222 protein-coding genes are annotated in these 228,964 nt (G+C 49.5%); 141 read left to right on the forward strand and 81 right to left on the reverse strand.

The features are described from left to right. From BN1044_RS14630 to BN1044_RS14650, 5 genes are all read left to right on the forward strand, one after another. On the forward strand, positions 1–287 hold a 287-nt coding region (locus BN1044_RS14630), incomplete at its 5' end, for a glycosyl hydrolase family 8 (protein WP_254663935.1). Beyond that, entirely contained in the window at positions 260–3,766 is a 3,507-nt protein-coding gene (gene bcsC / locus BN1044_RS14635) for a cellulose synthase complex outer membrane protein BcsC (protein ID WP_072309337.1), read from the forward strand. The genes BN1044_RS14630 and bcsC, both read left to right, overlap by 28 nt. A 304-nt stretch (positions 3,767–4,070) precedes the next feature. Further along, positions 4,071–6,080 carry a biofilm formation regulator HmsP gene (hmsP, locus tag BN1044_RS14640; protein ID WP_211095712.1) on the forward strand — a complete coding sequence of 670 codons (2,010 nt, stop codon included), beginning with the start codon at positions 4,071–4,073 and terminating at the stop codon, positions 6,078–6,080. 293 nt (positions 6,081–6,373) lie between these two features. After that, positions 6,374–7,657 carry a dicarboxylate/amino acid:cation symporter gene (locus BN1044_RS14645; RefSeq protein ID WP_040044438.1) on the forward strand — a complete coding sequence of 428 codons (1,284 nt, stop codon included), beginning with the start codon at positions 6,374–6,376 and terminating at the stop codon, positions 7,655–7,657. Between the two features lie 353 nt (positions 7,658–8,010). Beyond that, a complete protein-coding gene (locus tag BN1044_RS14650; protein WP_072309339.1) occupies positions 8,011–9,549 on the forward strand; it encodes a M16 family metallopeptidase in 1,539 nt (512 codons plus the stop codon). Between the two features lie 76 nt (positions 9,550–9,625). Here BN1044_RS14650 and BN1044_RS14655 read toward each other — a convergent pair whose 3' ends face one another. Both BN1044_RS14655 and BN1044_RS14660 read right to left on the reverse strand, forming a co-directional pair. After that, complete coding sequence (locus BN1044_RS14655; RefSeq protein WP_072309340.1) at positions 9,626–10,570, reverse strand: 2-dehydro-3-deoxygluconokinase; 945 nt, start codon at positions 10,568–10,570, stop codon at positions 9,626–9,628. Between the two features lie 352 nt (positions 10,571–10,922). Then, positions 10,923–11,123, reverse strand: coding sequence for a 2-hydroxymuconate tautomerase family protein (locus BN1044_RS14660; RefSeq protein ID WP_025799514.1), 201 nt, complete (start codon positions 11,121–11,123; stop codon positions 10,923–10,925). Positions 11,124–11,359: 236 nt separating this feature from the next. On the opposite strand from BN1044_RS14660, the gene pdeH reads away from it, so the two are divergent. From pdeH to BN1044_RS14680, 4 genes are all read left to right on the forward strand, one after another. Further along, positions 11,360–12,142: a cyclic-guanylate-specific phosphodiesterase gene (pdeH, locus tag BN1044_RS14665; protein WP_072309478.1), complete on the forward strand. Its 783-nt coding sequence runs from the start codon at positions 11,360–11,362 to the stop codon at positions 12,140–12,142. A gap of 114 nt (positions 12,143–12,256) precedes the next feature. Further along, a complete protein-coding gene (locus BN1044_RS14670) occupies positions 12,257–14,308 on the forward strand; it encodes an AsmA family protein (protein WP_072309341.1) in 2,052 nt (683 codons plus the stop codon). Positions 14,309–14,422: 114 nt separating this feature from the next. Further along, the gene (locus BN1044_RS14675; protein ID WP_072309479.1) at positions 14,423–14,932 is read left to right on the forward strand and encodes an E3 ubiquitin--protein ligase; all 510 of its coding nucleotides are present in this window, start codon (positions 14,423–14,425) and stop codon (positions 14,930–14,932) included. 67 nt (positions 14,933–14,999) lie between these two features. Further along, on the forward strand, positions 15,000–15,248 hold the full coding sequence (locus BN1044_RS14680) for a GlsB/YeaQ/YmgE family stress response membrane protein (protein WP_025799506.1): 249 nt from the start codon (positions 15,000–15,002) through the stop codon (positions 15,246–15,248). 30 nt (positions 15,249–15,278) lie between these two features. On the opposite strand, the gene BN1044_RS14685 is transcribed toward BN1044_RS14680, so the two are convergent. After that, the gene (locus BN1044_RS14685; protein WP_072309342.1) at positions 15,279–16,061 is read right to left on the reverse strand and encodes a CDP-diacylglycerol diphosphatase; all 783 of its coding nucleotides are present in this window, start codon (positions 16,059–16,061) and stop codon (positions 15,279–15,281) included. Between the two features lie 39 nt (positions 16,062–16,100). Further along, positions 16,101–17,270, reverse strand: a complete 1,170-nt coding sequence (locus BN1044_RS14690; protein ID WP_072309343.1) for an MFS transporter — start codon at positions 17,268–17,270, stop codon at positions 16,101–16,103. A gap of 150 nt (positions 17,271–17,420) precedes the next feature. On the opposite strand from BN1044_RS14690, the gene BN1044_RS14695 reads away from it, so the two are divergent. Next, complete coding sequence (locus BN1044_RS14695) at positions 17,421–18,314, forward strand: LysR family transcriptional regulator (RefSeq protein ID WP_072309344.1); 894 nt, start codon at positions 17,421–17,423, stop codon at positions 18,312–18,314. 63 nt (positions 18,315–18,377) lie between these two features. Here BN1044_RS14695 and yhjD read toward each other — a convergent pair whose 3' ends face one another. Beyond that, positions 18,378–19,361 (reverse strand): inner membrane protein YhjD, encoded by a 984-nt coding sequence (yhjD, locus tag BN1044_RS14700; RefSeq protein ID WP_072309345.1) that lies wholly within the window; start codon positions 19,359–19,361, stop codon positions 18,378–18,380. A 538-nt stretch (positions 19,362–19,899) separates the two neighbouring features. Here yhjD and BN1044_RS14705 point away from each other — a divergent pair. Together BN1044_RS14705 and BN1044_RS14710 are read left to right on the forward strand one after the other, a co-directional pair. Continuing rightward, complete coding sequence (locus tag BN1044_RS14705; RefSeq protein WP_072309480.1) at positions 19,900–20,796, forward strand: LysR family transcriptional regulator; 897 nt, start codon at positions 19,900–19,902, stop codon at positions 20,794–20,796. Between the two features lie 748 nt (positions 20,797–21,544). Further along, complete coding sequence (locus tag BN1044_RS14710; protein WP_072309346.1) at positions 21,545–22,174, forward strand: helix-turn-helix domain-containing protein; 630 nt, start codon at positions 21,545–21,547, stop codon at positions 22,172–22,174. Positions 22,175–22,259: 85 nt separating this feature from the next. Here the strand turns inward: BN1044_RS14710 and gorA are convergent, their stop codons facing one another. Together gorA and BN1044_RS14720 are read right to left on the reverse strand one after the other, a co-directional pair. Beyond that, positions 22,260–23,612, reverse strand: coding sequence for a glutathione-disulfide reductase (gene gorA, locus BN1044_RS14715; protein ID WP_046448865.1), 1,353 nt, complete (start codon positions 23,610–23,612; stop codon positions 22,260–22,262). 149 nt (positions 23,613–23,761) lie between these two features. Then, on the reverse strand, positions 23,762–24,628 hold the full coding sequence (locus BN1044_RS14720) for a LysR family transcriptional regulator (RefSeq protein WP_072309347.1): 867 nt from the start codon (positions 24,626–24,628) through the stop codon (positions 23,762–23,764). A gap of 227 nt (positions 24,629–24,855) precedes the next feature. Between BN1044_RS14720 and ampC the strand changes: the two genes are divergently transcribed. Next, a complete protein-coding gene (gene ampC, locus BN1044_RS14725) occupies positions 24,856–26,025 on the forward strand; it encodes a class C beta-lactamase (protein WP_072309348.1) in 1,170 nt (389 codons plus the stop codon). Between the two features lie 113 nt (positions 26,026–26,138). Here ampC and gdhA read toward each other — a convergent pair whose 3' ends face one another. The 3 genes from gdhA to uspA all read right to left on the reverse strand — a co-directional run bounded on the left by gdhA (position 26,139) and on the right by uspA (position 30,059). After that, entirely contained in the window at positions 26,139–27,482 is a 1,344-nt protein-coding gene (gene gdhA, locus BN1044_RS14730) for an NADP-specific glutamate dehydrogenase (RefSeq protein WP_072309349.1), read from the reverse strand. 223 nt (positions 27,483–27,705) lie between these two features. Beyond that, entirely contained in the window at positions 27,706–29,184 is a 1,479-nt protein-coding gene (gene dtpB / locus BN1044_RS14735; RefSeq protein WP_063586198.1) for a dipeptide/tripeptide permease DtpB, read from the reverse strand. 437 nt (positions 29,185–29,621) lie between these two features. Then, positions 29,622–30,059, reverse strand: coding sequence for a universal stress protein UspA (uspA, locus tag BN1044_RS14740; protein ID WP_008815546.1), 438 nt, complete (start codon positions 30,057–30,059; stop codon positions 29,622–29,624). A 795-nt stretch (positions 30,060–30,854) separates the two neighbouring features. On the opposite strand from uspA, the gene uspB reads away from it, so the two are divergent. Then, complete coding sequence (gene uspB / locus BN1044_RS14745; RefSeq protein WP_025799478.1) at positions 30,855–31,190, forward strand: universal stress protein UspB; 336 nt, start codon at positions 30,855–30,857, stop codon at positions 31,188–31,190. Between the two features lie 307 nt (positions 31,191–31,497). Next, complete coding sequence (locus BN1044_RS14750) at positions 31,498–32,811, forward strand: sodium-dependent transporter (protein ID WP_072309350.1); 1,314 nt, start codon at positions 31,498–31,500, stop codon at positions 32,809–32,811. A 51-nt stretch (positions 32,812–32,862) separates the two neighbouring features. Here the strand turns inward: BN1044_RS14750 and pitA are convergent, their stop codons facing one another. Further along, positions 32,863–34,356, reverse strand: coding sequence for an inorganic phosphate transporter PitA (pitA, locus tag BN1044_RS14755; protein ID WP_072309351.1), 1,494 nt, complete (start codon positions 34,354–34,356; stop codon positions 32,863–32,865). A gap of 323 nt (positions 34,357–34,679) precedes the next feature. Between pitA and BN1044_RS14760 the strand changes: the two genes are divergently transcribed. Continuing rightward, positions 34,680–35,876, forward strand: coding sequence for a BaiN/RdsA family NAD(P)/FAD-dependent oxidoreductase (locus BN1044_RS14760; protein ID WP_072309352.1), 1,197 nt, complete (start codon positions 34,680–34,682; stop codon positions 35,874–35,876). Positions 35,877–35,917: 41 nt separating this feature from the next. On the opposite strand, the gene BN1044_RS14765 is transcribed toward BN1044_RS14760, so the two are convergent. After that, on the reverse strand, positions 35,918–36,493 hold the full coding sequence (locus BN1044_RS14765; protein WP_072309353.1) for a nuclear transport factor 2 family protein: 576 nt from the start codon (positions 36,491–36,493) through the stop codon (positions 35,918–35,920). A gap of 302 nt (positions 36,494–36,795) precedes the next feature. On the opposite strand from BN1044_RS14765, the gene BN1044_RS14770 reads away from it, so the two are divergent. Further along, positions 36,796–37,065, forward strand: a complete 270-nt coding sequence (locus tag BN1044_RS14770) for a type II toxin-antitoxin system HicA family toxin (RefSeq protein ID WP_072309354.1) — start codon at positions 36,796–36,798, stop codon at positions 37,063–37,065. Then, positions 37,062–37,391: a type II toxin-antitoxin system HicB family antitoxin gene (locus BN1044_RS14775; protein WP_040044457.1), complete on the forward strand. Its 330-nt coding sequence runs from the start codon at positions 37,062–37,064 to the stop codon at positions 37,389–37,391. The genes BN1044_RS14770 and BN1044_RS14775 overlap by 4 nt, the downstream gene beginning before the upstream one ends. Before the next feature lie 62 nt (positions 37,392–37,453). Here BN1044_RS14775 and mgtA read toward each other — a convergent pair whose 3' ends face one another. After that, entirely contained in the window at positions 37,454–40,162 is a 2,709-nt protein-coding gene (gene mgtA / locus BN1044_RS14780) for a magnesium-translocating P-type ATPase (RefSeq protein ID WP_072309355.1), read from the reverse strand. A 1,422-nt stretch (positions 40,163–41,584) separates the two neighbouring features. On the opposite strand from mgtA, the gene BN1044_RS14785 reads away from it, so the two are divergent. The 5 genes from BN1044_RS14785 to BN1044_RS14805 are packed head-to-tail and all read left to right on the forward strand — an operon-like array spanning position 41,585 to position 47,521. Then, on the forward strand, positions 41,585–42,124 hold the full coding sequence (locus BN1044_RS14785) for a fimbrial protein (RefSeq protein ID WP_025799462.1): 540 nt from the start codon (positions 41,585–41,587) through the stop codon (positions 42,122–42,124). A gap of 48 nt (positions 42,125–42,172) precedes the next feature. Then, the gene (locus BN1044_RS14790; RefSeq protein ID WP_072309356.1) at positions 42,173–42,886 is read left to right on the forward strand and encodes a fimbrial biogenesis chaperone; all 714 of its coding nucleotides are present in this window, start codon (positions 42,173–42,175) and stop codon (positions 42,884–42,886) included. A gap of 40 nt (positions 42,887–42,926) precedes the next feature. Beyond that, entirely contained in the window at positions 42,927–45,524 is a 2,598-nt protein-coding gene (locus BN1044_RS14795) for a fimbria/pilus outer membrane usher protein (protein WP_072309357.1), read from the forward strand. Positions 45,525–45,534: 10 nt separating this feature from the next. After that, the gene (locus BN1044_RS14800) at positions 45,535–46,842 is read left to right on the forward strand and encodes a fimbrial protein (protein ID WP_247650326.1); all 1,308 of its coding nucleotides are present in this window, start codon (positions 45,535–45,537) and stop codon (positions 46,840–46,842) included. Then, complete coding sequence (locus tag BN1044_RS14805; protein ID WP_081329600.1) at positions 46,814–47,521, forward strand: fimbrial biogenesis chaperone; 708 nt, start codon at positions 46,814–46,816, stop codon at positions 47,519–47,521. The genes BN1044_RS14800 and BN1044_RS14805 overlap by 29 nt, the downstream gene beginning before the upstream one ends. A 74-nt stretch (positions 47,522–47,595) precedes the next feature. On the opposite strand, the gene BN1044_RS14810 is transcribed toward BN1044_RS14805, so the two are convergent. Next, positions 47,596–48,459 (reverse strand): hypothetical protein, encoded by an 864-nt coding sequence (locus BN1044_RS14810; protein WP_072309481.1) that lies wholly within the window; start codon positions 48,457–48,459, stop codon positions 47,596–47,598. 404 nt (positions 48,460–48,863) lie between these two features. Between BN1044_RS14810 and BN1044_RS14815 the strand changes: the two genes are divergently transcribed. Continuing rightward, positions 48,864–49,541, forward strand: coding sequence for a LuxR C-terminal-related transcriptional regulator (locus tag BN1044_RS14815; protein WP_247650327.1), 678 nt, complete (start codon positions 48,864–48,866; stop codon positions 49,539–49,541). On the opposite strand, the gene BN1044_RS14820 is transcribed toward BN1044_RS14815, so the two are convergent. Further along, on the reverse strand, positions 49,524–50,024 hold the full coding sequence (locus BN1044_RS14820; RefSeq protein WP_072309361.1) for a GNAT family N-acetyltransferase: 501 nt from the start codon (positions 50,022–50,024) through the stop codon (positions 49,524–49,526). The two genes, BN1044_RS14815 and BN1044_RS14820, sit on opposite strands and share 18 nt — an antisense overlap. 401 nt (positions 50,025–50,425) lie before the next feature. Between BN1044_RS14820 and BN1044_RS14830 the strand changes: the two genes are divergently transcribed. Then, positions 50,426–52,120, forward strand: coding sequence for a sensor histidine kinase (locus BN1044_RS14830; RefSeq protein WP_072309363.1), 1,695 nt, complete (start codon positions 50,426–50,428; stop codon positions 52,118–52,120). A gap of 47 nt (positions 52,121–52,167) precedes the next feature. Here the strand turns inward: BN1044_RS14830 and asd are convergent, their stop codons facing one another. Further along, positions 52,168–53,271 carry an aspartate-semialdehyde dehydrogenase gene (gene asd, locus BN1044_RS14835; protein ID WP_025799443.1) on the reverse strand — a complete coding sequence of 368 codons (1,104 nt, stop codon included), beginning with the start codon at positions 53,269–53,271 and terminating at the stop codon, positions 52,168–52,170. A gap of 287 nt (positions 53,272–53,558) precedes the next feature. Between asd and pldB the strand changes: the two genes are divergently transcribed. Next, a complete protein-coding gene (gene pldB / locus BN1044_RS14840) occupies positions 53,559–54,584 on the forward strand; it encodes a lysophospholipase L2 (protein ID WP_072309364.1) in 1,026 nt (341 codons plus the stop codon). Between the two features lie 16 nt (positions 54,585–54,600). Further along, entirely contained in the window at positions 54,601–55,404 is an 804-nt protein-coding gene (gene yigL, locus BN1044_RS14845; RefSeq protein ID WP_072309365.1) for a sugar/pyridoxal phosphate phosphatase YigL, read from the forward strand. Positions 55,405–55,501: 97 nt separating this feature from the next. Here the strand turns inward: yigL and fdhE are convergent, their stop codons facing one another. The 4 genes from fdhE to fdnG all read right to left on the reverse strand — a co-directional run bounded on the left by fdhE (position 55,502) and on the right by fdnG (position 61,156). Then, the gene (gene fdhE, locus BN1044_RS14850) at positions 55,502–56,431 is read right to left on the reverse strand and encodes a formate dehydrogenase accessory protein FdhE (RefSeq protein ID WP_025799437.1); all 930 of its coding nucleotides are present in this window, start codon (positions 56,429–56,431) and stop codon (positions 55,502–55,504) included. A gap of 94 nt (positions 56,432–56,525) precedes the next feature. Next, the gene (gene fdoI / locus BN1044_RS14855; RefSeq protein ID WP_025799436.1) at positions 56,526–57,158 is read right to left on the reverse strand and encodes a formate dehydrogenase cytochrome b556 subunit; all 633 of its coding nucleotides are present in this window, start codon (positions 57,156–57,158) and stop codon (positions 56,526–56,528) included. Then, positions 57,155–58,093 (reverse strand): formate dehydrogenase subunit beta, encoded by a 939-nt coding sequence (gene fdxH / locus BN1044_RS14860; protein WP_072309366.1) that lies wholly within the window; start codon positions 58,091–58,093, stop codon positions 57,155–57,157. Before fdxH ends, fdoI begins: the two co-directional genes overlap by 4 nt. Positions 58,094–58,105: 12 nt before the next feature. Then, positions 58,106–61,156 (reverse strand): formate dehydrogenase-N subunit alpha, encoded by a 3,051-nt coding sequence (gene fdnG, locus BN1044_RS14865; protein WP_139130958.1) that lies wholly within the window; start codon positions 61,154–61,156, stop codon positions 58,106–58,108. A gap of 223 nt (positions 61,157–61,379) precedes the next feature. Between fdnG and fdhD the strand changes: the two genes are divergently transcribed. The 3 genes from fdhD to BN1044_RS14890 all read left to right on the forward strand — a co-directional run bounded on the left by fdhD (position 61,380) and on the right by BN1044_RS14890 (position 65,041). Next, on the forward strand, positions 61,380–62,186 hold the full coding sequence (fdhD, locus tag BN1044_RS14875) for a formate dehydrogenase accessory sulfurtransferase FdhD (protein ID WP_072309482.1): 807 nt from the start codon (positions 61,380–61,382) through the stop codon (positions 62,184–62,186). Positions 62,187–62,583: 397 nt separating this feature from the next. Then, the gene (locus BN1044_RS14885; RefSeq protein WP_072309368.1) at positions 62,584–63,885 is read left to right on the forward strand and encodes a GntP family permease; all 1,302 of its coding nucleotides are present in this window, start codon (positions 62,584–62,586) and stop codon (positions 63,883–63,885) included. Between the two features lie 19 nt (positions 63,886–63,904). Continuing rightward, entirely contained in the window at positions 63,905–65,041 is a 1,137-nt protein-coding gene (locus BN1044_RS14890; RefSeq protein WP_432612989.1) for a glycerate kinase family protein, read from the forward strand. A 57-nt stretch (positions 65,042–65,098) separates the two neighbouring features. Here BN1044_RS14890 and BN1044_RS14895 read toward each other — a convergent pair whose 3' ends face one another. After that, entirely contained in the window at positions 65,099–66,310 is a 1,212-nt protein-coding gene (locus tag BN1044_RS14895) for a CdaR family transcriptional regulator (RefSeq protein WP_081329601.1), read from the reverse strand. 398 nt (positions 66,311–66,708) lie between these two features. Between BN1044_RS14895 and sodA the strand changes: the two genes are divergently transcribed. Both sodA and yiiM read left to right on the forward strand, forming a co-directional pair. Continuing rightward, complete coding sequence (gene sodA / locus BN1044_RS14900; protein WP_072309370.1) at positions 66,709–67,335, forward strand: superoxide dismutase [Mn]; 627 nt, start codon at positions 66,709–66,711, stop codon at positions 67,333–67,335. Positions 67,336–67,477: 142 nt separating this feature from the next. After that, complete coding sequence (gene yiiM / locus BN1044_RS14905; RefSeq protein WP_072309371.1) at positions 67,478–68,149, forward strand: 6-hydroxyaminopurine reductase; 672 nt, start codon at positions 67,478–67,480, stop codon at positions 68,147–68,149. Positions 68,150–68,159: 10 nt separating this feature from the next. Here the strand turns inward: yiiM and dsdC are convergent, their stop codons facing one another. Then, complete coding sequence (gene dsdC / locus BN1044_RS14910; RefSeq protein WP_072309483.1) at positions 68,160–69,107, reverse strand: DNA-binding transcriptional regulator DsdC; 948 nt, start codon at positions 69,105–69,107, stop codon at positions 68,160–68,162. Between the two features lie 221 nt (positions 69,108–69,328). On the opposite strand from dsdC, the gene dsdX reads away from it, so the two are divergent. Then, positions 69,329–70,666, forward strand: a complete 1,338-nt coding sequence (dsdX, locus tag BN1044_RS14915; protein ID WP_072309372.1) for a D-serine transporter DsdX — start codon at positions 69,329–69,331, stop codon at positions 70,664–70,666. A 17-nt stretch (positions 70,667–70,683) separates the two neighbouring features. Continuing rightward, entirely contained in the window at positions 70,684–72,015 is a 1,332-nt protein-coding gene (locus BN1044_RS14920; protein ID WP_072309373.1) for a D-serine ammonia-lyase, read from the forward strand. A gap of 74 nt (positions 72,016–72,089) precedes the next feature. Here the strand turns inward: BN1044_RS14920 and BN1044_RS14925 are convergent, their stop codons facing one another. Then, on the reverse strand, positions 72,090–72,716 hold the full coding sequence (locus BN1044_RS14925) for a lysoplasmalogenase (protein ID WP_072309374.1): 627 nt from the start codon (positions 72,714–72,716) through the stop codon (positions 72,090–72,092). A 280-nt stretch (positions 72,717–72,996) separates the two neighbouring features. Here BN1044_RS14925 and BN1044_RS14930 point away from each other — a divergent pair, with 280 nt between their 5' ends. Together BN1044_RS14930 and BN1044_RS14935 are read left to right on the forward strand one after the other, a co-directional pair. Next, positions 72,997–73,317 (forward strand): DUF1820 family protein, encoded by a 321-nt coding sequence (locus BN1044_RS14930; RefSeq protein ID WP_072309375.1) that lies wholly within the window; start codon positions 72,997–72,999, stop codon positions 73,315–73,317. After that, entirely contained in the window at positions 73,314–73,673 is a 360-nt protein-coding gene (locus BN1044_RS14935; RefSeq protein WP_046459988.1) for a DUF2500 domain-containing protein, read from the forward strand. Before BN1044_RS14930 ends, BN1044_RS14935 begins: the two co-directional genes overlap by 4 nt. 39 nt (positions 73,674–73,712) lie before the next feature. On the opposite strand, the gene BN1044_RS14940 is transcribed toward BN1044_RS14935, so the two are convergent. Together BN1044_RS14940 and rsmD are read right to left on the reverse strand one after the other, a co-directional pair. Further along, entirely contained in the window at positions 73,713–73,985 is a 273-nt protein-coding gene (locus BN1044_RS14940) for a DUF1145 family protein (RefSeq protein ID WP_025799404.1), read from the reverse strand. A gap of 15 nt (positions 73,986–74,000) precedes the next feature. Further along, a complete protein-coding gene (gene rsmD / locus BN1044_RS14945) occupies positions 74,001–74,582 on the reverse strand; it encodes a 16S rRNA (guanine(966)-N(2))-methyltransferase (RefSeq protein ID WP_072309484.1) in 582 nt (193 codons plus the stop codon). A 208-nt stretch (positions 74,583–74,790) separates the two neighbouring features. On the opposite strand from rsmD, the gene ftsY reads away from it, so the two are divergent. From ftsY to rpoH, 4 genes are all read left to right on the forward strand, one after another. Continuing rightward, entirely contained in the window at positions 74,791–76,671 is a 1,881-nt protein-coding gene (gene ftsY / locus BN1044_RS14950; RefSeq protein ID WP_072309376.1) for a signal recognition particle-docking protein FtsY, read from the forward strand. Between the two features lie 5 nt (positions 76,672–76,676). Beyond that, positions 76,677–77,345, forward strand: coding sequence for a cell division ATP-binding protein FtsE (gene ftsE, locus BN1044_RS14955; protein ID WP_004090701.1), 669 nt, complete (start codon positions 76,677–76,679; stop codon positions 77,343–77,345). Beyond that, a complete protein-coding gene (gene ftsX / locus BN1044_RS14960; RefSeq protein ID WP_072309377.1) occupies positions 77,338–78,315 on the forward strand; it encodes a permease-like cell division protein FtsX in 978 nt (325 codons plus the stop codon). The genes ftsE and ftsX overlap by 8 nt, the downstream gene beginning before the upstream one ends. 278 nt (positions 78,316–78,593) lie before the next feature. Then, positions 78,594–79,445: an RNA polymerase sigma factor RpoH gene (gene rpoH / locus BN1044_RS14965; protein WP_025799396.1), complete on the forward strand. Its 852-nt coding sequence runs from the start codon at positions 78,594–78,596 to the stop codon at positions 79,443–79,445. A gap of 69 nt (positions 79,446–79,514) precedes the next feature. On the opposite strand, the gene panM is transcribed toward rpoH, so the two are convergent. Continuing rightward, entirely contained in the window at positions 79,515–79,928 is a 414-nt protein-coding gene (gene panM, locus BN1044_RS14970; RefSeq protein ID WP_072309378.1) for an aspartate 1-decarboxylase autocleavage activator PanM, read from the reverse strand. A gap of 417 nt (positions 79,929–80,345) precedes the next feature. On the opposite strand from panM, the gene BN1044_RS14975 reads away from it, so the two are divergent. The 5 genes from BN1044_RS14975 (at position 80,346) to livF (ending at position 85,420) form a co-directional block, all read left to right on the forward strand. Then, positions 80,346–81,458, forward strand: a complete 1,113-nt coding sequence (locus BN1044_RS14975) for a branched-chain amino acid ABC transporter substrate-binding protein (protein ID WP_072309379.1) — start codon at positions 80,346–80,348, stop codon at positions 81,456–81,458. 296 nt (positions 81,459–81,754) lie between these two features. Beyond that, positions 81,755–82,681 (forward strand): high-affinity branched-chain amino acid ABC transporter permease LivH, encoded by a 927-nt coding sequence (livH, locus tag BN1044_RS14980; protein ID WP_040046462.1) that lies wholly within the window; start codon positions 81,755–81,757, stop codon positions 82,679–82,681. Beyond that, positions 82,678–83,949: a high-affinity branched-chain amino acid ABC transporter permease LivM gene (locus tag BN1044_RS14985; protein WP_072309380.1), complete on the forward strand. Its 1,272-nt coding sequence runs from the start codon at positions 82,678–82,680 to the stop codon at positions 83,947–83,949. The genes livH and BN1044_RS14985 overlap by 4 nt, the downstream gene beginning before the upstream one ends. Then, on the forward strand, positions 83,946–84,716 hold the full coding sequence (livG, locus tag BN1044_RS14990) for a high-affinity branched-chain amino acid ABC transporter ATP-binding protein LivG (protein WP_072309381.1): 771 nt from the start codon (positions 83,946–83,948) through the stop codon (positions 84,714–84,716). Before BN1044_RS14985 ends, livG begins: the two co-directional genes overlap by 4 nt. Before the next feature lie 2 nt (positions 84,717–84,718). Further along, positions 84,719–85,420 carry a high-affinity branched-chain amino acid ABC transporter ATP-binding protein LivF gene (livF, locus tag BN1044_RS14995; RefSeq protein WP_040046465.1) on the forward strand — a complete coding sequence of 234 codons (702 nt, stop codon included), beginning with the start codon at positions 84,719–84,721 and terminating at the stop codon, positions 85,418–85,420. A gap of 148 nt (positions 85,421–85,568) precedes the next feature. Here livF and BN1044_RS24215 read toward each other — a convergent pair whose 3' ends face one another. Further along, complete coding sequence (locus tag BN1044_RS24215; protein WP_348771008.1) at positions 85,569–85,745, reverse strand: type II toxin-antitoxin system RelE/ParE family toxin; 177 nt, start codon at positions 85,743–85,745, stop codon at positions 85,569–85,571. Continuing rightward, positions 85,745–85,936 (reverse strand): type II toxin-antitoxin system RelB family antitoxin, encoded by a 192-nt coding sequence (gene relB, locus BN1044_RS15005; RefSeq protein WP_072309382.1) that lies wholly within the window; start codon positions 85,934–85,936, stop codon positions 85,745–85,747. Before relB ends, BN1044_RS24215 begins: the two co-directional genes overlap by 1 nt. 344 nt (positions 85,937–86,280) lie before the next feature. On the opposite strand from relB, the gene ugpB reads away from it, so the two are divergent. The 12 genes from ugpB to glpD all read left to right on the forward strand — a co-directional run bounded on the left by ugpB (position 86,281) and on the right by glpD (position 96,818). Further along, positions 86,281–87,603, forward strand: a complete 1,323-nt coding sequence (gene ugpB, locus BN1044_RS15010) for a sn-glycerol-3-phosphate ABC transporter substrate-binding protein UgpB (protein ID WP_072309383.1) — start codon at positions 86,281–86,283, stop codon at positions 87,601–87,603. An 87-nt stretch (positions 87,604–87,690) separates the two neighbouring features. Then, a complete protein-coding gene (gene ugpA, locus BN1044_RS15015) occupies positions 87,691–88,578 on the forward strand; it encodes a sn-glycerol-3-phosphate ABC transporter permease UgpA (RefSeq protein WP_072309384.1) in 888 nt (295 codons plus the stop codon). Further along, the gene (ugpE, locus tag BN1044_RS15020; protein ID WP_072309385.1) at positions 88,575–89,420 is read left to right on the forward strand and encodes a sn-glycerol-3-phosphate ABC transporter permease UgpE; all 846 of its coding nucleotides are present in this window, start codon (positions 88,575–88,577) and stop codon (positions 89,418–89,420) included. Before ugpA ends, ugpE begins: the two co-directional genes overlap by 4 nt. 4 nt (positions 89,421–89,424) lie before the next feature. Next, positions 89,425–90,501, forward strand: a complete 1,077-nt coding sequence (locus BN1044_RS15025; protein ID WP_072309386.1) for a sn-glycerol-3-phosphate import ATP-binding protein UgpC — start codon at positions 89,425–89,427, stop codon at positions 90,499–90,501. 33 nt (positions 90,502–90,534) lie between these two features. Next, positions 90,535–91,293 carry a glycerophosphodiester phosphodiesterase gene (ugpQ, locus tag BN1044_RS15030; RefSeq protein ID WP_072309387.1) on the forward strand — a complete coding sequence of 253 codons (759 nt, stop codon included), beginning with the start codon at positions 90,535–90,537 and terminating at the stop codon, positions 91,291–91,293. Positions 91,294–91,340: 47 nt separating this feature from the next. After that, positions 91,341–91,796, forward strand: coding sequence for a hypothetical protein (locus BN1044_RS23605; protein ID WP_175421615.1), 456 nt, complete (start codon positions 91,341–91,343; stop codon positions 91,794–91,796). Positions 91,797–92,120: 324 nt separating this feature from the next. Next, positions 92,121–92,450, forward strand: a complete 330-nt coding sequence (gene glpE / locus BN1044_RS15040) for a thiosulfate sulfurtransferase GlpE (protein ID WP_072309389.1) — start codon at positions 92,121–92,123, stop codon at positions 92,448–92,450. 47 nt (positions 92,451–92,497) lie between these two features. Then, positions 92,498–93,334, forward strand: coding sequence for a rhomboid family intramembrane serine protease GlpG (gene glpG, locus BN1044_RS15045; protein ID WP_072309390.1), 837 nt, complete (start codon positions 92,498–92,500; stop codon positions 93,332–93,334). A 46-nt stretch (positions 93,335–93,380) separates the two neighbouring features. Beyond that, entirely contained in the window at positions 93,381–94,139 is a 759-nt protein-coding gene (locus BN1044_RS15050) for a DeoR/GlpR family transcriptional regulator (protein WP_025799366.1), read from the forward strand. 255 nt (positions 94,140–94,394) lie between these two features. Beyond that, a complete protein-coding gene (locus tag BN1044_RS15055; protein WP_072309391.1) occupies positions 94,395–94,706 on the forward strand; it encodes a type II toxin-antitoxin system MqsR family toxin in 312 nt (103 codons plus the stop codon). Further along, complete coding sequence (locus tag BN1044_RS15060; protein WP_072309392.1) at positions 94,693–95,091, forward strand: type II TA system antitoxin MqsA family protein; 399 nt, start codon at positions 94,693–94,695, stop codon at positions 95,089–95,091. The genes BN1044_RS15055 and BN1044_RS15060 overlap by 14 nt, the downstream gene beginning before the upstream one ends. Before the next feature lie 242 nt (positions 95,092–95,333). Beyond that, positions 95,334–96,818 (forward strand): glycerol-3-phosphate dehydrogenase, encoded by a 1,485-nt coding sequence (glpD, locus tag BN1044_RS15065; protein ID WP_072309393.1) that lies wholly within the window; start codon positions 95,334–95,336, stop codon positions 96,816–96,818. Positions 96,819–96,934: 116 nt separating this feature from the next. Here the strand turns inward: glpD and glgP are convergent, their stop codons facing one another. From glgP to malP, 7 genes are all read right to left on the reverse strand, one after another. Continuing rightward, positions 96,935–99,382 carry a glycogen phosphorylase gene (gene glgP / locus BN1044_RS15070; protein ID WP_072309394.1) on the reverse strand — a complete coding sequence of 816 codons (2,448 nt, stop codon included), beginning with the start codon at positions 99,380–99,382 and terminating at the stop codon, positions 96,935–96,937. 94 nt (positions 99,383–99,476) lie between these two features. Further along, complete coding sequence (gene glgA, locus BN1044_RS15075; protein WP_072309395.1) at positions 99,477–100,907, reverse strand: glycogen synthase GlgA; 1,431 nt, start codon at positions 100,905–100,907, stop codon at positions 99,477–99,479. Positions 100,908–100,983: 76 nt separating this feature from the next. Then, the gene (gene glgC / locus BN1044_RS15080; RefSeq protein WP_072309396.1) at positions 100,984–102,267 is read right to left on the reverse strand and encodes a glucose-1-phosphate adenylyltransferase; all 1,284 of its coding nucleotides are present in this window, start codon (positions 102,265–102,267) and stop codon (positions 100,984–100,986) included. A gap of 63 nt (positions 102,268–102,330) precedes the next feature. Next, positions 102,331–104,310 carry a glycogen debranching protein GlgX gene (gene glgX / locus BN1044_RS15085; RefSeq protein ID WP_072309397.1) on the reverse strand — a complete coding sequence of 660 codons (1,980 nt, stop codon included), beginning with the start codon at positions 104,308–104,310 and terminating at the stop codon, positions 102,331–102,333. Beyond that, positions 104,294–106,522 carry a 1,4-alpha-glucan branching protein GlgB gene (gene glgB / locus BN1044_RS15090; protein ID WP_072309398.1) on the reverse strand — a complete coding sequence of 743 codons (2,229 nt, stop codon included), beginning with the start codon at positions 106,520–106,522 and terminating at the stop codon, positions 104,294–104,296. Before glgB ends, glgX begins: the two co-directional genes overlap by 17 nt. A 343-nt stretch (positions 106,523–106,865) precedes the next feature. Beyond that, on the reverse strand, positions 106,866–109,028 hold the full coding sequence (gene malQ, locus BN1044_RS15095; protein ID WP_247650331.1) for a 4-alpha-glucanotransferase: 2,163 nt from the start codon (positions 109,026–109,028) through the stop codon (positions 106,866–106,868). Between the two features lie 35 nt (positions 109,029–109,063). Then, complete coding sequence (gene malP, locus BN1044_RS15100) at positions 109,064–111,472, reverse strand: maltodextrin phosphorylase (RefSeq protein ID WP_072309400.1); 2,409 nt, start codon at positions 111,470–111,472, stop codon at positions 109,064–109,066. 563 nt (positions 111,473–112,035) lie between these two features. On the opposite strand from malP, the gene malT reads away from it, so the two are divergent. After that, positions 112,036–114,750: an HTH-type transcriptional regulator MalT gene (malT, locus tag BN1044_RS15105; RefSeq protein WP_072309401.1), complete on the forward strand. Its 2,715-nt coding sequence runs from the start codon at positions 112,036–112,038 to the stop codon at positions 114,748–114,750. A 65-nt stretch (positions 114,751–114,815) separates the two neighbouring features. On the opposite strand, the gene BN1044_RS15110 is transcribed toward malT, so the two are convergent. The 7 genes from BN1044_RS15110 to ulaA form a co-directional block, all read right to left on the reverse strand. Next, positions 114,816–115,379, reverse strand: coding sequence for a YagU family protein (locus tag BN1044_RS15110; protein ID WP_072309402.1), 564 nt, complete (start codon positions 115,377–115,379; stop codon positions 114,816–114,818). A gap of 26 nt (positions 115,380–115,405) precedes the next feature. Continuing rightward, the gene (locus tag BN1044_RS15115; protein ID WP_072309403.1) at positions 115,406–116,092 is read right to left on the reverse strand and encodes an L-ribulose-5-phosphate 4-epimerase; all 687 of its coding nucleotides are present in this window, start codon (positions 116,090–116,092) and stop codon (positions 115,406–115,408) included. Further along, positions 116,092–116,952 carry an L-ribulose-5-phosphate 3-epimerase gene (locus tag BN1044_RS15120; protein ID WP_072309404.1) on the reverse strand — a complete coding sequence of 287 codons (861 nt, stop codon included), beginning with the start codon at positions 116,950–116,952 and terminating at the stop codon, positions 116,092–116,094. Before BN1044_RS15120 ends, BN1044_RS15115 begins: the two co-directional genes overlap by 1 nt. 10 nt (positions 116,953–116,962) lie before the next feature. Next, positions 116,963–117,619 carry a 3-keto-L-gulonate-6-phosphate decarboxylase UlaD gene (locus tag BN1044_RS15125; RefSeq protein WP_096388616.1) on the reverse strand — a complete coding sequence of 219 codons (657 nt, stop codon included), beginning with the start codon at positions 117,617–117,619 and terminating at the stop codon, positions 116,963–116,965. Between the two features lie 124 nt (positions 117,620–117,743). Then, complete coding sequence (gene ulaC / locus BN1044_RS15130; protein ID WP_025799335.1) at positions 117,744–118,211, reverse strand: PTS ascorbate transporter subunit IIA; 468 nt, start codon at positions 118,209–118,211, stop codon at positions 117,744–117,746. Positions 118,212–118,222: 11 nt separating this feature from the next. Then, positions 118,223–118,528 (reverse strand): PTS ascorbate transporter subunit IIB, encoded by a 306-nt coding sequence (gene ulaB, locus BN1044_RS15135; protein ID WP_040047020.1) that lies wholly within the window; start codon positions 118,526–118,528, stop codon positions 118,223–118,225. Between the two features lie 18 nt (positions 118,529–118,546). Next, entirely contained in the window at positions 118,547–119,947 is a 1,401-nt protein-coding gene (ulaA, locus tag BN1044_RS15140; protein WP_072309405.1) for a PTS ascorbate transporter subunit IIC, read from the reverse strand. A 440-nt stretch (positions 119,948–120,387) separates the two neighbouring features. Between ulaA and ulaG the strand changes: the two genes are divergently transcribed. Then, positions 120,388–121,452 carry an L-ascorbate 6-phosphate lactonase gene (ulaG, locus tag BN1044_RS15145; RefSeq protein ID WP_072309406.1) on the forward strand — a complete coding sequence of 355 codons (1,065 nt, stop codon included), beginning with the start codon at positions 120,388–120,390 and terminating at the stop codon, positions 121,450–121,452. Between the two features lie 124 nt (positions 121,453–121,576). Further along, the gene (ulaR, locus tag BN1044_RS15150) at positions 121,577–122,332 is read left to right on the forward strand and encodes an HTH-type transcriptional regulator UlaR (RefSeq protein WP_072309407.1); all 756 of its coding nucleotides are present in this window, start codon (positions 121,577–121,579) and stop codon (positions 122,330–122,332) included. Between the two features lie 82 nt (positions 122,333–122,414). Here ulaR and nfuA read toward each other — a convergent pair whose 3' ends face one another. Together nfuA and gntX are read right to left on the reverse strand one after the other, a co-directional pair. Further along, positions 122,415–122,990 carry a Fe-S biogenesis protein NfuA gene (nfuA, locus tag BN1044_RS15155; protein WP_072309408.1) on the reverse strand — a complete coding sequence of 192 codons (576 nt, stop codon included), beginning with the start codon at positions 122,988–122,990 and terminating at the stop codon, positions 122,415–122,417. A 58-nt stretch (positions 122,991–123,048) separates the two neighbouring features. Continuing rightward, a complete protein-coding gene (gene gntX, locus BN1044_RS15160) occupies positions 123,049–123,732 on the reverse strand; it encodes a DNA utilization protein GntX (protein WP_072309409.1) in 684 nt (227 codons plus the stop codon). A 43-nt stretch (positions 123,733–123,775) separates the two neighbouring features. On the opposite strand from gntX, the gene bioH reads away from it, so the two are divergent. Further along, positions 123,776–124,549: a pimeloyl-ACP methyl ester esterase BioH gene (gene bioH, locus BN1044_RS15165; RefSeq protein WP_072309410.1), complete on the forward strand. Its 774-nt coding sequence runs from the start codon at positions 123,776–123,778 to the stop codon at positions 124,547–124,549. A 652-nt stretch (positions 124,550–125,201) separates the two neighbouring features. On the opposite strand, the gene BN1044_RS15170 is transcribed toward bioH, so the two are convergent. From BN1044_RS15170 to greB, 5 genes are all read right to left on the reverse strand, one after another. Next, entirely contained in the window at positions 125,202–125,450 is a 249-nt protein-coding gene (locus tag BN1044_RS15170) for a FeoC-like transcriptional regulator (protein WP_072309411.1), read from the reverse strand. Positions 125,451–125,486: 36 nt separating this feature from the next. Further along, on the reverse strand, positions 125,487–127,805 hold the full coding sequence (gene feoB / locus BN1044_RS15175) for a Fe(2+) transporter permease subunit FeoB (protein ID WP_072309412.1): 2,319 nt from the start codon (positions 127,803–127,805) through the stop codon (positions 125,487–125,489). 114 nt (positions 127,806–127,919) lie between these two features. Further along, positions 127,920–128,204 (reverse strand): ferrous iron transporter A, encoded by a 285-nt coding sequence (feoA, locus tag BN1044_RS15180; protein ID WP_072309413.1) that lies wholly within the window; start codon positions 128,202–128,204, stop codon positions 127,920–127,922. A gap of 694 nt (positions 128,205–128,898) precedes the next feature. Continuing rightward, positions 128,899–131,235, reverse strand: coding sequence for a Tex family protein (locus BN1044_RS15185; protein ID WP_072309414.1), 2,337 nt, complete (start codon positions 131,233–131,235; stop codon positions 128,899–128,901). A 104-nt stretch (positions 131,236–131,339) separates the two neighbouring features. Further along, positions 131,340–131,816 (reverse strand): transcription elongation factor GreB, encoded by a 477-nt coding sequence (gene greB, locus BN1044_RS15190; RefSeq protein ID WP_072309415.1) that lies wholly within the window; start codon positions 131,814–131,816, stop codon positions 131,340–131,342. A 345-nt stretch (positions 131,817–132,161) separates the two neighbouring features. On the opposite strand from greB, the gene ompR reads away from it, so the two are divergent. Together ompR and envZ are read left to right on the forward strand one after the other, a co-directional pair. Next, positions 132,162–132,881: an osmolarity response regulator transcription factor OmpR gene (ompR, locus tag BN1044_RS15195; RefSeq protein ID WP_004091002.1), complete on the forward strand. Its 720-nt coding sequence runs from the start codon at positions 132,162–132,164 to the stop codon at positions 132,879–132,881. Continuing rightward, positions 132,878–134,266 (forward strand): two-component system sensor histidine kinase EnvZ, encoded by a 1,389-nt coding sequence (gene envZ, locus BN1044_RS15200; RefSeq protein WP_072309416.1) that lies wholly within the window; start codon positions 132,878–132,880, stop codon positions 134,264–134,266. Before ompR ends, envZ begins: the two co-directional genes overlap by 4 nt. Positions 134,267–134,361: 95 nt before the next feature. On the opposite strand, the gene pckA is transcribed toward envZ, so the two are convergent. From pckA to BN1044_RS15225, 5 genes are all read right to left on the reverse strand, one after another. Further along, positions 134,362–135,981 carry a phosphoenolpyruvate carboxykinase (ATP) gene (gene pckA, locus BN1044_RS15205; RefSeq protein WP_072309417.1) on the reverse strand — a complete coding sequence of 540 codons (1,620 nt, stop codon included), beginning with the start codon at positions 135,979–135,981 and terminating at the stop codon, positions 134,362–134,364. Positions 135,982–136,223: 242 nt separating this feature from the next. After that, positions 136,224–137,105 carry an Hsp33 family molecular chaperone HslO gene (gene hslO, locus BN1044_RS15210; protein WP_040047009.1) on the reverse strand — a complete coding sequence of 294 codons (882 nt, stop codon included), beginning with the start codon at positions 137,103–137,105 and terminating at the stop codon, positions 136,224–136,226. A gap of 49 nt (positions 137,106–137,154) precedes the next feature. Continuing rightward, positions 137,155–137,571, reverse strand: coding sequence for a ribosome-associated heat shock protein Hsp15 (gene hslR, locus BN1044_RS15215; protein WP_046360092.1), 417 nt, complete (start codon positions 137,569–137,571; stop codon positions 137,155–137,157). A gap of 58 nt (positions 137,572–137,629) precedes the next feature. After that, positions 137,630–138,322: a GMP/IMP nucleotidase gene (gene yrfG, locus BN1044_RS15220; protein WP_072309418.1), complete on the reverse strand. Its 693-nt coding sequence runs from the start codon at positions 138,320–138,322 to the stop codon at positions 137,630–137,632. Between the two features lie 94 nt (positions 138,323–138,416). Continuing rightward, a complete protein-coding gene (locus BN1044_RS15225) occupies positions 138,417–140,531 on the reverse strand; it encodes an IgaA/UmoB family intracellular growth attenuator (protein ID WP_072309419.1) in 2,115 nt (704 codons plus the stop codon). A 449-nt stretch (positions 140,532–140,980) separates the two neighbouring features. Between BN1044_RS15225 and nudE the strand changes: the two genes are divergently transcribed. Continuing rightward, positions 140,981–141,547, forward strand: coding sequence for an ADP compounds hydrolase NudE (gene nudE, locus BN1044_RS15230; RefSeq protein ID WP_072309420.1), 567 nt, complete (start codon positions 140,981–140,983; stop codon positions 141,545–141,547). A gap of 65 nt (positions 141,548–141,612) precedes the next feature. On the opposite strand, the gene mrcA is transcribed toward nudE, so the two are convergent. After that, positions 141,613–144,183, reverse strand: a complete 2,571-nt coding sequence (mrcA, locus tag BN1044_RS15235; protein WP_072309421.1) for a peptidoglycan glycosyltransferase/peptidoglycan DD-transpeptidase MrcA — start codon at positions 144,181–144,183, stop codon at positions 141,613–141,615. Positions 144,184–144,303: 120 nt separating this feature from the next. Between mrcA and pilM the strand changes: the two genes are divergently transcribed. The 12 genes from pilM to trpS all read left to right on the forward strand — a co-directional run bounded on the left by pilM (position 144,304) and on the right by trpS (position 154,517). Continuing rightward, positions 144,304–145,146, forward strand: a complete 843-nt coding sequence (pilM, locus tag BN1044_RS15240) for a pilus assembly protein PilM (RefSeq protein WP_072309422.1) — start codon at positions 144,304–144,306, stop codon at positions 145,144–145,146. Then, a complete protein-coding gene (locus tag BN1044_RS15245; RefSeq protein ID WP_072309423.1) occupies positions 145,134–145,664 on the forward strand; it encodes a PilN domain-containing protein in 531 nt (176 codons plus the stop codon). Before pilM ends, BN1044_RS15245 begins: the two co-directional genes overlap by 13 nt. Continuing rightward, positions 145,657–146,166, forward strand: a complete 510-nt coding sequence (locus tag BN1044_RS15250; RefSeq protein WP_072309424.1) for a hypothetical protein — start codon at positions 145,657–145,659, stop codon at positions 146,164–146,166. The genes BN1044_RS15245 and BN1044_RS15250 overlap by 8 nt, the downstream gene beginning before the upstream one ends. Beyond that, on the forward strand, positions 146,163–146,516 hold the full coding sequence (locus BN1044_RS15255) for a hypothetical protein (protein WP_072309425.1): 354 nt from the start codon (positions 146,163–146,165) through the stop codon (positions 146,514–146,516). The genes BN1044_RS15250 and BN1044_RS15255 overlap by 4 nt, the downstream gene beginning before the upstream one ends. Then, the gene (gene hofQ / locus BN1044_RS15260; protein ID WP_072309426.1) at positions 146,513–147,820 is read left to right on the forward strand and encodes a DNA uptake porin HofQ; all 1,308 of its coding nucleotides are present in this window, start codon (positions 146,513–146,515) and stop codon (positions 147,818–147,820) included. The genes BN1044_RS15255 and hofQ overlap by 4 nt, the downstream gene beginning before the upstream one ends. Positions 147,821–148,142: 322 nt before the next feature. Next, positions 148,143–148,661: a shikimate kinase AroK gene (aroK, locus tag BN1044_RS15265; protein ID WP_046459763.1), complete on the forward strand. Its 519-nt coding sequence runs from the start codon at positions 148,143–148,145 to the stop codon at positions 148,659–148,661. Positions 148,662–148,826: 165 nt separating this feature from the next. Then, positions 148,827–149,912, forward strand: a complete 1,086-nt coding sequence (aroB, locus tag BN1044_RS15270; RefSeq protein ID WP_072309427.1) for a 3-dehydroquinate synthase — start codon at positions 148,827–148,829, stop codon at positions 149,910–149,912. A gap of 84 nt (positions 149,913–149,996) precedes the next feature. Then, complete coding sequence (locus BN1044_RS15275) at positions 149,997–151,106, forward strand: SPOR domain-containing protein (protein ID WP_072309428.1); 1,110 nt, start codon at positions 149,997–149,999, stop codon at positions 151,104–151,106. Between the two features lie 148 nt (positions 151,107–151,254). Beyond that, entirely contained in the window at positions 151,255–152,067 is an 813-nt protein-coding gene (dam, locus tag BN1044_RS15280) for an adenine-specific DNA-methyltransferase (RefSeq protein WP_072309429.1), read from the forward strand. 39 nt (positions 152,068–152,106) lie between these two features. Beyond that, positions 152,107–152,784 carry a ribulose-phosphate 3-epimerase gene (rpe, locus tag BN1044_RS15285; RefSeq protein WP_072309430.1) on the forward strand — a complete coding sequence of 226 codons (678 nt, stop codon included), beginning with the start codon at positions 152,107–152,109 and terminating at the stop codon, positions 152,782–152,784. Next, a complete protein-coding gene (locus BN1044_RS15290) occupies positions 152,777–153,493 on the forward strand; it encodes a phosphoglycolate phosphatase (protein ID WP_072309431.1) in 717 nt (238 codons plus the stop codon). The genes rpe and BN1044_RS15290 overlap by 8 nt, the downstream gene beginning before the upstream one ends. Positions 153,494–153,512: 19 nt before the next feature. Beyond that, entirely contained in the window at positions 153,513–154,517 is a 1,005-nt protein-coding gene (gene trpS, locus BN1044_RS15295; protein WP_072309432.1) for a tryptophan--tRNA ligase, read from the forward strand. 96 nt (positions 154,518–154,613) lie between these two features. Here the strand turns inward: trpS and cysG are convergent, their stop codons facing one another. The 4 genes from cysG to nirB all read right to left on the reverse strand — a co-directional run bounded on the left by cysG (position 154,614) and on the right by nirB (position 160,170). Further along, positions 154,614–155,996: a siroheme synthase CysG gene (gene cysG / locus BN1044_RS15300; protein WP_072309485.1), complete on the reverse strand. Its 1,383-nt coding sequence runs from the start codon at positions 155,994–155,996 to the stop codon at positions 154,614–154,616. Positions 155,997–156,069: 73 nt separating this feature from the next. Beyond that, entirely contained in the window at positions 156,070–156,873 is an 804-nt protein-coding gene (nirC, locus tag BN1044_RS15305) for a nitrite transporter NirC (protein ID WP_072309433.1), read from the reverse strand. Positions 156,874–157,288: 415 nt separating this feature from the next. Then, entirely contained in the window at positions 157,289–157,621 is a 333-nt protein-coding gene (gene nirD / locus BN1044_RS15310) for a nitrite reductase small subunit NirD (protein ID WP_072309434.1), read from the reverse strand. After that, positions 157,618–160,170 carry a nitrite reductase large subunit NirB gene (nirB, locus tag BN1044_RS15315; RefSeq protein ID WP_072309486.1) on the reverse strand — a complete coding sequence of 851 codons (2,553 nt, stop codon included), beginning with the start codon at positions 160,168–160,170 and terminating at the stop codon, positions 157,618–157,620. The genes nirD and nirB overlap by 4 nt, the downstream gene beginning before the upstream one ends. Positions 160,171–160,554: 384 nt before the next feature. Here nirB and codB point away from each other — a divergent pair, with 384 nt between their 5' ends. Both codB and codA read left to right on the forward strand, forming a co-directional pair. After that, positions 160,555–161,826: a cytosine permease gene (gene codB, locus BN1044_RS15320; protein WP_072309435.1), complete on the forward strand. Its 1,272-nt coding sequence runs from the start codon at positions 160,555–160,557 to the stop codon at positions 161,824–161,826. After that, complete coding sequence (gene codA / locus BN1044_RS15325) at positions 161,816–163,099, forward strand: cytosine/isoguanine deaminase (RefSeq protein WP_072309436.1); 1,284 nt, start codon at positions 161,816–161,818, stop codon at positions 163,097–163,099. Before codB ends, codA begins: the two co-directional genes overlap by 11 nt. Before the next feature lie 69 nt (positions 163,100–163,168). Here codA and tsgA read toward each other — a convergent pair whose 3' ends face one another. The 3 genes from tsgA to BN1044_RS15340 form a co-directional block, all read right to left on the reverse strand. Then, a complete protein-coding gene (gene tsgA / locus BN1044_RS15330) occupies positions 163,169–164,353 on the reverse strand; it encodes an MFS transporter TsgA (RefSeq protein WP_025799261.1) in 1,185 nt (394 codons plus the stop codon). Positions 164,354–164,558: 205 nt separating this feature from the next. After that, positions 164,559–165,536, reverse strand: coding sequence for a LacI family DNA-binding transcriptional regulator (locus BN1044_RS15335; RefSeq protein WP_072309437.1), 978 nt, complete (start codon positions 165,534–165,536; stop codon positions 164,559–164,561). Positions 165,537–165,602: 66 nt separating this feature from the next. Continuing rightward, positions 165,603–166,910 carry a 6-phospho-beta-glucosidase gene (locus BN1044_RS15340; protein WP_072309438.1) on the reverse strand — a complete coding sequence of 436 codons (1,308 nt, stop codon included), beginning with the start codon at positions 166,908–166,910 and terminating at the stop codon, positions 165,603–165,605. 426 nt (positions 166,911–167,336) lie between these two features. Here BN1044_RS15340 and ppiA point away from each other — a divergent pair, with 426 nt between their 5' ends. Then, positions 167,337–167,903, forward strand: coding sequence for a peptidylprolyl isomerase A (gene ppiA / locus BN1044_RS15345; protein WP_072309439.1), 567 nt, complete (start codon positions 167,337–167,339; stop codon positions 167,901–167,903). A gap of 64 nt (positions 167,904–167,967) precedes the next feature. Here ppiA and BN1044_RS15350 read toward each other — a convergent pair whose 3' ends face one another. Both BN1044_RS15350 and BN1044_RS15355 read right to left on the reverse strand, forming a co-directional pair. Then, positions 167,968–168,543: an aminodeoxychorismate synthase component II gene (locus BN1044_RS15350; protein ID WP_072309440.1), complete on the reverse strand. Its 576-nt coding sequence runs from the start codon at positions 168,541–168,543 to the stop codon at positions 167,968–167,970. An 87-nt stretch (positions 168,544–168,630) separates the two neighbouring features. Further along, positions 168,631–170,160, reverse strand: coding sequence for a helicase HerA-like C-terminal domain-containing protein (locus tag BN1044_RS15355; protein ID WP_072309441.1), 1,530 nt, complete (start codon positions 170,158–170,160; stop codon positions 168,631–168,633). A gap of 225 nt (positions 170,161–170,385) precedes the next feature. Here BN1044_RS15355 and argD point away from each other — a divergent pair, with 225 nt between their 5' ends. Next, on the forward strand, positions 170,386–171,606 hold the full coding sequence (gene argD / locus BN1044_RS15360; RefSeq protein WP_072309442.1) for a bifunctional acetylornithine/succinyldiaminopimelate transaminase: 1,221 nt from the start codon (positions 170,386–170,388) through the stop codon (positions 171,604–171,606). On the opposite strand, the gene BN1044_RS15365 is transcribed toward argD, so the two are convergent. After that, complete coding sequence (locus BN1044_RS15365; RefSeq protein ID WP_072309443.1) at positions 171,603–173,681, reverse strand: YccS/YhfK family putative transporter; 2,079 nt, start codon at positions 173,679–173,681, stop codon at positions 171,603–171,605. The genes argD and BN1044_RS15365 overlap by 4 nt on opposite strands. Positions 173,682–173,724: 43 nt before the next feature. Then, entirely contained in the window at positions 173,725–174,357 is a 633-nt protein-coding gene (gene crp, locus BN1044_RS15370; protein ID WP_004090925.1) for a cAMP-activated global transcriptional regulator CRP, read from the reverse strand. Positions 174,358–174,687: 330 nt separating this feature from the next. Here crp and BN1044_RS15375 point away from each other — a divergent pair, with 330 nt between their 5' ends. Next, positions 174,688–175,095: an OsmC family protein gene (locus BN1044_RS15375; RefSeq protein ID WP_072309444.1), complete on the forward strand. Its 408-nt coding sequence runs from the start codon at positions 174,688–174,690 to the stop codon at positions 175,093–175,095. A gap of 3 nt (positions 175,096–175,098) precedes the next feature. Here BN1044_RS15375 and BN1044_RS15380 read toward each other — a convergent pair whose 3' ends face one another. After that, positions 175,099–176,010, reverse strand: a complete 912-nt coding sequence (locus BN1044_RS15380) for a LysR substrate-binding domain-containing protein (protein WP_072309445.1) — start codon at positions 176,008–176,010, stop codon at positions 175,099–175,101. Between the two features lie 190 nt (positions 176,011–176,200). Between BN1044_RS15380 and BN1044_RS15385 the strand changes: the two genes are divergently transcribed. Together BN1044_RS15385 and BN1044_RS15390 are read left to right on the forward strand one after the other, a co-directional pair. After that, positions 176,201–177,406, forward strand: a complete 1,206-nt coding sequence (locus BN1044_RS15385; protein WP_072309446.1) for an MFS transporter — start codon at positions 176,201–176,203, stop codon at positions 177,404–177,406. A 15-nt stretch (positions 177,407–177,421) separates the two neighbouring features. Beyond that, positions 177,422–178,603 carry an amidohydrolase gene (locus BN1044_RS15390; RefSeq protein WP_072309447.1) on the forward strand — a complete coding sequence of 394 codons (1,182 nt, stop codon included), beginning with the start codon at positions 177,422–177,424 and terminating at the stop codon, positions 178,601–178,603. A gap of 9 nt (positions 178,604–178,612) precedes the next feature. Here the strand turns inward: BN1044_RS15390 and BN1044_RS15395 are convergent, their stop codons facing one another. The 4 genes from BN1044_RS15395 to BN1044_RS15410 all read right to left on the reverse strand — a co-directional run bounded on the left by BN1044_RS15395 (position 178,613) and on the right by BN1044_RS15410 (position 182,692). Next, a complete protein-coding gene (locus BN1044_RS15395) occupies positions 178,613–179,482 on the reverse strand; it encodes a phosphoribulokinase (protein WP_025799235.1) in 870 nt (289 codons plus the stop codon). A 35-nt stretch (positions 179,483–179,517) separates the two neighbouring features. After that, positions 179,518–181,374, reverse strand: coding sequence for a DUF4153 domain-containing protein (locus BN1044_RS15400; protein WP_081329602.1), 1,857 nt, complete (start codon positions 181,372–181,374; stop codon positions 179,518–179,520). Positions 181,375–181,478: 104 nt separating this feature from the next. After that, entirely contained in the window at positions 181,479–181,715 is a 237-nt protein-coding gene (locus BN1044_RS15405) for a YheU family protein (RefSeq protein WP_072309448.1), read from the reverse strand. Beyond that, positions 181,712–182,692 (reverse strand): hydrolase, encoded by a 981-nt coding sequence (locus BN1044_RS15410; protein ID WP_072309488.1) that lies wholly within the window; start codon positions 182,690–182,692, stop codon positions 181,712–181,714. The genes BN1044_RS15405 and BN1044_RS15410 overlap by 4 nt, the downstream gene beginning before the upstream one ends. Positions 182,693–182,790: 98 nt before the next feature. Here BN1044_RS15410 and BN1044_RS15415 point away from each other — a divergent pair, with 98 nt between their 5' ends. The 6 genes from BN1044_RS15415 (at position 182,791) to tauD (ending at position 188,770) form a co-directional block, all read left to right on the forward strand. Further along, positions 182,791–183,396 (forward strand): LysE family translocator, encoded by a 606-nt coding sequence (locus BN1044_RS15415; RefSeq protein ID WP_072309449.1) that lies wholly within the window; start codon positions 182,791–182,793, stop codon positions 183,394–183,396. A gap of 276 nt (positions 183,397–183,672) precedes the next feature. After that, positions 183,673–184,983, forward strand: coding sequence for a M64 family metallopeptidase (locus tag BN1044_RS15420; RefSeq protein ID WP_081329603.1), 1,311 nt, complete (start codon positions 183,673–183,675; stop codon positions 184,981–184,983). A 293-nt stretch (positions 184,984–185,276) separates the two neighbouring features. Beyond that, the gene (tauA, locus tag BN1044_RS15425; RefSeq protein ID WP_072309450.1) at positions 185,277–186,275 is read left to right on the forward strand and encodes a taurine ABC transporter substrate-binding protein; all 999 of its coding nucleotides are present in this window, start codon (positions 185,277–185,279) and stop codon (positions 186,273–186,275) included. Positions 186,276–186,285: 10 nt separating this feature from the next. Further along, positions 186,286–187,068 (forward strand): taurine ABC transporter ATP-binding subunit, encoded by a 783-nt coding sequence (gene tauB, locus BN1044_RS15430; protein ID WP_072309451.1) that lies wholly within the window; start codon positions 186,286–186,288, stop codon positions 187,066–187,068. Continuing rightward, positions 187,065–187,910 carry a taurine ABC transporter permease TauC gene (gene tauC, locus BN1044_RS15435; RefSeq protein ID WP_072309452.1) on the forward strand — a complete coding sequence of 282 codons (846 nt, stop codon included), beginning with the start codon at positions 187,065–187,067 and terminating at the stop codon, positions 187,908–187,910. Before tauB ends, tauC begins: the two co-directional genes overlap by 4 nt. Then, a complete protein-coding gene (gene tauD / locus BN1044_RS15440) occupies positions 187,907–188,770 on the forward strand; it encodes a taurine dioxygenase (RefSeq protein WP_072309453.1) in 864 nt (287 codons plus the stop codon). Before tauC ends, tauD begins: the two co-directional genes overlap by 4 nt. A gap of 70 nt (positions 188,771–188,840) precedes the next feature. Here tauD and BN1044_RS15445 read toward each other — a convergent pair whose 3' ends face one another. After that, the gene (locus BN1044_RS15445; protein WP_072309490.1) at positions 188,841–188,993 is read right to left on the reverse strand and encodes a Hok/Gef family protein; all 153 of its coding nucleotides are present in this window, start codon (positions 188,991–188,993) and stop codon (positions 188,841–188,843) included. Between the two features lie 268 nt (positions 188,994–189,261). Beyond that, positions 189,262–191,190 (reverse strand): ABC transporter ATP-binding protein, encoded by a 1,929-nt coding sequence (locus BN1044_RS15450; RefSeq protein ID WP_072309454.1) that lies wholly within the window; start codon positions 191,188–191,190, stop codon positions 189,262–189,264. 151 nt (positions 191,191–191,341) lie between these two features. Between BN1044_RS15450 and kefG the strand changes: the two genes are divergently transcribed. The 4 genes from kefG to slyD all read left to right on the forward strand — a co-directional run bounded on the left by kefG (position 191,342) and on the right by slyD (position 194,631). After that, a complete protein-coding gene (gene kefG / locus BN1044_RS15455) occupies positions 191,342–191,896 on the forward strand; it encodes a glutathione-regulated potassium-efflux system ancillary protein KefG (RefSeq protein WP_072309455.1) in 555 nt (184 codons plus the stop codon). After that, positions 191,893–193,707: a glutathione-regulated potassium-efflux system protein KefB gene (gene kefB / locus BN1044_RS15460; RefSeq protein WP_072309456.1), complete on the forward strand. Its 1,815-nt coding sequence runs from the start codon at positions 191,893–191,895 to the stop codon at positions 193,705–193,707. Before kefG ends, kefB begins: the two co-directional genes overlap by 4 nt. Positions 193,708–193,732: 25 nt before the next feature. Beyond that, positions 193,733–193,927 carry a YheV family putative zinc ribbon protein gene (locus BN1044_RS15465; protein ID WP_072309457.1) on the forward strand — a complete coding sequence of 65 codons (195 nt, stop codon included), beginning with the start codon at positions 193,733–193,735 and terminating at the stop codon, positions 193,925–193,927. 107 nt (positions 193,928–194,034) lie between these two features. Further along, positions 194,035–194,631, forward strand: coding sequence for a peptidylprolyl isomerase (slyD, locus tag BN1044_RS15470; protein ID WP_072309458.1), 597 nt, complete (start codon positions 194,035–194,037; stop codon positions 194,629–194,631). Positions 194,632–194,696: 65 nt separating this feature from the next. Here slyD and BN1044_RS15475 read toward each other — a convergent pair whose 3' ends face one another. Next, on the reverse strand, positions 194,697–194,930 hold the full coding sequence (locus tag BN1044_RS15475) for a SlyX family protein (protein ID WP_025799204.1): 234 nt from the start codon (positions 194,928–194,930) through the stop codon (positions 194,697–194,699). 272 nt (positions 194,931–195,202) lie between these two features. Here BN1044_RS15475 and fkpA point away from each other — a divergent pair, with 272 nt between their 5' ends. The 11 genes from fkpA to bfr all read left to right on the forward strand — a co-directional run bounded on the left by fkpA (position 195,203) and on the right by bfr (position 203,486). Beyond that, entirely contained in the window at positions 195,203–196,021 is an 819-nt protein-coding gene (gene fkpA / locus BN1044_RS15480; protein ID WP_072309459.1) for an FKBP-type peptidyl-prolyl cis-trans isomerase, read from the forward strand. A 207-nt stretch (positions 196,022–196,228) separates the two neighbouring features. Continuing rightward, positions 196,229–196,951 carry a helix-turn-helix transcriptional regulator gene (locus BN1044_RS15485; RefSeq protein WP_008815470.1) on the forward strand — a complete coding sequence of 241 codons (723 nt, stop codon included), beginning with the start codon at positions 196,229–196,231 and terminating at the stop codon, positions 196,949–196,951. Continuing rightward, positions 196,951–197,340: a sulfurtransferase complex subunit TusD gene (gene tusD, locus BN1044_RS15490; protein ID WP_072309460.1), complete on the forward strand. Its 390-nt coding sequence runs from the start codon at positions 196,951–196,953 to the stop codon at positions 197,338–197,340. Before BN1044_RS15485 ends, tusD begins: the two co-directional genes overlap by 1 nt. A 9-nt stretch (positions 197,341–197,349) precedes the next feature. Continuing rightward, positions 197,350–197,709 (forward strand): sulfurtransferase complex subunit TusC, encoded by a 360-nt coding sequence (gene tusC / locus BN1044_RS15495; RefSeq protein ID WP_072309461.1) that lies wholly within the window; start codon positions 197,350–197,352, stop codon positions 197,707–197,709. 18 nt (positions 197,710–197,727) lie between these two features. Then, positions 197,728–198,015 (forward strand): sulfurtransferase complex subunit TusB, encoded by a 288-nt coding sequence (gene tusB / locus BN1044_RS15500; protein WP_072309462.1) that lies wholly within the window; start codon positions 197,728–197,730, stop codon positions 198,013–198,015. A 142-nt stretch (positions 198,016–198,157) separates the two neighbouring features. Next, on the forward strand, positions 198,158–198,532 hold the full coding sequence (gene rpsL, locus BN1044_RS15505; protein WP_002212323.1) for a 30S ribosomal protein S12: 375 nt from the start codon (positions 198,158–198,160) through the stop codon (positions 198,530–198,532). Between the two features lie 96 nt (positions 198,533–198,628). Next, entirely contained in the window at positions 198,629–199,099 is a 471-nt protein-coding gene (gene rpsG, locus BN1044_RS15510) for a 30S ribosomal protein S7 (RefSeq protein WP_017803037.1), read from the forward strand. Between the two features lie 93 nt (positions 199,100–199,192). After that, positions 199,193–201,307, forward strand: a complete 2,115-nt coding sequence (gene fusA, locus BN1044_RS15515; RefSeq protein ID WP_072309463.1) for an elongation factor G — start codon at positions 199,193–199,195, stop codon at positions 201,305–201,307. A gap of 70 nt (positions 201,308–201,377) precedes the next feature. After that, positions 201,378–202,562, forward strand: coding sequence for an elongation factor Tu (gene tuf / locus BN1044_RS15520; protein WP_038502512.1), 1,185 nt, complete (start codon positions 201,378–201,380; stop codon positions 202,560–202,562). Positions 202,563–202,739: 177 nt separating this feature from the next. Beyond that, entirely contained in the window at positions 202,740–202,937 is a 198-nt protein-coding gene (bfd, locus tag BN1044_RS15525) for a bacterioferritin-associated ferredoxin (protein WP_071892163.1), read from the forward strand. A 72-nt stretch (positions 202,938–203,009) separates the two neighbouring features. Continuing rightward, positions 203,010–203,486, forward strand: coding sequence for a bacterioferritin (gene bfr / locus BN1044_RS15530; RefSeq protein ID WP_072309464.1), 477 nt, complete (start codon positions 203,010–203,012; stop codon positions 203,484–203,486). Here the strand turns inward: bfr and BN1044_RS15535 are convergent. Beyond that, complete coding sequence (locus BN1044_RS15535) at positions 203,460–204,200, reverse strand: prepilin peptidase (protein WP_072309465.1); 741 nt, start codon at positions 204,198–204,200, stop codon at positions 203,460–203,462. The two genes, bfr and BN1044_RS15535, sit on opposite strands and share 27 nt — an antisense overlap. 410 nt (positions 204,201–204,610) lie before the next feature. Between BN1044_RS15535 and rpsJ the strand changes: the two genes are divergently transcribed. The 31 genes from rpsJ to BN1044_RS15690 all read left to right on the forward strand — a co-directional run bounded on the left by rpsJ (position 204,611) and on the right by BN1044_RS15690 (position 219,448). After that, positions 204,611–204,922, forward strand: a complete 312-nt coding sequence (rpsJ, locus tag BN1044_RS15540; protein ID WP_001181005.1) for a 30S ribosomal protein S10 — start codon at positions 204,611–204,613, stop codon at positions 204,920–204,922. Between the two features lie 32 nt (positions 204,923–204,954). After that, complete coding sequence (gene rplC, locus BN1044_RS15545) at positions 204,955–205,584, forward strand: 50S ribosomal protein L3 (RefSeq protein WP_025802672.1); 630 nt, start codon at positions 204,955–204,957, stop codon at positions 205,582–205,584. 10 nt (positions 205,585–205,594) lie between these two features. Next, on the forward strand, positions 205,595–206,200 hold the full coding sequence (rplD, locus tag BN1044_RS15550; RefSeq protein ID WP_004846606.1) for a 50S ribosomal protein L4: 606 nt from the start codon (positions 205,595–205,597) through the stop codon (positions 206,198–206,200). Next, positions 206,197–206,499: a 50S ribosomal protein L23 gene (rplW, locus tag BN1044_RS15555; protein WP_004846604.1), complete on the forward strand. Its 303-nt coding sequence runs from the start codon at positions 206,197–206,199 to the stop codon at positions 206,497–206,499. Before rplD ends, rplW begins: the two co-directional genes overlap by 4 nt. 19 nt (positions 206,500–206,518) lie before the next feature. Then, on the forward strand, positions 206,519–207,343 hold the full coding sequence (rplB, locus tag BN1044_RS15560; RefSeq protein WP_025802669.1) for a 50S ribosomal protein L2: 825 nt from the start codon (positions 206,519–206,521) through the stop codon (positions 207,341–207,343). Positions 207,344–207,357: 14 nt separating this feature from the next. Next, a complete protein-coding gene (rpsS, locus tag BN1044_RS15565; protein WP_004846600.1) occupies positions 207,358–207,636 on the forward strand; it encodes a 30S ribosomal protein S19 in 279 nt (92 codons plus the stop codon). A gap of 14 nt (positions 207,637–207,650) precedes the next feature. Continuing rightward, entirely contained in the window at positions 207,651–207,983 is a 333-nt protein-coding gene (gene rplV / locus BN1044_RS15570) for a 50S ribosomal protein L22 (RefSeq protein ID WP_004391423.1), read from the forward strand. A gap of 17 nt (positions 207,984–208,000) precedes the next feature. After that, the gene (rpsC, locus tag BN1044_RS15575; RefSeq protein WP_004846598.1) at positions 208,001–208,702 is read left to right on the forward strand and encodes a 30S ribosomal protein S3; all 702 of its coding nucleotides are present in this window, start codon (positions 208,001–208,003) and stop codon (positions 208,700–208,702) included. Between the two features lie 13 nt (positions 208,703–208,715). Further along, positions 208,716–209,126: a 50S ribosomal protein L16 gene (gene rplP, locus BN1044_RS15580; protein WP_002438716.1), complete on the forward strand. Its 411-nt coding sequence runs from the start codon at positions 208,716–208,718 to the stop codon at positions 209,124–209,126. Beyond that, entirely contained in the window at positions 209,126–209,317 is a 192-nt protein-coding gene (gene rpmC / locus BN1044_RS15585; RefSeq protein WP_004846592.1) for a 50S ribosomal protein L29, read from the forward strand. The genes rplP and rpmC overlap by 1 nt, the downstream gene beginning before the upstream one ends. Further along, complete coding sequence (gene rpsQ, locus BN1044_RS15590; RefSeq protein ID WP_004846590.1) at positions 209,317–209,571, forward strand: 30S ribosomal protein S17; 255 nt, start codon at positions 209,317–209,319, stop codon at positions 209,569–209,571. Before rpmC ends, rpsQ begins: the two co-directional genes overlap by 1 nt. Positions 209,572–209,735: 164 nt before the next feature. Further along, complete coding sequence (gene rplN / locus BN1044_RS15595) at positions 209,736–210,107, forward strand: 50S ribosomal protein L14 (RefSeq protein WP_000613954.1); 372 nt, start codon at positions 209,736–209,738, stop codon at positions 210,105–210,107. Positions 210,108–210,117: 10 nt separating this feature from the next. Continuing rightward, entirely contained in the window at positions 210,118–210,432 is a 315-nt protein-coding gene (gene rplX / locus BN1044_RS15600) for a 50S ribosomal protein L24 (RefSeq protein ID WP_004846586.1), read from the forward strand. A 14-nt stretch (positions 210,433–210,446) separates the two neighbouring features. After that, on the forward strand, positions 210,447–210,986 hold the full coding sequence (rplE, locus tag BN1044_RS15605; RefSeq protein WP_004846583.1) for a 50S ribosomal protein L5: 540 nt from the start codon (positions 210,447–210,449) through the stop codon (positions 210,984–210,986). Between the two features lie 13 nt (positions 210,987–210,999). After that, positions 211,000–211,305: a 30S ribosomal protein S14 gene (gene rpsN, locus BN1044_RS15610; RefSeq protein WP_004846582.1), complete on the forward strand. Its 306-nt coding sequence runs from the start codon at positions 211,000–211,002 to the stop codon at positions 211,303–211,305. Between the two features lie 33 nt (positions 211,306–211,338). Beyond that, positions 211,339–211,731, forward strand: coding sequence for a 30S ribosomal protein S8 (gene rpsH, locus BN1044_RS15615; protein WP_025802663.1), 393 nt, complete (start codon positions 211,339–211,341; stop codon positions 211,729–211,731). A gap of 13 nt (positions 211,732–211,744) precedes the next feature. After that, positions 211,745–212,278: a 50S ribosomal protein L6 gene (gene rplF, locus BN1044_RS15620; protein ID WP_025802661.1), complete on the forward strand. Its 534-nt coding sequence runs from the start codon at positions 211,745–211,747 to the stop codon at positions 212,276–212,278. A gap of 9 nt (positions 212,279–212,287) precedes the next feature. Continuing rightward, a complete protein-coding gene (gene rplR / locus BN1044_RS15625) occupies positions 212,288–212,641 on the forward strand; it encodes a 50S ribosomal protein L18 (RefSeq protein ID WP_004846572.1) in 354 nt (117 codons plus the stop codon). A 14-nt stretch (positions 212,642–212,655) separates the two neighbouring features. Next, a complete protein-coding gene (rpsE, locus tag BN1044_RS15630; RefSeq protein WP_004846569.1) occupies positions 212,656–213,156 on the forward strand; it encodes a 30S ribosomal protein S5 in 501 nt (166 codons plus the stop codon). A 6-nt stretch (positions 213,157–213,162) separates the two neighbouring features. Next, positions 213,163–213,342: a 50S ribosomal protein L30 gene (rpmD, locus tag BN1044_RS15635; RefSeq protein ID WP_004846568.1), complete on the forward strand. Its 180-nt coding sequence runs from the start codon at positions 213,163–213,165 to the stop codon at positions 213,340–213,342. Positions 213,343–213,345: 3 nt separating this feature from the next. After that, positions 213,346–213,780 (forward strand): 50S ribosomal protein L15, encoded by a 435-nt coding sequence (gene rplO, locus BN1044_RS15640; RefSeq protein ID WP_004846562.1) that lies wholly within the window; start codon positions 213,346–213,348, stop codon positions 213,778–213,780. A 7-nt stretch (positions 213,781–213,787) separates the two neighbouring features. Beyond that, positions 213,788–215,119 carry a preprotein translocase subunit SecY gene (gene secY / locus BN1044_RS15645; protein WP_004846557.1) on the forward strand — a complete coding sequence of 444 codons (1,332 nt, stop codon included), beginning with the start codon at positions 213,788–213,790 and terminating at the stop codon, positions 215,117–215,119. A gap of 33 nt (positions 215,120–215,152) precedes the next feature. Next, positions 215,153–215,269, forward strand: coding sequence for a 50S ribosomal protein L36 (gene rpmJ, locus BN1044_RS15650; protein ID WP_008815462.1), 117 nt, complete (start codon positions 215,153–215,155; stop codon positions 215,267–215,269). 146 nt (positions 215,270–215,415) lie between these two features. Next, positions 215,416–215,772, forward strand: coding sequence for a 30S ribosomal protein S13 (gene rpsM / locus BN1044_RS15655; protein WP_008815461.1), 357 nt, complete (start codon positions 215,416–215,418; stop codon positions 215,770–215,772). 16 nt (positions 215,773–215,788) lie between these two features. Further along, positions 215,789–216,178, forward strand: coding sequence for a 30S ribosomal protein S11 (rpsK, locus tag BN1044_RS15660; protein ID WP_002438687.1), 390 nt, complete (start codon positions 215,789–215,791; stop codon positions 216,176–216,178). A gap of 30 nt (positions 216,179–216,208) precedes the next feature. Next, a complete protein-coding gene (rpsD, locus tag BN1044_RS15665; RefSeq protein WP_025802647.1) occupies positions 216,209–216,829 on the forward strand; it encodes a 30S ribosomal protein S4 in 621 nt (206 codons plus the stop codon). A 25-nt stretch (positions 216,830–216,854) separates the two neighbouring features. Next, positions 216,855–217,844 carry a DNA-directed RNA polymerase subunit alpha gene (locus tag BN1044_RS15670; RefSeq protein ID WP_004846552.1) on the forward strand — a complete coding sequence of 330 codons (990 nt, stop codon included), beginning with the start codon at positions 216,855–216,857 and terminating at the stop codon, positions 217,842–217,844. 40 nt (positions 217,845–217,884) lie between these two features. Further along, complete coding sequence (gene rplQ / locus BN1044_RS15675) at positions 217,885–218,271, forward strand: 50S ribosomal protein L17 (protein ID WP_008815460.1); 387 nt, start codon at positions 217,885–217,887, stop codon at positions 218,269–218,271. 144 nt (positions 218,272–218,415) lie between these two features. Beyond that, positions 218,416–218,784 (forward strand): DnaJ family domain-containing protein, encoded by a 369-nt coding sequence (locus tag BN1044_RS15680; protein ID WP_072309466.1) that lies wholly within the window; start codon positions 218,416–218,418, stop codon positions 218,782–218,784. Positions 218,785–218,793: 9 nt separating this feature from the next. Further along, positions 218,794–219,255, forward strand: a complete 462-nt coding sequence (gene zntR, locus BN1044_RS15685; RefSeq protein WP_072309467.1) for a Zn(2+)-responsive transcriptional regulator — start codon at positions 218,794–218,796, stop codon at positions 219,253–219,255. A gap of 13 nt (positions 219,256–219,268) precedes the next feature. Then, positions 219,269–219,448: an alternative ribosome-rescue factor A gene (locus tag BN1044_RS15690; RefSeq protein ID WP_072309468.1), complete on the forward strand. Its 180-nt coding sequence runs from the start codon at positions 219,269–219,271 to the stop codon at positions 219,446–219,448. Positions 219,449–219,537: 89 nt separating this feature from the next. Here BN1044_RS15690 and mscL read toward each other — a convergent pair whose 3' ends face one another. The 5 genes from mscL to def all read right to left on the reverse strand — a co-directional run bounded on the left by mscL (position 219,538) and on the right by def (position 224,435). Beyond that, the gene (mscL, locus tag BN1044_RS15695) at positions 219,538–219,945 is read right to left on the reverse strand and encodes a large-conductance mechanosensitive channel protein MscL (RefSeq protein WP_040046965.1); all 408 of its coding nucleotides are present in this window, start codon (positions 219,943–219,945) and stop codon (positions 219,538–219,540) included. A 129-nt stretch (positions 219,946–220,074) separates the two neighbouring features. After that, complete coding sequence (gene trkA / locus BN1044_RS15700) at positions 220,075–221,451, reverse strand: Trk system potassium transporter TrkA (protein WP_025802637.1); 1,377 nt, start codon at positions 221,449–221,451, stop codon at positions 220,075–220,077. Positions 221,452–221,506: 55 nt separating this feature from the next. Beyond that, positions 221,507–222,796 (reverse strand): 16S rRNA (cytosine(967)-C(5))-methyltransferase RsmB, encoded by a 1,290-nt coding sequence (gene rsmB / locus BN1044_RS15705; RefSeq protein ID WP_072309469.1) that lies wholly within the window; start codon positions 222,794–222,796, stop codon positions 221,507–221,509. 154 nt (positions 222,797–222,950) lie between these two features. Further along, positions 222,951–223,898 (reverse strand): methionyl-tRNA formyltransferase, encoded by a 948-nt coding sequence (gene fmt / locus BN1044_RS15710; protein ID WP_072309470.1) that lies wholly within the window; start codon positions 223,896–223,898, stop codon positions 222,951–222,953. 27 nt (positions 223,899–223,925) lie between these two features. Beyond that, positions 223,926–224,435, reverse strand: coding sequence for a peptide deformylase (gene def, locus BN1044_RS15715; RefSeq protein WP_040046962.1), 510 nt, complete (start codon positions 224,433–224,435; stop codon positions 223,926–223,928). A 125-nt stretch (positions 224,436–224,560) separates the two neighbouring features. Between def and dprA the strand changes: the two genes are divergently transcribed. From dprA to BN1044_RS15745, 6 genes are read left to right on the forward strand one after another with little or no spacing between them, the layout of a single operon-like run. After that, positions 224,561–225,670, forward strand: a complete 1,110-nt coding sequence (gene dprA / locus BN1044_RS15720; RefSeq protein ID WP_072309471.1) for a DNA-protecting protein DprA — start codon at positions 224,561–224,563, stop codon at positions 225,668–225,670. Further along, complete coding sequence (locus BN1044_RS15725) at positions 225,642–226,115, forward strand: DUF494 family protein (protein ID WP_072309472.1); 474 nt, start codon at positions 225,642–225,644, stop codon at positions 226,113–226,115. The genes dprA and BN1044_RS15725 overlap by 29 nt, the downstream gene beginning before the upstream one ends. Positions 226,116–226,156: 41 nt before the next feature. Further along, a complete protein-coding gene (locus BN1044_RS15730) occupies positions 226,157–226,699 on the forward strand; it encodes a DNA topoisomerase family protein (RefSeq protein WP_072309473.1) in 543 nt (180 codons plus the stop codon). A 6-nt stretch (positions 226,700–226,705) separates the two neighbouring features. Continuing rightward, positions 226,706–227,275 (forward strand): L-threonylcarbamoyladenylate synthase type 1 TsaC, encoded by a 570-nt coding sequence (tsaC, locus tag BN1044_RS15735; protein WP_072309474.1) that lies wholly within the window; start codon positions 226,706–226,708, stop codon positions 227,273–227,275. A gap of 5 nt (positions 227,276–227,280) precedes the next feature. Continuing rightward, positions 227,281–228,099 (forward strand): shikimate dehydrogenase, encoded by an 819-nt coding sequence (aroE, locus tag BN1044_RS15740; RefSeq protein WP_072309475.1) that lies wholly within the window; start codon positions 227,281–227,283, stop codon positions 228,097–228,099. Next, positions 228,096–228,356 carry a DUF1488 family protein gene (locus tag BN1044_RS15745; RefSeq protein WP_072309476.1) on the forward strand — a complete coding sequence of 87 codons (261 nt, stop codon included), beginning with the start codon at positions 228,096–228,098 and terminating at the stop codon, positions 228,354–228,356. Before aroE ends, BN1044_RS15745 begins: the two co-directional genes overlap by 4 nt. On the opposite strand, the gene BN1044_RS15750 is transcribed toward BN1044_RS15745, so the two are convergent. Continuing rightward, positions 228,320–228,886, reverse strand: coding sequence for a gamma carbonic anhydrase family protein (locus tag BN1044_RS15750; RefSeq protein ID WP_072309477.1), 567 nt, complete (start codon positions 228,884–228,886; stop codon positions 228,320–228,322). The two genes, BN1044_RS15745 and BN1044_RS15750, sit on opposite strands and share 37 nt — an antisense overlap. Between the last annotated feature and the right edge of the window lie 78 nt (positions 228,887–228,964).

Raw genomic sequence — 228,964 nt, forward strand, 5'->3', positions numbered from 1 at the left:
TTGGATATCCACCGGAAAAAGTTGATGTTGCTACGGGTAAGGCGTCAGGTTATGGCAATTCAGGTTTCTCTGCGGCGTTGCTGCCGTTCCTTGCCGGATCGGATGCGCAAGCGGTGCAGCGCCAGCGGGTGAAAGATAATCCGCTGGGCGGTGATGCTTATTACAGCTACGTATTAACGCTCTTTGGCCAAGGATGGGACCAACAACGTTTTCGTTTTAATTTAAAGGGTGAGCTTTTACCTCACTGGGACAGCAGCACATGCGCAAGTACCGCCACTTCTCATTAAGCGGATTGAGTCTCTCGATCGGCTTATCTCTCGCCTCTCTGTCTGGCGCGGGCGTTGCCGCGGATGCGGCTGTTTCGCCAGAACAGTGGTTGCTAGAGCAAATTCGCGTGGGCGAAGCCAGCCATCGTGATGACTTAGTCACGCAATCACTGTATCGCTTAGAACTGATGGATCCAAATAACCCAGACGTGATGGCGGCGCGCATGCGTTTAGCGTTGCGTCAGGGCGATCAGCAGCTTGCGCAACAGCAGTTAGATAAATTGAAAGCGCAGGCTCCGAATTCAGAGGTCTATAAGCAGGCCAAACTGAACATGTCGCTGACGACGCCGGAAGGCCGTCAGCAGTTGCAGCAGGCACGTTTACTGGCAACCGCTGGCCATGTTCCTGAGGCGGTGCAGGCCTATGATAAATTGTTTGAAGGTACCCCTCCAACCGTTGATTTAGCCGTGGAATATCTGCGTGTCGTTGCGCGTCAGCCGGGTCAGGAAAACAACGTTATTGCCAAATTGGAAGCGTTGAGACAAACCAATCCGGGTAATGGTGAGTTGCGCCGAGCGCTGGCAGGCATGCTTTTGGATACCAACCAAACTCAGAAAGCCTATGCTGTGCTGGAGAAAATGGCAGCAGATAGCAACACGCGCGGAGACGCTGCGGATCTGTGGATGGCTGAAATTAACCGCACTCCTGTCGGTGAGCAAAGCGTTGCGTCCTTACAGCGTTATCTGGTGATTTTTGCGCAAGATCCTTCCACCGTTGAAGCGCGCAAGAAGTTAGCCGATCAGCAAAAATTACTCTCCGACCCGGCTTTCATTGCCCGTTCTCGCGGTTTGGCGATGGTTGACTCTGGCAAAGGCGCAGTGGCGATACCTGAATTGCAGAAGGCATTGGCATCAAGTCCAAATGATTCCGATGTGCTAGGCGCGCTGGGTCAGGCGTATGCGCGACAGGATAACCGTGCAAAAGCGTTAGAGTATTTCCAACGTGCGTTAAAAGCCGACCCGACCGGTTATGACCGCGATAAGTGGATCAGCTTAATTAAAAGTAATCAGTATTGGCTGGCTATCCAATCTGGCGATAAAGCGCTGAAAGCCAATCAGTTGGATGTTGCGCAGCAGAAATATCAGCAGGCGCGCGGGATTGATAATACGGATAGCTATGCCGTGCTTGGCTTAGGTGATGTCGCAGTTGCGCGTAAAGATGATGCGGGCGCGGAGCGATTGTATCAACAGGCGTTGCGGCTTGATTCAACCAACAGCAGCGCAGTGCGTGGGTTAGTGAACATTTACCAACGTCAGTCGCCAGAGAAGGCGATGGCCTATCTGGATCAGCTGCCGCGTAGCCAGCGTAAAGCGATGCAGAGTGCAATCAACGGCATTCAAAGCGATGTATTGCAGCAGCAGGCGCAGGCTCTTGAACAGCAGCAACAGTGGGCGGGAGCGGCAGATAAACTGCAACAGGCGCTGAAACTTTCACCCAATGACGTATGGCTAACTTACCGCTTGGCTAAAGATCTGCATGCGGCTGGCCGTACTGATGAAGCCGACCGTGCTTTCAATACCTTAGCACAGCAGCTTCCTGGCGATCCTCAGCAGGTTTATGCGCACGCGCTTTACCTATCAGGCACCGATCGCGATCGGGCGGCCTTAGCGCAGGTTGATGGATTACCGAAGGCGAAGTGGGATGCCAATATTCGTGAGCTTTCTGACCGTTTGCACTTCAGCGAAACGCTCAAAAAAGCCCAAGACCTGCGTGACGCGGGACATGAAGACGAAGCGATTGCTTACCTACGTCAACAGCCAGCCAATACCCGCATCGATTTAACGCTCGCCGATTGGGCATTAGAGCGCGAAGATTATGATGCGGCGCTGGTGGGTTATCGCGATGTGCTAAAACGCGAGCCCGATAATGATTCCGCTCACCTAGGCGAAATTGAAGCCTTCGTTGCGCAAGGTGAGCTTGAACAAGCTCGCACTCAGCTACAGGCATTGCAGCAGGTTAAACCAGCCGAAGCGCCAAGCATGAATACCGAACGCCGCGTGGCGGGAGCTTGGGCATCGGTGGGAGACATGGCCAAAGCGCAGGCGATTTTTGATCGTATTACTCCGCAGGCGGCCAAAGAGCCGGGTCAGGACGGTGCGCTGGTGATGCGCGATGCCGCTCGCTTTGAACAAAAGCAAGGGAACCCTGATAAAGCGGTGGATTATTATCGTGATGCGATGGTGTCTTCTGGCATTGCACCAACCAAACCGCAGGATAACGATACTTTCACTCGTCTAACGCGTAACGATGAAAAAGACGATTGGCTTAAGCGTGGCGTACGTTCCGATGCGGCTGATTTATATCGACAGCAGGATGTGAATGTCACGTTGGATCATGACTATGCACGTTCTAGTGGTACCGGTGGATATTCTGATTTAACGGCCAATACCACCATGCTGCAGATGGATGCGCCACTTAATGATGGGCGCATGTTCCTGCGTACCGACGTGGTAAATATGCAGGCGGGTTCCTTTAAAGGCGGGCCTTATAAAGAGAAATTCGGCACCTGTTACGTCAACGGCTGTCAGTCTGGCAATAGCCAAAACTCAACGGGCGCGAGCCTCTCTGCGGGTTGGAAAAATGAGCATTGGGAAGGGGATTTCGGCACCACCCCAATGGGCTTCGACGTGGTGGACTGGGTCGGCGGGCTGAGCTATAGCAATGACTGGAACCATATTGGCTGGACGGTAAATGCTCACCGTCGTCCGATTTCAAGCTCCTTGTTGGCATTCGGTGGCCAGAAAGACGATCAAACCGGTATCACATGGGGCGGTGTGCGCCGCACCGGCTTGGGGATCAGCGGTAGTTACGATCGCGGTGAAGCACATGGCGTTTGGGCTGATTTGAGCGCCGATCAATTGACGGGGAAAAACGTTGCTGATAACAGCAGCATACGTTGGATGGCCGGATACTATTACAAGCTTATCAACGAAAATAACCGCCGTGTAACCGTAGGCCTGAGCAATATGATTTGGCACTACGATAAGGATTTGAGCGGATATACGCTGGGGCAAGGCGGTTACTATAGCCCGCAGGAGTATGTTTCCTTTGGTGTACCGGTGAACTATCGCCAACGTACTGAAAATTGGTCTTGGGAATTGGGTGGTTCGGTTTCTTGGTCGCATTCGAAAACCGATACAGTCGATCGTTATCCGATTAAGGGTCTGATCCCTGCCCCGGACAAAGCCAATAATAAGTACACTGATAAATATGACACGGATAGCGGCAGCAGCAGTAGCGGCGTAGGTTATACCCTACGAGCGATTGTTGAACGCCGAGTGACTTCCAACTGGTTTATCGGTGCGGGCGTAGATATTCAGGAAGCGAAAGACTATACCCCGAGTCACGGTTTGATTTATGTCCGCTATTCAGCGGCTGGTTGGCAAGGTGATATGGATCTGCCACCGCAGCCATTAACGCCATACGCTGATTTCAAGTAATTACTCTATATCGAATCCGGTTCTACCAAGTTAAAAAGGCCCGTATGTACTCTGCATGACGGGCCTTTTGGTTTTTTGTCGGTGTTGAACTGAGTTCAATTTGGCGTTAAAAATGGTGCAAAATGCATCGACGTCACCCGATTATGCTTAAATACGTGTAATTGTTTGTGAAAGAATTCGGCTTAAGGGTTAAAAACAGATGTGATCAAGTATACTCTGGCTGGGTCAATGGGGTGTTTAGCTAACAGTATCCCCCACGTATTGGATTCTTATTGTTTAAATTAGATGTTATCGGAGAGACAGTTTGCGAGTCAGTCGTTCCTTAACGATCAAACAAATGGCAATGGTGTCGGTTGTGGCGCTCATTACGATTTGTATTTTTGTCGTGATTCAGCTGTTCCATTTTGTGGACCAGCGTAAGGAGGACTACGTCCAGCAACTGGAGAATTTGGCCCATTCGGTACGTGAGCCGCTTTCTGAAGCCATGTTGAATATGGACGCGGTGAGAGCCCAAAAAATTCTCGATAGCCTAGTCCCCATCGGTATTCTGAGCCGTGCCGACGTGATGTTGCCCAATGAGCTTCAGGCGCTTAAAGGCCGTTTTCCTCAAGAGCGAGCCGTTCCTGAAGCGGTGATGAAGATTTTCGATCTGCCTGTCCAGGTTTCGATGCCGCTTTACGGCATTGAACGCAATATCGCGGCGCGGCAGCCGTCGTCTTATCTCGTTTTACAGGCCGATTCATTCCGCATTTATCAGTTTATTTTGTCGACGCTGTCTACCATGGTATCGACCTATCTTTTGCTGGCTTTGATTCTTACCGTTGCTATTAGCTGGTGTATGAATCGGCTGCTGGTGTACCCGTTGCGCGCGCTGGCACAAGAGTTGCGCAGCATGCCGCTCGATACCCCCAATTTTCATCAGCTTACGCCGCCGCCGTCGCACGGAGATGATGAACTGGGCTTATTGGTGCGCAACTATAATCGTAATCAGCAGGCGTTAGAAAAAGCTCATCAGGCGATGAGCCGTATGTCTACGCATAATCCTCTGACCCATCTGCCGAATATGACGCTGTTTATTCCTTTGTTGGAACAGCATTTATTGGTTTGCCGCAAAGAGAATTCAGGCATCGTTGTGATCAATATCGGCACATTGCAAGAAGCGATGGGGGTGTTGGATACCACACAGCGCGATGCGTTACTGACGTCATTAGTTTGCCGGTTGAAAGAGTGCGTGAGCGAAGCCGATATGTTGGCTCAGGTTAATCAGGATCGCTTTGTAGTGCTGGTTCGAAACGTTGAAATGCCACACTCGCTGATGCTATTGGCGAAAAACCTGATGGACTCCATCACGCGGCCGCTTGATTTAGAAACGGTGGCGCTACGGCCCACGGCAAGCATTGGGATTTCGTTTTACCAGCCAAACGCAGAGGAGACGATTGATGCCAAGAAAGAGGCCGAGCTTCTCTTAAGTCAGGCAAGTTCAGCCATGAATATGGCGATGCGAGAAGGCAAAAATCAAACCCTATTCTTTGAACCAATGCTGGCTCGCAAGGCTAAAGAGCGGTTGACCAAAGAAACAGAGATTATGAAAGCGCTCACCCAAGGTGATTTCTCTCTCTATCTCCAACCGCAAATTGATTTGCGTTCGGGGCGCTTGGCGGGGGCAGAAGCGTTGATCCGCTGGAATCGCAAAGACGGCGAACTAACTTTACCTTCTGAATTTATCCCGTTGGCGGAAGAAATCGGTGGAATAGAGGCGCTGGATGAGTGGGTGATTAGCGAGTCGATGAAGATATTGTCGGCTTGGCAAAAGCAGAATATCGGCGTGCCGATTTCGCTGAATGTTTCAGGTATTCAGATTGCTAATCTCAGCTACGTTGAACTGCTGGAAAAAATGTTGCTAGAGTACCAACTCGATCCGCACATGCTGCATCTTGAGGTAACGGAAACGGCGTATATCAGCAATATGGAACAGGCTGCAGAGATGTTGGCGCGTTTGCGCAAAATCGGTATTAAGATTGCTTTGGATGATTTTGGTATGGGCTACGCTGGCTTGAACTACTTGCAGCATCTGCCGGTGGATATTATTAAAATCGACAAAAACTTTGTTGACCAGATCCCTGCCGATGACGCTTTAGTGCGTATTGTGGCGTCTATTGCCGATGTGCTGGCGTTAGACGTGGTGGCCGAGGGCGTAGAATCACATGCGCAATGCGAGTGGTTGCTTGCACACGGTATCTACTATGCGCAAGGTTACTGGTTCTCTCCTGCGTTACCGCAGGAAGAGTTTGAGAGAAAGTATTTTCTTATCTAAAGATTACGCTTAGTAAACAACTGATTATGGCCAGTTCGCTGGCCATCCTTCCATAAAAATCCCTTCCCTTTGTAGTGATAACCCTTTTTTCGTTGCGGGTTTGATACGTTTCAGCTCTTAAAAATGATAAAATTTGGTTACTAATTACAACATTGCATTTCCATATTGTTACGCCGGTGTTATTTTGCGTCCAACGCAGTACAGAGTCATAAAGGATGGTTGTACCGAGTGTAACCCCCGCCTTTAGTGCGTTGTATCTGATGCGTGCGTACCCGATAAGGAAGTGTATAAATATGAAAAAAAACCTCTTTAAAAGCCTCTATTTCCAGGTGTTATTAGCTATCTCTCTGGGGATATTACTAGGCCATTTCTACCCTGACCTCGGCGCACAGATGAAACCTCTGGGCGACGGATTCGTTAAACTGATCAAAATGATTATTGCTCCAGTTATCTTCTGTACGGTGGTGACTGGGATTGCTGGTATGGAAAGCATGAAGGCCGTTGGTCGTACCGGCGCGATTGCTTTGCTTTACTTCGAAGTAGTGAGCACCATTGCTCTGATTATTGGCTTGGTGATCGTGAATATCGTCCAACCGGGCGCGGGGATGAACGTCGATCCCGCCGCGTTGGATGCCAAAGCGGTGGCGGTCTATGCCGATCAGGCTGCGCAACAAGGCTTGGTTGCTTTCGTCATGGATATTATCCCGGGTAGCGTCATCGGTGCCTTTGCGAGTGGGAATATCCTTCAGGTTCTGCTGTTTGCCGTGATGTTTGGTTTCGCACTGCATCATCTGGGCGAGAAAGGACAGATGATGTTTAACTTCATCGACAGCTTCTCGAAAGTCATTTTCGGCATCATTAATATGATTATGAAACTGGCTCCAATCGGTGCATTCGGTGCGATGGCCTTTACCATTGGTAAATATGGCGTTGGAACGCTGGTGCAACTGGGACAGTTAATTATCTGCTTCTATATCACCTGTGTGCTGTTCGTGGTGTTTGTGCTGGGCTCCATCGCCAAGGCCACCGGATTCAGTATTTTCCGTTTCATTGCCTACATCAAAGAAGAGCTGCTGATTGTATTAGGGACTTCCTCATCTGAATCTGCACTGCCGCGCATGCTGGATAAGATGGAGAAAGTAGGCTGTAAGAAATCGGTTGTGGGGTTAGTGATACCAACAGGATACTCATTTAACCTTGATGGCACCTCGATTTACCTGACCATGGCGGCGGTGTTTATTGCGCAGGCAACCAACTCACACATGGATATCTGGCATCAAATTACCTTATTGGTGGTTCTGTTGCTGTCATCGAAAGGGGCCGCAGGTGTAACCGGAAGTGGATTTATCGTACTGGCTGCCACCATTTCCGCGGTAGGGCATCTACCGGTAGCGGGTTTGGCGCTGATTTTAGGCATCGACCGTTTTATGTCTGAAGCGCGTGCGTTGACGAATCTGATTGGTAACGGCGTTGCGACTATTGTGGTTGCGAAGCGTGTTCGCCAGCTAGATGAAAAACAAATGAAGGCGGTTTTAGGTAAAAAAGACCGTAACGCAGCTCAAACACAGACCTTATAACCCTCCTATTCCTCGGTTTTTGTTACCGAACATGACGGATTGCCCCCATTCGCTTGATGCGAGCGGGGGCATCTTTATAATGTGCCCATTCATTTCTACAACAACTCATTCGTCATACTTTCGGCTTCAGATGCGCCAGCGATCCTGACTTGCGACCTTCCTGAGCCTTTTGTTGTCTGGTGTCGCTGTTGTTTAGAACTTTTTTTCTCTCTGTCGGGTGACATAATCCCACTCTTGTGGTCTAAAAATCGATGCTTGACTCATCGCGTTGAGTTAGCCGTTTTTACAGGCCAGATGGGTTATCTTCCTCAGGGGAATTCGCACATTTTTGTCAGTATTTAGTAGGGGTTCACATGCAAGGCACCAAAATTCGGCTCATGGTTGGTGGATTGTTGTTGGCGGCGGCCAGCAGCTCTGTGCATTCTGAAGCACTACAGCCCGATCCCGCGTGGCAGGAAGGAAAACTGGATAATGGTTTTTCATGGCAATTGTTAGCCACACCACAGCGTCCATCCGATCGGATTGAGTTGCGTATGATAGTGAGCACTGGCTCACTTGTAGAATCAAATCAGCAGGTGGGCTTTGCCCATCTGTTGCCGCGTTTAGCATTAACACATAGCGATAATTTTACCGCGAGCCAGCTTCAATCGTTCTGGCAACAAAGTATCGACCCTCAGCGCCCGTTACCTCCGGCGGTGAGTTCTTATGATTACACCGCATACAATTTAAGCTTGCCGAATAACCGCCCTGAGCTGCTGAAAGAGGCGTTGCTGTGGCTGGCGAATACCGCGGGTAAGTTGAATATTGATAGCAATACGGTGATTAGCGCTCTGCAATCCCCAGAAAATTTAGTGGCGACGCTGCCTTCCGATGCTAACGATCCTTTGTGGCGTCTTCGTCTCAAAGGCTCAACGATGCTTGGGCATGAGCCTGGTCAAGGGCCAAACCGTCCGGTAGATACTCAGTCGTTGAAGGCCTTTTATCAGCAGTGGTATACGCCAGATGCAATGACGCTTTACGTGGTCGGTAACGTTGATTCCCGCTCCCTGAGCGAGCAGATCAATAAAGCTTTTGCCGATCTGAAAGGCAAACGTGAAACGCCAGCAACCTTACCAACGCTGGCTCCGCTGCCGACTACGCCGATTAACCTGATTGCCGAGAACGCACAGCAGGACACGCTGTCGATCACGTGGGATGTGCCTTGGCAGCCAATTCGCGATTCTCAGGTTCTTCAGCGCTATTGGAAAAGTGATTTCGCTCGCGAAGCGCTGTTCAGCCATTTACAGCAGGTATTGGCAAACAGCGATCTGAAAGGGGCGGTCAATCTGATGTTTGATTGTCAGGTGCAATATCAGCGTTCTCAGTGCGCTATCCATCTGTCGACTACGCAGGCCAATCTGAATAAAGCCCTGAGCTTTATCGCCACGGAAATGTCTGCGGTGCATGATGACGGCGTTACGCAGCAAGAATTTGATACCATGATTGCGCAGAAGAAAGATCAGCTAACCAAACTGTTTGCGACTTATGCGCGCACGGACACCGATGTTCTGATGAGCCAGCGTTTGCGTTCGCAGCAAAGCGGCGTGGTAGATATTTCTCCTGAAACCTACCAAAAGCTGCGTCAGAGTTTCTTAGCAACGTTGACTTTGGATGATTTGAATCAGGAGCTGCATAACCAGCTTTCTCGTGAACCAACGCTGATTCTGCGCCAGCCGCGTGGTGAACCCGAGGAAAACGTGAAAGCGTTACGTGATGTCTACAACAATACCATGGGACTGAATATGGAAGATGCCTCGGCGGCAGGTGATGCGGTGCCGGAAGATGCTTCATCTTCTGCAACCGCACCACAGGCGGATCCGGCGGCAAAAGAAGAGCCAATTTCAGCTCAGTAGATTTCAGTAAGGCGGTTAACTCTGTGATTTCCCATCCTTTCCCTTGATCGGGGAAGGATGGGGCATAGAAAGGTTATTAGCGAGGCATGGCTTCCTGCGGGATGATGGCCCCACGGTACTGAATGACGGTGCTGGCGGTTTGATGTCCACGCTGTGCCGATGCGGCTGGTGTTCCGCCACGCAGACGAACAGCTAAGTAACCGGCGCTGAATGAGTCACCCGCTGCGGTGGTATCAACCACCTTTTCTTTTGGTAGTTTAACCGCGGGCACGTCTACGGTTTGGCCATCGACTGAAACAATACAAGAATCAGCGCCGCGTTTAATCACCACCTCACTCACGCCTAGTGCATGGGTGCGTGCAATGACCTCATCAGCGGTTTTTTGCCCCCACAGCAGATCTTCATCATCCAACGTTAAGAAGGCGATATCGGTGCAGGCCAGCATTGCGGTATAGGCTGCCTGTGTTTGTTCGACGCTCTGCCACAGACGTGGACGGTAGTTATTATCAAAAATAACTTTGCCCCCGTTGGCGCGACAGCGCTTTAATAAAGTGAGTAAGCGCTCACGACTTTCCTCGTTGAGGATAGCAAGGCTAATTCCGCTGAGATACAGATAATCAAACTGCGCTAATTGGTCACAAATCGCATCGGCTTTTTCGCCGTCTAGCCAATAGCGTGCAGCGGCATCGTTGCGCCAGTAGTAAAAGGTGCGTTCGCCGTTGGCGTCGGTTTCAATAAAATAGAGGCCGGGAAGTTTGTTGTCCAAGCGCTGGGTTAACTCCGTTTTTACCCCTTCACGCTGCCACGCATCCAACATTTCGTTGCTGAACGTATCTGTACCTAACGCGGTGACATAGTGCACGGCTAGCTCATGTTCAGGCACCTGACGTGAAAGATAAACCGAGGTATTCAGCGTATCGCCACCAAAGCCACGGGAAAGATCCGCACCTTTTTGCGACAGTTCAATCATACATTCGCCGATGACGGCAATTTTTGCATTGGAATGGGAAGCAATGGTCATGAAGGAAAGCCTGTTTTATTGAGGTCGTAAAAACGCAGTTATCTTAGTTTCCCCGTTGGAAAACTCAGCGTCAATATAAATAAAACAGTGTTCTATTTTTATATGATATGGATCTAAAAATGAGTGTTTTGTGTAATGTCGTTTTGGCGATCGAGATACACGGGGCTAGTACCCTGCGGGGCCGTTATGGAACACATCCTTGTGTTCCACCTCAAGGGCCGACGCCGAAGCGTTGTTCAACTTTGCTCCAGGCAAAGTTGTCGGCGGCTTACGCCGCTACGACCCCATCGGTGTACTTCCCCTAAAATTGAGCTTAAGTGGGCGGCATTAGGTTACTGTTTACTACTGCACGCTACTTTTTCTTGCGCAGCTCGGTCACGCTTTTTCCGCCAATTCCCCAATTATCGGTTTCGACTTCTTCGATGATAACCACGGTAGTAGCTGGGTTTTTCCCCATCGTATCGACCAGTAACTGTGTGACACCGGCTATCAGCGCTTCTTTTTGCTCGGTGGTGGCCCCTTCACGAGTGATTTTGATATTAACGAAAGGCATTTTGATACTCCATTGGTGTAAAAAGTAGGCTAATAAATTCCCATAAAACGAATTAATAGCGTAGCTCATTTGCCAAGCTCCGCTATTTGGTTACCGCTGATCCGTTAGCCGCATTCAAGTAACTTGAATTATTTTGGCTATAAAGATTTAAGGATCCTTGCCGATAACTGATTTTGTTCATTGTCCGCAAGGGCAAAGAAAATGGTTCTCACATGATGTATGCGGATGGTGGATACATGAAAATTGGCAAGACAATCGAGGCGGGGTGGATTATGCCCACGTTGCCCGCACTGGAGCCTACCCGCGAGCTAAATTTCTGGAGCCAGTGCCAGAGAAGCTATACCTTCCAGCCTATTTACTGTACCAGCGGTGTGCCGTTAGCGATTGAACTGCTGACAGCGGTTTACCACCCTGATAATCCTGATTGCCGTTTATCGCCTGAAGATTACTTCGAGCAAATCTCACAGGATCTGCGTGAAGATGTGGTGCTGGAACAGCTTAGGCTGATTCAGCATTGGCATAGCTTTATTCAGCAGCGTGATTTGTTGGTATCTGTGAACGTTGATGGACAAACGTTGCAGTCTATTCAGCTATTACCAGAAGCCCGTAATCTGCTGGAAAGTATGCCCTATTTGCGCTTTGAAATGGTTGAACATGCGTATGCGGCGCTGACGATCCCTATTCAGTCGCTAGAAGATGTACATCGTTTATGGCTCGATGATTTTGGCAGCGGATTAGCCAATTTTTCTTCGCTGATGGAGTGCCGCTATGAGTTCGTCAAACTTGACCGTGCGCTGTTCTCGTTTTTGCGCGAGAGCCATGAGGGCGTTCGGCTATTTTATGCATTAGTGGCGTTGATGAGTCGTTATACCAAAGGCGTTATTGTCGAGGGGGTTGAAACCTCTCAGGAATGGATGCTGGTAAAACGCTCAGAGGCCTGCGCTGCGCAGGGTTTCTATCTCTCCCGCCCGAATCGATTCGACTCTCTGCACCAATTGCCCACGCTCTTTCGCGAGTGATTTTTACGGGTAATAAGCCTCCAGTTTTGCCCGTAAACGGGCATATCTCTAATATTTAACCTATGGTTATGTGTGGGAAACATCATCAATTAGATTAAATATTTAGGATATGCCATGACCAGAACAGGAAAAGCATTTAGCTGGTTAGCAGGGATCTTAGTGGTATTGATCGTTGGGATCGTTGTCTTTGTGATGACCTTTGATTGGAACCGACTCAAACCTACGATCAATCAAAAAGTCTCTACAGAACTTAATCGGCCATTCGCTATTCGAGGCGATCTTGGCGTGGATTGGGCGCGCCCTACCGATGAAACAGGCTGGCGCTCTTGGGTGCCTTGGCCACATATTCACGCTGAAGATATCGTGCTCGGTAATCCGCCGGAGATCCCTGCGGTATCGATGGTTACGCTGGAACGGGTTGATGCCAGCCTCGCCCCGTTGGCGCTGCTCGGCAAACAGGTTTATATCCCTCGCATTAAACTCAAACAGCCAGATGCTTCGCTGCGTAGGCTAGCAAATGGTAAGAATAACTGGACGTTTGAACTCGCTAATTCCTCAACGGACGATCGGGCGAAGGATCAAAAGTCTGCATGGTCTTTCAAGATCGACGACATTGTGTTTGATCAGGGGGTGATCGCTTATGACGATGCGATCGCCCATGCAAAACTCAAAGCCACCGTCGATCCGCTGGGAAAACCGTTGCCGTTTAGTGAGGTGATGGGAAACAGCGGTGCGGCGAAGAAGGTCGCTGGTAAGAAAGCACCTGACTATGTCTTTGGCTGGAAAGTCGATGGATCGTACAACGGTGAATCGCTCTCGGGTAGCGGCAAGATAGGTGGGATGCTGGCGTTACGCGATCCTGATGGCTTATTCCCACTACAGGCCGATGTGCGTTCAGGCAAAACGCGGGTTGCGATTGCCGGTACGCTTAGCGATCCGCTGAATTTAGGCGCGCTCGATCTGCGATTACAATTCTCCGGGCAGAGTTTAAGTCAGCTGCATAAACTGACCGGGATCGTATTACCGGATACGCCGCCTTATTCCACCGATGGTCATTTAAGCGCAGAGCTTAAACGCGCTAAAGGCGCGATTTACCGCTATCAAAACTTCAACGGCAAAATCGGCGACAGCGATATTCACGGCAGCCTGACCTATCAAGTGAGCAAACCACGTCCTTCACTGAGCGGTGAACTGGTGTCTAACCAGCTGCGTTTTGCTGATTTAGCGCCGCTGATCGGGGCTGATTCTAATCAGGAGAAGGTGAACCGAGGCGATAAAGCCACACAGCCGTCAGACAAAGTTTTACCTGCTGATAAATTTGATACCAAGCAGTGGTCGACGATGGATGCCGACGTTAAATTTACCGCCAAGCGGATTGAACACGGTGAGTCCTTGCCGCTGAGCGATCTCTACACCCATTTGGTGCTCAACAACGGCACGCTGTTAATGGATCCACTGCGTTTTGGCGTGGCTGGCGGTAATTTGAATTCGACAATTCGTTTGGAAGGGCAACGCACGCCAATGCGCGGCATGGCGGATTTGCATGCGCGTGGTTTCCAGTTACAGAAACTGTTGCCTAACGTTGAGTCGATGCGCCGTAGCTTAGGGCAGCTCAACGGCGATGCCAAAATCAGCGGCACGGGCAACTCGGTGGCTGACTTGCTGGGTACCAGCAACGGCGATGTGCGTCTCCTAATCAACGATGGTGTGATAAGCCGCAACCTGATGGAAATTGCGGGCCTGAACGTGGGGAATTATCTGGTTGGTAAGCTGTTTGGTGACGATGAGGTGAAGATCAACTGTGCGGCAGCGGACATCGGCATTAAAAATGGTTTAGCCGCGACTCGCCTGTTTGTGTTCGACACCGAAAATGCGGTGATCAATATTTCGGGTAACGTTAATCTGGCCACCGAACGCATGGATTTGTCTGTCGATCCTGAAAGCAAAGGTATGCGGGTTCTAACCCTGCGTTCGCCGCTTTATGTAAAGGGTACATTTAAGCATCCTGATGCGGGCGTTAAAGCCGGACCGCTGATTGCGCGCGGCGTTGCTGCCGTGGCGCTTGGCGCAGTGGTTGCCCCAGCAGCAGCTTTACTGGCGTTGATTTCACCCAGCGATGTGGACTCTAACCAGTGTGGCGGCATGCTAAAAGGGATGAAAAAATAGTCAGTCGCCTTGTCAAAAATGGCGAGGCAGAGAACTTGTACTATGCTTTCTGGGTGTAACAACATGATTGTGTTGTTCATTTTTAATACACACAGATATCAAGGAAAACGGATGATGAAAGTATGGAATAAAGTCCTGTTAGCTTCTTTTATTGGGTTGGTTGTCGCGGGCTGTGACGATTCCACTAAAGTTGATGCCAATCTTGATAAAGCGAAAGATAACGCGGAACAAATCAAAGACGCAGCGGATAATAAAGCCGATCAAATTACCGATGCCGCTAAACAAAAAGCCAATGAGCTGAAGAAAGAAGCGGATGCACAGGCCGATCAACTCAGCGATAAAGCTAAAGCGATTAAAAGTGAAGCCGAAAAACGTGCCGATGCCCTTACGGATGATGCGAAAGCTAAGGCCAAATCCATAGAGCAGCAGGCCAAGCAGCAGAGCGATCAAATAATCGATCAGGCGAAGACCATTAAAGAGAGTGCCATCAGCGGTGCAAACGATCTTTCCGCCGAGGCTCAAACCAAAACTCAGGCGATTAAAGACAGCATGAAGCAAAACCCGCCGGCTCAGAATGGTGCGGCTCCAGCAAACGAAACGCCAAAGACAAATAGCAACCCGTAGCGTAAGGCGCACTATAATTTAGGTGTGGGTAAGATTATTTTTTAATCAGTAAATTTAGGGGGAGTATATGGGTATCCTTTCGTGGATTATTTTCGGTCTTATTGCAGGTATTCTGGCTAAATGGATTATGCCGGGGAAAGACGGCGGTGGGTTTATTGTTACCGTGATCCTTGGGGTTGTGGGTGCCGTTGTCGGCGGTTATATCAGTACCTTCTTTGGCTACGGTAGAGTCGATGGATTTAATTTCGGCAGCTTTATCGTTGCCGTTATTGGTGCGTTGGTGGTGCTGTTTATCTACCGAAAAATCCGCAGCTAATCTCTTGTTCGGGGCGGGTTTCCGCCCCGGCTATTTGGCGAGCGTATTCGCCGTATCATATAATGCCGCACAGCTGTGATCCTGTATTTCCTCGATAGAAGCCAAATTCAATCGCCACCATTCGCGCTGGGTTGCCAGCAGCACAAAGTTGCCTTCCGTCGTGGGAAGCAATGCCAGCCCAAATGCTCCCATATTTTCCCGCGCCTGCGGTAAACCTTCGGCTAACAGAATGAATGGGCTCTTTTTCCCCAGCGCGTTTTTGTCGAGCGTTCGCGCCCAGTAACTGTGGTGATTGATCCCAATCTGTATCGGTTGCCATTGCGATGACAGTGAGGGCGCTAAAGCCGTAATCCGCGCAAGTACCTTGGGTTTAGTGCAGGACATATGGATATGCAGCTGATTTTGCGTTCGTCCATATTCAGAATTAATGGTAAATGACAGCTGGTTTTCCGGCACTGGTTTGCCATAACGCTTTGACAGCCAATCCCGCCGTTGCCATGCATCGGCAAAATAGTTGGGTTGCTGTGGGTTTAACAAGAGGGGAGATTCAATGCCTGTGACCTTGGCGGTTGGCATCAATAGGTATTGCAGAGGGCCGTTGCGGTCTTTAAATACCACAAATCCCTGCGCAAGGTTGACCTTGGCACAGGGGCTTGGGTTTTGTCGTTGTTGTTGATGCGGCACGCACTGCTGGCTGACAATTTTCCACAGGGCATCAGGGTGCGAGGGACGAAGGAAGAAGAAGCTGGTAATGACGAGGAGCACAATAACAATCAGTACGATGAATCCTGTTTTGCGCTGAAATCTTGTCATTACCAAACTTCCCATAAAGTGGTTTAAAGGACGCTTACCTTACTGAGCACATACACGTTTGTCTAATGCGCCGCTCCAACGTGTCATACCAAATGCGAGCAGAACCACAATTGCGCCAACCCACGGTGTCACCATCAGGCCATAGTTCTCAACGATCATACCGCCGACCCATGCCCCACCGGCGATGCCGAGGTTAAAGGCTGCGATGTTCAAGCCAGAAGCCACGTCAACGGCGTGAGGTGCGTAGCGTTCTGCCTGTTGCACCACATAAACCTGCAAACCTGGGACGTTACCAAAGGCGACTGCACCCCAGAACAACACGGTAATCAAGGCCAACACTGGGCTGTGCGCGGTGAAACTGAACACGGCAAGTACGGCGGCTAGCAGTAAGAAAATAATTTGTAGTGCTTTGATTGGGCCCATGCGGTCGGCTAAGCGTCCACCCCACAAGTTACCTGCTGCCACGGATACTCCGTAAATCAGCATCACCCACGTTACGGCGCTGGCGCTAAACCCACTGACCTGCTGCAAAATAGGCGCAAGGAAGGTGAAGACCACAAAGTTACCGCCGTAGCCCAGAGCTGTTTTAGCATAGACCATCAACAAGCGTGGCTGTTTCAAAATGGTCAACTGACGAGCGATGGACGCCGGTGGCGTGTGTTTTAAACCGTTAGGGACGAAAATCAGGCTACCGATAAGGGCGATAATCCCCAGCAGCGAAACCGCCAAGAACGTTTCATGCCAGCCAAAGTGTTGGCCAATAAAGGTTCCTAAAGGTACGCCGGTGACGAGTGCCACGGTTAAACCGGTGAACATAATCGCGATGGCGCTGGCGGCTTTCTCTTTCGGCACTAAGCTGGTGGCCAGCGTTGAACCGATAGAGAAAAAGACCCCATGGGCTAAGCCGGTCAGCACGCGAGCGGTCATCAGCGACATGTAGCCGGGCGCTTTCCACGCTAACAGGTTACCGAGGGTAAACAGCACCATCAGGCCAATCAACAGCGTTTTACGCGGCATACGGCCGGTTAACGCGGTGAGCACCGGTGCGCCAATGGCAACGCCGAGCGCATATAAGCTGACAAGCAGGCCAGCAGACGGCAGGGACACCTGTAAATCTGCGGCGATAGTTGGGATCAGGCCCACGATAACAAACTCCGTGGTGCCGATGGCAAACGCGCTGATGGTCAGCGCAAACAGAGCTAATGGCATAACTGCAAACTCCTATCTTCATCTTTCAAGCCACAGACAGCGGGGTTTGAAATCTCTTGGGTATGAATAATTGATGGCGCTGAGTTTGCACGGATTATTTTTGCAGAAAAATAGGTCTATACTCACAAGATAATTGATTGGTGAGCAACAATGAAAACAACAACCGAAGAGCTGGTGGCTTTTGTCGCCGTTGTCGATGCGGGAAGCCTGACCGGCGCCGCAGAGCAGTTAGGTCAAACGCCCAGCGGTATTAGCCGCGCGCTGGGGCGTTTGGAACAAAAGCTGGAAACCACGCTGCTTAACCGCACCACGCGGCGCATTGATTTAACCGAAGAGGGGCGCATTTTCCTCGATCGCGCTCGCGCGATCCTAGAAGCGATTGAAGAGGCTGAGGAGCAGTTGGCCTTACAGCGGCATCGTCCGGCAGGTCGTCTGCGCATTAACGCCGCATCGCCGTTTATGCTGCATGTGGTGGTTCCTCTGATTGAAGAGTTCACCGCACAGTTTCCAGAGATTGAACTGGAGCTCAATACCAGCGACCAAATTATCGATTTGTTGGAGCAGCGCACCGATGTGGCAATTCGTATCGGGACTCTGCAAGACTCCAGTCTGCACGCGCGTCCTATTGGGCGTTCGGGGCTGAAGGTGCTGGCTGCGCCGGAGTACCTGCAAAAATATGGTACGCCAGAGCGGGTAGATGAATTGAGCGAACATCGGCTGTTAGGTTTTACTCAGCCACAGTCACTTAACCAGTGGCCGCTTAAGCAGAGCCAGTGCGCGACGTTTTCCGTTACGCCTAATATTGCTGCGTCTAGCGGTGAAACGCTGCGTCATTTGGCGATCGGCGGGCGGGGGATTGTATGTCTTTCCGATTTTATGACGCATCAGGATATTGCTGAAGGGCGTTTGGTACAGGTTCTTGCCGAGCACACCTTGGAGACATATCAGTCAATTCATGCGGTGTATTATCGAAATAGTCAGCTTTCGGCACGTATTCGCTGTTTTCTTGATTTTTTGGCGCAGAGATATCCGCTGCACCAGTGACTGAGAGATAAATATCGACTCCAAGCTTGCCACTTCGTAGGTGGAAGCTTGGAGTGGGATCATTTATGGCTGCGTTTTTTTGCGTTCTACGGTGGTATCGCCGTCATAGTTGGCGGTGGCAATCCATGCGGCGCAAAAGAGCGTTAAGCGGGCAAAGAAGTAGAAGAAAGCCATCAGACCAATGACCGAACCAAACGCCGCGCCGGAAGGCGAGCGTGCAAGGCTAGGCAGCGTCCACGTCATCACGAATTTAATTACTTCAAAGCCAATAGCCGCAATTAAGGTTCCACGGAGTAAGGCTTTTTTCTTTGGTTTATGACGCGGCAATACCAAGAAAATCCAAAGAAACAACAAATAGTTAGCCATGATCGAAATGGACAGCGCAATCGCTGTCATCACTGGCCGTAGCCATTCGATGCCGTCTAAACCTAATGCGCGAACAATAGATGCCTGCGCGGCGCCTGCGATAGACGTGAAAGAAAGCGAGACGATTAGCGCAATCACCAACCCGGTTAGCGAGATAAAATCGCGCAGGTAGCGGAAGTAGAATTTTTCCTGATCCTGTGGATTGCGCTCCCAAACCTCTCGAGACTGTGCGCGAATCGCTTCACGTAAATTCCCCATCCAACTAATGCCTGAATAGAGCGCAATAGCCAAACCGGTTAGCCCCACGGTGGTACGCTGCTGGATGGCGGTATTAACGGTATTTTTCAGGGTCGTCGCTAAATTGGGATCGCTAATACTGCTGACTATTTTGTTGATCAATTCCGTGAGCAAATCGGGATTTGAGGCAAGCACAAAGCCGACGGCTGCAAACGACACCATTAAAATGGGGATAAGAGACAAAAATGAAAAGTAGGTAATCGCGGCACCGAACTGACTGCCCAGTCGGTCATTAAAGCGATCAACTGCACGGATAACATGGGCCACGCTGGGAATGGCTTTGAACCAGGCCATTACGCCATTGGCTTTATCCAGCGTTTTCGCCACCTGAGTGGTGACGGTTGCTTTACTGCTTTTGTGGTCTAATTCTTTTGGCATAAGCATTTTCACCTGTCTGCATTTAGGAACATATGCAATTTCAGGCGCTTAATTTCTCACGTCATGGTGGGCGAATAATCTAGATCCTAGCAGAGTCGAGCTGTAAGGCAAAATAGGGGAAGAGAAAATCTAGTTTAATAAATATTTTCTGATTGCTCTCTGAGGCATTGTTATCATCATTTAGGCGTGAGTATTAAGAATATTCTGCTAATTTAACTCGAACTGAGTAAATTACGACATAGATTGAATAATATGAAGAAAAAATAGAGAGTAATATCGTGGTTAAGCTAAAAATTAAACAAAGAATCTGTGAGGCAGGTTTTTAATTTAATGAGTTTAATTCAGTATGTTATGGCATAATTAGACCGTTCAATTAGCACTTTTCAACTTTTTGTAAGATGAGCGTTGGCTGTGCATAATCAACCAATTCACAGACTTGGGTAAGCCTACAAGCATTTACCTGCTTGCCACTCAAATTATTTAGGGTATAGGCGAATAGGTTTTGACCTATATTCGTCCTCAGCTAACGATTCAAGGTAAAGGCATGCTCGATATTGATGTTAGCGTTATCCGAATTTTTCTCACGGTGATGGATACACGTAGTGTCACCTTAGCGGCAGAGCTACTGAATAGTTCAACGGCGTCGGTTAGTCGTGCTCTCAAGAAAATGCGCGACAGTTTTAACGACCCGCTCTTTATTCGTACGAAAAAAGGATTAGAACCCACCGCTCTGGCATATAACATTACACCCAATTTAGCGCTGGCTTTGAATAGTATTCAGAGCGCGGTGAGTGTTTCGACCACTCTGCGTAATGGTGATAACCGTCAGACGCGTTTAAAGCTGAGTTTGTCCCCAATGCTTGAATATTACCTGACGAGCATATTGCAGCATCAAGGGTATCCTTTTGACGACGTCGCACTGACCAATGAAACCCATGATGGTGATTTGACCAAAGACATCACGCGTCTACGCACTCGTAAAATCGATATTAGTTTTACGCCGCAGAAATATGCAGATTGGATGATAACCAATGTGCCGCTTTTCGATCTGGTACCGGTGGTAATGTGTCGTAAAGATCACCCGCGAATTAAAGCCGGGTTTAGCTTACAGGAGCTTGAACGGGAAGAATATTTAAGCCCAACGATGTGGCCATCTTTGTTTGAAGATAATATTGTGCTTAATCCGCATAACAAAGCGCCCATTTACTCGAGTACCTCGGTACTCAATTTGATGATGATGACAGCTACCACAGACTATATTCTGATTTGTGGCCAACCTTTTGCTCGTGAGTTTGAAAAGCTGGTTGATGTACAGGTCCTCGAATTCCCACATGCTAAGCCGATGGGAACCATTTATGCTCATTATCATAAGAGCCGAGCAACAGATGTGAATATAGTTAACCTGATTAATAAAATTAAGGCTGGGACCTTACTCGAGTAAATACAATAAGAATTAGCTGATAGTTAATTTTTATATATTCTTTTTTATATCAAAATTACATTTATTCGTTAGCCGATAAAAAGGAATAACTAAAGTGTTATCTCTTTTTATATCTTCAATGAAGAATTATTAGCGTTTAGCAAGCAAGATATCGCATACCTATGAATGTTTTACTCTGAACATTTAGTGCTTTTTTTGTGATCTAGATAACATAACTGAAGTTATGTTGTGACTAGTACTAAAACTATTAAAAAATGAGCATATGTTAAATGCTTCACATAACAAAATGAAATTTAATGATTTTTTTGTTCTTGGTGAACTTGGCTTGGCTTTTGTTTGCCTACATGAGCGACACAAAAAGACTACATTTCGTTTTGTGCAAAAGGCATTTCCGCCCCCGGTTATTGTTAAGAGTCTTCTTTCTGCCTAACTTGTACCCAAGATATACCGAATCATATTCAGCTTGCTGTTATTCTGCATTTAGGATGTCTTGGTTATTAGTCCTCCATAATTACGATGCACTTTACTTTCTATCTGCCTGCGTTTGATTGAATAAACGTAGCGAAATGAAAAGCACTCATTTGGTGTTTGTGGATGATATTGAAAATCATCCTATAGTGCTCTTATCTTATGACTGCTTGATTTTATATTGCAACTGAATTGCGTCGGATTGGAGTTATCACAAGGATGTACTACTAGGCAAGAGACCCCGCAGTGGTGTTGCCGATGATATTTAAGGTAATAAAAAGTGAATTCATTATCCACATCATCATCTGAGCTTGAAGTTATTAATATTGATAACGCGGTGATCGCTATTTTATCTGACGATCCTATGTTTGCTGCGGGAGTGAGAAGCCTATTGAAGAAAATTGCACCTCTAGGTCAAGGGGCTGTGATTGATTCAGATAGAGCCAAAATTGTTATGGTTGATTTAGATAGCTTAAATCAATCTATTTTTCAGGTTGTTCGTACGCTGGCCGGTTTACGTTCTTACGATGCTTATCGCACCGTATTTTGGACATCTAATCAGGCAGAGCATACGCTGAATTTTGTTCGTCTCATTGATAACGCAAGTTTTATTAACAAGAAAGCGTCCCTTGAGTCGGTAGAGTCAGCGGTGCAAGAGGTCCTGCGTGGTGGCCGTTTTGTGACGCAAGAAGTTCAACATACGTTCCAGACATCCAATGGCCCGGGCCGCGTTACCGAAGAGACGTTCACAATTTTAGATGACATGATGAGCGGCATGCGTGTGAAGTGTATCGCCGCCAAGCTGCATACTGCGGACAAGTCGATTTATAGCAAGCTGCGTCAGTTCCGTGAACGCCTATCTTTGCTGCGTAAAAGCGACTTTTTGAGCTTTATTCACGACATTTCGTGATCGTGAAATAAAACCAAACACGAGATAAAGATAAAAAAGGCCGAAGAGAGATCTTCGGCCTTTTCTGTTACTGCGCCATCAATGATTAGCGCATGGTCACGAACTCTTCCGAGCCTGTTGGATGGATTGCCACGGTGTTGTCGAAGTCTTTCTTGGTTGCGCCCATTTTTAGCGCAACGGCAAAGCCCTGCAGCATCTCATCCATGCCGTAGCCAATACCGTGGATGCCAACGATCTTCTCATCTTTACCCACACATACCAGCTTCATGCGGCACGGCTGGCGGTGCTGAGTCACAGCGGTATACATGGCGGTAAAGGAGGACTTGTACACCTTCACGTTGTCTTCGCCGTGCTGTTCTTTCGCCTGGTCTTCAGTCAAACCAACGGTACCAATTGGCGGATGGCTGAATACCACGGTTGGGATATTGCTGTAGTCGAGATGCTCATCCGGCTTGTTGTTAAACAAACGCTCAGATAAACGGCGGCCTGCAGCAACGGCAACCGGTGTTAACTCAACGGCACCGGTGTTATCCCCAACGGCATAAATGCCTTTTACGTTGGTATTCTGATATTTATCAACGGTGATGTAGCCTTTATCGTTGGTTTTAACACCCGCGGCGCTCAGGTTGATATTGTCGTTGGCAGGTTCACGGCCAATGGCCCAAATCAGGCAGTCAACTTCAAACGTTTTGCCATTTTCTAGCGTCAGCGTCAGGCTACCATCGCTATTTTTAACCACGGATTTTGGAACTGACTGGGTGTGCAGCTGTGGGCCTTCTGCGTTCATCACTTCAACCAGCGCTTCAACAATCATTGGGTCAAAGGTACGCAGAGGCGCGTGTTTACGTACGAACAGATGGGTTTCAGAGCCCAAGCCATTCAGCACACCGGCAATTTCAACGGCGATATAGCCCGCGCCAACGACTGCCACGCGTTTTGGCAACGCGTCTAACTCAAAGAAACCATCGGAATTAATACCGTATTCTGCACCCGGAATATTAGGGCGAGAAGGGCGGCCACCGGTTGCGATCAGAATATGATCGGCGGTGATGGTTTCGCCGTTCACTTCAACGGTGTGCGCATCAATAAATTTGGCAAAGCCGTGGATCACGTCAACTTTATTGTTGCCCAGTCCACGTTCATAGGACTGATGGATACGGTCGATATAGGCGGTGCGGCTTTCGATCAGTTTGCCCCAATCGAACTTATTCACCGTGGTATCAAAACCATAGTCAGGGCCATACAAATGGATCGCTTCCGCGATTTGTGCGGCGTGCCACATCACTTTTTTCGGCACACAACCCACGTTTACGCAGGTGCCGCCCAGATACTTGGCTTCAACCAGCGCACATTTTTGGCCATACATGGCCGCACGGTTGATGGAAGCAATACCGCCGCTGCCACCGCCAATTGCGAGATAGTCATAATGTTTAGTCATCAGGGAGTTCCATGAGTTGTGTACCCGGCATTCAGCATAGTGCTGATGATAGCCAGTGAGAAAATTGCCTTAGAGTGTAACGCTACTCACGCTATTGCCGCAAAGGTTGCGTCTATGGTTGTGATAGGCTCGGCTATCGTTGAATAACGCTACTCGTTGGCTTGCGCCACAAGCCATTGCTGGAACAGCTGCATGGCGGGGGATAGGGGTTTGGATTTCAGCCATGTTAGCCAGTAACTACCGACTTCAACGTTGATATCAAAGGGCCTCACTAGAATGCCATTTTGCAGTTCGTGCTCGAACATTTTGGCCGGGGCTAGCGCAACGCCCCCATTCTGGATGGCAGCTTCAACCATCAGGCGTGACGAATCGAAAATAGGTCCGTTAACTCTGATTGGCTCAATACCCGCAGCGCTAAACCAGTTGTTCCACTCTTCTGCTCGATAAGAACGCATAAGCGTTTCTTTGGCTAAATCTTGAGGCTGCTCTAATCGCTGAGCCACGCTTGGGGTACATAGTACGCTTAGGGGGGCATCAAACAGTGCAACGTTATGGGTGGCTGGCCACATGCCATTACCAAAACGTATGGCAAAATCTAAGCCTTCCCCGGCTAAATTAACCAGATTGTTATTAGTGAGCAGTCTAAGCTCAACAAAGGGATGGTCAGCGTTAAAGCTTTGCAAACGAGGCATTAGCCAGCCCACGGCAAAAGTGCCGACCACGGCGACGGTCAGAACTTCATGGAAATGGCCGCCTTCAAACTGCTTGAGAACCGCTTCAATCTGGCTAAATGCTTCGCTGAGCACCGGCATCAGAACATGAGCTTCATCGGTGAGCTCTAATCCTCGCGGTAGGCGCTTGAATAGCTGCGTTCCTAACCGCGCCTCAAGGGCTCGTACTTGCTGGCTAACGGCTGCCTGCGTCACGCTGAGCTCCAGTCCGGCACGAGTAAAACTTAGGTGACGGGCAGAAGCTTCAAAGGCGCGCAGCGCGTTAAGCGGGAGATAGGAACGCATGGTAATGGCCCTTAAAGAAGCTAGCTATAAGTTTTTCTTTACCCTAAGGGAATTTAATCTCGCTTGTCAATCTACGGGTGATAGCGGATATTCCTGCCGCCACGATGAGTTTGGCGTAGTGGTGCCATAGGCTCATCGTGTGAATGATTATTTCGCTAAACTTTTTCTTTTGCATGCTGATAGGCGTGCAAGATTCAAAACATATCCGATGAAAAGGTCACTTAATTATGCGTAAAAAAATGCAGAACACATTGAAGCTGTTATCCGTGATTACCTGTCTGGCGGTAACGGCTCAGGGCGCCATGGCATCAGAAATGGATCAGAGCAAGATTAAAGATACCGTTGATAGTCTGATCCAGCCGTTGATGCAGAAGAATAATATTCCGGGCATGTCGGTGGCAGTTACGCTGAACGGCAAAAATTATATTTATAACTATGGATTAGCCTCTAAACAGCCACAGCAGCCCGTAACGGACAACACGCTTTTTGAAGTGGGATCGTTGAGCAAAACCTTTGCAGCGACGCTGGCGTCTTACGCGCAGGTCAGCGGCAAGTTATCGCTGGATAAAAGTATTAGCCACTATGTGCCAGAGCTGCGCGGCAGCAGCTTCGATCACACCAGCGTGCTGAATGCGGGAACGCATACCACGGGTTTAGGGATTTTCATGCCTGAAGATGTGAAAAATACCGATCAGCTGATGGCTTATCTGAAAGCGTGGAAACCTGCCGATCCTGCGGGAACTCACCGTGTTTATTCCAATATTGGTACCGGTTTGTTGGGCATGATTGCAGCGCAAAGTATGGGAATGACCTACGAAGACGCGATTGAGAAGACGCTACTTCCTAAGTTGGGCATGACGCATACCTACCTTAATGTTCCCGCAGACCAAGCGGAAAATTATGCTTGGGGCTACAACAAAAAGAATGAGCCGATCCACGTCAACATGGAAGTGTTGGGTAATGAAGCGTATGGCATAAAAACCAACGCGAGTGACCTGATTCGCTATGTGCAAGCCAATATGGGGCAGCTAAAACTTGATGGAAATTCGACGCTGCAAAAAGCGCTAACCGACACGCACACCGGCTACTTCAAGTCAGGCAAAATTACGCAGGATCTGATGTGGGAACAGCTGCCATATCCGGTTTCTCTACCGGATCTGCTCACCGGCAACGATATGGCGATGACAAAAAGCGTTGCTACGCCGATTGTTCCACCGTTGCCACCACAGGAAAAGGTATGGATTAACAAGACCGGTTCCACCAATGGTTTTGGTGCCTATATCGCGTTTGTTCCGGCTAAAAAGATGGGTATCGTGATGTTGGCGAACAAGAATTACTCTATCGATCAGCGTGTGACGGTGGCGTATAAAATCTTAAGTGGACTGGAAGGAAAGTAATCAGTTCGGTTGTATAGACCCTCCCACGTCTCCCCCTTGGTAGGGAGAGATCACCGAACGGTTCCCTCCCCAGCGAAGGGGAGGGCTAGGGTGGGGGAGCTTCTTGTAAAAACCTATAAAACGCCCTGCGCCAGCATGGCGTCAGCGACTTTCACAAATCCTGCAATATTTGCTCCACGTACATAGTTGGTTTGTTTATCCTCACCGCCATATTCCACGCAGGCCTGGTGGATATCTAGCATGATGTGGTGCAGGCGCAAATCCACTTTCTCGGCCTTCCAACCCATGCGTGCCGCGTTTTGCGCCATCTCTAAGCCAGATGTTGCAACGCCACCTGCGTTAGCTGCTTTACCCGGCGCAAATAAGACGCCCGCTTCAAGGAAGAGATCCGTGGCTTCAATCGTGGTTGGCATATTTGCGCCTTCGGCCACGGCTTTCACTCCATTGGCGATCAGCGTGCGTGCCGCTGGGGCGTCCAGCTCATTCTGGGTGGCGCAAGGCAGAGCGATATCAACGCTGATGCCCCAAGGCTGCTGGCCTTCAAGATAGGTGAGGCCAAACTCTTTGGCATAGTCGGCAATGCGTCCATCCTGCTGAGACTTTATCTGGCACAGACGCGCCAGTTTTTCCGGCGTAAAGCCAGCTTCATCAACCACGGTGCCGTTGGAGTCTGAAGCCGTTACCACGCGCGCACCTAGCGCCATCGCTTTTTCGATGGCGTATTGAGCCACGTTGCCCGAACCTGACACCGCAACTTTCATTCCTTCAAAACCTAAACCATGGCGTTTTAGCATGGCGTCAGTAAAGTAAACCAGACCATAGCCCGTCGCTTCTGGGCGGATTAAACTGCCACCAAATGACAGCCCTTTTCCGGTGAATACGCATGCCGTATTGTTCGACAGTTTTTTCATCATGCCCGCCATAAAGCCCACTTCTCGCCCACCCACGCCGATATCACCGGCTGGAACGTCGGTGTCGGCACCTAAATGACGATAAAGCTCAGTCATTAAGGCTTGGCAGAAGCGCATGATTTCGCCGTCGCTTTTCCCTTTCGGGTTGAAATCGCTACCGCCTTTACCCCCGCCCATTGGCAGCGTCGTGAGCGCGTTTTTAAACGTTTGCTCAAAGCCAAGGAATTTCAGGATCGACAGGTTAACCGAAGGATGGAAGCGCATTCCGCCCTTAAACGGCCCAATGGCCGAGCTGAACTGTACGCGCCATGCGCGGTTGACCTGAACCTGCCCGCGATCGTCAACCCATGTGACGCGGAACTGAATTACACGCTCGGGTTCAATCAAGCGTTCTAGCAGGGCAGCGTCACGGTAGCGCGGGTTTTTCTCTAGAAACGGCCACAGGGTGGTCATCACTTCTCGCACGGCCTGCAAGAATTCGGGTTGGTTGGGATCGCGTTGTTGTACGCTGGTGAGAAAGTTTTCCAGAGACAATAGTTGCTCCATAGTTTGGTACTCCTTATTTCCCCGTTATTCTGCAACTTGAATTATTTAGGGGAAGCGTGGTTGATGTTTTATGCGTTTTTTATGGTTATAAATGCAATTATGTTTGTGTTTGCTTTTCGACTATATCACTGGGAATAGGCTTTTAATCAAGCGATTTATTATCACGGAGATAATAAAAAAGCCTCCAAGTGGAGGCTTTAGGAAAAGGATGTCAAAAGCGCAATTAGGCTTTTTGGCTTTCCGGTTGGGTATTCATCATGCGGTTTAACCATGGCACCATTGCGGCCATAATGATGGCAATAACAAAGGTGGCGATGCCGATTTTGCTGAATACGCCGGTATAAATTGGCAGGGTTTGCAGCGGATCGCTAATACCTTCAGGTACGGCGGTAAAGGTTGCCACATAGCCACCAAGCAGGAAGGCAGCGGCCTGAGTCAAGAACCACATACCAAGAATGAAGCCCATCAAATACTGAGGCACTAACGCTGCCACCATCGCTAAGCCTAAGGCGCTGATCATTAGCTCACCCAGACTTTGGAACAGATAAACCAGCACAATAAACCACGGAGATGTCAGACCTTGTGCATCAGCAAACCAGAGTCCAGCCGCTGCGGCAGTCAGGAAGCCCAGCGAGCACAGGAACATACCCAGCGTAAATTTAGCCGGCATAGTGAGGTCTTTGCCTTTAGCGCCGAAACGCGTATAGAGCGAGGCCAAAATCGGGCTGGCAACGACCACCCAGAATGGGTTTAGTGCCTGGAAGCTGACCGGGTTAATCGCTATGCCAAGGATTTCATGATGAACGTTGTTAATTGCAAAGAAGTTCAGCGAGGTAGGCATCTGGGCATACAGAATGTAAAACAGCACGGCTTCAATCATTAAAACGAAAGCCACATACATACGGTTGCGGTCGCTTTTGTTCTGCTTAAACGCTTCACGGAAGAAGAAGAAAATCACGATGATCGACAGCACGATCAGCACGATATTGGCGACTTTGACGTTATGCATCAGCCATGCACAAACGTACACCATAACCACGGTACCGATGAGCACCAGCAGCAGGTTTTTGAAATTCATCGGTTTGGCATCGGGCTCAGAACCGATGTCACGCACCATGCCGCGACAGCAGAAATAAACCAGCAATGCGACGACTAAACCAATACCGCATAGGTTATAGGTAACGGCGTAGCCATATTTGTCGGCAATAATCGGAGCCAGTGACAATGACAACAGCGATCCGATATTGATAGACATATAAAACAGGGTGAATGCGCCGTCTAAGCGTGGATCTTTTGGCGGGTAGCATTTTGATAGCAGGCTGGCCGGGTTGGCTTTAAACAGGCCGTTACCGACGGCGATAGTCCCGAGGGCGATAAAGATCATATCGGGATTATGCAATGACAGGCCGGTCATGAAATAACCGAGCGCCAAGACAATCGCACCCAGCACCATGGTACGTTTGGTGCCGAGCAGGTGGTCGCCGACGTAGCCGCCGATGGAGATCAGTCCATAAACCAAAGCCGCAAAGGCACCGAAGGTGATGAAGGCCTGTTCCTGTGAGAAGCCTAGCTGCTTAACGAAGAAAACAGCCAGAATACCTTGCACGCCGTAGTAACCAAAGCGTTCCCATAGCTCAACAAAGAAAATCATGAAAAACGGTTTAGGTTGCTGCAATAAACCGACTGGGGCGGGCTTATTCATATTAGTTCGCCTTCGAATATTGATTAATTAAGTGTAGGCATGCGCGGAGCCTGCTGCCGAAGATACATCCCTTATGAAATAGAATTCCGTTTTTATATGTTTTAATGCCGTGTTAATGCCAATTTTTGATGATGATGTAGATTATTGTATGGACTGATTGCGATCTTAGTGGTTGATCACACTCTTTAAAAGATGATTCGTGGTTTTTTTGTAGAGAATTCAATGGCCCTACACGAGGTTTTTAGCTGAAGCTTAAAGCATAGCCCCACCCTAACCCTCCCCTTGGCAGGGGAGGAACAGTGCTGCGGTGTTTGTAAGAATCTCGATCGGCTCCTCCCCCTGCGAAGGGGGCGGCTGGGAGGGGGTTGGCTGGGTAAAAACAAAAAACGCCCGCAGAGCGGGCGTTGAAAGCTTAATTGATCAGAAGAACGAAAAGGTTAGTCTTCGTCTTCGTCACGCAATGGAACAATCAGCATGTCGATATGTACGGTGTTGATCAGCTGGCGCGCAGAAGACATCAGCTTGCTCCAGAAGTCCTGATGGTGTCCGCACAGTACCAAGTCCATATCGTATTTCTTGATGGCATCAACCAACACCTGACCCAAATCACCGCTGCCGCTTAGGGTTTCGGTAATTGGATAGCCTGCGTTTTGAGAAAGCTCGGTCAAGGCGTGGTGAGTTTCGTCAGAAATACGTTTCTGCATGTCGCCCAGATTCACGTCAATTAGGCCGGTGTACAGGTCAGAATAGTTAACATCCACGTGAATCAGAGAAACTTTAGCGTCATAAGGGCGCGCCATAGATACTGCTTTCTCAACCAAGATGTTACTTTCTGGGGAAAGGTCTACAGCAACCAGAATGTGTTTATAAGCCATAAGTTTACTCCTTCCATAAAGCCGGTTAACGGGGTAGCAGGCATTAGGTGTCGCTACCTGGCTTTTCTTGCATGCCTGCATGTTAGCATCGTTTATACCCATCATACTTCAAGCTGCATTTTTGTTGGCTGTGCCCACTCAATGCAACTCGAATTATTTAGGGTGTAGATCACGAGGGTGTCGTTTTGCTCACACTCGCCACTCAAATCCTTAACATATTGCTTCTATCTATTGTTTTACTCTTTTGAGCCAAGGCTGCACATACTTTCGTCACAAAAGTCGCGGTATTACACATTAAAACTGCGTAAGCGGCGAAAAAATCGTCTTATTAGACACTCAGCATCGTGCGCTTTAGCCTGTGGCTTAAAATAGTAGACCCGTTTTTTATAAGGATAGCGTGGCTGTAAAGCAAGAGCTGATTATCTTGTGAGGAAAGATTTTCACCTTTTTTTGCTTTTGTTATCTGCTTTATCTCTATTGGGCCGATTTCTTATAGGGATTAATCGCGAGGTAAAATCATTAGCCAGCGTATTCTGCGCTTTATCGCTTAGCCCGCTAAATTAATTCTGTGATCCCCATACCGTTTCTCCGTTCCTTTCCTAAACTAATTAATGGGCAGTGTAGCGGAGCGTTAATCGTTATCTTGCTTCCTGCATTTTGCCGACGTTGATAATAACCATCGTGGTTTAGCCTGATGATGCCTGTCGAGCTAAGGTTGTCTGGCGAGAAAATAAATAGAAAGGCACCGTTATCTCACCGCTGATGTTTGGCTAGAGAAGATGCCGGGAGGAGATCATGATTAATACCGTCGCGCTTTTTTGGGCGCTGTTTTTTGTGTGCGTGATTAACATGCTGCGCTATTACTCCTCATTGCGTGCGTTGCTGGTGGTATTACGTGGTTGCGACCCGCTGCTTTATCAATATGTTGACGGCGGTGGTTTCTTTACTTCGCACGGGCAGCCGAGCAAACAGGTGCGTTTGGTGCGTTATATTCAGGCTCAGCGCTATCTTGATCACCATGACGATGAGTTTATTCGCCGTTGCGAACGGCTACGCCGGCAGTTTATTTTAACCAGCGGTCTATGTGGTTTGGTGGTGGTTAGCCTGTGTGCCATGGCCGTTTGGTATTAACCTGTGAGGGGAGTATTCGGCGCAACAGAATGTTGCCGAAAGGTAAAAGTGAAAAATAATGATTGCAGGCACGATGCACATTGATTAGTTTGAAAAGGTATTCAATTTTAGGAAATCCTAACGTGCAAGCAGTTAACCTCCAACTCAGCCTCCTTCTCCTTATCATCTAGGTGGCCTGCACGCATTCAAATTTCACAAGGCCGCCGGAAGGGCGGCCTTGTTGTTTCTAGCACCCTCCGGCAGCGTTTATTCAACACCGGAGCATCAACATGAAGTTCAGCATTTTTACCTCCCCTCGGAGGTTCGCATGAGTCAGCAGTGGTCATCTCGAATTGGGCATATTTTGGCTGCCGCAGGTTCTGCAATTGGCATTGGTGCTATTTGGAAATTCCCTTACGTTTCAGCAACCAACGGCGGCGGCGCATTTCTGATCGTGTTTCTGGTGTTCAGTTTTACGCTGGGGCTGGCCGTGTTTATGGCCGAGACGCTGCTGGGCAGCCATACCCGAGAGGGCGTAGTAAAGGCATTTAAACAGCTGGCAGGACGTCATTGGGGCTGGGTTGGCGTATTGGGCGTAACGTGCTCATGGTGCATCTTCAGTTTCTATAGCGTGGTGGGCGGTTGGACGGTGGGATATACGTTCATGGCTGCTGCGGGCAAGCTGAATATTACTGATTCAAGCCAGCTGAATTCGCTGTTTACCGATTTTATTAGCAACCCGTTTTTGCCGGTAATTACCCACCTGCTGTTTGCAGCGCTGACCTGCTATGTGGTGCTAGGCGGCGTGCAGCGCGGCGTTGAGAAAGCGGTTAAGATCATGATGCCGTTGTTATTCTTAATTATGCTGGTGCTGATTGTAGTGGGTATGACGCTGCCGGGATCGAGCGCTGGGCTGAAGCTGTTCCTGTATCCAGATTTTAGCCATCTGAGCGGAAAAAGCGTTTTGGACGCGCTGGGGCTGGCGTTCTTCTCGCTGTCGATTGGTTTAGGTATTCATGTGACCTACGGGGCCTATTTGCCGGATAGCAAAGGCATTGCGCGCTCAAGCGTTTGGGTTGTCACGCTGTCGTGTCTGGTTTGTGTGCTGGCGGGTTTGATGATTTTCCCTGCGTTAAGCTCGGCGGGTCTGGACCCTGCCGCAGGTCCTGGATTGACGTTTATGACCATGCCTGTGTTCTTTGCTCATTTGCCGGGCGGCGCCGTATTGGCCGTGGCTTTCTTCTTGCTGTTGCTGGTGGCCGCGCTGTCATCGTCGATTTCTCTGTTAGAAAATATCGTAGCCTTTACTCAGGGGCGCTGGGGTTGGTCGCGCCGCAATGCGAGCCTGATTATCACTGCAAGTATTATGCTGGCGGGTATTCCTGTGACCTTATCGTTTGGTGAATTAAGCGGCCTTACGCTGGGTGGAAAATCGCTGTTTGATGTGCTGGACTTCTTAACCTCGAATCTGATGATGCCGTTGTTCGGCATTATTATCTGCTTGGTATTTGGCTGGTCGCCGCGTGCAGCAACGCTGATGCCAGAGGATATTTCTCCTTTCTGGCGTGCAAGCCTGCGTATCACCTGGCGTTACATTGGCCCGCTGTTTATCGGTGTGATTTTGGTGCGAGGGTTGATGTAAGGTAAAAAAAAAGCCCGTTCAATGAACGGGCTTTTTGATAGTTGGAATACGTTAAATCACGAAGGTCAGCGCCAGCCAGTACAAACCGCCAGAAAGCACAATCGCAACTGGAAGGGTAAGAACCCATGCCAGTAGAATGCTTTTGATCGTTTTACTCTGTACACCGCCGCCGTCCACAATCATGGTACCTGCAACCGCAGAAGAGAGTACCTGAGTGGTGGAAACGGGCATACCGGTATAGCTTGCCACGCCGATCGAGATGGCGGCAGTCATCTGCGCAGAAACGCCTTGCGCATAGGTCATGCCTTTCTTACCAATCTTCTCGCCGATGGTGGTTGCTACGCGACGCCAGCCAACCATGGTACCCAGAGACAGCGCCAGAGCCACAGCGACGATAATCCACATCGGTGCATACTCAACCGTCTCTAACAGGTCTTTACGCAGGTCGTTCAGGAAGCGCTTATCCTGAGCGTCTGTTTCTGGCAGCTTGGCAACTTTATCCGCTGTATCAGCCACACACATCAGCAAACGACGCATCTGATTACGTTGATCAACGCTCAGTTCATCGTAGCGTTGCAGGTTGTTCAGCAGTGCTTTGCTGTGATCGATGGCAATCAGTGCGCGTGAAGAATCACAATGGAAATCATTGCTGCTGGTGCTTGGTGCAACAGGCTGATGTTCTTCAATGCCAACGATATGCGGCAGTGCTTCCTGATGCTTCTGATAATACTGTTCCAGATGCGTGATTGCATCGCGGGTACGCGTGATGTCATAGCCAGTGGCGTCCATGTTAACCACAAAGCCGGCCGGAGCCACACCAATCAATACCAGCATCAACAGACCAATGCCTTTCTGACCGTCGTTAGCACCGTGAGAGAAGCTCACGCCGACAGCAGACAGGATCAGGGCAATACGTGTCCAGAACGGTGGCTTACGTTTGCCATCAATCTTTTCACGCTCAGCAGGTGTCATATGCATACGGCGACGTTTTTTTGTGCCGCTCCAGTAACGACGCAGAACAAATACCATCAGGCCGGCCAAAACCAGACCGATGAGTGGCGAGAGAATCAACGATAGGAAGATTTCCAGCATCTTCGGAATGTTGAGTGCATCCACCACGGAAGTGTTGGTCATCAGTGCGTTTGTCAGTGCAATACCGATAATCGCGCCGATTAGCGTGTGAGAACTGGAGGCCGGCAGACCAAAGTACCAGGTGCCGAGGTTCCAGATAATCGCAGCTAGAAGCAGAGAGAACATCATCGCCAGACCGTGAGTCGAGCCCACGTTCAACAGCAAATCTGTTGGGAGAAGGTGCACAATTGCGTAGGCGACGCTGAGGCCACCCAACATCACACCTAAGAAGTTGAAAACACCCGCCATAACGACCGCGATCTGCGAGCGTAGTGCACGAGTATAGATAACTGTTGCGACTGCGTTTGCTGTGTCATGGAAACCATTGATGGCTTCATAAAACAAAACAAACATCAGTGCGAGGACTAACATAAGGCCAGTGTGAAAATCCAGCCCTGCAAATAGATGTAGCATAAGCGTTACGCCAGTTAGTGGTCATGAACGCGGCGCATTATCTGCGAGAACGCGTGCTGGGGAAAAGCAAAATATGACGTTTTTTTGATTTGTTTACATTGGAAATGAATACATATCTCGGATTAGTCCTATAATTTCAGTGTGTTGAGTGAATATCTTAAGATTAATTTTTTCTTCCGCTGGCGGTGAAGAATTACCCCGTTTACAATCCCCCGCCGCGGGTCTGGGATTATTTCGCCATTTATTACCAGATTAGCTCATATTGGAAAAATCGGTATTTACGTTCGTGGTTGTGTTCAAAACCGCGAAATAAGAGGTTATGTGTGGAAAATTTTGATGTAGTGATCGTTGGCGCTGGTGCCGCTGGCCTGTTTTGTGCTGCTCAGGCAGGGCAACTTGGTTTGCGGGTGCTGGTTGTTGATAACGGCAAAAAAGCAGGACGCAAAATCCTGATGTCGGGTGGCGGTCGCTGCAACTTTACTAACATGTATGCTGAGCCTGCGGCATATTTGTCGCAGAATCCACACTTCTGCAAATCAGCGTTGGCGCGTTATACCCAGTGGGATTTTATTGAACTGGTGAGTCGCTACCAAATTGCCTATCACGAGAAAACCTTGGGCCAGCTTTTTTGCGACGATTCCGCTGAGCAGATCGTGGATATGTTGCTAAAAGAGTGTGAGCTGGGACAGGTGGTTATTCGCTTGCGCAGTGAAATTTTGAGCGTTGAGCGGATGGAGAACGGTGAGTTTTCTCTGCAGCTAAACGGCGAGCAGGTTATCTGCAGATCGCTGGTGATTGCCAGCGGTGGCCTTTCTATGCCAGGCCTTGGTGCGACGCCTTTCGGTTATAAAATCGCCGAGCAGTTTGGTCTTAAGGTACTGCCGACGCGTGCGGCGTTGGTGCCGTTTACGCTGCATAAACCGCTGTTAGATCATCTACAAACACTGTCGGGCGTGGCCGTTCCTTCGGTTGTGACCGCTGAATCAGGCACCAGCTTCCGCGAAAGTATTCTGTTTACCCATCGTGGTTTGTCAGGCCCGGCGATTTTACAGCTTTCCAGCTATTGGCAGGCCGGTGAAAAAGTCACTATCAATTTACTGCCAGATTGCGATCTGTCTGCTTTTCTCGATGCAGAGCGCATTGAGCATCCGAATCAGAGCCTGAAAAATACGCTGGCAAAACAGCTTCCTAAACGTTTGGTTGAGTGCTTACAAACTTTGGGGCAAATCCCAGACGTAACGTTAAAGCAGTTAAATGCTGCGCAGCAGATGCAGGTGGTGGAAACATTACAGGCATGGCAGGTGCTCCCGAACGGTACTGAGGGCTATCGTACCGCAGAGGTGACGTTAGGCGGCGTTGACACCAATGAGCTGTCGTCAAAAACTATGCAGGCGCACAAAGCACCGGGGTTATTCTTTATTGGCGAAGTGGTAGATGTAACCGGCTGGCTGGGGGGATATAACTTCCAATGGGCGTGGAGCTCTGCTTGGGCCTGCGCGCAGGCGCTGGCAGCACGATAAAACCTCTCTTCCGCCCCGACCGGGGCGGATCGACTTGAGCGTTACCCTTTCAGCCACGCTTGCCCTTCGACTTTCATTTCTGTTTCCAGAGAGCTTCCTTTGCTGGCAAATTCGCGCGATAGCGGGAAACCACTCTTTTCCAACAGGTATGCCAGTGGCGCGTAGGCGATAGGGAATTTTTCCGCCGTGGCTTTATCGATTTCAACGATGCCCTGTGGGAAGTTGAACGAGCCAAAATCATAGATAGACTGGCGGCGTGTGATTTTCCACACTCCGTTACGTTTTTCGACCCAGTCGTAAAAACGGTTATGAACGCTGGCACCGAGTTTCATTTGCGCATTTTCAATCACGATCATCGCGTTGGTTTCAACGATGGCTTTGTCTCCGTTAAACTGGATCATCGGTGAGCCGATCAGATGTTTAGTGACTAACGCAGAATTTCCCATGCGCTGGGAGCCTTTCACGAACTCGGTAAATAACCCTTCAAACCAAGTCACCTCGATGGTTCCGTCTGGGTGAAACAGTTCCAGCATTTTGTCCCATTCGGCCAGATCCCTGTGCATCCAACCCGTCATTAAATCGGCAATGGTTAAACGATCTTCCCAAGAATTTGTCATGTGATGTCTCTAAGTAGGATGAGCAGCATGTTGCTGATTGTGTTGTTGGCGCACGAATGGCACTAAAAATCAGTATAGGCTGCTGGTGATTAAATTAATTATGCGAGAAGTGCCGCAGAGATTATTCCATGCCGCTGGGGATACATTTTTTGTTTGCGAAGCAGGGTAAACAACGGCGTTTAGTGGTTAGCCATCTCATTCAATTCACTCTACATTGCGCTCAAATTTTCATCGCAAAACGCTTGCTATGATATCAATTTTTGATATCGTTATTGCGTGAGCGACACGGATGAGGTGCAAGGATGTCGACTCATAAACTCAGTGCCAGACACCAACGAACGCTATACGTCATTTTCACTAACCCGCCGATACGAACGTTAGAGTGGCGGAAGATTGAAAACTTGTTAATCGCTCTAGGTGCTGTGGTTTCTGAAGGCCAAGGCTCGCGCGTTAAATTTGAAATCGATGGTGTTGTTGTATTGCTCCACCGTCCGCATCCTAGGAAGGAGGCGAAGATCTATCAAATAACAGAATTGAGAGCTTTTCTTGAAGTGGTGGGAGTTATTCCATGAATGAAATGACTTACAAAGGCTATACCGCACGTATTGAATATAGCCATGAAGATAACTGTTTAGTTGGCCGTTTGGCTGGTATTCGCGACTTAATTAGCTTTCATGCCGACAACGTGGCTGATTTGCGTAAAGAGTTTGAGATTTCGGTTGATGACTATCTGGAATATTGCGCCTCACGAGGGCGTGAGCCACAGCGCCCCGCGAGCGGAAAAATTAGCCTGCGTGTGCCGCCGGATGTGCATTCACAGATCAATGTGGCCGCCGAGGTTGCAGGTAAAAGCGTGAACCAGTGGATTACCGATACCTTAGTTAAAGCCTGTTCTTAATATAAAAAAGCAAAAGCCGCGGCATGATGACCGCGGCTTTTAGGCTTAATCAGAGTTCGAGATTAGAACCACTGTCCGAAACGACGAATATAGAAACGTTTCATTAGCTGAGTGACAACGCAATAGCTGAACAGCGTACCCACTAACCATGGGAAGTACTGCCATGGCAGCGGCTCTAAGCCCACCCACGCACCGAGCGGTGAGAACGGAATATAAATGCCAAGTGCCATGATGATACCCGTGGTGAGCATAACCGGCAGCGCCGCCGTGCTTTGAATGAACGGGATCTTCTGGGTACGCAACATATGTACAACCAGTGTTTGTGACAGCAAGCCTTCAATAAACCAGCCAGACTGGAACAACGCCTGATGCTCAATGCTGTTGGCAGCAAAGACAAACCACATAATGGCGTAGGTCGTGATATCAAAAATGGATGACGTCGGCCCAATCCACAGCATGAAACGCCCGATGTTTTTGGCATCCCATTTACGTGGCTTGCGTAGGAACTCTTTGTCCATTTTGTCCCATGGCAGAGTCAGCTGTGAAATGTCATACATCAAGTTTTGCAGCAGCAGCTGAATGGCGAGCATTGGCAAGAACGGAATAAATGCGCTTGCGACCAACACGGAGAACACGTTGCCAAAGTTAGAACTGGCGGTCATGTTCAGGTACTTGATGATGTTCCCGAAGGTTTCACGACCGGTGATGACGCCTTCTTCCAGCACCATCAGATCTTTTTCCAACAGAATGATATCGGCTGACTCTTTGGCAATATCGGTGCCGGTATCTACGGAGATTCCCACGTCGGCATCGCGCAGGGCTGGGGCATCATTGATACCATCACCCAAGAAACCAACGGTATGATCGTTGCTTTGTAGCGCTTTCAGTACGCGTGATTTTTGCAGCGGCGTTAGCTTTGCAAACACGGTGCGTTGCTCGGCCAGCAAGGCAAGGTGCTCGTCGCTCATGCCTTCAATTTCGCTGCCCAGCAGAGGCTCTCCCGGTTCTAATCCCACGTCACGGCAGATTTTGCTGGTGATAATAGGGTTATCGCCGGTCAAAACTTTAACCATTACGCCGTTTTCACGCAGCGCGGTGATCGCTTCTGCCGCAGACTCTTTTGGTGGATCGAGGAACGTCAGCAATCCGCAGATCACCAAATCGCGCTCATCGCTGTTGCTCAGCGGGAAAACGCAGCCATCAATGCCTAAATCACGAGTACCGACCATCAGCACGCGGAAGCCTTGCTCATTATAGTGAGTGGCTAATTTCATTAGTTCAGCACGTGCGCTATCGTCGAGCGGCAAAATGTTGCCGTCATCGCTAATGTGCGTGGCAATGGCCAGCATCTCTTCGACGGCGCCTTTGCAAATCAACGTATGGCGACGTTGTTCATCACTCACCACAATCGACAGGCGGCGGCGAATAAAGTCGAATGGGAGTTCGTCAATTTTGCTAAACCGCGCCATGGCCTCAACTTCAGGGCGAGCACGCCCGAAGCGGATCACCGCTTTATCCATTAAGTTTTTCATGCCGCTCTGGTGGTAGCTGTTTAGCCATGCCAGCTGCAGCACTTCTTTATTCTCGTGCCCATTGATGTCGATGTGATGCTCAAGAATGATGCGGTCTTGGGTTAGCGTACCGGTTTTATCCGTGCACAGAACGTCCATAGCACCAAAGTTTTGAATGGCATTCAAACGCTTAACCACCACTTTACGACGGGACATGGTAATTGCCCCTTTCGCCAAGTTAGAGCTCACGATCATTGGCAGCATTTCAGGGGTTAAACCCACGGCAACCGCCAAAGCAAACAGCGCGGCATCTGCCCAATCGCCTTTGGTGAAGCCGTTGATTAACAGAACAACAGGCACCATCACTAACATAAAGCGGATCAGCAGCCAGCTAACGCTGTTAACACCACGGTCAAACGACGTTTGGGTGCGTGTGCCAACAATGGATTTAGCCAGAGAACCAAAATAGGTTTTGCCACCGGTGGCAACCACCACGGCTTTGGCGGTGCCGCTGGCCACGTTGGTTCCCATCAGACAAATGTTGGACAACTCTAATAGCTCGCTTTCGCTATTATCGCTGCTGCATGATTTTTGGCTAATGCTGGCGGTAACATCATATTTTTCAATCGGAATCGCTTCACCGGTCAGAACTGCTTGGCTGATAAACAGATCGCGCGATTCAATCAATTTAACGTCGGCAGGAACCATATCGCCTGCGGAAAGCAGAATAATATCGCCCGGGACCAGCTCTTGCAGAGGGATCTCTTTGCACTCGCTTTTGGCCGCAGGATGCGCACGACGCAGCACCGTAGCGGTGGTTCTCACCATTGATTTCAGCGCATCAGCGGCTTTATTGGTGCGAAACTCCTGCCAGAAACGCAGTAATCCGCTCAATGACACCATGATCAAAATAATGATTACGCCAATGAGATCGGTTTCTTCACCGCGTTGCAGCGGTAGCCAGTAGTCGGTGAAGAAACTGATCGCAGCCAGCACCATCAGAACAAAAATGAAGGGATTGTTAAACGCGCTGATTAACTGCACCAAAGCAGGCGGCACTTTTTCATGAGCAACCTGATTTGGGCCAGTTTCCAGCAGGCGTTGGCGTGCATCTTCTTCCTCAAGTCCACTGAGGTTTGAAGAGAGGTTAGAGAGGGTCGCATCCAAGCTGACCGCAGATTCTTCTGCAATCAGATAGGTGACTTTTTTCTTGTCTTTGCGGCTGCGTTTTTCAGCGGCCTGTTCGATTCTCTGGGTCATAACACAGTACTCATCACTGTTTTTTTGCGTGCAGAAATCCGCCCCAAAAATGAGGAGTTTTCTTTCGCAAATTGCTTAATTAGCCAAGGGCTAAGAGTATGCGTTGCAGATTAGGGACGGAGTTTGCTCACGTCAGCCCGTGCAACGCGGGTAACGTTGCTTCTGGGGTGCTCGTCCATATTGATTCCTTACGCCTCGCGGCGAGAGTCTTTGCTGTGTGTCCAAAGTGGACGTATATCAAAATACCGGCGTGAGAGAGCCTTCCTGCGCAGGTTGATTAGGTGCAATCAACAGCAACAAGAAAAGCGGACGCGAGAAAGTAGGTGACGTAAACGTTACCGACAACTCACATCGATAGACTTCTACCCGGAGGGAATAGGGCGCGAGTATAAATATGCATGATAACTGTCCGCATCAAATCCATCAGCCTATTGGCTGATAGCGTCTTTTATGGGTACGCAACAGTTCTGGTATGAGAAGTGATGCTGCCCGCCGAGTCTGGCAAGCAAAGCATCTGGGGAGATAGTCAGCTTGCCAGTGATATATCACTGCTATGTAAGTTACTACTCTGACTTTCCAAGGAAGGATCTCCGCTGATTAACTGCGCAAACTATAAGTGCGGTTATTGGTTATGTAAAGGTTGATTTGATAAACCAATAGTCAACGTAAGTGATTTATTGCATCTACTTGTAACGGAGCTGCAAAAACACGGTTTATCTTATTTTTGCGAAAATTGATCGCGACGCGACTATGTATTTTTGTAAAAAACCACGTTTTTAGATATGACCCCAAAAATGTACACCCTGCACAAAAATGGGGCGATTTTTTGTAGGCCAAAAAGCGAGTATTCATAATAAACATGCTAATTATATGTAAAACATGGTGTTTTTTTACCTTGCATTCACAAATGTTATCGATTTAGCACCTGAAATAGGTCTTACTTTCGAATGAAATAACATTTAATTAACACATCATTCACTTTGTGGGTATAGGAATCTTCTGAGCAGTCTGTTAGTCTTTTTCTCACTTTCTATCTAGCAACGTTTATAAGGATGAACTGAATCGAATTAAAAAATAAATAACAAATTTCTTGGTTAATTACGCATATTCCTCTCGGATAAGAGGAACGCTTCCTGCTATGTGAACGCATAGAAAAGTGGTGTTAGCCGATATAAAGGTGAAGGATCATGAATACATTTTTGTTTGTTTTGAAATGCACTTTTAATTCGACGTTTTTGTTTTCCTTAGATAACTAAAAACTTGCTTTAGGTTTCTACTGCAGAGTGATCGCGCTTCACTCTGCAGTAAACACCAAACGGCCCGTTTTTATTCTAGCGACTAAAAAAACAGGGATTTTTAAATTAATAAAATCGTTAAAACAAATAACGATAGTCATCTGTATAAATTAAAGGATAGAACCTAATGAATAAATCTATTTTATCAATCGCATTAATGGCGGGCTGTTTTGTTTCTGCATCTGCAATGGCAATCAGTGCGAATACTATCACTTTCCAAGGTGAAGTTACCGCTCAGACTTGCTCTGTTTCTATTAACGGAAATGACGCTAGCCCGATTGTTTTACTGCCAACCGTAGCTGCTACAGATTTAGCTGCATCTGGTGATACTGCTGGCCAAACGATATTTACTCTGGGCGTAACAGGCTGCACCAAAAATGATGCGGCAGACACCAATATTAAAACCGTTTTCGTTGGTAATAACGTGACCAATAGCGGCAACTTGGGTAATACCGGTGGTGCAGGAAACGTTGAATTACAAATCCTGAAAAGTACTCAAGACACTGCGGGTATTAATTTAACGAGCCCACAAAGCGTTGACGGTCTGGTTCTGAAACAAGGTGATACCGAGGCTACGCATGATTTCGCTGTCCAGTATTATGCGACTGCAGCAGCAACAGCAGGCACCGTAGCGGGCTCATTACAGTACGCAATTTCTTACCAGTAAGTCATACAGACCGGGATGCCGGTCTGTAAATTATTTAGGAACAACAATATGTTATCTGTCAGGGATGTTTTTACTGGATGTGTTTTGGCGCTCTGCTGGGTTGCTTCGGCTCAGGCAAGCGTGGTGATGACAGGAAACCGTGTGGTTTATCCTGCGCAAAACAAAGAGGTAAATATCCAACTGACTAATCACGATGATTTTCCTAATGTGATTCAGGTATGGATGGACAGCGGTAATGAAGACTCAACGCCTGAAACAGGTCAAGCGCCATTCATTATTACACCGCCATTTTTTAAAATGGCGGCAAAAGCAGGCCAAACCGTACGGCTAATGTTTACTGGGGCACAATTACCTCAGGATCGTGAGTCCGTCTATTACCTTAATTTTTTGCAAATTCCACCAAGAGAAGCAAAAAGTAGCAGTAATCAAATGTTGATAATGTTGCGTAACCGAGTGAAGGTTTTTTATCGCCCTGCTGGAATAACGACATCGCCTGCTGAGATTGCTCAACACGTAAAACCAAAAATAGTTCAGCGTGGAAATACTTACGCGCTGGAACTAGAAAATTTGAGCGGCTATTACCTGTCTATTTCGGGGGCTAGCATTTTGTCAGAAAATAAAGCGATTCAACTCGGAAACAAAATGATCGCCCCGTTTAGTTCTGATGCATGGCCGGTGACAAGCAAAATTAAAAATCCTGAGTTAACGATTAATTATATTAACGATCAGGGAGCAAAAATAACGCACCGTTACCAATTATGATGGATTCCTCATTCATCTCAGGGAATGAGAGGGTATTTAGATGAATAATCGTAAATTAGCTTCATGGGTTACCTGTGCATTATTCCCGATGAGCGTTTATTCGTGGGCGACAGATAATAGTCAATATACCTTTGATGAGTCATTGTTTTTAGGTGGTGGTTTTGCTAAGGGACTAAAGCGTTTTAATACGGATAATAATACCGCTGCGGGAAAATATTCAGTCGATATTTATCTGAATGGCCGTTTTATGCAGCGGGACAGCGTTGACTTTGTTAACAACTCTGCTCAAGAAAAGAGCGAACCTTGCCTTAGCCGCGATTTTTATTTGGAGTCGGGTGTTAACGAAAGTTCGCTGCCGCCCGTCGATAAAACCGCCGATCCACAAGAGAAAGTGGTATGTCAGGCGCCTGAACAGCTGCTAAAAGGAGCCAGTTGGGCCTTTGACCAGCCTCGGCTGCGTCTGGATCTCTATATTCCTCAGGCTTTACTTGCTCGCTCACCGCGTGATGCGGTTCCCGTGGAGAGTTGGGAGGCGGGGGAATCGTTGATGTTCCTCAACTACAGCACTAACTACTATCAAAGCCGCTATCGCTCAGGCTCTGGTGGCACCAGCCAGTATGGTTTTCTTGGTTTGAAATCAGGCATTAACCTAGGTTTATGGCAGCTACGCCAGCAATCATCGGCAACGTATAGCCAGTCGCCGAGCCAAACTCATTATCAGTGGCAATCTCTGCAAACCTACCTACAAAGGCCGATTGCAGCATTGAACAGCAACTTAATGATTGGTCAAAGCTACAGTGGTGGCTCGTTGTTTGGCAGCATGGCGTTTAACGGTATCAAGCTAGAAACTGACCAACGAATGTGGCCACAGTCGCGGCGTGGCTATGCGCCTGAGATCCGAGGAACAGCGCAAACCAACGCGCGGGTAGTGGTGAGCCAAAATGGCCGTACTATCTACGAAACCAACGTCCCTCAGGGGCCTTTTGTTATTGATGATTTGAGCAGCACCCACTATGAAGGTGACTTGAAGGTTGAAGTCATTGAAGCAAATGGGCGTAGCTCAACGTTTACCGTGCCATTTTCTGCGGTATCTGATTCGATGCGTCCTGGCGTTGGCCGTTATAACGCGCTGATCGGGAAAGCTCGTGATTACGGTGGTACGCAGAACCTGTTCGGTGATTTCACCTATGAGCGCGGGATTTCCAATAGCCTTACCGGCAACCTCGGCGTGCGTGTTGCTGATGATTATCAGGCTATTTTGGCCGGTGGCGTATGGAGTCATTGGCTAGGTGCATTCGGTGTGAACACCACGTGGTCACACGCCAAAATTGATGATGAACAAAGTCAGTCTGGGTGGCGTGTGCAGGCTTCGTATAGCCGAACGTTCGACTATACCGGTACCAACGTTGCGCTGGCGGGCTATCGCTATTCCACGGAAGGCTACCGTGAGCTGAGTGACGTGTTAGGCGAACGAGCCAGTAAAAAACAGGGCTCAAATAATGTTTTCAAGTCAGATACGCTGAACCAGCGTAATCAGTTTACCGCGATGATTAACCAGACGTTGGGTGATTATGGCAGTTTGTATTTGTCAGGATCGGTGATGGATTACTACGATAATCAATCACGTAATACGCAGCTTCAACTGGGTTATTCCAACAGTTGGAAAAGCATCAGCTACAACTTGGCGATTAGCCGTCAGCAGTCGGTATACCGTAACCAGATGGATATTGGCGGTGATGATGACTCTGAGCGTAGATATTCCTCTTCCTACGTAGGCAATACTGAGAACCTGATTACGCTAACGTTCTCAATCCCGCTTTCGTTTGGCGGACGTGAAAACTACGTTTCGACGTCGCTCAGTCATGCTGATAGCTCAGGTAACTCAGCGCAAACATCCCTTTCGGGCATGTTAGACGAGCAAGGAACGCTAAATTATTCGGTATATGCCGGATATCAGCAAAATCGCGAGAACCAAGCGGGTAGTACTAAGAACTGGGGTGCGAATCTGCAAAAGAACTCTGCGTTCGGTACGCTTAACGGCAGTTATTCTGCCTCGAGTGAATATACCCAATGGGGCTTAGGGGGACGCGGTGCCGCTGTGATTCATCAGGGAGGCGTCACGGTTGGGCCTTATTTGAGTGAAACGTTTGGGTTGGTTGAAGCCAAAGGCGCTAAGGGCGCATTGGTGAAAAATGGACAGGGTGCCCGTATCGACAGCAATGGCTACGCTATTATTCCGTCGCTGACGCCTTATCGTTACAACACGATCAGCCTTGATCCTAAAGGGATCAATAAGCATACCGAGCTTAAGAGTACGCAAAGCCGCGTGATCCCGTACGCGGGCGCCGCCGTGAAAGCATCTTTCGATACGTTGAGTGGCTATGGTGTGCTAATCAAAGCCAAAATCAATGGCACCGATGCTTTACCGATGGGGGCCAACGTGGTGGATGACCAAAATCACGTGGTAGGGATGTCTGGCCAAGCGAGCCTGATTTATGCCCGTGTGCGTGAGCGTCAAGGCACGCTAACCGTGCGTTGGGGTGAAAGTGCGCAAGAGATGTGCCGCGTGAGCTACGTTTTACCAGAGTCGTCTGAAGAGCAGGAGTTGGTTTCTGTTTCTGGGCAATGTGTACATTAAGGGGACGGAAATGTTCAGGATGAAAGCCAACACCAGTGCAATATCAACGCTTTTCCTGCTGATGATATCCTCATCTGCGATCGCCAATTGCACAAAAATTACGGCTCAATCACAGCTTAGCAGCCCCAGTGATGGGGTGGCGAGCTCATGGCCCGGTAGTTTAGATAACAACAACGGCTCTTTAGGATTGCCTAGCGTTGTGGATATCAGCACCAGCAATGATTTCCAGCCTGATGGCACGCTATTAGCCTCTAGCGTCGCACCGTTTACTTCCTACGCGATTAACTCGGGCTATGAGAGTGAGCGAGTGTTATTTCGCTGCGATGCGGCGGATGCAAATCAGATATTTGAGATGTATGCCACTAACGGCGATGCGGCCTATGCCGGTCTATATGATGACGGCAGCATTACCGGCGTCGCTCCGAAGGCTTATGCTACCTATGTACGTAACGTTGCTATTCGATTTACCAATATGGAGACCGGCCAATTTTACGACAAAATATGGAAATCACGCCTGCTTACCGGGCTTGATACCGATAGCCAAGGCCGTTTGCTGATTAAAGCGAAAAATTTTAGCGCGGTGCAAACTGAAGTTTTTCGTTTGAACTATGCCCGTGCAGGTACCAATAACGCCGCCAGCTATTTATATGCTTATACCCAGCCAAATGCGTATATCGCATTTCGTGGTCCGGGGATTACCGGTCCAGCCGATGGTGCTGATTCACAGACTAGCTTTCCCGGCTGGTATGGCACTTGGCCTGCATCAATTGGGCTGTATAAATATGTGACGTTTCGCCGTGGGGCGACCTGTAAGGTCAGCAATTTCACACCGGTGGTGACATTGCCAGCGATCAATATCAGTGCGCTACAGGCAGGACAGGTGAGCCAGTCACCGTTTACGCTGGATTTCAAATGTCAGTCTGCCGCGACTTCTGGTTTGAAGACTGGTCAGATAGCGCTGGGGTTTTTAGCTCCGCCGGCTAGCGTTGCGGCCGCAACTCAATATGGTCTGATAACGTCAGGCGCAGCGAATTATTTACTTGATGAACAGTATGGTACACAGGGCCATGCCCGTGGCGTGGGGGTAAAGATCTACCGTAATAACCAGCCGATGCAGTTTTTAACTACGGACACCACCAAAACTACCGGCTGGTCACCGATTCTTGGCGGCGATCAAACGAAAGTGGATTCAAATACGGCTCAGGGGATTGATAGCTACACCGAAACCTTTATGGCTCAGTTAGAGAAATTTGGCTCGGATGAACTTACCGCAGGGAGCTATCAGGCGCATGCACAGATTCTTATCCGTATTCAGTAATATTGGCTGCATTATTTTTGCTCTGCTAGGTGTAGCAAATGTGCAGGCAGCGGTGAACGCAGAGGCGACTCGCGTGGTATTTAACGATGGCGAAACGGAAGCGTCGTTGCAGCTTGTGAATAAAAACACCTATCCCGTAGTGGTTCAGGCTTGGTCTGATGATGGAGATCCACAGGCAACACCGGATAAAAGTGCTTCTCCTGTTCTGGTATTGCCCGCGGTATTTAAGCTGCAACCTGAAGAGATGACGAACTTGCGCTTGATGGTGATGGATAACCAACTGCCAAAAGATCGAGAGTCTATATTTTGGTTGAATGTTTATGAGATCCCCCCGCGCCTGGCAGGCGATTCCGTGCAAAAAATTACGATTGCATTACGTACTCAAATGAAGCTCTTTTTACGACCTAAAGGGCTAGATAAGCTACAGGAATCTGTTGGTACAAAGATCAAATTTGTGCGGCAAAAAGAGAGTCTGATGATTGAAAATCCGACCGAATATTATTTAAGCTTTATTGGTGTGACAATAAGTAATATTCCTTTAGATATTGGAACATTATCGCCCAAAAGCCATCATCAGATTACGTTGCCTTCGGGCTTAGAAAATACGAGCAAAAAGATATCCTTCTCGCTAATAAACGATGAAGGGAACTACTGGGATTACACCCAGATAATCAACTAATCATTTAAGTTACCATTTTTCATGGCAGCTATTTCAGATGTGACTAGTGATATTTATCTGTGACTGTACCGGCGCTACATTAATGTCGAATTTGTCGGGTCGATATCTAAGCAATATAGAACAAAAGCAAAATATAAGCCCATGTATTCTTCCGCTAAAGTAATGAATGAATCATGCAAGGTAAGCGTCATATTTTCATGAGGCGTCATAAGATTTTTCTTGGCTGCGGCATCAACAATCCTTCGCAAATGAGTACGTGAAACAGAAGTTTCTTTCGCTATTTGGCTATAAGATATATTGGCAGTGACACTTTGATTTTCCTTTTGTTTTAATGACTCTATGTAAAGACGAATAAATATCATATGTCCTGCGTCTTTTAATAAGAACACTTGAGAATCAGGAAGAATATTGCTCACAATGACATCATTGAACATCAGATCAGCGCAGCGGATAAAGAAGCTTTTTAATCCCTCATAGTTATCAAGGTGATCTTTTTCTAAGCGATAGTCCGGCAGAAGATCGGGGAAAATAGCGAGAGAATTTGCTAAATAACGATGAGTCTCATCCAAACCTTTTTCGGTTGGGTTGAACAATAAAATTCGTTTGTCTTTTTCGCTTTTTTTGACATTAAGCCTTCCGCCGACACGCAGGAAAAACATCAATGATTCCAAGCTATTATGGCTTCCTAGGCCGTGGCTTACACAGTAGTTTTTAACATCGGATAATATAGGGTCTTTACGTGTAAAATAAAAACATAATATCGTTATCGCGATATTGAAACGCGTATCCTTAAACATCGTTTTATAGAATAAAGGATGTGTTTTACACATCGATAACATTAAATCGTAATGCTTTCCGATGGACTGTCTAAAATTAGGCAGTTTCTGTATCTCTGAACTATAAAGAAATAGTTCTTTTGCTAAATTGTTTTTTTGCATTTTTTTCTTTTTTATATTGAAGGCAATTACCACGTTAGAGGTATCTGCTCTGTGTGTGAAAATTTAGGTTAGTGTTCTAGTCTCATTATATCTAGATTAAATGCAATGTCATGATGTCAATGCTATTTGTTAATTGTATAACCTATTATTTGATTGAGTAAAACATAGCAATAAACTGACTTATTCGACATGTTTTGTATTAATTTTGCAGCTCGTAAGGCTAATTTTGAGTGGTTTTTTAGTTTATTATTCTGCAGGTTGCGATGATTTTATATACAAAACATACCAGAAATGTTCATGTATTTATAACAAACTAGAGTGTTATAGTTTTATCCTAGGTTTGTGAATGATTATTTTCCCACCCTTAAGAATTTATACATTACATTGCAAATTTGCAGAATAATTTGAATATTCTTCCGCATATAATTATCATTAGGGATAAAATGTTAAGAATTGCATTAGTTGAAACCTCCTATGTTGATGCGATGGGAATATATAGTTGCATGGATGACATGGAAATGAAATGTCAGTCATTTGACTTATGTTCTCAGTTTGTTCTTGAGCACACGCTAAAACCATTTGATGCATTAATTATCGAAATTGTTCCTTTTGAATACGGTTTATCAGGAGCGTTGGATACCTTGCATTTTCTGAAAGCGGCTTTTCCTAAGCTTCCGGTGATCGTCTTGACACGCTCCGAAGATCCCTATGTTTTATCGAGAGTCATTTCACACAATACCTATACGTTACTGTCTAAACAGGAACCGATTTCGTTGCTGCGGGAAGCTATTATGGCACGTCTATTATCGGGCGTGGTTGAGCATAGCGATGCGATTAGAGGCTTCCTTGAAAAACGAGGAAAACAAGCCGATGTTAAGATAACGCGCAGCGAAGAAAGGGTCATGAGTTGCTTGCAGCAAGGACAAACGCTCGGTGAAATTGCGCGTAAATTAAAGGTGAGTGAGAAAACGATTAGTGGCCATAAGCGCAGCGCAATGCGCAAGCTTGGGCTAACCAACCACGCTAATTTCTGTCGTTATCTGGTTAGCCACAAAGAAGGGTTGCTACAGGAGCGCGCGTAATCTTGCCATATGGAATGCATCAACGTAATCACCATCACGAAAAGCGTAGCTACGGCTGGTGCCTTCTATTTCAAAACCAAATTTTTTATATAGCGCAACGGCACCGATGTTATCGGTAAACACCGTAAGCTCAATTCTTCTTAAATCCAGCCATTTATCGGCAAGCTCTAGCATAGCCGTCATAAGTTTACTGCCTACGCCGCGCCCTTGAAAATCATGCTTAACGCTGATGCCAAAAGTTCCACTGTGGCGCATACGTGGCCGCTGATAGGCGTCTAAACTCACACACCCCACGATATCATTCTCATGTACAGCCACGAGATGATAGGTGCCAGCCGGTGTCTGATTCAGGCGTTTTTCCCAAACTTCTGTTGTGGCATAGGGGAGTTGTAGTGTTTGAGCGTAGACCTGCGGATAAGTATGTAACTTGTGCAATTCTTCGGCATCTTTTGGCGTTGCTGCGCGAATTATAATCTCGGCCATTTGTTTTTCCTGTCAACGAGTTAGCAAATAACCCATTCAATATAAAGGATAAAAACTATTTTAGTAGGGTTATTAATGGTTAAAAAAACGCTTTACAAGTGATATTGATAATGATTATCATTGCCGTGCGTTCTAGGGAAGACAACCTTAGAGAAACGTCAGTTAAGTAGCTCATATTTGACTCACGCTATCCAAGGCGTCCTTTCGAGAAGGCACGACATTGCTCACATTGCTTCCAGTGTTTTTTTAGCCAGCTCGGGTGCTGGCTTTTTTTTTGCCTAAATTCGGCTGTCCTTCGAGCATCGGCTATGACTTTTGGGGAGAAAAGCACTGTCGTCACCCCTCGATCAGTTACACTATTTACCATGTGAAACCTGCCATGTGAATGAAGGATATTTTCCATGGATGTCAGCCAGATCGATTTAATTCTCTCCTTGCTGCAACAGATGTGCGTGTATCTGGTTATCGCCTATTTGTTGAGTAAAACCCCGCTGTTTATCCCGCTGATGCAGGTCACTATTCGTCTGCCGCATAAGCTCGTGTGTTACCTCACTTTTTCGATGTTTTGCATCATGGGAACCTATTTTGGCCTGCATATCGACGATTCTATCGCTAACACCCGCGCCATAGGTGCCGTTTTAGGTGGGGTTCTTGGTGGGCCATCCGTGGGCTTTTTGGTGGGATTGACCGGCGGTCTACATCGCTATTCGATGGGCGGCATGACGGCAATGGCCTGCATGATTTCCACGGTGGTGGAAGGCTTAGTCGGTGGGTTATTGCATCGCTATATGCTGAAAAACAATCGGCTAGATCTGCTGTTCCAACCGCTGGTGATTGCTGCGATTACTTTCTTGGCTGAGTGTTTCCAGATGCTGATCATTTTGATCGTGGCGCGTCCGTTCTGGGAGGCCGAAGAGCTGGTGGAAAATATTGCTTTGCCGATGATGATCACTAACACCGTTGGCGCAGCTATGTTTATGCAGATCTTGCTCGACAGGCGGGCAATCTTTGAAAAATACACCTCGGCGTTCTCCTCAAAAGCCCTACAAATTGCGGCTCGAGCTGAAGGTGTCATGCGGCAAGGTTTTAACCCGCAAAACAGTATGAAAGTTGCCAAAGTGCTGTATGAAGAATTAGGGGTTGGCGCAGTGGCGATCACCGACCGTGAAAAGCTGCTGGCATTTATAGGCATTGGTGACGATCACCATCTGGTGGGGTCGCCCATTACCTCTCATCACACGCATCGCGCCATTGAGCTTGATCAAGTGGTCTACGCCGATGGCAACGAGGTGGCGTATCAGTGCTCGGTTACGCCGAACTGTAAGCTTGGCTCAACGCTGGTGATCCCGCTGCGCGGTGAAGATAATCGCGTGGTAGGCAGCATCAAACTGTATGAGCCGAAGAATAAGTTGTTCTCCAGCATTAACCGTACGCTGGGTGAGGGTATTGCTCATTTACTTTCGGCACAGATATTGGCGGGTAAGTATGAACAGCAGAAGCAGTTGCTGGCTCAGTCTGAGATCAAGTTGCTGCATGCGCAGGTGAATCCTCATTTTCTATTTAACGCACTGAACACCTTATCAGCCGTGATCCGGCGCGACCCAGACCATGCACGTAAGCTAGTGCTTTCGCTGTCGACGTTTTTCCGAAAGAATTTAAAACGCAGCAGCGACGAAGTGACGCTGGGTGATGAAATCGAACATGTAAAAGCCTATTTGGAGATTGAAAAAGCGCGTTTCTCCGATCATCTGATGATTGATTTTGATATCGATGAGTCCTTAATGCACATTCGTTTGCCCGCGTTTTCGTTGCAGCCGATTGTGGAAAATGCAATTAAACATGGCACGTCGCAGCTGTTTGGCGTTGGTGAGGTTCGCTTGCATAGCTGGAGAGAAGGCGACGATATTCTGATAAGCGTTGAAGATAATGCGGGTCTTTATCAGTCTAAACCACGTGGCGATGGGCTAGGTATAAACCTGGTCGATCGTAGGATTAAAGCTCGCTACGGCGATAGGTTTGGTGTGAGCGTGGAAAGCGAGGCTGACAAATTTACCCGTATTGTGATTCGCGTGCCGAAGGTGGTTGCTGAGGTTTGATAGTGACTGAATGAGAGCCCTCTCCAGCGAAGGAGAGGGCTAATAATTTACAGCACAAACTTCAGCATGCGACGCAGAGGCTCCGCAGCGCCCCACAGCAGCTGATCGCCAACGGTGAATGCAGAAAGATACTGTGGTCCCATGTTCAGCTTACGTAAGCGACCGACCGGCGTTGACAGCGTGCCGGTGACGGCGGCAGGCGTTAACTCTCGCATGCTAAGCTCGCGGTCATTCGGAACCACTTTCACCCAGTCGTTGTGGCTGGCCAGCATTTGCTCGATTTCAGGCAGAGAGACATCCTGTTTGAGCTTGATTGTGAAAGCTTGGCTATGGCAACGCAGAGCGCCAACGCGCACGCACAAACCATCGACAGGAATGATCTCTTTAGTGGCTAAAATCTTGTTGGTTTCAGCCTGACCTTTCCACTCTTCTTTGCTTTGACCGTTATCTAGCGCTTTGTCGATCCAAGGGATCAGACTACCCGCTAGCGGTACGCCGAAATTATCGGTTGGCAGCGTGCCGCTGCGGCTTAATTCGGTGACTTTACGTTCGATGTCTAAAATGGCGGAAGCCGGATTTTGTAGCTCTTTGGCAACGCTGTTATGCAACATGCCCATTTGGCTGAGCAGTTCACGCATATGGCGCGCACCGCCGCCAGAGGCTGCCTGATAAGTCGCCACGGATACCCAATCGACCAGATTGTTGGCAAATAGGCCGCCCAGAGACATCAACATCAGGCTCACGGTGCAGTTACCGCCCGCGAAGGTTTTAATACCTTTGTTGAGCGCATCATGAATCACATCGTGGTTAACCGGATCGAGGATAATGACCGAATCCTCGTTCATGCGCAGCGAAGAGGCGGCATCAATCCAGTAACCTTGCCAGCCGCTAGCGCGTAGCTTAGGGTAAATCTCGTTGGTGTAATCGCCGCCCTGGCAGGTGATGATAATGTCCAACGCCTTCAATGCGTCGATATCATACGCATCTTGCAAGGTACCTTGCTGACCGGTAAAGGTTGGCGCAGGTTCACCATGCTGAGATGTTGAGAAAAAAACCGGGCGAATGGCGTCAAAATCGCGTTCTTCAATCATGCGTTGCATGAGTACAGAGCCGACCATCCCGCGCCAACCGATAAAACCAACGTTTTTCATATGTAGTCCTGCCTTGGAGTTTTTATATTAAGAAATTGAAGCCGCCTGTCTGTGCGGTGGGGGCTTGCCCCATTAACCAAACTTACAAAATGTGTGACGATGCGCAAGTGAATTTATTCGATATGAGGGAATGTATTCATGTGCGTAACTAATAATCACCTTTTAGGTTCGCGTTCAGTCGACAATATGGTTATCACTCCCTGAATGAGCGCTTTTATGCCACAATACGAAACAGCTATTTCTTGTGCGATTGCTCACAAAATTACCAAAGGACAATAACGGCTCCTATGCCTCCACTGAACCAAAGCTGGTTGCAGCGCGAGAACGAATTCGCGGCATTTACCACAGGTCCATTACTCGATTTCTGGCAACAACGTCAGGAAGACGTTTTTATGGGCGTGGACGATGTCTCGATTCGGTTTGTCCGTTTTACGTCAAAACAGCATTCCCGCGTGGTACTGGTTTCGCCAGGGCGCATCGAAAGCTACATGAAATATCCTGAACTCGCCTACGATCTGTTTCACAGCGGCTATGACGTAGTGATTATTGATCATCGCGGGCAGGGAAAATCAGGGCGAATGCTGGAAGATCATCACCGTGGACACGTTGTCCGTTTCGATGATTATGTCGATGACTTAGATATTCTGTGGCAGCAAGAAATTTTATCTAAACCCTACAAACAGCGTTTTGCGTTGGCCCACTCCATGGGCGGCGCGATTCTCGCACTGTTTTTGGCTCGCAAGCCGCAGGGTGTTACCGCCGCCGCGCTGTGTGCCCCCATGACGGGGATAAAATTGCCCATGCCGTTATGGGTTGCCAAGCGAATTGCGGACTGGGCAGAACGCTATCCGAAAATGCGGGATAATTACGCATTAGGCACCGGCCATTGGCGTCCATTGCCTTTCATTGTTAATGAACTCACCCATAGTCGGGTTCGCTATCGCCGTTTTTTACGCTATTACGCTGATTACCCTGAATTACAGGTAGGCGGGCCGACTTACCACTGGGTGCGCGAAAGTATTCAGGCGGGAGAGCGTGCCATCGCCAGCGCTGAAAACATCACCGCGCCGCTGCTGTTATTACAAGCGGGTGATGATCGGGTCGTTGCCAACGCATCGCATTTTGCTTTTTGTCAGTCACTCACGAAAGCGGGGAATCCACCTCACGGTGGAGCTCCCCATATTATTAAGGGCGCACGCCACGAGATCCTGTTTGAGCGGGACGCAATGCGCACTGAGGCGTTAAATGCCATTTTGCATTTTTACGCTCTTCACTCCGATTCGTCGGCAGAAACTGCCGCCAACCCCAGCTGAGGTTAGAACAAACTTTATGTATCACATTGTTGCTTCTGATATGGACGGCACTCTGCTGTCACCTGCTCATACATTAACTCCGTTTGCCCGTGAAACTTTGCAACAGCTGACCCAGCTAGGGGTAAATTTTGTGTTTGCCACGGGTCGTCATCATATTGATATTGCACAGGTTAGAGACAGTTTAGGCATCAGTGCTTTCATGATCACGTCAAACGGTGCGCGCGTACATAACACCGCGGGTGAGCTGATTTTCAGCCATAACGTGGATGAAGATATTGCCCGCGATCTTTATAGCATCGTGCATAACGACCCAGATATTCTCACCAACGTCTATCGTAATGATGACTGGTTCATGAACCGTGAGAGCCCCGATCAGAAAGAGTTTTTCCAAGAGTCCGTTTTCCACTATCAGCTGTTTGAGCCGGCATTTTTACCCACCGATGGCATCTGTAAAGTCTACTTCACCAGCGATACCCATGAAAAACTGCTGCCGTTGGAAGAAGCTATCAATGCGCGCTGGGGCGACCGTGTAAACGTCAGTTTCTCACTGCCAACCTGTTTGGAAGTGATGGCGGGTGGCGTATCAAAAGGCCACGCGCTGGAATATGTAGCGAAACTCTTGGGCTATACGCTTAAAGACTGCATTGCATTTGGCGACGGCATGAACGACATGGAAATGCTGTCGATGGCGGGCAAAGGCTGCATCATGCGCGACTCCCATCAGCGCCTGAAAGACGCGTTGCCAAATCTGGAAGTGATCGGCAGCAACGTTGACGATGCGGTACCGCATTATCTGCGGAAGATGTATCTAGAGAGCTGATTTTTAACTCGGGGAAGTATCAATAGTGCTCCCCCTGCAACAAAAAACCCGCCATAGATCGGCGGGTTTTTTTATGAAGAAATAGAACGGGTGGGGTTTATTCCCCTGGGAACAGGAACGGGTTGATGCTGCTGCGCCCGAAGCCTTCTTCTTCCATTTTTGCGTCGAGTACCAGCGTGGCTAAGTCGTCGGCAACGGGTTCAACTTTCGGATCTTTTTCCTGATAAACCATTTTCAGGTAAGTTCCGCAATCCCCACAGCTTTCTGCTTTAACGGCGGCATTTTCGCTGTCGAGTGACCAGTAGTTCAGATCGCGCGTTTGTTCGCAGTTGGTGCATTTTACGCGTACTACGTGCCATTCGCTTTCGCACAGATTGCAGTGCAGATAGCGTAAGCCGTTGGTGGTGCCCATGTGAATGACGCTGGCTACCGGCATGCTGCCGCATACCGGACAGAATTGGCGATGTTCACCATATTCAGCTTTGGCTTTGCCTGGAATTTGGGTTGCCATTTGCGCCCAATATAAAGACAGCGCGGCCCAGATGAACGGGGCTTTATCGCTGCCGACGACGCCGTAGTTACCCGCAAACAGATCCTTCGCCATGATTTCCAGCTCGGAGTCAGATGTTTTAGAGAGGTTCTCCAGCACCGGTTGAACATGCTCTGGTGCATCGGGCATCAGTTCGGCAATCAGCGCCTGCAACAGGGTATGCCAGTGATGAGTGCGTGGGAAAATACTCGTGTCCAGAGGCGGTTTGCCCATAGCGGCAGCGTTGGTTAGCGTTTGGGTTAAATCGATGGTTAATGGATTGTCGTGCAATGCTTTTTGCTGAGCATCAGCAATCGCCGCTGCAAAATTCAGGTAGTCGCCCAGAGGATTATTTTCCGCAAGTTGACGCAGACGTTCCGCGCGGCGGGAATAGAGGCTCTTAAGGTTAGCAAAAAGCACGGGAGGAATATTGTCTAAACCACCTGATTTTTCGCGTTCTGCACCTAGCTGTTCTTTCGGGACGATTTTAATGCTCATGAAATTGATCCAGTATTAAGACCTCCTCTCGCTCTCCCCCTTATCAGGGGGAGATGCCTGCTCAAAACGACGCTGGCGTATAGAGGAGATAAGGTTACTTCCGCTCTTGTTCTTTGGCTTTCACTTCTCGATACCAGCGCGGATGATGTTTTTTGGCCCATGCAGCAGGTACCCAGCCTTCGACCATCGCGGTGATCGTACCTTTCACCCACAGTGCCGCATAGATATGTACCATGATAACAATAATCAGCAGTACTGCGGCGAATGAATGCACCATCAGCGCCAAACGGATCACTGGAATGGAGAACGCATCGGCGAAATAAGGGCGCCAAATCACGATGCCGCTGGCCAAAAGAAGGAGCAGGCTGCCGATGGCGGCCCAGAACACACACTTCTGTCCAAAGTTATAGCGACCGGTATCACCCACTTCTTCATTCATCGCGATCTTATGAATGTTTTTTGCCCATGTGATGTCTTCGCGGTTGATCAGGTTATGTTTCCAATAGCGGAAGAACATGATCAGGAACGAAGCGAACATCACCACGCCAAAGAAGGGGTGCAGGATGCGTGCGAGCTGCGGCGTGCCAAAGACATTCATCAGCCAGTTAAACGAGGGGAAAAAGAACCCCAAGCCGCTGATGGACACCACAATAAAGCAGAACGCCACCACCCAGTGGTTAATCCGCTCTGGCGCTGAGTAGCGCTGAATCGGCTTTTCCTTCTTCATTTGCGCTCCTCCTTATCGTGCGGTTCGGTATCTGGCGGGATATCGTCGACTTTGCCATCCACCTCGTCTTCTTCCTCGTCGTGAACGCGGTTAGGGCCAACGCCAACGTAGTGGAAGATACTGGCGGCAAAGGTGGCCGCAAAGCCAATGGCGGCCAGCGGTTTCCAAACGCCTTTCCAAAACTGCACGGTTGGGCTGATGGTTGGATCTTTCGGCAGGCCGTGGTAAAGCTCTGGCTTGTCGGCGTGGTGTAGCACGTACATCACGTGAGTACCGCCGACGCCAGCAGGGTCGTACAGCCCTGCATTGGCAAAGCCGCGGGTTTGCAGCTCGGCAATGCGCTCGTCGGCAAGGTTCTTCATCGCTTCCTTGGTGCCAAAATGAATGGCGCCGGTTGGGCAGGTTTTCACGCAGGCGGGCTCTTGTCCCACGGTAACGCGGTCGACGCACAGGGTGCATTTGTACACCCGGTTATCTTCTTTGTTCATGCGCGGTACATCAAACGGGCAGCCCGCGATGCAGTAACCACAGCCGATGCAGTGCTCTGACTGGAAATCAACAATACCGTTAGCATACTGAATGATTGCGCCTTCCGATGGGCAGGCTTTTAGGCAGCCCGGATCGGCGCAGTGCATGCAGCCATCTTTGCGGATAAGCCATTCCAGCTTGCCGTTTTCCTCAACTTCGGAAAAACGCATCACCGTCCAAGATTTAGCGGTTAAATCGGCGGGGTTATCGTACACCCCGACGTTATGACCGACTTCATCACGGATGTCGTTCCATTCGGAACAGCCCACCTGACAGGCTTTGCAGCCTATACAGGTGGTCACATCGATCAGCTTTGCCACTTCTTCCTGATGGTTACGCGCCTCGGGAGGCGGCGTCAGGGAATTGGTGGCAGAGCGCCGGATTATGTCCTGAGATTGATAAGCCATAATGCGTCTCCGTTACACCTTTTCCACATTGACCAGGAACGCCTTGAACTCTGGCGTTTGCGTGTTGGCATCACCGACAAACGGTGTCAGGGTGTTGGCGATAAAGCCTTTCTTCGCCACGCCTTGGTAGCCCCAGTGGATTGGAATACCGATGGTATCGATATCTTTGCCATCCACCTTCAGCGTGCGGATACGTTTGGTCACCACCGCTTTGGCTTTGATGTAGCCACGGTTGGAGCTGACTTTCACGGTATCGCCATGCTTGATGCCTTTTTTCTCTGCCAGCGTTTCACCGATTTCGACAAACTGCTCAGGCTGAAGAATGGCGTTCAGCAGGGCATGTTTAGTCCAGTAGTGGAAATGCTCGGTCAGGCGATAAGTGGTACCCACGTAGGGGAACTTATCGGCTTTGCCCATGGCAGCCAGATCGTCTTTAAACACGCGAGCAGCAGGGTTAGACACCACGTTTGGATGCAGTGGGTTGGTTCCCAGCGGCGTTTCAAACGGTTCGTAGTGTTCAGGGAACGGGCCCTCAGCCATTTTATCAATCGCAAATAGGCGTCCCATGCCTTCCGGCTGCATGATGAACGGGCCGACGCCGCTGTTTGGCGCGGCGGTGCTGTAGTCAGGAATATCAATGCCTGACCATTTTGCGCCGTCCCACTCCAGCAACTGACGTTTTGGATCCCACGGTTTACCCGACGGATCGGCTGAAGCGCGGTTATACAGAATGCGGCGGTTCAGCGGCCATGCCCATGCCCAACCTAAAGTATTGCCTAAACCGGACGGATCGCTATTGTCACGGCGCGCCATCTGGTTACCTTCTGGCGTCCAGCTTCCGGCGAAGATCCAGCAGCCGCTTGAGGTGGTGCCGTCGTCACGCAGCTGAGCAAAGGAACTGAGCTGTTGGCCTTTTTTCACCAGAACGGCACCGGTGGCTGGGTCAACCAAATCAGCCAGCGCTTTACCGTTGCTCTCCCTTGCCACTTCTTCCGGCGCAGGGTTTTCTGGCGTGAGGTACTCCCACGTCATGTTAAGCACTTGCTCAGGCACGGCGCCGCCGTCTTTGGCGTACATTTCACGCAGACGAAGGAAAATACCGGCCAAAATTTCACCGTCATTTAACGCTTCACCCGGGGCGTCAGCTCCTTTCCAGTGCCATTGCAGCCAGCGGCCAGAGTTCACGATCGAACCGTTTTCTTCGGCGAAGCAGGTTGAAGGCAAGCGGAAGACTTCGGTCTGGATCTGTGACGGATCAACGTCGTTGAATTCGTCATGGTTTTGCCAGAACGTCGAGGTTTCCGTATTCAGAGGATCAATTGTCACCAAGAATTTCAGCTTGGAGAGTGATTTCACCACTTTGTTTTTGTTCGGGAACGAGGCCACGGGGTTAAAGCCTTGGCATAGATAGCCATTCACTTTGCCCTGCGACATCATCTCGAAATACTGCAGAACGTCGTAGCCTTTGTCCCACTTCGGCAGCCAATCAAAGCCCCAGTTGTTTTCTTTCTGCGCTTTATCACCGTAGAAAGATTTCATCAGGCTGACGAAGAACTTAGGCGTATTGCCCCAGTAGTTCACCTGACCCGGTAACGTTGGTTTTGGCGTTGTCGCTGCGAGATAGGTTTGCAGATCGGCCTGTTTTTCTGACGGCAAATTGAGATAGCCCGGCAGGCTGGTGGACAGCAATCCTAAGTCGGTTAGGCCTTGGATATTGGAGTGACCGCGCAGGGCGTTAACGCCACCGCCGGCCATGCCCATGTTGCCCAACAGCAGCTGAATCATTGCCATGGTGCGAATGTTTTGCGCACCAACGGAGTGCTGGGTCCAGCCCAAGGCGTATAGGAACGAGGCTGTTTTATCAGCGGCGCTGGTTTCAGCGATATATTCGCAAACGGTGAGGAAATCGGCTTTTGGCGTGCCGCAGACGTTTTCCACCACTTCTGGCGTATAGCGGCTGACGTGTTCGCGCAGCATATTCCACACACAGCGCGGATCTTGCAGTGTGTCATCGCGTTTGGCGAAGCCGTTTTCGTCGAGCTGATAGTTCCAGGTGGTTTTGTCGTAGGTACGTTTTTCTTCGTTATAGCCACTGAATAAACCGTCGTCGAAAGCATAGTCTTCGCGCACCAACAGGCTGGCGTTGGTGTAGTTCTTAACGTATTCAGCGTTAATTTTGTTATTGGTTATCAGATACAGCAATACGCCCGACAGGAAAGCAATGTCGGTACCGGAGCGGATCGGCGTGTAAAAATCTGCCACCGAGGCAGTTCGGGTAAAGCGTGGATCGATAACGATCAGCTTGGCTTTGTTATGGATCTTGGCTTCCATCGCCCAGCGGAACCCTACGGGATGCGCTTCGGCGGCGTTGCCACCCATAACGACGATCAGGTTGGCGTTTTTAATATCAACCCAATGGTTTGTCATCGCACCGCGACCAAATGTTGGAGCAAGACTTGCTACCGTTGGTCCGTGTCAGACGCGCGCTTGGTTATCCACGGCAAGCATGCCGAGGGCGCGACTAAATTTTTGGGTTAATAAACCAGTTTCGTTGCTCGATGCAGAGGCGCAGAGCATACCTGTTGAGAGCCAGCGGTTAACCGTGGTTCCCTGATCGTTAGTGGGAATAAAATTGGCGTCACGGTCGGCTTTCATCAGCTTGGCGATGCGCTCAAAAGCATCGTCCCAAGTGAGGCGTTGCCATTTGTCAGAGCCGGGAGCACGGTATTCAGGGTATTTCAGACGAGATTCACTGTGGATGAAATCCACCAGACCTGCGCCTTTCGGGCACAGAGCGCCACGGTTTACCGGATGATCCGGGTCCCCTTCAATGTGGAAAATGCTTTCTTTTGCGTTTTTTGCGCCGTCGCCGAGGCTGTACATCAACAACCCACAGCCGACAGAACAGTATGTACAGGTATTACGGGTTTCGCGTGCTCGCAGCAGTTTGTACTGCCGAGTTTCCGCGAGCGCTACCGCTGGAGCAAAGCCCAGCGCCGCCGCCGTGGTGCCTGCCATACCGCCAGCGCAGATCTTAAAGAACTGTCTTCTGCTGACCTGCATGGTGATCTCCTTCCTATCACATTGCTTCAAAAAGTGTGTTTTATTTGTTTGTTTGCAAATTCATCGTTAAACCCGCGCATGACTTTTTCGGTGTGGCAGGTTTAGAGTCATAAGAACTTAACCGACTTGCTCACTCTTAGCGGCGAGCGGAGTCGCTTTGTGCTTAAATACTACCACATGAATCCTGTGGTTGTTACAGGTAGGTATCAAAGACGTGAATAAGATGAGTTTTTTAAATAATAATCCAGTTAATGGCGTTCGTCAGACAATGGTGCAACAACGTGGGCAACTGCACACTTCTCAGCCAGACTGGGTGGCGGAGGAAGTCCCTGTTGCGCTGGTGTACAACGGCATCTCTCACGTGGTGATGATGGCGTCGCCGAAGGATTTTGAGGCTTTTGCGCTCGGATTTTCGCTTTCAGAAGGCATTATTCGTACCCCGCAGGATATCTACGGTATGGACGTGGTGGCTGCCTGTAATGGAGTGGAAGTGCAAATTGAGCTTTCTAGCCGCTGTTTTATGGCGCTCAAAGAGCGTCGACGTTCGATGGCTGGGCGAACCGGTTGCGGTGTGTGTGGCGTCGAGCAGATCACCGATGTCGTTCGTCCACTAGAGCCGCTGCCGTTTACTCAAACCTTTGATCTACAAAATCTGGATCAGGCATTGCGTCAGCTGCGTAGCGTGCAACAAATCGGTGACCTCACCGGCTGTACTCATGCTGCGGCGTGGATTGATCCGCAAGGTGAATTGCTCGGAGGCTGCGAGGATATTGGTCGCCACGTGGCACTTGATAAGCTGTTGGGCATGCGCGCCAGACAGCCGTGGACGCAAGGTGCAGTACTGGTTTCCAGCCGAGCAAGCTATGAAATGGTACAAAAAGCGGCGATGTGCGGCGTTGAAATTTTGTTTGCCGTTTCGGCAGCCACTACGCTGGCGATCGATGTTGCCGAAAAATGCAATCTCACGCTGGTTGGCTTTAGCAAGCCGGGTCGTGGGACGGTATTTACCCACCCGCAGCGGCTGCGGTAGTTTTTATTCGTTCTCTATATTTGTTTTCTATGCCTTGTTTCGTATTGAAGGAAGGCATAAAAACGATATTTTTGTGTCGATAGGCCAAAAGTACGATCGCCGTCACTTTGCGTTGTGCACTTATCCAAAAAATAAAACTTTTGCTCTCTATCTTCTAGGCAATAGCACATACCTTCGGTTTGATTAATCCCTTACTATTAAAGCACCAATATATTGGTGAATATTACTCTTATAAAATACATATATATACCCGTGATACTTCAAGTTGTATGTGCGTTGGCTACGCTCGTTCACCTCAGTCACTTACTTGAGTAAGCTCCTGAGGATTCGCTCACTTGCCGCCTTCCTACAACTCGAATTATCTAGGGTAAAAAATAGAACATCTTGGGGAATAAAAATGGAAGACCTACTGAGTTGGTATGGCGCCCTAATAGGGCTGTTCGTTGCAATATTTCTTATTCTAAAGAAATTCAATCCGGTATATTCATTATTTTTCGGCGCAATTGTTGGTTGTTTAATTGGTGGCGCTGATTTAAGTAAAACTATAAGCATTATTATTACCGGTACTCAAAGCGTGATGGGTACAGTTATTCGCGTATTAGCTGCGGGTGTGTTAGCGGGCGTGATGATGCAGTCGGGCGCGGCGGGTACGATTGCGCAGGCTATCGTCAAAAAAATGGGGGAGAAGAAAGCGATTCTTGCGCTTGCCCTAGCAACGATGGTAATCACCGCCGTTGGCGTCTTTATACCTGTTGCCGTGCTTATCGTGGCGCCTATTGCATTGGAAGTCGGCAATAAAATGGGGATCTCAAAGCTGGCGCTGTTGCTGGCGCTCTCCGGTGGCGGTAAGGCTGGGAATATTATCTCTCCAAACCCAAACACCATAGCCGCAGCAAATGGTTTTCATCTCAGCCTAAGTGACGTGATGATTGGTGGCTTTATTCCAGCGCTCTTTGGTCTCGCGATGACCGTTATTGTTGCTTCGATGATTAAACATCGTGGGGTGATGGTAACGGATAAAGAAGCTAATTTAATCTCCTCTAAAACAGACGATGACGATCAAAAAAGACCACCATTAAGTAAAGCCATTATTACGCCGGTGATTGCGATTGTATTACTGATGGTTAACCCGATTGGTTCTATTCTTAATATTGAAGCATTATCTCACTTTAAGCTTGATGCATTATATGTTCTGCCGTTTGCCGGTATTGTTGGCATGATAGCGATGGGGCAAAAAAATAAAATTATTTCCTATACCACATCTGGCGTTGAAAAAATGACGGCAACGGTATTAATTCTGATTGGTGCAGGTGCCATTGCCGGGCTAATTGGTGCGTCAAACCTTTCAATGGAAGTTGTTAAACTAATCGATATTTCAGGCATTTCAGGCACTTTCTTAGCGCCAATATCAGGGATCCTCATGGCTGCCGCAACGGCGTCAACGTCGACCGGCGTTATTTTAGCAACAGGTACTTTCGGTACCGCTATTTCGCAGGTAGGGCTATCTCCATTGGCCTCTGCGGTGATGGTTCATACGGGGGCTACCGTCATTGACTCCTTACCACAAGGTAACTATTTCCATGTCACCGCTGACAGCATGCATATGTCGATTAGACAACGTATGGCGTTAATCCCTTATGAGGCGATGGTGGGCGGAACAATGACGATTGTGGCAACAATTATGTATGGATTCATTTAAGGGAATAACTATGAAAAGAATGAAGTTTGTTTTGGCTCCAGATTCGTTTAAAGAAAGCATGACCGCCAAAGAAGTATGCAAGGCAATGGAAGCAGGGCTCAAAGTCGCATTCCCTGACGCTGAGTTCATCCATGTTCCGATGGCTGACGGCGGTGAGGGAACGGTTCAATCGTTGATCGATGCCACCGATGGTGAAATCTATCACCAAAGGGTGACGGGGCCGCTCGGTTCACCTGTTGATGCACAGTTCGGGATTATTTGGAGCCAGCAAACGGCGGTTATCGAAATGGCGTCGGCGAGCGGCATTCAGTTCACCACCAAAGAAACCAAAAATCCGCTTGCGGCGACGACCTACGGAACCGGCGAACTGATTAAAGCCTGTCTCGATAAAGGAATTAAAAAGATCATTCTGGGCATCGGCGGCAGCGCCACTAATGACGGCGGGGCGGGCATGGCTGCTGCGCTTGGGGTGCGCTTCTTAGATAAAAACGGTTCACCTCTAGCTGCGGGCGGTGGAGCGTTAGGTTCGCTGTGCAAAATCGATCTGGATGGTATTGATCCTCGGCTTGCTGACGTCGAGTTTTTGGTTGCCAGCGACGTGACAAATCCGCTGTGTGGCGATACGGGCGCATCAAAAACGTTTGGCCCACAAAAAGGCGCCACGCCAGAAACCGTGGCGATTCTGGATAGCGCGCTGGCGCACTATGCTGATGTGATCGATTCACAGCTGGGACGTAAAGTGAAAGACGTGCCGGGGGCGGGCGCTGCAGGAGGCTTGGGTGCCGGTTTGATGGCATTTACCCACTGCAAAATGGCGCGTGGCATTGATATCGTGACTCAATATTCTGGCTTAAGTGAAAAGCTTGCGGGCGCCGATTATTGCTTTACCGGCGAAGGTGGCATCGACTTCCAAACCAAGTTTGGCAAAACGCCTTATGGTGTGGCTCAGGCGGCTAAATCACAGGGAGTACCGGTTATTGCACTAGCTGGCTATATTGGTGAAGGCGTAAGTGAGCTTTATAGCGAAGGTATTGATGCCATTTTTGGTATCGTGCCAGGCGCTGATAACATTGATGCGCTGCTCAAGAATGGCTGCTCCAATGTTGAAAGAACCTGCGAAAATATCGGCAGGCTGCTGAAGATTGCGCGCGTGTAATAAGCTTTAGAGACATAAGCCCATGAAAGAGCAATACGTTGATCGTATTGCTCTTTTTTATTGCCCTGCTTGGGGAAGATGGCTAATTGAATCCGCATCGCCAGCAGGGTAAAGGAAGCCGCTATCTAGCTGTAATGAAATATATATGAGTAAACGATCGTCAAAGTTATTGAGATCGAGCCCCGTAAGCTCAGAGATGCGGTGTAAGCGATATTCTAGGGTGTTGCGATGAATAAACAGGGCCTTGGCGGTTGCACTTGGCTGAACGTTATTCATAAACCATACGGAAAGCGTTTTTCTTAGCACGCCATTGCTATCGATTGCTCGTAGCCGTGACAGTGGGCGAACCAGCTCTTTGGCTTGCCATCCGCCACGCAGGCTGTCGAGTAAAACCGGCAGGATCAGGTCTTGATAAAAATAGCTGCGCTGTTCTGGCGTGCGCTGCTTGCCCACCATCATGGTGGTGTAGGCCGTGCGGTATGAGCGCGCAATACCGCTTTCATCTGGGAAGTAGTTGCCCAATGCTATTCTGATTTTCAACTGGCTATTTTTGGCTAATTTTTTGAGCAAAAGATTAATTTGGTTACGCTGACTTTCTGGCTCCCAGCGGCCGAGTGAGCTAAATGCAGGTCTGAGAACCACCATCTGATTGAGTGACACAATTGCCGCGAGATTATCGTGTTCTGCCGTCGTCAGTAATGTTTGGAGTTGCTGAAGATCGACGATGGCGCTGTCAACGCCAAGCTGGCCGCTATCCACTTCCACCACTACCACCACGCGTGGCTGATTGAGGTCTATCCCTAGGCGCTGAGCCCATTCCTGAAGCGCGGGAGAGAGCTTTTCGGCGCGAATAAGGTTAAGCACTAACTCTTCGCGCAGGCGAGTGTCTTGTGCCAGCATGTGCATCAGATGCGCTTGCTCCAGCATCATTTCTGCGGTCATACACACCAGTTCACCATACCGCCTCAGCTCAGAGGGATCGCCGGTGAGCCCTATGACGCCAACAATTTCACCATCGAAATGCAAAGGAAGATTCACGCCGGGGCGAACGCCGTGCAGATGGCGGGTCATATTTTCATCAATATCGACAATTCTTTCCTGCGAAATAGCCAATAATGCACCTTCGTGCAATTCACCAATGCGTTCTTGAGCGCCACTGCCTATTATTCTGCCTCGTGCGTCCATGACGTTAACGTTGCTATCGATGATTTTCATGGTGCGGTCCACGATATCCTGAGCAAGTCGGGTATCGAGATGATAGGTCGCCATGCTGCGCTCCGTGTATGTTAAGTAGAATATTCCGAGCATACCGAGGCGGATACCGGTAAACATTGTGCAAATGCACAATGTTTAAGATAGCTGTTAAGAGTTGCAAAAGAAGTCACAGTTTTTTGCTCACTTTTAACTCGTTACCACTACATCGTGGGGTCATTGGCACTGGCAATCGCAGCTATTGATATTAACGATGGTGCCAAAATTAAATGCGAACATCGGGCTGAGAGCCTTGCTAGGGCTGAATATGCGCTCTTTTTCTGCCAGTTTTAATCATACCCTTACCGCTTATAAGCGATTGATAATCATTTTCAATATCATTTAATTAACTATAATGACCAGACTGCTTAACCGGAGCGGATGTTTTGCTCCTTTGAAATCTGGAGAAGATGAATATGAGCTATACCCTGCCATCCCTACCTTATGCCTACGACGCATTAGAGCCTCACTTCGATAAGCAAACGATGGAAATCCATCACAGCAAGCACCATCAGGCCTACGTCAACAACGCGAACGCCGCGCTGGAGTCTCTGCCCGAATTAGCTAAATTAACCGCAGAAGAACTGATTGCTCAGCTTGATAAAGTCCCTGCTGAAAAGCGCACTGTGCTGCGTAACAACGCAGGCGGTCATGCAAACCATAGCTTCTTCTGGAAAGGTTTGAAGCTTGGTTCTGAGCTGAAAGGCGATCTGAAAGCGGCTATCGAACGCGATTTCGGCAGCGTCGATAAATTTAAAGAAGAATTTGAAAAAGCAGCGGCAACGCGCTTTGGCTCCGGCTGGGCGTGGCTGGTGCTGAAAGCAGACGGCAAACTGGCCGTGGTTTCTACTGCAAACCAAGATAGCCCACTGATGGGCGAAGCGGTTTCTGGTGCTTCCGGTTACCCAATTGCGGGTCTGGACGTTTGGGAACATGCTTACTACCTGAAATATCAGAACCGTCGTCCAGACTACATCAAAGCGTTCTGGAGCGTGGTGAACTGGGACGAAGCGGCAAAACGTTTTACTGAAGCGAAAAAGTAATCGGCTGTAGTCATCGTCCATAGTGAGACAGCTGCGATCGGAGTGTGGGGAAACCCACGCTTTTTTTGTTTTTAAACCCCATGGGAACGGTATAGTAAGGGTATTGCCATTTTCTTGATGAATCTGCTTTTGGGAGCCCTGCATGCACTATCCAACGATTTACACCGGTACCATCATTCCTTATGAAGGCAGCAAGCCGAGTGCAATTGGCAAGCGCCAAATTTCCGGGGGTGTGATGCTTAACCGCCTTGGGTTGGAAGGTGATGAACAGGCAGAGAAGAAAGTCCATGGTGGCCCCGATCGTGCGCTATGTCAGTATCCACGTGAGCATTATCAGTTTTGGCAACGACAGTATCCGCAGCAGGCTGAGCAATTTTGTGCTCCGGCCTTAGGCGAAAATATTTCCACTGAAGGGATGACCGAAGAGAATGTTTTTATCGGCGATATCTACCGTTGGGGAGAGGCGCTGATTCAGATTACTCAGCCGCGTTCGCCGTGCTATAAACTCAACTATCACATGGATATCGATGAATTCTCTGTGCAAATGCAACAAACTGGCCGCTGCGGCTGGCTGTATCGTATTGTTGGCGAAGGCATGGTAAGCGAAGATCAGCTGCTGGAACTTGTGTCACGTAACAGCGATATCAGCGTGGCAGAAGCGATCTCCATCTGCTTCCACATGCCGTTTGATGAAGAAGAGTATCGCCGCCTGATGCGCGCGGCCGGGCTCTCAGCCAGCTGGAGCAAAACGCTTCAAATGCGGGTTCTCAACGGCAAAATTGAAGATATGAATCGAAGATTGCTCGGGGTTTAGCCCCTAGTATTTAACCCTCAGTATTGCCAGCCATCGTTTTAAGCCATTGAATGAAAACGTTGATCTTCGGCCACTGACGCTCAGAAAGGGTTGAAATGTAGTAGCGTTGCTCGCACTGCATTTCAAACTCTGGGAAGGGCGCAATCAACTCTTTGCTTTCCAGCCGCTTATTCACCAGATTTTTACGCCCCATCGCGATCCCCACATGATTCATGGCAGCGATCACCGCCAGATCGGAACGATCAAACCCCATACTTCGCTGATCTTCAGCGATATCAACGTTAAAATTGCGCGCCCATGAGTGCCATTCACTTTCGTTGGAGTCGTAACTCCATGCCTGACGATCGTGCAGCAGCGTGCTCTGGCGTAAATTAAATGGCTTTCCTATTAGATCGTGCTGTTTGGCATATTCTGGACTACACACCGGTATCATTGATTCATTCATCAGGTGTTGGCATGACAAGGTTTCGGGAGGTTTATCATCAAAATAAATCGCCAGATCGATTCCCGCGCCGTTGAAATTAACCATCTCGTTGCCGGTTAAAATGTTTAAGCTGATCGCAGGATATTGTTTAGCAAAATCAGCCAGTTTAGGCACTAGCCAACATTGTGCGATTGATGGGCGAGAATAGACCGTCAGCGTTCCCGACAGCTCTTGGCTTTTTATCTCAAGAATTTCCTGATTGAGATAGCTGAGAGAGGATTTTAGCGCCCAAAATACCCGCTCGCCTTCAGGGGTTAATGCAATTCGGCGATGAAATCGCTGGAATAACTTAAACCCCAACTCTTCTTCAAGCTGATTGATGCGATGGCTAACGGCGCTAGGGCTTATCGATAACTCTTCAGCCGCAAGCGCAAAAGACTCATGTCTGGCCGCAACTTCAAAGGTATAGAGCTTTGATAGCTGATAGCCATTTAGCAGTTTGTTACGTGCGATATATTTTGAATGCTCGAACATGATGACCTCGTTTAGACAGAGCATCAGCATATCCCAGCAGATCGTTTTAGCGGCCATACAGATGAGTTAATGTGACTCAATCGCGATAATTTCTACCTATTTTGACCAATATCACCCATTTGATTCAATTTGGCTCATGTGAAGGATGAATTTGATCGTTTGTCAGCGATGCTCGCTTCTTATCCAATAGTCAGGTGATTTATTACAGGGTGAGGTTGGCAATGAGCTCGCAAATTTGGGTCGTCGGGACGCTATTAACAAGCATCATAATAATTATATTAACCATCGTTAAATTTAAGATTCACCCATTCTTGGCATTACTGCTGGCCAGTTTTTATGTTGGCGTATTAATGGGAATGAACCCGTTGGAAATGGTGAATGCCATTGAAGGTGGGATTGGTGGAACGCTAGGCTTTTTAGCCGCCGTGATTGGCCTGGGAACTATTCTGGGCAAAATGATGGAGGTTTCTGGCGCCGCTGAGCGTATCGGCATTACGTTGCAAAAATGCCGTTGGCTATCGCCAGACGTCATTATGGTTTTAGTTGGATTGGTATGCGGTATTACGCTGTTTGTGGAAGTGGGCGTGGTATTGCTGATCCCTCTGGCATTTTCAATTGCTAAAAAGACCAATACTTCTTTGCTGAAGTTGGCGATCCCGCTGTGTACGGCGCTAATGGCGGTACATTGTGTTGTCCCTCCGCATCCGGCGGCATTGTATGTGACGAATGCGTTAGGGGCTGATATTGGTACCGTCATTGTATACGGCTTGTTGGTAGGTCTTGTGGCTTCGCTGATCGGCGGCCCGTTATTTTTGAAGTTTGTCGGTCATCGCCTTCCGTTTAAACAAGTCCCCGCCGCGTTTTCTGAGCTGGAAGTGCGCCGAGAAGAGGATCTACCATCGCTGGGTGCCACGTTATTTACCGTGTTGCTGCCGATTGTGCTGATGCTGATCAAGACGGCGGCCGAACTCAATATGACCAAGGGTTCAGCGCTGTATAACTTCTTTGAATTTATTGGCAATCCGATTACTGCGATGTTTATCGCCGCCTTCGTTGCCTATTACGTATTAGGCATCCGCCAGCATATGAGCATGGGTAAACTGCTGAGCAAAACGGAAGATGGATTCTCTTCAATTGCTAACATTTTGCTGATTATCGGTGCGGGCGGCGCATTTAACGGCATTCTTAAAGCCAGTGGCCTTGCTGATACTTTGGCGGTGCTGCTTTCTAATATGCACATGCATCCGATTTTGCTGGCTTGGCTGGTGGCGATCATTCTTCATGCCGCAGTGGGTTCTGCCACGGTGGCCATGATGGGCGCCACGGCGATTGTTGCGCCGGTATTGCCGCTCTATCCCAACGTGAGCCCTGAAATTATCACGCTAGCCATTGGCTCTGGCGCGATTGGTTGCACCATCGTCACCGACTCCCTGTTTTGGCTGGTTAAGCAATACTGTGGTGCAACGCTGAGTGAGACATTTAAATATTACACAGTGGCGACTTTCATCGCGTCGCTGATCGCTTTAGGTACGACTTTCCTACTCTCTTATATCGTTTAATCGAGAAGATACTATTTATGAATACGTTTGAAATTGAACATTTGGTTGAACAATATCCATTGGTTAAACAGCTGATTAACTTAGATGAAGTTACGTGGTTTAACCCGAACACCACCACGTTGGCGGAGGGGCTTCCTTACGTTGGTTTGACGCAGGATGACGTTACGCAGGCGGAGGCGCGCCTTCAGCGATTTGCCCCTTACCTTTGCTTAGCGTTCCCAGAAACGCAAAAAACGCACGGTATTATTGAGTCTGAAGTTGTTGCGATTCCTGAGATGCAGGCTGCGCTGGAACAGCGCCATCAGCAAAAAATTGCTGGCCAACTGATGCTGAAAAAAGACAGTCATTTGCCTATCTCTGGGTCGATCAAAGCACGTGGTGGGATTTATGAAGTGCTTACCCACGCTGAAAAACTGGCCATTGAAGCGGGAATGCTGTCAGAAGAAGATGACTATAGCGTTCTGTACTCTGATAAGTTTCGCCAATTCTTTAGCCAATACAGCATTGCGGTGGGCTCTACCGGTAATCTAGGCATGTCGATCGGCATTATGAGCGCCAAACTTGGCTTCAGCGTTAGTGTGCATATGTCTGCTGATGCGCGGGCGTGGAAAAAGCAAAAACTGCGTGAGCACGGCGTGAATGTGGTGGAGTATGCGCAGGATTATGGCGTGGCTGTTGCTCAAGGACGCAAAGAGGCGGAATCAGATCCCCATTGTTTCTTTATTGATGACGAAAATTCACGCACGCTATTTTTAGGTTATGCCGTTGCCGGTGGGCGTTTACGCCAACAGTTTAGCCAAATGAATATTCACGTTGATGCCGAACATCCGCTGTTTGTTTATCTGCCGTGCGGCGTGGGTGGTGGCCCCGGCGGAGTCGCATTTGGCCTGAAATTAGCCTTTGGCGACAACGTACATTGCTTCTTTGCGGAGCCCACTCATTCACCGTGCATGCTTCTGGGTATTCATACGGGTCTGCATGATGAAATTTCAGTTCAGGATATTGGGATCGACAATATCACCGCAGCCGATGGTTTAGCCGTTGGCCGTGCATCCGGCTTTGTTGGGCGAGCGATGGAGCGCCTGCTTGATGGTTTATATACCTTAAGCGATCAGGAAATGTATAACCTGTTAGGGCTTCTAAACCAGCAGCAAGGTATTCAGCTAGAACCTTCGGCGCTGGCGGGAATGCCGGGAGCCGCACGAGTCTGTGGGGATACTCAATATTTACAGAGCCACGGATTAGACGCACAGAAAATGCAAAATGCGACTCACTTGGTATGGGCAACGGGTGGAGGCATGGTGCCAGCAGATGAGATGGCGAAATATCTTGCTGCGGCGAAAGTCTAGTTTCTCGCGTGATAAATAGGCGAACGGGGCGAATGGCCCCGTTTCTATATTTATCTGGCGATTATCAGCTGATCTTACAAATACAACGAACGCACAATCAGGAAATGACCGGCAAAATAGCTGGCGGCGATAATGGCGTCAGCGGCACGGAACGTGAATCGGTAGCGGTTAACCAGCCATACCACGTTAGACAGCAGCAACAGCGATGCTCCCACCAACAGTGAGAAACCAAAATCGGTGCCGCGTGCAAAGTATTGATCGCCTGCCATCCATACCATCAACAGCGTCATCGCAATATAGGTCACCACCGGCCAGCGCATATCTTCTAAGCGCGTCCAAATGGTTGCGATCAGAATAATTCCGATAACGATTAACACAGCCAGCATGGGCAGATAAAACGATACCGTTAAGGCACTGGCGAAGCTGATGGTGTACAGAAGGTGTGATAAGAAAAACGCACCGATGGCGTACAGCATGCGCTCGCGTGGCAATAATAACAGGGCATCGGCGGCAAGCGTGGCGAGCAGGCCAAGTAGAATTAGATAGCCGCTGGCCTGAATATTGGGTGCGCTCCATGCCAGCAAAAGCAGCAACAGCATGGTGACGGGTTTGAAGACCCAACGTTGCCAGCGCGGGCCACGATAGCTGGCATCAACAAATAGCCAACCAGAAAATAAGACTGCAAGAAAAGCCCAACTCATCATTTATCCTTTTTTAATTAGCAGGTTAATTTTCTGATTCTTATGATGCTAACGTTGCATCAAGAATAAGAATAAATAGATAGTCACTTATCTTCTGAGTGTAGGGGATCACGGCTGGCGACGACAATGACTTTACCTGCTATCGGTGCGGATGAAGTGTAAACAACTTCATGTTATGTTAACCCGCTGTATCCATAGCGCATATGCTGCCGAGCAGGCGTTGTGGTAGCGAAAAGGTTATTGAATTGAAAATTGCCCATTGGCAGTGATGAGGAACGTCATGTCTGGTCAAGCGCCTCTATACCGAATTCAGTTTATGAACAACGGCAAAAACTATCAGATTTACGTGCGTGAAATGGTGCAAAGCAATCTGTTTGGTTTTCTCGAAATCGCCGATTTTGTTTTTGATACCCAAAGCGCCGTGCTGGTCGATCCCTCAGAGGAGAAGTTGAAGAACGAATTCTCTGGCGTAGAGCGCAGCTATATTCCTATTCAGGCCGTTATTCGCATTGATGCCGTTACCGAACGCGGCAGTGCGCGGATCTCTGATTTAGGCAATAATGTCACCGCTTTCCCTTATCTTCCCGGCAAAAAACCATGAGTAAGCCACCGCTGATATTTGTCGTGATCGTTGCTGTTATTGTGGTATTTGCTGCCCAACGTTTCATGCAGCAACGCCGTCAAAATGCGATTAACGATGCCGCACCGTTAAGCACTCAACAGGTTGAAGTGAGCGCTAAGCGTGAGTTTCCTGCGCCCAATCGGCGTTCACGCCAGCGTGAAGTGATCGCGGGGGAAGACATGCGGTATGAGGTTTATTTCCAGCCGATAATGGGGGGAAGTGAGCTGAAATTTGTCGTACCTGAAAAAACCTATCACCAGATAGATAAAGGTGCGCGTGGTACGCTCAGCACGCAGGGCACGCGCTTCGTGAGCTTTGAACCACAGGCGCAATAGCCAAACCTCCCCTGTTGGGGAGGACTCTCCAGCCATTCGTTATTTCTTCGGCGGAGTATTCTTTTTCTGCCAAGCCAGCAGCTCAAAAACGCCAAACAGGAAAATCCGTACTTCCTGCCATTTGCCGATCTTCGGCTGGTCTTTGGTTAACGTAGTTTTCAGCATCGTGACCTGTAAACCGTGCATCAACACCATAAACACCAGCGCCACGTTCATAAAGATATTCAGCGGGCGGGTGTAAGGATGGATGATGTTGACCAGCATAAATCCCCACACGCACAGCATGAGTAAGCGGCCAATATTAATTCCCATTATGATTTCCTCGAATTATGACGCGCTGCGCGTATATAAACGATAAGCGACCTGACCCGCCACTTTTTCGCGGTGCAATGCCCAGTTTGCAGGGACGTCTGCAGCTGCACTTTCCGCTTCGGCCTCAACGTAAATAAAGGCTTCATCCGCGAGCCAGCCATGCGTTTCTAGCAGCGTAATCGTTTCTGCCAATAGCCCTTTTCTAAAGGGAGGATCGAGAAAAACCACCTGATAGGGTGTACCCGGCTGTGATAGCCATTTTAGCGCATCGGTGTTTTGCACCGTGATTTTATCGGTATCAATCAGCGCGACATTTTTTTTGAGCTGGGCAGCAACCGTGCGGTCGGCTTCAAGCAGCGTAGCGTGCTCGGCATAGCGAGAAACGGCTTCAAAGCCCAAAGCACCGCTGCCGGCAAAACAATCGAGACAGCGAGCACCATTCAGCTCGGGAGTCAGCCAGTTAAACAGCGTTTCACGCACGCGATCCGTGGTGGGGCGCAGGCCGGGGCTATCTGGGACGGGAAGTTTTCGGCCACGCCATAGGCCGCCAATGATGCGGATTTGTCCGCTGGATTGGGATGCAGGTTTTTTTGCCATGAATGCGGTATTTTTTGTTTGGGTTGCTGTATTAGACGGTGCCATAACAGGCCAATCTTCATTGTTGCCGTGCAAGGTAACCGTTTATTGATGGAAATGCCACTTGAAACCCATCCGCATGCATGTTGCGATAAGGGGTTAAGTGATAAACTTGTTCAATTGTAGTTTATCAACAATTTTGAATTTCAGGCGGGAGAGTCGTCGCACTATGGCAAAAGATAAAAAACGTGGTTTTTTCTCCTGGTTAGGGTTTGGGCGTCAGGAAGAGCAGCCGGAAAAGGCGCAAGAAGACGAACAACAAACGCCACCAGTGGTAGAAGAAACAGAACAACATCAAGCTGATGCGCCATTAGAGCAGACAACTACGTCAGAATCGCTGGATGACAAACTGCCTGAGCGTGAATCTGACTATGCGGCTTCCGTGGAGACTCCCGGCGAATGGGATGCCACCGTTGCACCAGAACATGCCGCTGAAAATCTGCCGTTGGCGGAGCAGCATGCCCAGCGTGAAGCGCCAGCCAAAGTATTGGCTGATGAACTGGTTGAAACGACGGAGCATTTAGCGTCAAGCCACGAGCATCGTCCCGATGCGCAAGGTGCTGAGGTTTTTGCTGAGCAAATTGTAGAGCTTACTCAGGCGCATCACGAAGAAGCACCTGCGCTGGAAGCTATCGCTGAACCGGAACAGATCGAACCTGAGCACACGCCAGTTTCCGCTCAGACAACCGCTGAAAATATTATTCATGCCAGTGAACCACTGGTGAACAAGCACGATAATCACCACGGCGGTGAGCATCTCGAACATGATGCGGAAGTGTTTGCCGAACAAGTGATTACGCTGACTGAAGCGGCACATCCGCATGTTCATCAAGAACCGGTTATTGATGAGCCGTACATCGAAGAGCTGGTTGAGCAGGAAATCGCTGAGGATGATGCGATTAAACATGAGCCAGTGGTGGGGGAATCCGTTTCCGAGCCTGAGCCTGAAGCCATCGACGTAATCGCTGAGATTGCGCGCTCAGAAGAAGTTGTCGATCTGGATACCGACGTCGTTGATGAAGCTGATACTGACGAATCAGACGTTGATGAAACTGATGAGGATGAATCTCAAGCTGACGCGCAACCAGAAGCTGCGGCAGTGGTTCAGCACGAACAGGAACGCCCAACGAAAGAGGGGTTCTTTGCTCGACTTAAGCGCAGCCTGCTGAAAACCAAACAAAATCTGGGTTCCGGATTTTTCGGCTTGTTCCGTGGTAAGAAAATCGACGACGATCTGTTTGAAGAGCTGGAAGAACAGTTGCTGATTGCCGACGTTGGCGTTGAAACCACCAATAAAATTATCAAATCTCTGACTGAACATGCTAGCCGCAAAGAGCTCAAAGATGCTGAGTCGCTGTATGGCAAACTGAAAGAAGAGATGGGTGAGATTCTAAGCACCGTTGATAAACCGCTAGACGTCAGCGGCCATACGCCGTTTGTTATCTTGATGGTTGGCGTTAACGGCGTGGGCAAAACCACCACGATTGGTAAGCTGGCTCGCCAGTTCCAAGCCGAAGGCAAATCTGTGATGCTCGCGGCGGGCGATACCTTCCGTGCGGCGGCGGTTGAACAGCTGCAGGTTTGGGGTGAGCGAAACAATATTCCCGTGGTTGCACAGCATACCGGTGCCGATTCTGCTTCCGTCATCTTTGATGCGATTCAAGCCGCCAAAGCACGTAATATCGACGTGTTACTGGCAGATACCGCAGGACGCTTGCAGAACAAATCGCACTTGATGGAAGAGCTGAAGAAAATCGTTCGCGTAATGAAAAAGTTGGACGAAGATGCGCCACATGAGGTTATGCTGACGATTGATGCTAGCACCGGACAAAACGCCGTGAGTCAGGCAAAACTGTTTAACGAAGCGGTCGGCCTGACCGGTATTACATTAACCAAGCTGGATGGCACCGCTAAAGGCGGGGTGATCTTCGCCGTGGCCGATCAGTTTGGCATTCCGATCCGCTATATCGGGGTTGGTGAAGGTATCGAAGATTTACGGCCATTCAAGGCCGACGATTTTATTGAGGCACTTTTTGCCCGTGAGGATTAATACGGATGATTCGCTTCGAACAGGTCAGTAAAGCGTATCTGGGCGGGCGTCAGGCTCTGCAAGGCGTAGATTTTCATCTACGTCAGGGCGAGATGGCGTTTCTCACCGGTCACTCAGGCGCAGGGAAAAGTACCCTGCTTAAACTGATATGTGGCATTGAGCGCCCAAGCGCAGGACATATTCTTTTTGGTGGTCATGACATCAGCCGCTTACGCAACTCAGAAGTTCCGTTTTTGCGTCGCCAGATTGGCATGATTTTCCAAGACCACCATCTGTTGATGGATCGAACGGTATACGACAACGTGTCGATGCCGCTGATTATTTCAGGTGCCAGCAGCGAAGATATCCGTCGCCGTGTCTCTGCGGCGCTGGATAAAGTGGGGTTATTGGACAAAGCCAAAAACTTCCCGATCCAGCTTTCCGGCGGTGAACAGCAGCGCGTTGGGATCGCCCGTGCGGTGGTTAACAAGCCTGCCGTGCTATTAGCGGATGAGCCAACCGGTAACTTGGATGAGGCGCTGTCAGAAGGTATTTTGCGCCTGTTCGAAGAGTTCAACCGTGTGGGCGTTACGGTGCTGATGGCAACCCATGATATGGGACTGATTGCGCGCCGTCGCTACCGTATGCTGACGCTCAGTCAGGGACGTATGGACGGAGGTATTTCGCATGGCTAAGGCTCCAAATCGTTCGGCCTCGCGCGCGAAAATGCCGGATAAAGCTAAGGCGCTGCGTGGCGGCTGGCGTGAACAGTGGCGCTATGCATGGGTTAACACGCTGGCTGATATGATGCGCCAGCCATTGGCGACCCTGCTTACGGTGATGGTCATTGCTATTTCACTGACCCTGCCCAGCGTATGCTATCTGGTCTACAAAAACGTCAGCGAAGCGGCTTCACAGTGGTATCCAACGCCGCAGTTAACGGTTTATCTGGATAAGGCGCTGGATGACGACGCTGCCGAGCAAGTGATGACGGTGCTGAAAGGCGAAGAGGGCGTGGATAAAGTTAACTACCTCTCGCGAGAAGAAGCGCTGGGCGAATTCCGCAACTGGTCAGGCTTTGGCGGTGCGCTTGATATGCTGGAAGAGAACCCGCTTCCTGCAGTGGCCATTATTACGCCAAAAATGAATTTCGAAAGTAGTGATACCCTTAACACCCTGCGCGATCGCGTAGCGGCCGTGAAAGGGGTTGATGAAGTTCGCATGGACGACAGCTGGTTTGCGCGTTTGGCTGCGTTAACCGGGCTGGTCGGACAGGTCGCGGCGATGATTGGTATTTTGATGATTGTGGCCGTGTTCTTGGTGATTGGTAACAGCGTGCGTCTGAGCATATTCAGCCGTCGCGACACCATCAACGTGATGAAGCTGATTGGAGCGACCGACGGATTTATTCTTCGGCCATTCCTTAATGGCGGTGCGCTGTTAGGCTTTAGTGGCGCAGTTCTATCGCTAATTTTGTCTCAGGCGATGGTATGGCAGCTGGGTTCCGCGGTTGCCAAAGTGGCCTCGGTATTTGGCACCACGTTTGTGCTACATGGCTTAGGCTGGGATGAGTGCCTATTGTTGGTGCTGGTCTCCGCCATGATTGGCTGGATTGCCGCGTGGCTGGCCACCGTTCAACATTTACGCCGATTTACACCACAATAGTGAAATAGTGTTATACTCTTCCCTCGTTGAGTTGCTGACGGGGGAAGAGCCATTTTGGTTAAACCCGATACCGGTTCTCCATCCTATACTCCCCCCATCACATTCCCAATGAGTTCATGTCTGTTGTAGAATTGTGCTAAATTTATGCACGCAACATTGAACTTGTGGGATAACTCACGGTCAAATTTTGCAGAATCGTGTTAGTGTCCGCGCTGTTATATCGTTAGAATTGCTACGGCGTTACTAGTACGGCTGGATTGAATATTGAGAGGGTTTGAATGACCAAAGAGATGCAAACTTTAACCTTAGTTCCTCAAGGTAGCTTGGAAGCTTACGTACGTGCGGCCAACACCTATCCGATGCTGACAGCAGAGGAAGAGAAAGAACTGGGTGAACGACTGCATTACGAGGGTGACTTGGATGCAGCAAAACAGCTGATTCTGTCGCACCTGCGCTTTGTTGTTCATGTTGCCCGTAACTATGCCGGCTACGGGTTGCCGCAGGCAGACCTAATTCAGGAAGGTAACATCGGCCTGATGAAAGCTGTGCGTCGTTTTAACCCAGAAATGGGCGTACGACTGGTGTCCTTTGCGGTTCACTGGATCAAAGCTGAAATTCACGAATATGTGCTGCGTAACTGGCGCATTGTGAAGGTTGCGACCACCAAAGCCCAGCGTAAGCTGTTCTTCAACCTGCGTAAAACCAAGCAGCGTTTAGGCTGGTTCAATCAGGACGAAGTGGAACTGGTTGCTCGCGAGCTGGGCGTGTCTGAAAAAGACGTGCTGGAAATGGAATCGCGTATGGCCGCGCAGGACATGGCTTTTGACATGTCTAACGACGACGATGACAGCTCACCTGCTGCGCCAGTGCTGTTCCTACAGGATAAATCTTCTGATTTCGCCAACGATATTGAAGATGACAACTGGGATAGCCACGCCGCCGACAAACTGAGCTTAGCGATGGAAGGCTTGGATGAGCGTAGCCAACACATTATTCGTGCCCGTTGGTTAGACGACGACAACAAAGCAACGCTGCAAGAACTGGCCGATCAATACGGTGTGTCTGCAGAGCGTGTGCGTCAGCTTGAAAAGAACGCAATGAAAAAACTGCGTGCAGCAATTGAAGCCTAAGCTTTAAACGCACGACAGTCTGACAAAAGGCGATGCTTAGCATCGCCTTTTTTATTTGTCATTTTCATCCTAACTCTGCCAGCCCTGTTCGCCGTTGCTCAGTTCGCAGAAGTTAAACCCACACGCCTTCATGAAAGCATCCATCTCTGCACGGTTTTCACTAGGAACCTCGCTCACGGCTAACTGCCAAACGTTGATATCGGGCAACTGACGCAGAGTATCTTCCATCAGATATAAACCTACGCCGCGGCGGCGGGTTACTTCTCGCACACACAGGTCGTGTAGCGTGGCGAAACCTTTGGGTTTATCGAGAAATACCTTTACGGCGCCTAATAGTCGGTCATTGAAACGGGCGGCGAATAGGGCATTTCCCGCCTCGAGCCACGCTTGCCATGCCTCTGGCTGCTGCTCTGGCCACACTTTTCCCAAATCACGGATATCATCTGAATTTAATTCTACTAAGCGTTCAATGGTGAGTTTCATGTTTTATCTTCTGCCAAGAATAATTGCTAAGCATTGTAAATGATCTGCATCCATTGACGGTGTAACTTTTGGTGTACAAAATCTGAGCGGATTATTTTTATCGATCTGCTATTTTCAGAGTAAAAAATTAGTAAATGAATTGTTTATCAGATGAACGTGCTTATCTCGTGGTAAATGTTGCCGCATTGCTCCGATTTTTGTGCTGTTTACACCGCTTGTTTCTAGTGTTCTGATTTGATTTACAGAATAAAATCCCTGTTTAATGATATGAAAAATAAAGTGTTATTAGGAAATATTGCTGCGAAATCACATAATTCATTATTTCTTATGCATAAAAGCATTTCATGTTAATAATATGTTGCGTGATAACACATCAAAGCAAACACAACAAACATAACGACAGGTGGGGATGAGCGGATGAGTATTAACAAGGGTAAGGTTTTTCTGGCGGGCTGTATGGCGTTAGCCATGAGCAGCAGCGTGATGGCAAAGGACATTAAAATTGCCATTGTGGGCGCGATGTCTGGCCCAGTGGCGCAATATGGCGATATGGAGTTTACCGGTGCTAAGCAGGCGATTGCGGATATCAACGCGAAAGGCGGCGTGAATGGCGACAAACTGGTCGGCGTGGAATACGACGATGCCTGCGATCCTAAACAAGCGGTAGCGGTGGCAAACAAGGTGATTAACGATGGCATTCGCTATGTTATTGGCCATCTGTGTTCTTCTTCAACCCAGCCCGCATCGGATATTTACGAAGATGAAGGCGTGTTGATGATCACCCCAGCGGCGACCAATGCCGATCTCACCACGCGCGGCTATAAGCTGATTATGCGTACCACCGGGTTGGACTCCGATCAGGGGCCAACGGCGGCCAACTATATTCTCAATACCATTAAACCGCAGCGTATCGCCGTGGTGCATGACAAACAGCAATATGGTGAAGGCTTGGCACGCTCGGTTAAAGATGCGTTGGAAAAAGCCAATGTGAAGCCCGTGCTGTTTGAAGGTGTGACGGCAGGTGACAAAGATTTCTCCACGCTAGTGGCTAAACTGAAGAAAGAGAACGTCGATTTTGTTTACTTCGGCGGCTATTACCCAGAGATGGGGCAGATTTTGCGTCAGGCTAAGCAAGCTGGCCTGAAAGCTAAGTTTATGGGACCAGAGGGCGTGGGTAACTCTTCTTTATCTAACATCGCGGGAGATGCTTCCGAAGGCATGTTGGTCACGCTGCCACAGCGCTACGATCAGGTTCCGGCTAACAAAGCCATCGTAGACTCGCTGAAAGCCAAAAAACTGGACCCAACTGGCCCGTTTGTGTGGACCACCTATGCCGCGCTGCAATCGCTGACCACCGGCATGGAGCGCAGCAAAAGCGAAGAGCCTGCTGACATCATCAAAAACCTCAAGGCTCAACCGGTTGATACCGTGATGGGGCCATTGAGCTGGGATGACAAAGGCGACCTGAAAGGCTTTGAGTTCGGTATCTTCGAATGGCACGCCGATGGTTCTTCAACCGCGGTGAAGTAAGTTCTGATCGATAGTGTTTTTATGTATTGGTAGGACGAGCCAGCACAACAAGGACGTTGTGCTGGAGTTTGGGGCGCCCTGGATGGGCGATACCAAACCGAAGCGAAAATGCCATCTCGGAAAAAGTGCGGGAGTGCAGAGACCACGCACTGGCGGTCTCTGCCCGTACGCCTACACGCATGTTGCATAAAAATGCGGAATTAATGGGCGGACGGAATCTTACACATATGCTTTAGATAAGCATGATACCGTGCTGGACATCATCACTAAGCCCTTGTGTGGTATGAGGATAGGGTATGTCAGAACAGTTCCTTTATTTCATTCAGCAGATGTTCAACGGCGTAACGCTGGGGAGCACCTATGCGCTGATCGCCATTGGTTACACCATGGTTTACGGCATTATCGGCATGATCAACTTCGCGCACGGCGAGGTTTATATGATCGGCAGCTATGTCTCCTTTATTGTGATTGCGGCGCTGATGATGCTCGGTATCGATGCCAGCTGGTTATTGATTGGGGCTGCATTCATTGTGGCGATCGTCATCACCAGTGCCTATGGCTGGAGCATTGAGCGCGTGGCTTATAAGCCCGTTCGCTCGTCAAAACGCCTTATTGCGCTGATCTCCGCGATTGGGATGTCCATCTTTTTACAAAACTATGTCAGCCTTACACAGGGTTCACGCGATCTGGCGCTGCCGCGCTTGGTGACCGGCCAATGGACGCTGGGAGAAAGTAACGGCTTTGCCGCCAGTATTTCCACCATGCAAATCATTATCTGGGTGGTGACGTTCCTCGCTATGCTGGCGCTGACGTTATTCATCCGTTATTCCCGCATGGGGCGCGCCTGCCGTGCCTGCGCCGAAGACCTTAAAATGGCGAGCCTGCTGGGTATCAGCACCGATCGCGTTATCTCTCTGACCTTTGTGATTGGCGCCGCTATGGCGGCTGTGGCTGGCGTATTGCTGGGGCAATTTTACGGCGTTATTAACCCATATATTGGGTTTATGGCGGGCATGAAAGCCTTTACCGCAGCGGTATTGGGAGGCATTGGCAGTATTCCTGGTGCGATGATTGGCGGCCTGATCCTCGGCGTGGCAGAAGCGCTAACCTCTGCGTATCTGAGTACGGAATATAAAGACGTAGTGTCTTTTGCCTTGCTGATTGTGGTGCTGCTGGTGATGCCTACCGGCATCTTGGGGCGCCCGGAGGTTGAGAAAGTATGAAACAGCTCAATCTGGTTAATGCGATTATTTCGACCATCACGATGTTTATCCTCGCGTCGTTTATTATGGGTGTTCAGCTTGGCCTAGATGGCACCCATTTGGTGGTGAATCTGGCGGATTCTGTACGCTGGGAATGGATTGGCGCGGGCTGTGTGGTGGTCTTTTTCTTCCAATTGATGCGCCCGATGATCCAGCAGGGTTTCAAGAAAGTCGCTGGCCCTTCTTTAGTGCTGCCAAGCTTGGATGGTTCTACGCCAAAGCAGAAATTGGTATTAGCGCTGATCCTCATCGCGGCGGTAGTTTGGCCGTTCGTGGTATCACGCGGCACGGTGGATATTGCCACCCTGACGCTTATCTACGTCATGCTGGGGCTGGGTCTGAATGTGGTGGTCGGGCTGTCTGGCTTGTTAGTGTTGGGGTACGGTGGGTTTTATGCCATCGGCGCTTATACCTACGCGCTGCTCAATCACTATTATGGCATTGGATTTTGGGAAAGCCTGCCGATTGCAGGGATTGTGGCCGCGGCTTTTGGCCTGCTGCTAGGATTTCCTGTGCTGCGGCTGCGCGGCGACTATTTGGCGATTGTTACGTTAGGCTTCGGCGAAATTGTACGTATTTTGCTGCTGAACAACACGGATATTACCGGTGGGCCAAACGGTATCAGCCAGATCCCAAAGCCAACCCTCTTTGGATTGGAGTTTAACCGCAGCGTGCGCGACGGTGGCTGGGGATCATTCCATGAATTCTTTGGCCTGAAATATGACCCAAGCGATCGCATTATTTTCTTATATCTCGTGGCGTTGTTGCTGGTGGTGATAACGCTGTTTGTCATCAACCGACTGCTAAGAATGCCGCTTGGGCGAGCATGGGAAGCGCTGCGCGAAGACGAAATAGCCTGTCGCTCATTAGGCCTGAGCCCAACGCGGATTAAGCTAACGGCGTTTACCATCAGCGCGGCGTTTGCCGGTTTTGCGGGAACCTTATTTGCGGCGCGGCAGGGGTTTGTTAGCCCTGAATCATTCACCTTCGTCGAATCAGCCTTTGTGCTGGCGATTGTGGTATTGGGCGGGATGGGATCGCAGTTTGCGGTGATTCTGGCTGCGGTGATCTTGGTGGTGTCTCGCGAACTGATGCGTGATTTAAATGAATACAGCATGTTGTTGCTCGGTGCGCTGATGGTGTTGATGATGATTTGGCGGCCGCAAGGATTACTGCCAATGAAACGCCCACAGCTGAAATTCGCCCCACGCAAAGGAGGCCAAGCATGAGCGCAAAACCTCTGTTGCTAGTGAATAATTTATGCATGCGCTTCGGCGGATTGTTGGCGGTGAATAACGTCGCGCTGATGCTTAATGAGGGAGAAATTGTCTCTCTCATTGGGCCAAACGGGGCGGGGAAAACCACGGTATTTAACTGCCTAACCGGTTTTTATCGCCCGAGCAGCGGCTCGATAAAACTGCGCGACCGTGAGCTTGCGGGGCTGGCTGGGCAGCAAATTGCACGAATGGGCGTGGTGAGAACGTTCCAGCATGTCCGTCTGTTCAAAGAGATGACGGTGGTAGAAAACCTGCTGGTTGCACAGCATCAGCACCTGAAAAGCGGGGTGTTTGCTGGCCTGCTAAAAACGCCAACGTTTCGCCGCGCTGAAGCCGATGCGTTAGAGCGCGCGGCCGTATGGTTAGATCGCGTGGGATTGCTGGAGTTTGCTAACCGTCAGGCGGGCAATTTAGCCTATGGTCAGCAGCGCCGGTTAGAGATAGCCCGCTGTATGGTGACGCGTCCTGAGCTGTTGATGCTGGATGAACCGGCGGCAGGGCTTAACCCAAAAGAGACAGATGAGCTTAACGAGCTGATCGCCGATTTACGCAATCATCATCAGGTCTCTGTGCTGTTGATTGAGCATGATATGAAACTGGTGATGGATATTTCAGACCGAATTTACGTGGTGAATCAGGGAACCCCGCTGGCACAAGGCTCACCCGAAGAGGTGCGCAATAATCCTGATGTGATTCGTGCTTATTTGGGAGAGGCGTAACTATGCTGACTTTAGATAATGTCTCAGCCCATTATGGGAAAATTCAGGCGCTGCACAACGTCAGCATTCAGATCCAGAAAGGTGAAATCGTTACGCTCATCGGCGCAAACGGTGCAGGAAAAACGACGCTGTTGGGTACGTTATGCGGTGAGCCGCGAGCGACCTCGGGGCGTATCAATTTTCTTGGGCAAGACATCACCGACTGGCAGACGGCCCGTATTATGCGTGAGGCAATAGCGATTGTGCCGGAAGGGCGTCGGGTATTCTCGCGTATGACGGTTGAAGAGAACTTGGCGATGGGCGGCTTCTTTGCCGACCGACACCAGTATCAAGAGCGCATTGCGCGCGTTTATGATCTATTCCCCCGTTTGCATGAACGCCGGATACAGCGCGCAGGTACCATGTCCGGCGGTGAACAACAGATGCTGGCAATAGGGCGTGCCTTGATGAGTCAGCCTAAGCTGTTGCTGCTTGATGAGCCGTCGCTGGGCCTTGCGCCTATCATCATTCTGCAAATTTTCGATACCATTCAGCAGCTGCGCGAAGAGGGTATGACCATATTTCTGGTCGAACAAAATGCCAATCAGGCGCTCAAACTGGCCGATCGCGGCTATGTGCTGGAAAACGGCCATGTGGTGCTGGAAGACAGCGGTTCAGCACTGTTAGCAAACAGCGCCGTACGTAGTGCGTATTTGGGCGGGTAGAGCGCTGGGATCTCGATATGAACATAGCAGCATGGACGCTGCGTAAAGCTTAAGGATATTCTTGTCGAGAATGAAGAACAGATAATACTTCAATGCTGTCGATGGTTATCTGATAAACCACAATATAGTTGGGATGTGCAACGATTTCTCAGGTTCCTAATACCCGACCAGATCGAAACAAATAGGGATGTTCGGCAGCAGGTAATATCGCGTCATCAATTCGTTGCATTAAAGCTTCGGCAGCAAAAGGATTTTGCTCGGCAACGAAAGCTATCAGGGTATATAAATCGTGTATGGCATCGTCAGTCCATTTGACGGTTAGCATTAGGCTAATTTCCTTTTAGCTTTGGCTTCAGCAATGATTTTACGTGCGCCTGCCATGACTTCATCATGAGGTAATCTGGCACGATTATTATCCATTGATGCTTCTACTTTCGCTTTAAACCAATGCTCGTAGCTATCTGCTTGTTCCTGAGTTTCAAACTCTGAAACGATAGGGGAGAGTTTTTTCTGCATGATGTTAACTCCAAAACTGCTGACCTTTTAACCAGTATAGCGTTCTCCACTATTCAAACCAAGTTATACCCCCCATACTTGAAGCAGCTTCGACGCTGGCTACGTTCGCGCACCCGAATCACTTACTAAAGTAATCTCATCGGGATTTACTTACTTGCCGCCTTGACGCTACTCCAATTATTTGGGGTATAGAACGCGCGTTTCACCGTCATCCCTCCGTCATATTTCCTTCACCTATCGGTTATTTTTCTGTCATACGCGCATGTCATGGTACATCCCGAAAATCAGACGTTCTTTATCACTCAACATTTACGGTGATAACACTCATTCGACGGGGATTTAGCATGATGAATAAGACAATAAAACGCAGCATCTGTAGCTTGGCGGTCACGTTTTGCCTCAGCGCTCCGGCGTTGGCGGTCACTGAAATTCCCTTCTGGCATTCGATGGAGGCGGAGCTCGGTACTGAGGTCGATAGCCTTGCTCAGCGTTTTAACCAATCTCAAAATGAATACAAAGTGGTGCCGGTTTACAAGGGCGACTATGAGCAAAGCCTAGCGGCGGGGATCGCCGCTTTCCGTGCGGGTAAAGCGCCGGCAATCTTACAGGTTTATGAAGTCGGCACGGCCACCATGATGCAGGCTAAACAGGCGGTTAAGCCGGTCTATCAGGTCTTCAAAGATGCGGGTATTCCGTTCGACGAGTCCCAGTTTGTTCCAACCGTAGCCGGTTACTACGCTGATAATGCCAGCGGGCAGCTTCTTTCTCAGCCGTTCAACAGTTCAACGCCGGTTCTCTACTACAACAAAGACGCGTTTAAAAAAGCCGGGTTAAATCCGGATGAGCCGCCAAAAACGTGGCAGGCGCTGGCAGCCGATGCGGCGAAGCTACGCGCGAGCGGCATGAGCTGCGGATATGCGTCTGGCTGGCAGGGCTGGGTACAGTTAGAAAACCTCAGTGCGTGGAACGGTGTTCCTTTTGCCACTGAAAACAACGGATTTGGTGGCCCATCGGCACGCTTGGAATTTAATAAGCCGTTGCAGGTGAAGCATATTCAGCTGTTGTCAGACATGCTCAAAAAAGGCGATTTCAGCTACTTTGGCCGTAAAGATGAGCCAACGGCTAAATTCTACAACGGTGATTGCGCCATGATGACTGGTTCTTCCGGGTCGCTGGCCAACATTAAACAGTATGCCAAATTTAACTACGGCGTGGCCTTTATGCCCTACGACGCCGATGCAAAAGGTGCTCCGCAAAATGCCATTATCGGCGGTGCTAGCCTGTGGGTGATGAACGGCAAGAAGCCTGAGACTTACAAAGGCGTAGCGGAGTTCTTCCAATTCTTAGCCAAGCCAGAGATTGCCGCCGAATGGCATCAAAAAACCGGCTATCTGCCGATCACGACGGCGGCCTATGAGCTGACCAAACAGCAGGGCTTCTACGATAAAAATCCGGGCGCAGATGTTGCCACGCGACAAATGCTGAACAAGCCGCCGTTGGCGTTCACCAAGGGCGTACGTTTAGGCAATATGCCGCAAATTCGTACCGTGGTTGATGAAGAGCTTGAGGGCGTTTGGACCGGTAAGAAAACGCCACAGCAGGCGCTGGATGAAGCGGTATTACGCGGCAACCAGCTGTTAGAGCGCTTTGAAAAATCGGCGAAGTAGTTGAAGTAGTTTTGTTCTACCTTGCCAATCGCCTTAGAGATGGGCGATTGGCTGGTGTCTGTATCTGGTAGCAAATTTTGAGGTGTTATGAGTTCCCTAACTCCCACGTTTAAATGCAGCTGGTTGCCCTATGCGCTGGTGGCTCCACAGCTTTTAATCACCGCGATTTTCTTCCTGTGGCCTGCGGGTGAAGCGCTGTGGTATTCGGTGCAAAGTCTCGATCCTTTCGGCCTTTCCAGTGAGTTTGTCGGTTGGCAAAACTTTGTTTCGCTTTGGCATGACCCCTACTATTTGGCCGCGTTTCGCACCACGCTATGGTTTAGTGGTCTGGTCACTTTTTTTGGATTAGTGCTGTCGCTATTTTTTGCCGCGCTGGTGAATCATGTGTTGCGCGGTCGCCGTATTTATCAAACCTTGTTTATCTTGCCTTACGCGGTTGCGCCCACTATCGCCGCCGTGCTGTGGATGTTTTTGTTTAATCCGGGGCTGGGGCTGGTATCACATTTTCTTGGTGCGATGGGCTATAACTGGAACCATGCGCAAAATAGCGGTCAGGCCATGTTTTTGGTGGTGCTGGCCTCGGTGTGGAAACAGGTAAGTTATAACTTCTTGTTTTTCCTTGCTGCATTACAGTCGGTGCCTAAGTCTTTGCTCGAAGCTGCCGCTATCGACGGTGCGGGGCCGATTCGCCGTTTCTTCCACATTGTACTGCCCTTGATTTCTCCGGTGAGTTTCTTCTTGCTGGTGGTTAATCTGGTTTACGCCTTCTTCGACACCTTTCCGGTTATTGATGCCGCGACCGGCGGTGGGCCAGGGCAATCCACAACGACGCTGATTTATAAAATCTACCGTGAAGGATTTGCGGGGCTCGATCTTTCCAGTTCAGCGGCGCAGTCGGTGGTTCTGATGCTGATGGTCATTGCGTTAACCCTGATCCAATTCCGCTACGTTGAGCGTAAGGTACGTTACCAATGATTGAGAACCGCAAAGGCTTAGATGTGTTTTGTCACATTATGCTGGTGTTGGGCGTGATGGTGATTTTATTCCCGCTGTATGTGGCGTTTGTTGCCGCAACGCTCGATAAGCAACAGGTGTTTGATGTGCCAATGACGCTGCTCCCCGGCTCACGGCTGTGGCATAACGTTTCGCAGGTTTGGCATCAGGGGGTAGGCAGCGCCGGAGCACCATTTGGTATTCAGTTGATGAATAGCTTTATTATGGCGCTCGTGATTACGGTGGGGAAAATTACGGTCTCAATGCTTTCCGCATTTGCGATTGTCTATTTCCGTTTCCCATTGCGTAACCTGTTTTTCTGGTTGATATTCATCACGTTAATGTTGCCGGTCGAGGTGAGGATTTTTCCCACGGTTGAAGTGATGGCAAACCTAAATCTGATGGATAGCTACACGGGATTAACGCTGCCGCTGATGGCTTCGGCAACCGCAACGTTTTTATTCCGACAGTTTTTTATGACGCTGCCGCATGAGCTGCTAGAGGCTGCGCGTATCGATGGTGCTGGGCCGATGCGTTTTTTCCGCGATGTGCTGTTCCCTCTTTCTAAAACGAATTTAGCGGCGCTGTTTGTCATTACGTTTATCTATGGGTGGAATCAATATCTTTGGCCGCTGCTGATAACCAGCGATCCCTCAATGGGAACGGCGGTCGCCGGCATTAAAAGCGCCATCTCGAGTGGAGAGAGCGCAACGCAGTGGCAACTTGTGATGGCCGCATTGCTGATGACGCTATTACCTCCGCTGTTGGTGGTATTGGGTATGCAGCGCTGGTTCGTCCGTGGTCTGGTTGATAGCGAGAAATAACTGAATGGCACGTTTAAAATTACAGACCGTTAGCAAAAGCTATGACGGCAAGAATGCGATAATCAAAGGTATCGATTTGGATGTTGCCGACGGCGAGTTCATCGTGATGGTTGGTCCGTCTGGCTGTGGGAAATCGACGCTGTTGCGGATGGTCGCCGGACTTGAAGAAACGACCGGTGGTGATATCTATATCGATGACGACCGCGTGACCCATAAGGAACCTAAAGATCGCGGCGTGGCGATGGTGTTCCAAAACTATGCGCTTTATCCGCACATGAGCGTATTCGATAATATGGCCTACGGCCTGAAAATTCGCGGCTTGGGCAAAGAACTCATTCGCACCAAGGTAGAAGAAGTGGCGGCCATTCTCGAGCTCGAGCCGCTATTAACCCGCAAGCCAAGCGAGTTATCCGGCGGGCAACGCCAGCGAGTCGCGATGGGGCGGGCAATCGTGCGTGAGCCGGCGGTATTCCTGTTTGACGAACCGTTATCCAATCTTGATGCAAAACTGCGCGTTCAGATGCGCCTTGAGCTGCAACAGTTGCACCGCCGCTTAAAAACGACCAGCCTGTATGTGACGCATGATCAGGTTGAGGCCATGACGCTCGCTCAGCGCGTGATCGTGCTTAATAAGGGCGTCGCTGAGCAGATAGGAACGCCGACCGAGATTTATCATCGCCCAGCCAGTCGTTTTGTCGCAGGTTTTATGGGATCGCCGGCGATGAACCTGCTTGATGGTCAGATTAGTGCAGACGGACAGACTTTCGAGGTTAACAATGGCCCGCAGCTGCGTTTAGAGCAACCATTGAGCAAGCTGGCAGGGCAAACGCTGACGCTGGGTATTCGACCAGAACATCTGCGTCGTGCGGCTGAAGCAGAAGCCGGAAACCCGTTTACGGTAATGACGCTGGAACTGCTGGGCGCCGACAATCTAGCGCACGGGCAGTGGGGCAAACACGGCGTTATCCTGCGTTTGCCGCATCAAATTCTGCCTGAGTCAGGAAGTGAGCTGCGATTGGTTTTGCCACAGGAAAACCTGCATTTCTTCGATATAACAACCGGTTTGCGCATCGAGCCGTGAACCAGAAGTGAAGCCTTTATGGCGGAGTAAAAGATGACAACATATTGGCCCTATCCAAAAATCGTCGCCCACCGCGGTGGCGGCAAATTAGCACCAGAGAACACCTTAGCGGCCATTGATATTGGCGCAGAGTATGGGCATAAAATGATTGAGTTTGATGCCAAGCTCAGCGCCGATGGGCAAATTTTTTTGCTGCACGACGATAATCTGGAACGCACCACTAACGGTTGGGGCGTCGCCGGTGATTTGCCTTGGGAAAAACTGGTGAGTTTGGATGCCGGAGGTTGGTTTGGGCGCGCGTTTCGCGACGAACCTTTGCCGCTGCTCTCGCAGGTTGCCGATCGCTGTCGTGAATTTGGCCTAGCGGCGAATATTGAGATTAAACCCACGACCGGCGTTGAACGTGAAACAGGGCGCGTGGTTGCGCTGGCTGCAAAAACGCTGTGGGCAACGCACCCGGTTCCGCCTTTGCTCTCCTCTTTTTCGGTTGAGTCATTGGCCGCGGCGCAAGAGGCGGTTCCTGAACTACCACGTGGTTTGCTGCTTGAAACATGGGATGAAGAGTGGCTGGCGTTAACCACGCGCTTAGGCTGCGTTTCATTGCATATCGATCACAATGAGCTGACTGCGGAACGCGTTGCTGATATCAAAGCTGCGGGATTGCGCATTCTGGTGTACACGGTGAATAACCCGAAACGCGCTCGGTTGCTGCTGGATTGGGGCGTTGACTGCATCTGTACCGATAAAATTGATGTGATTGGTGCTGATTTCGCAGACCGCGAATCCGTTTAAATTGGGGAGCTGACCCACCCCAGCCCTCCCCTTCGCAGGGGAGGGCGATGTTTGTAAGAATCTCGATCTGCTCCTCCCCCTGCAAAGGGGGAGGTTGCGAGGGGGTATTCGAGCTATGCGGCCTACTGCCCACCGTTATTTTTTCTATTCTGATCCACGGTGTTTTGCTGGTTCAGCATTCTTTGATTATTCACTTTTTTCTGCTGATCCATCTGATTAAGTTGCAGCTGCTGTTGGCGCTGCTGGCGATTCTGGTTGTTGAGCATGCGCTGCTGATTGTTATTCTGCCATTGCTGATCGGCATTCAGACGCATGTTTTCATTCAACTGATGTATTTGCTGCGCTTGGTTATCTCGCTGGATTTGAGTTTGCGTATTACGCAGCTGCTGTTGATTGAAGCTGTTGTTTTGGTTCTGAAAACCTTGTTGCTGTTGTTGGATCATTTGCTGTTGCTGCTGTATGACGGCCGACTGCGCATAGGCATTTACACTGCAAAAAAGTGACAATGGCGAAAGTAACAGGGCGGGAAGTACAACACGTATTAGGTTTTTCATAAGACCTCCTGTGATGCTATTCCCTTAAGTCTATGGCATTTCATCTTGCTTTGCGTGGCAGTTGAAGCGAAAAATGAGCGAATAAATGCCATGAATTTTCGTAATCGCTCGTTTTGTTCTTGCATTTCTGGCTAAAAACCGCAATCTCTTGAAGGTCTTTAGGTTGTTGTACTCTACGGTTTTAGCAACAATTCCATATGCTTAATGCGGTTTTTTGTAAGTAACATGTTCGTTACAATACGGGCAATTTGAATACAGTAATGGAATGGTGTTATGGAACAGTTTGTCGTTATTTCCGTTGAGCAGGCACAGCAAAAGTTACAACAACCAGAAACGGTGTTGGTTGATATTCGCGATCCGCAGAGCTATGCCGCTGGGCATGCCGCAGGCGCATTTCATCTAACCAATGAGACGCTGCAAAACTTTATGCAACACAATGAATTCGATACACCGGTGATGGTGATGTGCTATCACGGTAATAGCAGCCGTGGCGCAGCGCAGTATTTGCTGCACCAAGGATTTGAAGAGGTATACAGCATCGATGGCGGATTTGAAGCATGGAACCGTGCTTATCCGCAGCAGGTCGAGAGCTCATCCCTGTAGCGCCTATTAGGCATCATTATGGTGCCCATTTTAACAAGCAGGTATTCATGGTTCGTATTATTTCCCTGCCTAACCCAAGGCTGGCGCAGGCGTTTATTGATTATATGGCGACGCAGGGCGTTCGTTTAGAGTTGGAAGTGCACAATGATGAAGTTGTGCTTTGGCTCGCCGATGGCACCCAGCAGGCGAAGGTTGAACAGGAGCTCTCGCGCTTTCTTCAAGAACCTTTGCATCCACGCTATCAGGCGGCCAGCTGGCATGCGGGGTCAACGCACAGCGGCTTGAAATATAGCAGCTTTAGCTACCTGAAAAGCTTTACCCGACAGACCGGCCCCTTAACGGTTGGGATCACGGCTGTCTGCGTGGTGGTCTATTTGTTAATGCTGCTGTTGGGCGATGAGACAGTCATGAACTGGCTGGCGTGGCCTGCTGATTCAAGCCAATATTTTCAGGTTTGGCGCTGGGTTAGCCATGCGTTTCTGCATTTCTCAGCGGTGCATATCATCTTTAATCTCATGTGGTGGTGGTATCTTGGCGGGCAGGTTGAAAAACGCTTAGGCGCTGGCAAGCTGCTGCAAATTGCGTTGGTTGCGGCCTTTATGAGCGGCTGGGCGCAGTCATTGTTTAGTGGTTCTAATTTTGGTGGTCTGTCTGGCGTCGTGTATGCATTGATGGGCTATGTGTGGTGGTGTGGTGAACGTGCTCCGCAAATGGGCATCAATATGCCACGTGGTCTGATGGTTTTTTCAGTGCTGTGGCTGGTGGCAGGACATTTTGATTGGTTTGGAATGTCGGTCGCAAACGGTGCGCATATTGCAGGTTTAGTGATTGGATTGCTGATGGCGTTTTGGGATGCTCACCATCAGCGCAAGACATCAGCGTAAGAGCAACGTCTAACCGCCGGACATCCGGCAACTCAGGGGAATTGATGTGAAGCAAACACAGCGCCATGACGCGATAATCGATCTCGTTCGCCAGCAAGGATATGTGAGCACGGAAGAATTGGTCGAGCACTTTGCGGTGAGCCCGCAGACGATTCGCCGCGATCTGAATGACTTGGCGGAGCAAAACAAAATTCAGCGTCATCACGGTGGCGCAGCACTTCCGTCCAGCTCTGTGAATGCGGCTTATCACGATCGTAAGATCATGTGGTCGGCGGAAAAAGCGCGTATTGCGCAACACGTTGCTAGTCTGATCCCTGATGGCGCCACGCTGTTTATTGATATTGGCACCACGCCGGAAGCGGTCGCGCATGCATTGCTGAATCACCGTAATCTGCGTGTCGTCACCAATAACCTTAACGTTGCCACGTTGCTGATGGGCAAAGAAGATTTTCGGTTGATACTGGCGGGTGGCGAAGTGAGAACCCGTGACGGCGGCATCATGGGTGAAGCCACGCTAGATTTTATCTCTCAGTTCCGTTTGGACTACGGCATTCTTGGTATCAGCGGTATTGATATGGACGGTTCACTGCTGGAGTTTGATTACCATGAAGTACGTACCAAGCGCGCTATTATCGAAAACTCACGCTGCGTAATCTTAGTTACGGATCACTCCAAATTTGGCCGTAATGCGATGGTGAATCTGGGCAACATGGATCTCATTGATTACCTGTTCACCGATGAACAGCCACCGGCCAGTATTCAGAAAATCATCGAGCAGCACGAAGTTCAGCTCGAAATCTGCTAAGTCTTTTCCTCTCTATTTCTAAACGCACAGAGCCAGTTTGGTCTGTGCGTTTTGCTTTGCCTTTTCTCTTCGCTTTTTAATGTGCCTTAGATTCCAAAAGCGCCTGCAGCGCTGTAAGTCTCGCGAATTTCTCTGAATCGGTTTCGCAGTTACGTGCGGCTGTCCTTGAGTCAATTTTAAGCTCCAATAAATTGTTATTGATGGTTTATTAATCGATAAAATTAACCTATTAGGTTATATTGCTAAGGAGAGCAGATGGAGAAGCGAACGCCGCATTGCAGTTTGGAAAAGGTACGGAACTTGATTGGGAAGGGGATGATTAGGATAACCAAATCAGCGCATCGTGATGCTGAGCTGATACATTTTGGCCTTGCTGATATGTATCGCGTTGTCTGTGAGCTCTCGCCCCAAGATTTCTATAAGAGTATGACAACTTATGATGACCATCGCATCTGGCAGGATGTCTACCATTGCCATCTGGACAAGGTGTCTCTCTATGTGAAATTAACGGTTGTTGATGATGTCCTCATCGTTTCGTTTAAGGAGTTAGATCATGCAATGCCCTGAATGTGGTTCTAAAAATACGATTAAAGATTACCGTGACATCCCATTTACCTATAAAGGGCAGCCTACGGTGGTTAAAGCTGTCGGTGCCGATTGGTGTTTAGACTGCGGGGAAGGCGTGATTTTTAAAGAAGAATCTCTGCGTATCGACAGCATTTTGACGGAGTTCAACAAACAGGTTAATGCGTCCATTATCGATCCTGAGTACGTGGTGGCAATGCGAAAAAAGCTGAACCTTTCCCAAAGTGAAGCCGGTGAGATCTTTGGTGGCGGCGTGAACGCATTTTCGCGCTACGAAACAGGAAAAGCGCTGCCCCATGTCTCAACCATCAAATTGTTAAAACTGCTTGATAAGTATCCAGAATTGCTCGAAGAAATTCGTAACTAGCCTTTCTCTTTCGACGCCTAAGTTCGTCAGCTTGGGCGGCTCTGCGTCTCAATACCCACACAGTATGTAATTTTATTATCTCTCAACTGTTATCTTCATCACGCTGAAATGTTTTTGTTTGGTTAATTTCTGGCGCTAATGTTTGTTTGTGAGTATTATAATGCTCGTAAACGAACATTATTCGATTGTTTTTCTATCATCAACGACAAAATTAGAACTGTTTCGAGCATCCGGAGGGGAAAGTGGAAACCAAAGACTTGATCGTTATCGGTGGTGGCATTAACGGTGCCGGTATCGCTGCGGATGCGGCAGGACGCGGGCTTTCCGTTCTGATGCTGGAGGCTAAAGATTTGGCCTGTGCCACGTCATCTGCGAGCTCTAAATTAATCCACGGTGGCCTGCGCTATCTGGAGCACTATGAGTTTCGTTTGGTGAGCGAAGCCTTGGCAGAGCGTGAAGTGTTGCTGAAACTTGCGCCGCATATCGCCTTCCCGATGCGTTTCCGCTTACCGCACCAGCCGCATTTGCGCCCGGCTTGGATGATCCGTACGGGTCTGTTCCTTTACGATCATTTGGGCAAACGTACCAGCTTGCCAAGCAGCAAAGGCCTGCGCTTTGGCCCTGAATCGGTCTTAAAATCCAGCTTAACGCGTGGATTTGAGTATTCAGATTGTTGGGTTGATGATGCTCGTTTGGTGCTGTTAAACGCGCAAGAAGTTGTGGTGCGCGGTGGTGAAGTTCGCACTCGTACTCAGGTTACACGCGCCTATCGTGAAAATGGATTGTGGGTTGTTGAAGCTAAAAACGCAGACACGGGTGAAGTCTCTACCTGGCGTGCCAAAGGTCTGGTGAATGCGACCGGCCCATGGGTAAAACATTTCTTCGATAATGGATTAGAGCTGAAATCTCCTTACGGTATCCGTCTGATCAAGGGCAGCCATATTGTGGTTCCTCGTGTCCATAATCAGCCGCAGGCTTACATTCTGCAGAATGAAGATCACCGCATTGTCTTTGTGATCCCGTGGATGGATGAGTTTTCTATCATCGGCACTACCGATGTGGAATATAACGGCGACCCGCATGATGTGAAGATTGATGATAATGAAGTGAATTACCTGCTGAAGGTTTATAACGATCACTTCAAGAAACAGTTAAGCAAAGACGACGTTGTCTGGACCTATTCCGGTGTGCGTCCGCTGTGTGACGATGAATCAGATTCTCCGCAGGCGATCACCCGTGACTATACGCTCGACGTACACGATCAGGATGGCAAAGCACCGCTGCTTTCCATATTCGGCGGCAAGCTCACTACCTATCGCAAACTGGCTGAACATGCGCTAGAGAAACTGTCTGGCTATTACGATAACTGTGGCCCTGCATGGACTAAAAATGGTGTATTGCCGGGAGGCGATTTAGGCACCGATCGCGATAGCTATGCTGCACAGCTGCGTCGCCGCTTTACGTGGTTACCGGAAGCGTTAGCCCGTCGCTACGTGCGCACTTACGGTACTCGCGTTGAACAGCTGATTGGAACCGCGCAATCGCTGGAAGAGCTGGGTGAGCACTTTGGTCATCATCTGTATGAAGCTGAGCTGCGTTATCTGGTTGCCGAAGAGTGGGTGGTTGAGCTTGATGATGCGATCTGGCGCCGTACTAAGTTAGGTATGTGGCTGGATGATGCTCAGAAACAGCGTGTCGCGCAGTGGCTGGCAGAGCATAAGTCATAACGACTGCATGACATGACCCCACCCTAACCCTCCCCTTCGCAGGGGAGGGAACTGTTTAGTGATGGTTGAAAGACCCTCGATCTGCTCCTCCCCCTGCGAAGGGGAGGCTTTTCGCTCTACAACTTCACCGCTTTAATATTCCATATCTCATCCGCGTATTCCTGAATCGTTCGGTCGGATGAGAAATACCCCATATTGGCGATATTCATCACCGCGCGGTGTGTCCATTCAATAGGCGTTTTATACAGCTCATCCACTTTATCCTGTGTATCAATATAGCTACGGTAATCCGCCAGTAGCTGATAGTGATCGCCGAAGTTCACCAATGAATCAAAGAGACTTGCATAGCGGCGCGGATCTTCAGGGCTGAATGCGCCCGTCGCAATTTGGGTGAGCACTTGGTTTAGCTCAGGATCCTGTTCGTAGATTTGGCGCGGGTTATAGCCATTATTACGCAGCGCTTCAACCTGCTCGGTGGTATTGCCGAAGATAAAGATATTCTCTTCACCTACATGCTTGAGCATTTCGACGTTTGCGCCGTCTAATGTGCCGATGGTCAATGCGCCGTTGAGCGCAAATTTCATGTTGCTAGTACCCGACGCTTCGGTGCCTGCCGTTGAAATCTGCTCTGAAAGATCGGCGGCTGGGATAATCATCTGTGCCAAACTGACGCCATAGTTGGGGATGAAAACAACTTTGAGCTTGCCTTTGATGCGCTCATCGTTGTTGATCACTTTAGCTACATCGTTGATCAAATGAATGATTTGCTTGGCGTTGTAATACGCTGATGCGGCTTTACCCGCAAAGATCTTCACCCGTGGTGTCCAATCGTTTTCGGGATCTTGCAGGATACGATTGTAGTGGGTGATGACATGCAACACGTTCAGTAGCTGGCGTTTGTATTCGTGGATCCTTTTGATCTGCACGTCGAACAGCGCATTAGGATCTAGCACCACATTAAGCTTCTGCGCGACATACAGGGCGAGCTGTTTTTTATTGTGCAGCTTGGCCTGTTGCACATCGCGAATGAAGGTCGGGTAGTCGATGTGTGTTAACAGCTCATTGAGCTGGCTTAAATCGGTGCGCCATCTCTGCCCGATGTTTTCATCCAGCACTTTTGACAGCGGTTGGTTAGCCAACGCCAGCCAGCGACGTGGGGTTACGCCGTTAGTTTTATTACAGAAACGGTTCGGGAATAGACGAGCAAAATCGGCAAACAGCGATTGCACCATCAGTTCAGAATGTAGCTCAGATACGCCGTTTACTTTATGGCTAGCGATCACTGCCAGCCACGCCATGCGCACGCGACGTCCGTTGGTTTCATCGATAATGGAAACGCGTGAGAGCAATGCATCATCATTAGGATATTGCTCTTTCACGTCTTTTAGGAAATGGTCGTTGATCTGGAAAATAAGCTGTAGATGGCGCGGTAAAATTTTGCCCAACATGTCTACCGGCCACGTTTCGAGGGCTTCGCTCATTAACGTATGATTGGTGTAGGAGAAAACCTGTACCACGATGGCCCAAGCGCTTTCCCACGTGAATTTGTGATCGTCAATGAGCAGCCGCATCAATTCGGGAATCGAAAGCACCGGATGGGTGTCGTTCAGGTGGATAGCAATTTTTTCGGCGAGATTCTGTAAAGTGTGATGGGTTTGCCAATGGTGATGGAGAATATCTTGCACCGTCGCAGAGACGAGAAAGTATTCCTGACGCAGGCGCAGCTCACGGCCTGAATAGGTGGAATCATCTGGATAAAGCACGCGGGACACGTTTTCCGAGTGGTTTTTATCTTCCACTGCGGCGAAGTAATCGCCCTGATTAAACTTACCTAAATTGATTTCGCTACTGGCGCGCGCGGACCATAAACGCAGGGTGTTGGTGGCATCGGTGTCAAAGCCCGGAATAATTTGGTCAAAAGCCAGCGCCAGCACCTCTTCGGTTTCCAACCAGCGGGCACGATTGCCTTCCTGCTGAATACGTCCACCGAATCGAACCCGGTAGCGCGTGTTATGGCGCACGAACTCCCACGCATTGCCGTATTCCAGCCAGTTATCAGGTGACTCCGCCTGCTGCCCATTCACGATGTTCTGTTTGAACATACCGTATTCATAGCGAATACCGTAGCCGCGGGCCGGTAGGGCGAGCGTCGCCATGGAATCGAGAAAACAGGCCGCTAACCGACCAAGACCGCCGTTGCCGAGCCCAGGATCGATTTCTTCATCGATAAGCTCTTCAAGATCGAGCCCCATTTCATCTAAGGCTTGCTTGGTTTCGTCATACACACCCATCGCCATCAAGGCGTTTGAGAGCGTACGGCCGAGCAAAAATTCCATCGAAAGATAGTAAACCTGACGTACATCCTGCGAGAACTGAGCGCGGGTAGAACGCAGCCAGCGCTCGACCATTCTGTCTCGCACCGCGAATAGCGTGGCGTTTAACCAGTCATGCTGGTTGGCAATGGACGGATCTTTGCCAACCACAAACATCAGTTTGTAAGCAATCGAGTGTTTGAGCGCCTCGACGCTGACAACGGGCGAAGTATAGCTAAACGGTGAAGTCATAATCAGTACACCCCGGTAATGAAAAATATGGGTTACAGCATGGATGGCAAATTATGCAATTTGCGCCAACAATGCCGATAAAATCTTTATTGGGCTAAAGTCGGCTGTAGAGCTCCAAATAGCTCACGGCCGCTTTTTCCCAGCTGAAGTTTTGCGCCATGGCTTGGCGCTGCACGTAGCGCCACAGCGTTGGGCGCGTCCAGAGAACAAAGGCGCGGCGGAGCGCATTCGACAAATCTTTGGTATCGCAGTCATTAAAGACAAAGCCGCTGGCGCTGCCTTCGGAGAGATTTTCCAGCGAGCAGTCGTTCACCGTGTCGGCTAAGCCGCCGGTATGGCGCACCAACGGCAGGGTGCCGTATTTCAGCCCGTACAGCTGAGTTAGCCCGCAGGGCTCAAAACGACTCGGTACTAAAATAACGTCGGCGCCCGCAATAATCCGATGCGAGAACGCTTCGTGATAACCGATTTGCACGCCAACCTGACCGGGATAGGCGGCCGCAGCGGCCAGAAATGCCTCTTGCAAAGGAGCATCTCCCGCACCGAGAAGTGCCAGCTGTCCACCGCCGTTTAATAGCGTAGGCAGGGCTTCAAGCACTAAATCCAATCCCTTCTGGCTGGTTAAACGGCTGACAACCGCAAAGATCGGTTTCTCCGGATCGACTTCTAACCCCATGGCCGTTTGTAGATGCTGTTTGTTTAGCGCCTTCTCTTTGAGATTTTCTCGCTGATAACAGTTGGCGATGAGTTTATCGGTCGCGGGATCCCAAATCGCATCATCAACGCCGTTGAGAATGCCGCTGAGTTTGCCTTCGCGTTCAAGCTGCTGTAATAGCCCCTCCATGCCATAGGCGAATTCAGGGCGGGTGATTTCTTTCGCATAGGTAGGGCTGACCGTTGTGACGTGATCGGCGTAAAACAGCCCGGCTTTTAAGAATGAGATTTGGCCATAGAATTCCAGTCCATAGATCTGGAAGAAATCCTGTGGTAGATACAGCTCAGCCATGTGATGAGCTGAAAATAAGCCCTGATAGGCAAGGTTGTGCACGGTAAACACAGAGCGAGCTGGGCGACCACGCGCCGCCAGATACGCGCAGGCGAGGCCTGCATGCCAATCATGGGCATGAACCACCTGTGGGCGCCAATAGTGGTCGCAGCCGCTGGCCAGTTCGGCGGCTATCCATCCCAGCAAGCCGAAACGGCGATGGTTGTCTGAGTAGGCATACATCGCCTGATCGTGATACGGGCTGCCGGGGCGGTCATAAAGATGCGGGGCATCAATCAAATAGATACCAACGCCTTGATAATGACCAAAACGCAGCGTAACGCGACCGGCAAAGGTATCTAGCGTGGCGACTTCATGTGTTTCAGGGATCCCTTCTTTCAGCGCCGGAAATCCGGGGAGAAGAACGCGCACATTAGCTCCCTGAGCAATTTGCGCAGCAGGCATTGCACCGACAACGTCGGCTAATCCACCTGTTTTGAGCAGGGGAAACAGTTCGGAACAGACGTGCAATACGTACATCGATAATCCTCAGTCAAATTGAGTGATGCTCCCGTCAGCCTTTCTGTTTGCCGGGAGCGACACCCAACACTTCATCTCATAAACGAGCCAGCATTTCGCGCGTGACCAAGACAACCCCGCCTTCAGAGCGGTAAAAACGCTTGCTGTCTTCTTCTGCATTCTCCCCAATCACCATGCCTTCAGGCAGAACGCAGGCGCGATCGATAATGCAGCGGCGTAGGCGGCACGAGCGGCCAATGTTGACGTCAGGTAATAAAACAGATGAATCAATGGTGCAGAACGAATTAACGCGAACTCGAGGGAACAGAACCGAGTGAACGACCACGGAGCCTGAAATAATACAGCCGCCCGACACCAAGGAGTTCATGGTCATACCGTGGCTGCCTGAACGGTCTTGGACAAACTTGGCTGGCGGCAGTGATTCCATGTAGGTGCGAATTGGCCAGCGTTTGTCGTACATGTCGAGTTCTGGCGTGACCGAAGCTAAGTCGAGATTGGCACGCCAATAGGCATCTAAGGTTCCAACGTCGCGCCAGTACGGGGCAACGTCGTGCTCGTCGGTACTCGTGACGCAGGAAAGCGTGAAGGGATGTGCCCAAGCCTTTCCCTGCGCGGTAATTTTGGGGATCAGGTCTTTACCAAAATCGTGGAAGGAGTCCGTGAGACTCATGTCTTCTTCCAGCAACTGATAAAGATATTCTGCGTTAAATACATAAATGCCCATGCTGGCGAGCGACATATCTTCGTTGCCCGGCATCGCGGGTGGATTCTGTGGTTTCTCTAGAAACTTCAAAATCTGATGATCGTCGCCAACTTCCATCACGCCAAATTCGCTCGCTTCGCTACGCGGTACGGGGATACAGGCCACGGTACATCCGGCACCGCTCTCCACGTGGTCGATCAGCATGCGCGAATAGTCCATTTTGTAGATATGGTCACCAGCGAGAATGACCACAAATTCAGCGTCATAGCGTCGAATAATATCCAGATTTTGATACACCGCGTCGGCGGTTCCTTTGTACCAATGTTCTGACGCATCACGCTGCTGGGCGGGCAGGAGATCGACAAACTCATTCATTGACTCGTTCAGGAACGACCAACCACGCTGAATGTGCTGCACCAAGGTATGCGAGTGATATTGGGTGATCACCCCAATACGACGAATGCCTGAGTTGATGCAGTTCGATAGCGCAAAATCGACGATACGAAATTTACCGCCAAAGTGAACGGCCGGTTTCGCACGCGTTTTGGTGAGATCCTTCAAGCGAGAGCCGCGGCCACCTGCCAGAATCAGGGCCACAGACTGCTGAGGTAATTGACGGGCCAACATCAACTGGTTCTGATTTTCTGACTTAACCATTTCTGACTCCTTGTTTTGATGCGTGCAGTCCGCTCTTTAGGCCTTGGACTGCGCGTTGTAGGGCTATGAACGAATCAGTACGCATATGCTGTGTGCAGGCATGACCACGCGTTCAGTGTTGTTTACGGTATCCAATGCGTTGAATGGCGCAGACGCTTGCCAATGACCCGTAGGAAGGCAAACCTCGACGTCGTCTTGCGCTGGATTAACAATAATTAACCAGTCACCAGATAGCTGGATCTGTAGCAGTGACGGAGCGATAGCCTGCCATTCATCTGGCGTGAGTGGCTGTGCATGGGCGTTCAGCCAAACAACGTTGCCATCGTTTTCGTCCCACCACCGGTTGGCGCAGAGCGCAGGAATGCGCTTACGCAGCTGAATCAGCGAGGCGGTGAACTCCGTTAATGCGGTATCTGCGCAGGACCAATCTAGCCAAGCGATTTCATTGTCTTGGCAATAGGCGTTGTTGTTGCCTTGCTGGCTGTGACCCATTTCATCACCGGCCAGGATCATCGGCGCACCTTGTGAGAGCAGCAGCGTGGCGAGCAGCGCACGCTGACTACGGTTTCTTCGGCGCTGAATGTTCTCATCGGCGTCTATTCCTTCAACACCGTGGTTGTTGCTGTAGTTGCTGTTAGTTCCGTCGCGGTTTTCCTCGCCGTTAGCCAGATTATGTTTGTCGTTAAAACTCACTAAATCGTGCAGGGTAAAGCCATCGTGAGCGGTGATTTGGTTAATGCTCGACGACGGTGCGCGTCCGTGATGGCGAAACAGCTGGCTTGAGGCCGCAAAACGCTCGGCAAACGCGCCCGCGCTGATAGAGCCCTGTAGCCAAAACTGGCGAACTTCATCACGATAACGATCGTTCCATTCCGAAAAGGTGAGAGGAAAATGCCCAAGCTGGTAGCCATTGGGGCCGATATCCCACGGCTCAGCGATGAATTTCACCCGAGAGAGAACAGGATCCTGAGCGATGGTAATAAATAACGGGGCATGCCGATGAAAATCAGCGTTGCGTCCCAGCACGGTGCCTAAGTCAAAGCGAAAACCATCCACATGGCACTCTTCAACCCAATAGCGCAGACAGTCCATGACCCACTGCACGCTATGTGGCTGAGTTAACCTCAGCGCATTGCCACAGCCAGTCCAGTTTTCCAACGCGCCCTGCGCATTGCGCCAGTAATAGCTGCGGTTATCGATGCCGCGTAACGACACCATTGGGCCAGTCTCGTCCAGCTCGGCAGTGTGGTTAAAAACAACATCGAGAATGACTTCAATTCCAGCGGCGTGTAGCGCTTTGACCGCATCGCGAAATTCACTCAGTGCGGTAGTTTTGCTGCGGCCAGAGTGAAAGCTAGGCTCGATGGCAAACGGGGCGAGAACGTTGTAGCCCCAATAGTTGGTTAGGCCAATTTTCTGTAAGCGAGGTTCATCGGCATGCAGCTGCACCGGCAGCAATTCCAACGCGGTAATGCCCAATCGCTTTAAGTATTCAATCATCACCGGATGAGAAAGAGCGCCATAGCTGCCGCGTAATTCTTTTGGAATTCCCGGATGCTGCTGGGTAAGTCCACGTACATGGGCTTCATAAATCACGGTATCCCCCCATAAAACATGAGGGGGGCGATCGTTTTCCCAATCGTAGGTCTCTTCGCGCACGATGCAGTGTGGAACGACATCGCGATCGTCACGCCAGTCTGGCTCGTGTAGGCCGCCACACAAGCGATCGTCCAATGGCAATGTACCTGTGAGCTCGCGAGCGTAGGGATCGATTAGCAATTTAGCGGGGTTAAAGCGTTGGCCCTTTTCAGGACGCCAAGGGCCATGAACGCGATAACCATATTCCAGCCCTGCTTTTGCACCGGGTAACAGCCCGTGCCAAACGTCGCCGCTGCGTGCCGGAAGCTCGTAGGATTCCTGATGTCCGGTTTTGTCAAAAATGCAGAGTTCAACCCGCGTCGCGTGAGACGAGAAGAGCGCAAAATTGACGCCTTCGGGCGTGATGTGGGCTCCCAACGGGCCCGGATTACCGGGTTTTAGCATCAGACACAGCCTCCGAGGGTGACGCTGGTTGAGGCGCTAGTTGTAAATAGAGCGTCGCCAGCGGCGGCACGGCGATCTCGATAGAGTACGGACAGCCGTGGCTACCTACGGCTTGGCTATCAATGCCTCCCTGATTGCCAAAATTACTGCCGTGGTAATAATAAGAATCGGTGTTCATGATTTCTTGATAGTGTCCTGCGTGCTCAACGCCGACGCGATAACGCTCGCGTGGTACTGGCGTGAAGTTGCTGACAACCAAAACTTCGTTGCCTGCCTCATCGCGGCGAACGAAGGCAAACACCGAGTTCTCATGATCGTCGACGACGCGCCAGCGGAAACCACGCGCATCGCAATCCCAGCGATGCAGCGCCGGATAGTCGCGATAGCAATGGTTGAGGTCGCGCACCAGACGCTGCACGCCGTTGTGCCAGTTGTCTTCACCTTCCAGCAAATGCCAGTCAAGACTGGTTTCGAAATTCCACTCGCGGCCTTGGGCAAATTCACAGCCCATAAACAGCAGTTTTTTGCCCGGATGAGCCCACATAAAACCGTAATAAGCGCGCAGGTTGGCAAATTTTTGCCATGCATCGCCGGGCATTTTGTCGAGCATGGAGCGTTTGCCGTGCACCACTTCGTCGTGCGACAGCGCCAGCACGAAGTTTTCACTCCATGCGTACAGCAGGCCAAACGTCATCAAATTATGGTGATACTTACGATGGACCGGATCGAGCTTCATGTAGTCCAGCGTGTCGTGCATCCAGCCCATATTCCACTTGTAGTGGAAGCCCAGACCGTTGGCATCAGGCGGCAGCGTAACGCCGGGAAAGTCGGTGGACTCTTCTGCCATGGTGACGGCACCGGGGCGCTGTTCGCCGATGGTTTTATTGGTATAGCGCAGAAAATCGATGGCTTCGAGGTTATGGTTTCCGCCAAAGCAGTTTGGGATCCATTCTCCCTCTTTGCGGCTGTAATCGCGGTGGATCATGGAAGCGACGGCGTCTACGCGCAGGCCGTCAATGCCGTAACGCTCCATCCAATACAGCGCGTTTCCGGCTAAGAAATTGCGTACTTCATAGCGGGAATAGTTATAAATCAGCGTGTTCCAATCCTGATGATAGCCTTCACGCGGATCTGAATATTCATATAAATCGGTGCCGTCGAACTCAGCTAAGCCCCAAGTATCGCTGGGGAAATGGCCCGGAACCCAATCCAGCAGCACGTTGATCCCTGCCTCATGCGCTTTATCCATAAAGTAGCGGAAGTCTTCTGGTGTACCGAAACGGCGCGTTGGGGCGTACATGCCTAGCGGCTGATAGCCCCATGAGCCATCGAACGGGTGTTCGTTGATCGGCAGCAGTTCGATATGGGTGAAGCCCATGTCTTTGACGTAGGGCACCAGCTGTTCCGCCATTTCGCGATAGCTGAGCCAGAAGTTGTTATCGCTGTGGCGTCGCCATGAACCCAGATGCACTTCATAGATGGAAACCGGCGCGTTGAGCTGATTAGCCGCGCTGCGTTTTTCATCTGGCGGGACTTTGTCTGGCAATGGGGTTACCAGCGAAGCGGTGTCTGGGCGCATTTGCGCTTCAAAGGCATAGGGATCGGCTTTAAGCACGGTGTGCCCATGCGCGTCGATAAGCTCGAATTTATACAGCTGACCCGCCTGCACACCGGGAATGAAAAGCTCCCAAATGCCGCTCTCTTGTCGGATACGCATGGGATGGCGACGGCCGTCCCAAAAATTAAATTCGCCGACCACGGAAACCCGCTGCGCATTCGGTGCCCAAACGGCAAAGCTGACGCCGCTGATATCAGCCAGATGCGTGGGATGGGCACCTAAACTTTCATAGGGGCGTAGGTGCTTGCCTTCGGTGAGCAACCAATTATCGATTTCGCCGAGGAGGGGACCAAAACGGTAGGGATCTTCGATGATTTGTTGATGATCGTTCCACGTGACGTTGAGCAGATAATCAAACGGGTTTTTACGACGAGGCAATAGGCCTGTAAAGAAACCACGCTCATCGATCCGATCAAGTTGAGCAACCATGCGCGTGGTTTTGCGATCGAGCACCTGTACGGACGTTGCATCTGGCAGCAGAGCGCGTACCACCAAACCTTTGGATGTTTGATGCATGCCTAAGATAGAAAAAGGGTCAGCACAATGACCCGCTAGAAGCTGTTGCAGCATTTGACTGCTGGGAAGTACGGACATGGCATTCTTCCTTAGATTCACAGCATGAATCCATCATTCAATCATTCGTTTCTGAATAATTGCTAATAGACATCATGCCCGCCATTCAGAATATTTTTTGTGAGTGTTACTCGATAATTTTTGAGTAAAAACACAAAGGCACAAATCGCTACAGCATCACCGTCTGCTGGCTTTTTTATTGGATGGCTAACTTATAAATTAACCATTTTTAAGCATAGCCAGCTTTTCTAGATACATTTGCTAAACGGAGGGTTATTTTTCGTGATAACGAATGGGAAAAAAGAATGAGTGAAAAAATAGACCGCGAAAATCGTTTTCGCGGTCTATTGGGAGAGGCTTTGGGTTAAGCCGCAGAAACCTTACGGCGGTGTTTATCTAAATCGCTGATAAGCAAATTAATATCAGGATCGTTAAACATCTGCTCTAGGGTTTTAGTGAGTTTACGCCGCCAGTTGGGATACTGGTCGCTGGTGCCCGGAATATTGACGGGCTTTTCCATATCCAGCCAATCTTCTGGCTGTAGGCCCAGTAAGGCACTGGCGCTATCCGCTACGTAGCGTTGTAAACCTCGGTTGAGAACCGGGCTCATGGCTAAGCGTTCAGCGCGCCGTCCAACCTTTTGCGGAATACAGCCATATTGATGTAGGCCATCCAGCAATCCTTGTTTAGCCGCCTCGCGATCCTGATGCAGTTTTCTCAGCACCTCGAGATCGGGATAAAGCCCCAACTCCCTGCCTAAATGCAAATCATCCGCTTGCCAATAGCCTCGCAGCGTTGGCAGATCGTGGGTGGTGATGGTTGCCATCGCCTGTACGGTATATGACTGCGGTGCGCGGAAGCTGTTTTCCTGATCGTGCTCGAAATAGAGCACTTTGTAGGAGTAGACGCCACAATCACGCAGTTTAGCGATGATTTCAACGGGTACCGTTCCTAAGTCTTCACCGATAACCATGCACTGATTTCGCTGGCTTTCTAGCGCTAAAATGGCCAGCAAATCATCAACCGGATAGCGCACATAGGCGCCTTTGTCGGCGGTTTCACCATAGGGGATCCACCACAGGCGCAGCATCGACATCACGTGATCGATACGCAATGCGCCGCAGCAGGTCATGTTGGCGCGCAGCATATCAATAAATGGCTGATAGGCACGCGCAGCCATAACGTGGGGATCCATCGGTGGAAGCCCCCAGTTTTGCCCCAGTGGGCCAAGAATATCCGGCGGTGCGCCGACCGAGGCTTTCAGGCAATACAGCCCGGTTTCACCCCAGGTTTCAGCGCCACCTTCGGCGACGCCAACGGCAAGATCGCGGTACAGCCCAATCGGCATCTTTTGTTGCTGGCAAACTTCGAAACATTCAGACAGCTGGCTGTACGCAAGCCATTGCAGCCAGAGGTAGAAATCGACTTTATCCGCGTGCTGACGGCAAAAATCGGCTACGCCGCTGCTGTCTGCGCTGCGCAGATTATCGGGCCATACTGGCCAACCCCACATTGTGGGATCTTGGGCATTCAGATGTGCATGCAATGCATCGAACGCTGCCTGTTGGTACAGGCTATTACCGCCTTGTTCAACAAACTGACGGAACGCTTTCAGGCGCTTATTGCTGCTTTTCTGCTGGATAAACGCGGGGAATGCTCGCTGTAGCGCATTGATCTTCAGCGAGATAACGCTGGAGTAATCGACCCATTCGCTGGCCCGGGCATCGCTTAGGCATCGCTGCGTTTCGCTATTGTTCCACCACGTTTGGGCTTCTTCACTGTGTTTAAACTCTTCTACTTGGTTGACATCAATGTAGGCCACGTTCAACCAGCGGCGTGAGGATGGGCTATAAGGGCTGGCGCTTTCTGGGTTAGCAGGGTAGAGCGAGTGGATCGGATTGAGGCCGACAAATGCCCCGCCACGCTTAGCCAAGTTTAGCACCATCTGTTTGAGATCGCCGAAATCGCCGATGCCCCAATTATTATCAGACCGCAGCGTATAAAGCTGTACGCAGGCACCCCAAAGTTTACGGCCAGTCAGCAAGGCATCTGGTTCATAACAGCGTTGAGGCGTAACGATAATCTGGCAAGTCCACTGCTGTGTTTCATCACTTAACGTGAGCTGATGATAGCCCAGCGGTAGATCGCGCGGCAGCGTCAGCGTTTTGCGTCGCTGTACTTTTCCTTGGAAAGTCCCTTGGAGATTCTCTTGGAGATTAGCGCCGCTATGTGCCGGTTTGTCAGACGAGTGGGCTTCAAGCGCGAGCGCCCAAGTGTACTCTCCAGTGATATGGAGATTGAGAATACATGGACGGCCTTGGGTAAACACCATCACCGGCGGAACCGGCGAGCCGACCTGAGTCGGCGTGAATGGATGCATCGCTTCCAACAGGCGCTGCTTAGTTTCCGCGCTGATCGCCTGTTGTTTGCCGTGAGCATTGATGTAGCTGGCAGCGATACCCGCTTCCGCCGCCAAACTTTCCAGTAGCTTACGCTCGGCCTGCTGATGCTCCGTTATTTGTTCCATTGGTGGCGTTGTTTTCTCTTGCATGGAACAGCTCCTTAACGCTTTGCCTGCCAGATTCTCTTCTGGTAATCGCGGATTGACCGGTCAGAGCTGAACATACCAACGCGTGCGGTATTTAAAATTGTGGCGCGAGTCCATTGCTCTTGGTCGCGATATAACACGTCCACTTCTTTTTGCGCACGGCAGTAGTCGGCAAAATCGGCCAAGACCAAGTACGGGTCACCGCCGTCTAACAGGCTATGCAGCATTTGATCGAACGCTTGTTTATCGCCGTTGCTGTAATGGCCTTTGGCCAATTCATCCAGAATCAATTTCAGCTGCTTATCTTTACGATAAATCGCCTTAGGCTGGTAGCCTTTGGCCAGCGTGGCTTTCACCTGTTCTACGGTTTGGCCGAAGATAAAGATGTTTTCCTCGCCGACTTCCTGTGCAATTTCGACGTTCGCACCATCCAGCGTCCCCACGGTTAATGCGCCGTTGAGGGCGAGTTTCATGTTGCCGGTGCCTGACGCCTCTTTGCCTGCCGTGGAGATCTGCTCAGAGATATCAGCCGCAGGGATCATGAGTTCAGCAACGGAAACACGATAGTCAGGAATGAATGCGACCTGAAGGCGTCCTTTCATCAGCGGATCGTTATTGATCTTCTCAGCGACTTTGTTGATCGCGTAGATAATATTCTTAGCCAAATAGTAGCCGGGAGCGGCTTTGGCGCCGAACAGGAAAACGCGTGGTACGCGGTCAGCCTGCGGGTTATCGCGCAGTTCGTGATACAGGGCCAGAATGTGCAAGAGATTCAGGTGCTGGCGTTTGTATTCGTGCAGGCGTTTGATTTGCACGTCAAAGATCGCATCGACGTTGAGCTCCAGACCCATCACGTTTTTAACGTATTTTGCTAACGCGAGTTTGTTGTCGCGTTTGATGGCCTGATACTTTTGACGGAACTTCGCATCGTCGGCATAGGACTCAAGGCCTTTCAGCACGTCTAAATCGTTAGCCCACTCTTTTTTCAGCGTCTTGTCGATAAGGCTAGCCAGCGCAGGATTGCACTGTTTTAGCCAGCGGCGCGGCGTGATGCCGTTGGTGACGTTATGAAATTTGTTGGGCCAGAGCTGGTGGTATTCAGGGAACAGGTCTTTGACCACTAAATCAGAATGCAGCTGGGCGACGCCGTTAACCGCAAAACCACCCACCACGCATAGGTTTGCCATGCGTACTTGTTTATCGTAGTGAACGGCCAGTTTGGCCCATACCGCTTCATCGTTAGGCCATTGCTTTTGAACCCGTTTTTTGAAGCGCGCGTTGATCTGTTTGATGATGTCAAAGTGGCGCGGCAGCAGGCTGCGTACCAAGCGCTCGTCCCAGCATTCGAGAGCTTCTGGCATCAACGTATGGTTGGTATAGGCAAAGGTGTTGCTGGTGATGGCCCACGCTTCATCCCAGGACATTTGATGTTCGTCCAGCAGTACGCGCAGCAGTTCTGGGATCGCAATCGTTGGATGCGTGTCGTTGAGCTGAATCACCTCATATTTCGGTAAGTCAGCCAGCTTGCGGCCTGCCAGATGGTGTTTGTGCAGAATGTCAGACACGGAGCAGGCGCAGTGGAAGTATTGCTGCATTAGGCGTAAGCGTTTACCGGCCTGATGGTTGTCATTAGGATAAAGCACTTTGGTAAGCTTGGCGGCTTCAATACCGTCGCTTTCTGCTTTGAGGAACTGGCCATCATTGAACTTGGTTAAATCAAACGGATGCGCATGAGTGGCCTGCCACAGGCGTAGCGGTTGGCTCACGCCGTTGTGATAGCCAAGAATTGGTAAATCCCATGCTTCGCCGCGCAGCGTGAGCGCTGGCTGCCATCGCACCGAACCGTCCGGCTGTTTGATAAGCTTACCGCCAAAGTTAACGTCTACGTTCAGGGCGCTGTTATGGCGGAACCACGGGTAGCTTTCGCGCTCCCAGTTGTCTGGCGCCTCCATCTGGTGACCTTCGCTGAAGGACTGACGGAAGAGGCCATATTGATAGCACAAGCCATAGCCTGTCGCCGGCTGTTCAACGGTTGCCATGGAGTCCAAGAAGCAGGCCGCTAAACGACCTAAGCCGCCGTTGCCCAACGCTGGATCGGTTTCTTGTTCCAACAAATCGCTGAGCAGAACGTCGTGCGCAGCGAGGGCTTTTTCTACGGCGTCATACCAGCCCAGATTAATCAGATTGTTTGCGGTTAAGCGCCCAATCAGAAACTCCATGGATAGGTAGTTAACATGGCGCAGCTCGCTTTTTGCCACGGCTTTTGGCTGTGGTAGCGCAGACAGCTGCTCGGCGATTGCCGCACTCACAGCCTGCCACCATTGATGCTCCGTCATCTGGTTCGATGCGGTTAGTCCGAAGTGCTGCCATTGGCGGGTAAGCGCCGCCAAGAATACGTCCTTATCAAATGGTATGTGCGACATATCAGTCTCTCTCAAAGCATAAAGTTCAGGAATTGACGTTATCCTGCCGACCCACCGGTTTTATAACATCCTCCCGAAGGGGGATGAGGCGGGGAGGAGGGGCGGGGCGTAGTCAAAACTGTGATCCAAACCCGTTATCTTTCGCGTTACAGGCGTGTAAATTCAGCTCTGATTACCAAGATGTAGCCCATAAAACCGACAAATTTTGTGCAATAAACTTGCAACTAAAGGATTAAGAATAGGAGCAAAAATGTTCCTATGTCGAGGGTAGCCGTGCTGAAATGCGGCCTCATGCCAGCGAGGGGAAAAGATGAGGTGCTAACCTAAACAAAGAATCAATGAAACCGTACCGAGTCATTTTCCCAGCAAAGATGTAAGAAGATGTGAGAAGTGTGATCGACTGCAATTTCCTGCTACCTAGTCGTGATGCTCTGTTGCATTAATTGGTGTGATATCCCAAGTTAAACAGGACTAATTAATTACGAAGCGCGAAATAAATAAGCAATATTTAAAACTTATATATTGCTGTGGTTTGCTTTGGGCTTTCTTTGTGGGACTTTACCATGCTCATTCCGTCGAAATTAAGTCGCCCGGTGCGGCTACAAAATACGGTGGTACGCGAACGGCTATTAACCAAGCTTGCGTCAGCCGGTAACTACCGTCTGGTATTGGTTAACGGGCCGGCGGGTTATGGTAAAACCACGCTATTAGCGCAGTGGGCAGAGGAAAATGCGCATTTAGGCTGGTTTTCTCTGGATGAAAGCGACAACCAACCCGAGCGCTTTGCCAGCTATTTAATTGCCGCATTGCAGCAAGCCACCGGTGGACATTGCAGCAAAAGCGAAGCGATGAGCCAAAAGCATCAGTACGCTACGCTTCCGGCGCTATTTGCTCAGCTTTTTATTGAGCTTTCTGATTGGTCGGCACCGTTGTATTTGGTTATCGATGATTATCATCTGATCGCTAATGCGCAAATCCATGAGGCGATGCGCTTCTTCCTGCGTCATCAGCCAGATAATCTCACCGTCATTTTATTGTCACGCACGCTCCCTCCACTGGGCATCGCCAATTTACGCGTGCGCGAGCAGCTTTTAGAAGTAGGCACTAAGCAGCTGGCTTTTACCCATCAAGAAGCGTCACAGTTTTTCAATCATCGTTTGAAATCGCCGATGGCGGACATTGAAAGCCATCAGCTGTGCGATGAGGTGGAAGGCTGGCCAACGGCGTTGCAGCTGATCGCGCTTTCGGTGCGTCAATCAACAACCACGGCGCAAGAGTCGGCGCGGCGTTTAGCGAAGATCAACGCCAGCCATCTTTCTGATTATTTGGTGGATGAAGTGCTCGATCGCGTTGATGCCACGACGCGTAACTTTTTGCTGCGCTGCTCGGTGCTGCGTTCGATGAATGATGTGCTGCTGACTCGCTTAACCGGTGAAGATAACGGCCAACAGCAGTTGGAAGAGCTTGAGCGGCAGGGGCTTTTTATTCATCGAATGGACGCTGACGGCGAATGGTTTTGCTTCCATCCATTATTTGCCAACTTTTTACGTCAGCGTTGCCATTGGGAACTGGCGGCAGATTTGCCCGATCTTCATCGTCGAGCAGCTCAAGGCTGGCTCGATCAGGGCTTTCCCGCTGAGGCAATCCACCATGCATTAGCCGCAGGCGACGTAGAGATGCTGCGCGATGTGCTACTCCAGCATGCGTGGGAGCTGTTCCATCAAAGCGAGCTTTCGTTGCTGGAAGAGTGCTTAAAAGCCCTGCCGTATGAAAAACTGATTCAAAACCCTCGCTTGGCTCTGCTACAAGCGTGGCTGGCACAGAGCCAACATCGTTACAGCGAGGTGAATACTCTGCTGGAGCGCGCCGAGCATGAAATGCATGTGCAGAAAATTGAAATAGATGGCGTGATGTTGGCCGAGTTTGATGCGCTGCGCGCGCAGGTGGCAATCAACGATGGTCGCCCTGACGACGCCGAGCGGCTGGCGGTTGAAGCGTTAAAACATTTGCCTATCAGCAGCTATTACAGCCGTATTGTCACCAGCTCGGTGATGGGCGAAGTCCATCATTGCAAAGGCGATTTAGCCCGTGCATTGCCGATGATGCAACAAACGGAGCAGGTTGCGCGCCGTCATCAGGCCTACCATTACGCGCTGTGGGCAATGCTGCAACAGAGTGAAATCCTCATTGCGCAGGGCTTTTTGCAAGCAGCCTATGAGACTCAGGACAAAGCTTTTGAGCTGATCCATGAACAGCATTTAGAGCAATTGCCGATGCATGAATTCCTGCTGCGAATTCGCTCGCAGGTTTTATGGTCGTGGATGCGTTTAGACGAGGCAGAAGACGCTGCCCGCAAAGGCCTCGAGGTGCTGGCAAACTACGAACCGCAGCAACAGTTACAGTGCTTGGCGATGTTAGCCAAGTGCTCTTTAGCGCGTGGCGATCTGGACAATGCTAACCAGTATTTACGGCGCTGTGAGAATTTATTGCAGTCTGGCCGCTACCATCGAGACTGGCAAACTAATACTGATAAGCCGCGGGTGATTGCGTGGCAGATGACCGGCGACCGCGCAGCTGCGACACAGTGGCTGATGCAGGCAGAAAAACCGTCGCGGGCTGATAACCACTTTCTACAAGGTCAGTGGCGCAACATTGCGCGAGTGCAAATTCTGCTAGGACGCTATGAAGAAGCCGAAGTAGTACTTGATGAGCTAAACGAAGAAGCAAGGCGTTTGCGTTTGGTGAGCGATCTCAATCGTAACCTGCTGCTGTGCAATTTGCTGTATTGGAGCACCGATCGCAAAAGCGAAGCGCTGCGGGTATTGATTGAAGCGCTAAGTTTGGCTAACCGTACCGGTTTTGTCAGTCATTTTGTGGTTGAGGGCGAGGTGATGGCACAGCAGCTGCGTCAGCTCTTGCAGCTCAATACGCTACCAGAGCTGGATCAGCACCGCGCTCAGCGCATTCTGCGTGATATCAACCAGCATCATCGGCATAAGTTTGCGCATTTTGATGAGGGCTTTGTTGAACGCCTGCTTAATCATCCACAGGTGCCGGAGCTGATTCGTACCAGCCCGTTAACCCAGCGAGAATGGCAGGTTCTAGGGCTGATTTATTCTGGCTATAGCAATGAGCAAATCGCCGGTGAGCTCGACGTTGCCGCAACAACGATTAAAACTCATATTCGTAATTTGTATCAAAAACTGGGCGTTGCGCATCGCCAAGAGGCCGTTCAACAGGCACAAAATATTATGAAGATGATGGGGTATGGCGTGTAGTTAACGCCATCTAACCTTCCCATTTGTAGGGAAGGTTAGCGAGGGCTACAGGAGGCAGGCTAGGCTTACCGGCTCATGGCCGTGATAGGCACTTCTGCATCTGGCTCATGGGTAATTCGGTTACGCAGATCGCGGCGAATCAGCTCAATCGACCAGAACCAAAAGAGATGTCCCAATATTTCAGAGATATATTCGTCAGCGGGCAGCTGTGACAGCGGCGGCGTGAGCCCCAGCAATGGGAAACTAATACCGTGAACAGCAATGGTTGAAATAATCCCTGCCATTATCCCTTGCCACATTTTTACTTTTGGAAAACGCTCTGCCACGATGCAATAGCCGATGGCAAACACCAATGAGAAGATAATGTGAGTCACCATCACCGGATTAATAATATGTTCAGAGAACGTATAAACCGTGGTGGTTGGGTCGATGCCAAGATAATCACGTAAAAACAGGTAAGGCGGATTAAACTCAGCGCGGCCATCGGTAATGGTTCGCGGCGGCAGGGGAACTTCAGCCCCCCATTTCACAAACGCTGACATAATCCCTGCGGCTAAACCGACCAGAGCGGCCACGCCATAGCGGCGACGTGTCGGATTGGTTTGTACAAATAACGCGCTAACTGCCATGGTGGCCTTCCTTAGATATCAAAGAATTACTTCTGTCCGTAATAAGCATTCGGGCCATGTTTACGGCTGAAATGTTTATCCATCAGATATCCGTCAATGTGGCGCAGCTGTGGGTTAATACCACAGGCGATCCACGCCATTTTTGCCACTTCTTCCATCACGACTGCGTTATGTACTGCGTCTGTGGCATCTTTACCCCATGAGAACGGCCCATGCTGATACACCACTATCCCAGGCGTATGCAGCGGATTGGAATCACCCAGCGTTTCTACAATCACTTTGCCGGTGTTGAGCTCGTATTCCCCGGCCACTTCAGCGGCGGTTAGGGCGCGAGTGCAGGGAATATCACCAAAGAAATAGTCTGCATGGGTGGTGCCGAGTGCGGGGATGGAGAGCCCCGCCTGCGCCCACGCGGTGGCGTGAGTTGAATGGGTGTGCACAATGCCGCCGAGGTGTGGGTAGCGGCGGTAGAGTTCAAGGTGTGTAGGCGTATCGGAGGAGGGACGATAGCGACCTTCGACAATATTACCCTGAAGATCGACCACCACCATATCTTCAGCTTGCATGGTTTCGTAGGGTACACCGCTCGGCTTGATAACCACCAAGCCGCGCTCGCGATCGATCGCGCTGACGTTGCCCCACGTGAACGTGACCAGACCATAGTGAGGGAGTGCCATATTGGCATCAAAAACCTGTTGTTTGAGCTGTTGCATTAGATAGTCTCCTCCACCATAAGCCCCGCATTGGCCATACGCTGTTTCACCCAGTCACGTGCGGCTTTGACTTCTTTGACCGGATCGGCAGCCGTTTCACTCCACATTTCAATCAGGTAAGGGCCGCAATACCCGGTTTCTTTAAGGGTGGTAAAACAGCGCTCAAAATCCACGACGCCGCTACCAAATGGCACGTTTTTAAATACGCCCGGCTGCGTATCTTTGACATGAACTGCCACAATGTGACCACTACCGGCCTGTAGTTCCATTTGCACATCGTTATCCCACGCGGAGAGATTGCCGATGTCTGGGTAGAGCTGGAACCAAGGGTTATTCAGGTAATGGGCATAGCCCATAGCTTTGCTGATTGAATTCATCAGCGGATAGTCCATGATTTCCATCGCCAACGTGACCTGAGCGCGGCTGGCCATCTCGACCGACTGTTTTAATCCGTCGCGAAAGCGTTCGCGGGTCGCGTTGTTGGCTTCTTGATAGTAAACGTCGTAGCCCGCGAGTTGGATGACGCGAATACCAACGTCTTGCGCGAAGCGAATGGCTTTACGCATGATTTCTAGTCCTTCAGCACGAACGTTGTCGTCTTCAGAACCCAAAGGGAAACGGCGATGCGCGCTTAGGCACATCGAGGGTACGCGCACGCCGGTTTGGGCAATGGCATTCACCAGTGCTAAACGCTGTTCACGACTCCAGTCAAGCCGTGCCAGACGTGTATCGCTTTCATCGACTGACATTTCGACGAAATCGAAACCGAGCTCGGCTGCCAACTGCAATCGAGGCAGCCAGTCTTCTCCCGTTGGGAGCGCTTTTTCGTAAATTCCGAGAGGAACGGCTTTCTGGAGCATGATATTTACCTTAGCCCCACAGCTGGGCGATAGAACGTTTGAATTGGCGAGCCGCTTCAACTGGGCTTGCAGCATCGCGGATGCTACGGCCTGCGATAAATACGTGAATTGGGATGCCTTTAAACAGCGGCAAATCTTCTAACGCCAATCCGCCAGTGACGGTGACTTTAAAGCCCATATCTGCGAGACGGCGGATAGCGGAGATATCAGCTTCGCTCCATGCAACGCCTGCAGCCTGCGCATCACGGCTACGGTGATAAACCACCTGTTGGATGCCGGCTGTACGCCACTCTGCGGCTTGTTCCCATGTCCAAAAACCGGTTAGTTCAATTTGCACGTCGCCGTTGAATTCTTTCGCTGTGTCGAGTGCGCCTTTGGCGGTGTTGATGTCGGCGCAGCAAATAACGGTGACCCAATCCGCGTTGGCTTCAAAGCACATGCGCGAGAGGATTTTTCCTGCGTCGGCGATTTTGGCATCGGCCAGTACGATTTTGTGCGGATAGAGCGCTTTCAGGTCGCGAACGGCGCGTACACCTTCACCGACGCAAAGAATTGTGCCGACTTCGATAATATCGACTTCTTCGGCAATCAGGCGGGTGGTTTTGTACGCGTCGTCTAGGGTTTGGTTATCTAAAGCAACTTGCAGCATTGGCAAAGAATGGGACATTTTTCTACTCCAAAAGTCAGTTTTTGGCATGATCCTCCCCAGCCTCCCATTATGAGGGAGGAGCAAATTGGTACTTTGCATTCCCTCCCCAATACAGGGGAGGGCTAGGGACGGAAGGTAAGTGTTAGGCCTGGGCGGCGTTGGTTTGATCGATCAGATCTAAAACATCCTGCTCGGTGCGGCACGCACGTAGACGATCAAAGTTTGCTTCGTCTTCGAATAGGTTAACGATCTGCATGATCCCCACCTCTTGGTGAGTGTTGGCATCAACGGCAGCCATGGTGATCAGGATATCGACGGGATCGTTATCTTCATGATTAAACGAAAGCGGCGTTTTTAGCGTGACTAGCGAGAATCCTGTTTTCTTCACGCCCTCTTCCGGTCTGCCATGCGGCATCGCTAAGCCGGGGCAGAGAACGAAATAGGGCCCAAAGCGCTCAACGCCATCCAAAATGGCTTGATAGTAACGGGGCTCGACGACGTCAGCCTGAACCAACAGATCGACACCGATTTTTACCGCTTCCTGCCAAGTGTTTGCTTCGGCCTGCAAACGAATGGAGTGGTTTTGTGCCAGTGAATCGCGCAGTTTCATATCCGCTCCTATTACTTAATATCTTTAGGGAAGTGCGCTTTAATCACATCCATCAGCTTGGGACCGAAGTCGGCGGCAGAAAGCATGTTGCGTACGCCAACCACATATTTGTTGCCCGTAACGGTAATTTCATCGGCGACATGGGTGGATGCAATAATGATGTCAGCACCGCTGAGCTCAGATTTATATTCGCCCACGGCGCAGCTGTTAACGCTGTGGTCGATATTTTGCTGCGTCAGAAACTGGTCAACTTTCATTTTCATAATCATGGAACTGCCTTGCCCACAACCGCATACCGCGAGGATTCGTACTGTCATGATTTGTGCTCCAGTTAATTAATTTGTAGAAGATTCGTTGAGTGCTATTTTTTCGGCGTCTTCTTCGGCTCGCAGAGTGCGGCCAGCGAAGAACATATAAATCAGTGCAATAACGATAATGACGCCCATAAACCACAGACCAAGGGTGAATCCTTGCATAATCGGTGGTGCCAGAATTGACCAGTCAGCCATTCCCATCCATGCGCTAAGCCCAGTGAGTTTTATCGCCCATACGCAGCCAAAGATTTCAATCATGCCCATCAGCAGGCAGATTTTCAGCGCTGCTCGCCAGCCACCATAGTGGTTAGCAAATACGCCGATGGTTGCGTTTGAGAAGAACATCGGAATGAATCCCGGAATGATCATGATTGAAGAACCGAGCCCAACCAAAACACCCACGGCGATGAGTTGTCCGATGGTACCCCACATGAATCCCCAAACTACGGCGTTAGGCGCGAAGCTGTAGATGGCCGCACAGTCGATTGCCAGTACGGCGCCGGGGATCAGGCGCTGAGAAATCCCGTTAAAGGCTTCAGACAGTTCGGCAACGAACATACGAACGCCTTGGATGATGATGAAAATGGCAACGGCAAATTGGAAGCCAGTTTGTAGGATATAAATCGTCCAGTGGGTTTTACCCGCCATTTTTTGTACGGTATCAATCCCAAAGGAACAGAGGATCGCACCGAAGAAAATCGTCATAACGATGGCGGTGGAGACAATATTGTCGTGGAAGATGTTGAGCCAGCCTGGAAGTTTTAAATCTTCAACACTCTCTTCTTTCTTTCCCAGATAAGGTGCGATTTTACAGGCTATCCATGCGGCAAACTGTTGCTGGTGGCCGATTGAAAACCCACATCCCTCGGTAACATCCTGCGTGGGTTTGAACATCATATTGGAGGTGATACCCCAATAGAGAGAAACCAGAATTGCGGTGCAGACGATGGTCGTCCACATTGGGTAGCCAAAAATATAGAAGAATACGGCAATAAGACCCGCCTGCTGAAACATGATGTGGCCAGTTAGCATAATGGTGCGGATGCCGGTCACACGACGGAAAAGTACGTAGAGAATGTTAAGTGCCAGAGCGAGAAGAACGGCATAGCCAACCCAGCTATAAGCATCCCCCATGCGTTCAACGGTCGCCATCATTGCTGCATAAGTGTCTGAAATAGCACCGTTGATGCCATAAACTTCGGATAATTTGGCTACAACGGGTTTAAATGTGCCCGTCAGGATCCCCGAACCGGCCTGCAGCAGCATGAAACCAATGATGGTTTTTATGGTGCCTTTGATAATGACAGTTGCACTCTTGCGTAACAGCAAATATCCCAAACATGTCACGATGCCCAGTAGTAGTGGGGCATTGGTCATGACCTGATTAAAAAATATAGTGAAGATGTTGTAGAGGGTTTCCATAAAGCACTCCGCTCGGCTTTTGGCTTTTATTCCTGCCGTGTTTTTCTTTCTTGTGTCACAGACAGGTTCTGTTTTGTACAAAATCACTCTAGCAATCACAAAGAATCACTTAAAGATTTAATTTGATTATTTGTGATTTGTATCTCAACTTGAATTGTGTGGATATAAAACAAAAGAGGAAAGGTAAAATGATATTTATTTTTACCATTTAAAACATAATATTATCTATTCATGCGGTTGATTCCTTCATTTGTGATTGCTTTGGGTGATGGTTTTTTTGTGAACGACATCATAGAAAATTAGCTTTTATAGAGTGCGTTAATCGTGCTAGATTTCTCACAAAGAATCATGTTTAATCTTTTAGTGATTTATATTGATTAATTAGCGCGAGAGTAACTCCATTTACTTATCGCAGACGTGAATATTATGAGGGGCATACCATGAGTAAGATTGAAAGCATCAGCCGTGAGTCTTGGATCTTGAGCACTTTCCCTGAGTGGGGTTCTTGGTTAAACGAAGAAATCGAACAAGAGAACGTTGCGCCTGGGACTTTTGCTATGTGGTGGCTAGGTTGTACGGGGATTTGGCTGAAATCTGAAGGTGGCGCCAATATCTGCGTCGATTTTTGGTGTGGTACTGGAAAGCAGAGCCACGGCAACCCATTGATGAAAGACGGCCATCAAATGCAGCGCATGGCTGGGGTGAAAAAACTGCAGCCTAACCTGCGTACTACGCCATTCGTGCTAGATCCTTTTGCGATTCGCCAGATTGACGCGGTGCTTTCTACACACGATCATAACGACCACATTGACGTTAATGTTGCCGCGGCGGTAATGCAAAACTGCGATAGCAGCGTGCCGTTTATTGGCCCGCAGACCTGTGTGGATTTATGGATTGGCTGGGGCGTGCCACGTGAACGCTGTATCGTTATGAAGCCCGGCGACGTTGTGAAAATTAAAGATATCGAGATTCATGCGCTTGATGCCTTTGACCGTACTGCGCTAATTACGCTGCCAGCGAATGAAAAAGCGGCGGGTGTCTTGCCAGATGGTATGGATAAACGCGCTGTAAACTATCTGTTTAAAACGCCTGGCGGTAATCTGTATCACAGCGGAGATTCTCATTATTCTAACTACTATGCCAAACATGGTAATGAGCATAAAATTGACGTGGCATTAGGATCGTATGGAGAAAATCCGCGAGGTATTACTGACAAGATGACCAGCTCAGATATTTTACGCATGGCTGAGTCGCTAAAAACTCAGGTGGTTATTCCTTTCCACCATGATATCTGGTCAAACTTCCAAGCCGATCCACAAGAGATTCGCGTGCTGTGGGAGATGAAGAAAGACCGCTTAAAATATGGCTTTAAACCGTTTATCTGGCAGGTAGGTGGCAAATTTACCTATCCGTTGGATAAGGATAATTTTGAGTACCATTATCCACGTGGGTTTGATGATTGCTTCACCATTGAACCGGACCTGCCGTTTAAATCATTCTTATAATTATCAATAAATTATATGTAAACAAGGCCGGGCAATATGCCCGGCTTTTGTATTTTTAAGCGTGTTATTTTTGATCGTTTTCAAATATAATCATCAAATAATCATTTATGCGCTGGAATTAATCATGACTGAATCGCAAAGACATCAGACTTTACTGGAAATGCTGCAGCAAACGGGGTTTGTTACCGTCGAGCAGGTGATTGATCGTCTTCAGGTTTCTCCTGCAACGGCACGTCGTGACATTAATAAGCTCGGCGACAGTGGAAAGTTAAAGAAAGTGCGCAACGGCGCAGAAGCGGTGAGTCAAAATCGTGTGGCTTGGACGCCGATGAACATTCATCAGGCACAGAATCATGAGGAAAAGGTGCGGATTGCGCGTGCGGCTTCACAGCTGGTTCAGCCGGGCGAAAGTATCGTTATTAACTGTGGGTCGACAGCTTTCACGCTGGGGCGTGAAATCTGTGGTAAAGACACTCAGGTGATCACTAACTATCTGCCGTTGGCCAATTTTTTGATTGAGCAGGAGCACGATAGCGTTGTCATTATGGGCGGCCAATATAACCGTAGTCAGGCGATTACTCTGGCACCACAGGAGGGGGAGTCTTCTCTTTATGCGGGACATTGGATGTTTACCAGCGGCAAGGGGCTGACTGCCGAAGGTCTATATAAAACCGATATGCTAACGGCGATGGCCGAGCAGAAAATGTTGAACTACGTGGGCAAACTGGTGGTGTTAGTCGACAGCAGCAAAGTCGGTCAGCGTGCTGGTATGCTGTTTAGTCGCGCGGAGCAGATTGATATTGTGATTACTGGCAAAGACGCCGATGAGAAAGTGATTGAGCAACTGAAAGTGCAGGGCGTTGAGGTGATTTTGGTTTAAGTCATACCCTATTTTAAAAGCCCTGCTTCTTCGTAAAGAGAGCAGGGCTTTAGTATTAATCGCCGCAATATTACCGGCAATATTAGTAGTAAGAGTGCTCGCCGCGCTCGTGTTCAGTGAGATCGCGCACGCCCCTGAGTTCAGGGAATTTCTGCAGCAGTTCTTTTTCGATGCCTTCTTTCAGCGTGTAATCGACCATAGAACAACCGTTACAACCGCCACCGAATTGCAGAATCGCAATACCTTCTTCGGTAATTTCCATCAGCGTCACTTTGCCGCCGTGGCCAGCCAGCTGTGGGTTGATCTGCGATTGCAGCACGTACTCAACGCGTTCGATCAACGGTGCATCGTCATCCACTTTGCGCATTTTGGCATTTGGCGCTTTCAGCGTTAGCTGAGAGCCCAACTGGTCGGTTACAAAATCGATTTCCGCGTCTTCCAGATACGGCGCACTCACGTCGTCAACATAGGCCGATAATTTCTCAAAATCGAGCTTGGTATCGTTCGCTTCTACCGCATCCGGTGGGCAATAAGACACGCCGCATTCAGCGGTTGGAGTGCCTGGATTGATAACGAAAACACGGATTTGGGTGCCTGCTTCTTGGTTTGCCAGCAGCTTGGCAAAGTGCTCTTGGGCAGCTTCGGTAATACGGATCATGGCATTTGCTCAATAGTTGACTTATCTGGTTGGTTATAATACGCCGATTGCAAAGTGCTCACAAGGTTCTACAAAGGCATACAACTTGTATGGATTTAGCGCCTTGGGCGAGGAGAAGGCGGCTAACTTCTCCAATCGTGCTACCGGTGGTGAGTACGTCATCGACCACTAAAACATGTTTTCCGCTTAGATTCTGTTGGCAGCTGAATGCGTTGCGTAAATTACGTCGCCGCTGGATCGCATTGAGGCTCTGCTGTGGCTTGGTTTTCCGCGTGCGTTTAATGATATCGGGGAAATAGGCGCACTGTAGCCATCGGGCTAAAGGGCGAGCTAAGCGGTCGCTTTGGTTGAATCCTCGTCGCCACTGGCGTTGATGATGCAAAGGGATCACGGTGATAAGATCTGGTTTTGGCAGATGCCGAGTACGACGTGCGTACAGATAACTCAACAGCATCAGCCGTGAGAGTGCCGATGCGATTTGCCATTTGCCCTGATATTTTAGACGATGCACTAACTGGCTGAGCGGCGGCTGATAATCACTAACAAATATAAGCTGCTGCCAGTAGGGCTTTTTTTGTATGCAGCGGCTACAGGCATGCGTGGTGTGCTCGCTGGGCAGACCACAGCAGGGGCAAACTCGAGGCTTTCGCAGGCAGGCCGCAGAGCAAAAGCTACAAATTCCTTGTGTAGGAATAACGAGCGGTAGCTGGCAAATCCAGCAGTGAGCGCTGATGTTAAACATATTTCTCCTCCTGAGATGATACTAAACAGACGGACAATAACTGATGAATAAGCTTTATTGGCATACCTGCGGCGAAGGCGATCGCGATCTTGTGTTGTTGCACGGATGGGGGCTGAACGCAGAGGTGTGGCGTTGCATTTTGCCGCGATTGAGCACGCAGTTTCGTGTGCATCTCGTCGACCTACCGGGCTATGGGCGCAGCCAAGGTTTTGGTGCTTTAACGCTAGAGCAAATGAGCGATATCGTGGTGCAGCAGGCGCCTGACAATGCGGTTTGGCTTGGTTGGTCAATGGGTGGCTTGGTCGCTAGTGATATTGCGCTGCGTTACCCAGAACGTGTTGCAGCGCTGGTGACCGTATCGTCATCGCCATGTTTCACCGCTCACGGGGAGTGGCCGGGTATAAAAAGTGAAGTATTAAGTGGTTTTCAGCGCCAACTGAGTGAAGATTTCAAACGTACCGTAGAACGTTTTTTAGCCCTACAAACCTTAGGTACTGAGAGTGCTCGGCAGGATGCTCGAATTTTAAAAGACGTAGTACTGACTCAGCCGATGCCTTCTGTGGAGGTGTTAAACGGTGGACTAGATATTCTGCGCTCCGTGGATTTACGCGAGCAAATTGCTGGCTTGAAAATGCCGTTGCTGCGTATTTATGGCTATTTGGATGGATTGGTACCGCGTAAGGTTGCTGAATTGCTTGATGAATCTTGCCCTAATAGTGAATCTGTTGTTATTCAGAAATCGGCGCATGCGCCGTTTGTGTCACATCCGGGGGAGTTTTGTGGGGTAGTGGAAGAGTTTATTAAGGTAATTATTTAGGTTTCGGTGAAAATCTCGGGTGCCTTTATTAGAGTGGTGAAGGTTTTCATATTAGAACGGTGAAGGTTTTCGTCCGCCCATTAGCAAATACGGCTCTATGAAACCGCTGGCGTAGGCGTCCGACGAGAGGTTGCCAGCGCGCAACCTCTCGACTCTCGCGCTTTTTACCGAGCCGTTTGTCCGACCGGTCTCGGAGCGTACATCCTGTACGCCCTCAACCTGCCACCAGCATCCCTGCTGGCGGCTCTAAAATGCGTTCTTTCAACATGAAAAAGACAAAAGACAAAAGACAAAAGACATTTTTGCCTTCTTATCTTTTTATTTTATTTCTCTATTTTTCTTTTAATTGTTTAAGTTTTGGTAGATAGAGCAGTAGAAACAGGATGTTTCTACGAGGGGAGGAGGCGCCAGGGATGGCGCATGCCGACCCGGCGCGGAGATGGCGTCACGGATAAAAAGCGCGAGGATTGAAGGGGCGCGCGCTGGCGCCCCTCATCGGACGCCTTCGACTTATTTTGTATATGAATGCCGTTGTTGATAGGCGACCGAAACCTTACATCGTGATCACATAAAGAATAGGCGACCGAAACCTTACATCGTGATCACATAAAGAATAGGCAAACGAAACCTTACACCACGAACTCATAGACATTCAGTGAACATTTTTCACCTTATACACCACCGTCTCACAGTTCTTACTGGTTTCAGGGCAGCCTTTGCAGCTGCCGCTGACACAGCCGTTGTCGATATCCTCGACCTTTTCCACACAGCCCATTTGCTCTAAGCGTTGTAGCATCGCCAGCACCATGGCGGGCGAACCGTTGACTTCGCGGCAGAGCTGGTTGAGTTCGATACGGCCATGTAAGGCCACCGTATCGCGTACTTTTAACAGGCTTGCCATATGTCGTCCTTTTCGCTCAATGATGCGTGGCTGCCACTAGTGGCAGCTGCCTTTGCCGGTGTCGCAGCAGCATTTACTGGCGGGATCATTGACTAGGCGTACGGTCACACGGTCGCGTGAGCGGCGTAGTGCAACTAACACCAGCGCATTGAATATCACCACCGCAGCAATTGTGATTGAGCTGTACTGTGGATGAGAGGCGAAATTAGCCACCTGATAGAACACGGCTGCCAGCGAGTAGGCGACGTTGAGACCCCACAGAATGGAGAAGGTCATCCAGCCACGGCTGCTTTCACGCGCAATTGCACCCATTACTGATACGCAAGGCACATACAGCAACACGAAGATCAGATAAGCATAGGCGGCGCTGGCGCTGCCGAATTTGCTGCCCATCACACCCATGGAGCCAGATCCCATTTCGCCGTCGCCTTTGCTGGCTTCAATTGGGTTAGCAAACACGCTCAGGCTGAAGGTGTCTTTCAGGCTCTGCCAAGTTTCACCAACGGCACCTTCAAGCCCACCAATCAAGCTGTATGCAGCAGGGTCAAACTCTTCTTCATGGATTTGCTCAGCGGTATACAGGGTATTCAACGTCCCCACGACCACTTCTTTCGCCATCGCACCGGTCACTAAACCGACGGTGGCCTGCCAGTTGTCGCTATGCACGCCAATTGGTTTCAGCAACGGCGTTATCACTTTACTCACTGACGCTAGCGCCGAGTCGTTGATGCTATCAACGGCTTTACCGCTAAAGGAGAAGCTGTTGAGTGCGCCAATGAAGATACTGACGATGATGATGACTTTACCAGCGCGCATCACGAAGCCTTTCAGGCGTTGCCAAGTTTGCAATAGCAGGCTTTTCAGGTGTGGTACGTGATAAACCGGCAGTTCCATCACGAACGGAGAGGCTTCGCCACGCATGATTGTGTGTTTGAGCATCAGCCCGGTCAGGATCGCCATCACAATGCCGAGCATGTATAGCGAGAAGACGACCAGTGCGCCACCCTGACCAAAGAATGCGGCAGAGAAGACGGCAAAGATGGCCAAGCGTGCGCCGCAGGACATGAACGGCGCCATCAATACGGTGATTAAACGTTCACGAGGTGCGTCCAAAGTACGTGCACCCATAACGGAAGGCACGTTGCAGCCAAAGCCAACGATTAAAGGAACGAATGATTTACCCGGCAAACCTAATGCCTGCATCATGCGGTCAACCACGAAGGCGGCGCGCGCCATGTAACCGGAATCTTCAAGGAAGGAGAGGAACAGGTACATCATGCCGATTTGTGGCACTAACGGCAGCACGGTGTTGATACCGCCACCGATCCCTTGAGCAAGGAAAATGGTGAGCCATTCTGGGAAGTGCAGAGTGTAGCCAACCCATTGCAAACCCTGAATAAAGATGGTTGATGAACCCACATCAAACAGCGGCTGAAGTGCGCCACCGATGTTGATGGCCAAAACGAACATCACATACATCACCAGTAGAAAAATAGGTATTCCCAACCAGCGGTTAAGAATGATGCGGTCCAGTTTTTCCGTCAAAATATTCGGTAGTGCAGTGGCCGTGTTGCTCACAGAGTCACAGATGTCGGTGATGCTTTTATAGCGTGAGTCAGCAATGATAAGCGCTGGATCTTCATTGAGGGTGCGTTTGAGCGTTTCCTGAACTTCAGGCAGGATTTTCAACGCATTGCTGGCGCGAGTGGAGCTATAGATATCCCCTTCGAGCAGCTGCAGCGCTAACCAGCGGCGTTGCTGAACGGCAAGCGTATCCGGCATGGCCTGAGACAGGCGATCGACCTGACCCAACAGCAGCGGTGGGTATTCAACCAATGCTTCAACGGCGCAGGTTGGAGGTAAATCAATGGCTTTTTTCAGCTCAGCAATACCGTTGGCACGCGTCGATACTAAAGGAATGACAGGGCAACCAAGGCGCTTGGACAGCGCATCGATATCAATATCAATTTTCTGGCTGCGAGCAATATCCAGCATGTTCAGTGCGATGATGCACGGAATGCCCAGCTCAAGCAGCTGCAGTGTCAGATAGAGGTTGCGCTCTAGATTGGATGCATCAACCACGTTGATAATTAAATCAGCGTCGCCGCTCAGGATATAGTGGCAAGCGATTTGCTCGTCCAACGACGTTTGCTCAGAAATCGTGGTCAGGGAGTAGGTGCCGGGTAGGTCTACAAGTTTGACCTGATTTTCCTGAGTAGAAAAATGACCTTCCTTACGCTCCACGGTGACGCCAGCCCAGTTGCCTACGCGCTGCCGAGCGCCTGTAAGCTGGTTGAATAACGTGGTTTTTCCCGAGTTGGGGTTACCGATTAACCCGATGGTGAGCTGTTTCATAATCCAACATTGTATAAGAAGAGTTTGCAGTCGACGACAGGGCCGCAGGCCGTATTGTCGCCATCCCTAAAAATGGCTGCTGGTAAAAGGTCAGCAGCAAAGCGAGCCGTTTGTTTATGCGCCGTTGGCGGTGATCTGTGAGATTACGACGTTAGCCTGACTGGCGTCTGCCTGAGCGATTGGCTCAATCATCAATAGCTCCAGATCTTTCTTGCGCAGCACAAGGCTCACGCGACGAGACTTCACCTCAATGGGATCGCCTAACGGTGCAATACGTACCACGCTAAATGGAGAACCAGGCAAAAAACCCAGAGAAAGTAATTTCTGACGATAGGCAGGGCTAATTAAAGGCGAGAAGCCAATGATTTTATATTGGTGGCCCGGAAGAAGCTGATGCATAAAAAACCTTCTTACATTCGGTAATTTGCTACGAGGAAACACTCGGGTCTGAAGCTTATAGGTCAGACAGGAGAACCGGATTATCTTTATCCTTGGCGATAGCGCCGTGCATTCTAGATAGGTGATGCAAATTGGCAACGGAGAATGCGTAAAATAATAATATTGAGAATTATTATTGTAATCACAGAACAAAAACCGCCGAGGCCATACTGAAGTGTGTTTCCAGTTCTCTCGGCGTTTCAACTATGATTCGGTCCTTATTATGCCGTTTTAGCACTATTTTTCAGCTATCGCAAATGAGAATCATTGGTTAAAACGGTTAAGGATTTGTTCTTATTTTCATGATTTATGCGTTTTAAATAAGACGGTATCCAGACCATATATTCAATATATTTGATGGAATCAATAGCAAATGTAGGGGTAAGCGGCGGTTTGATAATTAACAACGGCGGTTTGACTGCGTAGCGGAAATATTTGTGCGTTAATAAAACTGAGTTTCGAAATATTAAAGGTGTTAAAAATTACGCTGTAAAAATAAATCCATTAACTATTTATTTTCAATGCATACACATATGCATTTGGGCTTTGCGTGTGTAATTGCAATGAATACTCATTTAGATTTGTAAATTGTGATGTATCTCACTTTCCCTCGCGATATTGCGAGGGAAAGGAGATTGGCTTATCGCGCGCGCGATTAGCGTTTTATTTTGCCAAAGGCCGCGGCGAGTGCGTCGCCCATTGCGCTGTTATTACCGTTGTCTGGTTTTTTGTCATTTCTCGCTTGGCGAGCATTATTGTTCGCCGGACGTTGGCGATCGGGAGTTCGTTCTGTGCTGCTACGACGAGAACCACTTTCGCCCGGTTGCTCGTCCAAACGCATCGTCAACGCGATACGTTTGCGCTGCAGATCGACTTCCATCACTTTGACCTTAACAATGTCGCCAGCTTTCACGACTTTATGCGGGTCATCGACAAACTTATCCGCCAGTGAAGAAATATGCACCAAGCCATCTTGGTGAACGCCGATATCAACGAAGGCACCAAAGTTGGTGACGTTAGTGACAGAGCCTTCCAGAATCATCCCCAGTTGCAGGTCGTTCATGGTTTCAACGCCGTCGGCAAAGGTCGCAGTTTTGAACTCAGGGCGTGGGTCGCGTCCGGGTTTTTCCAGCTCCTTGATGATATCGGTGACCGTTGGCACACCAAAACGCTCATCGGTAAATTCGCTGGTTTTCAGGCCGCGCAGCTCCGTTGGATTGCCCATCAATTCCTGTAGGCTTTGGCGTGTGGCTGCCAAAATACGCTCAACGATAGGATAGGCTTCTGGGTGAACGGTTGATGCATCCAGCGGATTATCGCCGTGGTTAATACGCAGGAAGCCAGCGCACTGCTCGAACGCTTTAGGGCCTAAGCGGCTGACTTTTAACAGCTGCTCACGATTGCTGAATCGGCCATTTTCGTCACGCCATCCGACGATATTTTGCGCCATCAAACGTGTGAGCCCTGCAACGCGAGCCAGTAGCGGAACCGAGGCGGTGTTGAGATCGACACCAACGGCGTTCACGCAGTCTTCGACGACGGCATCAAGTTTTCGTGCCAGTTGAGTTTGGCTCACGTCGTGCTGATACTGGCCGACCCCGATTGATTTTGGATCGATCTTCACCAGTTCAGCCAGTGGATCTTGCAGACGGCGTGCGATAGATACCGCTCCGCGAATCGACACATCCAAATCGGGGAATTCTAGTGCTGCGAGCTCTGACGCTGAATAAACGGAAGCGCCGGCTTCGCTGACGATAACTTTTTGGCCTTTAACTTCGGGGAACTGGCGCTGAACATCTAAATAAAAGCGCTCAGTTTCACGAGATGCGGTGCCATTACCAATGGCCACCAGTTCCACGTTGTGTTTGATACACAGCGCTGCTACTGAGGCGGCGGCCTTTGCGGCCTGCCCGGTGTGTGGATAAATGGTATCGGTTGCGACGAGTTTCCCCGTGCCGTCAACCACGGCGACTTTAACGCCGGTACGTAGACCAGGATCGAGGCCCATGGTTGCTCGCATACCTGCCGGCGCAGCCATAAGTAAATCGTGCATGTTACGTGCGAAAACGTTAATCGCTTCATCTTCAGCACGTTCACGCAAGGTGCCCATTAGCTCGGTTTCAAGGTGCAGCAACACTTTGATACGCCAAGTCCAGTTCACAACCGCTTTGCGCCAGGCATCAGCCGGTGCATCGTTTAGACGTAAACCTAAATGGTCGATAATGATTTGTTCGCAATAGCTTTCACGCGGGGCTTGCTCAAACTGAGGATCGGCGTTTAGGGAGAGTTGTAAAACACCTTCATTACGGCCGCGGAACATCGCCAGTGCGCGGTGGGAAGGCACATTAGCAATCGGCTCGTGATGGTCGAAGTAGTCACGGAATTTCGCACCTTCGTCCTCTTTGCCTTCGACCACTTTGGCAACCAGATGAGCATTTTTCCAGAGATAGTTACGCACTTTAGCCAGCAGCGCGGCATCCTCAGAGAAACGCTCCATCAGAATATAGCGAGCGCCATCGAGCACGGCTTTGGTGTCGGCAACGCCTTTATCGGCATCAACATAGCTGGCGGCCAGCGTTTCAGGATCTTGCTGTGGGTCTTGCCACAGCGAATCGGCCAGCGGCTCAAGGCCTGCTTCAATCGCGATTTGCCCACGGGTGCGGCGCTTAGGCTTGTAGGGAAGATATAAATCTTCCAGCTCGGTTTTGCTCATAGTGCCGTTAATGGCACTGGCAAGCTGTTCGGTCAGTTTGCCCTGATCGTCGATAGATTTCAGAATGGTAGCTCGACGTTCTTCCAGCTCGCGCAGATACCCCAAACGGGTTTCTAACTGGCGTAGCTGGGTATCATCTAAACCGCCGGTGACTTCTTTACGATAGCGAGCAATAAAGGGAACGGTATTCCCTTCGTCCAAGAGGCGAATGGCTGAATCAACCTGCTCTGGTCGCGCTTGCAGTTCACTCGCAATAATGCGGCTCAATGAATCATTCATAGAATCAGTATGTCCGTAAGTTTAAAAATTATGGGCAAGTATATACTTTTTGATGCATAAACATGCCAGCTCAAGGGGCCGCTCAGCGCTCGGATAATACCGAATTATGCTTTCGGATATTCAATCTCATTGATGTACCACACTGCTTCACCTAGTGGCGTGGTTACGGTAACCGCATCGCCAACCTCTTTTTTTAGCAACGCGCGCGCCATCGGTGAGTCGATAGAGATATAGTCTTTTTGGCCGAAAATTTCATCGTAGCCCACGATGCGAAAACGCTTGATAACGCCTTCATCATTTTCGACCTCTACCCATGCGCCGAAGAACACCTTCCCATCTTGCTGCGGTGAATAATCAACGATACGCAGCTGTTCAAGGCATTTGGTTAGATAGCGGACTCGACGGTCGATTTCGCGTAGGCGCTTTTTGTTATATTGATAGTCTGCGTTTTCGCTGCGGTCACCGAGGCTGGCTGCCCATGTCACTTTCTTCGTCACTTCAGGGCGCTCTTCGCGCCACAAATAATCTAGCTCTTGCTTGAGCTTTTCGTAGCCGCCGCGTGTAATCAGTTGCGTTTTCATTCTTTGCTGCCCTGTAAAACACATGAAAAAGAAGTTGAGGTATTCATTTCTGCCTGCATGATGCGGGGATGGAACGTTATATCACGAGCCGTAAGATTACAATTCGCGGGGAGAAGCTTCATCTTGCGATGCTGATTTGATCGCATTTTTGCGATAAAAAGTGTAATAACTGCCCGTAAGCATAAGATAAATAACCTTTGTAACAATTTAGACTAGAATATAAACCATTATCTGCTGTCTCAATTGCCACAGTTTCTGAACAATAGGGATCCTTAAAAAGATCGCTTTAATTATTTTGGCTCAGCGTGTCGGGCATACTGCCTTTGGCGCCTTTGGGAGTACACCATGCAAGAGAACTACAAGATTTTAGTTGTTGATGACGACATGCGCCTACGTGCGTTGTTAGAGCGTTACCTGACCGAACAGGGTTTTCAGGTGCGCAGTGTCGCCAACGCCGAGCAAATGGATCGCTTGCTAACCCGTGAATCTTTCCACCTGATGGTGCTGGATTTAATGCTACCGGGCGAAGATGGTTTATCTATCTGCCGCCGTCTACGCAGCCAAAGCAACCCAATGCCGATCATTATGGTGACGGCAAAAGGTGAAGAGGTCGACCGTATCGTTGGGCTGGAAATTGGCGCCGACGACTATATTCCTAAACCGTTTAACCCGCGTGAGCTGTTGGCTCGTATTCGTGCTGTGTTGCGCCGTCAGGCAAATGAACTGCCGGGTGCGCCATCACAAGAAGATGCGGTGATCTCCTTCGGCAAGTTCAAACTGAACCTTGGTACGCGTGAAATGTTCCGTGAAGATGAGCCTATGCCATTAACCAGCGGTGAATTTGCGGTACTCAAAGCGTTAGTTAGCCATCCACGTGAGCCACTGTCGCGCGACAAGCTGATGAATCTGGCGCGTGGCCGTGAATACAGCGCGATGGAGCGTTCTATTGACGTGCAAATCTCACGTTTGCGCCGCATGGTTGAAGAAGATCCTGCACACCCTCGCTATATCCAAACCGTTTGGGGTTTGGGCTACGTCTTTGTGCCGGACGGCAGTAAAGCATGAGGCGACTGCGCTTCTCGCCGCGTAGCTCGTTTGCCCGCACGTTGTTGCTGATTGTCACCTTACTGTTTGTCAGTTTGGTGACAACCTATTTGGTGGTGCTGAATTTTGCGATTCTGCCCAGCCTACAGCAATTCAATAAGGTGTTGGCGTATGAAGTCCGTATGTTGATGACGGACAAGCTACAGCTTGAGGATGGTACACAGCTGGAGGTTCCTCCGGCGTTTCGGCGCGAAATTTATCGTGAGCTGGGCATTTCTCTGTACACCAATTCTGCGGCGGAGGAGAGTGGCCTGCGCTGGGCGCAACACTATCAATTCCTCAGCCAGCAGATGGCACAGCAGTTGGGCGGCCCAACCGATGTTCGCGTTGAAATAAGTAAGAACACACCGGTGGTGTGGCTCAAAACATGGTTATCACCTGATATTTGGGTACGCGTTCCGCTGACGGAAATCCATCAGGGCGACTTCTCTCCGTTGTTCAGATATACCCTGGCAATTATGCTGCTGGCGATTGGCGGTGCGTGGCTGTTTATTCGTATTCAGAACCGACCCTTGGTGGAACTGGAGCATGCCGCTATTCAGGTGGGGAAAGGGCATATACCCCCGCCGCTGCGTGAATATGGTGCGTCTGAAGTTCGCTCCGTGACGCGGGCATTTAACCAAATGGCGGCAGGGGTTAAGCAGCTTGCCGACGATCGTACCCTGCTGATGGCGGGCGTGAGCCACGATCTACGTACGCCGCTTACGCGCATTCGTTTAGCGACAGAGATGATGAGCAGCGAAGATGGCTATCTGGCGGAGTCGATTAACAAAGATACCGAAGAGTGTAACGCCATTATTGAGCAGTTTATTGACTACCTGCGCACTGGGCAGGAGATGCAGACTGAAGTTTGCGATCTGAACGGTATTTTAGCCGAAGTCGTGGCCGCTGAGAGTGGTTATGAAAGGGTGATCGACACCGATCTTGCCGAGGGCGAACTACTGGTTGATGTACATCCTCTGTCGATTAAGCGCGCCGCGGTGAATATGGTGGTTAACGCCACTCGTTACGGTAACGGTTGGATCAAAGTTAGCAGCGGCATCGAAGATAAAAGGGCATGGTTCCAAGTGGAAGATGACGGTCCAGGTATCGCTCCTGAACAGTTAGCGCATCTTTTCCAACCCTTTGTACGGGGTGAAAGTGCTCGAACAACCAGCGGAACCGGGCTGGGACTGGCGATCCTGCAACGTATTATCGATGGCCACTCTGGTAGCTTGGATATCGGCACCAGCGAACGTGGTGGGCTACGTATCCGCGCGTTGTTATTGATGCCGGAGTCAGATCCTCTTACATCGTCTGAGACAAAATCGGGTCATAAGAAGAAAGACAAAGAGCCTCATCACTGATGATTCTTCGTCGTTGCCGATATAAATAAGTCGAGATAAACACGTTGGATAAACAAAAGGAGCCAAATGGCTCCTTTTGTATTTTTACCGCTAAATCAAATCTTAGGGCCTACTTTCACCAGTGCAGCACCCGCTGGAGTGTCGGTGTATTTATCAAAGTTAGTGACAAAACGCTGTGCCAGATCTTGCGCTTTTTCCTGCCACTGCTCTTTGCTGGCGTAGGTATCGCGTGGATCCAGAATGTCAGGATTTACACCAGGTAACGCGGTTGGTACTGCCAGATCGAAAATTGGCAGCGTGAAGGTTTCAGCGTTATCAATCTCGCCGCTCAGGATGGCATCGATAATGGCACGCGTATCTTTGATGGAAATACGTTTACCGGTTCCGTTCCAACCCGTATTCACCAGATAGGCCTGAGCGCCCGCAGCCTGCATGCGTTTAACCAGCACTTCGGCGTATTTAGTTGGATGCAGCGATAGGAACGCGGCACCGAAACAGGCGGAGAAGGTTGGCGTTGGCTCTGTTACGCCGCGCTCGGTACCTGCAAGTTTAGCGGTAAAGCCAGACAGGAAGTGATATTGGGTTTGATCTGCGGTTAAGCGAGAAACCGGTGGTAGCACGCCAAATGCGTCGGCGGTTAAGAAAATAACCTTCTTCGCGTGGCCTGCTTTTGAAACTGGCTTAACGATGTTCTGGATATGATAAATCGGGTAAGAAACGCGGGTGTTTTCGGTTTTTGAGCCGTCGTTAAAATCGACCGTGCCATCTTCCAGAACGACCACGTTTTCCAGCAGTGCATCGCGGGTAATCGCGTGGTAGATGTCAGGTTCTGCCTCTTCAGACAGCTTGATGGTTTTCGCGTAGCAACCACCTTCGAAGTTAAACACGCCGTCATCGTCCCAGCCGTGCTCATCATCGCCGATGAGTTGGCGCTTTGGATCGGTTGAGAGCGTTGTTTTTCCGGTGCCAGATAGACCAAAGAAAACCGCCACGTCGCCTTTTTCGCCCACGTTGGCAGAACAGTGCATAGACGCGATATTTTTTAGCGGCAGCAGGTAGTTCATGATGGAGAACATCCCTTTTTTCATTTCGCCGCCGTACCAAGTACCGCCGATTAGCTGGATGCGTTCAGTGAGGTTAAATGCGACAAAGTTTTCAGAATTTAACCCCTGCTCCTTCCACTGCGGGTTGGTGCATTTGGCGCCGTTCATCACGATGAAATCAGGCTTGAAGCTTTGCAATTCTTCGTCAGTTGGACGGATAAACATGTTCTTAACGAAATGAGCCTGCCAGGCTACTTCGGTAATGAAACGAACGCTCAGGCGAGTGTCGCTGTTTGCTCCGCAGAATGCGTCGACAATGAATAAACGCTTACCGGAAAGCTCTTTGGTGACGAGCGATTTCAGATGCTGCCAAGTTTCGACGGAAAGAGGATGGTTATCGTTTTTGCCTTTCCCTTGATCTGACCACCAAACGGTATCGCGGGTCACATCGTCGCGCACAATGTACTTATCTTTCGGTGAACGACCGGTGAAAATCCCAGTATCAACGGCTACTGCGCCAAGCGTTGTCACTGTCCCGCGTTCATATCCCTTTAGATTAGGAGCGGTTTCTTCTTGGAAGAGCAGGTCATAGCTAGGGTTGTAGATGATCTCAGCTGCGTCAGTAATTCCATATTCTGCTAAATCCTGTGGGGTTAAGCCTTTCGTATGCATGACACTACTCCTTTCCTTGTAAGATTAGATTTTTTACTAGGTCTAGTGTCAAAGATCGGGGCCTGTTTAACCGAGATAACCATCAAAAAAAACAATTTTCATCCGGCTTTCATTCAGTTATGAGATGGATGCCACGGAATTTGCGCGTAGATAATCTATATATGCTGAGCAGGATCAATGAAAAAGCCCGCGCAATGGCGGGCTTAGTCTTTGGCATGACGATATTTATGCTTAATGTATGCTTAATGAACGCACTCGTCGTTGTGGTTTTGTCCACCGGCCAGTAATGATTCGATATCAATTTTATCAAATACATAGTGGTTACCGCAGTAATCACAGTGCATGTCGATGTTGCCATCTTCTTCTAACATGTGGTTCAGTTCTTCCACAGGAACAGTCAGCAGTGCGCTGGCGCTGCGTTCACGTGAACAGGTGCAGCGGAAAGTGACGTCTTGTGGCTCATACAGCGTGACTTCTTCCTGATGATAGAGGCGATAAAGCACTTCGTTCGCTGGAAGACCGAACAGCTCTTCAGATTTAACCGTCGCGGTCAGCTGAGCCAGATGCGACAAATCTTCCACGTTATTAGGCTGTGCTGGCATGATTTGCAGCAGCATACCCGCCGCACATGCATTGCCATCATGCTCACCGGTACGGATGAACAAACGGGTTGGCAACTGTTCCGACTGCATGAAATAGGCTTCTAAGCATTCTGCCAGCGTTTCACCTTCCAGACCCACAACGCCCTGATAACGTTCACCTTCGCTTGGTGTGATGGTGATAACCATCACCGCATTACCTAACATTTCACGCATGCTACTGCCTTCGGCAATATCGCCCTGCAAACGTGCAACGCCGCGCATTTCCTGCTGGTTGTTACCGTTGATGACGGCCATTTTCAATGGACCATCGCCCTGAAGCTGAACGGTAATGTCACCGTCAAATTTCAGCGTAGCGGTTAGAAGGCTAGTGGCAACCAACAGTTCGCCCAGCAGCGTTTGTACCGGTGCCGGATAGCTGTGGTTTTCGAGCATCTGCTGGAAAGTGTGGCTGGCGGTGACCAGCTCGCCGCGAACGGCCATATTTTCAAACAGATAGCGATGTAATTGGTCGTGATTAGACATGGTTTTCTCTCTTAGGACTGCCGGTGTATCCAGCTAGCCGTTTTTAAATTTATTCGTTTGAAGCTTGTTCGCTTTTAAATTTCAGCAACGTGCGACGCTCTTTTTTGTCAGGACGTCGATCGGGGTGCGGCATGGTTAGCGCATTCATCTTGCGTGCGAGTGCAACCTTTTCGCGGTTTTCAATGCTGGCCGCCGTTTCTTCATAAAGCTGTTGAGCATCGGCGGCACCGCGTCGCTGTGCCGTGAGCGCGGTGACGATAACGGTACGATCGTCATTGCCTTGGCGTAGCTTGATTTCAGCACCGATCTCCACGGTTTTGCTGGGCTTACCGCGCTGTCCGTTGTAATGGACTTTACCGCCGTCGACCATGTCGCGAGCAATAGCGCGGGTTTTATAGAATCGTGCGGCCCAGAGCCATTTATCCAAACGAATGGCGCTGTCTTCCTGTTCGTTCTTACCTTTCATGTCGGCTCCTACCTGTATGAGTTCGCCCAAGGTGCCGAGCTTTTGCTGCCGCAGCGAACTACTGCGGCTGAAAGGCTGGCAATAATGTGCGGTAATCATTCATGGACGGATGGCGTGAGAATTGTTTCTCGGCCATGCTTGAGTCCGGGTTGCGAACACCAAGGCAGTAGCGAATACCATAGCTTTGGGCTGCATCCAGAATGGGTTCGGCATCATCGACAAACAGCGTTGTTGCAGGATTAAAACCAGTACGTTTTTGTACCGCCTGCCACAGTCGCTGATCTTCCTTCGGATAACCAAATGTGTGGGTGGAAAATAATAAATCAAGATGCTGATCGAGTCCGGTGTGCTGCAACTTCACCGCAAGCCCGTGTGGATGGGCGTTAGTGAGCAAAATAGTTTTTCTGCCGCTGGCACGCAGTGCCTCTAAAAATGGTTGGGTATCTTGGCGTAAACGCGCACGAGCGCCGACTTCGGAGGTCATTTGATAGATATCTAAGTCTAGACGATCGCTCCAATAGTCAAAACAGTACCAATTCAGCGTGTGCTGCACCGCGTTATATTCATGGCGGATGAGTTTTTTCGCTTCACCAAGCGTAATGCCGCGGCGCTCGCTCAGGGTCTGTGGTACCAGATTAAGCCAAAAATAGCTGTCAAACTCCAGATCGAGCAATGTTCCATCCATATCTAGCAATACGGTTTCGATTTCTTGCCAATTAAAATTAGGCTGATGGTTCAGGGTAGGGGACATGGATGCTCCTGCTAGATAGGCGAAAAGGCCAGCGGATGCTGGCCTTAAAGAATTATATTTTTACTCTATCGGCTTGTCATGCCAGCCGATGAAATTAACGGCGTGGGGCGGTATCAAAGGGCATGATGCTGTGGTTAATGCACTGGTCGTAGTAGCGCTGTATTTCAGGAATACGATTCATCGATTTTTGTATTCTAAACATAAACATCAGGGCGTTAACGATAATAATTAGCGTCACGGCGAGCAGCAGCGCACAGGTTAAAATGTATCGCCACAGCGTCAGGCCATCAGGCTCGCTGTGCAACATAATATGCCGAGTACCGTTGGCATCAGTGCTGAGTTCGGTGATCACCCCGCTGGCTTTAAATGGCGTCGTCAGCAGCTGCTGTGAGAGCGACTCCAGTTCACGCCACTGATCGATAGCCGTGTAATCGTAGAGTGAAATGGCAGGCTGTGGATGGTTAACCAACTGCTTGCCTTCATCGCTGATAATCAAAAAACCGCCCGGCGGCGTTGCGGTGAGTGACTGCGCGGCCTGATGCGTCTCGCGATAATAGAACGAAGAGACGGCGCTATTGACGATGTTTGATAATAGCTGGGCGCTTGCCGGACGTAGCAGTACGTTCACGCCGTCCAACCCTCCGTTTTGCGCTTTTTTCAGAAGGGCGTTCCATGATTTGCTGTTGCCAAGATTCACCAGCGAGTTTTTTAGCCTTGTGCATTCTGACTGTTGTGCACACAGGTCGTCGGTACGCAGGACGATATCGGCAAAGTCATCCAGTAAGATCATGCCAGATTTTTGAATTGCACTAGCCAGTCCTGGATTAACTTTCTGGTCTTCATTGTTCGCGTTTAGTTGGCGATTCACCGTCGCAAGCAATGCCGCTGCATTATCAACGATATCAGACGCAGGTGCAGACATGGGGGTCGCATTGCTCCAGTAAATCGCCGAGCAATCGAAAGGCATAAAGGGATAACGTACCCCGTCTTGATAGGATGCGGGAACGCGGCACATGCCGGTACCTTGAATATTTAAGGTATCCCCAACGTGCAGCGGCAGCGCGGCCAGCGATTTCACGCTATTCACATCAACGCTGTGTGTTCCATGTAACCACGCAGAGCTGAGTTTGAACGGGATGCTGAGAGGCTGAGTGGTGAGCAGCAACGTGAGTGTAAGAAGCGCTCCGCCTAACAGCACGATATTGCGTCCCCAGCGCTGCAGGGGAAAGTTTTTAACCTCATCGTGCAGCGAGAGGAAGCGCCCCTGACGCACCACGTGCCGGCTAAGATACATCTCGATATCGGTTTTGTGCCCGAGATCTTTTTGAATGTAGTTCTGCCAATGTGCGGGATAAATGAGATCTAAGGTGCCTAACGAGACGTTGTTGATTTGCCCAACGTTAGACTCACCAAATAACCCCCAACGCTTGGGGATCCCACGAATGCAGTGGATTTCTTTCAGATCGCGTTCGGAAGGGCGGCTGTACAAGCGCCAAATACTCCATGCAATAAGCCCAGTTGCGACGGTAAGCAGCCACGGCATCAAGGCGTTAGGACTCATCAGGCTGGCATACAGCATGAGCAATGCCACCACGATTACGATAGATTCGCGGATACCACCTTGCTGGCTGAGCTGATACTCCAGCTGGGTTTCTTTGCGAACGCCTTGCAGCTCGACTTTTTCACTTTCGGTCTGGCGAATGGAAGCGCTGCTGGTGCTATCGGGAGGAGGAAGCAAATCCTCTTGCGCCGCGTCAACCAACGAGTGGCCGTTGATCGAGATAACCAAAGGGATGCTATGAGTTTTGATCACCTCAAGCTGGTTATCGTCGGCGATATATTGCTCCCAAAAAACAGGCAGGTGAACCTCAATATTATCAAGGTAATAGCGTCTTTTATTGGGATCGTCTGTGGTGAGTTCGTAGCGGGTTATCGCGTGGACGAGCGGGTAAACGCGATCCCCCTGAGGCATCAGGCGATGTTGAGCTACGGGCATGGGTGCATGAGAGGAACCTGAAGGAGAATCTAGCTTATTGAGATATTGCTCAATGGCCTGAAGTTCGTCTTTTTGCAGTTTGCGCAGTTTAGTTTTAAGAAATGGGAAAGATGTTGTTAATAAGGCAGATTTTTTCATCTTAGACCAATAGGCACATCCGGCAATCAGCAGGCAAAGGATCAGTAGGATTGATGCGATAACTGGTGCGCTCATGCCGACCCCGTTTGGTAATCATCACCTTTCCACCTTGTCCAAAAGGACATTATACGGATGAATTATAAAGCGAATATAAATATATGTTATGAAATGATTTTATTTATAATTTTGCAAAGATTGTCGCATATTCAAGTAAAAAGGTTAGCAGTCGGAGTCTGCTGATTATATCGGCATTATCCGATTTTTCTCATATGTGGCAAGTAATAGCGGCATATTGAGTAGAATTTTTTGGCTCAAGCTGGCTGGAAACAACACTGCAAAATATACTCAACAATTGTTGCGAATCTCACACCTTCTGCGCACAATGCAGAGTAACCAAATACTGTGATCTGCATCTATAAACTAAAATATCGAATCAAAATATGTCGCCTGTCAGTCGCCATTCCCATGATTTGGATATTGCAGTATTACGATAATCGACGGGAAACCATTAATTCGGGGCCATCATGGAAAAACTCCCACAAAAGCCAAAAATTCTCAGCGTGGAAACCATTGCACGCTCACGCCTGTTTAATGTGGAGTCGGTGGACTTAGAGTTTAGCAATGGTGTGCGCCGCGTGTATGAGCGTATGCGTCCCTCTGAGCGTGAAGCCGTGATGATTGTGCCTATTCTCGGCGACGATCTGCTGCTGATACGTGAATATGCTGTAGGGATTGAGAGCTATGAGCTTGGTTTTCCTAAAGGGCTGATTGATCCTGGAGAAGAAATTTTTCAGGCGGCAAACCGAGAGTTAATGGAAGAGGCGGGTTTTGGTGCCGAGCAGTTCACTTTTTTGCATAAGCTGACGATGGCGCCTTCCTATTTTTCTAGTCGGATGAATATTGTTTTGGCCGAAGACCTTTTCCCTGAGCGTTTGGAAGGGGATGAGCCAGAACAGATGCCGGTTGTGCGCTGGCCGATAGCGCGCATGATGGAGCTGCTTGACGATCCTGACTTCCGCGAAGCTCGCAGCGTAAGCGCGTTGTTCTTAGTGCGCGAACTTTTGGCTGCGCGAGCCGTTAACGTTGGCTGATTAACGCAAACGCTAAATATAAAAAAGGGGCCAATTGGCCCCTTTGTCATTTCAGTGGTTCTGCTCTAGAACAGTTCGTGGCTTTCGCCACCGCTGTCGGTCACCGTGGTTCCCGCTTCATGCACCGAATACTCCGTTGGCTGAGTGCCATCTATGAAGTATTCAGACTTGCTGCCAGCCCCTCCGCCTGAGAGTTTGCCGGTGTATTTGTCGATAGTGACGCTAACAATACCCGGTGGTGGAGCCATTTTCTGCTCAGGAACACCTTCTAATGCGGCCTTCATAAAGTCATCCCACGCTGGCTGGGCGCTTTTCGCACCGCCTTCGCCGCCGGAGATTTGATCTTTAATGGCACCAGAAGCGGTACTGCGACCTAAATCGCGGCGATGATCGTCAAAGCCAATCCACACGCTGGTCACGATATCGGGACCATAGCCAGAGAACCAAGCATCTTTTGAGCTGTTGGTCGTACCGGTTTTACCGCCGATATCATGACGTTTTAGATCACGCCCTGCACGCCAGCCGGTACCCATCCAGCCGCCACCGGGTTCACCCCAGATGTTACTGTTGAGCGCGTCATGCATCAGGAACGCCAACGGCGTGTTGATCACATGCGGTGCATATTGTTGATCCGAATCCTGATTCATCTGTGCCGGAGTGACTTGCTCAAGCTGAGGCATCGGTACTGCCGCGTTGGCGTTGCTATCCTGAGAAATCGCGACGTTTTCGACGCTATCATCGGTAAGCGCAACGGATTTTGGCGTTTGTCCGTAGATCACGGGCAGATTACAGCTTTCGCAAACAACCTTCGGTTTAGCTTCGAAGACCACTTTATCTTCACCGTCGATAATTTTGGTGATGAAGTAAGGGTCAATCAAATAACCGCCGTTAGCAAATACCGCATAGCCGCGAACCAGCTGCATTGGGGTAAACGACGCAGAGCCTAACGCTAAGGATTCGGTATGCACGATATTTTGCGCAGGGAAGCCGAAGCGCTGTAGATATTCCGCCGCGTAATCTACTCCCATTGCACGCATCGCACGCACCATCACCACGTTCTTCGATTCACCTAAGCCCTGACGCAGGCGAATTGGGCCTGCATACGTTGGCGGCGAGTTCTTAGGACGCCAATCGGTGCCAGCACCCGCATCCCAGCGAGAAATCGGTAAATCGTTCAGAATCGATGCCAGCGTTAAGCCTTTGTCCATCGCCGCCGTATACAAGAATGGCTTGATGTTAGAGCCTGCTTGGCGCAGAGCCTGAGTGACGCGGTTAAATTTACTTTGGTTGAAGTCAAAACCACCCACCAGTGCTTTAACTGCACCGTCTTGCGGGTTAAGGGAAACCAGCGCCGAGTTCACATCTGGAACCTGAGCCAACCACCATTTCTGATCTTCATCCTGACGAACCCAAATTTGTTGGCCCGGCTGAATCACATCGTTGACGCGACGCGGCGTAGGGCCTTGGACGCGATCGGTTTTGAACGGACGCGCCCAGCGAACTGTCGCCATTGGCAGCGTGACATTATCGCCGTTGGCTAGCATGACGGTGGCTTCATCTGCGCTGGATTCAGTGACAACCGCAGGCAGCAACGGCCCATAGGTTGGCAATGTTTTTAGCGAATTGATGATTTGCTCACGCGACCATGTTGGCTGACCTACTTTCCACAGCACATTAGACGGCCCACGGTAGCCGTGGCGCATGTCATAGGCGATAACGTTGTTACGCAATGCGCTTTGAGCGGCTAACTGCAGGCGCTTGGTGACGGTGGTGTAAACCTTATAGCCATCGGTATAGGCATTTTCACCGTACTGTTTCAGCATCTCCTGACGCACCATTTCAGATAGATAAGGTGCAGAGAAGTCGATTTCTGGCCCGTGGTAGCGCGCTTCTAACGGTTCGCTACGTGCTTGGTCATATTCAGCGCGGGTGATGTATTTCTCATCCAGCATACGGCTCAGCACCACGTTACGGCGGGCGAGGGCGCGATCGTGAGAATACAGCGGGTTAAACGTTGACGGTGCTTTTGGCAGACCAGCGATCATGGCAATTTCGCTCAGCGTTAGCTGATCGACGGTTTTGCCAAAATAGACCTGTGCCGCTGCGCCAACGCCGTAGGCACGATAACCCAGATAAATTTTATTGAGATACAGATCGAGAATTTCATCTTTAGTCAGCAACTGCTCAATGCGGATCGCAAGGAAGGCCTCTTTGATCTTACGCATCAGCGTACGCTCTGGACTCAGGAAGAAGTTTCTCGCCAGCTGTTGGGTGATGGTACTCGCACCTTGCGAGGCATGACCTGTGAATAACGCCACAGAAGCGGCGCGGAAAATCCCCACCGGGTCAACACCGTGATGTTCGAAGAAGCGACTGTCCTCAGTCGCAATAAAGGCATTCACCATCTGCGGCGGAACTTGTTTCAGCGGCAGAGGTACACGGCGCTTTTCACCGTATTGCGCGATGAGATACCCATCGGCGCTATAGACTTGCATCGGTGTTTGCAGACGGACGTCTTTGAGCGTCGCGACATCGGGCAGCTGTGGCTCAACGTATTTGTACAGACCAAATACTGCGGCCGCTCCCAGCAGAATGCAACAGACTGCAAGAATGATTAGATACTTTACGAACTTCACCTAGAATTTCCCATCACTTGTCAATTGGGCAGTTTATAAACAAACGCGCAGTAGTATAAAGGCAACCCAGCACGGAGGATACGTTCTTTTCTTTCATTGACGATACGGAGATCGCTGCATATGTTCGCACGGACTTGGCAGTTAGGGATAGATATTCAGCCTCGGACATTTTGCGCCGTGGCGGTAAGTTATCAACGCAAAGGCTGGCAGCTCAGGCGTTGGTGGCAGTTTTCATCACACATAAATGTGGTCGAAAGTGGACGATTATGCCAATCAGAATGGCTGAATAATCGACTTTCTGACCTATGTCGCCAGCTTCCTAGCAAAACTTCGGTGCGTATCGGTCTATCGCCGGAAATTATTATGCAGCAAAGTATTTCGACGCCAGAGATGAATTTGCCTGTTAATTTACAGCGCAACATTCTCGATTTAGCCGCAGAGCGAAGCCTTATGCTGCCTCGCTCGGAGTTTGTTTGCGACTACACTCGTTTGCCCTCCCAACCGAAAGCATGGCTGATGACCGCTGTGCGCCAGCAAGATATGCAGGATTGGCAAATGCCGTTGAAGGCTGCCGGTCTGACGCCGAGCGTCGCGGATATCACCCCTTGCGCGCTACGCCGAGCGGCAGCCCTTAGCGGGCAGTCGCCAACCGCATTATTACTCCATGTTGGAGAGCATGTGCTGACGTGGGCTGCGCCCTTTTCTCAGCCGCTGGCGTTTGGGTTTATCGCGCGCCAGAGCCATGAGTCGATGCCTGAACTTATCGAGCGAGCCGTTTCGAACGCCGCGCTCCAAGGGATCGGCGGCGCAGAGATACTATCCTGTGGTGCTGACAACGCCTCAGGATGGTCGCCATTTCGTGCGCTGACCTACCTACAACCGCCTTTGCCTTCGCAGCCGGAGTTGTTTGCTTTGGCCGTCGGGCTGGCGCTGTGTGAGGAGAGAACCTCATGGAGCAGATAAACCTTTGTCCTTGGTTTTCGACTTTACGCACTCAGCGACTGCGGCTTTGTATGCTGTGTTTGGCTGCCGTGGTGATTCTGCTGATATTGATAGCCAGTTACTCCGTCTATCAGACGCAGCGTCGAATTCAACGTTGGGAGGCTGTAACAGCCGTATCGCAACGACAGAGCCAGCAGCTACAGCACCAGCAGGTGCAACTAGCTGCGTGGGTACAGCAGGCCAAAAATCAGCTGCGCCAGAACCAACAATACGAGGGCAACCGTGAAAGTAATCGGCAGGTCCTTACCTTTATTTTAGCGCTACAACGGCATATTCCGGCACCAGTGTGGCTGACACGCCTTTCATGGCACTCAAGTCGCTTAGAAGTTGAAGGGATGACATCAGCGCCAGCCGCAATATCTACCTTTACACAACACCTGAATCAAAGCGGTGATTTACCCAAGTTGCAACTCATGAAAATGAGCGTTGCTGAGCCAGATTTGCAAAAGTTTTTGCTCGAAGGTGGTCAGCATGAATAGCGCTGTTGAGCACGTGATTGGCTGGCTATGTGAGTTAAGCTCGCGCCGTTTTTATGCGTTTATCTGCGCCATCTTTCTATTTTGCAGTGCGCTAGGTGGGTTTGGCGCGCTCGCGTTGGCTCAGCGGACTGAATCACCTTCTTGGCAGCGTCAGCAAGATGCGCAAGCCGCGTGGGAACGATTGAGTACTCGTGTCTTAAACCAGAAAGCTTTCCTCCTGCAGCTTTCAATTAGCGTCATATCGATGAAGCCGTTGGCGGCGCAGTGCACTGATTTGCCCGTTGGTGAACGTTTTGCTCAACACATGGCTTGGCAGAAAGGCTCGCGAGTTAATGGCGAAAAGGCGGCGAGCTGGAGAGTGAAAGGCTCGCTAAGCTTTCCTCAGCTCGTGCAGTTACTGAGTGAATTGGCTGGCTGTGCTCGGCTAATCACACTGCTAGAACTGGAGTCGAAATCTGAAACGATCGCAGGACAGATCTTGCTCGAGGGGGATGGAATATGAAAACCGAATCCTTTTGCCCTAGCTGGCAAGTTCCTTTTTTTGTATGCCTAGGCGTTATGTCGATCACTACCTCTCAGGCGGAAAGAGATCCTTTTCATCCTTTGATATCGCAATCAGTATCCGTTGGGCCAGATTCGGGGCGGGTTTTGGGCGTGATTGGCGATGGCCGCTGTTGGCGAGTGTGGGTGGCGTCAATGAATGGAAACGCGATTGTTGCTGTACCGCTGTTCTCGCCGCGTAGCGATATGGAAGATATATCGAAAACCAAGGCGTTCTCGGTGTTCGAAAAGCCAGCTGTTTATCCGTTTAGTTGTCCGACGATAAAAACTGAAAAGGAACTCATGGAATGAAAATGCTCAAAAAGGAATTTTGCTGTGGTTGTTTGCTCTGGCTTAGTGCTTTTTCGACGCTTGCAACGCCGCCGCGAGATAGTGCACCGATAACCCTTGCCTTCTTTGACGCGCCTTTGGTTAACGTGCTGCAGGCGTTAGCGGATAATCGTCACCTTAATTTAATGGTGAGTGAAGAGGTTAAAGGCAATACCTCAGTGAAATTGGTTGACGTGCCTTGGCGGCGGGCATTGCAGGCAATAGCACGTATGAATCAGTTATCGATTGAACAAACGGGCAATATTCTCTTTGTGCAGACCGCTGAGAGCGTTGATAGGCAGCAAGAGTTGGTGCATAAAAAACAGCAGCAAGAGAAGGAACAGGAGAAAACGTCCATCTCCATTGCACTGCAGCAGGCGGATGTGGACGCCGTGGTCAAAAGCCTAACGCAGCAAAAAAGCGGGTTGTTAAGCCCGCAAGGTAGTATCAGTGCCGACCCGCGCACCAACACGATTTTGGTGCGGGACTTTCCCGAAAATACCCGAGCGGCTCAGGCTTGGATTGCAGAGCTCGATCAACCCGTATCACAGGTGCAGTTAACCGCGCATATCGTGACGATCAATCGTGAAAGCCTGAATGAGTTGGGAATTCGCTGGGGTACCACGGGGTCTGATGATAGTACTGCGTCTGACTCAAGCGGCTTTCGGCTGAACCAATTCAACATGGGATTGCCGGTGGAAGGGCGGGCGTTTAACGCTGGTTTTCAAGTTGCGCGTATCGGTGGTCGCTTATTAGAGCTGGAGCTTTCGGCTTTAGAAAAAGAAGATAATGTGGAAATTATTGCCAGTCCTCATCTGATGGCGACAAATCTACAGACGGCAAGTATCAAACAGGGAACTGAAATTCCTTATGAGGTTTCTAGTGGCGCCAGTGGATCGACCTCGATAGAGTTTAAAGAGGCGGTGTTGGGGATGGAGGTAACGCCTCGGGTGATGCGTAATGGAAAAATCACGCTGATGCTGCAGATTACGCAAAATATGCCGGGCAGGAGTATTAAGCAGGGTGACGGTGAGGCGCTGGCCATCGATAAGCAGGAGATTAAAACACAGGTCACCCTGAATGATGGCGAAACTGTTATCCTAGGCGGGATTTTTCAACGGCAAACTGTGCATGGAAAAACACAGGTGCCGAAATTGGGCGATGTTCCCTTGCTTGGTGCGCTGTTTCGCGACTCAATGGAAGAGGCAAAACGGCGTGAACTGGTGATTTTTATCACGCCAAGATTGGTGAAAACGGAAATGCCCACTGCATTACTCAGGAAATAAGCATTCAATACTTTTTTTGCTCAAAAGGTAAAAATTTTTATCACATGAATGGTTTCCGCGTTTGACGCTGCGCTTGATTTAGCTTACAAGGGTAGCGAATTAAGCACCGAGCTTTTCCGTACCCCGGCCAAAGCGTTATCGCCGTGAAGTAACCTTTGGCGTGCGCTGTGATTTATTCGGTTGCCAAACTACCTAGAGTGTTGAGATAATTTTTCGTCTGATCTCACACTATCGCTCATGAGGTTTCAGTTTAGGTCCCGTCGCTAATTTGATTGGCGGGGCGGGTTATCATTAACGAATTGTCTTAGTAGTACCGAAAAACATGGCAGAGAAACGCAATATCTTTCTGGTTGGGCCTATGGGTGCCGGCAAAAGTACTATTGGTCGTCAGTTAGCTCAGCAACTGAATATGGAGTTCTTCGATTCCGATCAAGAAATTGAGCGACGCACCGGAGCTGATGTTAGCTGGGTATTCGACGTGGAAGGTGAAGAAGGGTTCCGCGATCGTGAAGAAAAAGTCATCAATGAACTGACTGAAAAACAAGGCATTGTTCTGGCAACTGGTGGTGGTTCCGTGAAATCTCGCGAGACCCGTAACCGCTTGTCAGCTCGCGGCGTGGTTGTTTATCTTGAAACCACCATCGAGAAGCAATTGGCTCGTACACAGCGTGATAAAAAACGTCCGCTGTTGCAGGTAGATACACCGCGTGAAGTGCTGGAAGAATTGGCAAAAGAACGCAATCCGCTGTACGAAGAAATTGCTGATGTGACCATCCGTACGGATGATCAAAGTGCTAAAGTTGTTGCTAACCAGATTATTCATATGCTGGAAAGCAACTAATAATACCCTTGTTACTGGGGTTGCCGCGACGTTGGCTGTGTGCGTTCGCCGGAATAACTTACTGATGTAGGTTTGTCGGGGTTCGTTCACTTGCTGGCTTTCAGCTATCCCTGCTGATTTGGTTATATACTGAATTCTTAATCTGAAAAAGGTTCTGAGCACACCATGGAAAGGATTACCGTCACTCTTGGGGAGCGTAGCTACCCGATAACGATAGCCTCTGGTTTGTTTGAGGAGCCTGCTTCATTTCTGCCTTTAAAGGCAGGCGATCAGGTTATGTTAGTGACCAATGAAACGCTGGCGCCGATATATCTTGAACGTGTCAAACATGCGCTTGAACAGACCGGTGTTCGGGTAGATCATGTGATCTTGCCGGACGGCGAACAATACAAAACGTTGTCTGTGATGGAGCAAGTATTTACTGCATTGCTGCAAAAGCCCCACGGGCGTGATACCACGCTTATCGCTTTGGGCGGCGGTGTTATTGGCGATCTAACCGGTTTTGCGGCTGCGTGCTATCAGCGCGGAGTTCGTTTTATTCAGGTGCCAACAACATTGTTGTCTCAGGTCGACTCTTCCGTTGGCGGAAAAACAGCCGTTAATCATCCACTGGGTAAGAACATGATCGGGGCTTTTTACCAGCCTGTGTCTGTCGTGGTGGATATTGACTGTTTGAAAACGCTGCCAGCGCGCGAACTTGCTTCAGGCTTAGCCGAGGTTATCAAGTACGGCATCATTCTTGATGGTGAATTCTTCGTATGGCTAGAAGAGCATTTGGATGAGCTGTTAGCGCTTGATAATAAAGCAATGGCGTACTGCATTCGTCGCTGCTGCGAGCTAAAAGCTGAGGTCGTTGCTGCGGATGAGAAAGAACAGGGTGTACGTGCCTTGCTGAATCTTGGCCATACTTATGGCCATGCGATTGAAGCAGAAATGGGCTACGGTAATTGGTTGCACGGGGAAGCCGTTGCAGCAGGGATGATGATGGCCGCTGAAACGGCGCGTCGCCTTGGCCAATTCAGTGAGGCAGATGTCGCTCGTGTAAGAACGTTAATTGCGCGTGCGGGACTGCCGGTTACCGGGCCAAAAAGTATGACTCCAGAATCTTATTTACCGCACATGATGCGTGATAAGAAGGTACTGGCGGGTGAACTGCGTCTGGTGCTGCCAACAGCGATTGGTCAGTCAGAAGTACGTTCAGGCGTAGCCCATGAGATTGTCTTGGCTGCGATTGCGGATTGCCGCGGTTGATGATGTTGTTGAATCATTGAATATTGAATTGACCGGTGAGAATCAAAACGCCCCACCGGTTTTGCCTCTGACTGGAGGGTGGATATGGAAGAAGAAGAGTTCAAACCTGATGAAGATCTAAAGCCTGATGCAAGCGATCGTCGCCCGACGCGCGCACGCAAGGCTCGTCCTTCAGCGCCGAAACTAGCGGTATCTCGTCAGCATATGATGATGGGGATCGGTATTTTAGTGCTGCTGGTGTTGATCATCGGCATTGGTTCCGCGTTGAAATCACCCTCGAAAGGTGAGGCAGGTCAGCAGGCTAACAGCGGTGGAACCAAAGATATCAGCCTGTCGGGATCTTCTTCCTTATCCAATAATACGGCGAGTAATACCACTGATGCCCACGATGGTAGCGGTGTGAACAACTCCGGTATGATTGATCATTCCGCTGACGCTGGGAACGTGCCAGCCGCGCAGCCGCAAGACGTGTCTGTTCCGCCGATTTCCAATACGCCAACTCAGGCAGCACCTATTCAAGGTGAGCAAGGGCAACAGCGTATTGATCTGGCTGGCAACAATATGTCTGATGCATTGACTCAACAGCAAGGGCAGGTTGACTCTGCGGTACAGGGCGTTGATGGAGGGGCTAACGCTTCAACATTGCCAACGGCTCCGGCTACGTTGGGCTCGGGTGCTGCTGTTTCTAAGCCTATTACCAACAGTGGTACTGCGCAAAATATTCGCCCGATCCAAACCAAGCCTGCGTCTACGGCGAACAATAATGTAACCAAGCCGCAGTCAGGCAAAGCAACGGTTAGCAAAACGCCTACGCATACGGCAAACGTTGCGAAACCAACAAACACCAAGACGCCAGCAACGACGGTAACTAAACCTGCAACACATGCGGTCAGCTCTGCCGCGAGCGGTGCCAATGCGTCACTGAAAGGTGCGCCTTCTAACCACTATACGTTGCAGCTGAGCAGTGCATCGCGTTCAGACTCCTTGAACGCCTATGCGAAAAAACAGAATTTGGCTCATTATTGGGTTTATGAAACTACCCGTAACGGTAAACCTTGGTATGTACTGGTGAGCGGAAGTTACTCAAGCTCGGCTGAAGCAAAACGGGCGGTGTCTACGCTGCCTGCTGATGTTCAGGCGAAGAACCCTTGGGTACGTCCGATGAGCCAAGTACAAAAAGACGTTAAAAAATAAACAGTGGTATACCTAAGTTATTACAGCTGCGAGGCCGCTTTTGGTCATCGCAGCTGCGAATAATAACGGTATAAAATGCGCGCTGATGTGCTGTCTAGAACAGTGTTTGATCCGCCGATTTGAATTGTAAAAGTAGCTTACTGACGGCATGAAGAAAAACCGCGCTTTTTTAAAATGGGCTGGTGGAAAGTATCCACTGGTAGACGAAATTCGTCGATATTTGCCTGCCGGAAAGCGGTTGATCGAGCCCTTTGTTGGGGCCGGTTCCGTATTTTTGAATACGGATTATGAGGAATACCTGTTAGCGGACATTAACGCCGACCTGATCAATCTGTACAACATCGTTAAAACTCAGCCTGATAACTTCGTTCGTGACGCTAAGGTGATGTTTAGCGGAGAGTTTAATCAATCTGAGATGTTTTATGTCCTGCGGTCTGAGTTTAATCAGAGCAACGATCCATACCGTAGAGCGGTGTTGTTCCTGTACTTGAATCGACATTGTTATAACGGATTATGCCGCTATAACTCTCGTGGTGAGTTCAATGTACCCTTTGGTCGCTACAAGAAACCCTATTTTCCTGAGGCTGAATTGTATTGGTTTGCACAGAAAGCGCAGAAAGCGACTTTTGTCTGCGAGCATTACACTCAGTCGATGAGCCAAGCGGTGGATGGAACGGTGGTGTATTGCGATCCGCCTTATGCGCCACTGTCTGCAACCGCGAACTTTACGGCTTATCACACCAGCAGCTTCAGTATGACAGATCAATTAAAACTCGCTGAAGTGGCATCAAACTTATCGTTACAGCATAAGATCCCGGTACTGATCTCTAATCATGATACCGAGCTGACTCGCCGCTGGTACGCACAGGCCGATCTGTTTGTTGTAAGCGCACGTCGAACGATTAGCAGCAAAGTCGGTGGACGTAACAAAGTAGACGAATTGCTGGCGCTGTATTCCTGAAATTTGCACAGTGTCTGAACCGAGCACATGGAGAAACGGATGAAACAGTATTTAATTGCCCCGTCGATTTTGTCTGCAGACTTTGCCCGTTTGGGAGAAGATACTGCCAAAGTATTGGCGTCAGGCGCTGACGTTGTTCATTTTGACGTAATGGATAATCATTATGTCCCGAATTTAACCATCGGCCCGATGGTGTGTAAGGCACTGCGCGACTATGGAATCACTGCGCCTATTGATGTTCACTTGATGGTGAAGCCCGTCGACCGCATCATTCCTGACTTTGCCGAGGCAGGTGCCAGCATTATCACTTTTCATCCTGAAGCCTCTGAGCACGTCGATCGTTCTTTACAGCTGATTAAATCCTTGGGCTGCAAAGCCGGTCTGGTGTTCAATCCTGCGACATCGCTGAGCTATCTTGAATACGTGATGGATAAAGTTGATGTGATCTTGCTGATGTCGGTAAACCCCGGCTTCGGTGGTCAGTCGTTTATCCCTGCGACGTTGGATAAACTGCGTCAGGTACGCAAGCTTATCGATGCCAGCGGCCGTGATATTCGTTTAGAAGTTGATGGCGGCGTGAAGGTCGATAACATTGGGGCTATTGCTGCCGCTGGTGCAGATATGTTTGTTGCCGGCTCTGCAATCTTTGGTCACCCAGACTACGAAAAGATTATCACTCAGATGCGTGGCGAAATCGCCAAGGCGTGTAATGAGTAGCTCCGGCTCTACCCAGTTCATATCCAAACGTTTTGAAGGCATTCAGGCAATTGCCTTCGATTTGGATGGCACGCTGGTGGATAGTGCTACGGGCCTAGCGGCTGCGATGGACAAAGCCATGAAGGAATTAGGGCTGCCTATTCCTGGCTTGGAGCGTGTAAAGAACTGGATCGGAAATGGCGCAGATATGCTGGTGAACCGTGCCTTAGTCTGGGCGGATAAAGAGCCGACCGATGCATTGTGCCAGCGAACCCGCGCAGCATTTGATTTTTATTATGCCAGCACGGTTGAAACGGGCAGTCAGCTTTACCCTAAAGTGGCGCAAACGCTCGCTTCGTTGTCCCATCATGGCTATTTACTCGCGCTGATTACCAATAAACCTACGCCGTTTGTTCGACCATTATTGGTTTCCCTCGGCATCGATGGTTATTTTACTCATATCGTGGGTGGTGACGACGTGGTGCAGAAAAAGCCCCATCCCGCTCCGTTATACTTAGTACTGGCTAAAGCTGGCGTATTGGCGAGTGAATTGTTGTTTGTTGGCGATTCTCGTAACGATATTCAGGCCGCGCATGCCGCTGGGTGTCCTTCTGTGGGGATGACCTATGGTTATAACTACGGTGAACCCATCGAACGTAGCGAACCAAGCTGTGTATTAAACCAATTTTCTGACTTGTTGCCCCTGATCGGGCTGCCCCCTTTAAGCTAAGACGTATAGGAACTGTGACATGAGTAAGCCCATCGTTTTCAGTGGCGCACAGCCATCTGGTGAACTGACCATTGGTAACTACATGGGTGCTTTGCGCCAGTGGGTGCAGATGCAAGATGAATACGACTGTATTTATTGCATCGTTGATCAGCACGCGATTACCGTGCGTCAGGATGCTCAGCAGCTGCGTAAGGCGACCTTGGATACGCTGGCGCTGTATCTGGCCTGCGGTATTGATCCCGAGAAAAGCACTATCTTTGTTCAGTCTCATGTTCCTGAACATGCTCAGCTTGGCTGGGTGCTTAACTGTTACACCTATTTCGGTGAGCTGAGCCGTATGACGCAGTTCAAAGATAAATCAGCGCGTTATGCTGAAAATATCAATGCGGGCTTGTTTGATTACCCTGTGCTGATGGCGGCGGATATCTTGCTGTATCAAACCACTCAGGTACCGGTGGGGGAAGATCAGAAACAGCATCTGGAACTCAGCCGTGATGTGGCAGCACGTTTCAATGCGCTCTATGGTGATATCTTTAAAGTACCAGAGCCGTTTATTCCTAAGTCTGGTGCTCGCGTGATGTCTTTGCTTGAGCCGACCAAAAAGATGTCCAAATCTGATGATAACCGCAATAACGTTATCGGTTTATTGGAAGATCCTAAGTCTGTTATTAAGAAGATTAAACGTGCGGTAACCGACTCTGACGAGCCAGCGGTGGTGCGTTATGATGTTGTGAATAAGGCCGGTGTTTCCAACCTGCTGGATATTTTGTCTGGCGTAACGGGCAAAACTATTCCGGAACTGGAACAAGAGTTTGAAGGCAAGATGTATGGCCATTTAAAAGGTGCCGTTGCCGACGCGGTTTCTGGAATGCTGACTGAACTGCAGGAGCGTTATAACCGCTTCCGTAATGATGAGGCTTTCTTGCAGCAGGTTATGCGTGATGGTGCTCAGAAAGCGCGTGCGCGTGCGCAGGAAACGGTGAAAAAAGTCTATGATGCCATTGGCTTTGTCGCTCAGCCGTAATTTTTGACCGCTAAGCTATAATGAATAAACCCGCTTATCGATAGCGGGTTTTTTTGTTTCTTATCAGTCCATAAGCTCTCTAGAGCTGTTTGGAATTTACTGTTTAGCTATCCCACTGAACCAATTCAGTTTGTCACGTAGTGAAACGACGGCACCAACGATAATCAGGCTCGGGCTTTCGACCTGTTGTGCCAGTTCACCCAAAGCAGCAAGTTCTCCGGTGACCACTTTTTGCTGCACCGACGTGCCGTTTTCCACCAAGGCAACAGGCATGGATTCACTCATCCCGTGCTTGATTAACTGTGTCTGTATTTCAGTCGCTTGGTTCAATCCCATATAAAATACTAAGGTTTGCTTTTCTGCCGCTAAATTTGCCCAATCGAGCGAGGTATCTTTTTTGGCATGACCCGTGACCAAGCGTACGCTTTGAGCGTAATCACGGTGGGTGAGTGGAATGCCGCTGTAGGCTGAACAGCCGGAGGCTGCGGTAATCCCAGGGACGACGGAGAAAGCAATGCTGTCATCAGCTAAAACTTCCAGCTCTTCGCCTCCGCGACCAAAAATAAAGGGATCGCCACCTTTTAATCGCACCACGCGTTTGCCATTGCGGGCATTGCGCAGCAGGATTTGGTTGATTTCATCCTGAGGCACGCAATGGAAGCCTGCGCGCTTGCCCACGAAAATGCGTTCAGCGTCACGGCGGACTAAATTCATTATGTCGTCAGAAACCAGACGGTCATAAACCACGACGTCAGCCTGTTGGATCTGCTGCAAGCCTTTCAGTGTCAATAGGCCCGCATCACCCGGCCCCGCACCGACCAGAACCACTTCGCCGCGCTGTTCCAATGGCTGCTCGAACAGATCGGTGAGATGCTTATCAACCATTTCGGCGTCTTGGTTTGCTAAAGACTGAGCGAGACGATCGTGGGCGAATAGGCGTTCCCAAAAACGCCTGCGTAGCGTAATCGTTGAGAACTTGTCTTTCACTTGCTGGCGTAGGTCACCGGCAAGGCGGGCTAGTTGGCCTAAATGCTGAGGTAAAATAGCTTCAAGCTTTTCACGCAGCAGGCGAGCAAGCACCGGCGATTTACCGCCAGAAGAAACTGCCACCATCAGCGGGGAGCGGTCGATGATAGAAGGCATGATGAAACTGGCACGTTTAGGCGCATCGACCACGTTGCAGAAGATCTGACGCGCACTGGCTTGCTGATAGACGAGATCGTTAACATTCTCATCATCGGTTGCAGCAATAACCAGCCAAACGCCTTCCAGCAGTGCGGGAGAAAATTCGCCATGTGCCTGTTTTAGCTTGCCATCTTGAGCCCATAGATCAAATTGTGGGGTGAACTCTTTGGCGTTAACCATAATATCTGCCCCTGCATCCATCAGCAGTCGTGCTTTGCGTTCAGCGACTTCGCCACCGCCGACCAGCAGGCAGGCTTTTTGCTGCAGTTGACAAAAAATCGGTAAATAGTCCATCCAACAATCCTCACTACGGAAATTTGCTTCGGCAAAAAATAGCGCACCGCCTGAGCGATGCGCCATAAAATCATTAAGCAGTCTGATTTTGTTGTGCCGCGGCTTCCGTGACCGGACGCTGCGCGCGCGGCGTTGCATACCAGTAGCCAAGGCCCATAAAGACCGCACCGGATAATGTATTACCCAGAGTTACCCACAGCAGATTATGGCCGATACCGCTCAGGGTAAAGGATTCGCCGTGGTTGCCGAGCCAAGATAGGGCAAAAAGGGTCATGTTGGCAACCGAGTGCTCGTAACCGGAGGCGATAAATGCGAGCAAGCACCACCAAATGGCCAAGAATTTGCCTGCACCTTCAGTGCGCAGCGCCATCCAAATCGCTAAACAGACCAGCCAGTTACACAGCGCGCCTTTGAAGAACAGCACGGCAGCAGGCGCAGTAGTTTTCGCCAACGCGGCGGTGTGCACTAAGCTGCTATCGACAGGCAGTAAATTTCCGCCGCCGTAATAATATAAAACGGCAACGAAGATTGAACCGATCAGATTGCCCAGCCACGTTTGCGGCAGAATGGCTAACCACTGACCTCCGCTAATGGTGCCTGCTTTAACACCCAGCGTGAGGAACATGGTGTGGCCGGTAAACAGCTCAGAACCAGCAATGATCACCAGCGTTAAGGCGATGCCAAACGTTGCGCCCATGAGCAAAGGACGCAGTGCAGGTTCAACCATATTGCCGAGCGTGAAGATCAGGATGATGCCGAGGCCAACATAAGCCCCCGCCATCGCAGAGCTAATCCAAAATCCAAACGGGTTATCTTTGTTCAGGCGAACAATGCGTGCCGCATTGGCTGCGCATTTATTGATGGTGTCGGTAAACATACTGGCTTCCATGTTTGTTAAAGATTAAAAGTAAAAATTTTTGGGTAAAACTAAAATCTGGGCGGCTTAATATTTCGTTCTCTTCGCGATATTTCATTGCTGTGTAAGATTTCGACCTTTTCCGGCACGTTGTCCTTCAGCCGAAGGGAGGAATTCAGGCTAGGATTCGCCGACAGGACGTCGGCGAAAGAACGGAGGAGCCAGGATGGCGATTGCCGTTCGTTCCGTTAAAGCCTGAATGACGATATTCGGGTACCTGCGCAGCAGGCTGAAGGAGGGTGCCAAGCCCAGATGCAAGGCGGCGGCGATTGGCCGCCTTGCTCGGACGCCTGCTCAGTGCACATGTAGATTTCAGTGCTTTAGGCGTACGAAACCTACACTGCCCGAATATATAATGTCCGTCCTGCTAGCGTTTTTAATCTACCGCCTGTACCTGCACAAACCCATCAACCAGACGGGTTGCAAAATGCGGTACGGAATGGGCTTCGTCTTCGAGGCAAAGTCCATCTACCAAGCGGAAGTGCTGCTTTTTCAGTGGGCTAGCAACCCACAGTTCGCCCTGATGTTCTGCAATCAGGCCGCGAGAGAGCACGCTTGAACCGGCAAAGGGATCGATATTGGAGATGGCAAAAACCTGCTCATCTTGGTAAGGGCGGAACACCGCCACCTGATGAGTCCCCACCAAAGCGCACACGCCGGTGCCGGGCAGAATATCGTTTAACGGGCAAACATTAATCCACTGGCTCATGCGTTAGCCTCCTCGGTTGCGATCAGGGTGACAGGAATACGCTCGTCTGGGCGTGCAGGACGGTGCTGAGCGCGTTCAGACACGATCTGAACGTTAGGGTCGCGTTGATCGCTGTTGATGAAGTGAGCGAAGCGTACCTGCGCCTTAGGGGTGTTTACGGTTTCAGTCCACTCGCAGATCACTTTTTCGCGCAGGCGGGCAATTTCTTGCTCCAGCAAGGCGTTCATCCCGAGTTTATCGTTGATGATGACGGAACGCAGATAGTCGATGCCGCCTTCCAAGCTCTCTAACCAAACAGACGTACGCTGCAATTTATCGCCGGTACGGATATAGAACATCATGAAACGATCGAGGTATTTAATTAGCGTTTCGCGATCGAGATCGGCAGCCAACAAATCACCATGGCGTGGTTTCATCCCGCCGTTACCACATACGTAGAGGTTCCAGCCATTTTCGGTGGCGATAATACCGACGTCTTTGCCCTGTGCTTCTGAACATTCACGCGTACAGCCGGAGACACCGAATTTCATTTTGTGCGGTGTACGAATGCCTTTGTAGCGGTTTTCCAATTCCACGCCGAAGCCAACGCTGTCGCCTACGCCGTAACGACACCAGGTGCTGCCGACGCAGGTTTTTGCCATGCGCAGTGCTTTGGCATAGGCATGACCGGTTTCAAAGCCAGCTTCAATCAACTTGCTCCAGATAGCAGGTAAATCGTCTTTCTGCGCGCCAAACATACCGATACGCTGTGAGCCGGTGATTTTGGTATACAGATTGTATTCGCGTGCGATCTGGCCGATAGCCAACAGGCCTTCTGGGGTGATTTCACCGCCAGCAGAACGCGGGATCACCGAGTAGGTGCCGTCTTTCTGAATATTCGCAAGGAAGTTGTCATTAGTATCCTGCAACGGAGTGAGCTCCGGTTGCAGAATGTAGTCGTTCCAGCATGAAGCCAGCAGAGAACCGACAGTTGGTTTACACACTTCACAGCCGTAGCCTTTGCCGTATTTTTCCAGCAGCTGGTTGAAGGATTTAATCTCTTCGACGCGGATGAGGTGATACAGCTCTTGGCGTGAATAGGCAAAGTGTTCGCATAGGTGGTTATTGACTTCAATACCTTGTTTCGCTAACTCGGCGTTGAGCACCTGAGTCACGAGCGGAATACAGCCACCGCAGCCGGTACCCGCTTTCGTTGCCGATTTAATCGCCGCAACGGTATGGCATCCCGCGTTTACCGCTTTGATAATGTCGCCTTTGCTGACGTCAAAGCAGGAGCAGATTTGCGCCGTTTCTGGCAATGATTCCACGCCGATAGCCGGTTTACCTTTGCCCGCGTGCGCAGGCAGGATCAGGCTGTCTGGGTGTTCTGGCAGTTCAATATCGTTGAGCGTGAGCTGAAGCAGATTGCCATAGTCGCTGGTATCGCCCACCAACACCGCGCCGAGCAGACGTTTGTTGTCAGCGCTGACGATAATGCGTTTGTAGATTTCTTGGCTTTCATCAAGATAAACGTAGCTGCGAGCGCCTTCGGTGCGGCCGTGTGCATCACCGATACCGCCGACGTCCACGCCCAACAGTTTCAACTTGGCGCTCATATCTGCGCCGTGAAAGCCGTTTTCGTTGCCGAGCAGATGGTCAACGGTGACCTGAGCCATCTTGTAGCCTGGAGCGACCAAGCCGAAAGTGCGGTCGTTCCATGATGCGCATTCGCCAATAGCGTACACGTCAGGATCGGAGGTTTGGCACTGATCGTTAATTACGATCCCGCCGCGGCGAGCGGTGGCTAATCCACATTGATGCGCCAGCTTATCCTGCGGGCGGATACCGGTTGAGAAAACGATGAAGTCGATTTCAAGCTCGGTACCGTCGGCAAAGCGCATGGTTTTACGTGCTTCACTACCGGAATGAATAATTTCTTGGGTATTTTTGCTGGTATGAACGCGCACGCCCATACGCTCAATTTTTTCACGCAGTTGTTGGCCGCCCATCGGGTCGAGCTGCTCAGCCATTAATACAGGTGCAAATTCGATAACGTGAGTTTCAACGCCCAGATTTTTCAGCGCACCGGCGGCTTCTAGGCCGAGGAGGCCGCCGCCGACCACGGCACCACGCTTGCTACGGCGTGCACAGGACTCAATGGCGTTAAGATCTTCGATAGTACGATAAACAAAGCAATCCTGGCCTTCGCTGCCTTTAATTGGCGGGATCCACGGATATGATCCGGTTGCCATAATCAGCTTGTCGTACTGAATAGTACGGCCAGAGTTGGAATAGATGATTTTCTCACTGCGATTGATCGTTATGGCGCGTTCACCAACCAGCACGGTGACGTTATGCTTTTGGTAGAAGCCTTCTCGAACGAGCGACAGCTCTTCGGCGGTGTGATGTGAGAAGTAGGAAGAAAGATGAACTCGGTCGTAAGCGACACGAGGCTCTTCACAGAAAACGGTAATCTCAAATTGATTCGGCTCAGCCTTCTCTAATAGTTCTTCGATGAAGCGGTGACCGACCATCCCGTTACCGATAATGGCGAGTTTAATTTTGCTCATTTTTGCCTCAAAATTTGCTGCAAATGAAAAGAATTCTACGCCTACCATAATCCTCCGTAGTTTGTATTTATTGATGTAAATCAATTTGACCCTCATATACCTCTAAGGTGGTAGTTGTCTGATTTTATTGAGATTTTGTTAAGTTGCGGATTTTTAGCAACTTAAGCTGAACCGTGTCAGTTTGATAATAAAAGTGCTCACGCAGTGCCATGAAAAGTGAAATGCTATTTTGTTTTATTTTTAAGCAATCTTGAAAGCGGAGCGGCTCAATCATAGGAAACATATAAAATTCTTATTACCCATACGAAAACGATTGCTTTTTTTCGGCAGAGGAATAGAATGCGGCGGATTTTTTGGCCTGAAAACAGCGAAAGGAGGAATGTCGTGTCGCAAGATAACAACTATAGTCAGGGGCCTGTACCGCAGTCGGCGCGGAAAGGGGCATTAGCATTGACGTTCGTCATGCTGGGATTAACCTTCTTTTCCGCCAGTATGTGGACCGGAGGCGCTCTCGGAACCGGTCTTAGTTATCATGATTTCTTCCTCGCAGTACTCCTCGGTAATCTTCTTCTCGGTATTTACACTTCTATTCTCGGTTACATCGGCGCTAAAACGGGCCTCACCACACATCTTCTTGCGCGATTCTCTTTTGGTGTTAAAGGCTCTTGGCTGCCATCACTGCTGCTGGGCGGAACGCAGGTAGGGTGGTTTGGCGTTGGCGTGGCAATGTTTGCCATTCCAGTAGGAAAAGCCACCGGGCTGGATATTAATTGGCTGATCGCGATCTCCGGCTTGCTGATGACGGTGACGGTGTTCTTTGGCATTTCAGCGTTGACGGTGCTTTCGGTGATTGCGGTTCCCGCCATTGCTTGCTTAGGGGGCTACTCAGTATGGCTCGCCGTGCATGGCATGGGCGGATTAGACGCGCTGAGGTCTGTGGTTCCGGCTGAGCCGTTAGATTTTAACGTTGCTTTGGCGCTGGTGGTGGGTTCTTTTGTCAGCGCAGGAACGCTAACCGCTGACTTTGTACGCTTTGGGCGTAATGCCAAAATGGCGGTGCTGATTTCGATGGTGGCGTTTTTCCTTGGGAACTCATTGATGTTTATTTTCGGCGCGGCCGGTGCGGCAGCATTGGGCATGGCGGATATCTCTGACGTCATGATTGCTCAAGGTCTGTTGCTACCCGCAATTGTGGTGCTGGGGCTAAATATCTGGACCACCAACGACAATGCGCTTTACGCCTCGGGGTTGGGTTTTGCCAACATTACCGGTATGTCGAGTAAAACGCTGTCGATCATTAACGGTATCATCGGCACTATTTGCGCGCTGTGGCTGTATAACAATTTTGTTGGCTGGCTGACGTTCTTGTCTGCGGCTATTCCACCTGTTGGCGGAGTGATCATCGCTGACTATCTGATGAACCGTCGCCGCTATGAGCACTTTGCTACCGCGCGTATGATGAACGTAAACTGGGTGGCTATTCTGGCCGTCGCGCTGGGGATTGCTGCTGGCCATTGGCTACCGGGTGTGGTTCCGGTGAATGCGGTGCTGGGCGGGGCGCTAAGCTATCTGGTGCTTAATCCAATTCTAAATCGTAAAACTGCAATGACAGCAGTATCAACAATAACAAATGCGGAGGCAAACGGTGCCGAATAACACATTACAGGCGGTGATTAACGCTCGCTTGGCGGGGAAAGAAGGGCTCTGGCAGATCGGTCTTCAAGACGGAAAAATAACGTCAATTGAAGCGCAATCTGGCGTGATGCCTGCGTCAGCGAAATGTTTGGATGCTGAACAGGGCTTAGTGTTACCGCCTTTTGTTGAGCCACATATTCATCTCGATACCACCCAAACGGCGGGGCAGCCAAGCTGGAACCAGTCTGGAACCCTGTTTGAAGGTATTGAACGTTGGGCCGAGCGCAAAGCGTTATTGACCCATGACGACGTGAAACAGCGCGCATGGCAAACCCTGAAATGGCAAATTGCCAACGGTATTCAGCATGTACGTACTCACGTGGATGTTTCTGACGCCACGCTAACGGCGCTAAAAGCGATGTTAGAAGTAAAACAGGAAGTGGCTCCGTGGGTTGATCTGCAAATCGTTGCTTTCCCACAGGAAGGGATTATGTCTTATCCCAACGGTGAGGCGCTGTTGGAAGAGGCAATGCGTCTGGGTGCGGACGTGGTGGGTGCTATTCCACACTTTGAATTTACCCGCGAATACGGCGTGGAGTCTCTGCATAAGACGTTTGCGTTGGCGCAAAAATATGACCGTCTGATCGACGTTCACTGCGATGAGATTGATGACGAACAATCGCGTTTTGTCGAAACGGTTGCCGCGCTGGCACATCGAGAAGGCATGGGCGCCCGCGTAACCGCGAGTCATACAACGGCGATGCACTCCTATAACGGCGCATACACTTCGCGCTTATTCCGCTTGCTGAAGATGTCTGGGATTAACTTTGTGGCGAACCCACTGGTTAATATTCATCTGCAAGGGCGCTTCGATACCTATCCAAAGCGCCGTGGTATTACCCGCGTGAAAGAGATGCTGGAATCTGGCATTAACGTTTGCTTCGGCCATGATGACGTGTTTGATCCATGGTATCCGCTGGGTACGGCAAATATGCTGCAGGTGTTGCATATGGGGCTGCATGTCTGCCAGCTGATGGGCTATGGTCAAATTGACGATGGTGTGAATTTGATTACCCACCACAGTGCGAAAACGTTGAATCTAACGGATTATGGTATTGCGGCGGGGAACAGTGCGAATCTGATCGTATTACCGGCAGACAGTGGTTTTGACGCCGTCCGTCGTCAGGTTCCTGTTCGCTATTCCGTTCGTCACGGCGCCGTGATTGCCTGCACCCAGCCAGCGAAAACCACGCTGCATTTAGGGCAGTCTGAAACCGTCGACTTTAAACGTTAATCGCGTTATTGCGGCAATAAAAAACCGGCCCTGTTATAGGCCGGTTTTTTTTATCAGGAAGAACCTGAATTATTTAGTGCTGTGACCGTGCAGGCGGTGACGCGTCACGAAGCCCAACAGTAAACACATCACGAAGACCACAAGGTACAAGCCATTGGCGGTTGCCAGCGCTGCGTGAGCACCGCTTTTCGCCACGATTGGGCCAGTCACAATGAAGGTCAACATCGTACCGATGGTGCCGCAGGTTAGAATGAAGTTCACCAGCTTTGGTGAAGACACTTTGGTTTGCAGCGAGCCTAGCGTAATCAGCGTGGTGTAAATTGCGCTGCTGACAAAGCCCAGACCCAGAATGTACAGGCTCAGCATGCCAACCTGCTCGGTGGTGACGAACAGGTACATCATCACGGTAGAGAGCGCAGCCAGAACGGTCACGATGCGTTGCAGATCGAAGAAACGCAGAATGAAGCTGAAGATCCACATCCCAACCATATAAGCAGTCCAGAAGTTACTGACTAACGCGCCAGCTTCTTCGATGCTCATATTGAAATGTTTGCTGGCGTATTCTGGCACCCACTGGATAAAGCCCAGCTGGCCGAGGATGTAGCACAGCGCGGCAATCGACAGGAATAGAACGCCGATACCCCATTTCTCTTTTACCACAGGCTCGCTCTGGTCGTCTTTTTTCTGACCCAAAATAGGGAAGTCAGACATTAGCGTCAGGACGAAAATGGCCAGATACAGCACACCGATGCAGGCGTAAACCCAGTACCACGTAACGTGATTAGCCAGCAGCGTAGCGGCAACGATGGGGAACACCATCCCTGCCATACTAAAGAAGGAGTCGGTGAACAGCAGGCGTGAACCGCGCTGGCGACCTTCATAGATATGGGTGATGAGGAAGGTACCGATAGACATGGTAATCCCGCTCACCACGCCCAGTACAAACATGCATAGGGAGAACATCACCAAGCTGTGGCCGACCATCAGGCCCGCAACGGCTAAGATCATCAGCACAAAGCCGAAAATCAGCTGGCGTTTAAGAGGGATAATTTCCATTAACCATGCGTTAAGGAAAATAGAGACCAAAATACCGGCATTAAGAAACGTGAAAGTGTTACTCATGCTGGAAATCGGCAGATTAAAGTATTCTGCGATATTGCCCATCACCATCCCGGTGACGATCACCAATGCACCGGTAAGTGCATAGGAGAAGAAACTGATCCATGTTAGGCGAATGCGGTTGCTGTTGGTCATAGCAAGGCCCGTGTCAGTAGTATTGAGAAATAGGAAAGTATTTACGAAGGATCAAACTAAGAATAATCGATCCCACAAGGCGGCGAATCCTAGCATAGTTGTAGGTGATTTTTGTGATATATGTCGATTTTTTGCTGTAACGATATGAATGAGTTTCTTACAAAAGCGATCTGAGTAGAAATTATTGATCTCAGATCGTCACAGATTACCTTTTTGCCGCAATGACCGAACCACGATCGATGATGGTAGGCATAAAGACTTCCGCTGTACATTCGGGATCGATAAGGCGCTCGGTAGCATGGCGTGCCATGTCGGTGATAGGGAAATGAATGCTGGTTAATGCCGGGCGCACAAAGGCCGCACGTTCGCCGCTGTCATAACAAATTAGTGAGATATCGTTTGGGATCGTTAAGCGATGCTCGGTGATTGCCAGCAGTGCGCCAATCGCCATCTCTTCATTACAACAATAGATCGCGGTAGGTCGTCGGCTTTGTAAGAGTTTGTCTGCCATCTGATAACCGCTTTGCATATCATAATCACCCTCTAAGCAGGCAACGGGCAGCAGTCTGTCTGCGTCCATGGCATCGAGAAAACCTTGGCGGCGTAACTGGCTGGAATGGCGAGAGGAAGGGCCGCTGATACAGGCAATTTTTGTGTGGCCTAAATCAATAAGCCGTTTTGTTGCCATTTGGCTGGCGCGGTGATGATCGAAGGTGATGCAACGATCTTCAAGGCCTGGCACTAAACGATCCAAAATCGTAAAGGCTTTGCCTTCTTGCGCCAGCTTGCAGAGTTGCTCATCGCTCAGCGCTCTCACGTGTAGGATTAGCCCATCACAGCGTAGGTTATATAAACGCTGAATGGCCTGCCATTCGTTGTCGGCGCTGTTTTTTCCCTGTGTCACCAAGAGCTGCTTACGGCGACTTTCCGCTTCACTTTGTACGTTATCCATCAGCGCACCAAAAAAACCACCGCGATAAGAGGTCGTGACTAAGCCGATCGTTTGGCTTTGGTTCGACGCCAGCGCCCGCGCGGCTGGGTGTGGGCTATAACCTAACTCGGTGATGGCGGCTTCAACCATGAGACGCGTTTTTTCTTTGACGTTGCTATCGCCATTCACCACGCGTGAAACGGTGGCGCGAGAAACACCTGCAAATGCAGCAACGTCTTCAAGCGTCGTCATGGTCAAATTCCTTATGATAATTGAATCCAAGTTCCTTCTTGCGGCGAAGCAACGAAGGTATTGCGGTTAATTAAATTGTGGCAGATACGCTTTGTTTACGGCTAGTACTTCATCCAATAAAGGTGAAGCCAGTCCCGCGTCGCCGATTAACGGGTTAGTGACCAGCGCTAGCAGCGCAGATTTTCTGTCGCCGTGTACGGCGGCTTCAATCGTCAGGCATTCGAAAGATTTCACCTGCTGTGTGAGACCCACCATGGACACGGGGAGCGAACCGAATGCGAGAGGGTGCGCACCTTGAGCATCTACGATGCAGTCGGTTTCGATCACGGCATCAGCAGGCAGGTCGTGAATTGCCCCACGGTTTAGCGTGTTGACGACCAAACGGGTGCCGAGATTATTGTGGATCGCGCATATGAGCTCTAGCGCAACCTCTGAATAAAATGAGCCGCCGCGGAAACTTAACTGTTCTGGTTTGTGGTCTAAATTTGGGTCGGCATATAGCGCAAAGAGCGCTTTCTCAACGTCCATCACCTGTTCAGCGCGGGTGCCTTCGGCGCTAGCCTCGGCGATTTCATCCTTCAACATCGTGCGGGTTCGATAGAAATAGCGGTGATAGGGGCAGGGTATGGCACCTAGCGCGCGCAGAAACTCTGGCGGCCACGGCTCTTCTTTGATGTTATTCATGGTGAGCGCCGCGCCATCGCAAAGCATGTCGATGACCCGTTGCGTCTGGTCTTGTCCATCGGCGGTGACCTGATGCACCCACACCATATGGTTTAGGCCCGCGAAACGCAGCTGGACGCCTCGATATGGGCGCTGCAGCATTTTGGCAATCATGTGATGCATGGTGACGGGAACGTTGCACAGGCCAATGATTTTGGCTTTGGTGTAGCGAGAAACCGCTTCGGTAACGATACCTGCTGGATTGGTGAAGTTAATGATCCAAGCATCGGGTGCCAGCTGTTCAACTTTGCGAGCGATATTCAACATGACAGGAATAGTGCGCAGCGCTTTAGCAAAACCGCCGACGCCGGTGGTTTCTTGCCCTATTAATCCAAACTTTAAGCCGAGGTGTTCGTCAGCCGCACGCGCCGGTAACTGACCTACGCGCAGCTGAGTTAATACAAAACTGGCTCCACGAATGGCATCATCGGGTGTGAAATGAACGCTGACCTTCACCTGCTCAAAGCCATGGCGTGCCAGCATTCGACGCGTGAGATCGGCAATGATCTCAACCTTGTGACGGCCTGCTTCAACGTCAACCAACGCCAATTCAGACAGTGGAATTTGCTGAGCACGCTGGATAATGCCTTCAACCAATTCCGGTGTATAACTGCTGCCTCCACCGATGATGGCAACTTTTATCGGGATCATGCGAGAGTCTCCGTTTTATCTGGCAATGAGGGTTTCGATGATCATCAGGGCAACAGAGGAGCCGCGAGACAAATAGCGTTGGGTTTATCACCCGCCTCATAAACCTGATAAATCAGATAGTGTTTTTTGCATTTATCATAAAATGAGAGCGCTCTCATTTTGGTTTAAGACTAGCAACTTCCATCAATCGGTTTGCGAGTCAGTTCGCAAAAATTCATTTTTGAATAATTAGGTGGAGGATGAAGTGTGATCTTGATTGCAAAATCAGGCATTTTTCGTCGCTAAGAGGCGGCATTTTTTCAGACTTATCCCATCGTTAAGTAAATGTGAGTAAATGGGTAGCTAATAGGCTAGCGCCTAATTAGAATCGATAAGTTAATTTGTTGTTCACCTGCTTTGAAAAAGCCCGCTGAGAAAGGATGTGTCATGTTCAAGAGAGTATTCGTCACCCTAACCGCGCTATTTTCGCTGACGGTAATGGCTCCGGCCGCATTGGCTGCGAACAGCCATGTTTTACTGTCGACGACCGCTGGTAATATTGAAATTGAGTTAGATAGTCAAAAAGCGCCGGTGTCGGTGAAGAACTTCCTCGACTACGTGAACAGCGGATATTACAACAACACGATTTTTCATCGTGTAATCCCTGGTTTTATGGTGCAGGGCGGTGGATTCACTGCGGACATGCAGCAGAAAACGACTAATGCGCCAATCAAAAACGAAGCAGATAACGGTTTGCGTAACCTGCGCGGCACTATCGCCATGGCGCGTACCGCTGAAAAAGACAGTGCAACTAGCCAATTCTTTATTAACGTTGCCGATAATGCCTTCTTAGACCATGGCCAGCGTGATTTTGGTTACGCGGTATTTGGTAAAGTGACTAAGGGGATGGACGTCGTCGACAAAATTGCTCAGGTACGCACGGAGAACGTTGGCCCATACCAGAATGTCCCTTCTAAGCCGATCGTGATTACGTCGGTAAAAGTACTGCCATAATCTCTGACATTGAGTTTGATGCCATCATCTGAGATTCCCGCCGCTGTTGGCGGGAATTTTGTTTCTAGCGCTGCAAAAAATTCTTCAATAGCTGGTGGCCCTGCTCGCTTAAAATGCTTTCGGGATGAAACTGCACGCCCTCAACGTCTAGGGTACGATGCCGTACGCCCATTATCTCGTCGGGTTCGCCGTTGCGTTCACTCCATGCAGTAATCTCTAAGCAATTGGGCAGCGTCTCTTTTTCCAGAATCAATGAATGGTAGCGCGTTACCGTTAGCGGGTTATTTAAGCCATGAAATACGCCGCTGTTGGTATGGCGAATGGCGCTGGTTTTGCCATGCATGACCTGACGAGCGCGAACCACGTTGGCACCGAAAACCTGTCCTAAGGCCTGATGACCTAAACACACGCCTAACAAGGGTATTTTCCCTGCAAAGTGCTCGATAGCGGCTAGAGAAATCCCTGCATCATTTGGCGTACAAGGTCCCGGTGATATCACCATATGCGAAGGCGCCAGCGCTTCGATTTGCTCAAGAGTGAGATCGTCGTTGCGGCGAACGATAACGTCGACGTCGAGTTCGCAAAAGTATTGATAGAGGTTGTAGGTAAAGGAGTCGTAGTTATCGATCAGCAACAGCATCAGAGGTTCGCTTTGTACGGAAATGACATCAGATGCCCCGATGATAAATCATGCGAGGCATAAGTAAGAGCATAAGAAAGCCGGTGGTTATTTACGCCCGCCCATAATCGAGCCTAAAACGCCGCGCAAAATTTGGCGGCCTAGTGAACTTCCTACCTGACGCGCCATGCTTTTTGCGGCGGTTTGTACCACCCCATCTTTCTTGCCGCCGCGAGGACCGGTGGTGCCGAACAGAATTTCATTCAAGCTGCCCATCAATCCACCGCCTTCTTGCGCGTTGGCCTCTGGTTTTTTCACGTCCTCAGCGCTGGCCTTTTCATCGCCGCTTTCAACCGTGCTGAAACCCTGCTGGGTTATTTTTTCATAGGCGGATTCGCGATCGACGGCTTCGTCATAGCGACCATAAAGCGGCGAATGATTTAGGGCGTGATTCAATTCATCGGCGGTTAACGGCCCCATACGGGATTCGGGCGCGATAACCATCGCGCGCTCAACGATAGTTGGACGGCCGCTTTCATCCAGGAATGAAACCAATGCTTCGCCTACGCCCAGCTCGGTAATGGCCTGCTCGGTGCTGAATTCGGGATTTGCGCGCAGGGTTTGCGCTGCGGCTTTCACGGCTTTTTGATCGCGTGGGGTAAACGCGCGTAGCGCATGTTGAACGCGATTGCCCAGTTGGCCGAGAACGTTATCCGGGATATCCAGTGGGTTCTGGGTGACGAAATAGATCCCTACGCCTTTAGAGCGGATCAGGCGTACTACCTGCTCTATTTTATCCAGTAGGGCGCTAGGCGCGTCGTTAAACAGCAAATGAGCCTCATCGAAGAAGAACACCAGCTTTGGTTGCTCAACGTCACCGACCTCAGGCAGCTGTTCAAACAGCTCGGCCAGCAGCCATAGGAGGAATACCGAGTAGAGCTTCGGCTGATTGATAAGCTTGTCGGCGGCCAGCAGATTAATAATGCCTTGCCCGTTGGCGTCGCAGCGCATCAGATCTTTGATATCTAGCATGGGCTCGCCAAAGAAATGATCGCCGCCTTGCTGATCCAGCGTCAGTAATCCGCGCTGAATAGCGCCAATGGAAGCGGTAGAAATATTGCCATACTGGGTGGTGAACTGTTTGGCATTATCACCAACAAACTGCACTACGGCGCGGAGGTCTTTCATATCGAGCAGCAGCAGGTTGCTGTCATCGGCAATTTTAAACACCAGCTGCAATACGCCGGACTGCACATCGTTTAAATCCAGCAGGCGAGACAACAACAGCGGGCCCAAATCGGATACCGTGGCACGAATAGGGTGACCTTTTTCGGCAAAAATATCCCACGGAATGATCGGACACGCCTGCGGCGACCAGTCAGTGACCTGCAAAGCATCTAATCTTTTCTGTAATTTATCGGAAGGCGAGCCGGCAGCCGCGATGCCGGACAAGTCGCCTTTTACGTCGGCCAAAAATACGGGAACACCAATACGAGAGAACTGCTCTGCCATTTTTTGTAGGGTCACGGTTTTCCCCGTACCCGTAGCGCCGGTAATCAGTCCGTGGCGGTTGGCCAGCGCCGGAAGAAGTTGCAGCGTGACTTTTTGATTCTTAGCAATGGTAAGCGGAGCGCTCATGGTCAGTCCTTAAGTGAAGAGGCGGAACGTAACTTCCAAGTTCAAAGTATAAGCACGCTGAATCTTAGTCTCAACTTTAACCGCTGTAATTGGGCAGGGATATTTTGACAAAACAAACGCAAATTACGGTTGCCATGAAGTGATTTATTATGCATATTTTGTGATTATATTTTCATTTGATGGCTGGCAAATCGTTGCTGGCGATGCGAATAAGGTGGAAAAGTGATGGCGAAGCAGCAGGCAGTTGCAAGAGACACATTTGAAAAGGTGATGTTGCCTATCTATGCACCGGCGGATTTCGTTCCCGTGCGCGGTAAAGGAAGCCGAGTGTGGGATCAGCAAGGGCGAGAGTATGTGGATTTTGCGGGTGGTATTGCCGTGACTGCGTTAGGGCATTGTCATCCCGCGTTGGTCGCTGCGCTACATGAGCAAGGCGAAAAGCTGTGGCATGTGAGTAATGTTTTCACCAATGAGCCTGCGCTACGCCTTGCACAAAAACTGATTGATGCCACCTTTGCCGAACGTGTTTTTTTTGCGAACTCCGGCGCAGAAGCAAACGAAGCGGCGTTTAAACTGGCTCGCTACTATGCCTCCAGCAAAATTAGCCCCTATAAATCCAAGATCATTGCCTTCCACCATGCCTTTCATGGCCGTACGTTATTTACGGTTTCCGTTGGTGGTCAGCCAAAATACTCCGACGGCTTTGGCCCGAAACCTGCCGACATTGTGCATGTGCCATTTAATGATTTAGACGCCGTTCGCGCCGTTATCGACGATCATACCTGTGCGGTGGTGCTTGAACCCGTTCAGGGGGAAGGCGGCGTGATGCCCGCGACACAAAGCTTCTTGCAGGGCGTGCGTGAACTTTGCGATCGGCATCAGGCGCTGTTGGTTTTTGATGAAGTACAAAGCGGTATGGGTCGTACCGGTAAACTATTTACTTACATGCACTACGGTGTGACGCCGGATATTCTCACCACCGCCAAAGCCCTGGGGGGCGGTTTTCCGATTAGCGCCATGCTGACAACCCATGAAATTGCCAGTGCGATGCAGGTGGGAACTCACGGTACCACCTATGGCGGCAATCCATTGGCCTGTGCGGTTGCAGAGGCGGCTTTGAACGTCATCAATACACCTGAGGTGATGGCGGGAATTGAAGAGCGTCACGGCCTGTTTGTGGAGGCTCTGGAGAAGATCAATACCCAATACAATATCTTCACTCAGGTGCGTGGAATGGGACTGTTGCTGGGGGCTGAACTGAGCCCTGCCTATCACGGCAAGGCGCGAGATATCTTGCATGCCGCCGTGAGCGAAGGACTTATGCTGCTGAATGCAGGACCGGATATTCTGCGCTTTGCGCCATCGTTGGTTATCGAGTTTGCCGATATCCATGAAGGCATGGCACGGCTGGAAAAAGCCATTGCTAAAGTCGTGGGTGGTAATTAATCCCTGAGTTTACGGCTCATCCAAATTCCGTGGTGCGGTCGTTGCCGCCATGCTATCGACGAAATGGTATGCATGGCGCGTAAGTGCGCAATGATGCGTCGTAGATGCACTTCAATTTGGGTCACGGGCATGCCGTTAGTTTCTTGATCGTCAGATTGAAACACAGCGGCGTTGTCATTGAGCGTTGGACCATCGTGCTCCAAACGTTGCTGACAAAGCTGCAACGCAATTTCACACCGCTGTAAATAATCCTGTGCCAGATTCTCAGTGAGCATGTAGTGATCGCGTGCGAGGATCGTCATGGCATTGAGATGCTCAACGATAAACTGGCTGTGGGTGATCCACAGGCGCATATCCGTTAAATAACGTGAATCAAACCCCGGTTCCTGCATCGCCTGATTAAGCGAGGTAAAGACGGCGTTATGTGCCTGATTCACTTTCATGCGCGCATAGGCCAGTGCGGTTATTTTAGGTTCAGGCGACAGTAAAAGGCGAAGTTCGTCTTGGTAGGTTTCCAATGCCTGATGCGCATTTTTGCGCAGTAAGCCGCTTTGCCACTGGGGCCACAGCCAAATGGTGCTGGCAAAGGCAAGGATACAGCCGAGAACCGTATCGATGAGGCGGGGAACCAAGAAATGAATTCCATTAAGCTGTAACAGCTGAAGCGTATATACCGCCGTGATGGTGAAACCGATCACGGCCAGCCCGTAATTTTTCCTGAGAACCAAATAAGCTGCGATGGTTATCACCAGCATGCAGCTTAGCGTGACGTTCAGCGGTAGGTTGAGTTGAAGTAGTCCTGCGGCAACAATTAACCCAACGAAGGTACCCAGCGCACGGTGCTGGATCCTGACTCGCGTCGCGTTATAGCCATTTTGGATCACCAGCATGATCGTCAGTAAAACCCAATAGGGCTTTGGCAGATGGAATAACATGCCGAGGCTACTACCTGCCGCCAGCGTTATGCCTAAACGGGCGGCGTTGCGCAGCGCTACTGATTTTAACGAAAGATAAGCACGCAGCGCAGGCCAGAAAGGAAGCCGCTGCTGGGTGGACATCAGATTGCGTTGATATAATGGGCGTTGGCGTTCTAGCAGGCGAGCCACGCGGCTAAAATGGTAGTAACAGAATTTGCCAACGGGGTTATCTGGATGCTGATTGGCCAGCTTTTCGAGCGCTGATAGTTCAATATCCATCGAGAAGTGCTGAGGATAACGGTGGTACAGAATATCGTCGGCAACCGTTTTGAGCCGTTCTGTAATGACCTGAGCATTGCGGCGTATTATCGCTTCGGCTTGGCTTTTTTCTACCAGCTTTTGTACTTCATCAGGCTGAGACAGGCTAACGGTGATGTGTTCTTGTAAGTCTAGCGCGACCTGAAAATAGCGCAGCAGGCGTTTGTATTCTGGGTTGTGCACCAATGACAGCATGTGCATTTGTTGATAGATCTGGGTAATGAGATCCATCACTTTTTGCTGGCGTTGCAGCAACGGAGGCAGCGCGGTTTCAGGATCGATATGCTGAGTTAGTAGGCTGTATTTGGCTTCCATGTAGTCGCCAAGCTGGATGTATAGCTGGCTTAGGTTTTCGCGGATCGGTTGCCCTTTCCACAACAGGAACCAAAACCAAGTGAAGGCGCCATACCAAATCGTGCCGACAATATACAGCAGTGGCCCGTGCCAGATAGGCACGCTTCCAGCCATACTCAGGGTAAAAATAGAGGCAACCAGCGCAGCAGGCATGAGCCGCGCGTGAAGTGGGCTAATCTCACCGTTAACGCCCAGTAACAAGGCTAAACCGAGCATGATCAACGGTAGGGGAATTTGCCAGAGTAAGCATTGCTGTAGCAGAAAACTGCTGAAGGCAAATAAGCTGCCGCCAACGACTAATCGTTTGATAAAGCGTTTATGAGGTGTATCGAGCCCAGCGATATTGCAGCAGGCGGGAACTAAAGAGAACATCAGCCCGAGTTGTAGATTACCTATCAACAGGCCGAATAGCACAGGAAGACACAGCACCAGCGTTTGACGCAGTGCGTAGTTGACTTCCGGGTGGTAGATGAACCGCCGCCACATAGCTAAAGAAACCCGTGCAGCAAGGCTACACGGGCATCATTTATCAGCGAGTGCCGTAAACGACGATGGTTTTTCCGTGTGCGGAGATCAGGTTTTGATCTTCCAGCATCTTCAGAATACGACCAACGGTTTCACGGGAACAGCCAACGATCTGGCCGATTTCCTGACGAGTGATCTTGATCTGCATACCATCTGGATGAGTCATGGCATCCGGCTGTTTGGCCAGATTAAGCAGGGTCTGAGCGATACGACCGGTTACGTCCAAGAACGCAAGGTTGCCGACTTTTTCAGAGGTAACCTGTAAACGGCTAGCCATCTGAGCAGACAGGCGCATCAGAATATCTGGATTGACCTGAATGAGCTGGCGGAATTTCTTGTAAGAAATTTCAGCCACTTCACAGGCGGTTTTTGCACGAACCCAGGCGCTACGTTCTTGCCCTTCCTCAAATAAGCCTAGTTCACCAATGAAATCGCCCTGATTCAGATAAGAAAGGATCATTTCTTTGCCTTCTTCATCTTTAATCAATACAGCAACGGAGCCCTTAACGATGTAGTACAGGGTTTCAGCCTTTTCACCTTGGTGGATCAGGGTACTTTTGGACGGATACTTGTGGATATGGCAATGAGACAAGAACCATTCAAGAGTCGGGTCTGTTTGCGGTTTGCCGAGAACCATTCGCTATTATCCTCTGTTGTTATCGCTGCCCTAATATCGGGATACTGATCCTGACAGTGTGCTTATCGTGGCACGGGGCTTTGCTTATTAACTTGTTATAGCACTTCATAATCGAGATATAGAGTAATAGGCTAAGGTAATTATTTCCTATAGTTATTGATCTATACCCGTTTCAATCCATAAAGATCCATTTCGGCATAGTTTGTAGCACAGCTTTGTGCAGGTGTCTTGTGTTGTCTCGCTTCAGCATCAAGAAGTGAGGCCTCGGATTGCCTGTTTTTCATAGAAAGCGTAGTCTGATGCCAAAATTTAACCAAAGGGGTGATAAACATGCAGGCACGAGTGAAATGGGTTGAAGGGATGACTTTTCTGGGTGAATCTGCTTCAGGACACCAGATCCTTATGGATGGAAACGCTGGCGATAAAGCACCAAGCCCAATGGAAATGGTGCTCATGTCTGCGGGCGGATGCAGTGCGATTGACGTGGTGTCTATTTTGCAGAAAGGGCGAATGGACGTGCGCGACTGTGAAGTGAAATTAACCTCTGAGCGCCGCGAAGAAGCTCCTCGTTTGTTTACTCACATTAATCTGCATTTTATCGTCACCGGCAAAGGGCTGACCGATAAAGCCGTTGAACGTGCGGTTGCATTATCTGCTGAAAAGTATTGCTCGGTAGCGCTGATGTTAGGCCAAGCGGTGAATATTACCCACAGCTTTGAGGCTATCGTGGTTGAGTAACGACTACTCCCAAGCATAGTTCTGGCATTCCCAACGCAATAAATCCAAGAATCGCCGTGCTGTTAAGGTTAGCGGCGATTTTCGTGAATAGAACACGCAATACTGAGCGGTGGGTAGATCGTCGATAGGCAATGAACAGAGTGTATTCTCTAGCCCCAGTGGCGCCCGCATCGCCCGAGCCACGATGGTAAGGTATTGTGCCTGTTGTACCATGCTTAATGCGCAAACCACGGAGTCGGTTCGGATCGGTGATTGGCTAAGCTGGAGGTAAAAATTCCCCATCGCTAATTCTAGCTGTTGGTAGTAGCCCATATCAGTTTCGGGTATCAACCATTTTGCGTGCTTCAACTCTTCTAACGATTTTGCCTGAGCAAATGGGTTGTCTCGGTGGGCGATAATGCAAAAGGGCGATTCAAACAGCGGCTCACGTACGAGATCCATTGGCGTCGTTTCAGCGGTTAATGTGCCGATGGCGAAATCTAATTTGCCTTCACGTAAAGCCGGTAGAAGCGTCGAGAGCTGAGCCTCTTTGGCATGTATGTTGGCCTGTGGAAACTGACACTTAAAGGTATCAGCCGCTTGGGGAAACACGGTTAAGGTAATTAGCGAAGAAAAACCTACGGAGACAGAGCCTTGAGAATATTGGCTAATTTGTTCAATTTCGTCTGCCGCACGTTGTAATTCCTCCAAAATAAGCTGCGAGCGTGCCGCAAATGCGCTGCCTGTTTCAGTTAGCATCATTCCTTTGGCCCCGCGCACGATAAGCTGTGTGTTTAACGTATGCTCCAATTCCTTAATTGCTCTGCTTATTGCCGGCTGTGACTGGTTTAACGCGCGCGCTGCTGCGCGAATACTTCCTCGGCGAATCACTTCCTGAAACGTTTTTAGCTGCTGGATCTTTGGCAGATATTTCACCGCGCTTCCCCTATCAATAAAAAGCATCACTCCCAAAAAAATGACATCTTACACAGTGTGGGTAAAGACGATATTTTCATCAATGCCATCTGGCGCGCAGTTAATAAAAAAAAGCGATGCACATCACATAAGCACCCTTATACCTTTGAGCCTCAGTCAGGGTTGACGCCGTTTAGCGAGGAGTTTGGCTATGCAATTTCAGCGCCGTTCATTGATGATTTTTTTACTGTTTATCGGTTACGCCGTTGTTTATATCGATAAAACCGTGGTGGGGTTTGCTCTGTTGCCTATCGAGCGGGAGTTTTCTCTCCAGCCTGAACAATTAGGCTATATCACCGGCATTTTTTTCCTCGCTTACTCTATTTTTCAGATCCCGGCCGGTTGGCTTAACGATCGCTTTGGATTCAAAAAAGTCTTGTGTAGCTCACTTTTTCTGGTGGGTGGGTTTGCCATGTGTTTTGGCTGGTTGGGGCTCACCTTTGGTTTATTGCTGACGTTTCGTTTTCTTGCGGGGATGGGGCATGCGGGTTACCCAACCTCCTGTGCTAAAGCGGTAACGGCGAATTTCGCCGTAGAACAGCGTACTTTTGCGCAGTCTATTCTGCTGTCTTCGGCAGGGTTAGCTATGACGTTAGGCCCGTTAGTGGCAGTGTATTGCCTTGAGCATATCGGTTGGCGTGGATCCTTTGTTTCGCTCGGGGTTTTGGCATTTATCATATCTGGCTGCATTTTGTGGTTGGTTCCCAACCCACAGCGGGCGTTGTCAATATCTTCAACCCCAAGGCCGAGCGTGTCTTATCGCCAACTGTTGAAGAGCCCTATCGTAATTTTACTGTTTATCGCCATTTTTTGTTTGAACATACCTTCTTACGGCCTGATGGCATGGCTGCCTAAATTCTTGGTGCAAAACCGCGGGCTACCGCTGAGCGTATCTAGCTTAGTCGCGGCGGCGGGCGGGCTGGGGATATGGATTTCGTCTTTGTGCACCGGTTATTTCGTTGGCAAATTCATGCAGGGAAAAGAGCACAAAGTGGTTTGCACGTGTTCGTTGCTTAGTGCGGTGTGTATTGGGTTGGTTTACGCCACGTCTTCGGCTATTTCAGCCAGTCTGTTTTTATTCTTCGGTTATGTGTTTCTCATGGCGTCATTTGTCACCGTTTTCACTTTGCCGATGAAACGTTTACCGACTGATGTCATGGGAGCCGCGATGGGGATTATTAACACCGGTGGTACCTTGGGCGGCTTTATTGCCCCGATTGCTATGGGATATCTGGTGAAGATGAGTCCAGGCTATTTTTCTACTTTTGTTTTTCTGGTTGTGGTCATGATTGTCTCAGGGCTAGTGATCCTGCCGTTGGCAGGTAAAAACTATAGTCCAGTTCGTGAAGCTGCGTAGTAGGGGAGATGTACGATGAAATTTGAACTTGATGCCATGTTGTTATCTGTCATGCCGGATGTTATTCGTTGGCGCCGCCATATCCATGCACATCCCGAGCTCTCCTTCCAAGAGCAGAAAACAGCCGACTATATTGCCGACGAGCTGTCTAGCGTAGGGGACATTTCGATATCGCGCCCGACCAATAACAGCGTGGTTGTTGATTTAGTGGGGGCATTGAGTGGGCCTCGTTATGCGTTACGTGCTGATATTGATGCATTACCGATTCAGGAAGAGAGCGAAGAGCCTTTTGCATCAACTCATGCTGGCGTGATGCACGCGTGCGGCCATGATTCACATGCGGCGATGTTGATGGGGGCGGTCAGCGTTTTAGCACAATGCCGTCGTTATCTGCGTGGTCAGGTGCGGTTTATATTCCAGCACGCCGAAGAACTTCCGCCCGGTGGAGCCCAAGAGCTGATTAAGCTGGGTGTTTTAGACGGCGTGGAGATGATTTTTGGTTTACACGTCATGCCGAATTTCCCAACAGGGGTTGTGGGCTGGAAGCCCGGCGTATTTTGCGCATCCAGCGACAACTTTGATATCACTATCAAAGGAAAAGGTGGCCATGGCTCCATGCCGCAGCTGTGCATTGACCCGGTGGTTATTGGTGCTGAGGTGGTTACTGCGATGCAAAATATCGTTGCGCGTAAAATCGATCCTTTGCAGACACCAGTATTAACCGTTGCGACGTTTAGATCTGAGGGGGGCTATAACGTGATCCCTCAAACGGCTTCTTTGGCCGGGACTTTGCGCACTCATGTGGCTAGCGTGCGTGAAAAGGTGCCGCAGCTTGTTGAGCAAACCGTTGCGGGAATTACGCAGGCGCACGGCGCGGATTATGACATTCGCTGGACGCGAGGCTACACAATCGGTAATAACGACGTTGAGGCGAGTCGGATTGCGCGTGAGGTTATTGAACAGCAGCTCGGCAAAGAGACCGTGCTTGAAATGCCTGCACCGATGTTTGGTGGTGAAGACTTCTCTTTTTATCTGGAAAAAGTACCAGGCTGTTTTCTGTTTATCGGCAGCGGTAATGAAAATTTGGGTGCGGTTTATGGCGTCCACAACCCAAAATTTAAATTAGATGAGGACGCTATGCGTATCGGCCTGAAGCTACATCTGGGCTTTATTCAGTATTTATTAATGACAGAATAATCAGCGCGGTTATTCGATTTTTTTCCCTTCGATCAGGCGTTGCACCAGCGGCGTCATGATCAGCTCCATAGCTAGCCCCATTTTTCCACCAGGAACCACCAACGTGTTGATGTGTGAAATAAATGAGCCCTGCAGCATTGCCAGAAGATAGGGAAAATCAATGTTGTCTAAGCCTTGGAAATGGATCACGACAAAGCTTTCATCGGATGAAGGGATAGCTTTGGCAGCAAAAGGATTGGAAGTATCGACCGTAGGCACCCGCTGGAAGTTAATATGGGTGCGAGAGAACTGCGGCGTGATGTAAGTGATGTAATCTTCCATTGAACGTACCACCGAATCCATCACGGCTTCACGTGAATGGCCGCGTTCGCCGGTGTCTCGTACTAATTTTTGGATCCATTCCAGATTGACGATAGGGACCACGCCTACCAGTAAATCGACGTGCTGAGCTACATTGTGCTGCTGGGTGACAACGCCGCCGTGTAGCCCTTCGTAAAAGAGTACATCGGTGGGTTCTGGCAGTGCTTCCCATGGGGTAAACGTGCCTGGAACTTGATTGTAGGGAACGGCTTCATCGTAGGTATGCAGATATTTACGGGAACGTCCGCGCCCATGCTGGCCGTATTCAAGAAAGCTTTGTTCTAGAAAAGAGAAATCATTGGCTTCGGGGCCGAAATAGCTGATGTGGCGGCCTTGCTCGCGAGCCTTACGAATAGCCGCGTCCATTTCGGGCCGGGTGTAACGATGAAAACTATCGCCTTCTAATTCAGCGGCTTTCAGATGGAATTGCTGAAAGATTTTACGAAAGGCAACGCTGGTGGTGGTGGTGCCGGCCCCACTGGAGCCGGTCACAGCAATAATCGGGTGTTTGGCTGACATAGATAACACGACTCCAGTGGTTGGGGCTAAACGGTTTATCTGAAACCGTAATAATTAATATCTATGGTTGTATCCTGAATCTGGATATCGCTCCACTCTTTTGGTTTTGTTTTTAGCTGACCATTCAAAATGATGCTTTTGAGCTTAGTGCTATCGCGCTTGTTTTTATCCAAATACTCATCAAAGTCCATTTTACTAATCATGGTCCATTTCCCCTCGCGTTGGGCATAGACTTGGCAGAATGGGTTTTGAGGATCGCTGAAGCTACACAAGATAGGCTCTTGTATTCCATCGGCATTGAGATCTAACGTTGTCAAAACGCAACTATGTGCAAGCAGATAGCAATCGTCTATGCGCTCTCCCCGATAAGTATTTTCTGATAAAGACGCCCACCAGCTTAATTCAGGAGATGTGACTCCTGTCGCCAGCTGTATATTTTTACGTGCGAGCTCCACCGTAAATATCGCGGGTTTCTGTTTGTCCTCATCGCGGTAAGAACCCCAGCGACTGGTTTGTATCAGTATTTTTTCTAGCTTGAATTTTCGGCTAGGATCGCTAACGAATTTGGCATCATGACGTAGCGCCTGAAGCGCATTGTTGCCCCTACGACCTGTATCAAAACGCAGCATGGCGAGATCCAGCTTATCCGGAGATGTCTTTCCAGCGGTATAACGCTGCATTTGATCGTTTACGCTAATGCGGTACGGGTCGATGATCGGCGAGTTGCAAAGAATCAGAATCGCTGCGATTAGGCACATCATCTTTTTGTTGATGCTACCCAGAGGGTGAAGCCAGAGGGCGTGTTTGCGTAATACGGCGGCTGCGTAGGCAAGGCTCAGACAAAGCGAGAGCCCAACAACGACAGCGGCCCATAGTCGGTCTGGTGTCCAGCCATATTGCACGATCCTGAGACCTAAATAGTACGTGGACAATATCGCGTAGATGGGCAAAACAAGCAGCGAACCGTTGATGATATAGCGAATGACTTTTGGATAGGGTTTCTTCTCGATATTGTCGGCGCTGAGGTGTACCGCATTAACTAGCAGAGCCAACAGAAGAGACATGGTGGTAAGCAGCGTAGTTGCTGACGACCACTGCTTGGTTAAGGCGTTTATCCCTGTAAAAGGTAGACTGAAGATAAAAATCAGAGCGAAAAAAGATAGTAGCGGAAGCAGACCTTTAACCATCAATGAGAGTAGTTTGCGAACGGTGATGACCAGCTTTGGGTTAGTTCGACAGATGAGAACGCCAATGGCAAGAACTACGCTATTGGCAAGATATGCGGATATTTGGTGTTTAAAGAAAAGATTGTAAAAGAAATCAATCCCAATCAATTTGAAGAGGCCTGCACCCAGCGACAAAATTGCCCACATTAATCCCGCAATAAGCAGGGTTAATACTACGGTGATGGTATTTTTCCAAATAGAGTCGTGCAAATCAGGGTAGTGGGTTGGCGAGTTAGGGTTCTCGATTCGCACCTGCAGCCATGGCAGGGTGACAAATATAATCGCGGCAAGAGAAAAATAATATGTCGTTAGTATGTTGGTTCCATAATCCCTGATACCGACATCGTTCCAATTTACCCAAGCTATCATGGCGGCAAAAATAACGGTGTAGATAAGCAGTGCTTTCCAGAGCGTTTTGTCGCGTAGTGTATTAACTGACAAAACGAACAGTAAGGGCAGAGATAATGAGAGTGCCTGCACATAAAGCAGTGCAGAGCGGTGAGCTAACATCCATTCACGAGTATTGAAATCGTTGCACAGATAGAGCAGGCCGCCTTGTATGAGGCACACTAAAATAATCACTATGCGTGTATTGAGCGGTACATTGGAAGGCGATATTTTTTGTTCGGCGCTATGCTGCGAAGTGTGTTGCGAGAGTAGAGACATCCATGCTTCTCCTGATTGTTTAAGCGTCTGTTTTGACATCAAACCAGTCAAAATATTTGGATGTCTTTACTTAATATTGGTTTTATTCAACGGATATGCAAAGGTTACTCATACTCTTCAGGTGCATCTCGGAATTGCCCTTTGGGCATGATATTGACTGTTTCATGTAGCTCAGACCACACTAAAACGGCGTCACCATTTTTTAGCTGTCGGCGCACATCTTCAACCTTCTGCGTCAATGATTTTTCATGTATGCCATAGTCCGTGCCTTCGCGTAAAACGAAGGATTCGATCAAACTATCCAGCGTATCTGCGGCCAAATTCTCCCAAGGGATAATCACTGTGTATTCTCCAAAAATGGGGTTAACCAAGAGGGGATGCGTTGTTCCAACCACATCTGAGGTTTCCTAAAACTGCCACCGATGAAGCCAACGTGTCCACCAAATTCGGTAAGCTGATATTCAATATTAGGCGGTAAATCTTCCGGCTGTGGGATCACTTCCGGCGTCATAAACGGATCGTCTTTCGCGTGGATGATGAGCAGCGGCACGGTTATCTTTGGCAGCAGCGGTAGGGCGCTACAGCGACGGTAGTAGTCCGTTGCGTTATCAAATCCGTGGATGCGTGAGGTGATCACATCATCGAAATCGCGAATGCGTTTTAAGCCTTTCAGCGTTTTTAAGTTCAGCGGTAAGGTGTTTGGGTAGCGCTCGAGCTTACGCTGGGCGTTCTGTTTTAGCTGGCCTAATAGATAGCTTTGATAAACGCGCGAAAAGCCTTGTTCTAGCCGATATGAGCAGGGCTCTAGCATCAATGGAGCGGAAACAATGACGGCGGCATTGAGCGTAGCATTTGCGCCTTCTTGCCCTAAATAGTAAGCCAGCATGTTTCCGCCGAGTGAAATACCCACGGCGGCGGTCGGTGCCTCGCCGTATGTTTCGCGCAGCCAGTTGAGAAAGAAGCGCGCATCTTCGGTTTCACCGGAATGGTAGATACGGCTCATTTTATTCGGTTCTCCGCTGCAGCCCCGAAAATGCATTACTACGCCTAGCCATCCGGCTTCTTTCCACGCATGCAGCAAACCATGTGCATAGGGGCTGTAGAAACTGCCTTCCAAACCATGGAACAACACCACCCGTGGTTTATGTTGCGCCTGTTCTGGCGGCTCGCTCCAAGCTAAGTCAATGAAGTCGCTGTCGGGTAAGGCTAAGCGCTGCCAATGTGGCTGCAGTAACGGCTTGCGCCGAAACAGCCTTGGCAAAATAGTTTGCAGGTGCGGGTTACTTATCCCGCGCATAGGAGAGAATTGATTATTCATAATGTGATTAATTTTCATGTCATCGTTCTTGTGCGATCAATATCACACTGATAGCTTCAAGGTCACGACAAACATAAAAGGGTGGGAGTACCCAACAAATGGAACTTGGTCTATTTCTTTCAATGCTAGGGTTTTTGTGGGTAGCGGCGATCACGCCTGGGCCAAATAATATGCTGCTGACCTCGTCGGGGGCGAACTTTGGTTTTATGCGTTCGGTGCCGTTGATGTTGGGTATTATGCTTGGAATGCAGTCTCTGCTGCTTTTAGTGGCGTTTGGCGTTGGTAGCCTGTTGCTGGTTTATCCAACGCTGCATACCGCCCTAAAAATATTGGGTAGCTTATATCTGCTGTACATCGCTTGGAAAATCGCGACGTCCAGCTATGAAAAACTTGATCCCACGGCGGTAAAAGTCAAAAAACCGGTTAACTGGTACCAAGGCTGGCTGCTTCAGTTTTTAAACCCCAAGGCATGGCTTATGGGATTAGGCGCCGTAGCCAGTTTCAGCCTTGCGGGTTCTGAATATAATCATTCCATTATTGCGATCAGCATCGCGATGGTTTTGGTTAATTTAGTATCCGGTATTATTTGGCTGGGTTTTGGCACCGTGATTGGCCGCTTGCTGAACAGCCGTCGGGCTTGGTTTACGTTTAATATCTCTATGGGATTGCTGACGGCGGCCTGTGTACTGTTAATTTGGAATTAAGTGGTTTTTATTTATTTTCTGCACAGCATAGTAGTGTGGGATATAACCAATATTATTAATTGTATTTAATAATATTGGTTTATTTTTATAAGTTTATTAAATGTATTTTTCTTTGTCTGCTTTTTTTATTGTTTTAACCTCAAATTGTTCTCCAGAGTTTTTTTTGTTGGGGATGTTCGAGTTATTTAATTGACGTGTTTTTATAACTTGATGAGATGTTTGCATGAGCTTTCATGTGGATAAATAATAAATATCAATAGTAGCAAAGGCGGATATATGCGTAAGGTGAAAACATTGGCAGTTGCCCTTTCAGTTTTCTTTTGTTCTTTTTCTTATTCACAAAACTTGTGGATTAATATAAAAAACAATAGCACTGACAGCGGAAATGAATTGGCCATTAAAAATGCAAAAGTTGGCGATTTTAAATTGCCATTATCACAGCCCTCTGGTTTGAGTAAAAATGAAAGAGGGTGGGAAGTTGAGGGATTAGATAGCAATGGGAAGGTATTATCTCAGACTTTTATTATGGACGGTTCTCTGCGTCGTTTCGAAACCTTCGATCCACAGAAGAAAACGGTTTCTCAGGTAAAATATGTTGCTTTCCATGATTCAGAAATACGTGCAATCATCCCCTTCTCTGACGCACTCGCTAAAGTACATGTTTACCCAGTAAATATTCAAAAAACAGCTCAGAAAGGGGTGCTTAAAGAGAGCAAGCCTTTTGAAGTGACGAGACAGCAGATTGAAAAAGTGGCTAAAAACTTATCATCTTCTTCTGATTCAAAGAAAAAACTCCATTCTCAAGTTGTTACGTCTAAAGATAGCGCAGTATCGAAGCCTATGACTATTGCCATAATGGGCGATGGCTATACTCAAGATGAAATGGGACAGTGGAAGAGTGATGCGGATGGCATTATTAAAGGTTTTATGTCCGATCCATTAATTAATTCACTAAAAGATAAGTTTAAATTTGTTCGTGTCGATGTGGTAAGTAATGAATCAGGTGTGAGTAATATAACAAACTATTATGATTTCTATGATACGGCCCTAGGTACTATAATGGGCTGTTCTGGTATCGAACGTTTGCTTTGTGTCGATACCTCAGCCGCCACTTCAGCAGCCGATAATGCATTAGGCGTTGGTGGCTATGACCAGATATTAGTTGTAGCTAATACCTATGATTATGCTGGTGCAGGCTATACCGATGCACATATTGGGACTTTAACGCTTAATGATCAGTCTATCGAAATTGCACTGCATGAGTTTGCTCACTCCGCTTATAATCTTGCCGATGAATATGATGATGATGGCGGTAATTGTGATACGGCCAATGAGCCAACTGCGGCAAATGTGACCTTAGAAACTCAAAGAAAATATATTAAATGGGCAAGTCTGATCAAACCTGAAACGGCAATACCAACATCAGATCAAACGGCTGGCGTTGTCGGTTTATTTCGCGGCGCAGAATATTGCCCGAATGGGAAATATCGTGCAACCTACGATTCTAAGATGAGAACGCTATCTACTCCTTGGTATGCGGTTAATGAAGCACGCATTCGTGAAGTGATGAGCCACTATGGACAATAAATTACACTTAAAAGTGTGACGCTCTTTAATATTGGTTAATGAGTACATGTTTTACGGATCATGTACTCATTTAGCTAGATTTATTTGGTCTTTATCACAACGCCTTTCGGTTACTTCAGTTACTGACCTATCTTGCTACGGTTTCCATAGTTAGCGGATCAGTAAGCTGCAATTATCTCTATTTGGAATAAAGAATACTTTTTTATTCCTTCTTAACTAAATCGTGCTCAGCTAAAACTGTGTTCAACGCAGGGCATTGTGCTCCTGATACAGAAAAATAAGCGGAGCAGATGATGACGAACAAAACTTTTTCTTTACGTAGCGTGGCTGCGTTTCTCACCCTCTCGTTAGCCGCAACGAGTGCGTACGCACTTGATGTAACCGTGGCGTATCAAACCTCCGCAGAACCGGCCAAAGTGGCACAGGCAGATAATGCCTTTGCCAAAGCCTCAGGCGCGAAGGTGGATTGGCGTAAGTTCGACAGCGGCTCAAGCGTGGTGAAAGCCTTAGCTTCCGGCGACGTGCAGATTGGCAATATTGGGTCTAGCCCGCTGGCTGCGGCGGTGAGCCAAGGACTGCCGATTGAGGTTTTTCTGCTGGCCTCTCAGTTGGGTAACTCAGAAGCGCTGGTGGTGAAAAAAGAGATTAAATCCCCCCAAGATCTTATCGGTAAGCGCATTGCGGTTCCTTTTGTGTCTACCACCCATTACAGCCTGCTTGCGGCGCTTAAGCATTGGGGTATCAAACCCGATCAGCTCACCATCCTAAATCTTCAGCCACCGGCGATTGCGGCGGCGTGGCAGCGCGGTGATATCGATGGTGCTTATGTTTGGGCGCCTGCGGTTAACGAATTGGCGAAAACCGGCAGCGTATTAACTGACTCAGAACAGGTCGGCAAATGGGGCGCACCAACGCTGGATGTATGGGTCGTACGTAAAGACTTCGCGCAGCAGCATCCCGATGTCGTAACCGCATTTGCGCGCACGACGCTAGCGGCACAAAAGGCCTATTTGGCCGCGCCCGATCAGTGGCTAAAAGACGGGCAGAACGTCGACAAGCTCTCTAAGCTGAGCGGAGTACCGCAAGATCAGGTTCCGGGATTGGTGAAGGGAAACCGTTATCTGCCCGTTGCCGAGCAGGTTAACGAGCTGGGCCAACCGGTAGATAAAGCCATTCATGATACCGCCGTATTTTTACAGCAGCAGGGCAAAATTCCTCAGGTGGCCGCAGATTACCGCAGCTTTGTGAATAACCAGTTTGTGAAGCAAGTGCAGGCTGAACCTCAGTCATAAGGAGCTACCCATGCTGTCAGTGAATCATCTCAGTGCTTCCTATGATGGAAAACCTGTTCTGGAAGACGTCTCATTACAAATTGCGAGTGGGCAGCTGGTGGTGGTGCTCGGGCCGTCTGGGTGTGGAAAAACCACGTTGTTGAATCTGGTGGCGGGGTTTAGCCAGCCAGATTCGGGTTCGATAACGCTGTCTGGCCGTGAGGTCACAGGACCAAGTGCGGAGCGCGGGGTGGTATTTCAAAATGAAGGCCTGCTGCCGTGGCGAAATGTTTTAGCCAACGTAGTGTTTGGTTTGCAGTTACAAGGCGTGGCGCGCGATGAGCGAGACGCTATTGCGCTACGGATGCTGCGCTTGGTTGGGCTAGAAGGCTATGAACGGCACTTTATCTGGCAGCTATCGGGCGGAATGCGCCAGCGAGTTGGCATCGCCCGTGCTTTGGCGGCGAACCCACAGCTGTTGTTATTGGATGAACCTTTCGGCGCACTCGACGCGTTCACGCGTGAGCAAATGCAAGAATTGCTGCTAAGCGTTTGGCGTAAAACGGGTAAACAGATTTTGTTGATTACTCATGATATTGAAGAAGCGGTGTTTTTGGCCTCTGAACTTATCCTGTTGTCGCCGGGGCCGGGGCGCATTGTTGAACGCTTGGCGCTGAATTTTGGCCAGCGCTATGCCGATGGTGAGCCATGCCGAGCGATTAAATCCGATCCCGCGTTTATTGAACGTCGCGAATATGTGCTTGGCCGCGTCTTCGAGCAGCGGACACCGCATGCGCAAGGAGTTTGGTCATGAGTCTTCATTCCACGCTGAAAGGTAATACCGCTGAGGACACGCACAAAACAGCCATATACCAGAAGAAAAGAGCTATCCCATCAAACGTGATCATCAGCGCACTCACGCTGCTGACCATTTTATTGGTCTGGTGGGCTGTAACCGCGATGCAGCTTATTAGCCCACTGTTTCTGCCCGCACCTCAGCAGGTACTTAAGCAACTGGTGAGCATCAGCACGCAGGGCTTTATGGATGCGACGTTGGGGCAACATTTAGCCGCTAGCTTGGGGCGTATTCTGGTCGCGCTGCTTGCCGCCGTGGTTATTGGGGTTCCTGTGGGAATTGCGATGGGGCTCAATCCTACCGTACGCGGTATTTTGGACCCCATTATTGAAATCTATCGTCCGGTGCCGCCGCTGGCCTATCTTCCGTTGATGGTTATCTGGTTTGGCATTGGTGAAACATCCAAAATATTGCTGATTTATCTCGCGATTTTTGCGCCTGTTACACTGGCCGCTGCCGCAGGTGTGCGGAGCGTAGAGCAAGTTCGTGTGCGTGCGGCTCAAGCGCTGGGGGCAAATCGCTGGCAGGTGTTGTGGTATGTGGTGCTTCCCAATGCCTTACCTGAAATTTTAACAGGCCTGCGCATCGGGCTCGGCGTGGGTTGGTCTACGCTGGTGGCCGCAGAGCTGATTGCCGCGACGCGCGGTTTAGGATTTATGATTCAGTCCGCTGGTGAGTTTTTAGCTACGGATGTTGTTATCGCTGGCATTAGCGTTATTGCGTTGATTGCTTTTGCATTGGAATTGGGCCTGAGAGCCTTGCAGCGCCGCTTAACCCCGTGGCATGGAGTGAAAAAATGAATGAACGCCTCGCTATTCAACCTTTAAGCCCTGCCATTGGTGCCGTCGTTAGCAATATAGACCTCACCCGCCCGCTGAGTGATTCACAGTTTGAACAGCTCTATCACGCACTGCTAAAGCATCAGATATTGTTTGCGCGCGGGCAGGCTATTACACCGTTGCTGCAACGTGAGCTGGCATCACGTTTTGGTGATTTGCATATACATCCGGTTTATCCTCATGCGGCTGGCGTGGAAGAAATTATTGAGCTCGACACGCATAACGATAACCCTCCGGATAACGATAACTGGCACACCGACGTGACTTTTATCGAGAATCCACCAATGGGCGCGATTTTAGCCGCTAAACGCCTGCCAGAAGTCGGTGGCGATACGCTGTGGTCGAGCGGCATTGCCGCCTTCGAGGCGCTTTCACCTCAGCTCAAGGCATTATTGAGCGGCCTACAAGCCGAGCATGATTTTGAAAAGTCGTTCCCTGAATATAAGCATCTGCGCTCGGAAGAGGAGCACCAGCGCTGGCAGCAGGCAAAACGTCAGCATCCGCCTCTGTTGCATCCGGTGGTGCGAGCGCATCCTGTGAGTGGGCGTCAGGCGCTATTCGTGAACGAAGGATTTACCACGCGTCTGGTGGGCATTCCTCAGCAAGAAGGCGATGCGCTGTTACAGTTCCTTTTCCGTCATACGACTAAGCCTGAATTCCAAGTTCGCTGGCGTTGGCAGCAGGACGACATTGCGATTTGGGATAACCGCGTGACCCAGCATTATGCCAATGCAGACTATTTGCCTCAGCGCCGAATTATGCATCGAGCGACTATTCTGGGTGATAAGCCGTTTTATCGCGGTGAAACGAAGGGTGCTTAGAGACTGATACACAACAGAGTGCAGCCAACGAACGAGGTATTCCTTGCGGAATACCTCGACGTAAGGTCGCTTACCGTTTAGATGCGTAGGCTAAAACGGCTGCAACCTCTCTATTACCGTTTTTGATGTGTATTTCACACAGGTATCCATGTGTGATCCCAATGAACGCCAGAAGAGTTATACAGACGATCAATAGACACCAAATAACAGTTTTTTGTGGCATTTTTGGTTTTCCTTTTCCTTGTTTTACAACGGGGAAGAGGCTAACCTCACACTGCTGAGTATGAGGGTTGGCCTCACCTTGATTTAATATCAGGTGGGGCTTTTTCCTATCTGCCATACCACTCTATGCTTAAGACAGACAGTCCTAAGCACCCAAGCGCAGAGTAAATACGCTTTCAGGTGCTTAACAGCGGGTTTGTGAGATTATGCGAAGTGGATTCCAGCGAATATTTCATCGCTGGCAATCGATTACAGCCTCTTTGCGAGGCTTATTCGCTTTCAGCCTCAAAGGCTTTGGTCATGACTTCCAGCTTTTCCTGCCCATCTAACCATTCCATCTCAGCTTCTTCTAGCGCGGCTTTGGTTTGATTCTGCTGCTGTAGGCATTCAGTCAGCTCCGCTTTGCGGCTGATGTCATACAGTTCGCTATCGGCCAACTTTTCTTCGAGTACGGCTAACTGCGTGCTCAGTTTTTCCATTTGCTGCTCCATCTTCATGATGTGCTTACGGATCGGCTGAGTCTGGGTGCGGAATTCGGCGGCACGGCGCTTTTGATCTTTGCGCGCCTGAGCGCTGTTTCCGCTAGTTTCGCCTTCGCTCTTATTGGAGTCTTGCTGTGCCTGTTGACGTTGTAGGTCAATCATCCACTGTTGATAATCTTCCAGATCGCCAGCAAACGACTCAACTTGACCATCGTGTACCAAGTACAGATCGTCGGTCGTTGAACGTAGTAAGTGACGATCATGGGAAACCACCACCAACGCGCCTTCGAAGTCGATGAGGGCTTCGGTCAGCGCTTGACGCATGTCTAAATCGAGATGGTTAGTCGGTTCATCGAGCAGTAATAGATTAGGGCGCTGCCATACGACCAGAGCTAATACCAGACGCGCTTTTTCGCCGCCGGAAAAACGCGCGGTGTGCTCGGTGACTTTATCGCCGCGGAAACCAAAACCACCTAGGTAGTCACGCAGTTGCTGTTCCGTTTCGCGTGGGGCGATACGGGTAAGATGCTGCAACGGCGATTCATCTGCGCGTAAATACTCCAACTGATGCTGAGCGAAGTAGCCTAACTTCACGCCTTTGGCTAAACCGATTTCGCCTTTTTGCGGCGCTAATTCACCGGCCAGCAGCTTGATTAGCGTGGATTTACCTGCGCCGTTGCGGCCTAGCAGGCCAATGCGAGAACCGGGAACCAGATTCAGCTTGATGGAATCCAGAATAGTTTTGTCACCGTAGCCGGCGCTCACTTTTTCCATGCGCAGCAATGGATTAGGCAGGCTCTCTGGTTCGCGGAAGCTGAAGTGGAATGGATTGTCGACATGAGCTGGTGCAATCAGCTCCATTCGCTCTAGCATTTTCACGCGGCTTTGTGCCTGCTTAGCTTTAGAGGCCTTGGCTTTGAAGCGATCGATGTAGCTTTGCAGATGCGCGACGCGCTGTTGCTGGCTTTCATACATAGATTGCTGTTGCGAAAGTTTAGTGGCGCGCTGTTGCTCGAATGAAGAATAGTTGCCGGTGTATTCGAACATTTGCTCTTGTTCGATATGCAAGATTTTGTCCACGATCGGATCGAGAAAATCACGGTCATGGGAGATAAGGATCAAGGTGCCGGTATAGCTTTTCAGCCAACGTTCTAGCCAAATCACCGCATCTAAGTCGAGGTGGTTGGTGGGCTCATCGAGAAGCAGTAAATCGGAGCGGCAAATCAGCGCTTGAGCAAGGTTAAGGCGCATACGCCAGCCACCGGAGAAGGATTTTACCGGTTCTTCGAGTTGGCTTTGGCTAAAGCCTAAACCGTGTAGCAGGCTGGAAGCGCGAGAGCGGATTGTCCACGCTTGGATGGCGTCCAGTTTTCCATGCACTAATGCGATGGCGTTGCCGTCGTTGCGTTCGTTTGCGTCGTTGAGTTCAGACTCTAGCTGGCGGAATTCGCGGTCACCGTCGAGTACATACTCTAAAGCGGGCACGTTGAGCGCTGGAGTTTCTTGGTTGACCCACGCCAGCGCCCAGTTACCAGGAAAGTTGAAACTGCCGGCATCGGCACTTATTTCACCTTTTAACAGCGACAGCAGCGTTGATTTCCCACAGCCATTTTTACCCACCAGACCCACTTTCTGGCCGGGGTTAACCGTTGCACTGGCATTGTCTAGCAGAACGCGGGTACCGCGTCGAATTTGTAGCGATGAGAAAACAATCATAAAGCGCCGTCTATTAGAAATGTGTTAAATTACGGTTGTTTTTGCGTGAACAATAATAAGTTTTCAGAACACGCATACTATTAATTTTAATCTTAGCGCTGCATGGTAGCTGAAATGCTCACCGATGACGACGCTTTGGGGAGGGGAATAGATGTCGCAGCCACCGAAAGTATTGCTGCTGTATGCCCATCCGGAATCACAGGACTCGGTTGCAAACCGAGTTTTACTGCAGCCGGCACAGCAGTTGGAACATGTCACTGTGCACGATCTCTACGCGCACTATCCTGATTTTTTTATTGATATTCATCATGAGCAGAAACTGCTGCGTGAACATCAAATCATTGTTTTTCAACACCCCCTTTATACCTATAGCTGTCCCGCCTTGTTGAAAGAGTGGCTGGATCGCGTGTTGTCGCGCGGTTTTGCCAGCGGCGTTGGTGGTAATGCTCTGCGGGGAAAATATTGGCGCAGCGTCGTCACAACCGGTGAGCCTGAAGGTGCTTATCAAATGGGCGGCTACAACCGTTACACTATGGATGAAGTTTTGCGTCCATTTGAGCTCACGGCAGCCATGTGCCATATGCATTGGATGACGCCGATGGTGGTCTACTGGGCTCGCCGACTCAAGCCTGACGTTTTGCAAACGCATGCCAAGGCCTACGGGCAATGGCTGGAATCACCTTTGGCTGGAGGCGGCAGTTTATGACCGAAGAAGGCTCACTCTTACCAGCGATACTGCTGTTCTTATTTGCAGCCGTCGTGGCAGTGCCGATTGCGCGGCGGATTGGTATTGGTACCGTGCTTGGCTTTTTGATAGCGGGTATCGCGATTGGTCCGTGGGGGTTAGGGTTCATTCGTGACGTGGATGAGATCCTGCATTTTTCGGAGCTGGGTGTTGTATTCCTGCTTTTTATCATTGGATTAGAGCTTAATCCTAGCAAGCTGTGGTCGCTTCGACGCTCCATTTTTGGAGTCGGAGCAGGGCAGGTTTTGCTTACCGCTGCCATTCTTAGTGGTTTATTGCTGTTAACCGATTTTTCATGGCAGGCTGCAGTTATTGGCGGAATTGGGTTGGCGATGTCTTCCACCGCGATGGCTTTGCAGACGATGCGAGAGAAGGGCATGAACCGCAACGAAGGCGGTCAGCTCGGCTTCTCGGTATTGCTGTTTCAAGATATGGCCGTTATTCCTGCGCTGGCGTTAATTCCTGTTTTAGTTGGCTCCAGCAACAAAGATACTGATTGGACATTTATTGCCATCAAAGTGGGTGCTTTGTTGGGCATGCTGATTGGTGGGCGTTTCTTACTGCGGCCCATTTTCCGCTATATCGCAGCAACTGGCGTGCGTGAGATTTTCACCGCCGCCGCATTGTTAGTGGTGCTTGGCTCAGCCATGTTCATGGATGCATTGGGCGTTTCGATGGCGATGGGGACGTTTATCGCGGGCGTACTCCTGGCCGAGAGTGAGTTTCAGCATGAGCTAGAAATTGCGATTGAACCGTTTAAGGGCCTACTGCTGGGGCTGTTTTTCATCTCCGTAGGTATGGCGCTGAATTTGGGCATTCTATACACCCATTTGCCAGAGGTATTGGCTGGCGTCGCTATCTTAGTCGCGGTAAAAGGCGGTGTGTTATACCTGCTCGCTCGCATTGCCGGAATTCGCCGTTCGGTGCGTATGCAGTTTGCCGCGGTGCTGAGTCAAGGAGGGGAGTTTGCCTTTGTGCTGTTCTCTGCGGCCAGTACGCAAAAACTATTGCAGGGCGATCAAATGGCGCTGCTGCTGGTGATTGTTACGCTTTCAATGGTGACTACGCCGCTGTTAATGCAGCTGGTCGATCGTATTTTGGAGAAACGCTACAACCCGCCGGACGAGGACGAGGAAGCTCCGTTTGTAGAGGATGACGATCCTCAGGTGATTATCGTTGGCTTCGGGCGTTTTGGTCAGGTTATTGGGCGCCTGCTGATGGCCAACAAAATGCGGATCACGGTTTTGGAACGTGATGTGAGTGCTGTCAGTATGATGCGTCGTTATGGGTATAAAGTTTATTACGGTGATGCCACCGAGCTTGAACTGCTGCGCGCAGCTGGGGCAGAAAAGGCGGAGGCGATTGTTGTGACCTGTAATGAGCCAGAAGATACCCTCGCCGTGGTGCATTTGTGCCAGCAGCATTTCCCACATTTAAAAATTCTGGCGCGTGCGCGTGGCCGCGTTGAGGCGCATGAATTGTTGATGGCTGGTGTGAATCAATTTAGCCGTGAAACGTTTTCTAGTGCGCTGGAGCTAGGCCGCAAGGCGTTGATGGAACTGGGTATGCATCCTCATCAGGCGCATCGGGCACAGCAGCATTTCCGTCGTTTGGATATGCGCATGCTGCGTGAGTTGATGCCCCATCATCAGGGCGACGTGACGCAGATTTCGCGTGTCAAAGAGGCTAGGCGCGAGCTGGAGGACATTTTCCAGCGTGAGATGCAGCATGAGCGGCGGCAGATGAATGACTGGGACGAAGAAGACCTGTGAAAAGGTCTACGAATAAGGTAACAAAATGAAAAAGAGATTTATTGCAGGAGCAACCTGCCCCGTCTGTAAGGCGCAGGATACGTTGGTGGTGTGGCGAGAGAATAATATTGAGCATGCTGAATGTGTTAAGTGTGGACATCAGCTCAGCCAGCCAGAGGCGGATGTCAGCGACCATGTACAGCATAACAACCAAATGATCGGTATTTTTAAGCCAGAATAACCGGCAAGGGTGGCGTTTCAGCGAGGGATTTTTTATCCTTGTGGGTACAGTGGCGCAAAATTCCGCTACAATCTGCGCCAATTTAGTTTCCAACGCTAGGAGATATCATGAAAGTAGCAAAAGACCTGGTGGTCAGCTTGGCCTATCAGGTACGTACAGAAGACGGTGTTTTAGTTGATGAATCTCCGGTGAGTGCACCGTTGGATTATCTGCACGGACATGGCTCCCTGATTTCTGGGCTGGAAACAGCTCTGGAAGGCCACGCTGAAGGCGATAGCTTTGACGTTCACGTGGGCGCCAATGACGCTTACGGCAACTACGATGAAAATCTGGTTCAGCGCGTTCCTAAAGACGTTTTCATGGGCGTTGACGAACTGCAGGTTGGCATGCGTTTCTTGGCTGAAACCGATCAGGGTCCAGTCCCAGTAGAAATTACCGAAGTTGACGACGACCATGTTGTTGTTGATGGTAACCACATGCTGGCTGGCCAGAACCTGAACTTCCACGTTGAAGTTATCGCAATCCGTGAAGCAACAGCTGAAGAGCTGGAGCATGGTCACGTACACGGCGAGCACGATCATCACCACGAACACGGCGAAGGCTGCTGTGGTGGTCATGGCCACGAACACGGTCACGACCATGGTGAAGAAGGCGGATGCTGTGGTGGTAATGGCAAAGGCAACGGTGGTTGCGGCTGTCATTAATTCTGTGATTGATAAGCAGAATGAAAAAAGCGGCCTTGGCCGCTTTTTTGTTGTTGCATCATCGCTCAATAGTGGGGAGGCGGCGTTTCTTCTGATGGGTGAGCCATCATCGACGGCTGAGCTGCTTTAAGCTTATCCACCAGTAAATGCATTTGTTCGCGGTATTTATTCATTTCTAGCTGAAGGGCAATAACCGTTTGGTTGAGCTCCTCAATCGTTATTTCCTGAAAAGCCAGTCGGCTTTCGAGCATTTCAAATCGAGATTCAAGCTCTTCGCGATCCCAAGCCGATGGTTGCATAATCTTTCCTCTGAAAACGGTGTAGTTTCTGTTCACAATTTCATAGGTGAAATTTCACCTCATAATCGCTATTTTACCCATAAAGCAGGCGAATTGCGCGTTACGCTTGTTGATTGGCTAAGCGAGTGAAACTTTTTGAGCATGTTGTAGTCTGAATTTATCAGACTGGCACGCTTAGTGATTGTTTTATGCGTCAACAGACCGCTATAGTAGCCAACTACATTTAGCTCATCGTTATTTAAGGTAATTTGCCTTAAAGTTTGGAGAAATGGATGAAATCTTTTTTTAAAGTTACTGTGCTGGCAACCACAATGGCTCTGGCTCTGAATGCATCAGCGTTCGCCGCTGACGCAGCTAAAGCTGCAGATGCTGCGCCGACAGCAACTAACAGCAAATTCAAGAATGACGATCAGCAGGCAGCATACGCATTAGGTGCTTCTCTGGGACGTTATATGGAAAACTCCCTGAAAGAGCAGGAAAAACTGGGTATCAAGTTGGATAAAGACCAGCTGATTTCCGGCGTTCAAGATGCTTTCGCAGGTAAAAGCAAGCTGACCGACCAAGAAATCGAAGGCACTCTGCAGGGCTTTGAAGCACGCGTAAAAGCATCTGCACAGGCTAAGATGGAACAAGATGCAAAAGCTAACGCAGATGCGGGTAAAAAATTCCGTGATGCGTTCGCTAAAGAGAAAAATGTTAAAACCACCAAAACCGGCCTGATGTATCAAGTTGATAAAGAAGGTACCGGTGCTGAGCCAAAAGACAGCGATACCGTAGTGGTTAACTACAAAGGTACGCTGACCGATGGTACTGAGTTTGATAACTCATACAGCCGTGGTGAGCCATTGTCTTTCCGTCTTGATGGTGTTATCCCTGGCTGGACCGAAGGCCTGAAACACATCAAAAAAGGCGGCAAAATCAAGCTGGTCATCCCACCAGAATTGGCATATGGCAAAACTGGCGTCCCAGGCATCCCTGCAAACTCTACGCTGGTATTTGATGTAGAACTGCTGGATGTTAAAGCTGCACCAAAAGCTGACGCGAAAGTTGAAGCTCCAGCAAAAGCTGACGCAGCGAAAGCAGGCAAGTAATTAACTTGAATGTTTAAAAAAAGCCGTGGAATATTCCACGGCTTTTTTGTTTTTTATCGTTGGAAGGTAAAAAAAAATTTTACCCCGCTGGCCTCAAGGATTTTAATAGGGCAGCTTTGCTAAACTTTATTTGCTAACTAGCACGTTTTCTTGAATCTGCATCCATCGACGGATGCGTAGCTAAATCCTCCGTGGGGGTTGTCTTCAATGTCCAATACGCTTATGCCTGGTGACACCAGTGAGCTCGATTTACTGGATGAGCGTCCGTTCAGCCAGACCGATCATGAAATTTTGAAATCATATGAAGCCGTTGTTGATGGTCTTGCTATGCTCATTGGTTCTCATTGCGAAATCGTTTTGCATTCGCTTGAGGACTTGAAATGTTCAGCGGTACGCATTGCTAACGGCGAGCATACGGGGCGAAAGATTGGTTCGCCGATTACCGATTTAGCCCTGCGCATGCTGCACGATATGGCCGGTGAAGATAGCAGCGTGTCAAAAGCGTACTTCACACGTGCAAAAAGCGGCGTGTTGATGAAGTCCGTCACGATTGCTATTCGTAACAAAGAGCAGCGTGTCATTGGTTTGCTATGTATCAACATGAATCTCGATGTGCCTTTCTCACAGATCATGGAGACCTTCATCCCTAAGGCTTCGCAAGACGTTGCTTCATCAGTGAACTTTGCCTCTTCCGTAGACGACTTAGTGGCGCAGACGTTGGAGTTTACGATCGAAGAAGTGAATGCCGACCGTTCGGTATCGAACAATGCGAAGAATCGCCAAATTGTGCTGAATCTGCATGAAAAGGGCATTTTTGATATTAAAGACGCTATTAATCAGGTTGCCGATCGGCTGAATATCTCTAAGCACACGGTGTATCTGTATATTCGCCAATTCAAAAGTGGCGATCTGCAGGGCAGCGATCGCTAATGCTGAGCTACTCCTTGTTTGTGACAGGCCCTGCTTATGGCACGCAGGCGGCGAGTAGCGCCTACCAATTTGCTCAGGCACTGGTGGCCAGCGAACATCAATTGGTTAGCGTATTCTTCTACCGAGAGGGCGTGAGCAATGCTAATCAGCTGACATCCCCGGCGAGTGATGAATTCGATCTTGTTCGTGCGTGGCAGAAATTAGCGCGGGAGCATGGTGTAGTGCTAAATGTGTGTGTCGCGGCAGCGCTGCGCCGCGGCGTAGTTTCAAAAGACGAAGCCTTACAGCTAGGCTTGCCTGCTGCCAATTTGCAGGATGGTTTTGTCTTAAGTGGGCTAGGCTCACTGGCTGAAGCTGCACTGACCTGCGATCGCATCATGCAATTCTAAGGGGATGGGATGAAACGTTTAGCTTTTATTTTTACTCAGCCTCCGCATACATCAAGCGCTGGGCGTGAAGGGCTGGATGCATTATTAGCTGCTTCTGCCTTCAGCGAGGATATTCAGGTGTTTTTTGTTGGGGATGGCGTTTTTCAACTTTTGCCCAATCAAAAACCGGCTGAAATTCTTTGTCGAGACTATGTTTCAACTTTTGGCGTGATGCCGCTTTACGATATTGAAGACGTCTATATCTGTTCTGAGTCGCTGCATGAAAGAGGTTTACATGACAATGAACAGTGGATTATCGACGTTCAACTGCGAACTGCGGCACAGATTCGACAAAACCTTGAACAACGCGATGTTGTGCTAACCTTTTAGGCTTTGGTGATACTTTACATGTTACATACGCTGACAAAGTCTCCAACCTCAGCAGATCTGACAACTCTTTGTGCTATTGTGGGCAATAATGACGCTATCGTGCTTCTGCAGGATGGTGTTCTGTGTGGGCTAGCAAATACCCATGCCCTTGAAAAACTCATTTCTGCCTCCACATCCCTATATGCGCTGAATGTCGATGTTATTGCTCGAGGTTTGAGTGCTCGAATTTCATCCAATATCGTGTTGTTAGACTATAATCAGTTCGTTGAACTGAGTGCCAAACACCCTCAGCAAGTATCTTGGTGAGAATGCGATCTTGTATATTTCTTGACACCTATACTGGGCAGCCATAAAATTCTGCGTCCTCATATTTTGCCCATGGCTTTATGGGGAGATTTATCACACTTGTTTACGAAGCAAAAAACGAAGCAAATACCAGGAGCTATTAATGGCAACAATTAATCAGCTGGTACGCAAACCACGCTCCATGAAGGTTGCTAAAAGCAACGTTCCTGCGCTGGAAGCTTGCCCGCAGAAACGTGGCGTATGTACTCGCGTATATACCACCACTCCTAAAAAACCAAACTCCGCACTGCGTAAAGTTTGCCGTGTGCGTTTGACTAACGGTTTTGAAGTTACCTCCTACATCGGCGGTGAAGGTCATAACCTGCAGGAACACAGCGTGATCCTGATCCGTGGCGGTCGTGTAAAAGACTTGCCAGGTGTTCGTTACCACACCGTTCGTGGTGCGCTTGACTGCTCCGGCGTTAAAGACCGTAAGCAATCACGTTCCAAATACGGCGTGAAGAAGCCAAAGGCTTAATGGTTCTCCGTTAAGTAAGGCCAAACGTTTTAACTTTAATGTCAAACTCGAACTATAGAGTTTTGGACAACCCTGAATTAACAACGGAGTATTTCCATGCCACGTCGTCGCGTCATTGGTCAGCGTAAAATTCTGCCGGATCCTAAGTTCGGATCAGAACTGCTGGCTAAATTTGTAAACATCCTGATGGTAGATGGTAAAAAATCTACCGCAGAAGCAATCGTATATACCGCGCTGGAGACCCTGGCTCAGCGTTCTGGTAAAAACGAACTGGAAGCTTTTGAAGTAGCCCTGGACAACGTCCGCCCAACCGTCGAAGTTAAATCCCGTCGCGTTGGTGGTTCTACTTATCAGGTACCAGTAGAAGTCCGTCCGGTTCGTCGTAATGCTCTGGCAATGCGTTGGATCGTTGAAGCTGCTCGTAAACGCGGTGATAAATCCATGGCTTTGCGCCTGGCGAACGAACTTTCTGATGCTGCAGAAAACAAAGGTACTGCAGTTAAGAAACGTGAAGACGTTCACCGTATGGCCGAAGCCAACAAGGCGTTCGCTCACTATCGTTGGTAATCCCTTCATAGTGTTAGTCACCAAGCGGGCGCTTCAAGCAAGCCGCCCGCTATGGGTAACTTAACTTGAACGTCCTAGGAATAGAGGAATCAAATGGCTCGTACAACACCCATTGCCCGCTACCGTAATATCGGTATCAGCGCACACATCGACGCCGGTAAGACTACTACTACCGAACGTATCCTTTTCTACACCGGTGTAAACCATAAAATCGGTGAAGTTCATGACGGCGCTGCCACCATGGACTGGATGGAACAGGAACAAGAACGTGGTATCACCATCACTTCCGCTGCAACTACTGCGTTCTGGTCAGGTATGGCTAAGCAGTATGAACCGCATCGCGTAAACATCATCGACACCCCAGGGCACGTTGACTTCACCATCGAAGTTGAACGTTCAATGCGTGTTCTTGACGGTGCGGTAATGGTTTACTGCGCGGTTGGTGGTGTTCAGCCACAGTCTGAAACCGTATGGCGTCAGGCTAACAAATACAAAGTTCCACGCATTGCGTTCGTTAACAAAATGGACCGCATGGGTGCTAACTTCCTGAAAGTTGTAGGCCAGATTAAATCCCGTCTGGGCGCGAACGCTGTTCCGCTTCAGTTGGCAATTGGCGCTGAAGAAGGTTTCACCGGTGTTGTTGACCTGGTGAAAATGAAAGCGATCAACTGGAACGATGCCGATCAGGGCGTGACCTTCGAATACGAAGAAATCCCTGCTGATATGGTTGAGCTGGCTGCCGAGTGGCACCAGAATCTGGTTGAATCTGCAGCAGAAGCTTCTGAAGAGCTGATGGATAAATACTTGGGCGGCGAAGAGCTGACCGAGGAAGAAATCAAAACTGCCCTGCGTTCACGCGTACTGCGTAACGAGATTATTCTTGTTACTTGTGGTTCTGCATTTAAGAACAAAGGTGTTCAGGCGATGCTGGATGCGGTAATTGATTACCTGCCATCACCGACTGACGTACCTGCAATCAACGGTATGCTGGACGACGGTAAAGATACTCCGGCTGAGCGTCACGCGAGCGATGAAGAGCCATTTGCTGCTCTGGCGTTCAAAATTGCTACCGACCCGTTTGTTGGTAACCTGACGTTCTTCCGCGTGTACTCTGGTGTTGTTAACTCAGGTGATACCGTCTTTAACCCGGTAAAATCGGCACGTGAGCGTTTTGGTCGTATCGTTCAGATGCACGCTAACAAGCGTGAAGAGATCAAAGAAGTTCGCGCAGGCGACATTGCTGCGGCAATCGGCCTGAAAGACGTGACTACTGGTGACACCATTTGTGATCCGGATAACGTGATCATTCTGGAGCGTATGGAATTCCCTGAACCGGTAATCTCCATCGCAGTAGAACCGAAAACCAAAGCTGACCAAGAAAAAATGGGTCTGGCTCTGGGCCGTCTGGCTAAAGAAGACCCATCATTCCGCGTATGGACTGATGAAGAATCTAACCAGACCATCATCGCAGGTATGGGTGAGCTGCACCTCGACATCATCGTTGACCGCATGAAGCGTGAATTCAACGTTGAAGCGAACGTCGGTAAACCTCAGGTTGCTTATCGTGAAGCGATTCGCACGAAAGTTACTGATATCGAAGGTAAACACGCCAAGCAGTCTGGTGGTCGTGGTCAGTATGGTCATGTTGTTATCGACATGTACCCACTGGAGCCGGGCTCAAATCCGAAAGGTTACGAGTTCATCAACGACATCAAAGGTGGTGTAATTCCTGGCGAATACATCCCTGCCGTTGATAAAGGTATCCAGGAGCAGCTGAAATCTGGTCCACTGGCTGGTTATCCGGTAGTTGACCTCGGCGTGCGTCTGCACTTCGGTTCTTACCATGACGTTGACTCCTCTGAGCTGGCGTTTAAACTGGCCGCTTCTCTCGCCTTCAAAGATGGCTTTAAGAAAGCGAAACCAGTTCTGCTTGAACCTATCATGAAGGTTGAAGTTGAAACTCCAGAAGAGAACACTGGTGACGTTATCGGTGACCTTAGCCGTCGTCGTGGCCAGCTGAAAGGTCAGGAATCTAACGCTACTGGCGTTCAGATTCACGCTGAAGTGCCGTTGTCTGAAATGTTCGGATACGCAACTCAGCTGCGTTCTCTGACCAAAGGTCGTGCATCTTACTCCATGGAATTCCTGAAGTATGATGATGCGCCGAACAACGTTGCTCAGGCCGTTATTGAAGCTCGTGGCAAATAAGCTACTAGTTTAAAACATTGATCCCGTGCTCTCTCTATGAAGGGAGAGCACAAGAGTAAGGAATAAAGCCGTGTCTAAAGAAAAATTTGAACGTACAAAACCGCACGTTAACGTTGGTACAATCGGCCACGTTGACCACGGTAAAACTACCCTGACTGCTGCAATCACTACCGTTCTGGCTAAAACCTACGGTGGTTCTGCACGTGCATTCGACCAGATCGATAACGCGCCAGAAGAAAAAGCACGTGGTATCACCATCAACACTTCTCACGTTGAATATGACACCCCGTCACGTCACTACGCGCACGTTGACTGCCCAGGGCATGCTGACTACGTTAAAAACATGATCACCGGTGCTGCGCAGATGGACGGCGCTATCCTGGTTGTTGCTGCGACTGACGGCCCTATGCCTCAGACTCGTGAGCACATCCTGCTGGGTCGTCAGGTTGGCGTTCCTTTCATCATCGTATTCCTGAACAAATGCGACATGGTTGATGATGAAGAGCTGCTGGAACTGGTAGAAATGGAAGTTCGTGAACTTCTGTCTCAGTACGACTTCCCAGGCGATGATACTCCAATCATCCGTGGTTCTGCTCTGAAAGCGCTAGAAGGCGAAGCTGAGTGGGAAGCTAAGATCGTAGAACTGGCTGAAACTCTGGATTCTTACATCCCAGAACCAGAACGTGCTATCGACAAGCCATTCCTGCTGCCAATCGAAGACGTATTCTCTATCTCTGGCCGTGGTACTGTTGTTACCGGTCGTGTAGAGCGCGGTATCGTTAAAGTTGGTGAAGAAGTTGAGATCGTTGGTATCAAAGATACCGTTAAATCAACTTGTACCGGCGTTGAAATGTTCCGTAAACTGCTGGACGAAGGTCGTGCAGGCGAGAACGTTGGTGTTCTGCTGCGTGGTATCAAGCGTGAAGACATCGAACGTGGTCAGGTTCTGGCTAAACCAGGTTCTATCAAACCACACACCAAGTTCGAATCAGAAGTTTATATTCTGAGCAAAGACGAAGGCGGCCGTCATACTCCGTTCTTCAAAGGCTACCGTCCACAGTTTTACTTCCGTACAACTGACGTGACCGGTACCATCGAACTGCCAGAAGGCGTGGAAATGGTAATGCCAGGCGATAACATCAAAATGATCGTTACCCTGATCCACCCAATCGCAATGGACGATGGTCTGCGTTTCGCAATCCGCGAAGGCGGCCGTACCGTTGGTGCTGGTGTTGTTGCTAAGGTAATGAGCTAATATTTAGCTTCTGAACTGAATGCAATAAAAGGGCGCTTAGGCGCCCTTTTTTATTACAAGAAAAACATGTGTTGATTCAAGTTAGTACATATTATAAGCAAGAAAATAAGACGCTTTTATTGAAATGATAACGTTTATTATTTAGACTATTATTATCAAATAAAGAAAGAGTAGAATATGTACGTTTGCTTATGTAATGGGATTTCGGACAAAACGATACGTCATGCAATCCGCAAATATCAGCCGAGCTCTCTTCATCATTTACGCAAAATAGTTCCATTCGGATCTGAATGCGGCAAATGTATTCGTCAGGCTCGAGAGATTTTCGATGAGGAAACCACGGTACTTCAAAGTAACTTCATAAACGTGGCATAAAAATAGGGTTATTTTTTGACTCTTCAGTCTCTGGTTCTACACTAAAAGAACTGGAAGCGGAGGGTTTTGTTTATGAAAGGCGATAAAAAGGTTATTGGCCACCTCAATAAGCTACTTGGAAATGAACTTGTAGCCATCAATCAGTATTTCCTTCATGCACGCATGTTCAAAAATTGGGGACTCACAAGGCTCAATGATATTGAGTACCACGAGTCGATCGATGAGATGAAACATGCCGATCGTTACATCGAAAGGATTCTTTTTTTAGAAGGGCTGCCAAATCTTCAAGATTTAGGGAAACTTAATATTGGAGAAGACGTAGAAGAAATGTTGAGATCCGATCTTAAGTTAGAACTCGATGGTGCAAAAAACTTACGTGAAGGCATAGCTTATGCAGACTCAGTCCATGACTATGTTAGCCGTGATCTCATGATTGAAGTCCTGTCTGACGAAGAAAAGCATATCGACTGGCTGGAAACTGAGTTGGAGCTTATCCAACGTTTGGGTATCCAAAATTACCTACTAGCTCAGGTGAAAGAAGAAGCTTAATTTCCATGATTGCAATATATCGAAAATAACCACCCAGCCGGCGATGGACAAGCAAGGACCAAAAGGTAGAGGGTGGTTCTTTTTCATTGAACAAAACTGTCTTGTAACCCACCAAATAATCCCGCCAAGCGAAGCACTTGCAGATATCAATGCCAAGTTTTCATACCCAGCCCATGCACCAAGCGCGGCTAACAGTTTGGCGTCACCTAATCCGATACCCATCTTTCCAGCCAAATGTTTAGTGATCCAGCCTAGAAGCCAAATAAAGGTATAACCCGTGATTGCACCAGCCACAGCGTGTTCTATTGGAATAGCATGAGTGCAGGCATTAAAACCAAGACCTAGCCAGAGTAGGGGTAATGTAAGTATATCTGGCAAGAGGTAATGCTGAATATCCAAAAGTGACAAGGTGATGAGAAACCAGCTAACTAGCCAAATAATAGGCAAGATTGATAGGCTGATATGAGGCCAGATAGAAATAGCCAGAAAAAATATACCATACCCGATTTGCATCATTAGGTTACCTCTGCAGATAGAAGGCAGAGGCGGAGTGTCAAAAGTGAAAGCAGCATCTGGAGAAAGAAATTGCTTAGGTATGGCACGTCTTGTGACATAAGTAGCGCAACTAGCGCAAAAGGCAAATACGACGCTTAGTTCTACACGCACTCCATTGTCTGAAATGACGCATGAATAGATATTCGCAAGCAATTCCATCTGTATCACCTCCATTCGATATGTGCATCATCATATCTAAGCGTATTGAGCAATAGAGGGTATTTAATTGGAGTTTATGTCACACTGTTGTATGAATTTTATGCAATTCAGGACCTAAACACGTACTCTTACAGCGTATATGTGATAAAAATTGCGCTACACAGTTAGGATAGGGCGGAAGGCTTTCCACTATTTTTGCGCATTTAGGTTGCTTCCTGAGCTGGTTTACGTATAATGCGCGGGCTTACCTAATCTTGGTAAGTCTGATTCTGAATCAGAGATAGTCCTAGACTATCGAACAATACTCCCGATATGGGGGTTATATGTTGAACGATTACACTCCCCCATCAATCGAAATGGGTGTGAGGAGTAATTTTTTACGTTTATAAAATAATTGGAGCTCTGGTCTCATGCAGAACCAAAGAATCCGTATCCGCCTGAAAGCGTTTGATCATCGTCTGATCGATCAATCAACCGCGGAAATCGTCGAGACTGCTAAGCGCACTGGTGCGCAAGTCCGTGGTCCGATCCCGCTGCCGACCCGCAAAGAGCGCTTTACCGTTCTGATTTCTCCGCACGTCAACAAAGACGCGCGCGATCAGTACGAAATTCGCACTCACAAGCGTCTGGTTGACATCGTTGAGCCAACCGAGAAAACCGTTGATGCTCTGATGCGTCTGGATCTGGCTGCTGGTGTAGACGTGCAGATCAGCCTGGGTTAATCAGGTCATTGAACGATTGAGAGGTTGAAACAATGATTGGTTTAGTCGGTAAAAAAGTGGGTATGACCCGCATCTTCACTGAAGATGGCGTATCTATCCCAGTAACCGTTATCGAAATCGAAGCAAACCGTGTTACTCAGGTGAAAAGCCTGGATAACGACGGCTACTGCGCTGTACAGGTAACTACGGGTGCTAAAAAAGCAAACCGTGTATCTAAGCCAGAAGCTGGTCACTTCGCTAAAGCTGGCGTAGAAGCTGGCCGCACCCTGCGCGAATTCCGTCTGAATGAAGGCGAAGAGTTCACCGTAGGTCAGAGCATTAGCGTTGAAATTTTTGCTGACGTTAAAAAAGTTGACGTTACCGGTACTTCTAAAGGTAAAGGTTTTGCTGGCACAGTTAAGCGCTGGAACTTCCGTACCCAAGATGCTACCCATGGTAACTCCTTGTCTCACCGCGTTCCGGGTTCTATCGGTCAGAACCAGACTCCGGGCAAAGTGTTCAAAGGCAAGAAAATGGCAGGCCAACTGGGTAACGAACGCGTAACCGTTCAGAGCCTGGATGTAGTACGTGTTGACGCTGAGCGCAACCTGCTGCTGGTTAAGGGTGCTGTTCCGGGTGCAACCGGTGGCGACCTGATCGTTAAACCAGCTGTTAAGGCGTGAGGAGATAGGAATGGAATTAGTATTGAAAGACGCGCAAAGCGCGCTGACTGTTTCCGAAACTACCTTCGGTCGTGATTTCAACGAAGCGCTGGTACACCAGGTTGTAGTTGCTTATGCAGCTGGTGCCCGTCAAGGTACTCGTGCTCAGAAGACCCGTGCTGAAGTAACTGGTTCAGGCAAAAAACCGTGGCGTCAGAAAGGTACTGGTCGCGCTCGTTCTGGTTCTGTTAAGAGCCCGATCTGGCGTTCCGGTGGCGTTTCATTCGCTGCGAAGCCTCAGGATCACAGTCAAAAAGTTAACAAAAAGATGTACCGCGGCGCGCTGAAAAGCATTCTGTCCGAACTGGTACGTCAAGATCGTCTGATCGTCGTCGAGAAGTTCTCTGTAGAAGCGCCTAAAACTAAGCTGCTGGCACAGAAACTGAAAGACATGGCGCTGGAAGACGTGCTGATTGTAACCGGCGAAGTCGACGAAAATCTGTTCCTGGCCGCTCGCAACCTGTACAAGGTTGATGTGCGTGACGTTACAGGTATCGACCCAGTTAGCTTGATCGCCTTCGACAAAGTGGTTATGACTGCTGACGCTGTGAAGCAAGTTGAGGAGATGCTGGCATGATCCGTGAAGAACGTCTGCTGAAAGTACTGCGCGCGCCGCACGTTTCTGAAAAAGCGTCTATGGTGATGGAAAAAACCAACACCATCGTTCTCAAAGTTGCTAAAGATGCAACTAAAGCAGAAATCAAAGCCGCAGTTAAGAAACTGTTCGAAGTTGAAGTTGATGCAGTTCACACCCTGGTAGTTAAAGGTAAAGTGAAGCGTCACGGTCAGCGTGTTGGTCGTCGTAGCGACTGGAAAAAAGCTTACGTCACCCTGAAAGAAGGCCAGAATCTGGACTTCATCGGCGGCGCAGAGTAAGTCGGAGGAGTAGCGAACAATGGCAATTGTTAAATGTAAACCGACATCTCCGGGTCGTCGCCACGTTGTTAAAGTGGTTAACCCTGAGCTGCACAAGGGCAAACCGTATGCCCCGTTGCTTGAAAAACTGAGCAAATCCGGTGGCCGTAACAACAATGGCCGCATCACCACTCGTCACATCGGTGGTGGTCACAAACAGCATTATCGTCTGGTTGACTTCAAACGCAACAAAGATGGTATTCCTGCTGTTGTTGAGCGTCTGGAATATGATCCGAACCGTTCTGCGAATATCGCACTGGTTCTGTACAAAGACGGCGAACGCCGTTATATCCTGGCGCCTAAAGGCCTGAAAGCGGGTGACCAGATTCAGTCTGGTGTTGATGCTGCTATCAAACCTGGCAACACCTTGCCGATGCGTAACATCCCGGTTGGTTCTACCGTTCATAACGTAGAAATGAAACCAGGCAAAGGTGGTCAGCTAGCTCGTTCTGCTGGCGCATACGTTCAGATCGTTGCTCGCGATGGTGCATATGTCACCCTGCGTCTGCGTTCTGGTGAAATGCGTAAAATACCATCCGACTGCCGTGCTACCTTAGGCGAAGTTGGTAACGCTGAGCATATGCTGCGCGTTCTGGGTAAAGCTGGTGCAAGCCGCTGGCGTGGTGTTCGTCCTACCGTTCGCGGTACTGCGATGAACCCAGTCGACCATCCACACGGTGGTGGTGAAGGTCGTAACTTTGGTAAGCACCCTGTTTCCCCATGGGGCCTGCAGACCAAAGGTAAGAAGACCCGCAGCAACAAGCGTACTGATAAATTCATCGTACGTCGCCGTAGTAAAAAATAATTAGAGGATAAGCCATGCCACGTTCTCTCAAGAAAGGTCCTTTCATTGACCTGCACTTGCTGAAGAAGGTAGAGAAAGCGGTGGAAAGCGGAGACAAAAAGCCTATTAAGACTTGGTCCCGTCGTTCAACGGTCTTTCCAAACATGATCGGTTTGACCATCGCTGTCCATAATGGTCGTCAGCACGTTCCAGTATTTGTAGCCGATGAAATGGTCGGTCACAAGTTAGGTGAATTCGCGCCGACTCGTACTTATCGCGGCCATGCGGCTGATAAAAAAGCTAAAAAGCGCTAAGGTAGGAGGAAGAGATGGAAACTATCGCTAAACATCGCCACGCTCGTTCTTCTGCTCAGAAGGTTCGCCTCGTTGCTGACCTGATCCGCGGTAAGAAAGTGTCGCAAGCTCTGGAAACTTTAGCCTACACCAACAAGAAAGCTGCTGGTCTGGTTAAGAAAGTACTTGAGTCTGCTATTGCTAACGCAGAACACAACGATGGCGCTGACATCGATGATCTGAAAGTGACGAAAATCTTCGTCGACGAAGGCCCAAGCATGAAGCGCATTATGCCGCGTGCTAAAGGTCGTGCAGATCGTATCCTGAAGCGCACCAGCCACATTACAGTGGTTGTGTCCGATCGCTGAGACTCTGGAGACTAGCAATGGGTCAGAAAGTACATCCTAATGGTATTCGCCTGGGTATTGTCAAACCTTGGAACTCTACTTGGTTCGCGAATACCAAAGAGTTCGCTGACAACCTGGACAGCGACTTTAAAGTTCGTCAATTCCTGACTAAGGAACTGGCGAAAGCTTCCGTTTCTCGCATCGTTATCGAGCGTCCTGCGAAGAGCATCCGTGTGACTATTCACACTGCTCGTCCAGGCATCGTTATCGGCAAGAAAGGTGAAGATGTCGAAAAACTGCGTAAGGTCGTAGCGGATATCGCTGGCGTTCCTGCGCAAATCAATATCGCCGAAGTTCGTAAACCAGAACTGGACGCAAAATTGGTTGCTGATAGCATCACTTCACAGCTGGAACGTCGTGTTATGTTCCGTCGTGCTATGAAGCGTGCTGTACAGAACGCAATGCGTCTGGGCGCTAAAGGTATTAAAGTTGAAGTAAGCGGCCGCCTTGGCGGTGCTGAAATCGCGCGTACCGAATGGTACCGTGAAGGTCGTGTTCCGTTGCATACTCTGCGTGCGGATATCGATTACAACACCTCTGAAGCGCACACCACTTATGGTGTAATCGGCGTTAAGGTATGGATCTTCAAAGGTGAGATCCTGGGTGGTATGGCTGCAGTTGAACAACCGGAAAAACCGGCTGCTCAACCTAAAAAGCAGCAGCGTAAAGGCCGCAAGTAAGGAGAGTCGCTGAATGTTACAACCAAAGCGTACAAAATTCCGTAAGGTGCACAAAGGCCGCAACCGTGGTCTGGCGCAAGGTACGGATGTTAGCTTCGGCACTTTCGGTCTGAAAGCTGTTGGCCGTGGCCGTCTGACTGCTCGTCAAATCGAAGCAGCTCGTCGTGCGATGACTCGTGCAGTTAAGCGTCAGGGTAAAATCTGGATCCGTGTGTTCCCAGACAAGCCGATCACTGAAAAGCCGCTTGAAGTTCGTATGGGTAAAGGTAAAGGTAACGTAGAGTATTGGGTTGCCTTGATCCAGCCGGGTAAAGTCCTGTACGAAATGGACGGCGTGCCTGAAGAGCTGGCCCGTGAGGCCTTCAAGCTGGCAGCAGCGAAACTGCCTATCAAAACCACCTTTGTAACTAAGACGGTGATGTAATGAAAGCACAAGAGCTGCGTGAGAAAAGTGTTGAAGAGCTGAACACTGAACTGCTGAGCCTGCTGCGTGAGCAATTTAACCTGCGCATGCAAGCGGCAAGCGGTCAGCTGCAACAATCTCACCTGTTGAAGCAAGTGCGTCGTGATGTCGCACGCGTTAAGACTTTACTGACTGAGAAGGCGGGTGCGTAATGACTGATCAAATCCGTACTCTGCAAGGTCGAGTAGTTAGTGACAAAATGGAGAAATCCGTTGTTGTTACGATCGAGCGTATGGTGAAGCACCCAATGTATGGTAAATTCATCAAACGTACGACCAAGCTGCACGTACACGACGAGAACAATGAATGTGGTATCGGTGACGTGGTAGAAATCCGCGAATGCCGTCCACTGTCTAAGACTAAGTCTTGGACACTTGTTCGCGTTGTAGAGAAAGCCGTTCTGTAATACAGTACGCATCTCGAGTACTATAAACGGCTCAAAAACTGAGCCGTTTATTTTTTCTACCCATATTCTGGAAGCGGTGTTATAATGCTGCGCCCTCAATTGTGGGGATTTCAAACGACCCATTCTGGGTCCAAAGTTGTAGTTGACATTAGCGGAGCACTAACATGATCCAAGAACAGACTATGCTGAACGTGGCCGACAACTCCGGTGCACGTCGCGTAATGTGTATCAAGGTTCTAGGTGGCTCGCACCGTCGCTACGCAGGCGTCGGCGACATCATCAAGATCACCATCAAGGAAGCAATTCCTCGTGGCAAGGTCAAGAAAGGCGATGTGCTGAAGGCGGTAGTGGTGCGCACCAAGAAGGGTGTTCGTCGCCCGGACGGTTCTGTCATTCGCTTCGATGGCAATGCTTGTGTTATTTTAAACAATAACTCTGAGCAGCCTATCGGTACGCGTATTTTTGGGCCGGTAACTCGTGAACTGCGTAATGAAAAGTTCATGAAAATTATCTCTCTGGCACCAGAAGTACTCTAAGGAGCGAACCATGGCAGCGAAAATCCGTCGTGATGACGAAGTTATCGTGCTAACCGGTAAAGATAAAGGTAAGCGCGGTAAAGTAAAAAATGTCCTGTCTTCTGGCAAGGTCATCGTTGAAGGAATTAACCTGGTTAAGAAACATCAGAAGCCGGTTCCGGCCCTGAACCAACCAGGTGGCATTGTTGAAAAAGAAGCTGCTATTCAGGTTTCTAACATTGCTCTCTTCAATGCGGCAACCGGTAAGGCTGACCGTGTAGGCTTTAGATTCGAAGACGGCAAAAAAGTCCGTTTCTTCAAATCTAACAGCGAAACTATCAAGTAATTTGGAGTAGTACGATGGCGAAACTGCATGATTACTACAAAGACGAAGTAGTCAAGCAACTCATGTCTGAGTTCGGCTACAATTCTGTCATGCAAGTCCCACGGGTCGAGAAGATTACCCTGAATATGGGTGTTGGTGAAGCGATCGCTGATAAGAAACTGCTGGATAATGCAGCAGCTGACTTAGCAGCAATCTCCGGTCAAAAGCCGTTGATCACTAAAGCACGCAAATCAGTTGCAGGCTTCAAAATCCGCCAGGGCTATCCGATCGGCTGTAAAGTAACTCTGCGTGGCGAACGCATGTGGGAGTTCTTTGAGCGTCTGATTTCCATTGCTGTACCTCGTATCCGTGACTTCCGTGGCTTGTCTGCTAAGTCATTCGATGGTCGTGGTAACTACAGCATGGGCGTGCGTGAACAGATCATCTTCCCGGAAATCGATTATGATAAAGTCGATCGCGTTCGTGGTTTGGATATTACCATTACCACTACTGCGAAATCCGATGATGAAGGCCGTGCGCTGCTGACTGCTTTCAACTTCCCGTTCCGCAAGTAAGGTAGGGTTACTAATGGCTAAGCAATCCATGAAAGCACGCGAAGTCAAGCGCGTGAAATTAGCTGATAAGTTCTTTGCCAAACGCGTTGAACTGAAAGCGATCATCTCTAACGTGAACGCTTCTGACGAAGATCGTTGGGATGCTGTTCTTAAGCTGCAGACTCTGCCGCGTGATTCCAGCCCGTCCCGTCAGCGTAACCGCTGCCGTCAAACTGGCCGTCCGCACGCTTTCCTGCGTAAGTTCGGGTTGAGCCGTATTAAGGTCCGTGAAGCCGCTATGCGCGGTGAAATCCCGGGTCTGAAAAAGGCTAGCTGGTAATTGTCACCAATTGAATCACGGGAGTAAAGACAGATGAGCATGCAAGATCCGATCGCGGATATGCTGACCCGTATCCGTAACGGTCAAGCCGCGAACAAAGTTGCGGTCACCATGCCTTCCTCCAAGCTGAAAGTGGCAATTGCCAACGTGCTGAAGGAAGAAGGTTTTATTGAAGATTTCAAAATCGAAGGCGACACCAAGCCTGTACTGGAATTAGTACTTAAGTACTTCCAGGGCAAGGCAGTGGTAGAAAGCATTCAACGTATCAGCCGTCCAGGTCTGCGCATCTATAAGAAAAAAGATGAGCTGCCAAAAGTTATGGCCGGTTTGGGTATCGCTGTTATTTCTACCTCTAAAGGTGTTATGACTGATCGTGCAGCTCGCCAGGCTGGTCTTGGTGGCGAGATTCTCTGCTACGTAGCTTAATCGGGAGGAAAGAATGTCTCGTGTTGCAAAAGCACCCGTCGTCATTCCTGCCGGCGTAGAGGTCAAACTCAACGGTCAGGTAATTTCGATTAAGGGTAAAAACGGCGAGCTGACTCGTACAGTCCACGACGCCGTTGAAGTTAAGCATGCTGATAACGCACTGACTTTCGCACCACGCGAAGGTTTTGCAAATGCGTGGGCCCAAGCGGGTACCACTCGTGCGCTGCTTAACGCAATGGTTGTTGGTGTTACCGATGGCTTCACTAAGAAGCTTCAGTTGGTAGGTGTCGGTTACCGTGCAGCAGTCAAGGGCAACTCTGTGAATTTAGCTTTAGGCTTTTCTCACCCAGTTGAACATGCTCTGCCAGCAGGTATTACTGCTGAATGCCCGTCCCAGACTGAAATCGTGCTGAAAGGCGCTGATAAGCAGTTAATCGGACAAGTGGCAGCAGATCTGCGCGCTTACCGTCGTCCTGAGCCTTATAAAGGCAAGGGTGTCCGTTACGCCGACGAAGTCGTGCGTACCAAAGAGGCTAAGAAGAAGTAAGGTAACACTATGGATAAGAAATCTGCTCGTATCCGTCGTGCGACCCGCGCACGCCGCAAGCTCAAAGAGCTGGGTGCAACTCGCCTGGTGGTACATCGTACCCCGCGTCATATTTACGCACAGGTAATTGCTCCGAATGGTTCTGAAGTTCTGGTCGCTGCTTCTACTGTAGAAAAAGCAATCAGTGAACAACTGAAATATACTGGGAACAAAGATGCTGCAATCGCTGTAGGTAAAACTATTGCTGAGCGCGCGTTGGAGAAGGGCATCAAAGGCGTATCTTTTGACCGCTCTGGTTTCCAATATCATGGTCGTGTCCAGGCACTGGCAGATGCTGCCCGTGAAGCTGGCCTTCAGTTCTAAGGTAGAGGTGTAAGATGGCTCACATCGAAAAACAAGCTGGCGAACTGCAGGAAAAGCTGATCGCGGTAAATCGCGTATCTAAAACTGTAAAAGGTGGCCGTATTTTTAGCTTCACCGCACTAACTGTAGTGGGTGATGGCAATGGTCGCGTAGGTTTTGGTTACGGTAAAGCGCGTGAAGTTCCAGCAGCGATCCAGAAAGCGATGGAAAAAGCCCGTCGCAACATGATGAATGTCGCGCTGAACAGCGGCACCCTGCAGCACCCTGTTAAAGGTGCTCACACGGGTTCTCGTGTGTTCATGCAGCCGGCTTCCGAAGGTACCGGTATTATTGCCGGTGGTGCAATGCGCGCCGTTCTGGAAGTCGCTGGGGTTCACAACGTTCTAGCTAAGGCCTATGGTTCCACCAACCCAATTAATGTGGTTCGTGCAACTATCGATGGTCTGGCTAGCATGAAGTCCCCAGAAATGGTCGCTGCCAAGCGTGGTAAATCCGTTGAAGAAATTCTGGGGTAATTGACCATGGCAAAGACTATTAAAATAACTCAAACCCGCAGTGCAATCGGTCGTCTGCCGAAACACAAGGCAACGCTGCTTGGCCTGGGTCTGCGTCGTATTGGCCACACCGTAGAGCGCGAGGATACTCCTGCTGTACGTGGTATGGTCAACGCGGTTTCCTACATGGTTAAAGTTGAGGAGTAAGAGATGCGTTTAAATACTCTGTCTCCGGCCGAAGGGTCCAAGCACGCTTCCAAGCGTCTGGGTCGTGGTATCGGTTCTGGCCTGGGTAAAACCGGCGGTCGTGGTCACAAAGGTCAGAAGTCTCGTTCTGGCGGTGGCGTACGTCGTGGTTTCGAAGGTGGTCAGATGCCTCTGTACCGTCGTCTGCCGAAATTCGGCTTTACTTCTCGTAAAGCAATGATCACTGCAGAAGTTCGTCTGTCAGAGATCGCTTTAGTTGAAGGCGATGTTATCGACCTGAACACTCTGAAAGCCGCTAACGTAGTTGGCCCACAGATTGAATTCGCGAAAGTTATGCTTTCTGGTGAAATCAATCGTGCTGTGACTTTGCGTGGCCTTCGTGTCACCAAAGGCGCTCGTGCTGCTATCGAAGCTGCTGGCGGTAAAATTGAGGAATAAGTAGCAGATGGCTAAGCAACCAGGATTAGATTATCAAAGTGCCAAGGGTGGACTTGGCGAACTCAAGCGCAGACTGCTGTTTGTAATTGGGGCGCTCATAGTTTTCCGTATTGGCTCTTTCATTCCGATCCCTGGTATTGATGCCGCTGTACTTGCCAAACTGCTCGAACAGCAGAGAGGCACCATCATTGAAATGTTTAACATGTTCTCTGGTGGTGCTCTCAGCCGTGCTTCTATCTTTGCTCTGGGTATTATGCCGTATATTTCTGCGTCCATTATTATCCAGTTGTTAACGGTGGTTCACCCAGCGTTAGCGGAAATTAAGAAAGAAGGGGAGGCTGGCCGTCGTAAGATTAGTCAGTACACCCGTTACGGTACGCTGGTTTTAGCCATATTCCAGTCGATCGGTATTGCTACCGGTCTTCCGAATATGCCAGGAATGCAAGGCTTGGTTATAAACCCTGGCTTTGCGTTCTACTTCACCGCGGTGGTGAGCTTGGTTACAGGGACTATGTTCCTAATGTGGCTGGGTGAGCAGATAACTGAACGTGGTATCGGCAACGGTATCTCAATCATTATCTTTGCGGGGATTGTAGCGGGTTTACCGCCGGCAATTGGCCATACTATCGAGCAAGCGCGGCAGGGCGACCTGCACTTCCTCCTGTTGCTGTTGGTTGCAGTGTTAGTATTTGCAGTAACCTTCTTCGTTGTTTTCGTAGAACGTGGTCAGCGTCGTATCGTCGTTAACTATGCTAAGCGTCAGCAAGGTCGTCGTGTTTATGCAGCACAGAGCACACATTTACCGTTGAAAGTGAATATGGCTGGTGTAATCCCTGCTATCTTTGCTTCCAGCATTATTCTGTTCCCAGCCACGATTGCATCTTGGTTCGGGGGCGGCACCGGTTGGAACTGGCTGACTACAATTTCGCTGTATTTGCAGCCTGGGCAACCGCTTTATGTGTTACTCTATGCGTCTGCAATCATCTTCTTCTGTTTCTTCTATACGGCGTTGGTTTTCAACCCAAGAGAAACAGCTGATAACCTGAAGAAGTCCGGTGCATTCGTACCAGGAATTCGTCCGGGAGAGCAAACGGCGAAGTATATCGATAAAGTAATGACTCGTTTAACCTTAATTGGTGCGTTGTATATTACCTTTATCTGCCTGATCCCGGAGTTCATGCGTGATGCAATGAAAGTACCATTCTACTTTGGTGGTACATCACTACTCATCGTAGTTGTGGTCATCATGGACTTTATGGCTCAAGTGCAAACTCTAATGATGTCAAGTCAGTATGAGTCTGCATTGAAGAAAGCGAACCTGAAAGGCTATAACCGCTAATCTTGGTGAGTTTGAGAAGTTACGGAGAGTAAAATGAAAGTTCGTGCTTCCGTCAAGAAATTATGTCGTAACTGTAAAATTGTTAAGCGCAACGGTGTTGTGCGTGTGATTTGCAGCGTAGAACCGAAGCATAAACAGCGTCAAGGCTGATTATCTCGCATATTTTTCTTGCAAAGTTGGGTTGAGCTGGCTAGATTAGCCAGCCAATCTTTTGTATGTTGCTACAGTATCATTTGAGTATCCTGAAAACGGGCTTTTCAGAGTGGTACTGTTGTATAAAAATTTAGGAGTGCATAGTGGCCCGTATAGCAGGCATTAACATTCCTGATCAAAAACATACTGTAATCGCATTAACTGCGATCTTCGGTATCGGCAAAACCCGTTCACAGGCTATCTGTGAAGCAACGGGCATTGCTGAAAATGTTAAGATCAGTGAGCTGTCTGAAGAGCAAATCGATAAGCTGCGTGACGAAGTTGCCAAGTACACTGTAGAAGGTGACCTGCGTCGTGAAGTAACCCTGAGCATCAAGCGTCTGATGGATCTTGGTACCTATCGTGGTTTGCGTCATCGTCGTGGTCTACCGGTTCGCGGTCAGCGTACTAAGACCAACGCACGTACCCGTAAGGGTCCGCGTAAACCGATCAAGAAATAATCGGGGTGATTGAATAATGGCAAAGGCACCTATTCGTGCACGTAAGCGTGTAAGAAAGCAAGTCTCTGACGGTGTGGCTCACGTCCATGCTTCTTTCAACAACACCATTGTTACCATTACTGATCGTCAGGGTAACGCACTGGGTTGGGCAACAGCCGGTGGTTCCGGTTTCCGTGGTTCTCGTAAATCCACTCCGTTTGCCGCACAGGTAGCAGCAGAACGTTGCGCCGAAGCAGTAAAAGAGTACGGAATTAAGAATCTGGAAGTTATGGTTAAAGGACCTGGTCCTGGCCGTGAGTCTACTATCCGCGCGTTGAACGCGGCTGGTTTCCGCATCACTAATATTACTGATGTGACTCCGATCCCTCATAACGGTTGTCGTCCGCCGAAGAAACGTCGCGTATAACGTCGTTACTCGGATTGTTGGAGAAAGAAAATGGCAAGATATTTGGGTCCTAAGCTCAAGCTGAGCCGTCGTGAGGGCACAGACTTATTCCTTAAGTCTGGCGTTCGTGCGATCGATACCAAGTGTAAAATTGAGCAGGCACCTGGCCAGCACGGTGCGCGTAAACCGCGTCTGTCTGACTATGGTGTTCAGTTACGTGAGAAGCAAAAAGTTCGTCGTATCTACGGCGTTCTGGAGCGTCAGTTCCGTAACTATTATAAAGAAGCAGCCCGCCTGAAAGGCAACACTGGTGCAAACCTGTTGCAACTGCTGGAAGGTCGTCTGGACAACGTCGTTTACCGTATGGGCTTCGGCGCCACTCGTGCAGAAGCACGTCAGTTGGTTAGCCATAAAGCAGTCGTAGTAAATGGTCGCGTTGTTAACATCGCTTCTTATCAGGTATCTCCTAATGACGTAGTCAGCGTACGTGAGAAAGCTAAAAAGCAATCTCGTGTGAAGGCCGCTCTGGAGCTGGCTGAGCAGCGTGAAAAGCCGACTTGGCTGGAAGTTGATGCTGCTAAGATGGAAGGTGTGTTCAAACGTAATCCTGAACGTTCCGACCTGTCTGCGGACATTAACGAACACCTGATCGTCGAGCTTTACTCTAAGTAAAGCTTAGTACCAAAGAGAGGACACAATGCAGGGTTCTGTGACAGAGTTTCTAAAACCGCGCCTGGTAGATATCGAGCAACTGAGTTCGACGCACGCCAAGGTGACCCTTGAGCCGTTAGAGCGTGGCTTTGGCCATACTCTTGGTAACGCACTGCGCCGTATTCTGCTTTCATCTATGCCGGGTTGCGCGGTGACCGAGGTTGAGATTGATGGTGTACTACATGAGTACAGCACCAAAGAAGGTGTACAGGAAGATATCCTGGAAATCCTGCTCAACCTGAAAGGGCTGGCGGTGAAAGTTCAAGGCAAAGATGAAGTTATTCTTACCCTGAATAAGTCTGGCATTGGCCCTGTGACTGCAGCCGATATCACCCATGATGGTGATGTCGAAATCGTCAAGCCGCAGCATGTGATCTGCCATCTGACTGATGAAAATGCATCAATTAGTATGCGTATCAAAATTCAGCGTGGTCGTGGTTATGTGCCGGCTTCTGCCCGAATTCATTCGGAAGAAGATGAGCGCCCGATCGGCCGTCTGTTAGTCGATGCTTGCTACAGCCCTGTAGAGCGTATTGCTTACAATGTTGAAGCGGCTCGTGTTGAACAGCGTACCGACCTGGACAAGCTGGTTATCGAGATGGAAACCAATGGTACGATTGATCCGGAAGAATCAATCCGCCGTGCGGCAACTATCTTGGCTGAACAACTTGAAGCTTTCGTTGACCTACGTGATGTGCGTCAGCCGGAAGTTAAAGAAGAGAAGCCGGAGTTCGATCCGATCCTGCTGCGCCCTGTTGACGATCTGGAATTGACTGTCCGCTCTGCTAACTGCCTCAAGGCAGAAGCTATCCACTACATCGGTGATCTAGTACAGCGTACCGAAGTTGAGTTGCTGAAAACGCCGAACTTGGGTAAAAAATCTCTTACTGAGATTAAAGACGTGCTGGCTTCACGTGGTCTGTCTCTGGGCATGCGCCTCGAAAACTGGCCGCCAGCTAGCATTGCTGACGAGTAACTAGGTCACAGGTTAAGGTTTTACTGAGAAGGATAAGGTCATGCGCCATCGTAAGAGTGGTCGTCAACTGAACCGTAACAGCAGCCATCGCCAAGCTATGTTCCGCAATATGGCCGGCTCTTTGGTTCGTCATGAAATCATCAAGACGACCCTGCCGAAAGCGAAAGAGCTGCGTCGCGTGGTTGAGCCGCTGATTACTCTTGCCAAGACCGACAGCGTTGCTAATCGTCGTCTGGCATTCGCCCGTACTCGTGATAACGAGATCGTGGCAAAACTGTTTAACGAGCTAGGCCCGCGTTTCGCGAGCCGCGCCGGTGGTTACACTCGCATTCTGAAGTGTGGCTTCCGTGCAGGCGACAACGCGCCGATGGCTTACATCGAACTCGTTGATCGTTCTGTATCTGATGCAGAAGCAACTGCAGAGTAATCTGTAGAAGCATGAAAATGCCGGGCTTAGGCCCGGCTTTTTTATATCTAAAATTTATCGCCTTTACTTCACCTTCTGCGTATTCCTTCATTTTTTCTGTCATCCTGCTATAAGCTATAGAGATATTCATTTGGATTGAGTGCTATGTTTTTAGTCGATGAATGGGCCGAGCGCCATATTAGTTCAGCGTTGAAGCGCGGTGAGCTTGATAATCTATCTGGTGAGGGTAAGCCTCTATTGCTGGATGATGACTCTCATGTTCCAGCAGACTTACGTGTTGGTTACCGTCTTTTAAAAAATGCGGGATGTTTGCCACCTGAGATCGAGCAAAGAAAGGAAGCCGCAACGCTAGCGTCACTGCTTCGTGGTCTTTCTCGTGAGCATCCTGATTTTATAGAGCTCAATAAAAGATTGGATGTATTAGAATTTCGTTTACGGCAAGCGGGTATGAGCACGGATTTTTTACATACTGAGTATGCGGACAAATTTACCCAGCATTTTGACCCTGAGTAGAGACAAACTATGTATCGTATCGGACAATTGGCGAAGCTTGCTGGCGTAACTCCAGACACCGTTCGTTATTACGAAAAGCAGAAGATGATGGATCATGAAGTGCGGACAGAAGGCGGGTACCGGCTCTACACCGATCATGATCTTCAAAGATTACGTTTTATCCGCTATGCTAAGCAACTTGGTTTTACGCTAGAGTCGATTCGCGAGTTACTCTCGATCCGAGTTGATCCTATGCACCATACTTGCCAAGAATCGAAATCGATCGTTGACGCCAGATTGGCTGAGGTAGAAAGTAAGATTAGTGAGTTGGAACTTATGCGTGGTTCTCTAAAGCGCCTAAGTGATGCGTGCTGTGGAAAAGCGCATACGAGTACCTACTGTTCTATTCTTGAAGCCTTGGAGCAGGGCGCGGCAGAGCGATTGACGCGTATAGATTTACGAGGGGTTTACCCTAAGCCATCATATTGTTAATGAGGAAGTTATTATGACGACTAAATATCAACATACCAAAGGCGTAATTGCTGATAATGCTATTCAGGCTCTTTTACATGATCCATTGTTCAAGCAGCGCGTAGAGAAAAATAACAAAGGCAAAGGTAGCTATAGCCGTAAAGCTAAACATGGCAAAAAAGGCAGCTGGGAGGCTGTAGGCAAACTGCATTAATGATGATGTATTTTACCTACAGCCTTCTGTTTTCTATCAGAAACAAAAAAGCCGCTTTATTAAGCGGCTTTTTTATTAACACCAACAAATTATTTTTGCTGCTGTTTTAGCAGATCGCGAATTTCTGTTAACAGCTTTTCTTCTGTTGTTGGTGCAGGTGGCGCTGCTGGAACGTCTGCTTCCTGACGACGCATTCTGTTCATCAGCTTAATTGCCAAGAAAATAGCGAAAGCGACGATCACAAAATCAAAGATGTTTTGGATAAATTGGCCATAGTTCATGATGACCGCCGGTGTTGCACCTTCTGCGGCACGCATAACCCAATGGAATTGCTTGAAATCAACACCGCCAATGAGCAGGCCTAGTGGGGGCATAATAATATCGGCAACTAAAGATGAGACAATTTTGCCGAAAGCAGCACCGATGATAACACCGACAGCTAAATCAACCACGTTGCCACGCATGGCAAATTCACGAAACTCTTTTAATAAACTCATAGACCACCCCTTATAAAATCAATAACACAAGCTTAACAAACATAGCATTAATTGACAAAACTCAGATGCAAAATTAACAGTCACCAACGCGTCCAAACATGAATACAATGCTGCCACTCATTTGCACGGCTATAAGAAGAATGGGCTTGGCTGGAACAGGCGCTCAACGTCGGTAATAAATTTTTTGTCCGTTAAGAACATGATGACATGGTCGCCTTGTTCAATTTTAGACTCACTATTAGCGATGATCACATCGTCACCACGAACGATAGCCCCGATAGTTGTACCCGGCGGCAGCTTGATTTCCTCGACTCTACGCCCGACGACTTTTGACGTGCTTTCATCACCGTGCGCGATGGCCTCGATAGCTTCAGCAACACCACGGCGCAGCGAGGAAACGCTGACGATATCTGCCTTTCGAACGTGCCCGAGCAGAGCAGAAATAGTGGCTTGCTGTGGTGAGATAGCGATGTCGATAACGCTGCCCTGAACCAAATCTACATAGGCACTTCTTTGAATCAGTACCATGACTTTTTTGGCACCTAAGCGCTTAGCTAACATTGCAGACATGATATTGGCTTCATCATCGTTAGTCAGGGCAATAAATACGTCAACCTGATCAATGTGCTCTTCCATCAGCAATTCTTGATCGGAGGCATCGCCGTAGAACACGATGGTGTCATGCAAAATTTCGGCTAATTCAGCAGCACGCTGTTGATTACGTTCAATCAGCTTCACGCTATAGTCTTTTTCTAAGCGATGAGCTAAACCTGCGCCGACGTTCCCACCGCCAACAATCATGATGCGCTTATAAGGTTTCTCTAGGCGCTGAAGTTCGCTCATAACGGCGCGGATATGCTGTGATGCGGCAACAAAAAAGACTTCATCACCAGCTTCAATGATTGTAGAACCCTGAGGCCTGATCGGGCGATCTTGACGGAAAATAGCAGCAACGCGCGTATCAATGTGCGGCATATGTTCTTTTAGGGAAGCTAATGCGTTGCCCACCAATGGGCCACCATAATAGGCTTTTACCACCGCAAGACTGACTTTTCCTTCAGCAAAGTTCACAACCTGCAATGCGCCAGGATACTCGATTAAGCGATAGACATAATCAGTCACCAACTGCTCAGGTGATATGAGATGATCTATAGGAACAGCTTCGGCATTAAACAGACGCTCATTTTCGCGTATGTATTCTGTCGAACGAATACGCGCGATACGGTTTGGTGTATTAAATAGAGAATATGCCACCTGACAGGCAACCATGTTGGTTTCATCAGAACTTGTGACTGCCACAAGCATATCGGCATCATCTGCGCCTGCTTCTCGTAATACGCGCGGGTGAGAACCGTGGCCTTGAACCACTCTAAGATCGAATTTATCCTGCAATTGGCGAAGGCGATCGCTATTTGTATCGACAATAGTTATGTCGTTGTTTTCACCGACCAAGTTTTCTGCCAGTGTGCCGCCCACTTGTCCGGCGCCAAGAATAATTATCTTCATTGTGCTCTCTGTTTTGCGCTATTGATAAGCCTGTGTCGTCCGCAGGCAGACACTGTCATGCTTTAATCAGCTTAGCGTAAAAGAACCCATCACCATCCTGTGTATGGGGAAGATGTTGTAGCCCTGGGTTCTCGTTGTCTGTGGCTACAAGTTTCGCTTCAGGATGGCGGGTAAGGAACTCGCGCATCTGTTGAGCATTTTCTTCAGGTAAAACAGAGCAGGTGGCATACACCATTACTCCGCCTGATTTTAAGCGCGGCCAAATAGCTTCAATGATCTCTTTCTGCAACGCAGCTAGTTCAGCGATATCACGATCGCGGCGTAACCACTTGATATCAGGATGACGACGGATCACACCGGTCGCGGAGCAAGGGGCATCAAGTAAGATGCGATCAAACTGTTTGTCGCCACACCAGCTCTCTGGGTAGCGCCCATCGCCGCATTTCACTTCGGCCTGCTGTTGCAAGCGTTGCAGGTTTTCTTTTACGCGTTTCAGGCGATTTTCATCAACGTCAACGGCAAGCACATGTGCTTTTGGTGCCGCTTCGAGAATATGTGTCGTTTTTCCCCCAGGCGCACAGCATAGATCGAGGATCTGTTCGCCGTTTTGCGGATCAAGGAGATCGACGCAGTGCTGGGCACTAGCGTCTTGTACGGTGACCCATCCTTGTTCAAACCCTGGCAGGCGTCCGACGGGCGTGGCTTCTTCAAGGCAAATAGCATCAGGGAACTGCGGGTGGGCAAAAGCATTAATTTCAGCGTTTGCCAGCAATGCCAGATATTCATCACGGGTGTGGTGAAGGCGATTAACGCGTAGCCACATTGGCGGGCGCTGATTATTGGCATCAACGATAGATTCCCACTGCTCTGGATAAGCTTGCTGCAAGCGTTTCAGTAACCAAGAAGGATGGAGGAAGCGACATTCGTTATTTTGGGAACGTTCTTTGAGCTGATCTTCTTGGCGTTGAAACTGACGTAGTACGCCGTTGATCAATCCTTTCAGCTGCGGCCGTTTTAAAGCTACCGCACCATTTACCGTTTCCGCTAATGCGGCGTGAGGTGGGATGCGAGTATAAACCAGCTGGTAAATGCCCACCATGATGAGGTAATGCAATGAGCGCTGCTTGCCGGTAAGAACCTTAGCCATCAATTGCTGAATATACCATTCAAGCTGAGGTAGAACGCGCAGCACCCCGAAGCAAAGTTCCTGCAGCAGTGCGCGATCTTTTTCACTGACTTCTTTGCTCAGTGCTGGAAGAACCGTGCTAAGGGATTGCCCTTGATCGAGTACCGAACTGAGAGCTTTAGCAGCAATAGCACGCAAATTATAAGGAGTGTTTTTCATAGCGTAAGGCTGACCATTGCAGCATAAATTAAGAATTTGAATTATTACGCGAAGTTTACCGCGAATAGGGGGCTGGTTTGAAGTTTAGAGACTGTTTTGCGTCAATTTCAAACAAAAAGGGCCCAAGTGGGCCCTTTACGCAATCGTAAATTGCTTACTCGAGACAATTGCCCGGAGTGAACCATTCGCGACGAGAATTCAATAAATCCTGCGCGGACATGCTTTTTTTGCCAGAAGGCTGTAGCTGAGTCATCAGTAAGATACCCTCCGCGGTAGCCACGGCGATGCCCTGTTTATCTGCACTGATGATGGTTCCCGGCGCTTGGTTATGCTCCGCGTCTAATGCTTGAGACTGCCACACTTTTACCGGTTGCTCATCAATCATAAAGAAACTGACAGGCCATGGATTGAAAGAGCGGACGCAACGTTCAAGCTGAACGGCTGAAAGAGTCCAATTCAGACGGGCTTCGTCCTTGCTGAGTTTTTCAGCATAGGTAACTAATGCTTCATCCTGTTTCTCAGGTACAGCAGTTCCATTGGCTAATTGAGTCAGCGTGGTGATGAGGCCCTGTGGGCCTAGATCTGCCAACTTATCGTACAACGTTGCGCTGGTATCTTGAGAGGTAATTGGGCAAGAGACTTTATGCAGCATGTCGCCGGTATCTAGACCTACGTCCATTTGCATAATGGTGACACCGGTTTCTGCATCACCCGCCCAGAGCGCGCGCTGGATAGGCGCTGCGCCACGCCAGCGTGGAAGTAGAGAACCATGTACGTTAATGCAGCCGAGGCGAGGCATGTCTAGCACGGCTTTAGGCAGGATCAAACCATAGGCAACCACGACCATAACATCCGCGTTAAGGTCAGAAACCAGCTTCTGGTTTTCTTCAGGACGTAGTGATGCGGGCTGAAACACAGGCAGATCATGCTGTTGTGCTAATACCTTGACTGGGCTTGGTGTGAGTTTATTGCCGCGTCCAGCAGGGCGATCGGGCTGAGTAAATACGCCAACGATTTGATGCTGGGAAGACAAAAGCGCGTCAAGATGACGCGCTGCAAAATCGGGAGTTCCCGCAAAAATAATACGCAAAGAATCAGACAATGTTGTTTCCTGCTAATGATGGACTAATTAGCCTCTGGTTTGCTGTTTATACAGCTTCTCCAGTTTCTGACGGATACGCTGACGCTTCAGAGGCGAGAGGTAATCGACAAATAATTTTCCGATCAAATGATCCATTTCATGCTGAATACAGATAGCGAGCAGATCGTCTGCTTCAAGCTCGAAAGGTTTACCTTCACGATCGAGAGCACGAATTTTGACTCGCTCAGCGCGTGGAACTAATGCACGATGCTCAGGAACAGAGAGGCAACCCTCTTCAATACCCGTTTCACCTTCGCTGGAGAGTAATTCTGGATTGATCAGAACTAAGCGCTGATCGTGGTTTTCAGACACATCAATGACGATAATACGCTGGTGAACGTCTACCTGGGTGGCAGCCAGACCAATACCTTCTTCTGCGTACATGGTGTCAAACATGTCATCAACGATACGCTGAATTTCTGGTGTGACTTCTTTTACCGGCTGCGCCACTGTGCGGAGCCGCTCATCGGGGAAATGTAATACCTGCAATACCGCCATAAATTATTCGATCTGTCTCTGAGTAGTGGAATGATTGTCACTCACTATTCTAGACATTTCCGGCCCTGATTGACAGTATTGTTCACCTATTGAACACATAGGTGCAGGCTGCACAAGGGGCAAACATGGATGTTCAGGAAATATGGCTCCGGCTGAGTCGACTGCAAAAAGTTTCTTTGCCGCAGTGTTTTGCTATTGTGCAGCATTGTTCTGAAGGCAAACCAAACGTTCTCTTGCTGCGAAAACTGGGGTTGACTGAGAACCAAGCGCAGAAATTTCTAGCAGCTGAACATATTGAGGCCGACCTGAACTGGCTTAGCCAGCAGGAAAACGAGCTCATTAGCTGTGATGATCTTCGGTATCCAGAAAAACTGAAAAATATTGCTAACCCACCGCCGGTTTTATTTGTGAAGGGAAACGCAGAGTGTCTCTCTCAGACCCAAATTGCTATCGTAGGTAGTCGGCGTTATAGCGACTATGGCGAAACATGCGCGACCTATTTTTCCAGTGAGCTTTCAGCTGCGGGACTAGTAATAACCAGCGGTCTTGCATTAGGTATTGATGGCATTGCGCATCGAGCATGCCTGGAAACTCAGGGAACAACCATTGCTGTACTGGGTTGTGGAATAGCGCGGCTTTATCCTGCCTGTCATGAACATCTTGCGTCACGCATTGTGGCAAACCACGGTGCAATTGTTTCTGAATTTCCTCCCAGCACCAAAGCCAGAGCGGAGTATTTCCCGCGTCGGAACCGTATTATTAGTGGGTTGAGTGAGGGAGTGCTGATTGTTGAGGCCGCAGAGAAAAGTGGCACGCTGATAACTGCTCGTTGTGCCCTCGAGCAGGGAAAGGATGTATTTGCTATCCCTGGTTCTATTGATAACCTGCAAAGCGCAGGTTCCAATTGGCTGATTCAGCAGGGCGCTTATTTAGTGGCGCATCCTAAGGATATTATTGAACAAATTGGCGGCCTGCATTGGTTACCAAGCCCTAGCCCAGAAATTATTTATCCTGAGCAAGACGTTGCGGAATTGCCATTTGCCGAGGTGTTGGCTAACGTAGAATATGAGGTGACATCTGTTGACGTCGTCGCCGAACGTGTCGGCCAACCTGTGCCAGAGATAGCGGTGGCTTTGCTCGATCTGGAGTTAGCAGGATGGATTAAAGCTGTGTCCGGCGGCTATGTCCGACTGAAGAGGGCTAGCCATGTTCGACGTATTAATGTACCTGTTTGAAACCTATATACACACAGCATCTGGGATGCAGGTTGATCAAGATAAGTTAACCGATGATTTAACGCGTGCGGGGTTTGAGCGGGAAGATATATATAGCGCCCTCGGTTGGTTAGAAAAACTTGCTATGATGCAAGAGGCTGACGCTATGCCGTATATTTCATGCGCAGACCCCCATGTCATGCGCATTTATACGGATGATGAGGCCATGCGCCTTGATTGTGCTTGCCGAGGGTTTCTGCTTTTTCTTGAACAAATACAGGTGTTAACTCCAGAAACAAGAGAAATGGTCATTGATCGTGTGATGGCGCTGGATGCGGATCAGTTCGATCTTGAAGACTTGAAATGGGTAGTGCTGATGGTTTTGTTTAATGTACCCGGCCATGAGCACGCCTATGAACAGATGGAAGAACTGCTGTTTGAAGTTAACGAGGGTTACCTGCACTAAATCTGCACTAAAGGGATGCCCTAAGAATTAAGAAACTATTTATGAGTCAGGCAACATTGCTTGCGGTTAAAAATACAGAAAATTGTCCCGAGTGCGGCGCTGAGTTAGTTATGCGCAGCGGCAAACATGGGCCGTTTCTCGGCTGTTCACGCTATCCAGAATGCCAGTTTATCCGCCCGCTTAAACCACAGTCGGATGGACACGTCGTTAAAGTTCTGGACGGCCAACTGTGTCCTAAATGTGGTACAACGCTGGTATTGCGGCAGGGACGTTACGGGATGTTCATTGGCTGCGGTGCCTATCCTGATTGTGACCATACTGAGGTTATCGATAAACCGGATACCACCTCTATTATTTGTCCTCAGTGTCAACAAGGGCAGCTACTTCAACGAAAATCCCGTTATGGCAAAATTTTTCATGCCTGCGATCGATATCCAGAGTGTCAGTTCGCGATAAATCTAAAACCTATTGAGGGGGTATGTGGCTATTGTCACTATCCGCTGTTAGTAGAAAAGCGAACTGCACAGGGCGTTAAACTATTTTGTGCGAGCAAACTCTGCGGCAAAGCCGTGGTAAACGAATAGAAGATAATGAATAAAGAACAAAATACATCGCTAGAAAATGTACTGAATGCGCTAAAAAATAAAAAAGTTGTGGCGTACCCTACCGAGGCTGTTTTTGGCTTGGGCTGCGATCCTGATAGTGAACGCGCCGTGCATGCATTACTCGACCTAAAACAACGGACATGGGAAAAAGGTCTGATCCTGATTGCCGCTAATTATGAGCAGCTATTGCCGTATGTCGATGATGCCAAATTGTCGGGTGAAAGACGCGCAGAGGTCTTTTCTTATTGGCCAGGGCCTGTAACGTGGGTGATGCCTGCCAAAAGCTCTACGCCAAAGTGGCTTACTGGCCGCTTCTCAACGATAGCCGTTCGAGTTAGCGACCATCCATTGGTGCAAACCTTATGTACGCAGTTTGGTAAACCGCTGGTATCGACAAGCGCCAACCTCAGTGGCCTAGAACCTTGTCGCACGGCCCAAGAGGTTCGTATGCAGTTTGGTAACTCCTTCCCTGTTGTTGACGCTGATGTTGGTGGGCGCTTGAACCCATCCGAAATCCGTGATGCGTTGACCGGCGAATTGTTCAGACAAGGATAATGGTGATGAAGCAGTTTGCCGTCTTCGGTAATCCGATTAAACACAGTAAGTCGCCACGCATCCATCATCTGTTTAGCCAGCAGACTGGGATTGAGCTTAATTATGAAACTCGGCTTGCTCCACTTGATGACTTTCAGAAAAGTATCCAGTTGTTCTTTGCTGGTGGCGCTATTGGGGCAAACATTACTACCCCCTTCAAAGAGCAAGCTTATGAACTCGCAGATGAGCTAACGGAAAGAGCCTCATTGGCGGGGGCGGTTAACACGCTTAAGTTATTAGACGATGGCCGATTGTTGGGGGATAACACTGACGGTATAGGTTTGCTTAGCGATCTTGAACGCTTAGGCATGATTGCTCCTCAGGCAAAAGTTTTGCTGTTAGGGGCTGGTGGCGCAGCTCGAGGCGTTATCCAACCGATTCTCTCTTTAGACTGTGACCTCACGATAGCTAATAGAACCGATAGCCGTGCTCAAGAGCTGGCAAACGTGTTTGGCCATTTGGGAAATATTGATGCCGTAGAGTTTGGTGCGCTATCAACAAGACGCTTTGATCTGATTATCAATGCGACAGCTTCGGGTATTCATGGCGAAATCCCGCAAATACCCGCAGAGGTTATTGGTGAGAACACGGCCTGTTATGACATGTTCTATCAGAAAGGGCTTACACCTTTCTTAGCTTGGGCGAAAGCACAAGGTGCGCATCAGCTAGCCGATGGGTTTGGCATGTTGGTGGGGCAGGCTGCTCATGCATTCTTATTGTGGAATGATGTGATGCCTGAAATCTCACCGGTACTGCAAATCATGCGTGATGAATCGGCGTTATGAATCAAGCGATACAGTTTCCCGATCAAGAAGAATGGGATGCGAATAAGAGAGCCGTATTATTCCCTGCAACAATAAACGGCTTTCAAATATGTTGTGCTATCTATATAGAAGAGCTTAAGCGCATGTCAAAGGATCGACAGAATGTTGATCCTTTGATTCTTTTTAGATCGCTGCGTTGGGATCTTGAAGATATTGCAGAACACAAGATCCTGAATGAAGACTATAGCGAAGATGGTTGGGTATGGATCTCTGGTTGAGAGAGATAGTCGTCTTTCCAACGGACATAGTTATTCGCTGAATACAGCAACCCTGCTTTTTCTTCTTCTGTTAATAGGCGAACTTGCCGGGCAGGGCTGCCAAAATACATATACCCACTCTCTAAGCGTTTGCCTGGCGAAACTAAACTACCTGCTCCAATGATCACATCGTCTTCTACTATTGCACCATCCAAAATGATGCTCCCCATACCAATAAGTACTCTATCGCCGATGGTACAGCCGTGAAGCATGGCTTTATGACCTACGGTGACATCCTTTCCGATGATCGTAGGTAGGCCTTCAGGGTTGCTCGCCGATTTATGGGTGACGTGAATAACCGTCCCATCCTGAATATTGGAGCGAGCTCCAATGGAAACATAGTTAACATCTCCTCGGATCGCGACTAGGGGCCAGATACTTACGTCATCTGCCAGATCTACTGCACCAATTATTGTGCTGGTGGGATCAATAAATACACGATTTTCGATCTTTGGGTGTAAAGAGAGATAGGGACGGATAGAAAAAGACATAAAAAGGACGCCAAAAGAAGAATGGATATAGCCAATACTATCGCGCACAAGTGAAAACTCAACTGATGGATCCTTATA

This window comes from Hafnia alvei (assembly GCF_900095695.1).
Taxonomy (GTDB): Bacteria; Pseudomonadota; Gammaproteobacteria; order Enterobacterales; family Enterobacteriaceae; genus Hafnia; species Hafnia alvei_B.

Excerpts from the sequence above, each read along its gene's own strand:
- greB (WP_072309415.1), bottom strand. The coding sequence starts at position 131,816 with ATGAAAACGCAACTGATTACACGCGGCGGCTACGAAAAGCTCAAGCAA.
- BN1044_RS14685 (WP_072309342.1), bottom strand. The coding sequence starts at position 16,061 with ATGACAAGATTTCAGCGCAAAACAGGATTCATCGTACTGATTGTTATT.
- ulaB (WP_040047020.1), bottom strand. The coding sequence starts at position 118,528 with ATGACAGTACGAATCCTCGCGGTATGCGGTTGTGGGCAAGGCAGTTCC.
- BN1044_RS14975 (WP_072309379.1), top strand. The coding sequence starts at position 80,346 with ATGAGTATTAACAAGGGTAAGGTTTTTCTGGCGGGCTGTATGGCGTTA.
- BN1044_RS15185 (WP_072309414.1), bottom strand. The coding sequence starts at position 131,235 with ATGAATGATTCATTGAGCCGCATTATTGCGAGTGAACTGCAAGCGCGA.
- rpsD (WP_025802647.1), top strand. The coding sequence starts at position 216,209 with ATGGCAAGATATTTGGGTCCTAAGCTCAAGCTGAGCCGTCGTGAGGGC.
- BN1044_RS14645 (WP_040044438.1), top strand. The coding sequence starts at position 6,374 with ATGAAAAAAAACCTCTTTAAAAGCCTCTATTTCCAGGTGTTATTAGCT.
- livG (WP_072309381.1), top strand. The coding sequence starts at position 83,946 with ATGAGCGCAAAACCTCTGTTGCTAGTGAATAATTTATGCATGCGCTTC.
- BN1044_RS15395 (WP_025799235.1), bottom strand. The coding sequence starts at position 179,482 with ATGTCAGCCAAACACCCGATTATTGCTGTGACCGGCTCCAGTGGGGCC.
- fdhD (WP_072309482.1), top strand. The coding sequence starts at position 61,380 with ATGAGTTTTTTAAATAATAATCCAGTTAATGGCGTTCGTCAGACAATG.
- BN1044_RS15410 (WP_072309488.1), bottom strand. The coding sequence starts at position 182,692 with ATGAATAATCAATTCTCTCCTATGCGCGGGATAAGTAACCCGCACCTG.
- rplR (WP_004846572.1), top strand. The coding sequence starts at position 212,288 with ATGGATAAGAAATCTGCTCGTATCCGTCGTGCGACCCGCGCACGCCGC.
- fdoI (WP_025799436.1), bottom strand. The coding sequence starts at position 57,158 with ATGAAGAAGGAAAAGCCGATTCAGCGCTACTCAGCGCCAGAGCGGATT.
- rplB (WP_025802669.1), top strand. The coding sequence starts at position 206,519 with ATGGCAATTGTTAAATGTAAACCGACATCTCCGGGTCGTCGCCACGTT.
- rplC (WP_025802672.1), top strand. The coding sequence starts at position 204,955 with ATGATTGGTTTAGTCGGTAAAAAAGTGGGTATGACCCGCATCTTCACT.
- rpsS (WP_004846600.1), top strand. The coding sequence starts at position 207,358 with ATGCCACGTTCTCTCAAGAAAGGTCCTTTCATTGACCTGCACTTGCTG.
- feoB (WP_072309412.1), bottom strand. The coding sequence starts at position 127,805 with ATGAAACAGCTCACCATCGGGTTAATCGGTAACCCCAACTCGGGAAAA.
- nirD (WP_072309434.1), bottom strand. The coding sequence starts at position 157,621 with ATGAGCCAGTGGATTAATGTTTGCCCGTTAAACGATATTCTGCCCGGC.
- BN1044_RS15385 (WP_072309446.1), top strand. The coding sequence starts at position 176,201 with ATGCAATTTCAGCGCCGTTCATTGATGATTTTTTTACTGTTTATCGGT.
- tauC (WP_072309452.1), top strand. The coding sequence starts at position 187,065 with ATGAGTCTTCATTCCACGCTGAAAGGTAATACCGCTGAGGACACGCAC.
- BN1044_RS15485 (WP_008815470.1), top strand. The coding sequence starts at position 196,229 with ATGTCCAATACGCTTATGCCTGGTGACACCAGTGAGCTCGATTTACTG.
- kefG (WP_072309455.1), top strand. The coding sequence starts at position 191,342 with ATGTCGCAGCCACCGAAAGTATTGCTGCTGTATGCCCATCCGGAATCA.
- cysG (WP_072309485.1), bottom strand. The coding sequence starts at position 155,996 with ATGGACTATTTACCGATTTTTTGTCAACTGCAGCAAAAAGCCTGCCTG.
- rpsH (WP_025802663.1), top strand. The coding sequence starts at position 211,339 with ATGAGCATGCAAGATCCGATCGCGGATATGCTGACCCGTATCCGTAAC.
- BN1044_RS15690 (WP_072309468.1), top strand. The coding sequence starts at position 219,269 with ATGACGACTAAATATCAACATACCAAAGGCGTAATTGCTGATAATGCT.
- gntX (WP_072309409.1), bottom strand. The coding sequence starts at position 123,732 with ATGTTTAACATCAGCGCTCACTGCTGGATTTGCCAGCTACCGCTCGTT.
- glgX (WP_072309397.1), bottom strand. The coding sequence starts at position 104,310 with ATGCTAAAACCCGGTAATCCGGGCCCGTTGGGAGCCCACATCACGCCC.
- rplE (WP_004846583.1), top strand. The coding sequence starts at position 210,447 with ATGGCGAAACTGCATGATTACTACAAAGACGAAGTAGTCAAGCAACTC.
- rpsQ (WP_004846590.1), top strand. The coding sequence starts at position 209,317 with ATGACTGATCAAATCCGTACTCTGCAAGGTCGAGTAGTTAGTGACAAA.
- BN1044_RS15115 (WP_072309403.1), bottom strand. The coding sequence starts at position 116,092 with ATGCAACAGCTCAAACAACAGGTTTTTGATGCCAATATGGCACTCCCT.
- yigL (WP_072309365.1), top strand. The coding sequence starts at position 54,601 with ATGTATCACATTGTTGCTTCTGATATGGACGGCACTCTGCTGTCACCT.
- malQ (WP_247650331.1), bottom strand. The coding sequence starts at position 109,028 with ATGGAACAAATAACGGAGCATCAGCAGGCCGAGCGTAAGCTACTGGAA.
- rplW (WP_004846604.1), top strand. The coding sequence starts at position 206,197 with ATGATCCGTGAAGAACGTCTGCTGAAAGTACTGCGCGCGCCGCACGTT.
- BN1044_RS15670 (WP_004846552.1), top strand. The coding sequence starts at position 216,855 with ATGCAGGGTTCTGTGACAGAGTTTCTAAAACCGCGCCTGGTAGATATC.
- rpe (WP_072309430.1), top strand. The coding sequence starts at position 152,107 with ATGAAACAGTATTTAATTGCCCCGTCGATTTTGTCTGCAGACTTTGCC.
- fdhE (WP_025799437.1), bottom strand. The coding sequence starts at position 56,431 with ATGAGCATTAAAATCGTCCCGAAAGAACAGCTAGGTGCAGAACGCGAA.
- bfd (WP_071892163.1), top strand. The coding sequence starts at position 202,740 with ATGTACGTTTGCTTATGTAATGGGATTTCGGACAAAACGATACGTCAT.
- BN1044_RS15125 (WP_096388616.1), bottom strand. The coding sequence starts at position 117,619 with ATGTCCCATTCTTTGCCAATGCTGCAAGTTGCTTTAGATAACCAAACC.
- BN1044_RS14885 (WP_072309368.1), top strand. The coding sequence starts at position 62,584 with ATGGAAGACCTACTGAGTTGGTATGGCGCCCTAATAGGGCTGTTCGTT.
- fkpA (WP_072309459.1), top strand. The coding sequence starts at position 195,203 with ATGAAATCTTTTTTTAAAGTTACTGTGCTGGCAACCACAATGGCTCTG.
- ulaG (WP_072309406.1), top strand. The coding sequence starts at position 120,388 with ATGAGTAAGATTGAAAGCATCAGCCGTGAGTCTTGGATCTTGAGCACT.
- tusC (WP_072309461.1), top strand. The coding sequence starts at position 197,350 with ATGAAACGTTTAGCTTTTATTTTTACTCAGCCTCCGCATACATCAAGC.
- BN1044_RS15680 (WP_072309466.1), top strand. The coding sequence starts at position 218,416 with ATGTTTTTAGTCGATGAATGGGCCGAGCGCCATATTAGTTCAGCGTTG.
- pldB (WP_072309364.1), top strand. The coding sequence starts at position 53,559 with ATGCCTCCACTGAACCAAAGCTGGTTGCAGCGCGAGAACGAATTCGCG.
- BN1044_RS14670 (WP_072309341.1), top strand. The coding sequence starts at position 12,257 with ATGACCAGAACAGGAAAAGCATTTAGCTGGTTAGCAGGGATCTTAGTG.
- ompR (WP_004091002.1), top strand. The coding sequence starts at position 132,162 with ATGCAAGAGAACTACAAGATTTTAGTTGTTGATGACGACATGCGCCTA.
- kefB (WP_072309456.1), top strand. The coding sequence starts at position 191,893 with ATGACCGAAGAAGGCTCACTCTTACCAGCGATACTGCTGTTCTTATTT.
- pilM (WP_072309422.1), top strand. The coding sequence starts at position 144,304 with ATGTTCGCACGGACTTGGCAGTTAGGGATAGATATTCAGCCTCGGACA.
- ampC (WP_072309348.1), top strand. The coding sequence starts at position 24,856 with ATGCGTAAAAAAATGCAGAACACATTGAAGCTGTTATCCGTGATTACC.
- rpmD (WP_004846568.1), top strand. The coding sequence starts at position 213,163 with ATGGCAAAGACTATTAAAATAACTCAAACCCGCAGTGCAATCGGTCGT.
- BN1044_RS14655 (WP_072309340.1), bottom strand. The coding sequence starts at position 10,570 with ATGACCATTGCTTCCCATTCCAATGCAAAAATTGCCGTCATCGGCGAA.
- trkA (WP_025802637.1), bottom strand. The coding sequence starts at position 221,451 with ATGAAGATAATTATTCTTGGCGCCGGACAAGTGGGCGGCACACTGGCA.
- livH (WP_040046462.1), top strand. The coding sequence starts at position 81,755 with ATGTCAGAACAGTTCCTTTATTTCATTCAGCAGATGTTCAACGGCGTA.
- rplO (WP_004846562.1), top strand. The coding sequence starts at position 213,346 with ATGCGTTTAAATACTCTGTCTCCGGCCGAAGGGTCCAAGCACGCTTCC.
- nirC (WP_072309433.1), bottom strand. The coding sequence starts at position 156,873 with ATGTTTACCGACACCATCAATAAATGCGCAGCCAATGCGGCACGCATT.
- ulaC (WP_025799335.1), bottom strand. The coding sequence starts at position 118,211 with ATGAAACTGCGCGATTCACTGGCACAAAACCACTCCATTCGTTTGCAG.
- rpsJ (WP_001181005.1), top strand. The coding sequence starts at position 204,611 with ATGCAGAACCAAAGAATCCGTATCCGCCTGAAAGCGTTTGATCATCGT.
- BN1044_RS15025 (WP_072309386.1), top strand. The coding sequence starts at position 89,425 with ATGGCACGTTTAAAATTACAGACCGTTAGCAAAAGCTATGACGGCAAG.
- fusA (WP_072309463.1), top strand. The coding sequence starts at position 199,193 with ATGGCTCGTACAACACCCATTGCCCGCTACCGTAATATCGGTATCAGC.
- pitA (WP_072309351.1), bottom strand. The coding sequence starts at position 34,356 with ATGCTACATCTATTTGCAGGGCTGGATTTTCACACTGGCCTTATGTTA.
- bfr (WP_072309464.1), top strand. The coding sequence starts at position 203,010 with ATGAAAGGCGATAAAAAGGTTATTGGCCACCTCAATAAGCTACTTGGA.
- rplD (WP_004846606.1), top strand. The coding sequence starts at position 205,595 with ATGGAATTAGTATTGAAAGACGCGCAAAGCGCGCTGACTGTTTCCGAA.
- yhjD (WP_072309345.1), bottom strand. The coding sequence starts at position 19,361 with ATGCTTATGCCAAAAGAATTAGACCACAAAAGCAGTAAAGCAACCGTC.
- nfuA (WP_072309408.1), bottom strand. The coding sequence starts at position 122,990 with ATGATCCGTATTACCGAAGCTGCCCAAGAGCACTTTGCCAAGCTGCTG.
- rpmC (WP_004846592.1), top strand. The coding sequence starts at position 209,126 with ATGAAAGCACAAGAGCTGCGTGAGAAAAGTGTTGAAGAGCTGAACACT.
- hofQ (WP_072309426.1), top strand. The coding sequence starts at position 146,513 with ATGAAAATGCTCAAAAAGGAATTTTGCTGTGGTTGTTTGCTCTGGCTT.
- BN1044_RS15400 (WP_081329602.1), bottom strand. The coding sequence starts at position 181,374 with ATGTCTCTACTCTCGCAACACACTTCGCAGCATAGCGCCGAACAAAAA.
- BN1044_RS15750 (WP_072309477.1), bottom strand. The coding sequence starts at position 228,886 with ATGTCTTTTTCTATCCGTCCCTATCTCTCTTTACACCCAAAGATCGAA.
- BN1044_RS14765 (WP_072309353.1), bottom strand. The coding sequence starts at position 36,493 with ATGACAAATTCTTGGGAAGATCGTTTAACCATTGCCGATTTAATGACG.
- BN1044_RS14720 (WP_072309347.1), bottom strand. The coding sequence starts at position 24,628 with ATGCGTTCCTATCTCCCGCTTAACGCGCTGCGCGCCTTTGAAGCTTCT.
- slyD (WP_072309458.1), top strand. The coding sequence starts at position 194,035 with ATGAAAGTAGCAAAAGACCTGGTGGTCAGCTTGGCCTATCAGGTACGT.
- BN1044_RS15060 (WP_072309392.1), top strand. The coding sequence starts at position 94,693 with ATGCAATGCCCTGAATGTGGTTCTAAAAATACGATTAAAGATTACCGT.
- rplP (WP_002438716.1), top strand. The coding sequence starts at position 208,716 with ATGTTACAACCAAAGCGTACAAAATTCCGTAAGGTGCACAAAGGCCGC.
- BN1044_RS15120 (WP_072309404.1), bottom strand. The coding sequence starts at position 116,952 with ATGCTCCAGAAAGCCGTTCCTCTCGGAATTTACGAAAAAGCGCTCCCA.
- BN1044_RS14830 (WP_072309363.1), top strand. The coding sequence starts at position 50,426 with ATGGATGTCAGCCAGATCGATTTAATTCTCTCCTTGCTGCAACAGATG.
- mgtA (WP_072309355.1), bottom strand. The coding sequence starts at position 40,162 with ATGACCCAGAGAATCGAACAGGCCGCTGAAAAACGCAGCCGCAAAGAC.
- BN1044_RS15225 (WP_072309419.1), bottom strand. The coding sequence starts at position 140,531 with ATGAGCGCACCAGTTATCGCATCAATCCTACTGATCCTTTGCCTGCTG.
- ugpB (WP_072309383.1), top strand. The coding sequence starts at position 86,281 with ATGATGAATAAGACAATAAAACGCAGCATCTGTAGCTTGGCGGTCACG.
- rpmJ (WP_008815462.1), top strand. The coding sequence starts at position 215,153 with ATGAAAGTTCGTGCTTCCGTCAAGAAATTATGTCGTAACTGTAAAATT.
- rsmD (WP_072309484.1), bottom strand. The coding sequence starts at position 74,582 with ATGGCAAAAAAACCTGCATCCCAATCCAGCGGACAAATCCGCATCATT.
- BN1044_RS14935 (WP_046459988.1), top strand. The coding sequence starts at position 73,314 with ATGAGTAAGCCACCGCTGATATTTGTCGTGATCGTTGCTGTTATTGTG.
- BN1044_RS14750 (WP_072309350.1), top strand. The coding sequence starts at position 31,498 with ATGAGTCAGCAGTGGTCATCTCGAATTGGGCATATTTTGGCTGCCGCA.
- BN1044_RS14820 (WP_072309361.1), bottom strand. The coding sequence starts at position 50,024 with ATGGCCGAGATTATAATTCGCGCAGCAACGCCAAAAGATGCCGAAGAA.
- zntR (WP_072309467.1), top strand. The coding sequence starts at position 218,794 with ATGTATCGTATCGGACAATTGGCGAAGCTTGCTGGCGTAACTCCAGAC.
- BN1044_RS14675 (WP_072309479.1), top strand. The coding sequence starts at position 14,423 with ATGAAAGTATGGAATAAAGTCCTGTTAGCTTCTTTTATTGGGTTGGTT.
- BN1044_RS15255 (WP_072309425.1), top strand. The coding sequence starts at position 146,163 with ATGAAAACCGAATCCTTTTGCCCTAGCTGGCAAGTTCCTTTTTTTGTA.
- dam (WP_072309429.1), top strand. The coding sequence starts at position 151,255 with ATGAAGAAAAACCGCGCTTTTTTAAAATGGGCTGGTGGAAAGTATCCA.
- feoA (WP_072309413.1), bottom strand. The coding sequence starts at position 128,204 with ATGCATCAGCTTCTTCCGGGCCACCAATATAAAATCATTGGCTTCTCG.
- BN1044_RS15350 (WP_072309440.1), bottom strand. The coding sequence starts at position 168,543 with ATGCTGTTGCTGATCGATAACTACGACTCCTTTACCTACAACCTCTAT.
- BN1044_RS15170 (WP_072309411.1), bottom strand. The coding sequence starts at position 125,450 with ATGGCAAGCCTGTTAAAAGTACGCGATACGGTGGCCTTACATGGCCGT.
- mscL (WP_040046965.1), bottom strand. The coding sequence starts at position 219,945 with ATGAGTTTATTAAAAGAGTTTCGTGAATTTGCCATGCGTGGCAACGTG.
- bcsC (WP_072309337.1), top strand. The coding sequence starts at position 260 with ATGCGCAAGTACCGCCACTTCTCATTAAGCGGATTGAGTCTCTCGATC.
- BN1044_RS14810 (WP_072309481.1), bottom strand. The coding sequence starts at position 48,459 with ATGCAAAAAAACAATTTAGCAAAAGAACTATTTCTTTATAGTTCAGAG.
- gorA (WP_046448865.1), bottom strand. The coding sequence starts at position 23,612 with ATGACTAAACATTATGACTATCTCGCAATTGGCGGTGGCAGCGGCGGT.
- envZ (WP_072309416.1), top strand. The coding sequence starts at position 132,878 with ATGAGGCGACTGCGCTTCTCGCCGCGTAGCTCGTTTGCCCGCACGTTG.
- yiiM (WP_072309371.1), top strand. The coding sequence starts at position 67,478 with ATGCACTATCCAACGATTTACACCGGTACCATCATTCCTTATGAAGGC.
- BN1044_RS15730 (WP_072309473.1), top strand. The coding sequence starts at position 226,157 with ATGAGTCAGGCAACATTGCTTGCGGTTAAAAATACAGAAAATTGTCCC.
- BN1044_RS14650 (WP_072309339.1), top strand. The coding sequence starts at position 8,011 with ATGCAAGGCACCAAAATTCGGCTCATGGTTGGTGGATTGTTGTTGGCG.
- BN1044_RS14775 (WP_040044457.1), top strand. The coding sequence starts at position 37,062 with ATGAATGAAATGACTTACAAAGGCTATACCGCACGTATTGAATATAGC.
- glpG (WP_072309390.1), top strand. The coding sequence starts at position 92,498 with ATGGTTCGTATTATTTCCCTGCCTAACCCAAGGCTGGCGCAGGCGTTT.
- tauD (WP_072309453.1), top strand. The coding sequence starts at position 187,907 with ATGAATGAACGCCTCGCTATTCAACCTTTAAGCCCTGCCATTGGTGCC.
- pckA (WP_072309417.1), bottom strand. The coding sequence starts at position 135,981 with ATGCATACGAAAGGCTTAACCCCACAGGATTTAGCAGAATATGGAATT.
- BN1044_RS15450 (WP_072309454.1), bottom strand. The coding sequence starts at position 191,190 with ATGATTGTTTTCTCATCGCTACAAATTCGACGCGGTACCCGCGTTCTG.
- hslO (WP_040047009.1), bottom strand. The coding sequence starts at position 137,105 with ATGTCTAATCACGACCAATTACATCGCTATCTGTTTGAAAATATGGCC.
- rplQ (WP_008815460.1), top strand. The coding sequence starts at position 217,885 with ATGCGCCATCGTAAGAGTGGTCGTCAACTGAACCGTAACAGCAGCCAT.
- BN1044_RS14785 (WP_025799462.1), top strand. The coding sequence starts at position 41,585 with ATGAATAAATCTATTTTATCAATCGCATTAATGGCGGGCTGTTTTGTT.
- ugpA (WP_072309384.1), top strand. The coding sequence starts at position 87,691 with ATGAGTTCCCTAACTCCCACGTTTAAATGCAGCTGGTTGCCCTATGCG.
- BN1044_RS14680 (WP_025799506.1), top strand. The coding sequence starts at position 15,000 with ATGGGTATCCTTTCGTGGATTATTTTCGGTCTTATTGCAGGTATTCTG.
- BN1044_RS15465 (WP_072309457.1), top strand. The coding sequence starts at position 193,733 with ATGAAAAAGAGATTTATTGCAGGAGCAACCTGCCCCGTCTGTAAGGCG.
- secY (WP_004846557.1), top strand. The coding sequence starts at position 213,788 with ATGGCTAAGCAACCAGGATTAGATTATCAAAGTGCCAAGGGTGGACTT.
- ugpE (WP_072309385.1), top strand. The coding sequence starts at position 88,575 with ATGATTGAGAACCGCAAAGGCTTAGATGTGTTTTGTCACATTATGCTG.
- BN1044_RS15745 (WP_072309476.1), top strand. The coding sequence starts at position 228,096 with ATGAATCAAGCGATACAGTTTCCCGATCAAGAAGAATGGGATGCGAAT.
- rpsE (WP_004846569.1), top strand. The coding sequence starts at position 212,656 with ATGGCTCACATCGAAAAACAAGCTGGCGAACTGCAGGAAAAGCTGATC.
- BN1044_RS15275 (WP_072309428.1), top strand. The coding sequence starts at position 149,997 with ATGGAAGAAGAAGAGTTCAAACCTGATGAAGATCTAAAGCCTGATGCA.
- BN1044_RS15055 (WP_072309391.1), top strand. The coding sequence starts at position 94,395 with ATGGAGAAGCGAACGCCGCATTGCAGTTTGGAAAAGGTACGGAACTTG.
- bioH (WP_072309410.1), top strand. The coding sequence starts at position 123,776 with ATGAATAAGCTTTATTGGCATACCTGCGGCGAAGGCGATCGCGATCTT.
- BN1044_RS14895 (WP_081329601.1), bottom strand. The coding sequence starts at position 66,310 with ATGGCGACCTATCATCTCGATACCCGACTTGCTCAGGATATCGTGGAC.
- tauA (WP_072309450.1), top strand. The coding sequence starts at position 185,277 with ATGACGAACAAAACTTTTTCTTTACGTAGCGTGGCTGCGTTTCTCACC.
- glgP (WP_072309394.1), bottom strand. The coding sequence starts at position 99,382 with ATGACTTCACCGTTTAGCTATACTTCGCCCGTTGTCAGCGTCGAGGCG.
- BN1044_RS15110 (WP_072309402.1), bottom strand. The coding sequence starts at position 115,379 with ATGGCAGTTAGCGCGTTATTTGTACAAACCAATCCGACACGTCGCCGC.
- ulaA (WP_072309405.1), bottom strand. The coding sequence starts at position 119,947 with ATGGAAACCCTCTACAACATCTTCACTATATTTTTTAATCAGGTCATG.
- ppiA (WP_072309439.1), top strand. The coding sequence starts at position 167,337 with ATGTTCAAGAGAGTATTCGTCACCCTAACCGCGCTATTTTCGCTGACG.
- glgB (WP_072309398.1), bottom strand. The coding sequence starts at position 106,522 with ATGTCCGTACTTCCCAGCAGTCAAATGCTGCAACAGCTTCTAGCGGGT.
- dtpB (WP_063586198.1), bottom strand. The coding sequence starts at position 29,184 with ATGAATAAGCCCGCCCCAGTCGGTTTATTGCAGCAACCTAAACCGTTT.
- rpsL (WP_002212323.1), top strand. The coding sequence starts at position 198,158 with ATGGCAACAATTAATCAGCTGGTACGCAAACCACGCTCCATGAAGGTT.
- rplX (WP_004846586.1), top strand. The coding sequence starts at position 210,118 with ATGGCAGCGAAAATCCGTCGTGATGACGAAGTTATCGTGCTAACCGGT.
- malT (WP_072309401.1), top strand. The coding sequence starts at position 112,036 with ATGCTCATTCCGTCGAAATTAAGTCGCCCGGTGCGGCTACAAAATACG.
- aroE (WP_072309475.1), top strand. The coding sequence starts at position 227,281 with ATGAAGCAGTTTGCCGTCTTCGGTAATCCGATTAAACACAGTAAGTCG.
- BN1044_RS15725 (WP_072309472.1), top strand. The coding sequence starts at position 225,642 with ATGTTCGACGTATTAATGTACCTGTTTGAAACCTATATACACACAGCA.
- BN1044_RS14920 (WP_072309373.1), top strand. The coding sequence starts at position 70,684 with ATGAATACGTTTGAAATTGAACATTTGGTTGAACAATATCCATTGGTT.
- rpsC (WP_004846598.1), top strand. The coding sequence starts at position 208,001 with ATGGGTCAGAAAGTACATCCTAATGGTATTCGCCTGGGTATTGTCAAA.
- dsdX (WP_072309372.1), top strand. The coding sequence starts at position 69,329 with ATGAGCTCGCAAATTTGGGTCGTCGGGACGCTATTAACAAGCATCATA.
- ugpQ (WP_072309387.1), top strand. The coding sequence starts at position 90,535 with ATGACAACATATTGGCCCTATCCAAAAATCGTCGCCCACCGCGGTGGC.
- tsgA (WP_025799261.1), bottom strand. The coding sequence starts at position 164,353 with ATGACCAACAGCAACCGCATTCGCCTAACATGGATCAGTTTCTTCTCC.
- crp (WP_004090925.1), bottom strand. The coding sequence starts at position 174,357 with ATGGTTCTCGGCAAACCGCAAACAGACCCGACTCTTGAATGGTTCTTG.
- def (WP_040046962.1), bottom strand. The coding sequence starts at position 224,435 with ATGGCGGTATTGCAGGTATTACATTTCCCCGATGAGCGGCTCCGCACA.
- relB (WP_072309382.1), bottom strand. The coding sequence starts at position 85,936 with ATGCAGAAAAAACTCTCCCCTATCGTTTCAGAGTTTGAAACTCAGGAA.
- BN1044_RS14985 (WP_072309380.1), top strand. The coding sequence starts at position 82,678 with ATGAAACAGCTCAATCTGGTTAATGCGATTATTTCGACCATCACGATG.
- trpS (WP_072309432.1), top strand. The coding sequence starts at position 153,513 with ATGAGTAAGCCCATCGTTTTCAGTGGCGCACAGCCATCTGGTGAACTG.
- ulaR (WP_072309407.1), top strand. The coding sequence starts at position 121,577 with ATGACTGAATCGCAAAGACATCAGACTTTACTGGAAATGCTGCAGCAA.
- BN1044_RS14800 (WP_247650326.1), top strand. The coding sequence starts at position 45,535 with ATGTTCAGGATGAAAGCCAACACCAGTGCAATATCAACGCTTTTCCTG.
- BN1044_RS14705 (WP_072309480.1), top strand. The coding sequence starts at position 19,900 with ATGCTCGATATTGATGTTAGCGTTATCCGAATTTTTCTCACGGTGATG.
- BN1044_RS14795 (WP_072309357.1), top strand. The coding sequence starts at position 42,927 with ATGAATAATCGTAAATTAGCTTCATGGGTTACCTGTGCATTATTCCCG.
- pdeH (WP_072309478.1), top strand. The coding sequence starts at position 11,360 with ATGAAAATTGGCAAGACAATCGAGGCGGGGTGGATTATGCCCACGTTG.
- rsmB (WP_072309469.1), bottom strand. The coding sequence starts at position 222,796 with ATGAAAAACACTCCTTATAATTTGCGTGCTATTGCTGCTAAAGCTCTC.
- ftsY (WP_072309376.1), top strand. The coding sequence starts at position 74,791 with ATGGCAAAAGATAAAAAACGTGGTTTTTTCTCCTGGTTAGGGTTTGGG.
- uspB (WP_025799478.1), top strand. The coding sequence starts at position 30,855 with ATGATTAATACCGTCGCGCTTTTTTGGGCGCTGTTTTTTGTGTGCGTG.
- BN1044_RS15375 (WP_072309444.1), top strand. The coding sequence starts at position 174,688 with ATGCAGGCACGAGTGAAATGGGTTGAAGGGATGACTTTTCTGGGTGAA.
- gdhA (WP_072309349.1), bottom strand. The coding sequence starts at position 27,482 with ATGGAGCAACTATTGTCTCTGGAAAACTTTCTCACCAGCGTACAACAA.
- BN1044_RS14690 (WP_072309343.1), bottom strand. The coding sequence starts at position 17,270 with ATGCCATTAGCTCTGTTTGCGCTGACCATCAGCGCGTTTGCCATCGGC.
- rpsK (WP_002438687.1), top strand. The coding sequence starts at position 215,789 with ATGGCAAAGGCACCTATTCGTGCACGTAAGCGTGTAAGAAAGCAAGTC.
- argD (WP_072309442.1), top strand. The coding sequence starts at position 170,386 with ATGGCGAAGCAGCAGGCAGTTGCAAGAGACACATTTGAAAAGGTGATG.
- BN1044_RS14930 (WP_072309375.1), top strand. The coding sequence starts at position 72,997 with ATGTCTGGTCAAGCGCCTCTATACCGAATTCAGTTTATGAACAACGGC.
- BN1044_RS15245 (WP_072309423.1), top strand. The coding sequence starts at position 145,134 with ATGGAGCAGATAAACCTTTGTCCTTGGTTTTCGACTTTACGCACTCAG.
- dprA (WP_072309471.1), top strand. The coding sequence starts at position 224,561 with ATGGATGTTCAGGAAATATGGCTCCGGCTGAGTCGACTGCAAAAAGTT.
- tusB (WP_072309462.1), top strand. The coding sequence starts at position 197,728 with ATGTTACATACGCTGACAAAGTCTCCAACCTCAGCAGATCTGACAACT.
- aroB (WP_072309427.1), top strand. The coding sequence starts at position 148,827 with ATGGAAAGGATTACCGTCACTCTTGGGGAGCGTAGCTACCCGATAACG.
- tusD (WP_072309460.1), top strand. The coding sequence starts at position 196,951 with ATGCTGAGCTACTCCTTGTTTGTGACAGGCCCTGCTTATGGCACGCAG.
- BN1044_RS14770 (WP_072309354.1), top strand. The coding sequence starts at position 36,796 with ATGTCGACTCATAAACTCAGTGCCAGACACCAACGAACGCTATACGTC.
- sodA (WP_072309370.1), top strand. The coding sequence starts at position 66,709 with ATGAGCTATACCCTGCCATCCCTACCTTATGCCTACGACGCATTAGAG.
- ftsE (WP_004090701.1), top strand. The coding sequence starts at position 76,677 with ATGATTCGCTTCGAACAGGTCAGTAAAGCGTATCTGGGCGGGCGTCAG.
- BN1044_RS15445 (WP_072309490.1), bottom strand. The coding sequence starts at position 188,993 with ATGCCACAAAAAACTGTTATTTGGTGTCTATTGATCGTCTGTATAACT.
- BN1044_RS14925 (WP_072309374.1), bottom strand. The coding sequence starts at position 72,716 with ATGAGTTGGGCTTTTCTTGCAGTCTTATTTTCTGGTTGGCTATTTGTT.
- BN1044_RS15475 (WP_025799204.1), bottom strand. The coding sequence starts at position 194,930 with ATGCAACCATCGGCTTGGGATCGCGAAGAGCTTGAATCTCGATTTGAA.
- BN1044_RS15415 (WP_072309449.1), top strand. The coding sequence starts at position 182,791 with ATGGAACTTGGTCTATTTCTTTCAATGCTAGGGTTTTTGTGGGTAGCG.
- BN1044_RS15355 (WP_072309441.1), bottom strand. The coding sequence starts at position 170,160 with ATGAGCGCTCCGCTTACCATTGCTAAGAATCAAAAAGTCACGCTGCAA.
- BN1044_RS15535 (WP_072309465.1), bottom strand. The coding sequence starts at position 204,200 with ATGGAATTGCTTGCGAATATCTATTCATGCGTCATTTCAGACAATGGA.
- BN1044_RS15340 (WP_072309438.1), bottom strand. The coding sequence starts at position 166,910 with ATGATCCCGATAAAAGTTGCCATCATCGGTGGAGGCAGCAGTTATACA.
- BN1044_RS23605 (WP_175421615.1), top strand. The coding sequence starts at position 91,341 with ATGTTTGTAAGAATCTCGATCTGCTCCTCCCCCTGCAAAGGGGGAGGT.
- BN1044_RS15390 (WP_072309447.1), top strand. The coding sequence starts at position 177,422 with ATGAAATTTGAACTTGATGCCATGTTGTTATCTGTCATGCCGGATGTT.
- panM (WP_072309378.1), bottom strand. The coding sequence starts at position 79,928 with ATGAAACTCACCATTGAACGCTTAGTAGAATTAAATTCAGATGATATC.
- BN1044_RS14695 (WP_072309344.1), top strand. The coding sequence starts at position 17,421 with ATGAAAACAACAACCGAAGAGCTGGTGGCTTTTGTCGCCGTTGTCGAT.
- BN1044_RS24215 (WP_348771008.1), bottom strand. The coding sequence starts at position 85,745 with ATGCTAACCGTCAAATGGACTGACGATGCCATACACGATTTATATACC.
- tauB (WP_072309451.1), top strand. The coding sequence starts at position 186,286 with ATGCTGTCAGTGAATCATCTCAGTGCTTCCTATGATGGAAAACCTGTT.
- BN1044_RS15250 (WP_072309424.1), top strand. The coding sequence starts at position 145,657 with ATGAATAGCGCTGTTGAGCACGTGATTGGCTGGCTATGTGAGTTAAGC.
- nirB (WP_072309486.1), bottom strand. The coding sequence starts at position 160,170 with ATGAGCAAAATTAAACTCGCCATTATCGGTAACGGGATGGTCGGTCAC.
- dsdC (WP_072309483.1), bottom strand. The coding sequence starts at position 69,107 with ATGTTCGAGCATTCAAAATATATCGCACGTAACAAACTGCTAAATGGC.
- malP (WP_072309400.1), bottom strand. The coding sequence starts at position 111,472 with ATGTCGCACATACCATTTGATAAGGACGTATTCTTGGCGGCGCTTACC.
- glgC (WP_072309396.1), bottom strand. The coding sequence starts at position 102,267 with ATGGTTAAGTCAGAAAATCAGAACCAGTTGATGTTGGCCCGTCAATTA.
- rplF (WP_025802661.1), top strand. The coding sequence starts at position 211,745 with ATGTCTCGTGTTGCAAAAGCACCCGTCGTCATTCCTGCCGGCGTAGAG.
- fdxH (WP_072309366.1), bottom strand. The coding sequence starts at position 58,093 with ATGGCTTATCAATCTCAGGACATAATCCGGCGCTCTGCCACCAATTCC.
- rplN (WP_000613954.1), top strand. The coding sequence starts at position 209,736 with ATGATCCAAGAACAGACTATGCTGAACGTGGCCGACAACTCCGGTGCA.
- BN1044_RS15365 (WP_072309443.1), bottom strand. The coding sequence starts at position 173,681 with ATGTGGCGGCGGTTCATCTACCACCCGGAAGTCAACTACGCACTGCGT.
- BN1044_RS14805 (WP_081329600.1), top strand. The coding sequence starts at position 46,814 with ATGCACAGATTCTTATCCGTATTCAGTAATATTGGCTGCATTATTTTT.
- hslR (WP_046360092.1), bottom strand. The coding sequence starts at position 137,571 with ATGAAAGGTAAGAACGAACAGGAAGACAGCGCCATTCGTTTGGATAAA.
- BN1044_RS14890 (WP_432612989.1), top strand. The coding sequence starts at position 63,905 with ATGAAGTTTGTTTTGGCTCCAGATTCGTTTAAAGAAAGCATGACCGCC.
- BN1044_RS14940 (WP_025799404.1), bottom strand. The coding sequence starts at position 73,985 with ATGGGAATTAATATTGGCCGCTTACTCATGCTGTGCGTGTGGGGATTT.
- BN1044_RS15335 (WP_072309437.1), bottom strand. The coding sequence starts at position 165,536 with ATGACGACGCTTGAAGACGTTGCTGCATTTGCAGGTGTTTCTCGCGCC.
- yrfG (WP_072309418.1), bottom strand. The coding sequence starts at position 138,322 with ATGTCCCCTACCCTGAACCATCAGCCTAATTTTAATTGGCAAGAAATC.
- rpoH (WP_025799396.1), top strand. The coding sequence starts at position 78,594 with ATGACCAAAGAGATGCAAACTTTAACCTTAGTTCCTCAAGGTAGCTTG.
- uspA (WP_008815546.1), bottom strand. The coding sequence starts at position 30,059 with ATGGCTTATAAACACATTCTGGTTGCTGTAGACCTTTCCCCAGAAAGT.
- ftsX (WP_072309377.1), top strand. The coding sequence starts at position 77,338 with ATGGCTAAGGCTCCAAATCGTTCGGCCTCGCGCGCGAAAATGCCGGAT.
- BN1044_RS15420 (WP_081329603.1), top strand. The coding sequence starts at position 183,673 with ATGCGTAAGGTGAAAACATTGGCAGTTGCCCTTTCAGTTTTCTTTTGT.
- glgA (WP_072309395.1), bottom strand. The coding sequence starts at position 100,907 with ATGTACGTATTGCACGTCTGTTCCGAACTGTTTCCCCTGCTCAAAACA.
- BN1044_RS14660 (WP_025799514.1), bottom strand. The coding sequence starts at position 11,123 with ATGCCTTTCGTTAATATCAAAATCACTCGTGAAGGGGCCACCACCGAG.
- asd (WP_025799443.1), bottom strand. The coding sequence starts at position 53,271 with ATGAAAAACGTTGGTTTTATCGGTTGGCGCGGGATGGTCGGCTCTGTA.
- rpsN (WP_004846582.1), top strand. The coding sequence starts at position 211,000 with ATGGCTAAGCAATCCATGAAAGCACGCGAAGTCAAGCGCGTGAAATTA.
- tsaC (WP_072309474.1), top strand. The coding sequence starts at position 226,706 with ATGAATAAAGAACAAAATACATCGCTAGAAAATGTACTGAATGCGCTA.
- nudE (WP_072309420.1), top strand. The coding sequence starts at position 140,981 with ATGGAAAAACTCCCACAAAAGCCAAAAATTCTCAGCGTGGAAACCATT.
- BN1044_RS15290 (WP_072309431.1), top strand. The coding sequence starts at position 152,777 with ATGAGTAGCTCCGGCTCTACCCAGTTCATATCCAAACGTTTTGAAGGC.
- glpE (WP_072309389.1), top strand. The coding sequence starts at position 92,121 with ATGGAACAGTTTGTCGTTATTTCCGTTGAGCAGGCACAGCAAAAGTTA.
- livF (WP_040046465.1), top strand. The coding sequence starts at position 84,719 with ATGCTGACTTTAGATAATGTCTCAGCCCATTATGGGAAAATTCAGGCG.
- aroK (WP_046459763.1), top strand. The coding sequence starts at position 148,143 with ATGGCAGAGAAACGCAATATCTTTCTGGTTGGGCCTATGGGTGCCGGC.
- rplV (WP_004391423.1), top strand. The coding sequence starts at position 207,651 with ATGGAAACTATCGCTAAACATCGCCACGCTCGTTCTTCTGCTCAGAAG.
- rpsG (WP_017803037.1), top strand. The coding sequence starts at position 198,629 with ATGCCACGTCGTCGCGTCATTGGTCAGCGTAAAATTCTGCCGGATCCT.
- BN1044_RS14790 (WP_072309356.1), top strand. The coding sequence starts at position 42,173 with ATGTTATCTGTCAGGGATGTTTTTACTGGATGTGTTTTGGCGCTCTGC.